General features: G+C 67.6%; 222 protein-coding genes, 1 tRNA gene and 1 riboswitch (1 of these 224 cut by a window edge). Of the genes, 108 read left to right on the top strand and 115 right to left on the bottom strand.

From position 1 onward, the window contains the following. The first annotated feature begins 306 nt into the window (after positions 1–306). Entirely contained in the window at positions 307–2,214 is a 1,908-nt protein-coding gene (locus HNP48_RS20930; RefSeq protein ID WP_184860618.1) for an ATP-binding cassette domain-containing protein, read from the top strand. Between the two features lie 151 nt (positions 2,215–2,365). On the opposite strand, the gene HNP48_RS20925 is transcribed toward HNP48_RS20930, so the two are convergent. From HNP48_RS20925 to HNP48_RS35410, 8 genes are all read right to left on the bottom strand, one after another. Beyond that, the gene (locus tag HNP48_RS20925; protein ID WP_184860616.1) at positions 2,366–3,472 is read right to left on the bottom strand and encodes a chemotaxis response regulator protein-glutamate methylesterase; all 1,107 of its coding nucleotides are present in this window, start codon (positions 3,470–3,472) and stop codon (positions 2,366–2,368) included. Between the two features lie 35 nt (positions 3,473–3,507). Further along, positions 3,508–4,263 carry a chemoreceptor glutamine deamidase CheD gene (gene cheD / locus HNP48_RS20920; protein ID WP_311773846.1) on the bottom strand — a complete coding sequence of 252 codons (756 nt, stop codon included), beginning with the start codon at positions 4,261–4,263 and terminating at the stop codon, positions 3,508–3,510. Positions 4,264–4,308: 45 nt separating this feature from the next. Further along, positions 4,309–5,208, bottom strand: coding sequence for a CheR family methyltransferase (locus HNP48_RS20915; RefSeq protein WP_409362574.1), 900 nt, complete (start codon positions 5,206–5,208; stop codon positions 4,309–4,311). Positions 5,209–5,315: 107 nt separating this feature from the next. After that, positions 5,316–5,804 (bottom strand): chemotaxis protein CheW, encoded by a 489-nt coding sequence (locus tag HNP48_RS20910; RefSeq protein ID WP_184860612.1) that lies wholly within the window; start codon positions 5,802–5,804, stop codon positions 5,316–5,318. A gap of 56 nt (positions 5,805–5,860) precedes the next feature. Further along, a complete protein-coding gene (locus HNP48_RS20905) occupies positions 5,861–7,999 on the bottom strand; it encodes a chemotaxis protein CheW (protein WP_184860610.1) in 2,139 nt (712 codons plus the stop codon). A 40-nt stretch (positions 8,000–8,039) separates the two neighbouring features. Beyond that, positions 8,040–8,402, bottom strand: a complete 363-nt coding sequence (locus HNP48_RS20900; RefSeq protein ID WP_007853722.1) for a response regulator — start codon at positions 8,400–8,402, stop codon at positions 8,040–8,042. Between the two features lie 49 nt (positions 8,403–8,451). Continuing rightward, the gene (locus HNP48_RS20895) at positions 8,452–8,898 is read right to left on the bottom strand and encodes a hypothetical protein (RefSeq protein WP_184860608.1); all 447 of its coding nucleotides are present in this window, start codon (positions 8,896–8,898) and stop codon (positions 8,452–8,454) included. Positions 8,899–9,110: 212 nt separating this feature from the next. Continuing rightward, a complete protein-coding gene (locus tag HNP48_RS35410; protein WP_260420317.1) occupies positions 9,111–9,281 on the bottom strand; it encodes a hypothetical protein in 171 nt (56 codons plus the stop codon). Here HNP48_RS35410 and HNP48_RS20890 point away from each other — a divergent pair. Together HNP48_RS20890 and HNP48_RS20885 are read left to right on the top strand one after the other, a co-directional pair. Further along, entirely contained in the window at positions 9,213–10,199 is a 987-nt protein-coding gene (locus HNP48_RS20890) for an ATP-binding protein (protein WP_260420316.1), read from the top strand. The genes HNP48_RS35410 and HNP48_RS20890 overlap by 69 nt on opposite strands. Further along, complete coding sequence (locus tag HNP48_RS20885; protein WP_184860606.1) at positions 10,196–10,825, top strand: response regulator; 630 nt, start codon at positions 10,196–10,198, stop codon at positions 10,823–10,825. Before HNP48_RS20890 ends, HNP48_RS20885 begins: the two co-directional genes overlap by 4 nt. A gap of 15 nt (positions 10,826–10,840) precedes the next feature. Here the strand turns inward: HNP48_RS20885 and fliR are convergent, their stop codons facing one another. The 13 genes from fliR to fliF form a co-directional block, all read right to left on the bottom strand. Then, the gene (gene fliR / locus HNP48_RS20880) at positions 10,841–11,611 is read right to left on the bottom strand and encodes a flagellar biosynthetic protein FliR (protein ID WP_184860604.1); all 771 of its coding nucleotides are present in this window, start codon (positions 11,609–11,611) and stop codon (positions 10,841–10,843) included. Positions 11,612–11,634: 23 nt separating this feature from the next. Next, positions 11,635–11,904, bottom strand: coding sequence for a flagellar biosynthesis protein FliQ (gene fliQ / locus HNP48_RS20875; RefSeq protein WP_007853732.1), 270 nt, complete (start codon positions 11,902–11,904; stop codon positions 11,635–11,637). Between the two features lie 178 nt (positions 11,905–12,082). Beyond that, the gene (gene fliP / locus HNP48_RS20870; protein WP_184860602.1) at positions 12,083–12,880 is read right to left on the bottom strand and encodes a flagellar type III secretion system pore protein FliP; all 798 of its coding nucleotides are present in this window, start codon (positions 12,878–12,880) and stop codon (positions 12,083–12,085) included. Further along, entirely contained in the window at positions 12,873–13,235 is a 363-nt protein-coding gene (locus HNP48_RS20865) for a flagellar biosynthetic protein FliO (RefSeq protein WP_184860659.1), read from the bottom strand. Before HNP48_RS20865 ends, fliP begins: the two co-directional genes overlap by 8 nt. A gap of 19 nt (positions 13,236–13,254) precedes the next feature. Then, entirely contained in the window at positions 13,255–13,701 is a 447-nt protein-coding gene (gene fliN / locus HNP48_RS20860; protein ID WP_184860600.1) for a flagellar motor switch protein FliN, read from the bottom strand. Then, a complete protein-coding gene (fliM, locus tag HNP48_RS20855) occupies positions 13,691–14,695 on the bottom strand; it encodes a flagellar motor switch protein FliM (protein WP_184860598.1) in 1,005 nt (334 codons plus the stop codon). Before fliM ends, fliN begins: the two co-directional genes overlap by 11 nt. A gap of 18 nt (positions 14,696–14,713) precedes the next feature. Further along, positions 14,714–15,292, bottom strand: a complete 579-nt coding sequence (fliL, locus tag HNP48_RS20850) for a flagellar basal body-associated FliL family protein (protein WP_184860596.1) — start codon at positions 15,290–15,292, stop codon at positions 14,714–14,716. A 187-nt stretch (positions 15,293–15,479) separates the two neighbouring features. Next, positions 15,480–16,877: a flagellar hook-length control protein FliK gene (locus tag HNP48_RS35405; RefSeq protein ID WP_260420308.1), complete on the bottom strand. Its 1,398-nt coding sequence runs from the start codon at positions 16,875–16,877 to the stop codon at positions 15,480–15,482. Between the two features lie 24 nt (positions 16,878–16,901). Next, a complete protein-coding gene (gene fliJ / locus HNP48_RS20840) occupies positions 16,902–17,351 on the bottom strand; it encodes a flagellar export protein FliJ (RefSeq protein WP_184860594.1) in 450 nt (149 codons plus the stop codon). 18 nt (positions 17,352–17,369) lie between these two features. Continuing rightward, entirely contained in the window at positions 17,370–18,770 is a 1,401-nt protein-coding gene (gene fliI, locus HNP48_RS20835; RefSeq protein WP_184860592.1) for a flagellar protein export ATPase FliI, read from the bottom strand. After that, entirely contained in the window at positions 18,760–19,488 is a 729-nt protein-coding gene (locus HNP48_RS20830; RefSeq protein WP_184860590.1) for a flagellar assembly protein FliH, read from the bottom strand. Before HNP48_RS20830 ends, fliI begins: the two co-directional genes overlap by 11 nt. After that, positions 19,475–20,470 (bottom strand): flagellar motor switch protein FliG, encoded by a 996-nt coding sequence (fliG, locus tag HNP48_RS20825; RefSeq protein ID WP_184860588.1) that lies wholly within the window; start codon positions 20,468–20,470, stop codon positions 19,475–19,477. Before fliG ends, HNP48_RS20830 begins: the two co-directional genes overlap by 14 nt. Positions 20,471–20,502: 32 nt before the next feature. Continuing rightward, the gene (fliF, locus tag HNP48_RS20820; protein ID WP_184860586.1) at positions 20,503–22,212 is read right to left on the bottom strand and encodes a flagellar basal-body MS-ring/collar protein FliF; all 1,710 of its coding nucleotides are present in this window, start codon (positions 22,210–22,212) and stop codon (positions 20,503–20,505) included. A 175-nt stretch (positions 22,213–22,387) separates the two neighbouring features. Between fliF and fliE the strand changes: the two genes are divergently transcribed. After that, positions 22,388–22,699, top strand: coding sequence for a flagellar hook-basal body complex protein FliE (fliE, locus tag HNP48_RS20815; protein ID WP_184860584.1), 312 nt, complete (start codon positions 22,388–22,390; stop codon positions 22,697–22,699). 456 nt (positions 22,700–23,155) lie between these two features. On the opposite strand, the gene HNP48_RS20810 is transcribed toward fliE, so the two are convergent. From HNP48_RS20810 to HNP48_RS20795, 4 genes are all read right to left on the bottom strand, one after another. Then, entirely contained in the window at positions 23,156–23,455 is a 300-nt protein-coding gene (locus HNP48_RS20810; protein WP_007860919.1) for a flagellar protein FliT, read from the bottom strand. A 3-nt stretch (positions 23,456–23,458) separates the two neighbouring features. Further along, positions 23,459–23,914 (bottom strand): flagellar export chaperone FliS, encoded by a 456-nt coding sequence (gene fliS, locus HNP48_RS20805; RefSeq protein ID WP_184860582.1) that lies wholly within the window; start codon positions 23,912–23,914, stop codon positions 23,459–23,461. Positions 23,915–23,980: 66 nt separating this feature from the next. Continuing rightward, positions 23,981–25,411 (bottom strand): flagellar filament capping protein FliD, encoded by a 1,431-nt coding sequence (gene fliD / locus HNP48_RS20800; RefSeq protein ID WP_184860580.1) that lies wholly within the window; start codon positions 25,409–25,411, stop codon positions 23,981–23,983. Positions 25,412–25,609: 198 nt separating this feature from the next. Then, complete coding sequence (locus tag HNP48_RS20795; protein WP_184860578.1) at positions 25,610–27,091, bottom strand: flagellin; 1,482 nt, start codon at positions 27,089–27,091, stop codon at positions 25,610–25,612. Positions 27,092–27,423: 332 nt separating this feature from the next. Here HNP48_RS20795 and HNP48_RS20790 point away from each other — a divergent pair, with 332 nt between their 5' ends. Then, positions 27,424–28,905 carry a flagellin gene (locus HNP48_RS20790; RefSeq protein WP_184860576.1) on the top strand — a complete coding sequence of 494 codons (1,482 nt, stop codon included), beginning with the start codon at positions 27,424–27,426 and terminating at the stop codon, positions 28,903–28,905. A 116-nt stretch (positions 28,906–29,021) separates the two neighbouring features. Here HNP48_RS20790 and HNP48_RS20785 read toward each other — a convergent pair whose 3' ends face one another. The 8 genes from HNP48_RS20785 to HNP48_RS20750 form a co-directional block, all read right to left on the bottom strand. Continuing rightward, positions 29,022–29,678, bottom strand: coding sequence for a hypothetical protein (locus HNP48_RS20785; protein WP_260420307.1), 657 nt, complete (start codon positions 29,676–29,678; stop codon positions 29,022–29,024). Continuing rightward, the gene (locus HNP48_RS20780) at positions 29,675–30,535 is read right to left on the bottom strand and encodes an NAD(P)-dependent oxidoreductase (protein ID WP_184860575.1); all 861 of its coding nucleotides are present in this window, start codon (positions 30,533–30,535) and stop codon (positions 29,675–29,677) included. The genes HNP48_RS20785 and HNP48_RS20780 overlap by 4 nt, the downstream gene beginning before the upstream one ends. Positions 30,536–30,538: 3 nt before the next feature. Beyond that, complete coding sequence (locus HNP48_RS20775) at positions 30,539–31,606, bottom strand: FkbM family methyltransferase (RefSeq protein WP_260420306.1); 1,068 nt, start codon at positions 31,604–31,606, stop codon at positions 30,539–30,541. A gap of 57 nt (positions 31,607–31,663) precedes the next feature. Beyond that, positions 31,664–32,887 (bottom strand): class I SAM-dependent methyltransferase, encoded by a 1,224-nt coding sequence (locus HNP48_RS20770; RefSeq protein WP_184860573.1) that lies wholly within the window; start codon positions 32,885–32,887, stop codon positions 31,664–31,666. A gap of 15 nt (positions 32,888–32,902) precedes the next feature. Beyond that, positions 32,903–33,466 (bottom strand): dTDP-4-dehydrorhamnose 3,5-epimerase family protein, encoded by a 564-nt coding sequence (locus HNP48_RS20765; protein ID WP_184860571.1) that lies wholly within the window; start codon positions 33,464–33,466, stop codon positions 32,903–32,905. Further along, the gene (gene rfbG / locus HNP48_RS20760) at positions 33,463–34,542 is read right to left on the bottom strand and encodes a CDP-glucose 4,6-dehydratase (protein WP_184860651.1); all 1,080 of its coding nucleotides are present in this window, start codon (positions 34,540–34,542) and stop codon (positions 33,463–33,465) included. Before rfbG ends, HNP48_RS20765 begins: the two co-directional genes overlap by 4 nt. Before the next feature lie 2 nt (positions 34,543–34,544). Next, on the bottom strand, positions 34,545–35,324 hold the full coding sequence (gene rfbF, locus HNP48_RS20755; protein WP_184860569.1) for a glucose-1-phosphate cytidylyltransferase: 780 nt from the start codon (positions 35,322–35,324) through the stop codon (positions 34,545–34,547). Between the two features lie 138 nt (positions 35,325–35,462). After that, entirely contained in the window at positions 35,463–37,802 is a 2,340-nt protein-coding gene (locus tag HNP48_RS20750) for a tetratricopeptide repeat protein (RefSeq protein WP_184860567.1), read from the bottom strand. A gap of 264 nt (positions 37,803–38,066) precedes the next feature. Between HNP48_RS20750 and motA the strand changes: the two genes are divergently transcribed. The 9 genes from motA to HNP48_RS20705 all read left to right on the top strand — a co-directional run bounded on the left by motA (position 38,067) and on the right by HNP48_RS20705 (position 47,429). Continuing rightward, positions 38,067–38,927, top strand: coding sequence for a flagellar motor stator protein MotA (gene motA / locus HNP48_RS20745; protein ID WP_184860565.1), 861 nt, complete (start codon positions 38,067–38,069; stop codon positions 38,925–38,927). 15 nt (positions 38,928–38,942) lie between these two features. Continuing rightward, complete coding sequence (motB, locus tag HNP48_RS20740) at positions 38,943–39,875, top strand: flagellar motor protein MotB (protein WP_184860563.1); 933 nt, start codon at positions 38,943–38,945, stop codon at positions 39,873–39,875. 72 nt (positions 39,876–39,947) lie between these two features. After that, positions 39,948–40,334 carry a chemotaxis response regulator CheY gene (gene cheY / locus HNP48_RS20735; RefSeq protein ID WP_184860561.1) on the top strand — a complete coding sequence of 129 codons (387 nt, stop codon included), beginning with the start codon at positions 39,948–39,950 and terminating at the stop codon, positions 40,332–40,334. A gap of 4 nt (positions 40,335–40,338) precedes the next feature. Continuing rightward, positions 40,339–40,971 (top strand): protein phosphatase CheZ, encoded by a 633-nt coding sequence (locus HNP48_RS20730; protein ID WP_184860559.1) that lies wholly within the window; start codon positions 40,339–40,341, stop codon positions 40,969–40,971. Between the two features lie 185 nt (positions 40,972–41,156). After that, positions 41,157–42,320 (top strand): flagellar biosynthesis protein FlhB, encoded by a 1,164-nt coding sequence (locus tag HNP48_RS20725; RefSeq protein WP_184860557.1) that lies wholly within the window; start codon positions 41,157–41,159, stop codon positions 42,318–42,320. Next, entirely contained in the window at positions 42,317–44,392 is a 2,076-nt protein-coding gene (gene flhA, locus HNP48_RS20720) for a flagellar biosynthesis protein FlhA (protein WP_184860555.1), read from the top strand. The genes HNP48_RS20725 and flhA overlap by 4 nt, the downstream gene beginning before the upstream one ends. Then, the gene (gene flhF / locus HNP48_RS20715) at positions 44,389–45,921 is read left to right on the top strand and encodes a flagellar biosynthesis protein FlhF (RefSeq protein ID WP_184860553.1); all 1,533 of its coding nucleotides are present in this window, start codon (positions 44,389–44,391) and stop codon (positions 45,919–45,921) included. Before flhA ends, flhF begins: the two co-directional genes overlap by 4 nt. Continuing rightward, complete coding sequence (locus tag HNP48_RS20710; RefSeq protein WP_184860551.1) at positions 45,914–46,708, top strand: hypothetical protein; 795 nt, start codon at positions 45,914–45,916, stop codon at positions 46,706–46,708. The genes flhF and HNP48_RS20710 overlap by 8 nt, the downstream gene beginning before the upstream one ends. Before the next feature lie 4 nt (positions 46,709–46,712). Beyond that, positions 46,713–47,429 carry an RNA polymerase sigma factor FliA gene (locus HNP48_RS20705; protein WP_184860549.1) on the top strand — a complete coding sequence of 239 codons (717 nt, stop codon included), beginning with the start codon at positions 46,713–46,715 and terminating at the stop codon, positions 47,427–47,429. 307 nt (positions 47,430–47,736) lie between these two features. Here HNP48_RS20705 and HNP48_RS20700 read toward each other — a convergent pair whose 3' ends face one another. The 3 genes from HNP48_RS20700 to flgA form a co-directional block, all read right to left on the bottom strand. Further along, positions 47,737–48,117 carry a hypothetical protein gene (locus tag HNP48_RS20700; protein WP_184860649.1) on the bottom strand — a complete coding sequence of 127 codons (381 nt, stop codon included), beginning with the start codon at positions 48,115–48,117 and terminating at the stop codon, positions 47,737–47,739. A 57-nt stretch (positions 48,118–48,174) separates the two neighbouring features. Beyond that, positions 48,175–48,504 (bottom strand): flagellar biosynthesis anti-sigma factor FlgM, encoded by a 330-nt coding sequence (gene flgM, locus HNP48_RS20695; protein ID WP_184860547.1) that lies wholly within the window; start codon positions 48,502–48,504, stop codon positions 48,175–48,177. Positions 48,505–48,596: 92 nt separating this feature from the next. Beyond that, the gene (flgA, locus tag HNP48_RS20690; RefSeq protein ID WP_184860545.1) at positions 48,597–49,337 is read right to left on the bottom strand and encodes a flagellar basal body P-ring formation chaperone FlgA; all 741 of its coding nucleotides are present in this window, start codon (positions 49,335–49,337) and stop codon (positions 48,597–48,599) included. 214 nt (positions 49,338–49,551) lie between these two features. On the opposite strand from flgA, the gene HNP48_RS20685 reads away from it, so the two are divergent. The 13 genes from HNP48_RS20685 (at position 49,552) to HNP48_RS20625 (ending at position 62,305) form a co-directional block, all read left to right on the top strand. Next, complete coding sequence (locus tag HNP48_RS20685) at positions 49,552–50,043, top strand: flagellar basal body protein (protein WP_184860544.1); 492 nt, start codon at positions 49,552–49,554, stop codon at positions 50,041–50,043. 33 nt (positions 50,044–50,076) lie between these two features. After that, positions 50,077–50,481 carry a flagellar basal body rod protein FlgC gene (gene flgC / locus HNP48_RS20680; RefSeq protein WP_184860542.1) on the top strand — a complete coding sequence of 135 codons (405 nt, stop codon included), beginning with the start codon at positions 50,077–50,079 and terminating at the stop codon, positions 50,479–50,481. A gap of 17 nt (positions 50,482–50,498) precedes the next feature. Beyond that, entirely contained in the window at positions 50,499–51,152 is a 654-nt protein-coding gene (locus HNP48_RS20675) for a flagellar hook assembly protein FlgD (protein ID WP_184860540.1), read from the top strand. A gap of 59 nt (positions 51,153–51,211) precedes the next feature. Next, positions 51,212–52,492: a flagellar hook protein FlgE gene (gene flgE / locus HNP48_RS20670; RefSeq protein WP_184860538.1), complete on the top strand. Its 1,281-nt coding sequence runs from the start codon at positions 51,212–51,214 to the stop codon at positions 52,490–52,492. 31 nt (positions 52,493–52,523) lie between these two features. Further along, positions 52,524–53,264, top strand: coding sequence for a flagellar basal-body rod protein FlgF (gene flgF / locus HNP48_RS20665; RefSeq protein ID WP_184860536.1), 741 nt, complete (start codon positions 52,524–52,526; stop codon positions 53,262–53,264). A gap of 27 nt (positions 53,265–53,291) precedes the next feature. Then, positions 53,292–54,074, top strand: a complete 783-nt coding sequence (gene flgG / locus HNP48_RS20660) for a flagellar basal-body rod protein FlgG (protein WP_184860534.1) — start codon at positions 53,292–53,294, stop codon at positions 54,072–54,074. A gap of 41 nt (positions 54,075–54,115) precedes the next feature. Then, positions 54,116–54,832 carry a flagellar basal body L-ring protein FlgH gene (locus HNP48_RS20655; RefSeq protein WP_184860532.1) on the top strand — a complete coding sequence of 239 codons (717 nt, stop codon included), beginning with the start codon at positions 54,116–54,118 and terminating at the stop codon, positions 54,830–54,832. 73 nt (positions 54,833–54,905) lie between these two features. Next, positions 54,906–55,538: a hypothetical protein gene (locus tag HNP48_RS20650; protein ID WP_184860530.1), complete on the top strand. Its 633-nt coding sequence runs from the start codon at positions 54,906–54,908 to the stop codon at positions 55,536–55,538. Between the two features lie 207 nt (positions 55,539–55,745). Continuing rightward, positions 55,746–56,837 carry a flagellar basal body P-ring protein FlgI gene (locus tag HNP48_RS20645; protein ID WP_184860647.1) on the top strand — a complete coding sequence of 364 codons (1,092 nt, stop codon included), beginning with the start codon at positions 55,746–55,748 and terminating at the stop codon, positions 56,835–56,837. A gap of 2 nt (positions 56,838–56,839) precedes the next feature. Then, a complete protein-coding gene (flgJ, locus tag HNP48_RS20640; protein WP_184860528.1) occupies positions 56,840–57,766 on the top strand; it encodes a flagellar assembly peptidoglycan hydrolase FlgJ in 927 nt (308 codons plus the stop codon). A gap of 16 nt (positions 57,767–57,782) precedes the next feature. Beyond that, complete coding sequence (gene flgK / locus HNP48_RS20635) at positions 57,783–59,711, top strand: flagellar hook-associated protein FlgK (RefSeq protein ID WP_184860526.1); 1,929 nt, start codon at positions 57,783–57,785, stop codon at positions 59,709–59,711. Positions 59,712–59,745: 34 nt separating this feature from the next. Next, complete coding sequence (flgL, locus tag HNP48_RS20630) at positions 59,746–61,005, top strand: flagellar hook-associated protein FlgL (protein WP_184860523.1); 1,260 nt, start codon at positions 59,746–59,748, stop codon at positions 61,003–61,005. A 67-nt stretch (positions 61,006–61,072) separates the two neighbouring features. Continuing rightward, positions 61,073–62,305 carry an HDOD domain-containing protein gene (locus HNP48_RS20625; protein ID WP_184860521.1) on the top strand — a complete coding sequence of 411 codons (1,233 nt, stop codon included), beginning with the start codon at positions 61,073–61,075 and terminating at the stop codon, positions 62,303–62,305. Positions 62,306–62,502: 197 nt separating this feature from the next. On the opposite strand, the gene cls is transcribed toward HNP48_RS20625, so the two are convergent. Both cls and HNP48_RS20615 read right to left on the bottom strand, forming a co-directional pair. After that, positions 62,503–63,975: a cardiolipin synthase gene (cls, locus tag HNP48_RS20620; protein WP_409362575.1), complete on the bottom strand. Its 1,473-nt coding sequence runs from the start codon at positions 63,973–63,975 to the stop codon at positions 62,503–62,505. An 87-nt stretch (positions 63,976–64,062) separates the two neighbouring features. Continuing rightward, the gene (locus HNP48_RS20615; protein WP_184860519.1) at positions 64,063–65,529 is read right to left on the bottom strand and encodes a PLP-dependent aminotransferase family protein; all 1,467 of its coding nucleotides are present in this window, start codon (positions 65,527–65,529) and stop codon (positions 64,063–64,065) included. Between the two features lie 138 nt (positions 65,530–65,667). On the opposite strand from HNP48_RS20615, the gene HNP48_RS20610 reads away from it, so the two are divergent. The 14 genes from HNP48_RS20610 to HNP48_RS20545 all read left to right on the top strand — a co-directional run bounded on the left by HNP48_RS20610 (position 65,668) and on the right by HNP48_RS20545 (position 76,469). Next, positions 65,668–66,282, top strand: a complete 615-nt coding sequence (locus HNP48_RS20610; RefSeq protein WP_184860517.1) for a LysE family translocator — start codon at positions 65,668–65,670, stop codon at positions 66,280–66,282. Then, positions 66,279–67,193 carry a DMT family transporter gene (locus tag HNP48_RS20605; RefSeq protein ID WP_184860515.1) on the top strand — a complete coding sequence of 305 codons (915 nt, stop codon included), beginning with the start codon at positions 66,279–66,281 and terminating at the stop codon, positions 67,191–67,193. Before HNP48_RS20610 ends, HNP48_RS20605 begins: the two co-directional genes overlap by 4 nt. After that, positions 67,190–67,651, top strand: a complete 462-nt coding sequence (locus HNP48_RS20600; protein ID WP_184860513.1) for a RidA family protein — start codon at positions 67,190–67,192, stop codon at positions 67,649–67,651. Before HNP48_RS20605 ends, HNP48_RS20600 begins: the two co-directional genes overlap by 4 nt. 6 nt (positions 67,652–67,657) lie before the next feature. Continuing rightward, positions 67,658–67,987, top strand: a complete 330-nt coding sequence (locus HNP48_RS20595) for a DHCW motif cupin fold protein (protein WP_184860511.1) — start codon at positions 67,658–67,660, stop codon at positions 67,985–67,987. 20 nt (positions 67,988–68,007) lie between these two features. Then, positions 68,008–68,331, top strand: a complete 324-nt coding sequence (locus HNP48_RS20590) for a cupin domain-containing protein (protein ID WP_184860509.1) — start codon at positions 68,008–68,010, stop codon at positions 68,329–68,331. Between the two features lie 2 nt (positions 68,332–68,333). Next, a complete protein-coding gene (locus HNP48_RS20585) occupies positions 68,334–69,533 on the top strand; it encodes a PLP-dependent aminotransferase family protein (RefSeq protein ID WP_184860643.1) in 1,200 nt (399 codons plus the stop codon). Positions 69,534–69,538: 5 nt separating this feature from the next. Then, a complete protein-coding gene (locus tag HNP48_RS20580) occupies positions 69,539–70,165 on the top strand; it encodes a glutathione S-transferase family protein (RefSeq protein WP_184860507.1) in 627 nt (208 codons plus the stop codon). A gap of 29 nt (positions 70,166–70,194) precedes the next feature. Then, positions 70,195–71,055 carry a PhzF family phenazine biosynthesis protein gene (locus HNP48_RS20575; protein ID WP_184860505.1) on the top strand — a complete coding sequence of 287 codons (861 nt, stop codon included), beginning with the start codon at positions 70,195–70,197 and terminating at the stop codon, positions 71,053–71,055. A gap of 155 nt (positions 71,056–71,210) precedes the next feature. Further along, on the top strand, positions 71,211–72,089 hold the full coding sequence (locus HNP48_RS20570; protein WP_184860504.1) for a PhzF family phenazine biosynthesis protein: 879 nt from the start codon (positions 71,211–71,213) through the stop codon (positions 72,087–72,089). Next, the gene (locus HNP48_RS20565) at positions 72,086–72,811 is read left to right on the top strand and encodes a VOC family protein (RefSeq protein ID WP_184860502.1); all 726 of its coding nucleotides are present in this window, start codon (positions 72,086–72,088) and stop codon (positions 72,809–72,811) included. The genes HNP48_RS20570 and HNP48_RS20565 overlap by 4 nt, the downstream gene beginning before the upstream one ends. 6 nt (positions 72,812–72,817) lie before the next feature. Next, complete coding sequence (locus HNP48_RS20560; RefSeq protein ID WP_184860500.1) at positions 72,818–73,456, top strand: LysE family translocator; 639 nt, start codon at positions 72,818–72,820, stop codon at positions 73,454–73,456. Then, the gene (locus HNP48_RS20555) at positions 73,453–74,439 is read left to right on the top strand and encodes a threonine dehydratase (RefSeq protein ID WP_184860498.1); all 987 of its coding nucleotides are present in this window, start codon (positions 73,453–73,455) and stop codon (positions 74,437–74,439) included. Before HNP48_RS20560 ends, HNP48_RS20555 begins: the two co-directional genes overlap by 4 nt. 84 nt (positions 74,440–74,523) lie before the next feature. Beyond that, positions 74,524–75,195, top strand: coding sequence for a histidine phosphatase family protein (locus HNP48_RS20550; protein ID WP_184860496.1), 672 nt, complete (start codon positions 74,524–74,526; stop codon positions 75,193–75,195). 71 nt (positions 75,196–75,266) lie between these two features. Continuing rightward, positions 75,267–76,469 carry an aspartyl protease family protein gene (locus HNP48_RS20545; RefSeq protein WP_184860494.1) on the top strand — a complete coding sequence of 401 codons (1,203 nt, stop codon included), beginning with the start codon at positions 75,267–75,269 and terminating at the stop codon, positions 76,467–76,469. 1 nt (position 76,470) lies between these two features. Here HNP48_RS20545 and HNP48_RS20540 read toward each other — a convergent pair whose 3' ends face one another. Further along, entirely contained in the window at positions 76,471–77,346 is an 876-nt protein-coding gene (locus tag HNP48_RS20540) for a creatininase family protein (protein WP_184860492.1), read from the bottom strand. Positions 77,347–77,364: 18 nt separating this feature from the next. Then, positions 77,365–77,877: a DUF1569 domain-containing protein gene (locus tag HNP48_RS20535; RefSeq protein WP_184860490.1), complete on the bottom strand. Its 513-nt coding sequence runs from the start codon at positions 77,875–77,877 to the stop codon at positions 77,365–77,367. Between the two features lie 55 nt (positions 77,878–77,932). On the opposite strand from HNP48_RS20535, the gene HNP48_RS20530 reads away from it, so the two are divergent. The 6 genes from HNP48_RS20530 (at position 77,933) to HNP48_RS20505 (ending at position 87,511) form a co-directional block, all read left to right on the top strand. Beyond that, positions 77,933–78,688, top strand: a complete 756-nt coding sequence (locus HNP48_RS20530; RefSeq protein ID WP_184860488.1) for an alanyl-tRNA editing protein — start codon at positions 77,933–77,935, stop codon at positions 78,686–78,688. 150 nt (positions 78,689–78,838) lie between these two features. Beyond that, positions 78,839–82,543 carry a DUF748 domain-containing protein gene (locus HNP48_RS20525; protein WP_184860486.1) on the top strand — a complete coding sequence of 1,235 codons (3,705 nt, stop codon included), beginning with the start codon at positions 78,839–78,841 and terminating at the stop codon, positions 82,541–82,543. 57 nt (positions 82,544–82,600) lie between these two features. Then, positions 82,601–84,790, top strand: a complete 2,190-nt coding sequence (locus HNP48_RS20520; protein ID WP_221480280.1) for a protein-disulfide reductase DsbD — start codon at positions 82,601–82,603, stop codon at positions 84,788–84,790. A gap of 100 nt (positions 84,791–84,890) precedes the next feature. Next, positions 84,891–85,508 carry a thioredoxin family protein gene (locus HNP48_RS20515; protein WP_184860484.1) on the top strand — a complete coding sequence of 206 codons (618 nt, stop codon included), beginning with the start codon at positions 84,891–84,893 and terminating at the stop codon, positions 85,506–85,508. Between the two features lie 197 nt (positions 85,509–85,705). Continuing rightward, positions 85,706–86,182, top strand: a complete 477-nt coding sequence (locus HNP48_RS20510) for a CoA-binding protein (protein WP_184860482.1) — start codon at positions 85,706–85,708, stop codon at positions 86,180–86,182. Between the two features lie 30 nt (positions 86,183–86,212). Continuing rightward, positions 86,213–87,511, top strand: a complete 1,299-nt coding sequence (locus HNP48_RS20505) for an O-acetylhomoserine aminocarboxypropyltransferase/cysteine synthase family protein (protein WP_184860479.1) — start codon at positions 86,213–86,215, stop codon at positions 87,509–87,511. On the opposite strand, the gene HNP48_RS20500 is transcribed toward HNP48_RS20505, so the two are convergent. Then, positions 87,508–88,320 carry an IclR family transcriptional regulator gene (locus tag HNP48_RS20500; protein ID WP_184860477.1) on the bottom strand — a complete coding sequence of 271 codons (813 nt, stop codon included), beginning with the start codon at positions 88,318–88,320 and terminating at the stop codon, positions 87,508–87,510. The two genes, HNP48_RS20505 and HNP48_RS20500, sit on opposite strands and share 4 nt — an antisense overlap. A gap of 154 nt (positions 88,321–88,474) precedes the next feature. On the opposite strand from HNP48_RS20500, the gene HNP48_RS20495 reads away from it, so the two are divergent. From HNP48_RS20495 to HNP48_RS20475, 5 genes are all read left to right on the top strand, one after another. Beyond that, positions 88,475–89,431, top strand: a complete 957-nt coding sequence (locus HNP48_RS20495; RefSeq protein ID WP_184860475.1) for an MBL fold metallo-hydrolase — start codon at positions 88,475–88,477, stop codon at positions 89,429–89,431. Positions 89,432–89,456: 25 nt separating this feature from the next. After that, a complete protein-coding gene (locus HNP48_RS20490) occupies positions 89,457–91,142 on the top strand; it encodes an FAD-dependent oxidoreductase (RefSeq protein WP_184860473.1) in 1,686 nt (561 codons plus the stop codon). A 17-nt stretch (positions 91,143–91,159) separates the two neighbouring features. After that, positions 91,160–91,411 (top strand): DUF2783 domain-containing protein, encoded by a 252-nt coding sequence (locus HNP48_RS20485; RefSeq protein ID WP_184860639.1) that lies wholly within the window; start codon positions 91,160–91,162, stop codon positions 91,409–91,411. Between the two features lie 130 nt (positions 91,412–91,541). Next, positions 91,542–92,513 (top strand): tripartite tricarboxylate transporter substrate binding protein, encoded by a 972-nt coding sequence (locus HNP48_RS20480; RefSeq protein ID WP_184860471.1) that lies wholly within the window; start codon positions 91,542–91,544, stop codon positions 92,511–92,513. A 353-nt stretch (positions 92,514–92,866) separates the two neighbouring features. After that, on the top strand, positions 92,867–93,526 hold the full coding sequence (locus HNP48_RS20475; RefSeq protein ID WP_184860469.1) for a hypothetical protein: 660 nt from the start codon (positions 92,867–92,869) through the stop codon (positions 93,524–93,526). 118 nt (positions 93,527–93,644) lie between these two features. Here HNP48_RS20475 and HNP48_RS20470 read toward each other — a convergent pair whose 3' ends face one another. The 3 genes from HNP48_RS20470 to HNP48_RS20460 all read right to left on the bottom strand — a co-directional run bounded on the left by HNP48_RS20470 (position 93,645) and on the right by HNP48_RS20460 (position 95,621). Continuing rightward, positions 93,645–94,205, bottom strand: coding sequence for a DUF2062 domain-containing protein (locus HNP48_RS20470; protein WP_184860467.1), 561 nt, complete (start codon positions 94,203–94,205; stop codon positions 93,645–93,647). A 10-nt stretch (positions 94,206–94,215) separates the two neighbouring features. Next, positions 94,216–94,380 (bottom strand): hypothetical protein, encoded by a 165-nt coding sequence (locus HNP48_RS20465; RefSeq protein ID WP_184860665.1) that lies wholly within the window; start codon positions 94,378–94,380, stop codon positions 94,216–94,218. 254 nt (positions 94,381–94,634) lie between these two features. Continuing rightward, the gene (locus HNP48_RS20460; protein WP_184860465.1) at positions 94,635–95,621 is read right to left on the bottom strand and encodes a TerC family protein; all 987 of its coding nucleotides are present in this window, start codon (positions 95,619–95,621) and stop codon (positions 94,635–94,637) included. Positions 95,622–95,877: 256 nt separating this feature from the next. Here HNP48_RS20460 and HNP48_RS20455 point away from each other — a divergent pair, with 256 nt between their 5' ends. After that, on the top strand, positions 95,878–96,783 hold the full coding sequence (locus tag HNP48_RS20455; protein WP_184860463.1) for a LysR family transcriptional regulator: 906 nt from the start codon (positions 95,878–95,880) through the stop codon (positions 96,781–96,783). Between the two features lie 159 nt (positions 96,784–96,942). Here the strand turns inward: HNP48_RS20455 and HNP48_RS20450 are convergent, their stop codons facing one another. The 14 genes from HNP48_RS20450 to HNP48_RS20385 all read right to left on the bottom strand — a co-directional run bounded on the left by HNP48_RS20450 (position 96,943) and on the right by HNP48_RS20385 (position 110,529). Continuing rightward, positions 96,943–98,106 (bottom strand): ABC transporter substrate-binding protein, encoded by a 1,164-nt coding sequence (locus HNP48_RS20450; protein WP_184860461.1) that lies wholly within the window; start codon positions 98,104–98,106, stop codon positions 96,943–96,945. A gap of 122 nt (positions 98,107–98,228) precedes the next feature. Next, positions 98,229–98,984: an ABC transporter ATP-binding protein gene (locus HNP48_RS20445; protein WP_184860459.1), complete on the bottom strand. Its 756-nt coding sequence runs from the start codon at positions 98,982–98,984 to the stop codon at positions 98,229–98,231. Next, entirely contained in the window at positions 98,981–100,891 is a 1,911-nt protein-coding gene (locus tag HNP48_RS20440) for an ABC transporter permease subunit (RefSeq protein ID WP_184860457.1), read from the bottom strand. Before HNP48_RS20440 ends, HNP48_RS20445 begins: the two co-directional genes overlap by 4 nt. After that, a complete protein-coding gene (locus HNP48_RS20435; protein ID WP_184860455.1) occupies positions 100,888–101,916 on the bottom strand; it encodes a branched-chain amino acid ABC transporter permease in 1,029 nt (342 codons plus the stop codon). Before HNP48_RS20435 ends, HNP48_RS20440 begins: the two co-directional genes overlap by 4 nt. 110 nt (positions 101,917–102,026) lie before the next feature. Continuing rightward, a complete protein-coding gene (locus HNP48_RS20430; protein WP_184860453.1) occupies positions 102,027–103,184 on the bottom strand; it encodes an ABC transporter substrate-binding protein in 1,158 nt (385 codons plus the stop codon). Positions 103,185–103,300: 116 nt separating this feature from the next. Further along, positions 103,301–103,930 (bottom strand): TetR/AcrR family transcriptional regulator, encoded by a 630-nt coding sequence (locus tag HNP48_RS20425; RefSeq protein ID WP_184860451.1) that lies wholly within the window; start codon positions 103,928–103,930, stop codon positions 103,301–103,303. A gap of 137 nt (positions 103,931–104,067) precedes the next feature. Beyond that, the gene (gene paaE / locus HNP48_RS20420) at positions 104,068–105,153 is read right to left on the bottom strand and encodes a 1,2-phenylacetyl-CoA epoxidase subunit PaaE (RefSeq protein ID WP_184860449.1); all 1,086 of its coding nucleotides are present in this window, start codon (positions 105,151–105,153) and stop codon (positions 104,068–104,070) included. A gap of 34 nt (positions 105,154–105,187) precedes the next feature. Continuing rightward, positions 105,188–105,727 (bottom strand): 1,2-phenylacetyl-CoA epoxidase subunit PaaD, encoded by a 540-nt coding sequence (gene paaD / locus HNP48_RS20415; protein WP_184860446.1) that lies wholly within the window; start codon positions 105,725–105,727, stop codon positions 105,188–105,190. Continuing rightward, positions 105,727–106,503 carry a 1,2-phenylacetyl-CoA epoxidase subunit PaaC gene (paaC, locus tag HNP48_RS20410; protein WP_184860444.1) on the bottom strand — a complete coding sequence of 259 codons (777 nt, stop codon included), beginning with the start codon at positions 106,501–106,503 and terminating at the stop codon, positions 105,727–105,729. The genes paaD and paaC overlap by 1 nt, the downstream gene beginning before the upstream one ends. A gap of 11 nt (positions 106,504–106,514) precedes the next feature. Further along, positions 106,515–106,844: a 1,2-phenylacetyl-CoA epoxidase subunit PaaB gene (paaB, locus tag HNP48_RS20405; protein WP_186457925.1), complete on the bottom strand. Its 330-nt coding sequence runs from the start codon at positions 106,842–106,844 to the stop codon at positions 106,515–106,517. A gap of 24 nt (positions 106,845–106,868) precedes the next feature. Further along, the gene (gene paaA, locus HNP48_RS20400; RefSeq protein ID WP_184860442.1) at positions 106,869–107,879 is read right to left on the bottom strand and encodes a 1,2-phenylacetyl-CoA epoxidase subunit PaaA; all 1,011 of its coding nucleotides are present in this window, start codon (positions 107,877–107,879) and stop codon (positions 106,869–106,871) included. Positions 107,880–107,907: 28 nt separating this feature from the next. Further along, positions 107,908–109,215, bottom strand: a complete 1,308-nt coding sequence (gene paaK / locus HNP48_RS20395) for a phenylacetate--CoA ligase PaaK (protein WP_184860439.1) — start codon at positions 109,213–109,215, stop codon at positions 107,908–107,910. A gap of 31 nt (positions 109,216–109,246) precedes the next feature. Beyond that, entirely contained in the window at positions 109,247–109,711 is a 465-nt protein-coding gene (paaI, locus tag HNP48_RS20390) for a hydroxyphenylacetyl-CoA thioesterase PaaI (protein ID WP_184860436.1), read from the bottom strand. Positions 109,712–109,725: 14 nt separating this feature from the next. Next, positions 109,726–110,529: an enoyl-CoA hydratase-related protein gene (locus tag HNP48_RS20385; protein WP_184860434.1), complete on the bottom strand. Its 804-nt coding sequence runs from the start codon at positions 110,527–110,529 to the stop codon at positions 109,726–109,728. Positions 110,530–110,673: 144 nt separating this feature from the next. Here HNP48_RS20385 and paaN point away from each other — a divergent pair, with 144 nt between their 5' ends. Beyond that, the gene (gene paaN / locus HNP48_RS20380; protein WP_184860432.1) at positions 110,674–112,350 is read left to right on the top strand and encodes a phenylacetic acid degradation protein PaaN; all 1,677 of its coding nucleotides are present in this window, start codon (positions 110,674–110,676) and stop codon (positions 112,348–112,350) included. Between the two features lie 153 nt (positions 112,351–112,503). Here the strand turns inward: paaN and HNP48_RS20375 are convergent, their stop codons facing one another. Together HNP48_RS20375 and HNP48_RS20370 are read right to left on the bottom strand one after the other, a co-directional pair. After that, the gene (locus HNP48_RS20375) at positions 112,504–113,835 is read right to left on the bottom strand and encodes a sulfatase (RefSeq protein ID WP_184860430.1); all 1,332 of its coding nucleotides are present in this window, start codon (positions 113,833–113,835) and stop codon (positions 112,504–112,506) included. A 10-nt stretch (positions 113,836–113,845) separates the two neighbouring features. Next, the gene (locus HNP48_RS20370) at positions 113,846–114,799 is read right to left on the bottom strand and encodes a tripartite tricarboxylate transporter substrate-binding protein (protein WP_184860428.1); all 954 of its coding nucleotides are present in this window, start codon (positions 114,797–114,799) and stop codon (positions 113,846–113,848) included. Between the two features lie 96 nt (positions 114,800–114,895). Here HNP48_RS20370 and HNP48_RS20365 point away from each other — a divergent pair, with 96 nt between their 5' ends. The 15 genes from HNP48_RS20365 to gspD all read left to right on the top strand — a co-directional run bounded on the left by HNP48_RS20365 (position 114,896) and on the right by gspD (position 133,434). Further along, positions 114,896–115,429, top strand: a complete 534-nt coding sequence (locus HNP48_RS20365) for a MarR family winged helix-turn-helix transcriptional regulator (RefSeq protein WP_260420304.1) — start codon at positions 114,896–114,898, stop codon at positions 115,427–115,429. A gap of 138 nt (positions 115,430–115,567) precedes the next feature. Continuing rightward, a complete protein-coding gene (locus tag HNP48_RS20360) occupies positions 115,568–117,148 on the top strand; it encodes an MFS transporter (RefSeq protein WP_184860424.1) in 1,581 nt (526 codons plus the stop codon). A gap of 205 nt (positions 117,149–117,353) precedes the next feature. Further along, on the top strand, positions 117,354–118,469 hold the full coding sequence (hemE, locus tag HNP48_RS20355) for a uroporphyrinogen decarboxylase (RefSeq protein WP_184860422.1): 1,116 nt from the start codon (positions 117,354–117,356) through the stop codon (positions 118,467–118,469). 1,282 nt (positions 118,470–119,751) lie between these two features. Then, the gene (locus tag HNP48_RS20350; RefSeq protein ID WP_184860420.1) at positions 119,752–120,036 is read left to right on the top strand and encodes a hypothetical protein; all 285 of its coding nucleotides are present in this window, start codon (positions 119,752–119,754) and stop codon (positions 120,034–120,036) included. 473 nt (positions 120,037–120,509) lie between these two features. After that, positions 120,510–122,627, top strand: coding sequence for a primosomal protein N' (gene priA / locus HNP48_RS20345; RefSeq protein WP_184860418.1), 2,118 nt, complete (start codon positions 120,510–120,512; stop codon positions 122,625–122,627). Between the two features lie 228 nt (positions 122,628–122,855). Beyond that, on the top strand, positions 122,856–124,454 hold the full coding sequence (locus tag HNP48_RS20340; RefSeq protein WP_184860416.1) for a GspE/PulE family protein: 1,599 nt from the start codon (positions 122,856–122,858) through the stop codon (positions 124,452–124,454). Continuing rightward, positions 124,451–125,653: a type II secretion system F family protein gene (locus HNP48_RS20335; RefSeq protein WP_184860408.1), complete on the top strand. Its 1,203-nt coding sequence runs from the start codon at positions 124,451–124,453 to the stop codon at positions 125,651–125,653. Before HNP48_RS20340 ends, HNP48_RS20335 begins: the two co-directional genes overlap by 4 nt. Before the next feature lie 31 nt (positions 125,654–125,684). After that, positions 125,685–126,143, top strand: coding sequence for a type II secretion system major pseudopilin GspG (gspG, locus tag HNP48_RS20330; RefSeq protein WP_184860406.1), 459 nt, complete (start codon positions 125,685–125,687; stop codon positions 126,141–126,143). 32 nt (positions 126,144–126,175) lie between these two features. Further along, the gene (locus HNP48_RS20325) at positions 126,176–126,652 is read left to right on the top strand and encodes a prepilin-type N-terminal cleavage/methylation domain-containing protein (protein ID WP_184860404.1); all 477 of its coding nucleotides are present in this window, start codon (positions 126,176–126,178) and stop codon (positions 126,650–126,652) included. Then, positions 126,630–127,166 carry a prepilin-type N-terminal cleavage/methylation domain-containing protein gene (locus HNP48_RS20320; protein ID WP_184860402.1) on the top strand — a complete coding sequence of 179 codons (537 nt, stop codon included), beginning with the start codon at positions 126,630–126,632 and terminating at the stop codon, positions 127,164–127,166. Before HNP48_RS20325 ends, HNP48_RS20320 begins: the two co-directional genes overlap by 23 nt. After that, complete coding sequence (locus HNP48_RS20315; RefSeq protein ID WP_184860400.1) at positions 127,163–127,810, top strand: type II secretion system protein J; 648 nt, start codon at positions 127,163–127,165, stop codon at positions 127,808–127,810. Before HNP48_RS20320 ends, HNP48_RS20315 begins: the two co-directional genes overlap by 4 nt. Beyond that, positions 127,807–128,838, top strand: coding sequence for a hypothetical protein (locus tag HNP48_RS20310; RefSeq protein ID WP_184860398.1), 1,032 nt, complete (start codon positions 127,807–127,809; stop codon positions 128,836–128,838). The genes HNP48_RS20315 and HNP48_RS20310 overlap by 4 nt, the downstream gene beginning before the upstream one ends. 75 nt (positions 128,839–128,913) lie before the next feature. After that, complete coding sequence (locus HNP48_RS20305) at positions 128,914–130,266, top strand: hypothetical protein (RefSeq protein ID WP_184860396.1); 1,353 nt, start codon at positions 128,914–128,916, stop codon at positions 130,264–130,266. Then, complete coding sequence (locus tag HNP48_RS20300; protein WP_184860394.1) at positions 130,263–130,877, top strand: hypothetical protein; 615 nt, start codon at positions 130,263–130,265, stop codon at positions 130,875–130,877. Before HNP48_RS20305 ends, HNP48_RS20300 begins: the two co-directional genes overlap by 4 nt. Positions 130,878–130,908: 31 nt before the next feature. After that, the gene (gene gspD, locus HNP48_RS20295; protein WP_184860392.1) at positions 130,909–133,434 is read left to right on the top strand and encodes a type II secretion system secretin GspD; all 2,526 of its coding nucleotides are present in this window, start codon (positions 130,909–130,911) and stop codon (positions 133,432–133,434) included. A gap of 61 nt (positions 133,435–133,495) precedes the next feature. On the opposite strand, the gene HNP48_RS20290 is transcribed toward gspD, so the two are convergent. From HNP48_RS20290 to HNP48_RS20265, 6 genes are all read right to left on the bottom strand, one after another. Then, positions 133,496–134,449: an AEC family transporter gene (locus tag HNP48_RS20290; protein ID WP_184860390.1), complete on the bottom strand. Its 954-nt coding sequence runs from the start codon at positions 134,447–134,449 to the stop codon at positions 133,496–133,498. A gap of 92 nt (positions 134,450–134,541) precedes the next feature. Next, a complete protein-coding gene (locus HNP48_RS20285; RefSeq protein WP_184860388.1) occupies positions 134,542–135,810 on the bottom strand; it encodes an ABC transporter substrate-binding protein in 1,269 nt (422 codons plus the stop codon). Between the two features lie 105 nt (positions 135,811–135,915). After that, positions 135,916–136,275: a hypothetical protein gene (locus HNP48_RS20280; RefSeq protein ID WP_184860386.1), complete on the bottom strand. Its 360-nt coding sequence runs from the start codon at positions 136,273–136,275 to the stop codon at positions 135,916–135,918. Between the two features lie 262 nt (positions 136,276–136,537). Continuing rightward, positions 136,538–136,936, bottom strand: coding sequence for a roadblock/LC7 domain-containing protein (locus HNP48_RS20275; RefSeq protein WP_184860384.1), 399 nt, complete (start codon positions 136,934–136,936; stop codon positions 136,538–136,540). After that, complete coding sequence (locus tag HNP48_RS20270) at positions 136,933–137,490, bottom strand: GTPase (RefSeq protein ID WP_184860382.1); 558 nt, start codon at positions 137,488–137,490, stop codon at positions 136,933–136,935. Before HNP48_RS20270 ends, HNP48_RS20275 begins: the two co-directional genes overlap by 4 nt. Before the next feature lie 11 nt (positions 137,491–137,501). Continuing rightward, positions 137,502–138,311 carry a hypothetical protein gene (locus tag HNP48_RS20265; RefSeq protein ID WP_184860380.1) on the bottom strand — a complete coding sequence of 270 codons (810 nt, stop codon included), beginning with the start codon at positions 138,309–138,311 and terminating at the stop codon, positions 137,502–137,504. Positions 138,312–138,557: 246 nt separating this feature from the next. On the opposite strand from HNP48_RS20265, the gene HNP48_RS20260 reads away from it, so the two are divergent. From HNP48_RS20260 to HNP48_RS20250, 3 genes are all read left to right on the top strand, one after another. Next, complete coding sequence (locus tag HNP48_RS20260) at positions 138,558–140,633, top strand: ATP-dependent helicase (protein ID WP_184860378.1); 2,076 nt, start codon at positions 138,558–138,560, stop codon at positions 140,631–140,633. Between the two features lie 231 nt (positions 140,634–140,864). Continuing rightward, positions 140,865–142,019, top strand: coding sequence for a phospholipase A (locus HNP48_RS20255; RefSeq protein ID WP_184860638.1), 1,155 nt, complete (start codon positions 140,865–140,867; stop codon positions 142,017–142,019). A 335-nt stretch (positions 142,020–142,354) separates the two neighbouring features. Next, on the top strand, positions 142,355–142,750 hold the full coding sequence (locus tag HNP48_RS20250) for a hypothetical protein (RefSeq protein WP_184860376.1): 396 nt from the start codon (positions 142,355–142,357) through the stop codon (positions 142,748–142,750). 77 nt (positions 142,751–142,827) lie between these two features. Here the strand turns inward: HNP48_RS20250 and HNP48_RS20245 are convergent, their stop codons facing one another. Further along, the gene (locus HNP48_RS20245) at positions 142,828–143,319 is read right to left on the bottom strand and encodes a universal stress protein (RefSeq protein ID WP_184860374.1); all 492 of its coding nucleotides are present in this window, start codon (positions 143,317–143,319) and stop codon (positions 142,828–142,830) included. Positions 143,320–143,469: 150 nt separating this feature from the next. Between HNP48_RS20245 and tgt the strand changes: the two genes are divergently transcribed. From tgt to HNP48_RS20230, 3 genes are all read left to right on the top strand, one after another. Further along, complete coding sequence (gene tgt / locus HNP48_RS20240) at positions 143,470–144,642, top strand: tRNA guanosine(34) transglycosylase Tgt (protein ID WP_184860372.1); 1,173 nt, start codon at positions 143,470–143,472, stop codon at positions 144,640–144,642. 28 nt (positions 144,643–144,670) lie between these two features. Continuing rightward, positions 144,671–145,195, top strand: coding sequence for a hypothetical protein (locus HNP48_RS20235; RefSeq protein WP_311773845.1), 525 nt, complete (start codon positions 144,671–144,673; stop codon positions 145,193–145,195). Positions 145,196–145,318: 123 nt separating this feature from the next. After that, the gene (locus HNP48_RS20230; RefSeq protein WP_184860370.1) at positions 145,319–146,782 is read left to right on the top strand and encodes a GGDEF domain-containing protein; all 1,464 of its coding nucleotides are present in this window, start codon (positions 145,319–145,321) and stop codon (positions 146,780–146,782) included. Positions 146,783–146,784: 2 nt separating this feature from the next. Here HNP48_RS20230 and HNP48_RS20225 read toward each other — a convergent pair whose 3' ends face one another. The 4 genes from HNP48_RS20225 to HNP48_RS20210 all read right to left on the bottom strand — a co-directional run bounded on the left by HNP48_RS20225 (position 146,785) and on the right by HNP48_RS20210 (position 149,825). Next, positions 146,785–147,906: a zinc ribbon domain-containing protein gene (locus tag HNP48_RS20225; protein WP_184860368.1), complete on the bottom strand. Its 1,122-nt coding sequence runs from the start codon at positions 147,904–147,906 to the stop codon at positions 146,785–146,787. A 54-nt stretch (positions 147,907–147,960) separates the two neighbouring features. Next, a complete protein-coding gene (locus HNP48_RS20220; protein WP_184860366.1) occupies positions 147,961–148,791 on the bottom strand; it encodes a DUF2145 domain-containing protein in 831 nt (276 codons plus the stop codon). 14 nt (positions 148,792–148,805) lie between these two features. Next, the gene (locus HNP48_RS20215) at positions 148,806–149,264 is read right to left on the bottom strand and encodes a hypothetical protein (RefSeq protein WP_409362573.1); all 459 of its coding nucleotides are present in this window, start codon (positions 149,262–149,264) and stop codon (positions 148,806–148,808) included. 75 nt (positions 149,265–149,339) lie between these two features. Further along, a complete protein-coding gene (locus tag HNP48_RS20210; RefSeq protein WP_184860362.1) occupies positions 149,340–149,825 on the bottom strand; it encodes a YiaA/YiaB family inner membrane protein in 486 nt (161 codons plus the stop codon). Positions 149,826–150,101: 276 nt separating this feature from the next. Between HNP48_RS20210 and HNP48_RS20205 the strand changes: the two genes are divergently transcribed. After that, positions 150,102–151,277: a trans-acting enoyl reductase family protein gene (locus tag HNP48_RS20205; RefSeq protein ID WP_184860360.1), complete on the top strand. Its 1,176-nt coding sequence runs from the start codon at positions 150,102–150,104 to the stop codon at positions 151,275–151,277. Positions 151,278–151,289: 12 nt separating this feature from the next. Here the strand turns inward: HNP48_RS20205 and HNP48_RS20200 are convergent, their stop codons facing one another. Next, positions 151,290–151,808 carry an Lrp/AsnC family transcriptional regulator gene (locus tag HNP48_RS20200; protein WP_184860358.1) on the bottom strand — a complete coding sequence of 173 codons (519 nt, stop codon included), beginning with the start codon at positions 151,806–151,808 and terminating at the stop codon, positions 151,290–151,292. Positions 151,809–151,991: 183 nt separating this feature from the next. On the opposite strand from HNP48_RS20200, the gene HNP48_RS20195 reads away from it, so the two are divergent. Then, a complete protein-coding gene (locus HNP48_RS20195; protein ID WP_184860356.1) occupies positions 151,992–153,008 on the top strand; it encodes a 1-aminocyclopropane-1-carboxylate deaminase in 1,017 nt (338 codons plus the stop codon). A 307-nt stretch (positions 153,009–153,315) separates the two neighbouring features. Here the strand turns inward: HNP48_RS20195 and HNP48_RS20190 are convergent, their stop codons facing one another. The 3 genes from HNP48_RS20190 to HNP48_RS20180 are packed head-to-tail and all read right to left on the bottom strand — an operon-like array spanning position 153,316 to position 156,712. After that, positions 153,316–153,846 (bottom strand): hypothetical protein, encoded by a 531-nt coding sequence (locus HNP48_RS20190; protein WP_184860348.1) that lies wholly within the window; start codon positions 153,844–153,846, stop codon positions 153,316–153,318. Next, on the bottom strand, positions 153,846–155,816 hold the full coding sequence (locus HNP48_RS20185; RefSeq protein WP_260420303.1) for an MFS transporter: 1,971 nt from the start codon (positions 155,814–155,816) through the stop codon (positions 153,846–153,848). The genes HNP48_RS20190 and HNP48_RS20185 overlap by 1 nt, the downstream gene beginning before the upstream one ends. Next, positions 155,813–156,712: a hypothetical protein gene (locus HNP48_RS20180; protein WP_184860346.1), complete on the bottom strand. Its 900-nt coding sequence runs from the start codon at positions 156,710–156,712 to the stop codon at positions 155,813–155,815. Before HNP48_RS20180 ends, HNP48_RS20185 begins: the two co-directional genes overlap by 4 nt. Positions 156,713–156,830: 118 nt before the next feature. Here HNP48_RS20180 and HNP48_RS20175 point away from each other — a divergent pair, with 118 nt between their 5' ends. From HNP48_RS20175 to HNP48_RS20125, 11 genes are all read left to right on the top strand, one after another. Continuing rightward, positions 156,831–157,562, top strand: coding sequence for a helix-turn-helix transcriptional regulator (locus HNP48_RS20175; protein WP_184860344.1), 732 nt, complete (start codon positions 156,831–156,833; stop codon positions 157,560–157,562). 108 nt (positions 157,563–157,670) lie between these two features. Continuing rightward, the gene (locus tag HNP48_RS20170; protein ID WP_184860342.1) at positions 157,671–158,045 is read left to right on the top strand and encodes a hypothetical protein; all 375 of its coding nucleotides are present in this window, start codon (positions 157,671–157,673) and stop codon (positions 158,043–158,045) included. A 2-nt stretch (positions 158,046–158,047) separates the two neighbouring features. Continuing rightward, complete coding sequence (locus tag HNP48_RS20165) at positions 158,048–159,091, top strand: NAD-dependent epimerase/dehydratase family protein (protein ID WP_184860340.1); 1,044 nt, start codon at positions 158,048–158,050, stop codon at positions 159,089–159,091. A gap of 19 nt (positions 159,092–159,110) precedes the next feature. Then, positions 159,111–159,305, top strand: coding sequence for a helix-turn-helix transcriptional regulator (locus HNP48_RS20160; RefSeq protein ID WP_184860338.1), 195 nt, complete (start codon positions 159,111–159,113; stop codon positions 159,303–159,305). A 104-nt stretch (positions 159,306–159,409) separates the two neighbouring features. Continuing rightward, on the top strand, positions 159,410–160,237 hold the full coding sequence (locus tag HNP48_RS20155) for a TetR/AcrR family transcriptional regulator (RefSeq protein ID WP_184860335.1): 828 nt from the start codon (positions 159,410–159,412) through the stop codon (positions 160,235–160,237). After that, a complete protein-coding gene (locus HNP48_RS20150; protein WP_184860333.1) occupies positions 160,234–160,746 on the top strand; it encodes a DUF2867 domain-containing protein in 513 nt (170 codons plus the stop codon). The genes HNP48_RS20155 and HNP48_RS20150 overlap by 4 nt, the downstream gene beginning before the upstream one ends. Next, entirely contained in the window at positions 160,743–162,077 is a 1,335-nt protein-coding gene (locus HNP48_RS20145; RefSeq protein ID WP_184860331.1) for an AarF/ABC1/UbiB kinase family protein, read from the top strand. The genes HNP48_RS20150 and HNP48_RS20145 overlap by 4 nt, the downstream gene beginning before the upstream one ends. 32 nt (positions 162,078–162,109) lie before the next feature. Further along, positions 162,110–162,490, top strand: a complete 381-nt coding sequence (locus HNP48_RS20140) for a DUF6463 family protein (protein ID WP_184860329.1) — start codon at positions 162,110–162,112, stop codon at positions 162,488–162,490. A gap of 147 nt (positions 162,491–162,637) precedes the next feature. After that, positions 162,638–163,081 (top strand): YXWGXW repeat-containing protein, encoded by a 444-nt coding sequence (locus HNP48_RS20135; RefSeq protein ID WP_184860327.1) that lies wholly within the window; start codon positions 162,638–162,640, stop codon positions 163,079–163,081. Positions 163,082–163,216: 135 nt separating this feature from the next. Further along, the gene (locus HNP48_RS20130) at positions 163,217–163,636 is read left to right on the top strand and encodes a YXWGXW repeat-containing protein (protein WP_184860324.1); all 420 of its coding nucleotides are present in this window, start codon (positions 163,217–163,219) and stop codon (positions 163,634–163,636) included. 176 nt (positions 163,637–163,812) lie between these two features. Further along, positions 163,813–163,922, top strand: a riboswitch (glycine riboswitch). A 91-nt stretch (positions 163,923–164,013) separates the two neighbouring features. Next, positions 164,014–165,327 (top strand): D-amino acid dehydrogenase, encoded by a 1,314-nt coding sequence (locus HNP48_RS20125; RefSeq protein ID WP_184860322.1) that lies wholly within the window; start codon positions 164,014–164,016, stop codon positions 165,325–165,327. A gap of 12 nt (positions 165,328–165,339) precedes the next feature. Here HNP48_RS20125 and HNP48_RS20120 read toward each other — a convergent pair whose 3' ends face one another. Both HNP48_RS20120 and HNP48_RS20115 read right to left on the bottom strand, forming a co-directional pair. Further along, complete coding sequence (locus tag HNP48_RS20120; RefSeq protein ID WP_311773847.1) at positions 165,340–165,636, bottom strand: cytochrome c; 297 nt, start codon at positions 165,634–165,636, stop codon at positions 165,340–165,342. A 166-nt stretch (positions 165,637–165,802) separates the two neighbouring features. After that, complete coding sequence (locus tag HNP48_RS20115; protein WP_184860318.1) at positions 165,803–167,017, bottom strand: sulfite oxidase; 1,215 nt, start codon at positions 167,015–167,017, stop codon at positions 165,803–165,805. 233 nt (positions 167,018–167,250) lie between these two features. On the opposite strand from HNP48_RS20115, the gene HNP48_RS20110 reads away from it, so the two are divergent. Beyond that, complete coding sequence (locus HNP48_RS20110) at positions 167,251–168,417, top strand: rhodanese-like domain-containing protein (protein WP_184860317.1); 1,167 nt, start codon at positions 167,251–167,253, stop codon at positions 168,415–168,417. A 21-nt stretch (positions 168,418–168,438) separates the two neighbouring features. Here the strand turns inward: HNP48_RS20110 and HNP48_RS20105 are convergent, their stop codons facing one another. From HNP48_RS20105 to HNP48_RS20095, 3 genes are all read right to left on the bottom strand, one after another. Beyond that, positions 168,439–169,749: an FIST N-terminal domain-containing protein gene (locus tag HNP48_RS20105; RefSeq protein ID WP_184860315.1), complete on the bottom strand. Its 1,311-nt coding sequence runs from the start codon at positions 169,747–169,749 to the stop codon at positions 168,439–168,441. 62 nt (positions 169,750–169,811) lie between these two features. Continuing rightward, on the bottom strand, positions 169,812–170,651 hold the full coding sequence (locus HNP48_RS20100) for a PhaM family polyhydroxyalkanoate granule multifunctional regulatory protein (protein ID WP_184860313.1): 840 nt from the start codon (positions 170,649–170,651) through the stop codon (positions 169,812–169,814). 358 nt (positions 170,652–171,009) lie between these two features. Continuing rightward, entirely contained in the window at positions 171,010–171,507 is a 498-nt protein-coding gene (locus HNP48_RS20095; RefSeq protein WP_409362572.1) for a copper chaperone PCu(A)C, read from the bottom strand. 150 nt (positions 171,508–171,657) lie between these two features. On the opposite strand from HNP48_RS20095, the gene HNP48_RS20090 reads away from it, so the two are divergent. Both HNP48_RS20090 and HNP48_RS20085 read left to right on the top strand, forming a co-directional pair. Then, positions 171,658–172,302 (top strand): glutathione S-transferase, encoded by a 645-nt coding sequence (locus HNP48_RS20090; protein ID WP_184860311.1) that lies wholly within the window; start codon positions 171,658–171,660, stop codon positions 172,300–172,302. Positions 172,303–172,342: 40 nt separating this feature from the next. Then, positions 172,343–172,756: a VOC family protein gene (locus HNP48_RS20085; protein WP_184860309.1), complete on the top strand. Its 414-nt coding sequence runs from the start codon at positions 172,343–172,345 to the stop codon at positions 172,754–172,756. 53 nt (positions 172,757–172,809) lie between these two features. On the opposite strand, the gene HNP48_RS20080 is transcribed toward HNP48_RS20085, so the two are convergent. Next, entirely contained in the window at positions 172,810–173,361 is a 552-nt protein-coding gene (locus HNP48_RS20080) for an Rrf2 family transcriptional regulator (RefSeq protein ID WP_184860307.1), read from the bottom strand. A gap of 155 nt (positions 173,362–173,516) precedes the next feature. On the opposite strand from HNP48_RS20080, the gene nhaR reads away from it, so the two are divergent. Then, the gene (gene nhaR / locus HNP48_RS20075; RefSeq protein WP_184860305.1) at positions 173,517–174,413 is read left to right on the top strand and encodes a transcriptional activator NhaR; all 897 of its coding nucleotides are present in this window, start codon (positions 173,517–173,519) and stop codon (positions 174,411–174,413) included. Positions 174,414–174,573: 160 nt separating this feature from the next. On the opposite strand, the gene HNP48_RS20070 is transcribed toward nhaR, so the two are convergent. Then, positions 174,574–175,524 carry a sugar kinase gene (locus tag HNP48_RS20070; RefSeq protein ID WP_184860303.1) on the bottom strand — a complete coding sequence of 317 codons (951 nt, stop codon included), beginning with the start codon at positions 175,522–175,524 and terminating at the stop codon, positions 174,574–174,576. After that, positions 175,517–175,909 carry a RidA family protein gene (locus tag HNP48_RS20065; RefSeq protein WP_184860301.1) on the bottom strand — a complete coding sequence of 131 codons (393 nt, stop codon included), beginning with the start codon at positions 175,907–175,909 and terminating at the stop codon, positions 175,517–175,519. The genes HNP48_RS20070 and HNP48_RS20065 overlap by 8 nt, the downstream gene beginning before the upstream one ends. Before the next feature lie 111 nt (positions 175,910–176,020). On the opposite strand from HNP48_RS20065, the gene HNP48_RS20060 reads away from it, so the two are divergent. The 9 genes from HNP48_RS20060 to HNP48_RS20020 all read left to right on the top strand — a co-directional run bounded on the left by HNP48_RS20060 (position 176,021) and on the right by HNP48_RS20020 (position 186,059). Beyond that, positions 176,021–177,619, top strand: coding sequence for an ABC transporter substrate-binding protein (locus HNP48_RS20060; RefSeq protein WP_184860299.1), 1,599 nt, complete (start codon positions 176,021–176,023; stop codon positions 177,617–177,619). Positions 177,620–177,649: 30 nt separating this feature from the next. After that, complete coding sequence (locus HNP48_RS20055) at positions 177,650–178,597, top strand: ABC transporter permease (protein ID WP_184860297.1); 948 nt, start codon at positions 177,650–177,652, stop codon at positions 178,595–178,597. 1 nt (position 178,598) lies between these two features. After that, positions 178,599–179,468, top strand: a complete 870-nt coding sequence (locus HNP48_RS20050; RefSeq protein WP_184860295.1) for an ABC transporter permease — start codon at positions 178,599–178,601, stop codon at positions 179,466–179,468. A 64-nt stretch (positions 179,469–179,532) separates the two neighbouring features. Beyond that, entirely contained in the window at positions 179,533–180,585 is a 1,053-nt protein-coding gene (locus tag HNP48_RS20045; protein WP_184860293.1) for an ABC transporter ATP-binding protein, read from the top strand. Next, the gene (locus tag HNP48_RS20040) at positions 180,582–181,574 is read left to right on the top strand and encodes an ABC transporter ATP-binding protein (protein WP_184860291.1); all 993 of its coding nucleotides are present in this window, start codon (positions 180,582–180,584) and stop codon (positions 181,572–181,574) included. The genes HNP48_RS20045 and HNP48_RS20040 overlap by 4 nt, the downstream gene beginning before the upstream one ends. 41 nt (positions 181,575–181,615) lie before the next feature. Further along, complete coding sequence (locus tag HNP48_RS20035; RefSeq protein ID WP_184860289.1) at positions 181,616–182,902, top strand: amino acid deaminase; 1,287 nt, start codon at positions 181,616–181,618, stop codon at positions 182,900–182,902. A gap of 13 nt (positions 182,903–182,915) precedes the next feature. Continuing rightward, on the top strand, positions 182,916–183,869 hold the full coding sequence (locus tag HNP48_RS20030; protein ID WP_184860287.1) for a MurR/RpiR family transcriptional regulator: 954 nt from the start codon (positions 182,916–182,918) through the stop codon (positions 183,867–183,869). Next, positions 183,869–185,341, top strand: coding sequence for an amidohydrolase family protein (locus tag HNP48_RS20025; protein ID WP_184860285.1), 1,473 nt, complete (start codon positions 183,869–183,871; stop codon positions 185,339–185,341). Before HNP48_RS20030 ends, HNP48_RS20025 begins: the two co-directional genes overlap by 1 nt. Before the next feature lie 322 nt (positions 185,342–185,663). After that, complete coding sequence (locus HNP48_RS20020) at positions 185,664–186,059, top strand: 4-oxalocrotonate tautomerase family protein (RefSeq protein WP_184860283.1); 396 nt, start codon at positions 185,664–185,666, stop codon at positions 186,057–186,059. Positions 186,060–186,114: 55 nt separating this feature from the next. On the opposite strand, the gene HNP48_RS20015 is transcribed toward HNP48_RS20020, so the two are convergent. The 25 genes from HNP48_RS20015 to HNP48_RS19895 form a co-directional block, all read right to left on the bottom strand. Then, a tRNA-Met gene (locus HNP48_RS20015) sits at positions 186,115–186,191 on the bottom strand. Between the two features lie 20 nt (positions 186,192–186,211). Further along, on the bottom strand, positions 186,212–186,610 hold the full coding sequence (rplQ, locus tag HNP48_RS20010; RefSeq protein WP_184860281.1) for a 50S ribosomal protein L17: 399 nt from the start codon (positions 186,608–186,610) through the stop codon (positions 186,212–186,214). Positions 186,611–186,784: 174 nt separating this feature from the next. Beyond that, on the bottom strand, positions 186,785–187,777 hold the full coding sequence (locus HNP48_RS20005) for a DNA-directed RNA polymerase subunit alpha (protein ID WP_184860279.1): 993 nt from the start codon (positions 187,775–187,777) through the stop codon (positions 186,785–186,787). A 116-nt stretch (positions 187,778–187,893) separates the two neighbouring features. Continuing rightward, positions 187,894–188,517, bottom strand: coding sequence for a 30S ribosomal protein S4 (rpsD, locus tag HNP48_RS20000; protein WP_184860277.1), 624 nt, complete (start codon positions 188,515–188,517; stop codon positions 187,894–187,896). A gap of 90 nt (positions 188,518–188,607) precedes the next feature. Then, the gene (gene rpsK / locus HNP48_RS19995; protein ID WP_005793662.1) at positions 188,608–189,012 is read right to left on the bottom strand and encodes a 30S ribosomal protein S11; all 405 of its coding nucleotides are present in this window, start codon (positions 189,010–189,012) and stop codon (positions 188,608–188,610) included. An 18-nt stretch (positions 189,013–189,030) separates the two neighbouring features. After that, positions 189,031–189,396 (bottom strand): 30S ribosomal protein S13, encoded by a 366-nt coding sequence (rpsM, locus tag HNP48_RS19990; protein ID WP_184860269.1) that lies wholly within the window; start codon positions 189,394–189,396, stop codon positions 189,031–189,033. A gap of 23 nt (positions 189,397–189,419) precedes the next feature. Next, a complete protein-coding gene (gene rpmJ, locus HNP48_RS19985; RefSeq protein WP_005793651.1) occupies positions 189,420–189,533 on the bottom strand; it encodes a 50S ribosomal protein L36 in 114 nt (37 codons plus the stop codon). Between the two features lie 150 nt (positions 189,534–189,683). Next, positions 189,684–191,003, bottom strand: coding sequence for a preprotein translocase subunit SecY (secY, locus tag HNP48_RS19980; RefSeq protein ID WP_184860267.1), 1,320 nt, complete (start codon positions 191,001–191,003; stop codon positions 189,684–189,686). A gap of 24 nt (positions 191,004–191,027) precedes the next feature. Further along, entirely contained in the window at positions 191,028–191,459 is a 432-nt protein-coding gene (rplO, locus tag HNP48_RS19975) for a 50S ribosomal protein L15 (RefSeq protein ID WP_184860265.1), read from the bottom strand. Positions 191,460–191,469: 10 nt separating this feature from the next. Beyond that, entirely contained in the window at positions 191,470–191,652 is a 183-nt protein-coding gene (gene rpmD / locus HNP48_RS19970) for a 50S ribosomal protein L30 (protein WP_005793644.1), read from the bottom strand. A gap of 11 nt (positions 191,653–191,663) precedes the next feature. Continuing rightward, on the bottom strand, positions 191,664–192,182 hold the full coding sequence (rpsE, locus tag HNP48_RS19965; protein WP_184860263.1) for a 30S ribosomal protein S5: 519 nt from the start codon (positions 192,180–192,182) through the stop codon (positions 191,664–191,666). 17 nt (positions 192,183–192,199) lie between these two features. Continuing rightward, the gene (rplR, locus tag HNP48_RS19960; RefSeq protein WP_184860261.1) at positions 192,200–192,565 is read right to left on the bottom strand and encodes a 50S ribosomal protein L18; all 366 of its coding nucleotides are present in this window, start codon (positions 192,563–192,565) and stop codon (positions 192,200–192,202) included. A gap of 11 nt (positions 192,566–192,576) precedes the next feature. After that, positions 192,577–193,110 carry a 50S ribosomal protein L6 gene (rplF, locus tag HNP48_RS19955; RefSeq protein WP_184860259.1) on the bottom strand — a complete coding sequence of 178 codons (534 nt, stop codon included), beginning with the start codon at positions 193,108–193,110 and terminating at the stop codon, positions 192,577–192,579. 26 nt (positions 193,111–193,136) lie between these two features. Continuing rightward, positions 193,137–193,532, bottom strand: a complete 396-nt coding sequence (gene rpsH, locus HNP48_RS19950; protein WP_184860257.1) for a 30S ribosomal protein S8 — start codon at positions 193,530–193,532, stop codon at positions 193,137–193,139. 20 nt (positions 193,533–193,552) lie between these two features. Then, positions 193,553–193,858 (bottom strand): 30S ribosomal protein S14, encoded by a 306-nt coding sequence (rpsN, locus tag HNP48_RS19945; protein ID WP_007861712.1) that lies wholly within the window; start codon positions 193,856–193,858, stop codon positions 193,553–193,555. Positions 193,859–193,866: 8 nt separating this feature from the next. Beyond that, positions 193,867–194,406: a 50S ribosomal protein L5 gene (gene rplE, locus HNP48_RS19940; protein ID WP_005793632.1), complete on the bottom strand. Its 540-nt coding sequence runs from the start codon at positions 194,404–194,406 to the stop codon at positions 193,867–193,869. A gap of 9 nt (positions 194,407–194,415) precedes the next feature. Further along, complete coding sequence (gene rplX, locus HNP48_RS19935) at positions 194,416–194,736, bottom strand: 50S ribosomal protein L24 (protein ID WP_184860255.1); 321 nt, start codon at positions 194,734–194,736, stop codon at positions 194,416–194,418. 9 nt (positions 194,737–194,745) lie between these two features. Beyond that, positions 194,746–195,114, bottom strand: a complete 369-nt coding sequence (rplN, locus tag HNP48_RS19930; protein WP_007861702.1) for a 50S ribosomal protein L14 — start codon at positions 195,112–195,114, stop codon at positions 194,746–194,748. 194 nt (positions 195,115–195,308) lie between these two features. After that, positions 195,309–196,901 (bottom strand): glycerol-3-phosphate dehydrogenase/oxidase, encoded by a 1,593-nt coding sequence (locus tag HNP48_RS19925; RefSeq protein WP_184860253.1) that lies wholly within the window; start codon positions 196,899–196,901, stop codon positions 195,309–195,311. Positions 196,902–197,095: 194 nt separating this feature from the next. Further along, positions 197,096–198,826, bottom strand: coding sequence for an ABC transporter substrate-binding protein (locus HNP48_RS19920; protein WP_184860251.1), 1,731 nt, complete (start codon positions 198,824–198,826; stop codon positions 197,096–197,098). A 102-nt stretch (positions 198,827–198,928) separates the two neighbouring features. Beyond that, entirely contained in the window at positions 198,929–199,237 is a 309-nt protein-coding gene (locus tag HNP48_RS19915; protein WP_184860249.1) for a DUF2160 domain-containing protein, read from the bottom strand. A 12-nt stretch (positions 199,238–199,249) separates the two neighbouring features. Further along, positions 199,250–200,062, bottom strand: coding sequence for a carbohydrate ABC transporter permease (locus tag HNP48_RS19910; protein WP_007861697.1), 813 nt, complete (start codon positions 200,060–200,062; stop codon positions 199,250–199,252). Next, entirely contained in the window at positions 200,055–200,951 is an 897-nt protein-coding gene (locus HNP48_RS19905; RefSeq protein ID WP_184860247.1) for a carbohydrate ABC transporter permease, read from the bottom strand. The genes HNP48_RS19910 and HNP48_RS19905 overlap by 8 nt, the downstream gene beginning before the upstream one ends. Further along, complete coding sequence (locus HNP48_RS19900) at positions 200,948–202,024, bottom strand: ABC transporter ATP-binding protein (protein WP_184860245.1); 1,077 nt, start codon at positions 202,022–202,024, stop codon at positions 200,948–200,950. Before HNP48_RS19900 ends, HNP48_RS19905 begins: the two co-directional genes overlap by 4 nt. A gap of 1 nt (position 202,025) precedes the next feature. Beyond that, a complete protein-coding gene (locus HNP48_RS19895) occupies positions 202,026–203,102 on the bottom strand; it encodes an ABC transporter ATP-binding protein (protein WP_184860243.1) in 1,077 nt (358 codons plus the stop codon). A 203-nt stretch (positions 203,103–203,305) separates the two neighbouring features. Between HNP48_RS19895 and HNP48_RS19890 the strand changes: the two genes are divergently transcribed. The 3 genes from HNP48_RS19890 to proC all read left to right on the top strand — a co-directional run bounded on the left by HNP48_RS19890 (position 203,306) and on the right by proC (position 206,511). Then, positions 203,306–204,070, top strand: a complete 765-nt coding sequence (locus HNP48_RS19890; RefSeq protein ID WP_184860241.1) for a DeoR/GlpR family DNA-binding transcription regulator — start codon at positions 203,306–203,308, stop codon at positions 204,068–204,070. Positions 204,071–204,110: 40 nt separating this feature from the next. Further along, on the top strand, positions 204,111–205,604 hold the full coding sequence (glpK, locus tag HNP48_RS19885) for a glycerol kinase GlpK (protein ID WP_184860239.1): 1,494 nt from the start codon (positions 204,111–204,113) through the stop codon (positions 205,602–205,604). A 70-nt stretch (positions 205,605–205,674) separates the two neighbouring features. Continuing rightward, positions 205,675–206,511: a pyrroline-5-carboxylate reductase gene (gene proC, locus HNP48_RS19880; RefSeq protein ID WP_184860237.1), complete on the top strand. Its 837-nt coding sequence runs from the start codon at positions 205,675–205,677 to the stop codon at positions 206,509–206,511. Between the two features lie 15 nt (positions 206,512–206,526). Here the strand turns inward: proC and ubiA are convergent, their stop codons facing one another. Beyond that, complete coding sequence (gene ubiA, locus HNP48_RS19875) at positions 206,527–207,411, bottom strand: 4-hydroxybenzoate octaprenyltransferase (protein WP_184860235.1); 885 nt, start codon at positions 207,409–207,411, stop codon at positions 206,527–206,529. 158 nt (positions 207,412–207,569) lie between these two features. On the opposite strand from ubiA, the gene HNP48_RS19870 reads away from it, so the two are divergent. From HNP48_RS19870 to HNP48_RS19855, 4 genes are read left to right on the top strand one after another with little or no spacing between them, the layout of a single operon-like run. Next, complete coding sequence (locus HNP48_RS19870) at positions 207,570–211,010, top strand: response regulator (protein ID WP_184860233.1); 3,441 nt, start codon at positions 207,570–207,572, stop codon at positions 211,008–211,010. Further along, positions 211,007–211,870: a CheR family methyltransferase gene (locus HNP48_RS19865; protein WP_409362571.1), complete on the top strand. Its 864-nt coding sequence runs from the start codon at positions 211,007–211,009 to the stop codon at positions 211,868–211,870. The genes HNP48_RS19870 and HNP48_RS19865 overlap by 4 nt, the downstream gene beginning before the upstream one ends. Next, positions 211,867–212,478, top strand: coding sequence for a chemotaxis protein CheB (locus tag HNP48_RS19860; protein ID WP_184860231.1), 612 nt, complete (start codon positions 211,867–211,869; stop codon positions 212,476–212,478). Before HNP48_RS19865 ends, HNP48_RS19860 begins: the two co-directional genes overlap by 4 nt. Then, positions 212,475–213,620 carry a hybrid sensor histidine kinase/response regulator gene (locus HNP48_RS19855; RefSeq protein ID WP_184860229.1) on the top strand — a complete coding sequence of 382 codons (1,146 nt, stop codon included), beginning with the start codon at positions 212,475–212,477 and terminating at the stop codon, positions 213,618–213,620. The genes HNP48_RS19860 and HNP48_RS19855 overlap by 4 nt, the downstream gene beginning before the upstream one ends. 36 nt (positions 213,621–213,656) lie before the next feature. Here the strand turns inward: HNP48_RS19855 and HNP48_RS19850 are convergent, their stop codons facing one another. From HNP48_RS19850 to recG, 6 genes are all read right to left on the bottom strand, one after another. Continuing rightward, positions 213,657–214,034 carry a response regulator gene (locus tag HNP48_RS19850; protein WP_184860227.1) on the bottom strand — a complete coding sequence of 126 codons (378 nt, stop codon included), beginning with the start codon at positions 214,032–214,034 and terminating at the stop codon, positions 213,657–213,659. 180 nt (positions 214,035–214,214) lie between these two features. Then, the gene (locus HNP48_RS19845; RefSeq protein WP_184860225.1) at positions 214,215–214,715 is read right to left on the bottom strand and encodes a Dps family protein; all 501 of its coding nucleotides are present in this window, start codon (positions 214,713–214,715) and stop codon (positions 214,215–214,217) included. Between the two features lie 107 nt (positions 214,716–214,822). Then, complete coding sequence (locus HNP48_RS19840; protein WP_184860223.1) at positions 214,823–216,562, bottom strand: dipeptidase; 1,740 nt, start codon at positions 216,560–216,562, stop codon at positions 214,823–214,825. A 188-nt stretch (positions 216,563–216,750) separates the two neighbouring features. Then, the gene (locus HNP48_RS19835; protein WP_184860221.1) at positions 216,751–217,716 is read right to left on the bottom strand and encodes a LysR substrate-binding domain-containing protein; all 966 of its coding nucleotides are present in this window, start codon (positions 217,714–217,716) and stop codon (positions 216,751–216,753) included. Beyond that, positions 217,713–218,762 carry a hypothetical protein gene (locus HNP48_RS19830; RefSeq protein WP_184860219.1) on the bottom strand — a complete coding sequence of 350 codons (1,050 nt, stop codon included), beginning with the start codon at positions 218,760–218,762 and terminating at the stop codon, positions 217,713–217,715. The genes HNP48_RS19835 and HNP48_RS19830 overlap by 4 nt, the downstream gene beginning before the upstream one ends. 55 nt (positions 218,763–218,817) lie before the next feature. Next, a protein-coding gene (gene recG, locus HNP48_RS19825) for an ATP-dependent DNA helicase RecG (RefSeq protein ID WP_184860217.1) crosses the window boundary here: on the bottom strand, positions 218,818–220,617 show its 3' portion. Its footprint extends 324 nt past the window's final position; the window shows 1,800 of its 2,124 coding nt (coding positions 325–2,124); its start codon lies beyond the right edge, outside the window; the stop codon is at positions 218,818–218,820.

Below are 220,617 nucleotides of genomic sequence, written 5' to 3'. Positions count from 1 at the left end.
ACCCAGATCATCCCAACAAGGACCTCCGTGCAGCGAAGCCCTCGACTATAGCACTGTTTTGAGGGGCCGCGCAAGAAGTGGGAAGAAAAGTGAGAGCGGCGACAGCACGCACTGCATCCGGACCATCCCCAAAGGGGCCCTCTCTATATACAGAGAACAACGCAGAGCAGTGCATCGCAGCAGGCACGGCCAAGCCTCCCCGGGGAGCCAGGCCACCTGGCGTAGGGCCCCAGGGGGGGGCCACCACAGGGTGCCTCAGCCCCTCGACACCTGCAAAGTGCGCGGGCCCTCGATAATCCTCCCCCTATGGCACTTATCACTCTACTGGACGCCCAACTCGCATTCGGGCATGTTGCACTGCTGGACCATGCCGGCTTTTCCCTGGAAACCGGCGAGCGCGTGGGCCTGATCGGGCGCAACGGCGCCGGCAAGTCCTCGCTGCTCAAGATCCTGGGCGGCATGGCCAAGCCCGATGACGGGTCACTGCAGGCGCAGCAGGGCATCCGCATCGCCTTTGTGGCGCAGGAGCCTGCGCTGGACCCCGATGCAACGATCTTCAAGGCCGCCTCGGAAGGCCTGCAGGCCGTGATCGCCTTGCGCGACCAGTACCTGTCGGGCGCCGAGGGCCTGGACCTCGATGCCCTGCAGTCGCAGATCGAGGCCTATGACGCCTGGAACTGGGAGCAGCGCGTGGAAGAAACCCTGCAGCGCCTGCACCTGGATCCTGAGGCCATCGTGGGCAAGCTCTCGGGCGGAACGAAGAAGCGCGTCGCACTGGCCCAGGCCCTGGTGGCGCGCCCTGATGTGCTGCTGCTCGACGAGCCGACCAACCACCTGGACCTCGATTCCATCGAGTGGCTGGAGGACCTGCTGATCGACTTCCCGGGCAGCGTGGTCACCATCACCCACGACCGGGCCTTCCTGGACCGCATCGCCACGCGCATCGTGGAGCTGGACCGCGGCCAGCTGCGCTCCTACCCCGGCAACTTCGCGCAGTACCAGATCCAGAAGGAGGAGCAGCTGGCGCAGGAAGCCGTGATTGCGGCCAAGGCCGACAAGCTGCTGGCGCAGGAGGAGATCTGGATCCGCAAGGGCGTGGAAGCCCGGCGCACGCGCAGCCAGAGCCGCATCACGCGCCTGGAGCACCTGCGCGCCCGGCGCGAGGCGCGCCGTGACGTGGTGGGCAGCGTGCGCATGGACGTGGCCACGGGCAGCGGCAATGGCTACCAGGGCAAGATCGTGGCCGAGCTCACCCAGGTGGGCAAGTCGTTCGGCGACAAGACCATCGTGCACAACTTCACGGGCACCATTCTGCGCGGCGACAAGGTGGGCCTGATCGGGCCCAACGGCGCGGGCAAGACCACGTTGCTCAAGATGATCCTGGGCGAGCTGGCACCGGACACGGGCACCATCCGCCAGGGCGCCAATCTGCAGGTGGCCTACTTCGACCAGATGCGCCATGCGGTGAACCTGGACGCCACGCTGGAGGACTTCATCAGCCCCGGCAGCGAGTGGATCGAGATCGGCAACCAGCGCAAGCACGTCAAGAGCTACCTGAGCGACTTCCTGTTCTCTCCGGCACGTGCGCACTCGCCCGTGCGTTCGCTCTCGGGCGGCGAGCGCAACCGCTTGCTGCTGGCGCGCCTGTTCGCGCGGCCGGCCAATGTGCTGGTGCTCGACGAGCCCACCAACGACCTGGACATCGACACCCTGGACCTGCTCGAGGAACTGCTGGAGAACTACGAAGGCACGGTGTTCCTCGTGAGCCATGACCGCACCTTCCTGGACAACGTGGTGACCAGCACCATCGCCTTCGAGGGCAATGGCCTGTGGCGCGAATACGAGGGCGGCGTGCAGGACTGGCTGCTGCAATCGCGCCGCAGCCGCGCCGCAGCCGCTGCGGCGGCCGCGAATGCCAAGCCCGTGGCCTCGGCCAAGGAGGCCGCAGCGCCTGCGCCAGCACCGGCAGCGCCGTCCAAGACCGAGCAGACCACACGCAAGAAGCTGTCGTACAAGGAACAGCGCGAACTTGAGGCCCTGCCCGAGCGCATCGACGCCCTGGAAAAGGAACAGGCGGAACTGCAGGCCCTGCTGGCCGATGGCAGCCTCTACGCCACCGATGGCGCCCGTGCGGCCCAGCTCGCGGCCCGCTCTGCCGAGATCGACGAGGAGCTGATGGCTGCCCTGGAGCGCTGGACGGCGCTGTCGGCCTGACCCCACGGCGAAGCGGGAGGCCGCGTTGGTGTGCCTGGGGTGCGACCAGCCCAAAGGCATGCCCTGAAACCAGCGCCACCGTGGAACTGGCTTTGCCAGGCCACGGGTGGCGTCCCCCTGGGGGGATGGCGCCGAAGGCGACTCAGGGGGGTTAGATTCTGTGGTGCAGGCGATCGGTCGCGCCGCGCAGGCGCGCGACCAGGGCCGGGGCGATCTGGCCCAGCGGCAGCACCTCATCCGATGCGCCATGGGCAATGGCTTCGCGCGGCATGCCGAAGACGATGCAGGTCGCCTCGTCCTGCACGTAGTTGTAGCTGCCGGCGTCCTTCATCTCGCGCATGGCAGCGGCGCCGTCGTTGCCCATGCCCGTGAGCATGATGCCGAAGGCATTGCGCCCAACCACGGCGGCACAGGATTTGAACAGCACCTCCACCGAAGGCTTGTGGCGATTGACCGGCGGGCCATCGTCCACCACGGCCACGTAATTGGCACCGCTGCGCGCCACATGGAACTGCGTGCCGCCCGGTGCGATGTAGGCGTGGCCGGGCAGGATGCGTTCGCCGTTCACGGCTTCCTTCACCGTGATCTGGCACAGGCCGTTGAGCCGTGCCGCGAAGCTGGTGGTGAAGCCTGGTGGCATGTGCTGGGTGATCACGATGCCCGGCGAGTCGGCGGGCATGTGCACCAGCACCTCCTTGATGGCCTCGGTACCGCCCGTGGAGGCACCGATGCAGATCAGCTTTTCGGTGGACAGGCGGCCCAGCAGCGTGGTGGGGGCCGCCGGTGCCGCCGCACCCGCACCGGACGCATGTGGCGCAGATGCCGCGGCCTCGCGCGGCGCGGCGCGGCGCACCTGGGCCACGGCCGCCACGCGGATCTTGTCCACGATCTGGCTGGCCAGGTCATTGAGGCCGCTGGCCAGGCCCACCCGGGGCTTGGCCACGAAGTCGATGGCACCGAGCTCCAGGGCCTTCATGGTCACCTCGGCCCCGCGCTCGGTCAGCGTGGAGATCATCACCACCGGCATGGGCCGCAGGCGCATCAGGCGGCCGAGGAAGTCGATGCCGTCCATGCGCGGCATTTCGACGTCGAGCGTGATCACGTCCGGGTTCATTTCCCGGATCATTTCGCGCGCCACCAAGGGGTCGTTGGCTGTGCCGATGCACTCCATGTCCCGCTGCCGGTTGATGATCTCCGACAGCAGACTGCGGACCAGCGCCGAATCGTCCACCACGATCACCCGGATTTTCCTGCTCATTGTTCGCTCAGGCTTTCTTCGTCTTCATCAGTCAATCAAAACAGATCCACAGAGCCACCCGAAGTGCTCTTGGCCACCGTCGCGGCATTCCCACGCACTTCCTCCAGGGTCTCGGGATGGGCATGGGCCAGACGCTTGACCATGGCCTTGCCCGTGACCGGGAAAAACACCACCTTGCGGGGATAGATGTCCAGCACGTCCTCCGAGACGATGGGGATGCGCTCCGTGTGCAGGTAGTTGAGCACGAAGGTGGTGTTGCGTTCACCCACATTCATGGTGGTGAAATTGTGCATCACCTGCGCCCCGCCAAAGATCTTGGCCTGCATGGTTTCGCGCCGCGCGCCCAGCTTGAGCATCTCGTTGATGAGCAATTCCATGGCGTACGAGCCATAACGGCCCGAGGCATCGGCCAGGTCGCCATCGGGCAGCATGAAGTGGTTCATGCCACCGACATGGGCCCGGCTGTCCCACAGGCAGGCGGCAATGCACGAGCCCAGCACCGTCATGATGACCATGCTTTCATCGGCCACGAAATACTCGCCGGGCAGCACCTTCACGGCGTTGTGCTGGAAGTGGTGGTCCAGGTAGAAGAAGGAGGCCTCGCCGGGCTTTCTGGAACGGGCCTTGAGCTCGCTGAGCGAGGACTCGCGCGGTGCCGTGCTGGAGGCATAGATGTCCGCGCTCAGCGGTGCGATGCGTGGCGCCCGTCGGCGCTCCGGCGCTCCCGATGCGGCAGCTGCGGCACCGGGCGTGAAGGTGTTGGGCGTGGGGCCGGATTGGTAATTGGTCATGGGAGCTGTCTGGAACAAGTTCCTATGGGTGAACTGGGGAGCGGATCACCGGCGTTCATAGACCGTCTTGCCACGCAGGGTGAACAGATCGCGCGACTCGCTGAAATTCTCCGCATGCCCCACGAACAGCATGCCACCGGGCTTGAGCACGCGGTGGATGCGCTCCAGCACCTTGCGCTGGGTGGGTGCATCGAAGTAGATCATCACGTTGCGGCAGAACACCACGTCAAACGGGTCCTTGAACGGCCAGTCGTCGCGGATCAGGTTCACGCTCATGAATTCGATGGCCCGGCGCAGCTCGGGCTTGGCCCGCACCATGCCATCGTTGCCACCCTTGCCCTTCAGGAAGAACTTCTGCAGGCGCTCGGGCCCCAGCCCCTTGAGGTTGTCGAGCCGGTAGACCCCCTGGGCCGCCGTGGCCAGCACCTTGGAGTCGATGTCGCTGGCCGTGAGCTTGAAGGAGGCATTGGCCCCCAGCGCCTCGAAGGCCGTCATGACGATGGAATAAGGCTCTTCACCCGTGGAGGCCGCGTTGCACCACACCTTCCAGGGCGTGTTGGCCGGCTTGCTGCGCAGCAGCGTGGCGAAGATCTCGAAGTGGTGCTGCTCGCGGAAGAAGGCCGTGAGGTTGGTCGTGAGGGCGTTGATGAACTCCTGCCACTCGGGACCGTCGTGCTTTTCCAGCCAGCTCAGGTAGTCATGGAAGCTGTTGTACCCCGTATCGCGCAGCCTGCGCGAGAGCCGGCTGTAGACCATGGCGTGCTTGCCATCGTGCAGGCTGATGCCGGCACGCTGGTAGATCAGCGACTGCACGCGCGCGAAATCCGCGTTGGTCCATACGAATTCACGCCCCTGCGCCAGCGGGCCCGACGGTGCGGGAGCGCTGGCAGCAGCTGCGGCGGCAGCACGCGCGCCGGCCGAGGAAACACTGGTGGTCTGGGGCATCATTTTGATCATCCGCTCGGAAGTCCATTTCGCTCCAAAAGGCCTGCAGACCCCTGTCTGCAGTTTGGCTTGCGGCCATCCACCTGGCTGGGAAAGCGTTGGCGCTCTTACTCCGCCGCCGTCACCAATCCCATGTCCACGCTGGACATCAGCTTCTCGATGTCCAGCAGAATCAGCATGCGCTCACCCACCGACCCCAGCCCCAGGATGCAGCTGTTGTCGATGGCACTTTCGATGTCGGGTGCCGAGCGGATGCTCTCGGGCGTGAGTTCCATCACGTCGCTGACCGAGTCCACCACGATGCCGACCACGCGGTTGCGCAGGTTCAGGATGATGACCACCGTGAAGCTGTTGTAGTCGGCCTGCGCGCAGTTGAACTTCAGGCGCATGTCCACGATGGGCACGATGGTGCCGCGCAGGTTGGTCACGCCCTTGATGAATTCGGGCGCATTGGCGATGCGCGTCGGCGGCTCGTAGCCGCGGATCTCCTGAACCTTCAGGATGTCGATGCCGTACTCTTCCTGGTCCAGCCGGAAGGTCAGGTATTCGCGCGCACCGGTCGGCGCGCTGTCTGCAGTCTTACCGATCACACTCATGGTGCGTTCTCCTTGTTAGCTGGGCGCATGCATTCCATGGACGCATCGCACCCGAATCAGTGGCGGGCCCGGCGCACCAGGCCGCCCGTGTCCAGAATCAGCGCCACCGTGCCATCGCCCAGGATGGTGGCGCCCGAGACGTTGGGTACCTTGCGGTAGTTGGTCTCCAGATTCTTCACCACCACCTGGTGCTGGCCCAGGAGCTCGTCGACCAGCAGCGCCACGCGGCTGCCGTCCGCCTCCACCACCACCATGATGTTGCTCGACTTGTTGAGGTCGAAACGCGGCACCTGGAAGATCTTCTCCAGCGCAATGACAGGCATGTACTCGTCGCGCACCTTGACCAGCTGCGAGCCCTGGGCCACGGTGCTGACATCGTCGGCATTGACCTGGAAGGACTCCACCACCGAGGACAGCGGCAGGATGTAGACCTCGTCGCCCACACCGACCGACATGCCATCCATGATGGCCAGCGTGAGCGGCAGGCGCACCGAGACCTTCATGCCATAGCCTTCGGCGGAATCCACCTCGACCGAGCCGTTCAGGGCTGCGATGTTGCGCTTGACCACGTCCATGCCCACGCCGCGGCCCGAGACGTCGGTGACCTCTTCGGCAGTGGAGAAGCCGGGCGCGAAGATCAGCTGCCAGACGTCGGCATCGCTCATCTGGTCGGACACATCCAGGCCCCGTTCCTGCGCCTTGCGCAGGATCTTCTCGCGCGACAGGCCGCGGCCGTCGTCGCGCACCTCGATGACGATGGAGCCGCCCTGGTGCGAGGCTGACAGGGTGATGGTGCCCAGCTCGGGCTTGCCCTTGGCCAGGCGCTCGGCGGGCATCTCGATGCCATGGTCGCAGCTGTTGCGCACCAGGTGGGTCAGCGGGTCGGTGATCTTCTCGACCAGGCCCTTGTCCAGTTCGGTGGCTTCGCCCAGCGTGACCAGCTCGACCTTCTTGCCCAGCTTGTTGGCCAGGTCGCGCAGCATGCGCGGGAAGCGGCTGAACACGATGGACATCGGGATCATGCGGATCGACATCACCGATTCCTGCAGGTCCCGTGTGTTGCGGTCCAGGTCGGCCAGGCCGGCCAGCAGCTGCTGGTAGGCGCCGGCGTCCAGCCCGCGGCTGTTCTGCGCCAGCATGGCCTGGGTGATCACGAGCTCGCCCACCAGGTTGATGAGCTGGTCGACCTTGTTGACCGCGACGCGGATGGTCGTGGACTCCATCTGGGCCTGGGCCGCAGCCTTGGGCTCTGCCGCAGCCGCCGCCTTCGCCGAAGGCTTGGCGGCCGCACCGGCAGCAGGCGCCGAGGCGCTCGGGGCGCCGGGCGCGTCCGAGAAGAAACCGTAGGCCACATCGGCCCCACCGGCCGGCGGCTCGCTTTCATGGATGGCCTGGTCGGGGTCGACCTCGGCCGCAGCAGCGGCTGCGGGCGCCTCGTCGCCCTCGATGAAGCGCACATGCTCCTTGGAGACATGGAAGGCAAACAGGTCGAGCAGGTCGTCGGTGGACGAGGTGGTCTCCACCGCGAACATGCGCACGCCGGTCTGCGTGCTGGGCAGGTCGCTGATCGAGCCCAGGCCGGGGATGTCGCGGAACAGCTCCTTGATGGTGTCGGCCTGCTCGGTCTTGTCCAGCGGGCCGATGTGGATCTGCAGCTTGCGCGGCTGGCCAGGCACATGGGCCTTGGGGGCCGGGGCGGGCGCAGCCACCACCGGGGCAGGCGCTGGAGCAGGGGCGGCAACGGGTGCGGGTGCGTCCTCAGGGACCACGCCCGCGGCCAGTTCGCTGATGCGCTTGACCAGGGAGGTGGTGGACACGGCCTCGCCCTGCCCGCCGGCTTGGTGGCGCGCCAGCAGGCTGCGCGAGGCATCGGCCGATTCGAGCAGCACATCGACCATCTGCGGGATGGGCTGCAGTTCGTGGCGGCGCAGCCGGTCGAGCAGCGACTCCATCTGGTGGGTCAGCTCGGCCACATCGGAGAAGCCGAAGGTGGCGGCCCCGCCCTTGATCGAGTGCGCGCAGCGGAAGATGCCGTTGAGCTCTTCGTCGTTCGCAGCGCTCAGGTCCAGGTCGAGCAGCATCTGCTCCATCTGGTCCAGGTTCTCGCCCGCTTCTTCAAAAAAGATCTGGTAGAACTGGCTCAGATCGAAGTCAGCACCGCCTGCCCCTGATCCCTCTTGATAGCTTTCAGCCATGGTCGGCTCCTTTATACGTGGTGGTGCCCGTGCGCGCGTTTCAACGGATCACCTTCTGGATGACTTCGATCAAGCGGTTGGGATCGAACGGCTTGACCAGCCAACCGGTGGCACCGGCCGAGCGTCCCGCCTGTTTCATCTGGTCACTCGATTCGGTGGTCAGGATCAGGATGGGGATGGTCTTGAACTTGGGGTGCTCGCGCAGTTTGCGCGTGAGGCCTATGCCGTCGAGCCGGGGCATGTTCTGGTCGGCCAGCACCAGGTGGATGTCGTGGCTCTCGGCCTTTTCCAGGGCATCTTGCCCATCCACCGCCTCCACCACGTGGTAGCCGGCACCGGTGAGGGTGAAGGACACCATTTTCCGCATGGACGGTGAATCATCTACGGCAAGTATCGATTGCATTTAGGACTCCAACTGACTTGAATATATAGGTGAACCAGCGATGCCCGCTTCAAAATAGATCAATGGAACCGGCATCCATCTCGCTTTGCGTGACCGGATTGGGCCGATCCGGTGCCATTTCGGCAAACGGGGCAGCCTCCTCGCCCTCTTCATGTCCCATGGCCTCGGAGGCCAGTCGGAACGCGCAGCCCTGCAGCACCTTGGTGGTGTGCCAGATGAGCTGTGAAGCCATGTCCTGGAACTGCAGCTCGGTGACGGCACTGCGCAGCGCATCGCGCGCGGCCGCCAGCTCGGGCGAATCCGCCACGAAGGCATCGTTCAGGACCGCATTGGCTTCGCCAAAGCGCTCCAGCAGGTTGTCCGTGGCATGGTTCAACAAGCCTTCCAGGCGGTGCAGGTCGTGCATGACGACCAGCAGGGAATCCTGCAGTTCTGCTGCCACCATGACCGGAACCTGAACTGCCGGCCCAGTTGATGTTGATAGCGTAGATTGCATTGTTTCTCCATAGCAACAAGCAGACCAGGGTCCGGGCCTTGTAACAGGCAGCCCGCGCTGGCAGACCCCGCCAACCCTTGCAAAAACCCCGACATTGCGTTCTATTGGACGATAGCCTTCTCACCCACCCTACAGGGACAAACACCGCTTGTTTGTTCCAATTTGTATCCTATGATAGCGCTCATATGGTCATGACAGTAGCAGGCCATCCCTTACGCCTTCTGCACCTGGAGGATTCGCTGGCAGACCATGTTCTTGCCAGGCTCACTTTGCAGCGTGCCAAGCTCGATTGCAGCCTCCAGCAGGTCGATACCCTGCAGGAATTTTGCGACCTTACCCGCAGCGAGTCCTTTGATTTGATCCTTGCCGACTACAGACTGCAAGGATTCACTGCGCTCGACGCATGGGCGCATGTGGCTAAATTAGCAACACCGGTGCCCTTTGTACTGCTGTCCGGGGCGATTGGCGAGGCCGCGGCCGTGGATGCCATGCGCCTGGGCTTCTCCGACTACCTGCTAAAGGATGACATTGCCCGCCTGCCGCATGTGGTCACCCGGGCCATCGAGGTGCACCAGGCGCGCCAGGACCGCGAACGCGCCGTGGCCGAGCTGGCGGCCTCCCAGCAGCGCCTGGCGGAACTCACCGAGCACCTGCAGACCTCCATCGAACAGGAACGCGCCTCCATTGCGCGGGAGATCCATGACGACATCGGCGGCGCGCTCACCGCCGTGCGCGTGGACCTGGCCTGGATCGGCCGGCACGCCGAGGACCCGGCCACACAGGACCACCTGGCCAGTGCTTCGGACATGTTGCAACACGCCATCGGTGCCAGCCAGCGCATCATGATGAACCTGCGCCCGCCCATCCTGGAGCAGGGGCTGGTCGCGGCGGTACAGTGGCTGGCGGCAGGCTTCGAGCGCCGCAGCGCCGTGCGCACCCAGGTCACGGCCAGCGGCGAGGCGATCGACGTGCCCGGCGATGTCCGGCTGGTGGCCTACCGCACGGCGCAGGAGGCGCTGACCAACATCGCCAAATACGCCCAGGCTGGCAAGGTGCATATCGATCTGTCCGATCATGAAGGGGTGCTGACCGTGGAGATAGCCGATGATGGCTGCGGCTTCGACGTCGCGCAACTGGCCGACAAGCCCAAGGCCTTCGGGATCAAGGGCCTGCACGAGCGCGCGCGCACGGTGGGCGGCTGGCTCGATGTCAGCACCCAGCCGGGCAAGGGAACCTGCCTCACACTGTCGATACCGCTGGCCGCCTCGGAGCAGCCCGCCCACCCTGGAGATGTCTGGTGATCAACGTCGTTCTGTGCGATGACCATGCCGTGCTCAGACGCGGCATCCGCGATACGCTCATCGAGGCCACCGACATCAAGGTGACCGGCGAGGCCGGCGGCTATGCCGAGCTGCGCGAGGTGCTGCGCACCGCCCCTTGCGACGTGTTGCTGCTCGATCTGAACATGCCCGGCCGCGGCGGACTGGAAGTGCTGGCCACGCTGCGCGAGACGCATTCCACCATCAAGGTGCTGGTGGTGTCGATGTACCCCGAGGACCAGTATGCGCTGCGCTGCCTCAAGGCCGGCGCCCAGGGCTATGCGAACAAGGCCTCCGACCCGGCGGAGCTGATCAACGCGGTGCGGGTGGTGATGCAGGGCCGCAAGTACCTGACGGCCGAAGTGGCGCAGATGCTGGCCGAAAGCCTGGCCCAGCCGGTGCTGGAGAGCCCCCACGCCACGCTGTCCGAGCGCGAGCTGCAGACGCTGATCAAGATCGCCTCGGGCCGGCGCCTGGCGGACATTGCCGAAGAATTGATGCTCAGCCCCAAGACCGTGAGCGTCTACCGCTCGCGCGTGCTCGAAAAGCTCAAGCTCTCCAACAACGCTGAACTCACGGTCTACGCCATCCGCAATCAGCTGGTGTAGCCCCCACCCCGCCGGCTACCGCTGGCTGGAGAAGAGGTCGATGGATTGCTGCATCAATGTGAGGATGGGCTGCTCCAGCATGGGCAGGGTGGCGGCGATGCCCAGCAGGCCCACGGTGAGCGTGACCGGGAAGCCCACCGCATAGATGTTCATCTGCGGCGCCACGCGCGAGATGATGCCCATGGCCAGGTTGACGAACAGCAGCAGCGCGATCATGGGCAGGGCGATCCACAGGGCGCTGGAAAACAGCGATGTGCCCAGCTCGTACAGCCGCATCTGGCCGATGGCCTGCAGGAAGTTGCCGTTCACGGGAAAGCGGTCGAAGCTCTTGACCACGGCCATGATGACCATCAGGTGGCCATTGATGACAATGAACAGCAGCGTGGACATGTGCCCGAAGAAGCGCGCCACAGCACTCACCTGGCCGTTGCTGGCGGGGTCGAAGAAGGAAGCGAAGTTCAGGCCCATCTGCAGGCCGATCATTTCACCGGCCAGCTCCACCGAGGCGAACACCAGGCGCACCGAGAACCCGATGGCCAGGCCCACGGCCACCTGCTGGGCCACGGCCCCCAGGGCTTCGCGCCCATTGATGTCGATCACGGGCGGGGCGGGCAGCACGGCCTGGGCCGACACCGCCACGAAGAAGGCCAGCCCGATCTTCACGCGCATGGGGATCGCGCGCATGGAAAACACCGGCGCCACGGAAAACATCGCCAGCACCCGGAGAAACGGCCACAGGATGGGCGATATCCAGGCCACCAGCTGGGCCTCGGTGAAGGTGATCACGGGCGGGACAGGGGCTGGCTGCGCTAGCCGACCACCGAAGGAATCGATTCGATGGTGCGGCGGATGTAGTCGACCAGGGTGCTGATCATCCACGGCCCGGCGATTGCGAACACCACCATCGCGGCGATCAGCTTGGGCACGAAGGCCAGCGTGGCCTCATGGATCTGCGTCACGGCCTGGAAGATGCTCACCACCAGGCCCACGGCCATCACCACCCCGAGCACCGGCATGGCGATCATCAGCAACAGCGTCAGGGCATCACGCCCCATGGTCAGGACCATCTGTGAAGTCATGGCAAATCCTTCAGGCGTTCATTGCGCAGCGCACCGCCCACCACGCATGCAACTGGCGCGGCCCAGGCCAGCGCTCCCGTGCATGGGCCGCCCCGCCGCACTGGGAGCGTCCCCCTCCCGCTTCGCGCAGCGATGCGAGAGAGGGGTGAAGGCGCGCAGCGCCTCAGGGGGTGCCTCATCATGTTGCAAAACTCGCAGCCAGCGAGCCGATCAGCAGGTTCCAGCCATCGGCCAGCACAAACAGCATGAGCTTGAACGGCAGCGCCACCAGCACCGGCGACAGCATCATCATGCCCAGCGACATGAGGATGCTGGAGACCACCATGTCGATCACCAGGAACGGGATGAAGATCATGAAGCCGATCTGGAACGCGGACTTGAGCTCGCTGGTCACGAAGGCCGGCACCAGCACCCGGAACGGTGCCGTCTCGGCCGTCACCTCGGGGGCCAGCCGGGCCAGGCGCGCGAACAGCGCAAAGTCCGACTGCCGGGTCTGTTTGAGCATGAACTCGCGCATCGGCGCCTCGGCCCGGTCCACCGCCTGCTCGAAGGTGATGGCATTGGTGGTGTAGGGCACATAGGCTTCCTTGTGCACCCGGTCGAAGGTCGGCCCCATGACGAAGAAGGTCAGGAACAGCGACAGGCCGATGATCACCTGGTTGGGCGGTGCCGACTGCGTGCCCAGCGCCTGGCGCAGCAGCGACAGCACGATGACGATGCGCGTGAACCCCGTCATCAGCAGCAGGATGGCCGGCAGAAAGGACAGGGCCGTGAAGAACAGCAGTGTCTGGATCGGCACCGAGTAGCTTGAGCCGCCGCTGCCGGAGCCGATCAGCACGGGCAGGGTTCCCGGAGCCGAGGGCGCGGCGCCAGTCTGCGCCAGGGCCGGCACCTGCCAGGCCAGGAGCCCGATGGCAGCCAGCGCGGCCAGGCGCGCGGCGCGCGGCAGCATCGCAGGGCGCGCCAGGTCAGACATGCGGCTCCTTGCGCGCCTCGGCGGCCGCCATTTCGCGGGCAAAGGCGGACGCATCGGGCGCCACCACCGGCAGGGCAGCCGGTACGGCATTGGCGGACGGAGCGGCCAGTACATGCAGGCAGGTGACCTGCTGCGCCGTGACACCGAGCACCAGCCAGGTGCGCGCGCCCTCGGGCCCGACCTCGACGGTGACCACCTTTTGCTGGGGCCCCACGGCCACGGCCGAGAGCACGCGCGACGCGGCGCCTGCCGGCAGGCCGCCGCTCGCCTGGTGCTGCTGCAGCCGCTTGATGAGCCAGGGCAGGCAGGCCATGGCCCCCACGAACAGGACGACGACGACCAGCGTCTGGGTCATCCCCATGGCGTTGCCCCCGTCAGCCACGGCTCACGCGCCGCAGCCGCTCCGAAGGCGTCACCACGTCCGTCAGGCGGATACCGAATTTGTCGTTCACCACCACCACCTCGCCCTGGGCGATCAGGTAGCCGTTGACGAGCACGTCCATGGGTTCGCCGGCCAGCGCATCGAGCTCGACCACCGAGCCCTGCGCCAGTTGCAGGATGTACTTGATCGGCACCTTGGTGCGACCCAGTTCCACGGACAGCTGGACGGGGATGTCCAGCACCATGTTGATGTCGTTGACGGTGCCGTCGCTGTTGGTCGACGAGGACGACGGGCGCACCGCATCGCCGGACAGCGGGCCGCCCTGCTCGGCATCGCCCGGTTTGGCGTCCGAGCTCTTTTGCTCTTCGAGCGCTTCGGCCCAGCCGGCAAACGGGTCCTCGGCCGCAGCGTCCTTGTTGTTCTCGTCTTCAGTTGACATCTTTTTCTCCCAGCCAGCTCATGTCCGAATTGCGCAGACACTCTTCGATACGGATGGCATATTTCGAATTGTGGGTCCCATACTGGCACTCAAAGATGGGAACACCGCCAATGGAGGCGCGGATGCGCGGCTCCCGGTCGAGCTCGATGAAATCACCGGGCTTCATCGCCAGCAGTTGCTCCACCGTGGCGTCGGCCTTGGCCAGCTCGGCCACCAGCACCACCTCGGCCGCCTGGATCTCGCGCGTAAGCACCCGCACCCAGCGCCGGTCCACCTCGATGGAGTCGCCCTGAGTCGACGAGTAGAGCACGTCGCGGATGGGCTCCAGCGTGGCATAGGGCATGCAGACGTGGATGGCGCCCGACAGGTCGCCGATTTCCAGCTGGAACGCGGTCGACACCACGATCTCGCTGGGCGTGGCAATGTTGGCGAACTGGGGCTGCATCTCCGAGCGCTGGTAGTCGAGCTCCAGCGGGTAGATGCCCTGCCAGGCCTTCTTGTACTCGGCGCAGATCACATCGACCAGCCGGTTGATCACGCGCTGCTCGGTGGGCGAGAAATCACGCCCCTCGATGCGCGTCTGGAACTTGCCCACCCCGCCGTACAGCGTGTCGATGATGCCGAACACCAGCGAGGGCTCGCAGACGATCAGGCCGCTGCCGCGCAGCGGGCGGATGGCCACGATGTTGAAGTTGGTCGGCACGGCCAGCTCGCGCAGGAAGGCGCTGTAGCGCTGCACCGACACGGTGCCCACCGAAATCTCGGGGCTGCGGCGGATGAAGTTGAACAGGCCGATACGGAAGTTGCGCGCAAACCGCTCGTTGACGATTTCCATCGTCGGCATGCGGCCGCGAACGATGCGTTCCTGGCTCGAAATGTCGTAGTTGCGTACCGACCCCGATTCGGCCACTTCCTCGACGGACTTCTGGCTCTCGCCCGTGACGCCTTCGAGAAGGGCATCAACCTCTTCCTGCGATAGGAATGAATCACTCATGGCAGGATTGTCCTTGCGTCACTGGATGATGAAGCTGGAGAAAAGAATGCCTTGCACCGGATTCTTCGGCGGCTTGCGCACGGGGCGGTCGTCCTCATCCTCGTCCTCGGCCGAGGCGGCGCGCTTGGGCCGGTCGCGCGGCACGGTGTAGCCGAGCGGGCGCGAGACCTCGCGCAGAATGTCCTTGGCGAGTTTTTCCTTGCCCTCGCGCGCCAGCAGCTCCCCGGAAGTGCGCTGGGAGACCAGCAGCAGCACGCTGCTGCGGATGGAAGGCAGGTAGAGCTTGATCTGCTCGGCCGTCTTGGCATCAGCCACCTCGACCGTGATGCCGATCTGCGCGAACCGGTCGCCCCCCGGGTCGGCCAGGTTGACCACCATGTTCTCGAAGGGCAGGAAGGTCGGCGGCGTCTTGGCCGTCTGGTGGGCCGGCTCCGCCGCAGCGGCCTCTTCCTCATCGCCGGCAGGTTTCTTCTTGCCCAGCAGGAAGAAGGCCGCAGCGCCCCCGATGCCCAGCACGAGCACCAGAGCGACCACGATGATCAGCATCTTCTTGCTTTTGGGCTTCTCCTTGGCCGGAGCGGCAGCGTTGGCAGACACGTGGCTGGTTCCTTAGATGGGATTCGGTGGTGGCACCCCGCGGTCGACGGCGCCACCTGCGGATGCCCCGATTGTGGCGCAGCTGCCGACCCGATAATAGCCAGAATACATACCGAAAACCATGGCATTCAGCGTGCCACGGGGGTGCCATGGCGCCTGCGGCCATGCGCCCCTGTGCCCGGGCGTGTCAGACGAAGACGTCGACCCCGCTGCTGCGCGTGCTGCTACCCGCCAGCCGCTGGCTCACATCCGCGGGGCCTGCGACCTTGACCGTGGCCTGCTGGCCCTCCCCGGCACGGCCATCGCGCTGCTGCCCGCCATCGCCCGCTGCCGCACCCTGCCCGCCCGAGGTGCCCACCGTCATGCCCGACAGGACCAGGCCTTCGCCGCGCAGCAGGTCGCTCAGTTGCGCCATGCTCTGGTCCAGCAGCGTGCGGGTCTGCTCCTGGTCGCTGCGGAAGCTCACATGGGCTTCGTTGCCCGACAGGGACACGGTCACCGCCAGGGGCTGGCCGTCCCGGTTCAGGGTCATTTCGGCGTTCTGGCTCTTCTGGTTGGCCCAGTAGGTCACCTGCTCCGCCAACTGCTCTTCCATGCTGGCCTGGGCCAGTTCGTCAAAGCCCGGCGCACCCGAGGTGCCGTCCACGGAATAGGTGGAAGAGGTATCCGCGCCGGCCTCGGCCAGCCCGCCCGCCCCGCCCTGCGCGGAGGAATCCCCGCCGCCCGCATCCGCACCGCTGCGCGCACTGGTCGCCGCCACGGCGGCTGCCGGGTCCTGGCCCGCCAGGGCGGCCGCATCCAGGCCTGCCGCGCCCAGGTTGTCGCCCAGGGCGCGGTGCGTGCCTGCGCCCACCTCGCGCACCAGCGCCGCCAGGGCAGGGGATGCCGCCGACAGGTCGGTGGTGGTCGATGCCGCCTGCTTCGCATCGACCCGGCCACCCGTGCGTGCCGCCAGCGCATCGCCCGCACCACCCGCAAGGCCGGTGCCGGCCTCCCCACCGCCACGCTGCAGCGCCGCCGCATGCATGCGCGAGAACTGGCGGCCGAATCCCATGGTGGCGGTGGAGGGCGTCTGGGCACCCTGTGCCCCACCATCCAGCGCGGCAGTCTGTGCCACCAGGCCATCGGTGGCCAGCAGGCGGCCGTTGAGGGCCGCGGCCGCATCGGCGTCCTGCCCGAGGCCTGCCAGGGCACCGCGTGCCGCTCCACCCCAACCCACCGTGGACAGGCCCGAGGCCGCGCCATCACTCCCCGCGGCGACAGCGCCCTGCCCCACCAGCCCTTGCCATTGCTGGGCCGCCATGCTGTCCGCCGCGGCCAGGGCCTGGAATCCCGCCAGCGCCGACGGGTCGCCCAGGTTCTGCGCGAGCAGGGAAGCGTCCCCGGCACCAGGGTCCGCCGCCAGCGGGTCCCCCTCGATCAGTTCCGGGTCCTGTGCGGCCAGCAGGGCCAGGAAGCTGCCAGCCTGCGCGGCACCCGCCCCTGCGGCATCGTCCGTCGTGCCCTTCTGGGCGGTGTGTTGGCGTGTACGGGCCGCTTGTGGAGACTGGGTTCCCTGCGGGGTGGATATGCGTGCTTGTTCCATGGTCAAAACTCCTGCCCTGTCGTCCTATCGATCGTTCACCCGGCGGCTGTACTGCATCGCCGCCCGCTCATCGGTCTGCTTCTGGTCCATGCGGGCCTGGGCCCGCTCCAGCTCCAGGCGCCGCGCCTCCAGCACCTTGCGCAGGCTGGCCAGGCGCAATTCGGTCTCCATCAGCGTGCGCTGCGCCCGCTCCACGCGCACCGCCTGGTCGCCGACCACACTGGTCTGCAGGCCGGCCGCATGGTCCAGGCGGCCCATGAACTGGTAGTGGTGGAACATCACCTCGGGCTTGACGGTGGTGTCCGCCTGCATGCCCCAGCGCTGCTCGGTCTCGCGCGCATAGTCCTGCAGCTGGCTCAGCTGTGCCTGTGCTGCCTGCTGCACGGCCTGGGCCTCGCGCAGCGCCTGGCGGGCCTCGTCGCGCTTGCGCGAAGCGATCTCGACGGCGACGATGAGTGCATTGAGCGCGGACATGGGGCAGCCTCGGTGTGCTTACTGGTCGAGCACCATGGCCATGGCATTCACGCTCTGGTCCATGGTGGATGCCTCGAACATGTCCTGCTGCAGAAAGGCCGCCATCTGCGGCTGCAGGCGGATGGCCTCGTCCAGCGCGGGGTCGGAGCCGCTCATGTACGCCCCCACCTGCACCAGGTCGCGGCTCTTCTGGTAGCGCGAGTACACGGCGCGAAAGCGCCGCGCCACGTCGAAGTGGCCACGCGAGACGACGTTGTGCATCACGCGCGACGCCGATTGCTCGATATCGATGGCAGGGAAATGCCCGGACTCGGCCAGCGCGCGTGACAGCACGAAGTGCCCGTCCAGGATGGCGCGCGCGGCATCGGCGATAGGATCCTGCTGGTCGTCGCCCTCCGACAGCACGGTGTAGAAAGCGGTGATCGAGCCCACGCCATGCAGGCCGTTGCCGCTGCGTTCGACCAGCGCCGGCAGCTTGGCAAAGCACGAGGGCGGGTAGCCCTTGGTGGCCGGCGGTTCGCCGATGGCCAGTGCGATCTCGCGCTGCGCCATGGCATAGCGGGTCAGCGAATCCATGAGCAGCAGCACATGCTTGCCCTTGTCGCGAAAGTGTTCGGCCACGGCGGTGGCGTAGGCAGCGCCCTGCATGCGCAGCAGCGGCGGCGCATCGGCCGGGGCGGCCACGACAACGGAGCGCGCACGGCCCTCCGCACCCAGGATGTCTTCGACGAATTCCTTGACCTCACGGCCCCGCTCGCCGATGAGGCCCACCACGATCACGTCGGCCGCGGTGTAGCGGGCCATCATGCCCAGCAGCACGCTCTTGCCCACGCCCGAGCCGGCAAACAGGCCCAGGCGCTGGCCCCGGCCCACGGTGAGCAGGGCATTGATGGCGCGCACGCCCGTGTCCAGCGGCAGGCGCACCGGGTCGCGGTCCATGGCATTGATCTGGCGGCGGTCCATGGGTTCGGACACCACGTCCTGGATGGGGCCGCCATGGTCCAGCGGAATGCCCTGGGAATCCACCACCCGCCCCAGCAGGCCATCGCCCATGGGCAGGCGCAGCACGCCGGCCTTCTGGCTTGCGCGCGAGGCCTCCCCCAGGCGGGGAGATGCCACATAGGGCGCCGCCGGCACCACACTGGCGCCGCTGGACAGGCCGTGGATATCGCCCGCGGGCATCAGAAAAGCCCGGTCGGCGGAAAAGCCCACCACCTCGGCCAGCACCGGCGTGTGGCCCGGCATCTGCACCATGCACTGCGAGCCCACGGGCACGCGGATGCCCGCGGCTTCGAGCACCAGGCCGGTCAGCTTGGTCAGGGTACCGCGCGTCTCCAGCGGTGCACGGGTGCGCACGCGCTCGCGTGCGTCGTCCATGAACTGCGTCCAGGCGTTGTCGGCGGGGGCATCAACGCTCATCGCCGCTCTCCTGCCAAGGGGACTCCAGGCCCAGCGAGGCGATGGCGCGCTCCCAGCGTTTGCTGACGCTGCCATCGACCACCGTGCCGCCGGATTCGACCAGGCAGCCGCCTGCGGGGATGGCCGCATCGGCCATCCACTGGATGCCGGCGCCCAATTCCTCGCGCAGTGGCTGCTCCACGGCCCTCATGTCCGCCGGGTTCAGGCGCACCAGGGCGGGCCTGCCCTCGGCCACCAGCATGCCCACGGCCTCGCGGACCACGGGCTCGAGCACGTCGGGGCTGACCGAGAGTTCGCGCCGCACCACCTCGCGGGCGATGTCGCAGGCCAGCGCCAGCACGTCCTGCGCCATGCGCTGCTGCATGGCGCTCAACGATTCTTCGAGGGACCTCACGACACTGGCGATGCTCTGGGACATCTCCTGCGCCTGGCCGGCCACATAGTCGTCCATGCGCTGCTGCCATTCGAGCGCGGTGTCGGACTGGCCCTGCGCCAGGCCCTGGGAAAACGCGGCATCGCAGGCCTGCTGCACCAGGGCCAGCTGCGCGGCTTCCACCTCGGCGGGATCGGGGGGCGGCGGCTCGGGCTCCGGCAGCACCTCCGGTTCGGGCTCCTCCGGTTCGGAGCCGTCCACGGCGCCGAACTTCCATTGCGTGACCACCCCCACCTCTTCGCTGGGGATGAAGCGCGAGTAGGAGCGTTGGCTAGACGAAGGCATCGTCGCCACCACCACCGATCACGATCTGGCCTTCGTCGGACAGGCGGCGGATCGTCTTGAGGATTTCCTTTTGCTGCGCTTCCACTTCGGACAGGCGCATCGGGCCGCGCGATTCCAGGTCTTCGCGCAGGGCTTCGGCCGCGCGCGAGGACATGTTGGACAGGAACTTGTCGCGCAACTCGGGCACGGCCCCCTTGAGCGCGACGATGAGCGTCTCCGACGCCACTTCCTTGAGCACGGCCTGGATGGCGGTGTTGTCAAGCTTGAGCACGTCTTCGAACACGAACATCTTGTCCATGATCTTCTGCGCCAGGTCGGGGTCGTAGCCGCGGATGGACTCGATCACCACGGCATCCATGTTGGAGCCCAGCAGGTTGATGATCTCGGCCGCGGCCTTGACGCCGCCCAGCGAGCTCTTGCGGATCTTGTCGCCGCCGGCGAGCACCTTGAACAGCACCTCGTTGAGGTCCTTGAGCGCCGTGGGCTGGATGCCTTCGAGCGTGGCCACGCGCAGCAGGATCTCGCTGCGCTGGCGGTCGGTCAGGTGCATCAGGATGCCCGAGGCCTGCTCGCTGTCCAGGTGCACCAGGATGGCCGCAACGATCTGGGGGTGCTCGTTGCGCAGCAGCTCGGCCACCGACAGCGGGTCCATCCACTTGAGGCTTTCGATGCCGGAGACGTCGCCCCCCTGCAGGATGCGGTCGATCAGCAGCGAGGCCTTGTCGTCGCCCAGGGCGCGCTTGAGCACGGCGCGCACGTAGTTGCCGGTGTCGGACACCAGCAGGCTCTGCGCGGCAGCGGCGTCGGCAAAGCGGTTGATGACGCTGTCCACCTTTTCGCGCGACACCGATTTCATGCGCGCGATGGTCTCGCCCAGCTTCTGGACCTCCTTGGGCGAGAGGTGCTTGAAGACTTCGGCAGCCTCCTCCTCGCCGAGGGACATCAGCATGATGGCTGCGTCGTTGAGACCTTGTTCATCCATGGGCTATCCAAGCATGTGAAGCTGCGACGGGCTCAGGCATTTTCGCCGTTCACCCAGGATTTGAGAATATTGGCGACGGCCACGGGGTTTTCCTTGGCCAGCACGCGTGCCTCTTCCAGGCGCAGCTGCTCTGGCGTGGCGACCACATTCTCTTCCTTCTTGCCAGGGGACGGCAAAGCCGGGCGATCGGGCTGCTCGGCCTCGATGGCATCGAGCTGTCCGCCGGACCTGGGCAGTTCACCGGCCTTGGCCGTCTTGGGTTCCGCTGCTCCCTTGAGCGCCGGGCGCACCAGGCCCAGCAGCACCATGGCAGCAAACAGCAGGGCCCCCACCGGCCAGGCAAAGCTCTTGGCCACATCGATAACCTCGGGCTGCTTCCACAGCGGCACCTCGGTCGAGGAAGCGGCTTCCACCTGGAACGGCGTGTTCATGATGTTCACCGAATCGCCGCGCTCGCTGTTGAAACCAATGGTTTCACGCACCAGGGCCTTCATCTGCTCCAGCTGCTCGGGGGTGAGCGCCTTGGTGACGGTCTTGCCCTTGTCTTCGGTCGACTGGTAGTTGACCACCACGGCGGCGTTCAGGCGCTTGATGGCCCAGTTGTTGCCACGGACGACCCGCACGGTCTTGTCCACTTCGTAGTTGGTGGTGGACTCGCGCTTGCTGGAGGACTCTTCCGAGCCTTGCTGGCCAGCAGCCTGGGGCGCAGGATTGGCACCGTTGATGGGTGCAGCCGAGGGTGCAGGCGGTTGGTTGGCAACGGCACCGGGCACGCCGGTGGCGGTCTTCTGGGCCGTGCCGGAGGTTTCCAGCATCTGCTGGCTGCGCACGGCCTTGGCATCGGGGGTCTGGTTGGGACGGAACTGCTCGGAGGTGGACTCGGTGCGGCTGAAATCCAGCTCGGCAGACACCTGGGCCCGCACATTGTTGCGGCCGACCACGGGCTCCAGAATCTCCTGGATGCGGCGCGTGAGCTGCTGTTCGATCTGCTGGCCATAGAGCATCTGCTGCGCATCGATGGCATTGGCGCCAGCGCCATCGGGCGACTGCGACAGCAGCTTGCCCGTGTCGTCGAGCACGCTCACGGCCGAGGGGGCCAGTTCAGGCACGCTGGAGGCCACGAGGTGGACGATGCCGGCCAATTGGGCACGGTCCAGGAAGCGGCCGGGGTGCAGGCTGACCAGCACCGAGGCCGAGGGCTTTTGCTGCTCGCGGAAGAAGCCGTTCTGGTTGGGCAGCGCCAGGTGCACGCGGGCGCTCTGCACCGAGGACAGGGCCTGGATGGAGCGGGTCAGTTCGCCCTCCAGGCCGCGCTGGAAGTTCAGGCGCTCCTGGAACTGGGTCATGCCGAAGCGGTTGGTCTCCATCAGCTCGAAGCCCGTGACCGAGCCGCGGGGCAGGCCCTGGGTGGCCAGGCGCAGGCGCACGTCGTGCACCTTCTCGGCGGGAATCAGGATCGCGCCGCCGCCTTCGGCGTACTTGTAGGGAACGTTCATCGTGGACAGCTGGGCCACGATGGCGCCGCCATCCTTGTCGTTGAGGTTGGAAAACAGGACGCGGTAGTCGGGCTGGCGGCCCAGCACGATGGCAGCGACCGCAACGGCCACGAGCAGCGCCACCCCCACACCCAGGCGCATGCGCTGGGCCCGGTCGAGGCTGGTCAACCGCTGCAGCCAGTTGGGACTGGGGGTGGCAGCGGGAGGTGCGAGCGGAGCGAGTGGGACTTCGGCAACTGCAGACATCGTGCTTTTCCAATAGGTGGGGCCCGGCAACGGACCTTGGCGTGGGCTCGATTATTCGGCTCAAGGTGCCGCCATGTTCTGCCGATAAGCCGCCCCTTTGACCATCTATTCCCCATGATGGCCGGCCGGGGCCTGGCTACGATCACAACATCCCCCATCCCCAACGGACACCGCCATGGACCTCCGCATCCCCAGCTCCACCACCCCCATGATGGGTGCCGGCATGGCGCGCCGCGCCGCGATGCCCCAGGCCGAAGGCAACGATGTGGGCTTCTCGGGCGCGCTCAAGGGGGCCCTGCAGTCGGTGAGCGCCGCACAGAACAAGTCGGGCGACCTGCAAAAGGAAGTTCAGCTGGAAAATCCCTCGGTCAGCCTGGAAGAGACCATGGTGGCCATCCAGAAGGCGCAGATCGGCTTCCAGGCCACGCTGCATGTGCGCAACCGCATGGTGCAGGCCTATACCGACATCATGAATATGCAGGTCTGACGTACCCCCTGAGGCGCTGCGCGCCTCGGTGTGTCCGCCAGAGGCGGCCACTCTTCGGGCACGTCCAAGCCTGCGCAGGCAGGCTTGGAGCCGCGGCCCTCAGCCCCTCTCCCGACTCGCTGCGCGAGTCGGGAGGGGGACGCCCCCGGTGCGGCGGGGCGGCCCTTGCACGGGGGCACTGGATTGGGGCGCGCCGGTTTCATGCGCCATGGGTAATGGGCACGCCCAGTTTGCTTCAGATTTCGATTCAATTCCGCTCGCCCAGCAGCATTCGCCACATCGATAACGCCATTGATCCTGCAGCGGCATGGCCCACCAGGCACCTTCTGCCGTAGCCAACAGGCAGCAAAAAGCCACCGGCCGTCTTGCGACGTGCGGTGGCTTTTTTCTTCCCGGCAGGAAGCAGGACCGGCAAAAGGAGGCCACCAAGCGGCGCCCTCCTTGCCCATACCCTGTTCAGTGCATCATCTGCGGCTGGCCTTCGAACAGGTGTTCGAACTGTGCCAGCCAGGGTTCGGCCAGGCAGCGGATCTGGGCATCGTTGCGCAGGATGCGCTGCATGATGCGCGTCTTCTCGCGGCGGTGCTCGGGCAGCAGCTCGTGCTCCTGGGACTTGAAGCGCAGCTGCTCGATCAGCACGGCGCAGGCCCCCTCGTAGCGCACCACGCCATCCCAGTCCTTGAGCTTGGCGGCCTCCAGCATCTTGGCGCTGCTGTCTTCAATGGCTTTGTAGTAATCAATCAGCATGTGGGACATGGTTCATGCCTCCACCAGCACAGGCTGGCCCGAAGCGGTGGCAGCAGCCGGGGCTGCGCCGTTGTTGTTCTTCTTGATCTCGTTCCAGCCGAGGGCGATGGGCTCGATCAGGCGCATGACTTCCTCCATCATGGCGTCGTCGTTGCGGGCATTGGCCAGGATCAGGCGGCGCACGCAGTAGTCGTACAGAGCCCCCAGGTTCTGCGCCAGTTCGCCGCCGTCGACCGGGTCCAGCGCAGTGCTCAGGCCTTCCTCGATGATGCGGACTGCCTTGGAGACGGCGTTGCACTTGGTTGCCACGTCGCCGCGGGCCATGGCGCCGCGCGCCGTGGCGATGGCGCCCAGCGCACCTTCATACAGCAGGGCGACCAGCTGGTGCTGGTCGATCGTGTGCATGCTGGTTTCCACATTGATGCGTTGGTAAGCGTTGGCTGCACGGGGGTTGTGGGCGCTGAACATGGTGACGGGTCCTTGCGGTTGATACTTTATTTATCGGCGGATGGCGATAAAACTAAAGGCATTCCGTCAGGTCGATTTATTCCAGGTGGTCACCTGCTGGGCGATGTAGGCGTTCAAGGCGTTGAGCGAGCTCATCTGCGAATCCAGTGCGTTGTAGCGCGCTGTAATGCGCTTCTCGAACGCGTCGATCTTCGCCTGGGTCGCCACACGGTCTTTTTCATTGCGCTTGAGCGACAGATTGAGCGTGTCGTCCTTGGACTTGAAGAATCCGTCATTGCCCAGCAAATTGGTCGCCAGCGCCTTGACACGGACCGCCACGCCCGACGCCGCGCCGGGGTCTGGGTTGCGAAAGAGGCTCTTCAGATCGTCCATGTTCTCGTTCATCGCCTTGGAGAACTTGGTCGAATCCACCGCCAGGTCGCCGCCGCGCTGTAGTGTGATGCCCACATCTGCCAGGCGCTGGAAACCTTCCTTGCCATTCGTCACCGACTGGATGGCGGAGCGCAGCGAGTTCTGCAGGGCCACAGCCGTCGAATCCCCCTGGAGCATGCCGGCCGACTTGGTCGCCGGGTCGTACTTGGTCGCCTCGTTGAGGATCTGGTTGATCGCGTTGTAGGCGGCCACGAACTCATCGACGTTCTTCTGGACGACGCTGTTGTCCTTGGCCACGCTGATTTCGATGGGCGCAGTGGTGATCTGTTCGGCCTTGAAGGTCACGCCCGACACCGTGTCGGCAAAGGTGTTGGTGGCCGATGTCACCGCGATGCCATTGACCGTGGCCTTGGCATTGGCCGCGACCTGCGTCACCGTGCTGCCCGCCACGAGGCGGGACAGGCCGGTGGCATCGGTGTTGCCGGCGCTGTTGATGTCGGTGTCGCCACCCTCCATCACGCTCAGGCGAAAGCCCGATTCCAGCCCCGTGCTCTTGCTGCGCAGCAGCAGGCGCTCGCCCGAAGCATCCTTGAGCACCGAGGCGGTGACCCCGGCATTGGAGCCATTGATCTTGCTGGCGACATCGCTCACGGTGTCGCTGGCGGAAATGCTGATGTCCACGGGCGTACCCGAGCCCGGCGTGAAGGACGCCGGTGCCACGCTCCACTGGCCAAGTTCCAGCCGCAGGGTCCCGGCACCCAGGGCACCGCCCACGGGCAGCAAGGCCGCCGACGCGGTGGCCTGCGCTTTGGCCAGGCCCTGCACCTCCACACTGAAGGTGGTAGGCAAGGTGCCACCGACTGCGGTGGCGCTCACGAACTTGCTGTCGGACGAGGTGGTGGATACGGCATTCCAGCCGGTCACGCTGGTCAGCTTGCCTGCCGCGTCGGACAGTGCAGACACCAGGGATTTGATCTGGCCAAAGGCGGAAATCTTGCTCGTCGTGGCAGCCGCCTGGAGCTTCAAGGTGTCCAGCGGCTTTTCTTCCAGCTTCACCAACTGGGAGATGATGCTCTTGACATCCAGGCCGCTGACCGCAACGCCTGGTGAAGAAATGGTAGCCATGAGAACCTCCTGAACTGGTCAACGGAAATTATGGCGCCGTTCGGCCGCCAAGAACGTCCTTATTCACACCAGGAAACCCGCCAATTCCCGCGCTCCCGGCACGCGCGGCCTGAAGGTGAAAAGGCGGCGACAGGAAAACTGTCGCCGCCGGGGCACCTCACAGGGCCATTTCAGGCCCTGCCAGCCATTGTGCGCTGCTTAACGCAGCAGGGCCAGCACGCCTTGTGGCAACTGGTTGGCCTGGGCCACCATCGCCGTACCGGCCTGTTGCAGGATCTGGGCACGCGACAGGTTGGCGGTTTCCGAAGCGAAGTCGGCATCCAGGATGCGCGAGCGCGATGCGGACAGGTTTTCCGAGGTCACCTGCAGGTTCGAGATGGAGGTCTCGAAGCGCGATTGCAGAGCACCGAGCTTGGCGCGTTCCCCGTTGATGAAGGACAGGGCGGAGTCCACCGTCTTCAGGGCATTGGTCGCCTTGGAGAAGGTCGTCACGTCCAGATCCGACACCTTTTGCAGGGCCGAGCCACCCGTGGTCAGGGCGTTGCTGGCGGACGTGACCGAGAAGGACTTGTCCGAATCCAGCGTGATGTAGCCGCTCACCGTGGTTTGCTGGGCCGTCGTGTCGGCAGCCAGGGTCACAGCGCCACCCACAGCAGTGCCATCGGCCTGGCGCTTGGTCACGGTGGTGGTGCCGGCGTTCTGCACGGCCGTGTCGCCCACCACGATGTCGTTGCCCGAGGTGTTCGTGAGGATCACGCGGTCGCCAGCGCTGTTCAGGGAGGCCGTCACACCGGTCTTGGCAGACTGGTCGTTGATGGCAGCCACAGCGGCGGACAGGCGGTCGGCACCCGAGGTGGCCGTCAGCGTGAACGACACGTTCTGCGCCGTGGTGTTGTCACCCAGGATCGACAGGGTGTACGAACCTGCCGTGGCAGCAACGTCCAGTTCCACTTCCGTGCGGGCCGTGGCGGTCACACCGGAGTTGGCCTTCACGGCGTTGATCTGGTCGGCGATCGTCTTGGCCGACGAGCTGCTGGCCACCGACAGCGTGGCCGTGCCCAGCGAACCGCTGATCGACACGGCACCCGAGGTCACGCCGTTGGCGGGCGTGGACGTGGCAGCCGCGGCGGCGGACACACCGGCACCTGCGGAAGACAGGTTCTGGTTGTTGCCATACACGCTGGTGCGCAGGTTGGCGGTCGAGGCCGTGATGGTCTGGTTGGCGTTGGCGCCCACTTGGAACTGTTGCGTACCAAAGGTGCCATCCAGCAGCTTGGAGCCGTTGAATTCCGTGGTTTGCGAGATACGGTCCAGTTCGGAGACGAGCTGCGAGACTTCCTGTTGCAGGGCCTGGCGGTCGCCAGCGCTGTTGGAAGCGTTGGCCGACTGCACCGCCAGTTCACGCACACGCTGCAGGATGTCGCCGGAGGCCTTGAGGGCGCCTTCAGCCGTTTGCGCCAGCGAAATGCCGTCGTTGGCATTGCGCACCGCCTGGTTCAGGCCGCGGATCTGGCTGGTGAAGCGCTCGGAAATGGCCAGACCGGCGGCGTCGTCCTTGGCGCTGTTGATGCGCAGGCCCGACGACAGGCGCTGGATGGACGTGCTCAGCGACGTCTGGCTGGTACCCAGGTTGCGCTGTGCCGTCAGGGAACTGACGTTGGTATTGATGGTAGCTGCCATGGCAAATCTCCTGAAAAGAACTGACTGAATATGGCGTTGCCGCCAACTGGGCGCCAGGTCTACCTGGCCGCTGTGCCCACCAGCAGCGCGTCTGCTCTCGGTGAACGGCGGGCCTCACTCTTGATTCATGCGTCCCGTTGAGAAGGTTTTCGGGCCGCGGCGGGAAAACTTTAGGCCCAAACGCGCAGATTGAGCGGTTTTTCTCGGGCTTATCGCGCCAACGCAAAAACGCCCCTTGCCCACAATTCACCCAACGTTCCCACAAAGTCCGCCGGAGGGGCAACGCTTAAACCGGCAGAAATGTTTGTTTTCAGCTCTGCAGGAGTCATGCAATGGCAGCTACCATCAACACCAACGTCAGTTCCCTGACGGCGCAACGCAACCTGGGGATGAGCCAGAGTTCGCTCAACACCTCCATCCAGCGCCTGTCGTCGGGCCTGCGCATCAACAGCGCCAAGGACGACGCCGCCGGTCTGGCCATCTCCGAGCGCTTCACCAGCCAGATCCGCGGCCTGAACCAGGCGGCCCGCAACGCCAACGACGGCATTTCGCTGGCGCAGGTGACGGAAGGCGCCATGAAGGCCGCCGGCGACATCCTGCAGCGTGTGCGTGAACTGGCGGTGCAGTCGGCCAACGCTTCCAACAGCGCCGGCGACCGCCAGGCCCTGCAGCAGGAAGTCGGCCAACTGGTAGCAGAACTGGACCGGATCTCCCAGACCACCGAGTTCAACGGCCAGAAACTGCTGGATGGCACCTTTGGTACGCAGCAGTTCCAGGTCGGCGCCAACGCCAACCAGACAATTGTCGCTGCAACGGCCAACCTGCGCACCAGTGTTTACGGCAACAACCAGAACCTGCCATCGGCCGGTGCCGGTGCCTCCGCGGCTGCCGCGGCCACCTCGGCGCCCGCCAACGGCGTGACCTCGGGTGCCGTGTCGATCAGCGGTTCGCTGGGCACGGCCACCCTGTCGGTGGCCAGCAACTCGACCGCCAAGGCCATCGCCGACCAGATCAACGCCGTGAAGGCCAACTCCGGCGTGACCGCCACGGCCCGCACGGAAGTGGAACTGGACATCGCCGCCGTCGCAGGCTCGTTCACCCTGTCGCTGCAAGGGGACAATGCAACCCCGGTGACAGCGTCGTTCACCCTGACCGCCACCTCGGGGGCCGACCGCCTCTCGGCCGCAGTGGCAGCCATCAACGACCAGTCCGCCAAGACCGGCATCACCGCATCGCTCAATGAAACGGGTGACCGCGTGATCCTGGCCAACGCCACCGGCAGCGACATCATCGTGGGCGACACGGCCGTGCAGAACGCCGGCACGACCACGGTGACCAAGCTGCAGGCCGACGGAACCGCCACGGGCGGCACGATCACCCTGGCAGCCGACACCACGGCCAACTTCACGACCGTGAGCGGCTACATCACCCTCGACTCCGACAAGTCCTTCGCGGTGACTTCGGCCAGCAATGCACTGACCACCGGGGGCTCCACCCTCAAGCGCGTGGCCGACCTGGACGTGACCACCTTTGCCAAGGCCACCGAATCGCTCAAGACCGTCGACTCGGCGCTCGCCTTCATCAGTGGCGAACGCGCCAAGCTGGGCGCATTGCAGGCCCGCTTCGAGTCGAGCATCTCCAGTCTGAACATCACCTCGGAGAACCTGTCCGCATCGCGCTCGCGCATCCTGGACGCCGACTTTGCCGCCGAAACCGCCAACCTGTCGCGGGCCCAGATCCTGCAGCAGGCCGGCACGGCGATGGTGGCACAGGCCAACCAGATTCCCCAGGGCGTGCTGTCGCTGCTCAAGTAAGCCAGGCACCGCCGGCCCGGGTGCTGCCGGGCGCGCTTTGAAAAACCCAGCCACCGACCGGTGGGCTGGGTTTTTTTACATGCTTGCCCCCGCAGGCGTGCCGCCGCGCAGGCACCTCAGAGCCGGAAGATGTCGGCCAGCACGTCGCGCCTGGACGGCTTGCAGACCACGGCCCCGCCCTGGCCCGCATAGACCGTGCAGTGGCCGGGCGTATCGGTGTTGATGAGGCTGACTCCCTGGGACAGCACGGTGCCGTCGCCCACCTGGCAACCCCCGATGATCGCGGTGCCGGGGTACATCACCACCCCATCGCCCAGCACCGGCCCCACCCCGTGGTTCTTGCCCACGGTGGAATTCTGGTAGATCACCAGGTGGTTGCCATAGGTGGCCTTGGCAAACACGATGCCCACCGAGTGCCCGATGAAGAACACCGGCGGCATCTCGATCTCGTAGAACAGGTCGATGCCGTTCAGCGCCTTGTTGAGGCCGAACAGCTTGGCACAAAGCCGCCGGTTGCCCGTGGCCTTCCACACGGTGTTGGCCAGGTAGTACAGGAAGATGGTGTACTGCGAGGAGTGCAGGTGGTCGAATTCCCCAGGCTTCCACATGCGCACGGCGTCGATGCAGTGGCCCAGGCGCGCCAGTGCGGGGTCCATATGGGGACGCAGCACCTCGCGCGCGTCGGGATCGAGGCCATCGGGGAAGAAATGCTCCAGCTGCCGTACCAGGTAATGCAGCAGCTCGGCGTGCGTCAGGTGCACCAGCTTGGTCATGGGCAGGTTTCTTTCATGGCATCCAGCACGCTGTGCAGGCCCTTGGGTCGCCAGCCGAACTCCTCGCGCATGCGATCGATGCGGATGCGCGGGGCTTCGCTGGGACCTGCCGGCAGGGTGGCACGCAGCTCGCAAGCCCAGCGCCGGCCCAGGCCGTCGAACAGGCTGGCATTGGAGGTGTTCTCGCCGCTGGCCAGGTTGTAGATCGTGTGCTGCCCCCGCAGGGCCAGGTGGACAAGGCCTTCCACCACATCGGACACGTGGACATAGTCCCGCTCAAACGAGGGCGAAGACGGCACCTCGATGGCCGGCCTTGGAGCCCCCGGCTGCGCGCCGGCGGCCATTACCTGGCGCAGCAGGGAGGGCAGGAAGCCATCGGCATCCTGGGCCCCTTCATAGACGCAGGCCAGCCGCGCCACCCGGGCGCGGCCCTGGCCCTGCGTGTGGCACAGGGATTCGCCCAGGGCCTTGGACAGGTCGTACAGATGGCGGGGTTGCCCGGGATCCAGGCGCAGCGGCAGCGCCTCGTGCGCATCCACCGCCCCCAGGCTGTCGTACAGGCGGGTGGATGACAGATAGACCAGCGACTCCCACTGCGCCTCCTTCAGCACCCGGGCCAGCAGCCCCACGTGGGCTTCCACCGTATCGAAAGGCCGCACCAGGTAGTCGGCAGTGAGCCCGGCGGCATACACCACATGGCCTAACGGCCGGGTCCACAGCGCAGGATCGCCGCGCGCCGGCGCGAACACCTCGGCGCCCGCGGCCCGCAGCCGGGAAACCACCCGTTGCCCGACAAAACCCGCCGCGCCGAGCACGGTGAAGACACGGCCCTCCAGGCCTTCGACAACCCCGGACATGCTTTAGAAGCCGCCCACGGGATGGTGCAGGCGGACATCCTTGTGCGGCAGCAACTTGGGACTCACCCCGTCGACCACGCTGAAGGCGGGCGTGTCGACCAGGCCTTTGGCCGGCACGGCCAGCATGTTGAAGCCATGCGGCGGGCCTTCAAGGTAGACCGTGTCCAATGGCACCAGCTCGACCGGCTTGCCCGGCATCTCGCGGTGCGAGTTGATGTCGCGCACGGCGAACACCTCGTAGCCGCGCGAGAGGAACAGCTGGCACAGCGGCGTGGCCCGCAGGCCCTGGCTCCAGTCGACATAGGTGCGGTGCAGCTCGAAGACCACCCAGGGGCGGTCCTTGTCCAGGATACCCACGGCCCCCTGCAACGCCGACAGTTCGGCCCCTTCGATGTCCAGCTGGATCAGGCCGACACGCAGCCCCAGGCGTTGCGCATAGTCGTCCATGGCCACCGTCTCGAAGCCTTCGCCAGCCGAGGCGGCCACCGCGTTGGCGAAGGAATCGAAGCCATCGAGCCGCATGTGCTCGCCACTGCGGCTCCACAGCCCCTCGTGGTTCACCACCACATTGCCCAGCTGGTTGAGCGCCAGATTGGTCTGCAGCATGCCGGCCTGGTCGGGATTGGGCTCAAAGCAGTGCACCTTGAGCCCCGCGGGCGCGATGGCCTTGGCCACCAGCACCGCCTGGTCGCCGAAGTAGGCCCCCCCGACGATGACATCGCCCTGCAGGCGTGGCGCCAGCTCCAGCAGCAGCTTGGTGGTCTGCGGCTCCCAGACATGGGTCGGCCGCTCGCTGGCGGACAGCAGCAGGTCGCGGGCGATCTTGGTGCGGTAGAGGTACTGCACGCGCGTGCCATCGGCCAGTTGCTGGTGGTAGACGTCCTTGTCATCGTGCAGGGCATCGACGATGGGGCCCACCACGTCGTCGCGCACGGCGCCGTCATAGGCGATGGAGCTCTCTGCCTGGCGCAGCAGATCCACCAGCCGGGCCCGCAAGGCCGGGTCACGGCCCAGCAGGTGCATGGCGCGCTGCAGGCGCTTGCCGTCGAGGTCTCTGGGATCGTTGCTCATGGGATTCCTTGGTTGATCGGTCACTCAATGGGATGGTTGCGAGAACGGCGCGTCCTCTCAAAGGGTCTTCAGGGCCGGAACCGCCACCGTGAACAGCGCCCCCCACTCGCGGACATAGTCCAGCTGCGCGACCACCTCGTCCTTGAGGTTCCACGGCAGGATCAGCACACGGTCGGGCCGGTGGGCGCGCAGGTGCGCCTCATCCACAATGGGAATCCTGCTGCCCGGCAGGTACTGCCCCTGCTTGGCGGGATTGCGGTCCACCACATAGGGCAGCAGGTCGGCCCGCACGCCGGCGAAGTTGAGCAGCGTGTTGCCCTTGGCGGCCGCGCCATAGGCGCCGACCTTGAGGCCGCGCGCATGGCAGTCGAGCAGGAAGCCAAGCAGCTCGCGCTTGATGCGCAGCGCCTCCCCCTGCAGGCGGCCATAGAACGCGGCGGAAGACACCCCCGCCGCCGCTTCGCGGTCCAGCAGCCACGCCACCCGTTCCTGCGGCTGTGCACCGGCATCGCTGCGCTGCGCGAACACGCGCAGGCTGCCGCCATGGGTGGGCAGCTCTTGCACATCGGTCACGACCAGCCCGTTGGCGGCAAAGATGCGCTGCACCGCCGTGAGCGACAGGTAGGAAAAATGCTCGTGGTACAGGGTGTCGAACTGGCACTGCTGCACCAGTTGCAGCAGGTGCGGAAACTCGAAGGTGGCCACGCCCTGCGGCTTGAGCAGCACGGCAAAGCCCGCGACGAAGTCGTTGATGTCGGGCACGTGGGCCAGCACGTTGTTCGCCACCGTGAGATCGGCACAGCGCCCCTGTGCCGCCAGTTCGCGGGCCAGTTCCACGCCGAAGAACCGCTCCACCACCTCGATGCCCCGCGCCCGTGCCGCGGCGGCCGTGCTGGCCGTGGGCTCCACGCCCAGGCAGGGAATGCCGCGTGCGGCCACGTACTGCAGCAAGTAGCCGTCGTTGGCCGCCACCTCGACCACATGGCTGTGCGGCCCCAGCGCCAGGCGCTCGGCCATGCCGTCCACATAGGCCTGCGCATGCGCCAGCCAGCTGCTGGAGAACGAGCTGAAGTAGGCGTATTCGGCATCGAACAGCGCATCGGCCGCGGCGAAGTCCTCGGTCTGCACCAGCCAGCAGCGCTCGCACACCAGCACCCGAAGCGGGTACCAGCGTTCAGGGGCATGCAGCGCCGGCTCGCGCAGGTAGGCATTCGACGGGGGCGCGGTGCCCAGGTCTGCCATGGGCAAGGTCACGGGGGCGGCGCAGTGGCGGCATTTCATGGTCGGGAGCTCGGATCAGGTCAGTGGCAGCCCGGTGAATGCGGGCGTCAGCAGGGGGTGTTCGGCATCGCGCGCAGAGCGCGCCGCCACGGGCAGCGGCCAGGCAATGCCAAGGCGCGGGTCCAGTGCGTCGAGCCCGCCTTCGGCGTCGGGCGCATGGGGTGCGGAGTGCAGGTACAGCATCTCGCAGTCGTCGGCCAGCGCCTGGAAGCCATGGGCGAAACCGGGGGGAATGAGCATGGCCCAATGGTTGCTGGCCGAGAGTTCGCGGCCGAACCACTGCAGCAATGTGGGCGAGCCGGCGCGCAGATCAACGGCCACATCCCACACCGCACCCCGCAGGCAGCTGACCAGCTTGGCTTCGGCCGCAGGGGGGTGCTGAAAATGCAGGCCCCGCAGCGTGCCACGCTGCGCGGTGTGCGTGTGGTTGATCTGGGCGATGGGCCAGGTCCAGCCCACCGGCGCCAGGTCCTGCGCGCAGAACATGCGCGCGAGAAAGCCCCGGCTGTCCCCCAGTGGCTGGCGCTGCACGGTCACGAGGCCGGCCAGCGGGGTGGACTCCACGGCAAAGCGGCTCATGGCGCGGCGCCCCCGCTGCCCGCCTTTTCGTAGGCCTCGAGGTCAGACAGGCACAGCGCACGCGCCGAGGCTCCTGCATGGAACTCCCGGTACCAGGCCATGGTACGGCCCACGGCCTGCGCCAGCGCCCAGCAGGGAACGACGCCCAGCCGGCTGCGCGCCAGCGCGGTGTCGAGCGCCAACAGGCCCGCCTCGTGCGGCTGCTTCACGTCGCTCTGGTAGCGCACGGGCGCCGCGGGGTAGGCGGCCGCGGCGATCTCGATCACGCGCCCCACCGTGGCCGCCTCGTGCGGCGCGGGCCCGAAGTTGTAGGCGCCGGCCTGCGAGGCATCGTTCCAGAGCAGTTCGGCGAGCCGCAGGTAGGCCGCCAGCGGTTCCAGCACATGCTGCCAGGGGCGTGTGGCGTGGGGGTTGCGCAGCACCAGGGTCTCGCCGGCCGACCAGGCGGCTGCGGCATCGGGCAGCAGGCGCTCGGGCGACCAGTCCCCGCCGCCGATCACGTTGCCGGCACGCGCCGTGGCCAAGGCCATGCCCTGCGCGGACAGAAAGGCATCGCGGTAGCTGGCCGCCACGATCTCGGCGGCGGCCTTGCTCGCGCTGTAGGGGTCGTGCCCGCCCAGCGCATCGTCCTCGCGGTAGGGGTAGACCCACTCCCGGTTGCGGTAGACCTTGTCGGTGGTCACGACCACGGCCACGCGCACATCGGCCAGGCCCCGGAGAGCATCCAGCACATGGGCCGTCCCCATGACGTTGGTGGCATAGGTCTCGAGCGGCGCCGCATAGCTGGGGCGCACCAGCGCCTGGGCGGCCAGGTGCAGCACGATGTCGGGGCGTGCCGCCTGGATGCGGGCCGCGGTGGCCCCGGCATCGCGTATGTCGCAGACATGGCTTTCCATGCCCTGGGCCACACCCGCCTGTGCGAACAGGCTGGGTTCGCTGGCCGGCGGCAGGGCGATGCCCGTGACCTGGGCCCCCAGGCGCTGCAGCCACAGGGCCAGCCAGCTGCCCTTGAAGCCCGTGTGCCCCGTGAGCACCACGCGCTTGCCACGCCAGAAATCCGGATCGGGCAGCACCATGTTCACCAGCACTTCCACGGGGCCTGGCCGCTTTGCCAGAGTTCTTCGAGCAGGTTCTTCTCGCGCAGCGTGTCCATGGGCTGCCAGAAGCCCCGGTGCTCGAAAGCCCGCAGTTCGCCGTCGCGCGCCAGGCTTTCCATCGGACCTGCCTCCCAGGGGGTGGTGTCGCCCTCGATGCGATCGATCACCTGGGGCGAGAGCACGAAGAACCCGCCGTTGATCCAGCCGCCATCGCCGCGGGGCTTTTCCACGAAGCCCCGCACCACCTCGCCGTCGTCGCCATCGCGCACCAGCGCGCCGTAGCGCCCCGGCGGCAGCACCGCAGTGACGGTGGCCTGGCGGCCATGGGCCGCATGGAAAGCGAACTGGGCCGCCATGTCGATGTCGGCAACCCCATCGCCATAGGTGAAGCAGAACGGTTCATCGGCCGGCAGGTACTCGCGCACGCGCTTGAGGCGCCCTCCCGTCAGGGTCGATTCGCCCGTGTCCACCAGCGTCACCCGCCAGGGCTCGGCATGGCGGTGGTGCACTTCCATGCGGTTCTCGGCCATGTCGAAGGTCACATCCGACATGTGCAGGAAGTAGTTGGCGAAGTATTCCTTGATGACGTAGCCCTTGTAGCCCAGGCAGATGATGAAGTCATTGACGCCATGGGCGGCATAGGTCTTCATGATGTGCCACAGGATGGGCCGCCCGCCGATCTCGATCATGGGCTTGGGCCGCAGGTGCGACTCTTCGGAGATGCGGGTGCCAAGGCCCCCGGCCAGCAGAACAGCTTTCATGGATTGCAACTCGGTGGGTCTCCGTACCACGACAGCACCCCTGGGCTCGATACCCGGACGGGGCGTTGCCTCAATGCAGGCACTATAGCGGCAAGGCACGCCTCTCCAAGGGGTACGGAGGATCCCCCCGGGTGCCAGTCAACGGCCTGGCGGCTGCGCATCGCACCATGCCCGGAACATCTGGCCATAAGCAGCCTCCACATCGCGGGCAAAACCCGCCTCGTCCATCAGCGCAGACGACTGCATCTTCGGCCGCAGGCCCGCGCGGATCTGCGCGAGCTGCGGCAGGTCGGACGCCAGCGCGACCAGCTTGTCGACATATTCTTCTTCGCTGTATGCGATCCACTCGGGATACCCCACCGAGGTGAGGACCGATGCGCCGAGCGTGCCCATGCTGGGAGCGCTGGCCAGGGTGACCAGGGGCAGGCCCATGAACAGCGACTCGATCAGCGTCGTGCCCGAGTTCTGCGGAAAGCAGTCCAGCGCGATGTCCATCCTGCGCAGCACATTCCAGGGGGGGCTCTCGAAGCCCATGAGGATGCGCTCCCGCTGGACGCCATGCGCCTCGAAGCGCTGGAACCACTGCTCGCGCACCTCCGCCTGGCTGAAATTGCCGCTGTTGATCTCCAGGCGCGAACCGGGCACCCGCTGCAGCAGTGCAGACCAGGCACGGATGACGCGTTCGTTCAGGCGCACGGCCCGGGTCAGGGTACCGAAGGTCACGTAGCCGTTCGACATGGCCGGCAGCTCGCTGACCTCGCCCATGCCGGGGTTGGCCCGGTAGACCAGCGACGCGTGCGGCAGGCGCCAGGGCTTTTCCGAGAACAGCCCCTCCTGCCCGACCGGCACGGTCGGCTCGTCCGTCAGGTAGTAGTCGATGGCCTTGAGCCCCGTGGTGTATCCGGAATCGAGCCAGTGCAGCGAGACGGGCGCGGGCTTGCGGGCAAAGGCCCCCAGCCGGTGGCCCTTGGTGTGGCCTGCAATGTCCACAAGGACGTCGATGCCGTCGTCGCGGATGCGCTGGGCCAGTTGATCGTCGTCCAGGTCACGGGTATCGATCCAATGCTCGAAGTAGGTGCGGTACCGGTCCGTCACTTCGTCCTCCAGCTCATACGGCCCGCTGTACGCGAACAGCTCCACGCGCTCGTGGGAATGGTTGGCCAGCAGAGGCTCCAGGAACTGGCGGCATGCATGGTTGCGGAACACGGGGGCCACATAGCCGACGCGCAGGCGGCGTTCGGCATTGCGCTCATTGGAATGCGGCCGCCACAGATGGCGGTATGGCTCGCCGAAATGCTGGTTGAAGCGCTGGTAGGCCGCAAACCGGTCCACCGGGTCCAGGTCGGGAATACAGTTCGCGACGAACAGGTAGGAGCTGAGCGCCGAGGCGTCGGCCGGTGCCAGATCCATCGCAGCGCGCAGGGCCTGCAGCGCCTCCGGCAAACGCCCCTGGTCCTTGAGCAACATGCCCATGCTGATGCGGGCCTGCAAATGGCCCGGCTGCACCTCGATGGCCTTGCGCGCGTACTGCTCGGCCTCCGGCAGGCGGTTCATCTCGCCCAGCAACACACTGAGGTTGATGAGCACGCCGACATCGCCGGGGTCGATCTCCAGCGCCGTGCGGTAGGCCGCCTCGGCCGCCTGCAGCCGCGCCTGCCCCCGCATCACGATGCCCAGGTTGAACCAGCCCTGCTTGAACCGGGGCCCGTGGCCCACCGCCTGGCGCAGCAGGATCTCGGCCTGCACCAGGTCGCCGCGCAGGGACAGGGCCAGGCCGTAGTTGCTCAGCATGTCCACGTCACCGGGATCGAGCGCCAGCGCCTGCTGCATGGGCTCGATCGCCTTGTCGCGCTGGCCCACGCGCATCAGGGCCGCGCTGAGCGACTTCCAGCCCATGGTGCACTGGGGAAACTGGCGCGTCATCTTGCGACCCATGCGCAGCACCGCGTCGAATTTTTCTTCCTCGAACAGGCGGTTGATCTCCGCCAGTTGCTCCCGGGGCGGCATGCGCCCGACCACTGGCCGCGCCAAGCGGGCCCGCTCCATGGCCGCCCCGACCAGCCGCTCCACGAGCTCGCCAGCCGCATCGCCGGCCAGGCCCGCGCGCAAGGCATCTTCCAGCACCCCGCCGGCCAGCGCATCTTCACCTGCCTGTATCAAGGCATCGACCAGGCTCACCCAGTACTGGCGCTCCTTGGGGTTGGCCTCCAGCGCGGCCTGGAAGAAGGGTACGCTGGCCAGGAACTGGCCGCATTCGACCGCGATGGCGCCCAGGTTGTGGTTGGCGTCGGCATGGGCCGGATCCAGGCTGAGCACGGCCCGGTACAGTTCTTCCGCCTGCGGGTAGTTGCCCGCGCGGTGGCATTCGATGGCCAGCGCCATGCTGCGCTCCACCAGCATCTGTACCGGCGAGACAGGCAAGGCGGCGCCGGCCTGTCCTGGATGGTGCGAACGGTCTGTCGTCGTGGTGTCGGTCATTGGCGTCGGTGTAGGGGCCGGACAAGCAGGCAATCTGCCCATGCCGTCCAGCATAAACACCTTGGCGGCTTCCTAAATCGGGAAAACCAACGTAAAAACCACGCTACCCGCCCCAACCAGGAAAGTGGTGGGTGCTTTACCGCTTGCTCATGGGATCGGTTCGAGCACAATCCGATACAGTCGCCCAAAGCATGGCACAGGGCCATGCCCACCCGCACTGGCCCAGCCGACCGCCTGGCGCCCGACAAAACAAACTGAATCAGCATGTTCGTCATCATTGGCTACGTCGTCAGCATGGTCTGCATCTTCGGTGTGTACATCGTGCACGGCGGGAACATCCAGGTGATCCTGAAGGCCCTGCCGTTCGAGCTGATCACCATTGGCGGCAGCGCGCTGGGCGCCTTTGTGGTGAACAACCAGCCCAAGGTGCTCAAGGCGACCATGAAGGCGGTTCCCGCCGCGTTCAAGGGTTCCAAGTACACCAAGGCGCGCTACATGGAGCTGCTCGCCATGCTCTACGACATCCTGCAAAAGGCCCGCAAGGAGGGGCTGATGGCGATCGAGAAGGATGTGGAAACGCCCCATGAATCCGAGATCTTCAAGAAGTACCCCACGGTGGGCAGCGACCACCATGTGATCGAGTTCACGACCGACTACCTGCGCATGATGGTCTCGGGCAACCTCAACTCGCACGAGATCGAGGCCCTGATGGACAACGAGATCGACACCCACCACCAGGAGGCCCACGCCCCGGTGGCAGCCATTGCCCGCCTGGCCGGCGCCCTGCCCGCCTTCGGGATCGTGGCCGCCGTGCTCGGGGTGGTGAACACCATGGGCTCGGTGGGCCAGCCGCCCTCGGTGCTGGGCGGCATGATCGCCTCCGCCCTGGTGGGCACCTTCCTGGGGATTTTGCTGGCCTACGGCTTCGTGGAACCCCTGGGCGGCCTGATGGAACAAAAGAGCGAAGATGCCGCCAAGGAATTCCTGTGCATCAAGTCCACGCTGCTGGCCAGCATGCAGGGCTACAACCCGGCTACCGCCATCGAATTCGGCCGCAAGGTCCTGTTCTCGACCGACCGGCCGACCTTCTCCGAACTCGAAGGGCATGTGAAGGGCAAGAAGTAAGCCCCTACTAGCGCCATGGCAGAAAAGAAGCTTCAGCCCATCATCATCAAGCGCGTCAAGAAGGGCGGCCATGCCGCCCATGGCGGCGCCTGGAAGATCGCCTATGCCGACTTCGTGACGGCCATGATGGCGTTCTTCCTGCTGATGTGGCTGCTGGGCTCCACGGCCAAGGGAGAGTTGCAGGGCATCTCGGCGTACTTCAGTTCGCCGCTCAAGGTGGCCATGACGGGGGGCGATGGCGCCGGCAACAGCTCCAGCGTGATCCCCGGGGGCGGCAACGACCTGTCCAAGGTGCACGGCCAGGTGCGCCGCTCCGACTCCGATCCCGACAAGGACCGCCGCGCCAGCATCGAGAATGCGCGCGCCGAGCGGGCCAAGCAGGACCAGGAGCGCATCAAGGCCCTGCAGGCCAAGATCGACGCGCTGATCACCGAAAACCCGCGCCTGAACGAGTACAAGTCGCAGATCCGCATCGACGTCACACCCGACGGATTGCAGATCCAGATCGTGGACGACCAGAACCGCCCCATGTTCGACAGTGGCAGTGCGCTGGTGAAACCCTATATGCGCGACATCCTGCGCGAGATCGGCGCTGCCCTGGGCGGGGTGGAAAACCGCATCAGCCTGGCCGGCCATACCGATGCCGTCCCCTACGGCAACAGCGAGCGCGGTTACAGCAACTGGGAGCTTTCGGCCGACCGGGCCAACGCCTCGCGCCGCGAGCTGGTCTCGGCCGGCATGCCCGACGCCAAGCTCGGCCGCGTGGTCGGCCTGGCCGCCAGCGATCTGCTCGAGCCCACGAATCCACGCGCACCCGCCAATCGCCGTATTACCATCACGGTGCTGACCCGCGAGGCCGAAGAGCGCCTCCTGGGCAAGGGAACTCCTGCGGCAAGTGCTCCGGAAGTGCCAACGGAAAAGCGCGAAAATCCAACGACTGGCAGGTGATCGTTACGACTTGTCACCAAACCTGCCACACTTGACAATACAACCAGCCTATTTCGACCGAAAGGGTCCCAAGTGACCACAGCCCTTCGCTTCTTGATCGTTGACGACTTCTCCACCATGCGGCGCATCGTGCGCAATCTGCTCAAGGAGAGCGGATTTTCCGACGCCGACGAGGCCGAGGACGGCGTCGCCGCACTGAACAAACTGCGCAACGGCAAGTTTGACTTCGTGGTGACGGACATCAACATGCCCAACATGAACGGTTTCCAGCTTCTGGCGGAAATCAAGAAAGACGACAAGCTCAAGCACCTGCCGGTGCTGATGGTGACTGCCGAGGCCCGCAAGGAAGACATCGTTGCAGCCGCCCAGGGCGGTGCCGCCGGTTACATCGTCAAGCCTTTCACCAAGGCAACGCTTGAAGAAAAGGTCTTGCTGATTCTCAAGAAGATGGGGCTGTGACGCCATGGATACACCCGACCATACCCCTGGGGAACCTGCGACCGATGTCCACCACAAGATCGGCCTGCTGACCCGCCAGCTCCACGATTCGCTCAATGAACTGGGCTACGCCGACAAGCTGCGCGGCTCCATGGGCGAGTTGCCGGATGCCCAGAGCCGCCTGTCCTACATCGCCCGCCTCACGGGTGAGGCGGCCGAAAAGGTGCTCAATCGGGTCGAACAGGCCAAGGCCCAGCACGACTTCATCGCGGCCGAGACGCGCCGCGTGGTGGCTTCGCTGGTGAAAGACCCTGTGGCGGCCGTGGCCAAGGGCGAGATCATGAACTTCCTGACCGACGTGGAACGCGTCACCATGGAAGCCGATACGCACCTGACCGAAATCATGATGGCGCAGGATTTCCACGATCTCACGGGCCAGGTGATCGCCCGGGTGGTCAATCTGGCCGCCACCATCGAAGAGCAGCTCGTGCAGCTGCTGATCCAGACCGCGCCCCCCAATGCCCATGTGCCTGCGGCACTGACCGCCGAGGCCCCGCGCGAACACCTCGCCGGCCCCGTGGTGGATCCGGAGAACACCCCCGACATCGTCACCGACCAGTCCCAGGTGGACGACCTGCTGGCCAGCCTGGGTTTCTGACCCGCTGGGTGACGGGCCTGGCGCCACACACCGCCCGCCACCGCCACCGCTAGCCATGCCCGCGCGCCCGGCGCCGCGCAGCGGCAGCAAGGTACAAGGGAAAAGAGGCCTGCAGCCGCCTTTTATCCGTCTTTAGATTTCCGGGTCGCTCACGACAATGGCAGGACACGAGTTGTCATGCCATCATGGAATCCAGCCAAGAAAAAAGCCTTCCGGCGTCCGAACGCAAGCTGCAGAAAGCGCGCGAAGACGGGCAGGGTGCGCGCTCGCGCGACCTGTCGCACCTGGCGATTCTGGGTGCAGGTGGCGGCGCCATGCTGGTCCTGGCCCCGACCCTCATGGAACAGCTGCAGCAGGCGCTGAGCCACCAATTGGTGTTCAACGTCAACACGGTGATGGCCCCCGCCACCATGCTGGACCGGCTGCGCACCATGGTCATCGTGGGCCTGGTGGCCAGCACCGTGTTCGCCCTGCTCACCAGCGGCGCAGCACTGCTCAGCGCCATCGGCGCCGGTGGCTGGATCTTCAGCAGCAAGCCCATCAGCCCCCAGTTCAACCGCCTGAATCCCCTTTCGGGCGTCGCCAACCTGTTTTCCAAGCAGCAGATGGCCAACGTGGCCAAGATGGTGCTCATGACGGCCATCATCTCCGCCGTGGCCTGGCACTACATGGCGGGCAGCATCGAGCGCGTGGCCATGCTGGTGCTGCAGCCTTCGCCCATGGCCATCCGCCAGATGTGCGAATGGCTGGTCTCGGGTGTCAGCCTGATGCTGCTGGTGGTGTTCATGGCGGCCCTGATCGACGTGCCCCTGCAGGCCTACTTCTTCCGCTCGCGCCTGAAAATGTCGCACGAGGAAGTCAAGCAGGAGCACAAGGAGTCCGAAGGCGACCCGCACACCAAGGGCCGTATCCGCCAGAAACAGCGCGAGCTGGCCGACGGTGCCAGCGTGGCCGCGGTCCCCAAGGCCGACTTCGTGGTGATGAACCCCACCCACTACGCAGTAGCCCTGAAGTACGACGACAAGACCATGGCCGCCCCGCAGGTGATCTCGCGCGGCACCGACCTGATTGCCATGCGCATCCGCGATCTGGCCAAGGCCCACGACGTGCCCGTGCTGCAGTCGCCCATGCTGGCCCGTGCCCTGTACGCCCATGCCGAACTCGACCAGGCCATCCCAGCCACGCTGTACGCCGCCGTGGCCCAGGTGCTGGCCTATGTGTACCGCCTCAAGGCCGCCCTGCGCGGCGAGGGGCAGATGCCGGGCGAACTGGTCGAGCCTTTCGTGCCACCTGAGCTCGATCCGCTGAACAAGACCACTCCCTCCACCGTGCAAGGCAGCGCGCCATGAACCAATTGAACACCCTTCGGCAATGGGCGGGCAGCAACAGCTCCGCCTTGCAGGGCATGTCGGCGCCCCTGCTGGTGGTGGCCATCCTGGCGCTGATGGTGCTGCCCATCCCGCCCTGGATGCTGGACACCTTCTTCACCCTGAACATCGCCGTGGCACTGATGGTGATGATGGTGTCGGCCTACATGGTGCGGCCGCTGGACTTCGCCGCCTTTCCCTCGGTACTGCTGCTGACCACGCTGATGCGCCTGTCGCTGAACGTGGCCTCCACCCGCGTGGTGTTGCTGGAAGGCCACACCGGCCCCGGTGCCGCCGGCGCCGTGATCGAGGCCTTCGGCCATTTCCTGATCGGCGGCAACTTCGCCGTGGGCCTGATCGTGTTCGCCATCCTGGTGGTGATCAACTTCGTGGTGGTGACCAAGGGTGCCGAGCGCATCGCCGAAGTGTCGGCCCGCTTCACCCTGGATGCCATGCCCGGCAAGCAGATGGCGGTGGACGCCGACCTCAACGCCGGCCTGATCGACGAGAAGGAGGCCAAGCGCCGCCGCGCCGAAGTGGCCGAGGAAGCCAACTTCTTCGGCTCCATGGACGGTGCCTCCAAGTTTGTGCGCGGCGACGCCATCGCCGGCATCCTGATCCTGCTCATCAACATCATTGGCGGCTTCGCCATCGGCGTGCTGCAGCACGACCTCTCGGCCAAGCAGGCGGCCGACAGCTACATCCTGCTGGCCATCGGCGACGCCCTGGTGGCCCAGATCCCCGGCCTTTTGATCTCGGTGGCCGCCGCCATGGTGATCTCGCGCGTGGGCAAGGAACAGGACATGGGCCGCCAGATCGTGCAGCAGCTGTTCATGTCGCCCCGCGTGCTGGCCGTGACGGCCGGCGTGCTGATCCTGCTGGGCCTGATCCCCGGCATGCCCCACCTGGTGTTCCTGGTCGTGGGCGGCGGCATCGGCTACTGGGCCTGGACCCTGCACCAGCGCCAGCAAGTGCCAGTGGAAGCCCCCGCACCGCCCCCCGTGGCCACCGATGGCGAGGCCACCTGGGACGACCTGCAGCCCGTGGACCTGCTGGGCCTGGAGCTGGGCTACCGCCTGATCACGCTGGTGGACAAGAGCCGCCAGGGCGACCTCTTGACCCGCATCAAGGGCGTGCGCCGCAAGTTCGCCCAGGAAGTGGGCTTCCTGCCGCCGGCCGTGCACGTGCGCGACAACCTGGAACTCAAGCCCAGCGGCTACCGCATCACGCTGCGCGGCGTGGTGGTGGGCGAAGGCGAGGCCTTCCCCGGCATGTTCCTGGCCATCAACCCCGGCGGCATCACCACGCCGCTGATCGGCACGCCCACGACCGACCCGGCCTTCGGCCTGCCCGCCCACTGGATCGATGACCGGCAGAAGGAAGCGGCGCAAATGGCCGGCTTTACGGTCGTTGATTCGGAAACCGTGATGGCGACGCATTTGTCACACTTGATGCAAGTGCAGGCAGCCAAGTTGCTGAGCCGCACGGAAACCCAACAACTGGTGGAACACGTCGCCAAGCTGGCCCCCAAGCTCATCGAAGAAGTCGTCCCGAAAATGGTCTCCATCGCCACGTTCCAGAAAGTCCTCCAGCTGCTGCTGGAAGAGTCTGTGCACATCCGCGATATCCGCACCATCATCGAGACCCTGGCCGAGCACGCCGGCGGCATCTCCGACCCCGTGGAACTGGCCCGCCGCGTGCGCATCGCCCTGTCGCCGGCCATCGTGCAGCAGATCTACGGCCCGACGCGCGAGCTCAACGTCATCGCCATCGAGCCCGGTCTGGAGCGCCTGCTGGTGCAGGCCCTGGGCAATACCGCCGCCCCGGCGCTCGACCCCGGTGTGGCCGACATCCTGACGCAGAAGGCCGCCGAAGTGGCACTGCGCCAGGAGGAGATGGGCCTGCCCGCCTGCCTGCTCGTTCCCGACCAGATCCGCAATGCGATCTCCCGCCTGGTGCGCCGCGTGGCGCCCCGCCTGCAGGTCCTTGCCCACAGTGAAATTCCCGAGACCCACACGATCCGCATCGGGCCCATCCTCAAAGGTGCATCATGAACATCAAACGCTTCCACGCTGCCACGTCCCGTGAAGCACTGGCCAAAGCACGCATGGCCTTTGGCGAGGGCACGCTGATCCTGTCCAACCGCCCCACGGCCAATGGCGTGGAAGTGATGGCCACGGCCGAGGACACCCTGTCCGCCCTGGACAGCGCCGCGGTCGCCAAGCAACCGGCCGCCAGTGCCGCCTCGCCCCTGGTGCAGGCCAGCCAGCGCCAGCAGCAACAACAGCAGCAGCCGCAGCCCCGCGCTGCCCAGCCGATCGCCACGAACCGCAATCCGGTTGAGGAAGACACCGAGCAGTTGGCCATGAGCACCCTGTCCTTCCAGGACTACGTGCGCGAGCGCATGCTGCGCCGCCGCCATGAGGCGATTGCCGGCCCGTCGGACCCCGTGCCCATGATGCAGCGCAGCCGCGACCGCGCGGAGGAACTCGCCCGCGAGCGCCCTGCCGCCCAGGTGGCCCGCCACAACCCGCTGCGCTCCATTCCCATGGACCTGCCCGAGCCGGCACCGCGCAAGCCACAGCGCCACCACCACCAGGAAGCGCCGGCCCTGTCCAACGCGCAGCTCAACGGCCAGCAGAACCTGATGAACGAGCTGCAATCGATGAAGGATCTCATAGAGGACCGCTTCAACACGCTGGCCTGGCTGGGCCAGGCGCGCCAGAACCCGATCCAGTCCAATCTGATGCTCAAGATGATCCGGGCCGGCTACTCGCCCGCCCTGGCCCGCGCCGTGCTGGAGCGCCTGCCCGAGGACCTGTCGGCCGCCGAAGCCGTGCGCTGGCTCATGGACGTGCTGGAACGCAACCTCAAGACCGATGCCGGCGCCCTCCCTCTGTACGAACAGGGCGGCATCTTTGCCATGGTGGGCTCCACCGGCGTCGGCAAGACCACCACCACGGCCAAGCTCGCAGCCCTGTGCGCGCGCATCCATGGCCCCGGCAGCGTGGGCCTGATCACGCTGGACACCTACCGCGTGGGTGCCCACGAGCAACTGCGCACCTATGGCCGCATGCTGGGCATCGTGGCCCACCTGGCGCACGACCGCGCCGCACTGCAGGACCTGCTGGGCCTGCTCAGCGGCAAGAAGATGGTGCTGATCGACACCACGGGTGTCGCGCCGCGCGATCCACGCAAGCGCGACATGCTCGACGTGCTCGACCTGCCCCACGTCAACCGCCTGCTGGTGCTCAACGCCGGCTGCCACGGCGACACGCTGGACGATGTGCTGACCTCGTTCAAGACCAACGGCTCGCAGCAGGCCATCCTGTCCAAGGTCGACGAGGCCGTGAAGCTTGGCCCCTCGATCGACGCGCTGATCCGCCACCAGATGGTGCTGCGCGGCGTGACCAACGGCCAGCGCGTGCCCGAGGACTGGGAGGCCGCCGACGCCCACCAGCTCATCGGCACCTCGATGCGTGCACCCGTCAAGTCGCCGTTCGACCCCAAGGCCAGCGATCTGAATTTCTTTTTCTCACACTCGCCAGAACTGGTGACAGACAGGGGGTTGGTCGATGCTTGATACCGGCTTTCACCAGGCTGCGAGCCTGCACAGCTTCACCCCGCAGACCGAGTTGCGCGTGCTGGCCGTGGCCAGCCAGGAGCAGCCCGGCAGCGGCCTGGAAACCCTGTGGCAGGTCTGCGCCAGCCTGCAGCGCCTGGGCTATCCGGTCGTGGTGCTCGACGCCACGGGCTACGAGTCCGAGGAATCGCCCGGCCTGTACCACCTGCTGCGCCAGGCCCCCTGGCACGACGGCCTGGAAGGCGGTGCCAATGCCTCTTCGCTGGCGGTGCTTCCCGCCGCCCGGGGCCTGTGGCAGCTCACCCGGACCGATCGCCCGCCCCATGTCTCGCCGCTGCAGGACATCCAGCCCTATTTCCGCGCCTACAGCATCCTGGTGCTGCATGCGCCCGCGCCCCTGCTGGGGCAGTTGCTCACCCACACCCGCACCACCCCGCTGATGGTGATGGAGGGCGGCTCCGCCGGAGTGCTCACCACGTACAAAAGTCTGAAACAGATGGCGCAGTACACCGGGCTGTCCTGTACAGTGGCGGCCCTGGTGCGCGGCTCGGGAGTCCGGGAGCGCCGCAAGACCCTTGTTGCCTTGCAGACATTGCAGGACTGCGCCGAGCGCCATCTGGGCGGGCAGGTGCACACTACGGCCGTCTCCACGCAGAACCCGCAGGACCTGCAGCGCCTGGCCTTGCAACTGCTGGAAAACGCGGGCACCATCAATGGGTCGATGGTGGCAGCTGCGACGTCCAGCAGCTTCCCATCCACGCCCGCACATCTTGTCCGGAGCCACTGAACTGATGTACACCGCCAAAGGCCAGCTCGATCGTGATGCGATGATTCGCCAGCACGTACCCCTGGTACGGCGGATCGCCCACCACATGATCGCCAAGCTGCCTCCCAATGTGGAGCTGGATGATCTGATCCAGGTCGGCATGATGGGCCTGGCGGAAGCCCTTTCGCGCTACGAAGCCGCCCAGGGCGTGCAGTTCGAGACCTTTGCCACCCAGCGCATCCGCGGCGCCATGCTCGATGAACTGCGCGAGGGCGACTGGATGTCGCGCAGCTCGCGCAAAAGCCAAAAGGACATCGAGCAGGCCGTCAACCGGCTGGAGCAGCGCCTGGGCCGCAGCCCGCTCGAGTCGGAGATCGCCACCGAGATGGGCATGCCCCTGCCCGAATACCAGAACCTGCTGGGCAAGGTGCGCGGCACGCAGCTCGTGTACCTGGAGGACATGACCCATGGCAACGAGGAGGACGATGGTTTCCTCGACCGCCATGTGGGCGACGAGGCGGCCAACCCGCTCGAAATGCTGCGCGACCACCGCCTGCGCTCGGCGCTGGTCAGCGCCATCGAATCGCTGCCCGAACGCGAGCAGCACATCATGGGCATGTACTACGAGCACGACATGAATCTCAAGGAGATCGCAGCCGTGCTGGGCGTCACCGAATCCCGGGTGTGCCAGCTGCACAGCCAGTCGATTGCCCGCTTGCGGGCAAAAATGCGAAGTCATTAAGCGTACAACCCCCTGAGGCGCTGCGCGCCTCGGCACCGCCGCCAGAAGCGGCGGCTCTTCGGGCACGTCCAAGCCTGCGCAGGCAGGCTTGGAGCCGCGGCCCTCAGCCCCTTCTCTCGATCCGCTGCGCGGTTCGGGAAGGGGGACGCAGCCGGTGCGGCGGGGCGGCCCTTGCACGGCTGCACTGGCTTGGGCAGCGCGCTATCCACGGCCTGTTCTCAGCGCTTGGGCGCCGGTGGCTATGTACTAATACAAACAGAGAATTGTGCCCATACAGCGCAGCGTTGCTGCGCCCGTGACCCGCCTATCAGCCGGCCGAGCGGTAGATCTTGGCGATGCCGGCGGCTTTTTGCTTGCCGCCCAGGCCGTTGCCGTAGGTGGCGTTGGCGGAGCTGTCCTGGGAGGGGACGAGCACGGCGGTCTGGCGGTCGGTGATGGCGGCCAGGCGGGCCAGGCTTTCACGGTGCACCACCAGGGTGGCGGCGATGGCATCCATGCGGGCCCGGAGGGCGGGGGTGATGGAGCTCACCTGCTGGCGGGAGAGGTCCAGCGCATACGAAAAACGGGCTGCGGCGTCGCGCAACCCGGTGCTGGCTTGTTCCAAGGTGGGGGCGTCGGCCTTGAGCAGGGCGGCAGACACTGCCTCGATGTGCTGCTCAACGGCTTGCAGGGCTTCTTCCAGCGGCATGCTCACGGGTGTTTCCTGGTGGATGCGGCTGGTGCGCCTGCGAGAGGCGATGGCGCGCTAGCCGCGCGAACGGGAGAAAATCTCTTGGGCGTTGGCCAGCAGCTTGTCGGCGATCGCGCCGGCGCTGACCGAGAACGTGCCCTTTTCGATGGCTGCGCGCACGGCGGCCACCTTCTTCGTGTCGAAATCGCTCGCTGCACGGGTGGTCTGGTCCAGGGCCCGCGCCGCTGTGGAAACCGTCACAGGCACGCCGGGGGCCGGAGCCGCCGTGGTGCTCTGGGCCACTCCTTGGGGTGCCGCAGGGGCAGGTGCGGGGGTTTTGGCCTGCTTGGCCTGCCCCGTCTGCGCCAGTGCGCCCGGAAGTTCCGGTTGTTGACCTATCTTCATCGCCTTCTCCAGCGCTCCGATGACACGGAGCTCGTAGCAATGTTTTCGACCCTTCGGCGCTGGACTTTAGCTATTTATGCAGGTGTGATGCATCAAAGGGTAACGTCAACCGTCCCATTTTCACCCACAATACCAGAGATTGTGCGCCCATTGTCCATGCGAACCCGCACAGTCTGGCCCACGGCACCCGCAGTGAGCGCCTGGCCTGCCGAGGTTACCGCATATCCGGGGCCTTGTGCCACCACCCGCACCTGGGCCCCGGCCTTGAAGATGCTGGGCGGGCGCACCATCGACTGGCGCAAGGCCTGGCCCGCGACCAGGGGGCGCGAGGCGATCTGGCCGACCCACTGGTCGGGATTGGCCACCACCGCGGCGGCGTCGGCCGCCCAGTCCACTTCCGCCTCCGCGGCATCGGTGGCCGCCAGCACGGCCCCGGAGGCCACATTGCCCGTCAGCACCCATGCCGGCCCGAAGGCCTTGACCGTGACGGGCAGGAACACGTTCCAGGCGGTCTGCCCCTCCACACAGCGCAGGCCCAGGCGGGTGCGCCCCCACAGGCGCGAGCCGGCCGGCAGGTAGGGCTCGACCCGGGCGCACGGCGCCAGGCGCAGCCGCGTGTCGAGCGCACCGATGCTCACCTCCATGCGCAGCGGCAGGCCCGCAGGCTGGTTGCGCGTGATGGCATCGTCCAGCCAGCGCTGGGTCAGGGCGGGCAGGTCCGCCGCCGGGTCGGCCACGGACTGGGCCTGAGCCGCGTTGGCCAGCCATGCGCATGCGAGTGTGGCGAGCACGGTGCGGCCGGCCGTGGACAAGATGGGGAATGCGGGTGCCATGGGGCGCCTCCTGGTAGGTCAATGCGGCCCTGCAGCTCGGTGCAAGGGCCATTTCACGACCACCACTGTAGGCCCTGGCGCCGGCGCCGAAGTCCCGAACTGCGGCCCCAAACGCGGGCTCTTCGCGCTTTAGAAAATCCGGGCGGTTTTCATAATCGAGCCACGCCAGAAAACCGTGTTTGCTGGCATTTCGCAACCTGGACGTGAGGCAGACATGCTTGACAAGATGACCAACCGGCTGGACTTCCACGGCAACGCACTGATCCTGCGTGCCGAGCGCCAGCGCGCCATCGCCAGCAACATCGCCAACGCCGACACCCCCGGCTACGTCGCACGCGACTTCAAATTTTCCGACGCGCTGAGCAACGCCATGGGCGAGCGCTCCTCGTACACCGAATCGCCCCACCGCCTGTCCACCACCACACTGGGCAACTCCGGCTACACCACCCAGCGGCCCACGGTCACGATAGGCACGGACCCACGGCACATCACCGCATCCACCGCCGACGAAGGCTCGTCGGCAGAACTGGGCAGCAAGGGCAAGCTGGCCTACTCGCTGCAGACCCAACCCGCGCTGGACAACAACTCGGTGGACCTGGACCGCGAGCGCGCCGCCTTCGTGGACAACGCCGTGCGCTACGAAGCCACGCTGCGCTTCATCAACGGCAACGCCAAGACCATGCTCAGCGCCATCCAGGGCCAGTAACCCGCCCCACCGCGATAGAAGAGGCTCTCCACCATGTCCATGTTCTCCATCTTCAATGTCTCGGGCAGCGCCATCAGCGCGCAGTCCCAGCGCCTGAACGTCGTGGCCAGCAACCTGGCCAACGTCGACGCGGTGGCCGGCCCCGATGGCAATGCCTACAAGGCCCGCCAGGTGGTCTTTCGCACCGCCAACATGGGGCAGGAGGGCTCGGACGGCGTGCGCGTGAGTGCCATCACCGAGAGCAACGTGCCCGGCCGCAAGATCCACGACCCCAGCCACCCCTCGGCCGACGAGCAGGGCTATGTGACCCACTCCAACGTCAATGCCGTGGAAGAGATGGTGAACATGATTTCCGCGTCGCGCTCCTACCAGAACAACGTCGAGGTGATGAACACGGCCAAGTCACTTCTGCTCAAGACCCTGCAGATGGGCCAGTAACCCGGGAGACCCTCGCCATGATCCTCAACGCCACCAACGCCACCACGACCGCCGACACCGCCAATGCCAAGGCAACGGCAGCCAACGACCCTGCCGCCTCCCAGGACCGGTTCCTCAAGCTGCTGGTCGCCCAGCTCAACAACCAGGACCCGATGAACCCGCTGGACAACGCCCAGATGACCTCGCAGATCGCACAGATCAACACGGTCACCGGCATCCAGCAGCTCAACACCACGATGCAGAGCATGGCGGCGCAGTTCAATTCGCTGCAGGTCATGCAGGGCACGACCCTGGTGGGGCGCAATGTGCTGACCGAGGGCTCGGGCATGACGGTGGCCAGCGGCGTGGGCAAGGCCGGCTTCGAGATTCCCTATGCGGCCACCAAGGTGACCGTGGAGGTCGTGACCCCCGGCGGCCAGGTCGTGGACACGCTGGACCTGGGCCCCAAGGACGCCGGCCGGCACAACTTCGAATGGGACGCCAGTGCCTACAAGGGCAGCACCGAAGGCCTGCAGTTCCGCGTCAAGGCGGTCAACGGCGCGACCACGCTCGAATCCACCGCGCTCACCTTGTCCAAGGTCACCGCCGCCGGTGCCACCGACGGCCAGCTCGTGCTCACGCTGGCCAACGGCAAGAACATCAGCTACAGCCAGATCAAGTCACTGGTCTGAGCCTGCCCCCAGCTTTCGCCCCCGACACCTGAACACCACGCCCCCTCAAGGAGAACACCATGGGTTTCCAGCAAGGCCTCTCCGGCCTGAATGCCGCCAGCAAGAACCTGGACGTCATCGGCCACAACATCGCCAACTCCAACACCGTGGGCTTCAAGGCATCGCGCGCCGAATTCGCGGAGATGGTGGCCAATGCCATCGGCTCGGCCGGTGGCACCAACGCCGGCATCGGCGTGGAGACGGCCGCCGTGGCCCAGCAGTTCACTCAGGGCAACCTGACCATCACCGGCAACAGCCTGGACGTGGCGATCAATGGCAACGGCTTCTTCACGCTGCAATTGCCCGATGGCTCTGCTGCCTACACCCGCGCCGGCAACTTCAAGCTGGACAAGGAAGGCAACATGGTGACCAATGACAACGCCAAGGTCATGGGCTACCCGATCGACCCGACCACCGGCCTGCGCACGGGCACCGACCCCATCCCCATGGTGTTCCCCACTTCGGAGCCCATCCCCGCCAAGCAGACCACCCGGATCAACGCCGCCTTCAACCTGGATGCGCGCGCCACGGACGCCGCCGGCGATCCGGCCGCCACCCCGCCCGTGCCCGCCACGCCGCGTGCCACCTACGGCACCTCGATCAACGTGTTCGACAGCCAGGGCGTGGCCAAACCGGTCAACCTGTACTTCCAGAAGACCGCCACGGACAACACCTGGGACGTGTACGACGCCCTCGACGACCCCACGGCCGTGCCGCCCGTGGTGGCCACGGCCATCGGCCAGATCACCTTCGACAACAACGGCGTGATCACCGGCCCGGCGGCCACGCCGCCGGCCACCGGCTTTGCGCTGACGCTGAACGTCAACCCCACGCCGCCCAACCCCAACAACCTGCCCGCCTACGACGTCGAGGTGAACCTGGACAACGTGACGCAGTTCGGTCGCAAGTTCTCGGTGTCCGATCTCTCGCAGGACGGCTACACCGCGGGCGACCTCACGGGCATCAACGTCGAGAACAACGGCATGATCATGACGCGCTACTCCAACGGCGTCACGCGCGCCGAAGGCCAGATCGCGCTGTCGAGCTTCCGCAACACCCAGGGCCTGGCCTCGGTGGGTGGCAACAACTGGGTGGCCACCTTCGAATCGGGCCAGCCGGTGATGGGCACGGCCACCGATGGCAACTTCGGCGCGCTGCGTTCGGGTGCGCTGGAAGACTCCAACGTCGACCTCACGGCCGAGCTCGTGAACATGATGACCGCACAGCGCACCTACCAGGCCAATGCGCAGACCATCAAGACACAAGACCAGGTGATGTCCACCCTGGTGAACCTGCGCTGACGCGCCCCTGATCCCCTGACCGGAAGCCGCCATGGACCGCATCATCTACACCTCCATGACTGGTGCCAGCGCCGCTGCCCACCGGCAGTCGGTGCTGGCCAACAACCTGGCCAATGCGTCCACCAACGGCTTTCGCGCGGAGATGTCCACCTTCCGCTCCGTGCCGCTGCAAGGCGATGGCTCCACCACGCGCGTGTTCGCGCTGGAAGCCACCTCGGGCTACGTCGACAAGCCGGGCCCCGTGCAACGCACGGGCCGCGCTCTTGACGCCATGGCTGTCGGCAATGCCTGGTTCGCGGTGCAGGGCCTCGATGGCGTGGAGGCCTACACCCGCAACGGTGGCTTCGAGGTCTCGCCCACCGGGGCGCTGCTGACCAACACCGGGCTGCCCGTGCTCTCGGATGGGGGGGGCCCCATCGACGTGCCTCCGAACGCCGAGGTGTCCATCGGATCGGACGGCACCCTCACCGCCAAGACGGCTGGCCAGCCCCCGGCGGCCATCGGGCGCCTGAAACTGGCCACGCCCACCGCCGAAGACCCGCTCAAGCGCGGCGACGACGGGCTGTTCCGCGCCGCCTCGGGCGAACAGATCCCCAATGACCCCAATGCGCGCCTGCTGTCGGGTGCGATCGAAGGCTCCAACGTGAACGCCGTGGAAACCATGGTCGGCATGATCGCCGCCTCGCGCCAGTTCGAGCAGCAGATCAAGATGCTGCAGACCGCCGAGACCAATGACAAGGCTGCCAGCCAGTTGCTGAGCATCAACGGCTGAACCGCCACCAGCCCCTAGGAAAACGCCATGATCAATTCCCTCTGGATCGCCAAGACCGGCATGGAAGCCCAGCAGACCCAGCTGGACGTCATCTCCCACAACCTGGCCAACGTCTCGACCACCGGCTACAAGCGCGCCAACGCGGTGTTCGAAGACCTGATCTACCAGAACCTGCGCCAGGTGGGTGCCCAGACCACCGAGCAAAGCCAGCTGCCCACCGGCCTGCACCTGGGCCTGGGCGTGCGCACCGTCGCCACGGCCCGCAACTTCATGCAGGGCAGCATGCAGCAGTCCAACAACAACCTGGACGTGGCCATCAAGGGCAATGGCTTCTTCGAGGTCACGCAGCCCGATGGCACCATCGGCTACACGCGCGACGGCTCGTTCCAGCTCGACTCGCAGGGCCGCCTGGTGACTTCCAGCGGCCTGCCCATCGCCAACGGCATCACCGTTCCCGCCAACGCGACCAGTGTCTCCATCAGCGCGGAGGGTGCCGTCACGGCCACCGTGCCCGGCAACACCGCGCCGCAGCCGCTGGGCAACATCGCCATGGCCACCTTCGTGAACCCGGGCGGCCTGGAGCCGCGCGGCCAGAACCTGTTCATCGAGACGGCGGCCTCGGGCCAGCCCCAGCAGGGCACGCCCGGTACCAACGGCCTGGGCACCATCATGCAAGGCTACCTCGAGACCTCCAACGTGAACGTGGTGCAGGAGCTGGTGACCATGATCCAGACCCAGCGCGCCTACGAAATGAATTCCAAGGCCATCCAGACCTCGGACCAGATGCTGGCCAAGCTCAGCCAGATGTAACACGCCCAGCGGCCACAAGCCATTCAGCCAGGACTCTCGCCATGACACTCCTCCACGCACTCTTCCAGGCTGCCCGCAGCCGCCCTCTGGCGTGGCCGACCCTGGCCGCCGCCGTGCTCGGCACCGGCTGCGCCAGCATGTCCCCGCCGCCGCCCGTGGACATCCTGCCCACCACCCCGCCGCCCCTGGCCGCCACCACGCCGCGCACACCGCCCCCGGTCACCGGCGGCCTGTTCCACTCGGCCAGCTACCGCCCGGCCTTCGAGGACCGGCGCGCGCGCATGGTCGGTGACAACGTCACGATCCAGATCGTGGAGAACGTGACCGCCAGCCAGAAGTCCTCCTCCACCGTGGACCGCACCTCCAAGATGACCAGCGGGGTGACGGCGCTGCCCTTCACAAGCCAGAAGTTCACCAACAAGCTGGGCGTGGGCGCCAATTCGGAAAATGCCTTCGAGGGCAAGGGTGGCACCGAAAGCGCCAACACCTTCCAGGGTTCGATCACCGCCACCGTCGTCGATGTGCTGCCCAACGGCCACCTGGTCGTGACCGGCGAGAAGCAGATCGGGGTGAACCAGAACGTGGACGTGCTGCGCTTCTCCGGCACCGTGGACCCGCGCGCGCTGCAGCCCGGCTCCATCGTGGCATCCACCCAGGTGGCCAATGTGCGCGTGGAATCGCGTGGCCGCGGCGCCCAGAATGAGGCCCAGGTCACGGGCTGGCTGGGCCGCTTCTTCAACACCGTGACGCCGTTCTGATACAAAATGTGACATCAAGGGGCGCTGCGGCGCCCCGATTTGTCCTTTTGTACTGTCAGATCCGAGGATTCCGATGCCCTTTCTTCGCCGCTCCCTGGCCTGCGGCCTGATCACCCTTGCCGCCGCTGCATTCTCGCCAGCAGCCTCGGCACAAGGAACCACCTACGCCTACTCCGTGGCCCTCACGGTGACCGCCCCCAAGGGTTCGGCCTCCGAGGCGGTGTCCAAGAACAAGACACTGCCCGCAGGCATCAAGTTCTCGCCCTGCGATGCCAGCGCGCTCGACCAGCTGGCCTTCACCATCAAGTACGACGCCGGCAAGCCCGGGGTGGGGACCACCCCGAGCACGCTGCAGAACGTGTACGTGATCTTCAACCGCGATGGCGGCTTGTTCTTCCCCCTGGTGCGCAACCCGCTGATGACCACCGGCGCGATCTTCAAGGTCTACCCCGCCTCCGGCAACATCCAGGCTGCCGACACCTACACGGCCGTCGGCGACAACCTGGGCGGCGCCCAGACCGAGGTGATCCTGGGGGGCAATCTGACGGTCCATGGACTGGATTCAGGCGTCTGGCTGCTCACCGCCATCATTGCGCCGGCCGCCACGGTGAATTTCGACGATCCCCGCACCTGGTCCGCCTGGGACACGGTGCCCTTCATGCTGCGCAAGCCCTGGAAGGGCATCATCACCAACAGCTGCGACTGAGATCGCTACGCGCCTGGCGGGCGGCGGGACGCCGGCGCCCGCCGCAGCCGTGCGGCAGGCCCTTGTTTGTAACAGGCCCCACCGCCAAAAGACGGGTGAATGCGCCTCTTTTTGGACATTCCTTGCGGGCAGCATCCGCCCACAATAAGGGCCATGAAAGCCCTGCCCTCGCCCTTTTCGGCCGCCCCCTTGCGCACCCTGTGGCTCATGGCCATTGCCGTGGCCATGGTCTGCGCCACCTGGCCGGCGCATGCGCTGCGCATCAAGGAAATCGCGGCGGTGCAGGGCGTGCGCAGCAACCAGCTGACCGGCTATGGCCTGGTGGTGGGCCTGGACGGCACGGGCGACCAGACCACCCAGATGCCCTACACCACGCAGGCCATGTCCAACTACCTGCAGCAGATGGGCATCAGCCTGCCGCCAGGCGTGGCCTCGCAGCTGCAGCTCAAGAACGTCGCCGCCGTGATCGTCACCGCCCAGTTGCCCGCCTTTGCACAACCCGGCCAGCAGATCGACGTCAACGTCTCGTCCATGGGCAACTCCAAGTCGCTCAAGGGCGGCATGCTCATGGTCACGCCCCTGCGCGGTGCCGATGGCGAAATCTACGCCCTGGCCCAGGGCAACCTGGTGGTCGGCGGTGCCGGCGCCTCGTCCGGCGGCAGCAAGGTGCAGATCAACCACCTGGCTGCGGGCCGCATCCCGCTGGGTGCCCAGGTCGAGCGCTCCGTTCCCACGCCCCTCAACGAGGGCGACAGCATCAGCCTGGGGCTCAACGCCTCCGACTTCCAGACCGCACGCCGCGTGGCCCAGGCCATCAACAGCCGCCTGGGCAATGGCCTGGCCACGGCGCTCGATGGCCGCACCGTGCAGGTGCGCGCACCCAGCGATCCCGGCGCCCGCGTGGGCTTCATTGCCGACCTGGAAGAGTTGCCGCTGGAAATGGCCGCCCCGGCCGCCAAGGTGGTGATCAATGCCCGCACCGGCTCCATCGTGCTCAACCAGGCCGTGACACTGGGCCCCTGTGCCATCGCGCACGGCAACCTGTCCATCACCATCAGTTCGCGCCCCGTCATCAGCCAGCCCAACCCGCTGTCGCAGGGGCAGACCGTGGTCACGCAGCAAAGCGACATCAAGATCAACCAGGAGCCGGGCAACATCATCCAGATGCCGCCTTCGCCGCAACTGGCCGACGTGGTGCGCGCGCTGAACACGCTGGGCGCCACACCGGGTGACCTCTTGGCCATCCTGCAGGCCATCAAGGCCGCAGGCGCCCTGAACGCCGAGCTCGAAGTGATCTGACCATGGCCCTCACGCTGCCTTCGTCCTCCACCACCAGCGCGTCCAATGCGCTGGCGGCCGACGTTCGCTCGCTCAATGCGCTCAAGTACGAAGCCGGCGCCAACAACCCCCAGGCCACGAAAGAGGCGGCCAAGCAGTTCGAGTCCCTGTTCATGCGCGAGCTCATCAAGAGCATGCGCGAGGCCACCATGAAGTCGGGCCTGCTGGACAGCGCCGGGGGCAACCTGAGCACCGATCTGCTCGATCAGCAACTGTCGGTGCAGATGGCCGGCCAGCCCGGCGGCCTGTCCGAAGCCATCGCACGCCAGCTCTCGCGCCAGATGGGCGGACCCGATCCGACCTTCTCCGTGCCTTCCACCGTGAGCCTGTCGCAGGTCCAGCGCACTGCGGCGGCCCGGGTCGCACCCGGCTCCACCGGCAGCGAGCCCGTGGGCCAGGCCCCGAAGGGCCGCGATGGTTTTGTCCAGCACCTGAGCGGCACGGCCGAGAAGGTGTCGCAGGAAAGCGGCATCCCCGCCAGCTTCATGCTCGGCCAGGCCGGCCACGAGACCGGCTGGGGCAAGAGCGAGATCAAGAACGCCGACGGCAGCAATTCCTTCAACCTGTTTGGCATCAAGGCCGGCAAGGGCTGGACCGGCAAGGTCGCCGAAATCACGACCACCGAGTACATCAACGGCACGCCGCGCAAGGTGGTGGCCAAGTTCCGCGCCTACGACTCGTACGAGGATTCGTTCCGCGACTACGCACGCCTCATCAAGGAAAGCCCGCGCTACGAGAAAGCGGAGTCCGTGGCGCAGTCCGGCTCGGCCATGGACTATGCCTCCGCACTGCAGAAGGCGGGCTATGCCACCGACCCCGAGTACGCCCGCAAGCTCAGCGGCGCCATCAACAGTGTGCAACGCGCGCAGCAGCAGCGTGCACAGGCGTGAGAACACGAGGTAGACCATGAGCCTGCTCAACGTCGGCGCCCGCGCCCTGCTCGCCAACCAGGTGGCCCTGCAGACCGCGGGCAACAACATCGCCAACGTCAACACGCCCGGCTATTCGCGCCAGACCGTGGTGCTGCAGACCGTGCAGGGCCAGTTCACGGGCGGCGGCTACATCGGCCAGGGTGTGGATGTGCAGACCATCCTGCGCAACCAGAGCGAGCTGCTCACGCGCCAGTCGGCCGCCGCCGGCTCGGTACAGAGCGGTGACATCGTGCGCGCCGAACGCCTGCGGCAGTTGCAGGACGTGTTCAGCGGTGGCGCCACAGGTCTGGGGGCGGCCATCAACGACATGATGAACGCCTTCTCGGACGTGGTGAGCGCTCCCACCGACATCACGGCCCGCACCCTGGTGCTCACGCGGATCGACGAAACCGCTTCGCGCATGCGCGCGGCCGCAGAACGTGTCGACGAGATCGAGTACACGGTGAACGAACAGCTGCAAAGCAGCATCACCGCCATCAACAGCCTGGCCGGCCAGATCGCTGCGGTGAACGAGCAGATCGCACGCGCCAAGGGCAATGGACAGACCCCCAACGACCTGCTCGACCACCGCGACCAACTGATCCGGGAGGTCAACCAGTACGTGCAGACCACCCAGATTCCGGCCGACGACGGTACCGTGGGTCTTTTCGTGGGCGGCAGCCAGCCCTTGGTGCTGGGCACGACGGCCTCGCAGGTGTCGGTGGACGATGCCAGCCAGTTCCCCGGCAGCGGCCAGCTCAAGCTGTTCTTCAACCGGCCCGGCGCGCCGGCCATCGAGGTGGACGAGAACATGCTCGGCGGTGGCTCGGTCTCGGGCCTGCTGCGCTTCAACAACACCGATCTGTCGGAAAGCCGCAACCTGCTCGGGCGCATGGCCATGGCCATCGGCATGACCATGAACGAGCAGCACAATCTCGGCCTCACGCTCGACGGTCAGATGGGCAAGGACCTGTTCAGCCTTCCCACCAGCATGCCGGGCCTGACCAACGGCGCGGGTGTGGGCACGGTGACCTTCAGCGACCCCACCAAGTTTGCGGCCTCCGACTACGAGATCCGCTTCACCACGGGCACAGCCGGCCAGGTGGTGCGCCTGTCGGACGGCAAGGCCACGGCCTTCACCGATGCGGCCAACCTGGCCACCCTGGACATCGACGGGCTGACCTTCAACCTCACCACGCCGGGCGCGCCCGGCGAGCGCATGCTGTTCCAGCCGTTCAGCAGCGCGGGGGCCAACATCAACGCGCTGGTGTACTCGCCGCGCGACCTGGCGGCCGCCAACCCCATCAACGCGGCCATGGGCACAACCAATGGCGGCACACTGCAGCTGGCCGGGCTCAAGGCCACCGACACGCTGGTTGCCCCGCCAATCCCGGGCGGCGTGACCCTGACCTTCACGGCAGGCCCGCCCACGACCTATGCCGTGAACGGCTCGACCACCCCCCCTTCGGGCACTGCGGGCATCCCCTACACCTCGGGGTCCACCATCACCATCGACGGCTGGGAGATCAAGCTGCAGGGCACGCCCAAGACCGGCGACACCGTGCGGGTGGGCAATGCGCTGGACCCGCAGTACGGCGACAACTACACGCGCAATGCGGGCAACGCCACCTCGCTGATGAACCTGCGCGACGTGAAGATGTTCGACGAATCCACCCTGGCCGATGGCTACGCGGGCCTGATGGCCCAGGTGGGCACGCGCACCCAGAGCGCCACCTTCGCGGCCGAGTTGTCCACCACCATCGCGGCCAACCTGGAGCGCGACCGCACGGCGGTTTCGGGCGTCAACCTCGATGAAGAAGCCGCCAAGCTGATCCAGTACCAGCAGGCTTACCAGGCATCCGCCAAAATGCTGCAGATTGCGCAAAGCGTCTTCGATACCCTGATCCAAGGGTTGACACGGTGATGATGGCGCTTGAAAGCAGGTCCAGGAGTTCGACATGAGCAACACCATCTACCGCCTTGGCACGGCCAACATGTACGACAACGCGCTGCGCAACCTCGGCGCGCGCCAGACCAACCTGTCCAACCTGCAGGAAAACCTGACCTCGGGCAAGCGTGTCGTGCGCGCCAGCGACGACCCGGTCTCGGCCGCGCAGGCCGAGCGCGCGCTCACGCGCCTGACCCGCATCCAGACCGAGCAGCGTGCACTGGAAACCCAGCGCAATGCCATTGCCCAGGCCGAGTCCTCGCTCGGCGATGCCATCGGGCTGGTGCAGAGCGCCCGCGAACTGATGGTCAGCGCCGGCAGCCCGGCCCTCACACCCAACGACCGCGCCACCATCGCCAACCAACTGCAAGGCCTGCGCGAACAGTTGCTGGAAGTGGCCAACCGCAAAGACACCAACGGCATCCCGCTGCTGGGCGCGCTGGGCAGCGCACTCGCGCCCTTCCTGGGCCCGCAATCCGTGTCGCCGGACTACCTGTTCAACGGGCAGCCCGGGCAGACGGGCAGCACCGGGACATCGATCCCCAATACCCTGGACGGCGAGTTCGCCTTCATGTTCCAGCCCCAGCGCGACGGGGCCTACAACGTGCAGGTGAACCCGGCCACGGTCAACAACAACCAGCAGCTGACCACCACGGGCGTCAAGCCGGTGGACCTGAGCCTGGTGACCGGCAACAACTACTCCATCACCTTCAGTGCCGTAGGCCCGGGAGCCACCCCGGGCACCACCACTGCGACCTACACCATCACCAACACCACGACCGGTGCGGTATCGGCCCCCGTGGTGGTGCCCGACTACCCGACCGACAAACCCGTGACCATCTCGGTGACCGGCGTTCCGGGGCTGACCTTCGACATCAAGGGCAACCCCGCCAACGGCGATGCCATCACCCTGCAGCCCACGGCCAGCGTGTTCAGCACCCTGGACAGCGCGATCCGCGACATCCGCGGCGCCGCCAACAGCAATGCCGCCACCCAGGCCGTAGGCCAGGCCCTCACCAACGTGGACATCGGCCTCGAACGCCTGAGCAATATGCGCAGCTATGCAGGCGAGCTGCTCAACCGCGCCGACCGCATCACGGGCGACCAGGACAAGCGCTCGATCCAGCTCGAGGGCGACCGCTCGCGCGCCGAGGATCTGGATATGATCAAGGGCATTTCAGACTTCCAGAACCAGCAGGTGGGCTACGAGGCAGCACTCAAGTCCTATGCCCAGGTGCAGAAGCTGTCGCTGTTCAATTTCATCAGTTAAGCGGGCCTGCCCCGAGCCGCACTCCCGGGCGGGGGCCGGCCCCCAACGAGACAACGCCTGAGAGCCCATGGTCCAATCCGTCCTCGGCAGCCTGATCCTGGGGTACCGCCCCCTGTGGAACCGTGCCCGCAAGCTGGCTGCCATCCAGCTCTACGTCCAGAACGAATCCCCCGCCGCCGTGGTCGAGACCGGCCACCTGCTGCGCACGCTGCAGGAGCTGTGGTCCGCAAGTTCGCCACCCCTGCTGCTCTCGCCCCAGACCCACCAGGTGCTGGCCGACATGCTCGAGCATGCGCCCCGGGGCGCCCCGTGGATCGAGGTGCGCGGCGACTGGCTGCAGGACTCGGGCATCTACACCCTGGTGAAGGCGGCACACCAGCGCGGCTTGAAGCTGGTCTGGCGTGGCGACATCGGCCAGCTGCCCGAGCCCGCCGTGGCCCAGTGCTTTGACAACAGCCTGCTGAGCCTGACGCCAGCGGACGCCGTCGCGGCACTGCAGGCCAATCCCCGGCCGGGCAGCCCGGCCTCCAAGGCCCCGCCCCGCGCCGTGAGCCCCATCCTGGCCGGGCAGATGTACGAGAACATCCCCAGCCGTGCCCTGATGGAGCACTGCCTGGACAAGCACAACGCCCTGGCCCTGGCCGGCTGGCCCACGGAAGACGTGCTCTACAGCATGCGCCACACGCCGCAGCAGCCCTCGCACGCCGTGATCGCCAAGCTGCAGAAGGCCATCGACGCGGAGCAGTCGCTCGAGACCTTCGAGGACATCATGGGCGAGGACCCGCTCCTGGCCTACCGCTTCATGGTCTACACCAACTCCGCTTCGCTGGGCCTGCGCACCGGCATCGACTCTCTGCGCCGCGGGCTGGTGATGATGGGCTATGGCTCCATCAACCGCTGGCTGTCGGACCAGTTGCCCCACTCCAACACCGATCCCAACATGCAGCCCGTGCGCGAATCCATGGTGCTGCGCGCCACGCTCATGACCCAATTGCTCGATGCCGGCATCGAGAACGAGCTGCGCCGCGAGATCTACCTGTGCGGCCTGCTCTCGCAGATCGACGAGCTGATGCAGGAGCCCCTGGCCAACATCCTCAGGCGCATCCCGCTGTCCGAGCGCATCTACGACGCCACCGTGCTGCAGACCGGACCCTACGCCCCCAGCCTGCAGATGGCCTGCGCTCTGGAGACCGGGGACGCAAGCGCCATCCGCCACCTGTGCGAAACCCACGAGATGGACCTGGAAGAGGTCAACCGCGGCCTGCTGCGCGTGCTCTCCGACCTCGAGGTGGAACGATAACCATCCCCCTGAGGCGCTTTGCGCCTTCCCCCTTCTCTCGAATGGCTGCGCCATTCGGGAAGGGGGACACCGCCAGCGCGGCGGGGCGGCCCTTGCGCGGCGGTCACTGGCCTTGTGCGTGCCAGTTTCGCAGGTCAGCGGGTGAAAGCGAAGCGCTCCAGCGCATGCCGTCGCCACTGCCACATGGCCACAAGGCCTCACAACAACGGAGAGAACAGGCGCGCCGTGGCATCGCCCAGGCGCGGCAGGAAGGCCTGGCGGCGGCGCGTGGGCACGGCCCGGGCACGCCGCATGTCCGCCTCGAACTGGCGCGCCAGCGGCAGGGCCAACGCCGGGCCGTAGACCACGGCGCAGACCTCGAAGTTGAGCCGGAAGCTGCGGTTGTCGAAATTGGCCGTGCCGATGAAGGCACAGTCGCCGTCCACCAGCATGGTCTTGGAATGCAGCATGCCGGCCGTGTACTCCCAGACCTTGACGCCGGCCGCGATCAGCTCGTCGAAGTAGGAGCGCGCGGCTGCGCTGACCACGAAGGAGTCGCTGCGCCGGGGCACGATCAGGCGCACGTCCACCCCGCGCAGTGCGGCGCTGGTCAGCGCCATGAGCGCAGGCTCCCCCGGCACGAAGTAGGGCGTGGTGAGCCACACCCGCTCGGTGGCCATGTGGATGGCGGCCACGTACATGCGGTGGATGGCCTCGTTGGCATTGTCCGGCCCCGAGGTGAGGATCTGCACCGGGTGGTCGCCCGGTTCGGTGGCGGGCAGCAGGTGGCGGCTTTCGCGCGCCACGGCCGCCGGGCCTTCGCCCGTGGTGTAGACCCAGTCCTCCATGAAGGTCATCTGCAGCAGGCGCACGGCCCCGCCCTCGATGCGCAGGTGCACATCGTGGTAGGCATCGCGCCGCGCGCGCGGGTCCTCTTCGTCGGTGATGTTGATGCCGCCGGTGAACCCGATAACACCGTCGCAGACCACGATCTTGCGGTGGGTGCGGAAGTTGATCACGGGGCGCACGCGCCGGCCGATGCGCGAGGCATGGAAGAACGCCACCTGCCCGCCCGCATCGAGCAGCGGCGCGAGAAACCGCCGGCCCAGCCGCTTGGAGCCCAGGGCATCGACCAGCAGCCGCACGATCACGCCCTCGCGCGCCTTGGCCACCAGCAGGTCGCGCAGGGCCGTGCCGATGCCATCGGGCTCGTAGATGTAGTACTCCAGGTGCACATGGTGGCGCGCCGCACGGATGGCGTCGAAGATCGCATCGAAGGTCTCAGCCCCGTCGACCAGCAGGTCCACCCGCGCCGCGGTGGAGACGCGCAGGTCGCAACTGGCCTCTCCCAGCAGCACCAGCTGGCGCAAGGCCTCGGGCGCTGCGGCCGCCGTCTCCCGCAGGCTGGCGAAATCGGCATGGGCATACAGCGCCGACTGGCTGCGCATGCGCTTCAAGCGCTGTTTGCGCAGGCGCTGGGGGCCGAAGAAATAGTAGATGACATAGCCCACGAAGGGCAGCAGCGCCATCGACAGGATCCAGCTGAGCGTGGACACCGGGGGGCGCTTTTGCAGCACGATCCACACCGCCAGCACAGCGATGTACAGGCTCCAGGTGACGGAGACCGCCGCCAGCAGGCCCTCGTGCCCACCGGGAAAGAACTGCACCAGGGACTGCAGGCCCTCGGTCATTGCGGCCCAGCGCCCTTGTACGTCCATGGTTCCTTGCGGTTGTGGGATCAGGGGGCGATTGTAGGCAGGCGCGATGCCATCGGAAGCTCAGCGGCTTTGTTTGACGATGCGCTCGAAGGTGCGCCAGAAGGTGGCATCCTGCGTGGTCGCGAAATTGATGCGCATCAGCGTGCTGGGCTTGCGTTCGGCATGGAACAGCGCACCCGGTGCCAGCAGGTAGCCTTCGTCGAGCATGCGCTGCGACAGCGCATCGGTGTCCACGCCCGTGTCCACCCAGCCGAACAGGCCCACCGGGTCGGCCGCGAAGGTACAACCCGCGCTGAGCGCGAGCTTGACGCTGCGCGCCCGCGCCGCATCGAGCCGGGTGCGGATGCGCTCGGCATGCCGGCGCAGCTGGCCCTGCTCGATGCACAGCGCCAGCGCTTTTTCGAGCAGGGCGGGCGTGGTCAGTGTGGCCAGCAGCTTGGTGTCGAGCAGTTGCTCGACCAGGCCCTGCGGTGCGGCCAGGAAGCCGATGCGCCAGTTGGGCGCGAGGATCTTGGCAAAGCCGCTCACGTAGATGGTGCGCTGCAGGCCGTCGAGTGCCGTGAGCCGCGTGGCGTGTTCCGGCGCGATGTGGCTGTAGGTATCGTCCTCGACGATGTGGAAGTTGTGCTGGTTGGCCAGTTGCAGGATGCGGTGCGCACTGCCCGGCGACAGGCAGTAGCCCGTGGGGTTGTGGAACACGCTCACGCTCACGTAGAGCTTGGGCTTGTGCACCTCGCAGTAGCGCGCCATCACCTCCAGGTCGGGACCGTCGGCGCGCCGCGGCACGGGCAGGATGTGCATGCCCAGGGCCGACAGGCGCGCGAACTCCACGGCCCAGCCAGGCTCCTCCACCATCACCGGATCGCCCGGGCGCAGCAGGGTGCGGCTCACGATGTCCAGGGCATGCGTGGCCCCGACGGTGGTCAGGATGTTCTCGGGCCCCGTGTGCACGTTCAGGCTGGCCAGCTTCTTGACCAGCAGGCGGCGCAGTGCGCCATCGCCCAGCGGCTCGCCGTACTGCAGCGAGTATTCCTGCAGCGCGCGGGTGCTCGTGACCTTGCGCACAGCGGCGGGCATGAAGGTCGACTCCAGCCACTGCGGCGGCAGCACGCCCATGCCGGGCTGGGGCTTGTCGCTGATCTTGTGGAACATGCCCCGGATCAGCGCCGTGGCATTCACCGGCGGCGAGCCGCGCGCCGCCCCGCGCGCGGCGAACCAGTGGGCCGTGGTCCAGTTGCCGGCCGCCACCTCCATCGCCGCGGCCTCTCCGGCCTTCACGGCCTCGGCCCCCACGGGGGCCACTTCGCGCACGAAAAAGCCGCGGTTCTTGCGCGCCTCGACCAGCCCCTGCGCCAGCAGCTGGTCATACGCCGCCACGACGGTGGAGGGGCTGACACCATGCTGCAGCGCGCACTGGCGCACCGAGGGCAGGCGCGCCCCGGGCGCCAGCAGGCGGTTGCGGATGCGTTCGCCAAAACGGACCGAGAGCTGCTCGGTGAGCGACTGGGTGGGGGTCTTCATCAACATGGGCGAAATCCGGTGTACTGCCAAGGCGGCCAATACAGATGACCAACTGACCTGCTGTACTGTACTGGTCGTGTACTGGCGCTCAAGATTACAGTGAAGGCCAGACGCTGACAAGCCCACGAATCCCGAGCCCGCCCCATGACCGCCGCCGAACTCACTGCCCTGCTGGTCTTCTGCACCGCGATGAGCTTTTCGCCGGGCCCCAACACGACCCTGTCCACCGCCCTGGCGGCCAACCTCGGGCTGCGCCGGGCGCTGAATTTCTGCGTGGCCGTGCCCACGGGCTGGACGTTGCTGATGCTGGTCAGCGGCCTGGGCCTGGGCGCGCTGATCACGGGCGTGCCGGCCCTGCGCATGGCCGTGACCCTGCTGGGCGTGGCCTACATGCTGTGGCTGGCCTGGAAGCTCAGCCGCGCGGGCCAGATGGCCCAGGTGGACAGCACGCGCCTGTCGGTGACCTTCTGGCAGGGCGTGGGCCTGCAGTTCGTGAACATCAAGGCCTGGATGCTGGCACTCACGCTCAGCGCGGGCTGGGTGGTGAACGCCGCGGGCCAGCCTTCGAGCAATCCCGGCGAGCGCCTGGCCATCATTTGCGTGGTGATGATGGTGTTCGCGTTCACCAGCAATTTCGTCTATGCCCTGGTGGGTTCGCTGCTGCGCCAGTGGCTGGCCCAGGGCACGCGCCTGCTGTGGTTCAACCGTGCGCTGGCCTTGGTGCTGGTGGCCACGGCCGCCTGGATGCTCACGCTATGAACCGCGGCCAGGAACGCGAAGCCCTGGTCTGGGGCCTGGTGGGCGTCACGCTGTTTGCCGCCACCTTGCCGATGACGCGCCTGGCGGTCGGCTCCACCGATGCGCCGCAGCTGTCTCCCTGGTTCGTCACCTTCGGCCGGGCGGCCGTGGCCGGGCTGCTGTCACTGGCCTACCTGGGCTGGCAGCACGCCCAAGGGCGCCTGCGGATTCCCGTGCGCTCGCAGTGGCCGGTGCTCGGTGTCACGGCCTTCGGCGTGATTGTCGGCTTCCCCCTGTTCCTGGCGCTGGCCCTGCGCTATGTGCCGAGCACCCATGGTGCCGTGGTCACCGCCCTGCTGCCCCTGTCCACCGCCGTGCTCGGCGCCCTGTGGTACCGGCAACGCCCCTCGGCCGGCTTCTGGGCCTGCGCCGTGCTGGGCAGCGGCCTGGTGCTGGCCTTCATGGCCTGGCGCGCGGGCGGCTTCTACCTGGGTGCGGCCAACCTCTACCTCATCGTGGCCATGACCACCGGCGCCCTGGGCTACATCGGCGGTGCGCGGCTCACGCCCAGCCTGGGTGCCGAGCAGGTGATCTGCTGGGTGCTGGCCTGCAGCCTGCCCCTCACGCTGCCCGTGACCTGGTGGTTCGCGCCGGCCACGCCCGCGGCCATCGGCCCCATGGCCTGGCTCGGCTTCGCCTATGTGGCCCTGTTCTCGATGTGGATCGGCTTTTTCGCCTGGTACCGCGCCCTGGCGCTGGGTGCCGTGCGGGTCAGCCAGATCCAGCTGATCCAGCCCTTTTTGAGCCTGCTGTTCGCCGTGCCGCTGGTGGGCGAGCGCCTGGACCTGGCCACCGCGGCCTTTGCGCTCGCCGTGATCGCCACGGTGTTCGTGGGCAAGAAGATGCCGATCCACCAAGGAAGCCCTGCATGAGCCCCGAACAACGCCTGGCCGCCTTGGGCCTGGCCCTGCCCACCGTCACGACACCCCGCGGCAACTTCGACGCCTGGGTGCTCGATGGCCACACCCTGTACCTGTCGGGCAAGGGATCGCCCCTGCGCGAGGACATGGACAGCGTGCCCAAGGTGGGGCGCGAGATCAGCGCCGCCCAGGCGCGCGGGCATGCCCGCGAGGTGGGCCTGCACCTGATCGCCACCATGCAGCAGGCCCTCGGAGACCTGTCCCGCGTGCAGCGGGTGGTCAAGGTGCTGGGCATGGTGAACGCCACGCCCGATTTCATGCAGCACACCGAGGTGGTCAACGGCTGCTCGGACCTGCTGGTCGAGGTGTTCGGCGAGGCCGGCCGCCATGCGCGCTCCGCCGTGGGCGTGGGCTCGCTGCCGCGCGGCTTTGCGGTGGAGATCGAGGCCATCGTGCGCGTGAAAGACTGATACGCCATGCAGATGAACAACATCCCCTTCGCCGCCACCGACTGGAGCACGGTCGAGCGCGTGGAAAAGAGCGCCCAGGCCGGCCAGGCCTTCTGGCAGACGCTGCAGTACGGCGACCTGCGTGTGCGCAAGGTCGAGTACACCCCGGGCTATGTGTCCGACCACTGGTGCCGCAAGGGCCATGTGCTGCTGTGCCTGGCGGGCGAGCTGCACACCGAACTGGAGGATGGCCGGCAGTTCACCCTCACGCCCGGCATGAGCTACCAGGTGGCGGACAATGCCGAGGCGCACCGCTCGACCGCGCCCAGGGGCGCCACGCTGTTCATCGTGGACTGAAGGGCAAGGGCTCTGGCACTATGAAATACTCGGTGGAACAAGGACTTGCGCGGCTCCCGGGGCCGAACGGGGAGCGTTTTGCCGAACTGATCGCGCATGGCAGCATGCGCACGGAACTGTATGCACCGCGCGGGCACGACCCGCAGCAACCGCACGCCCAGGATGAGCTGTACTTCATCCACAGCGGGCGGGGACAATTCGTGCAGGGGCAGGAGCGGCACCGCTTTGCGCCTGGCGATGCGTTTTTCGTACCGGCGGGCCAACCCCACCGCTTTGAAGATTTTTCTGACGACTTTGCAACGTGGGTGGTCTTTTGGGGCCCACCCGGAGGAGAACGAGAGTGAACATGAACGACCTGCCAACAACCTGGACCCTGGCCCGCCGCGCCGAGCGCATGAACCCCTCGGTGATCCGCGAAATCCTCAAGGTCACCGAGAAGCCCGGCATCATCAGCCTGGCCGGCGGCCTGCCCTCGCCCAAGACTTTCCCTGTCGCGGCGTTTGCTGCGGCCTCGGCCGCCGTGCTGGCCAATGACGGCCCTTCGGCCCTGCAGTACGCCGCGAGCGAAGGCTTCGGCCCGCTGCGCGAGGCCATCGCCGACTTCCTGCCCTGGGACGTGAGCCCCGACCAGGTGCTGATCACCACCGGCTCGCAGCAGGGCCTGGACCTGATCGCCAAGGTGCTGATCGATACCGACAGCCGTGTGCTGGTGGAGACGCCCACCTACCTGGGCGCCATCCAGGCCTTCACGCCCATGGAACCCAAGGTGGTGGCCGTAGCCAGCGATGACGAGGGTGTGCTGGTCGACGACCTGGTGGCCAAGGTCGGCACGGGTGCCGACAAGGCGCGCTTCCTGTACGTGCTGCCCAACTTCCAGAACCCCACGGGCCGCACCATGAGCGATGCGCGCCGTGCCGCGCTGGTGGCCAAGGCGGCCGAGCTGAACCTGCCGCTGGTCGAAGACAACCCCTACGGCGACCTGTGGTTCGACAACCCGCCGCCCGCGCCGCTGACCGCGCGCAACCCCGAAGGCTGCATCTACATGGGCTCGTTCTCCAAGGTGCTGGCCCCGGGCCTGCGCCTGGGCTTCCTGGTGGCGCCCAAGTCGGTCTACCCCAAGCTGCTGCAGGCCAAGCAGGCGGCCGACCTGCACACGCCCGGCTACAACCAGCGCATGGTGGCCGAGGTGATGAAGGGCGGCTTCCTGGACAAGCACGTGCCCACCATCCGCGCGCTGTACAAAGAGCAGCGCGACGCCATGCTGGCCGCGCTCACCAAGGAGATGCAGGGCCTGTCCGTCGAGTGGAACAAGCCGGACGGCGGCATGTTCCTGTGGCTGCGCCTGCCCGAGGGCGTGAGCGCCATCGAACTCTTGCCCAAGGCCGTGGAGCGCAATGTGGCCTTCGTGCCCGGCGCCGCCTTCTACGCCGACGATGCCGACCACCGCACGCTGCGCCTGTCGTTCGTGACCTCCACGGCCGAGCAGATCGCCACCGGCATCGCCGCGCTGGCCGCCGCCATCCGCGACCACCAGGCCAAGGGCTGAGCGCCATGCTGCGCCTGTGGGGACGGCTGTCGTCGATCAACGTGCGCAAGGTCGTGTGGGCCGCGCAGGAGCTCGGCATCAGCCTGCAGCGCACCGATGCCGGCGGGCAGTTCGGCATCGTGCGCGAAGCGCGCTACCTCGCGATGAATCCCAACGGCCTGGTGCCGCTGATCGAGGACGAGGACACCGGTGTGGTGCTGTGGGAATCCAACCCCATCGTGCGCTACCTGTGCGCCCGGCATGCGCCGGGCAGCCTCTACCCCGAGGACATCGCCGCCCGCTTTGCCGCCGAGCAGTGGATGGACTGGCAGCAGACCACGCTGAACCCGGCCGGGCGCGATGCCTTCATCCAGTGGATACGCACGCCGGCCGCGCAGCGCAGCGAGGCGCTGATCGCCGCCTCGGTGGCCGCCACCGAGCCGCTGATGGACCTGCTGGACGCCCACCTGGCGCGCCAGCCCTATCTGGCCGGTGAACACTTCACCATGGCCGACATCCCCGTGGGCTGCGAGATCCACCGCTGGTGGGGTCTGCCCCAGGAACGGACCGCACGGCCGCACCTGGAGCGCTGGTACCAGGCGGTGAGCGCGCGCCCCGGCGCGCGCGGCGTGCTCGATCAGCCGTTATCCTGAGCGGACGACCACCCGCCAGAGATCGCACCATGCAGCCACGCCCGTTCAAGCAGATCGACGTCTTCAGCGACCGCCCCGGCGACGGCAACCCCGTGGCCGTGGTGCTGCAGGCCGAAGACCTGAGCGATGCGGACATGCGCCGCTTTGCGGCGTGGATGAACCTGTCGGAAACCACCTTTCTGCTGCCGCCCACCGAGGCCGGCCGAGCGAACGGGGCCGACTACCGGCTGCGCATCTTCAGCCCGCAAGGCGAGTTGCCTTTTGCCGGACACCCCACGCTGGGCACCTGCCACGCCTGGCTGCAGGCCGGCAACACGCCCCGCCAGCAGGGGCTGGTGGTGCAGGAATGTGCCCTGGGCCTGGTGCGCATCCGGCGCGAGGACCACACCCTGGCCTTTGCCGCCCCGCCGCTCACGCGCAGCGCGCCCAGCCCGGCGCTGGTGCCGCTGATCGCCAGTGCCCTGGGCGTGCGCCCGGCGCAGATCCTGGGCACCCAGCTGCTGGACAACGGCCCCGTGTGGCTGGGCATGCTGCTGGACAGCGCCGACACCGTGCTCGGCCTGCAGCCCGACCATGCGCGGCTCATGGACCTGGGCCAGTCGGTCGGCGTGGTGCACGTGGGCAAGGAGGCCAGCGACGCCAGCCGCCCCGGCGTGGTGGTGCGCGCCTTTGCCGCGCCCATGGGCAACCGCGAGGACCCGGTGACCGGCAGCCTCAATGCCAGCCTGGCCGAATGGCTGATCGCCGAAGGCCTGGCACCGCACCACTACCAGGTGGCCCAGGGCGAATGCCTGGGCCGCGCGGGCCGCGTGCACATCCGCCAGGACGACCACCAGGTCTGGGTGGGCGGGCGCTCCGTCACCTGCATCGAAGGGACGGTGCTGCTCTGAAACCGTCCTCCCTTCCGATCCGCGCCGGCGGCTGACCCCACCTGCCCGCAGGTGCCCATGGCCCCAGGCCAGCCCCCTGGCGTGGCCGCAGCACCGACCTCTTTTCTTGTTCTCTTGTTCATTCAACCCACCACCACCGAGACAGGCACTCCACCATGAAACTGCGCCCCTTCCAGCAAGTCGACGTCTTCACCGACCAGGCCTACCGCGGCAACCCGCTGGCCGTGGTGCTCGATGGCGAGGGCATCAGCACCGAGGCCATGCAGGAGTTCACGAACTGGACCAACCTGTCGGAAGCCACCTTTTTGCTGCCGCCCACCCCCGAGGGCCGCGCGGCCGGCGCCGACTACCGCGTGCGCATCTTCTGCCCCGGGCGCGAACTGCCGTTTGCCGGCCACCCCACACTGGGCAGTTGCCATGCCTGGCTGGGCGCCGGCGGCCAGCCGCAGACACCGGGCCGGGTGGTGCAGGAATGCGGCGTGGGCCTGGTGCCGCTGCGCCAGGACGGTGCGCGCCTGGCCTTTGCCGCCCCCGAGCGCCTGCGCAGCGGCCCGCTGGACGAGGCCGATGTGGCGCTGATCGCGCGCGGCCTGGGCGTTCCCCGCAGCGACATCCTGCACCACGCCTGGTGCGACAACGGCCCCAAGTGGCGCGGCGTGATGTTGAAATCGGCCGAACAGGTGCTGGCGCTGCGGCCCGACAGCGCCATCCTCGCGGGCCTGGACATCGGCGTGGTGGGGCCGCGCGGCAAGGTCGGCGTGATCGGCGCCGATACCTCGCGCGAGGACATCGCCTTCGAGGTGCGGGCCTTCTTCCCCGGCAATGCGGGCCTGGCGGAAGATCCCGTGACGGGCAGCCTGAATGCCGCCCTGGCGCAGTGGCTGATCGGCGCAGGCCTGGCGCCCACGAGTTACATCGCCAGCCAGGGCACGGCCCTGGGCCGCGCCGGGCGCGTGCATGTGCACCAGGAGGGCGCCGACATCTGGATCGGCGGCCACTCGGTGACCTGCGTGCAGGGCGAGGTGCTGCTGTGACGGCACCCGCTGCCCCCTGCGTCGACCACCTGGTGGTGCTGGCCAGCGACCTGGCCACGGGCGTTGCATGGTGCGAACGCACACTGGGCGTCACGCCCGCAGGCGGCGGCGAGCACCCGTTGATGGGCACGCACAACCGCCTGCTCAACATCTCCAGCCCCACGCACCCGCGTGCCTACCTGGAGATCATCGCGATCAACCCCGTGGGCACCAAGACCATCCCCGATGGCGACCGGCGCTGGTTCGACATGGACGACGCCGCGCTGCAACAGCAGATGGCCGCACACGGCCCGCAGCCCATCCACTGGGTGGCCTCGGTGCCCGATGTGGCGGCCAGCCTGGGCGCATTGGCCGCCCTGGGCGTGGACCGGGGCCGCGCCATCGCCGCCAGCCGCCCCACGCCGCAGGGCCTGCTGCAGTGGCAGATCACGGTGCGGCCCGACGGCCGGCGCCTGTGGGACGGTTGTCTGCCCACGCTGATCCAGTGGGGTGCCGCACACCCCTGCGACCACCTGCCGGACAGCGGCGTGCAGCTGCAGTCGCTCACGCTGCAGCACCCCGACGGCACGGCCCTCGCTGCGGCTTGCGATGCCGCCGGCCTGCGCATCCTTGCCCCGGCCAGCGCCGGCCCGGTGCCGCTGCTGCAGGCGACGCTGACCACACCGCGCGGCCCTGTGGTCCTGCGCTCGGCCCCGCCCCCCTCCACCCCCTCAACGGAGTAAGCCCCCATGCTCACACCCCAGGAACTGATGCTCTTTGCGCTCGCTGCGCTGCTGCTCGTGCTCACGCCCGGGCCCAACATGGTCTACTGCGTCTCGCGCAGCCTCACGCAGGGGCCGCGTGCCGGCCTGCTCTCGCTGGCCGGTGTGCTGGCGGGCTTTGGCGTGCACCTGCTGGCGGCCTCGCTCGGCCTCACGGCCCTGCTGGCCGCCGTGCCCATGGCCTTTGACGCGATCCGCATCGCGGGTGCGGCCTACCTGCTGTGGCTGGCCTGGCAGGCCGTGAAGCCCGGCGGTGCCGCGCCCTTCGAGGCGCGCGACCTGCCGCACGACACGCCGCGCAAGCTTTTCCTCATGGGCTTCATGACCAACCTGCTCAACCCCAAGGTGGCCATGTTCTACCTGTCGTTCTTTCCGCAGTTTCTGCACCCCGAGCGTGGCCAGTGGCTGCTGCAAAGCCTCTCCCTGGGCGCGGTGCAGATCAGCATCAGCGGGCTGGTGAATGCGCTGCTGGTGCTGTTCGCAGCCCGCGTGGCGCTGTTCATGAACCGCAGCCAGGGCTGGATGCGCGCCCAGCGCTATGTCATGGGCACCGTGCTGGGCCTGCTGGCCGTGCGCCTGCTCGCCGAAAAGAGGCCTGCGGCATGAGTGCCCTGCCCACCCCCACCCTCCCCTGGCTGCCCAGCCTGGCCGACATCGAGGCGGCGGCCGAGGTCGTGTACCGCGACTTTGCGCCCACGCCGCAGTACCGCTGGGGCCTGCTCAGCGAGCGCCTGGGTACCGACTGCTGGCTCAAGCACGAGAACCACACGCCCGTGGGCGCCTTCAAGATCCGCGGCGGACTGACCTATTTCGACCAGTTGACCCGGCGCGGAGCCCTGCCGCGCGAGGTGGTCAGCGCCACGCGCGGCAACCATGGCCAGAGCATGGGCTGGGCCGCGCGCCGGCACGGCGTGGCCTGCACCATCGTCGTGCCCCGGGGCAACTCGGTCGAGAAGAATGCCGCCATGCGCGCGCTGGGCGTCACGCTGATCGAGCACGGCAGCGACTTCCAGGAAGCGCGCGAGCACGCCATGCAGCTGGCTACCGAGCGCGGGGCGCACATGGTGCCGAGCTTCCATGCCGACCTGCTGCGCGGCGTGAGCACCTACTGGTGGGAGTTTTTGCGTGCCGTACCGCAGCTCAATGTGGTCTACGTGCCCATCGGCCAGGGCTCGGGCGCTTGCTCGGCCATCGCAGCCAAATTGGCGCTTGGCCATGGCGTGCGCATCGTCGGTGTGGTGAGCAGCCATGCCACGACCTATGCCGATTCGCTGGCAGCGGGCCGCGTGGTCGAGGCGCCCGTGACCACCGAGCTGGCCGACGGCATGGCCTGCCGCGTGGCTGATGCGCAGGCGCTGGCCCTCCTCGCGCCGCACATCGACCACATCGTGCAGGTGACGGATGCCGAGGTGGCCGCGGCCATGCATGCGATCTACACCGACACGCACAATGTGGCCGAGGGCGCGGGTGCGGCCGCCCTGGCTGCGGCGCTGCAGGAGCGCGACGCCCTGCGTGGCCAGGCCGTGGGGCTGGCGCTCACGGGCGGCAATGTCGACGCCCCCGTGTTCAGCCGCGTGCTGGCGGGATGAACCTGTCTCCAAGGCTACTGGCGCGGCTGCGCCGGTCGCTTGGGAGACAAACGGCCAGGCCGGTGCCTGCCCACAATCCGGCGCATGGGAACCCTTTACCTCGTGCGCCACGGCCAGGCCTCGTTTGGCGCAGACGACTACGACCAGCTCAGTGCGCGTGGGCGCGAACAGGCGGTGCGCCTGGGCGAGCACTGGCGTGAACGCGGCCAGGCCTTCGATGCCGTGATCACCGGCACGCTGCGCCGCCACACGCAAACGCTCGAAGGCATTGCCGAGGGCCTGCGCACCACCCCCGAGGTGCTGCAGATGCCCGGCCTCAACGAGTACGACAGCCACGCGCTGATCGCCGCCATCCACCCGCAGCCCCTGCCCCGGCCCGACACGCCCGAGCTGTACCGCCACCACTTTCGCCTGCTGTGCGACGCGCTCGCGCAGTGGATGGCCGGCGTCATCAGCCCGCAGGGCATGCCCAGCTGGAACGAATTCAGCGCCGGTGTGCGCGGCGCGCTCGACCATGTGCGCCAGCACCATGTGGGCCACAAGGTGCTGCTGGTGAGCAGCGGCGGCCCGATCTCGACCGCCGTGGGCCAGGTGCTGGGCACGGCGCCCGAGGTGACCATTGCGCTCAACATGCGCATCCGCAACAGCGCGGTCACGGAGTTCACCATCAGCCCCAAGCGCCTGATGCTGCAGACTTTCAACACCTTGCCGCACCTGCAGGCGCTGGAGCATGCGGATTGGTTGACGCACGCGTGAAACCTAAATTTATTGCAAAACAATAAATTTTTACTGTTTAATAGCAACTCCATCGCTTTGCGGGAGTTGCCATGCGCCGTCGACATTTCCTGGGCCACAGCCTGCTGAGCGCTGTGCCCCTGCTGGCCGCCTGCGGCGGCTCGATGGGGCGCAGCCCCGAGGGCGAGGCCCTGGCCGGCGGCCCCACCACCCTGCCGCTGCAGCGCGATCTCAGCCATGTGTCGGTGGTGGCGCAGGCCAATGGCCGGCCGCTGCGCCTGCTGCTCGACACCGGTGCCGACCAGCATGTGCTCACCCCGCGCACGGCCGAGGCGCTGGGGCTGGTGTTGTCCGAGGAGCGGGTGCCCAGCTCGGGCGCGCAGGCCTCGGACCAGCCCGTGCCCTGGACCCGGGTGGACGAAATCGTGCTGGGCGGCAGCGCGCGCCTGCGCCAGGCCCTGGCCTTCGTCATACCGCTGCCGGCTGAGTTCGCCTACGACGGCATTCTGGGCGCGCCGCTCTGGCGCGCCTTCACCACGCACCTGGACTTTGCGCGTGGCGAATTCACGCTGGACCTGCCCGGCCGCATGCCACCGCCGCCCGGGGCCGTGCGCCTGCCCCTGCAGGTGCTGCCCGGTGGCAAGCTGCTGGTGCAGGCCAGCGCCGCCGGGCATGCGGGCTGGTTCTCGCTGGACACGGGCGACAGCGGCGCCGTCACGCTGTTCAGGCCCACGGTGGAACGGCTGGGCCTGCGCGCCGCGCTGCAACCCGCCGTGCGCATGCCCACGGGCGTGAGCGTGGGCGGCATCACCTGGGCCGATGTGGCGCGGCTGCCGCAGTTCGGCATCGGCCCCTGGCAGTTGCCACAGGTGCCGGTGCACCTGGCGCTGGCCACCGATGGCCTGTTCGGCAGCGATGCCTGGATGGGCAACCTGGGCAATGAACTGTGGCGGCGCTTTGCCCTCACCATCGACGTGGCCGGCGGTGCGCTGTACCTGGACGCACAGGCCGCCCTTGGCGAGCCCTTTGCCGGGCCACGCAGTGGCCTGCTGGCGCGCTGGAATGGCACGCACTTCGAGGTGCTCCATGTGCTGGCCGGCGGCCCCGCCGACCAGGCCGGCCTGCGGTCGGGCGACGCACTGCTGGCGGTGCAGGGGCACGGGCTGGGCGCGGGCGATGCCGGCTGGCTGCGCGAGCGGCTGGCCGCACCGCCCGGCACGGCGCTCGCCCTGCGCTTGCGTGGCCCGGAGGGTGCCGAGCGCCAGGCCACGCTGGTACTGCAGGAACTGGTTTGACTCAGGGCGGGCTGGCGCCGTCCGGCCCGTCACGCAGGGTGCTCAGCGGCAGCGCCACCATCTCCTGCAGCAGGGCCACGAGCTGCGTGGCCGCGGCTTCGACCACCTGGCGGCCCTTGTCGGCCGTGGCGGCCGCGGCATTGCCCACGGCACCGGCGGGGTGGTAGTCCTGCATCTGCCAGCCGAGCTTGGCGCTCTTGCCATTGCCCAGGATGGCGTAGCGCTCCGAGCGGTCCTGCGAGGTGGAGCGGAAGTCCTGCGCGTGTTCCATGTGCACAGTGGCGGGCGCCAGGTGCAGCATCATCGAGGTCTCGATCTCGCCCGCATGGATGCCGAAGCGGTGCTCCTGCGCGCTGAACTGCCCGGCCACGGCCTCGGGCAGGGGCAGGCCGAACCAACTGGCGCTATAGACCAGGAGGTCGCAGCGCGTGCGCAGCTCGCGCGCCACGATGTCCATCACGCTGACCTGGCCCCCATGGCCGTTGAACAGCAAGAGCTTCTTCACGCCCGCGCGCGCCACGCACTCGCCCAGCTCGGTCCACAGCGCGATGATGGTGGCCGGCGACAGCGTGAGCGTGCCGGGGTAGCGGATGTGCTCGGGGCTCAGGCCCACGTTCTGCGGCGGCAGAAAGAGCACCGGCAGGTCCGCCGGCAGCAACGGCAGCGCGGCGTCGACCACGCCCTGCAGCAGCGTGGCATCGACCGACAGCGGCAGGTGCGGCCCATGCTGCTCGATGGCGGCCACCGGCAGCACCGCCACGGTCTGCGCCGCCAGGCCCGAAGCCTTGCGTTTTGCGAAATCGCGCGTGCCAAGGTCGGCCCACCAGCGCGGGGGCTTGGTGGCTGCGGAAGAGGGAGGTACCGGTGGCTGCGTCATGCCGCCATGGTAGCGGCCTCAGGCGAGAACGATCTCGTCCTGGTGGTTGGCGATGTGGAAGGTGTGGGCCCGCGCGAAGTCGGCCTTGTCCAGCGCGCCGTAGGCAAAGTGCGGGCGCAGCGCCCCCGTGTGGGCATTGAAACGGGCGATGGCGGCCCGCAAACGCTGGGCGGCGGGCTTCCAGTCGCCCGACATCGTGAGCGCCGGCGCCGCGGGAATGGGCTCGGCCAGGCCATGCGACATGCGCCCGCGCCAGCCGAAAAAGCCGAATGCCGCCGCACCCAGCGTGCGCTGGAACAGGGCGCTGTTCTCCTTGGGAAACCCGTCCATGCTCATCTCGATGCTCTGCGACAGGTGCTCCAGCACGGCCACCAGGGGCCAGGCGCCCGTGGTGCGGGCCTGAGGCGTGGCCTCCAGCTTGTCGAGCCAGCGCAGCGCGCCGGACAGGTCGGCCACCTTGGGCTCGTCGGCCCAGCCGAGGGCAGGGACCAGGACCAGGGGGGCGGCGATCAGGGCGGTGCGGCGTTTCATGGTGCACCGATGGTAGCGCCCTGCAGCCCCATTGCGCTGCCGCTACCATGCAGGGATGACCCACGATCTGTTCCGAGAAGACAGCTACCTGCGCGAATGCAGCGCCCACATCACCGCCGTCACCGAAGCCGGCATCGTGCTCGACCGCACGGTGTTCTACCCCCTGGGTGGCGGCCAGGCCGGCGACAGCGGCACGCTCACGCTGGCCGATGGCAGCACCCTCGCCATCGCCGACACGCGCAAGGGCAAGGATGCCGAAGGCCAGCCCACGGCCGATATCGTGCATGTGCTGGCCCCGGGCCAGGAAGAGCGCTTGGCTACGCTGGCCGCCGGCCTGCCCGTCACGGCGCGCATCGACTGGGAGCGCCGCCACCGCCTGATGCGGCTGCACACCACCACCCACCTGCTGTGCCACCTGGTGCCGCAGCTGGTCAATGGCTGCTCCATCACGCCCGAGTACGCGCGGCTGGACTTTTCGATGACCGACCCGCTCGACAAGGATGTGCTCACGGCCGGCATCGCCGCCCTGGTGGCCGCGGCCCACCCGCTCACCGTGGCATCGATCAGCGACGAGGAACTCGACGCCAACCCGGCCCTGGTCAAGAGCATGAGCGTGCAGCCGCCGCGCGGCACAGGGCGCATCCGCACCATCCGCATCGGCGGCGGCGAGGGCGGTGCCCCACTGATCGACCTGCAGCCCTGCGGCGGCACACACGTGGCCAATACCGCGGAGATCGGCGCCATCGTGGTGACCAAGATCGAGAAGAAGAGCGCCACCACGCGCCGCGTGGTGCTGGGCTTTGCTGCCTGAGGCCCGGCGCTGCCCACCGCCGGCCAATCGTCAAAAAACATCAACCAAACCCCTGGATACACTGCGCGCCCCCGCGCGGTGGTACCTTGGGCGGCCTGCCGCCCGTTTGCGGCCGAGCCCCCTGACCGCCCGCCGTTTTCCGCTGCCTCCATGCCCGTCCCCAAGTTCTCCCTGACCCGCCCCTCCCTGGCCACGCTGCGCCAGCAGCCCTGGGCCCGCCGTGCCGCCATCGCCCTGGCCACGCTGCTGGCGCTGTGGCTGCTGACCTGGCTGGCCGTGCCACCGCTGCTCAAGGGGCCGCTGCAGCGCATGGCCAGTGAACAGCTGGGCCGGGCCGTGACGGTGGGTGCCATCGACTTTGCGCCCTGGTCGCTGGAACTCACGCTGCGCGACATCGCCGTGGCCGGCGCCGGGGACAGCGCCCCACCGCAGCTCACCATCGCCCGCGTGCATGTGGACGGTGAACTGCAGTCCCTGCTGCGCCTGGCGCCCGTGGTGGACGAATTCACCGTGGAGTCGCCCGTGCTGCACATCGCCCACCTGGGCGAGGGCCGCTACGACGTGGACGACATCATCGCCAAAGTCACGGCCCCGCCGGCCGAGCCCCAGCCCGACACCGGCCCCGCGCGCCTGGCCCTGTACAACCTGGCGCTCACCGGCGGCAGCATCGACTACGACGACCTCAGCGTGGGCAAGCAGCACCAGCTGCGCGACCTGGCGCTCAAGGTGCCCTTCATCAGCACCCTGCCCTCGCAGCGCGAGGTGAAGGTGGAGCCCCACCTGGCCTTCACGCTCAACGGCAGCCGCTTCGACTCGTCCGCCCAGGGCACGCCGTTTGCCCAGACCGGCAAGACCGATGCCGCCGTGCGCTGGGAAGCCGTGGACCTGGCCCCCTACCTGGCCTACCTGCCCGCCAGCCTGCCCGTGAAGGTGCAGGGTGCCATGCTGGACGTGGACCTGAAGATCGCCTTCGAGCAGGCGCCCAAGATGGCCGTCAAGCTCACGGGCAGTGTGCAGGCCAGCCAGGTGCGCGTGGCCGACCGCCAGGGCCAGGACCTGCTGGCCTACGAGCGCCTGAAGATCGACATGGCCGATGTGCGCCCGCTCGACCAGGTGGTGCGCCTGTCGCAGGTGGAACTCACGGCCCCCGTGCTCCACGCCTCGCGCGATGCGGCCGGGCAGATCAACCTGGCGCAGCTCGCGGCCCCGGCCGCACCCGCCGCCGCACCCACCGCGGCTGCCAGTGCAGCCTCCCGCCCGGCGTCGGCCAGCACCGGCAAGGCTGCCACGGCCAAACCCTGGACCGTGGAGGTCGCCCACACCCTGGTGCGCGGCGGCACGCTGCGCTGGGCCGACCAGTCCACCCGCCCCACCGCTGCACTGGAGGCCCGCGAGTTCACGCTGGACGCCAAGGACCTGGCCCTGCCCTGGGCCCACCCCGTCACCTTTGAGGGCGGCCTCAAGCTGCAGGATGGCAGCCTCGCGTTCAAGGGCGAGGCCACGGACCAGCAGGCCCAGGTGCAGGCCAACCTGACCGCGCTGGCGCTGCCCTTGGCCGCACCCTACCTCGCCCAGGTGCTGGAGCCCAGCGTGGCCGGTCAGCTCACGGGCGACATCGGCGTGCAATGGGCTGCGGCCGATGCCCCGGCAGCCACCGGTGTCACGCTGACCGCCGGGCCGCTGGCGCTGGAACAACTCGCCCTGCGCCAGGGCAAGGCGCAACTGGCCAGCCTGGGCAGGCTGGAGATCAAGGGCCTGCAACTGCCCCTGGACCAACGCACCGCCACGCTGGAGAGCCTGGCGATCACGCAGCCCAGGATCACGGTGGACCGCGATGCGGACGGCCGCTGGATGGTCGAGCGCTGGATGAAGCCAGCCCCCGCCGGAGACACGGCGGCCGCTGCGGCGGCAGACGCGCCCTGGGTGCTGCGCGTGGCCGATTTCAGCCTGCAGGGCGGCGCGGTGTCCCTGGCCGACAAGGCCCAGGCCCGGCCTGTGGCGCTGGAGCTGTCGTCCCTGGGCATCACGGCGAAAAACCTGGCCACCGACGGCAGCAAGCCCGAGGCCCTGCAGCTGTCGGCCCAGGTGGCGGCAGGCGGCAAGGGCAATGCCGCGGGCAAGCTCGACTACCAGGGCACGCTGGCGCTGCAGCCGCTGGCCACACAGGGCAAGCTCAACGCCACACGCCTGCCGCTGCACGCGCTCGACGGCTACCTGGCCAGCCAGCTGTCCGTCGAGCTGCTGCGCGCGGACGTGGGTTTCCGCGGCGACCTGGCTTTTGCACAGGGAGACAAAGGCCCCAGCCTGCGCCTGGCGGGCGATGCCGTGGTCGAGGACCTCCAGGCCAACAGCACCTCGGCCTCCACCCCCAAGACCGAGGCCCAGGTGGGTGAGGAACTGCTGGCCTGGAAGAGCCTGAACCTGCGCGGCCTGGCCCTGGCCACCGCCCCCGGCACGGCACCGCGCATCGAAGTCAAGGAGACCAGCCTGGCCGACTTCTTCGCACGCATCACCATCAACGAGGCCGGCCGCATCAACCTGGGCGACATTGCCAAAACCCCGGCCGAGGCCCAGGCGGCCAATGCCGCCAGCGCCGCGAAGTCCGTGCCTCCGGCACCGGTGCCCGCGGCTTCGGCGGCATCCGCTGCCGTGGCCACAGCGCCGGCCGACCCGCTGGCCCCGGTGGTGCAGTTCGGCCCGGTGAGCCTGGTCAATGGCAAGGTGCTGTTCTCGGACTTCTTCATCAAGCCCAACTACTCGGCCGACCTGTCGGAGCTCACGGGCAGGCTCAGCGCCTTCTCCACCACCGCGCCCGGGAGCGAACCGGTGCTGGCCGATCTGGAACTGCGCGGCAAGGCCGAGGGCACGGCCTCGCTGGAGATCACGGGCAAGCTCAACCCGCTGGCCAAGCCGCTGGCGCTCGACATCGCGGGCAAGGTGCGCGACCTGGAGCTGCCGCCCCTGTCGCCCTATGCCGTCAAGTACGCCGGCCATGGCATCGAGCGCGGCAAGCTCAGCGTGGACGTGGCCTACAAGGTGCTGCCCAGCGGCCAGCTCACGGCCAGCAACCGGCTGGTGCTCAACCAGCTGAGCTTCGGCGAGCCCGTGGCCGGCGCCCCCAACAGCCTGCCGGTGAAGCTGGCCGTGGCCCTGCTGGCCGACCGCCAGGGCGTGATCGACCTGGACCTGCCGCTGAGCGGCTCGCTCAACGACCCCGAGTTCCGCGTCGGCCCGGTGATCTGGAAGATCGTCGTCAACCTGATCGGCAAGGCCCTGACCGCGCCCTTCAGCCTGCTGGCCAACGCCCTGGGCGGCGGCGACGAGCTGAGCACCGTGGCCTTCACCCCCGGCAGCGCCACCCTCACGCCCGAGGCGCAGCAGAACCTGGCCAAGGTGGTCAAGGCGCTCACCGACCGGCCCAACCTGCGCCTGACGGTGACTGGCCAGGCCAGCCTGCAGGCCGAGCGCGAAGGCCTGCAGCGCGAACACCTCCAGCAGCTGGTGCTGGCCGAAAAGCGCCGCGCCAGCCCGGCCGACAGCGCCCCCGTGCAGGCCGCCGAGTACCCTGCCCTGCTCAAGGAGGTCTACCGCCGCGCCGACATCCCCAAGCCGCGCAACCTGGTGGGCCTGGCGCGCGAACTCACGGTGCCTGAGATGGAGGCCCTGCTGCTGGCCAACCAGCCCGCCACCGAGGCCATGGCGCAGGAGCTGGCCGCCCAGCGGGGCCAGGCGGTGCGCAGCTACCTGATCGCGCAGAAGCTGCCCGTGGAGCGCCTGTTCCTGGCCGCGCCGCGGGCGGGAAACCAGCCCGAGAAATGGACGCCCCAGGCACAGATGAGCCTGGCGACACAATAAGGGGCCACGCCATCGCGCCGGAACCAATCCCCGGTTTCGGCGCTCACACCCTGCAACATGCTCCACCGCTCGCCGTCCCTGCTCACAAAAGCTATCTTTTTCATAGCAATCCTGCTGGCCGGTGCGGGCAGTTGGGCCCAGTTGCCGACCAAGGGCAGCGGCGGTGCCGCGAGCGCCGTGGTCACCACCCCCCATGTGCGCGCCGAACTGGTCGCCCATGCGCCGCAGGGGATTGAGCCCGGCCAGCCGCTGTGGCTGGGCCTGCAGATCACCCACCAGCCCGAGTGGCACACCTACTGGAAGAACCCCGGCGATTCGGGCCTGCCGATCGAGATGGCCTGGACCCTGCCCGCGGGCCTGGACGCGGGCGAGATCGCCTGGCCGCTGCCGAAAAAGATCCCCATCGGCACCCTGGCCAATTACGGCTACGAGGGCACGGTGCTGCTGCCCGTGCCCGTCACCGTGGCCAGCAGCTTTGCGCCCAAGGTGTTGTCGGGCGATGCCACGGTGCGCCTGCATGCCACCTGGCTGGTCTGCCGCAAGGAGTGCATCCCCGAAGAAGGCGACTTCACCCTCACCATTCCCGCGCGCAGCACCACGGCCATGCACGGCGCGGCCTTCGACGCGGCCCTGGCCGCCCAGCCGAAATCCGTGGAGGCCCAGGGCAGCCAAGCCCGCATCGAAGGCAACACCCTGCAGTTGAGCGTGCAGGGCCTGCCCGAGGCGCTGCGCGGCAAGACGCTGGAGTTGTTCCCCGAAACGCCCGAGGTCATCGAGAACGCCGCCGCCTGGACCCAGGCCTGGAAGGGCGCCGTGTGGACCGCCGAGGTGCCCCTGTCGGCCCAGCGCAGCAACAGCCCCGACCCCATGCCCGTGGTGCTGGCCGCCGAGGGCCAGGGCTACCGGACCGCGCTCAAGGTGCTGGGCGCCTGGCCCACGGTGGCCGCCGCGGCCACGGTGTCGCCCGCGCTGGAGGCGGCGCTCAAGGCCAATGCGGCCGCCGCGCCTCCGCCTGCCACGACCACCTCGGCACCCGCCGCCACGCTGGTGGCCGCTTTGCTCGGCGCCCTCCTGGGTGGCCTCATCCTGAACCTCATGCCCTGCGTGTTCCCGGTGCTGGCCATCAAGGTCGTGGGCTTTGCCCAGCATGCGCAGGACCGGCGCGCCCACCGGCTGAGCGGTCTGGCCTATACGGCGGGTGTGGTGCTGTCCTTCATCGCGCTGGGCGGGCTGATGCTGGGCCTGCGCGCTGCGGGCGAGGCCATCGGCTGGGGCTTTCAACTGCAGTCGCCAGCCGTGGTGGCGGGTCTGGCGGCGCTGTTCACGCTGATCGCGCTGAACCTGGCGGGGGTGTTCGAGTTCGGGCATGTCCTGCCCTCGTCGGTGGCCAGCCTGCAGGCGCGCCACCCGGTGGCCGATTCCTTCCTCACGGGCGTGCTCGCCGTGGCCGTGGCAGCGCCCTGCACCGCCCCGTTCATGGGTGCCTCGCTGGGCCTCACGGCCACGCTGCCCGGGCCGCAGGCGCTGGCCGTGTTCGCGGCGCTGGGCCTGGGCCTGGCCCTGCCCTACCTGGCCGCCGCCTTCGTACCCGCGGTGGCGCGCGCCCTGCCGCGCCCTGGCGCGTGGATGGACACACTGCGCAGGTTCATGGCCTTCCCCATGCTGGCCACCGTGGTCTGGCTGGTCTGGGTGCTGGGCCAGCAAAGCGGCATCGACGGCGCGGGTGCGCTGCTGATCCTGCTGGTGGCGCTGGGCATGGTGGCCTGGGCACTGTCGCTCGCGGGCACGGCGCGCCGCTTCATGGCGCCGGTGTCCGTGCTGGCGTTGGCGCTGCTGGCCTGGACCTTTGCGCCCCACATCACCAACGTGGCTGCAGCCCCCGCAGCCCCACCAGCGGCTGGCAGCACCGCCCAGTGGCAGGCCTGGACCCCAGGCGCGGCCGAGCAGCTGGTGGCCAGCGGCCGCCCGGTGTTCGTGGATTTCACCGCGGCCTGGTGCGTGACCTGCCAGTACAACAAGAAGACCACGCTGGCCGACGCCGATGTGCAGGCCGGCTTCGCGGCCAAGAACGTGGCCCTGCTGCGCGCCGACTGGACGCGCCGCGACCCGGCCATCACCGCCGCACTGGCCCAGCTGGGCCGCAGCGGTGTGCCGGTGTATGTGCTGCATGCACCCGGCAAGGCGCCCGTGGTGTTCTCCGAGATCCTCAGCGAAGGCGAACTGCGCGCCGCGGTGGCGGCCCTGTGATGCTGCGCTAAAACCAGCCGGCCTACAGGGCTTCCTTGTGGAGTCCGCCGCCCGCTTGCCGGATACTGGCCGCTTCGTCCCTCATCTGGAGATGCCGTCCATGTTGCTGCTTCGACGTACCCTCTTCGCCCTGCCCCTGCTGCTGGCCGCCGCGGGCGCCCAGGCCGCCGCCACCGTGGGCCAGCCGGCCCCCGAGATCACCCTGAAGGACACCACGGGCAAGACCGTGCGCCTGTCGGACTTCAAGGGCAAGCACGTGGTGCTCGAATGGACCAACCCCGGCTGCCCCTTCGTGCGCAAGCACTACGACAGCGGCAACATGCCCGCCACCCAGAAGGATGCGGCCGGCAAGGACGTGGTCTGGCTCGCGGTCAACTCCACCGAGAAAGCCAGCGGCGACTACCTGGAGCCCGCCAAGCTGAGCAGTTGGCTCAAGGAACGCCAGTCCGTACCCACCGCCATCCTCATGGACGAGGAAGGCACGGCCGGCCGCGCCTACGGCGCCCGCACCACGCCGCACATGTACATCGTGAACCCACAGGGCCAGTTGATCTATGCGGGCGGCATCGACAGCATCGCCTCGGCCAAGATCGATGACATCCCGCGCGCCACCAACTATGTGAAGACTGGCTTGGCCGAAGCGCTGGCGGGCAAGCCGCTGACGGCCGCCACCACCCGCCCTTACGGCTGCTCCATCAAGTACAAAGACCCGGCATAGAGAGCATCCCCCTGAGTCGCTTCGCGCCTTCCCCCTTCTCTCGAACTACTGCGTAGTTCGGGAAGGGGGACACCGCCAGCGCGGCGGGGCGGCCCTTGCGCGGCGGTCCTGGCATTGGCCCGCAGCGTTTCACCCATGGTGGAAGATGGTGAAGCACTGGCATGGACCACCGGCTGGCCGTCTCCTACACTGGTGGCATGAGCACCATCAGCGAACTGCGCCACATCCTCGGAACCTGCCGCACCATTGCGGTCGTGGGCCTGTCGCCGCAATGGCACAGGCCCAGTTTTTTTGCGGCCAAGTACATGCAGGCCCATGGCTACCGCATCGTGCCGGTGAACCCCATGGCCAGCGAGATCCTGGGCGAGCGCAGCTACCCCAGTGTCACGGCCGCTGCGGCCGACCACCGCATCGACATGGTGGACTGCTTTCGCAAGAGCGAGGACATTCCGCCCCTGGCCGAGGAGGCCATTGCCATTGGCGCGAAGTGCCTGTGGCTGCAGCTCGGCGTCGTCAACGAAGAGGCCGCAGCACGTGCGCGCGCGGCGGGCCTGGCGGTGGTGATGGACCGCTGCGTGAAGATCGAGCATGCGCGCCTGTTCGGCGGGCTCAATTGGGCGGGCGTGAACACGCGCGTGATCTCGGCCAAGCGCCCGCAGCAGCTCCCGTACTGAACCACAAGAACACCAGCGAGACATCCGCCCATGGAAAAGGACAGAGACTACGGCTTCGGCACGCGCGCCATCCACGCGGGCGCGGTTCCCGACCCCGTGACCGGCGCACGCGCCACGCCCATCCACCAGACGACGAGTTTTGTCTTCGACAGCGCCGAGCACGCCAGCAGCCTGTTCAACCTGCAGACCTTTGGCAACGTCTACAGCCGCATCAGCAACCCCACGGTGGCCGTGTTCGAAGAGCGCATCGCCAGCCTGGAGGGTGGCCGCGCGGCCCTGGCCTGCGCCAGCGGCATGGCCGCGCAGATGGCGGCGCTGCTCGCCATCCTCAAGGCGGGCGACCACATCGTGGCGGCCAGCACGCTGTACGGCGGCACGGTGGGCCAGCTCGGCGTGGGCTTTGCGCGCCTGGGCATCGAGACCACGTTCGTGGACCCGGCCGACCCGGAGAACTTTGCGCGCGCCGTGCGCCCCACCACCCGGGCCTTCTACGGCGAAACCATCGGCAACCCGCTGGTCAATGTGCTCGACATCGCGGCCGTGGCCGACGTGGCGCACGCCCATGGCGTGCCCCTGGTGATCGACAACACGGTGGCCAGCCCCTACCTGTGCAACCCGCTGGCCTTCGGGGCCGACATCGTGGTGCACAGCGCCACCAAGTACATCGGCGGTCACGGAACGACCATGGGCGGCGTGGTGGTCGAGGGCGGCAGGTTCCCCTGGGACAACGGCAAGTTCCCCGAGATGGTGGAGCCCAGCCGCGCCTACCACGGCGTGAAGTTCTACGAGACCTTTGGCGACTTCGGCTACACCATGAAGGCGCGCATGGAGATCAACCGCACCTTCGGCGGAGTGCTCTCACCCATGAACGCCTGGCAGCTGCTGCAGGGCGCCGAAACCCTGCACCTGCGCATGCGCGAGCACTGCCGCAACACGCTGGCGGTGGCGAAGTTTCTGCAGCAGCACTCCAAGGTGCGCTGGGTCAACTACCCGGGCCTGGCCGATTCACCGTACTACGCGCTGGCGCAAAAGCAGTTCCGCACAGTGGACGGCACGCCCGGCGCCTCGGGCATCCTGACCTTTGGCATCGAGGGCGGGGCCGCAGCGGGCGAGAAGTTCATCGACGCCTGCGAGTTCCTGAGCCACCTGGCCAACATCGGCGACGCCAAGACGCTGGTGATCCACCCGGCATCGACCACCCACCGGCAGCTCAACGACGAGGAACTGGCCCGCGCCGGCGTGAGCGCCGACATGGTGCGCCTGTCGGTGGGCATCGAGGACCTGGACGACATCCTCTGGGACATTGACCAGGCGCTGTCCAAGACCTAGGAGCCCGTCTGCGCAGCAGCGCCCAGCCGCTGCGACAGGCTGCGCGCGGTCTCGCGCAGGTGGCCCGCCGCGGCGCTGTCTGGCCCGGTGCGCAGTGTGGCGCTGGGGCCGATTACGGCCAGGCACAGCACCAGTTGGCCGAAACCATCGAAAACCGGCGTGGCCAGGGCGCTGATGCCGGGCAGCAACTGGTCCGTGACCTCGGCCACCTGGTGGGTGCGCACGGCGTCCAGCTCCGCGGCAAAGGCCGGGTCGTCGAGTGCCCCGGCATGGCCATCGGCCACCAGGGCGGCCGCCGTGCGCTCGCGCGGGCCGAAGGCCGCGAACACCTTGCCCGTGGCCGTGTGCCGCACCGATGCGGTCGTGCCGTGGCGCATGGCCACGTAGACGGCCGTCGGACCTTCTTCCACCCGGATGATGGTGGGCCCGTTGTCGCCCCAGACCGAGGCCGACACGGTGTAGCCGATGCGCTGGGCGAGGCCTGGCAGCTCGGCAATCGCCAGCCGCACGGGGTCGACCTGCTGCAGGCTGATGAGCCCCAGTTGCATGGCCAGGGGGCCCAGTCCATAGTGGCCGCTCACGGCGTCCTGTTCGATCAGGCCAAGCTTGCCGAAGCTCACCAAGTAGGGGTGCGCCTTGGCGGGCGTCATGTCGGCGGCACGCGCCAGGTCCTTGAGCGCCATGCGACGGCCGGTGCGCGCCAGCACCTTGAGCAGTTGGCCGCCCACCTCCACGCTCTGGATGCCGCGCGGCGCGCGCGGGCTGTCTTCGTCGTCGGCGGGAGAAAGGTCACGGGAGAGGTCGTCCATGCTGCCATTGTCCACCGGGCACACGGCCCTCTGGATCACCCTGGGGTTTCCACTTAAACAAATGAATTAGACATTGACGAATTTATTGCCTATGATCAAAGCATTCTGTTTAGATGAATGCATTTCACTAAACCAAATCAACCGGACCCACACCATGACCACCAAGACCTTTGCCTCTGCCGCCGACCTGGAAGTCAAGAAGGTGAGCTTCGACAAGCTCTCCGACCATGCCTACGCCTACACGGCCGAGGGCGACCCCAACACCGGCATCATCATTGGCGACGACGCCGTGATGGTCATCGACACCCAGGCCACGCCCGTGATGGCGCAGGATGTGATCCGCCGCATCCGCGAAGTGACGGACAAGCCCATCAAGTACGTGCTGCTCTCGCACTACCACGCAGTGCGCGTGCTGGGCGCCAGCGCCTACGGGGCCGAGCACATCATCGCCAGCGAGGACACGCGCGACCTGATCGTCGAGCGCGGCCAGTTCGACAAGGACAGCGAGATCGGCCGCTTTCCGCGCCTGTTCCAGAACGTGGAGAGCGTGCCCGATGGCCTGACCTGGCCGACCATGACCTTCAACAAGAAGATGACCCTGTGGCTGGGCACGCTGGAAGTGCAGATCCTGCAGCTGGGCCGCGGCCACACCAAGGGCGATACCGTGGCCTGGTTGCCGGCAGAGAAGATCCTGTTCTCGGGCGACCTGGTGGAGTTCGATGCCACGCCGTACGCGGGCGATGCCTACTTCCAGGACTGGCCGCAGACCTTGGACAACATCGCGGCCCTGAAGCCCGAGAAGCTGGTGCCCGGCCGCGGTGCGGCGCTGCAGACGCCCGAGCAGGTGCAGGCCGGCCTGGCGGGCACGCGCGCCTTCATCAGCGACCTGTATGCCAGCGTCAAGGACAGCGCCGCCAAGGGCGAGGACCTGCGCAAGGTCTACGAGGCCACCTTCGCCAAGCTGCAGCCCAAGTACGGCCACTGGGTGATCTTCAACCACTGCATGCCCTTCGACGTGACGCGGGCCTATGACGAGGCCACGCAGTACCCCGATCCACGCATCTGGACCGCCGAGCGCGACGTGCAGATGTGGAAAGCCCTGGAAGGCTGAGAACCTGCGCGGAGTAGACAAGAGCATGACAGCCACAACAACCGCCCCACCTGCTTTCGATGGCACTGGTGCCCAGGTCCAGGCCATCGAATTCGCGTACCAGCGCTCCCCCGACCAGGATGCACCCCAGCCCGCGCAGCACCCCGTGGTGGTGGTGGGCGCAGGCCCCGTGGGCCTGTCGCTGGCCATCGATCTGGCCCAGCGCGGCCAGCGCGTGGTGGTGCTGGACAACGACTGCAAGCTCTCCACCGGCTCGCGCGCCATCTGCTTTGCCAAGCGCACGCTGGAGATCTGGGACCGCCTGGGCGTGGGCCAGCGCATGGTGGACAAGGGCGTGTCGTGGAACGTGGGCAAGGTGTTCTTCCACGACGCGCCGCTGTACGAATTCAACCTGCTGCCCGAAGAAGGCCACGAGCGCCCGGCCTTCATCAACCTGCAGCAGTACTACGCCGAGGCCTACCTTGTGGAGCGGGCGCTGCAGTTGCCGAACATCGAGCTGCGCTGGCACAACAAGGTGACCGGCGTTGCACCGCACGATGCTGGCGCACTGCTCAGCATCACGACCCCCGAGGGCGACTACCGCATCGATGCGCAGTGGGTGGCTGCCTGCGATGGCTCGCGCTCACCCATGCGCCAGATGATGGGCCTGGAAAGCAAGGGCCGCATCTTCCAGGACCGCTTTCTGATCGCCGACGTGAAGATGGCCGGCAGCGCGGACTTCCCGACCGAGCGCTGGTTCTGGTTCGACCCACCCTTCCACCCCAACCAGAGCGTGCTGCTGCACCGCCAGCCCGACAATGTCTGGCGCATCGACTTCCAGCTGGGCTGGAACGCCGACCCCGAGGAAGAGAAGAAGCCCGAGAACATCCTGCCGCGCGTGCGTGCGCTGCTGGGGCCCGATGCGCAGTTCGAGCTGGAATGGGCCAGCGTCTACACCTTTGCCTGCCTGCGCATGGACCGCTTCGTGCACGGCCGCGTGGTCTTCGCGGGCGACAGCGCGCATGGCGTCTCGCCCTTTGGCGCGCGCGGCGCCAACAGCGGCGTGCAGGACGCCGAAAACCTGGCCTGGAAGCTTGACTGGGTGCTGCGCGACCGCGCCGGGCAGGAACTGCTGGCCACGTACGGGCCCGAACGCGAATACGCGGCGGACGAGAACATCGCCAATTCCACGCGCGCTACCGACTTCATCACGCCCAAGAGCGAGATCAGCCGCCTGTTCCGCGACGCGGCGCTGGAACTGGCGCGCGAGCACCCGTTTGCGCGCCGCATCGTCAACAGCGGGCGCCTGTCGGTGCCGGCCACGCTGCACGGCTCGTCGCTCAACACCCCGGATACGGACAGCTTTGCCGGCATCCAGGTGCCGGGTGCCGTGCTGCTCGACGCGCCAGTGCAGCACGGTGGCCGCAGCGGCTGGCTGCTGCGCACGCTGGGGCCCGACTTCACGCTGCTCGTCTTCGGCAAGGCACCGGCCTGGGCCAGCGCCCTGCCCCAGGTGACACTGCTGCAGGTGGGTACCGATGTGCTGGACACCCAGGGCCTGCTGGCAAAGCGCCTGGACGCCCAGCCGGGTACAGCCTACCTCGTGCGGCCCGACCAGCATGTGTGTGCGCGCTGGCGCACGCTGGACGAAGCCGCCGTGCACGCCGCGCTGGCGACCGCAACGGCCAGCCGCCAGCCCGCAGCCGCCTCTGCCGACCTCGCAACCGCCTGACGAAGGAGTCCATGAGCATGCTCGATACCCAGCCCCACCTGCAGGCCTGCGACGATTTCTACGAAGCCCTGATCGCCAGCCACCACGGTCTGACCCCGCCCGAGAGCCACGCGATGAACGCCCGCCTCATCCTGCTGCTGGCCAACCACATCGGCGACCAGGCCACGCTGCTGCAGGCACTGCAGTGTGCACGCGGCACCCAGGTGCCTGCCGGCACTGCGGGCATCGCGCCCGTGACGCCGGTCGCCCCGGTACACGCCGCGGCCTGACACGCCCCCCCCAATCTCACCCCCCAATCTCACCCCCCAAGCGCCACCGCGCAAGCCCCGCACAGACGGGGCCTGCGGCAGCGCCGTGCCCGAAACATCCATCCATCCCTTGACCACCGGAGACAACACCATGCTGCGCAAACACTTCCTCGCCACCCTCGCGGGCCTGGCACTCACGCCCTTCGCCCTGAGCGCCCATGCGCAGGACAACAGCAAGCCCCTGGAGTGGGTGGTCGGCTACGCAGCCGGCGGCGGCTCGGACATCGTGGCGCGCACCATCGCCGAATCCATGGGCACCAGCCTGGGCCGCCCCATCGTCATCAACAACAAGCCCGGCGCGGGCACCAACATCGCGGCCGACTATGCAGCGCGCAACAAGGACTTCGGCAACCTGGTCTTCTCGGCCGACTTCGCTACGCTGGCGGCCAACCCCTTCTTGTTCAGCAAGCTCAGCTACAGCGCCGAGAAGGACTTCCAGCCCGTGGGGCTGCTGGTGCGCTTTCCGATGTTCCTCGTGGTCTCGAACAATGTGCCGGCCAAGAACCTCAAGGAATTCACGGCCTGGGCCAAGGGCCAGGCCAATGGGGTGAACTGGGCGTCGGCAGGCCCTGGCAGCCCGCACCACCTGGTGGGCGAGCTGTTCCGTGAGCAGAGTGGGCTGTCGCTCACCCATGTACCCTACCGCGGCGCGGCGCCGGCCATCCAGGACGTGATCGGCGGCCAGGTACCTGCGATGTGGATCGACAGCGCCACGGTCTACCCCTTCCTCGCAACGAACAAGGTGCGCGCCATCGGCGTGGCCAGCCCGCAGCGCGTGGCCACCATGCCCGACGTAGCCACCCTGCAGGAGCAGGGCCTGCAGGGATTCGAGGGCTATGCCTGGCAGGGGCTGGTGGCCCCCACGGGCACCTCGCCCGAGGCCGTGGCCCAGTTCAGCAAGGCGCTGCAGACGGCCCTGGCCGATACCCGCACGCGCGCACGGCTGCAGGCGCTGGGCGTGGAACCCCTGCCCGGCACGCCAGCGCAGATGGGCAGCTATGCGCGCGCCGAACGCGAGAAGTGGGGCCGCGTGATCACCAAGGTGGGCGTCAAGCTGGATTGAGCCACAAGGCTCGCAGCTTGCCGTGCGTGATGCGGGTGCTGTTATCCCTAGAATGCCTTCCAATCCCCGGAGGTTTTATGGCATACACAGGCTTTATCCCAGTTGTCGTTACCAATGACAGTGTTGCTGCTGACATTCCTACGATGCAGCAAATGCCCGATGCTGGCTATGCGAGCTACCTTGACGGCGGTCTCTTTTTCGTCGATCACCACGACGTTCTTAGATCATGTTTCGGTGACTACCCTATAGCCGCAACTCCACGCCAAGTCGACTTGCTTATTGAGTATCTCCAAGAAATTAAAGGTCGCATGGAACCTGGGCAGCCCTGAGTTCGTTAAGCGATGGAGGCAATCATGAATGAAGCTACCACTCCGACCCAATCCAAAGGAGACTACGCTCATGCGCTTGCGAAGGCTAGTCTCTCCGCCATTCCGCTGATAGGCGGCCCAGCGGTTGAGCTTTTCCAAGCGACTATCCAACCACCTCTTGAGAAGCGAAGAATTGAATGGATGCGTGCCGTCGGTGAGCGCCTTGCAGAACTACAAGCGTCTCAGCAGATTGATCTTGACCGGCTTTCTAAAAGCGATGAATTTGTAACTGCCGTGATGCACGCCTCGCAGCTAGCCCTGAAGACTCACCAGAAAGCCAAACTTGAGGCATTGAAGAACGCTGTCATCAACATCGCAAAGGGCCAGACCCCTGAAGATGCCGTGTTGCACATATATCTTCATCTAATCGACGATCTGGCTGAGTTGCAGATTCAGATACTGGCAGTCTTTCAAGCGCCCACATCACCTCCTGGAATGTCGATGGGCGGTCTGAATCATGTTCTGGAACATTGCATTCCCTCCTGTAGAGGCAAGAACGATCTGTATCGCCAACTATGGCGGGACTTGTACAACCGCGGCCTAATTAACGTCGCAGACTTGGGCGGGACAATTTCCCAAAGTGGACTTTCATCCAAGCGGACAACCGATTTGGCCGATCAGTTCCTCCGCTTCATAGAAGGGTAATACGCGCCTGCATACCCTAGGGAATGCAGCCCCTGCCCAACATCCGCCCCATATGGTCTGCTACGCGCGCGCCGAGCACGAGAGGTGGGGCGGAGTGATTTCGATTGAACCGCCAGCCTCACGGCGTGCCGCGCAGGGCCCGGGCACGCTGCAAGCGGCGCCCGCGTTGCAGCACGGGGGCCAGCCACAGGGCCTGCACGATGGCATAGCCCAGTGCCGCCAGCACCAGGCCCAGCACCGGCAGGCCGACCAGCAGCGGCGTGCCCAGGGCCTGCATCCACTCGGCCAGGGCCTGCACGCTGAAGGCACCGGCCGGGCCATCGGCATTGAAGGGCGGCAGCGATTGCTCGCCCGGCAGCACCGCTGAACCCATCTGGAAGGCCAGCACGTAGAGCGGCACCGTGGTCAGGGGGTTGGTATAGAAGGTGGTGACCGCGCCGGCGACCACATTGCCGCGCAGCCAGGCGCAGGCGCCGACGGTGCCCACCAGCTGCAGCGGGCCGGGAATCAGCCCGCAGAACAGGCCCGCCGCCACGCCGCGTGCCAGTGGCTCGCGCTGGAAGCGGAACAGCGCATGCCGCTCCATCCAGGGCAAGGCACCGGCCAGGGCAGTGCGGCCCAGCAGCGCACGCACGCTGGGCTCCAGGTGGCGCAGCTTGCGGCGCAAGGCGTTCAGCATCGGCACCCGCTCACCAGGTGAAGGCAGCGGCGGTGGCCGCACCCCACAGCGTGGCCAGGGCCGTGAGCAGGCCCACATCGCGCCGGTCATTGCCCAGGCGCCAGGCCAGCAGGGCGGTGCCCGCCAGGGCCACCAGCATGGTGAGCATCACCGATTCGATCAATCCCAATTCCATAGAGATGGTTCTTTCTTCAGTTGTCCATTGCGCTGGCCCGCATTGCATGAAACTGGCGCTGCCCAAGCCAGTGCCCCCGCGCAAGGGCCGCCCCGCCGCACCGGGAGCGTCCCCCTCCCGACTCGCACAGCGAGTCGAGAGAGGGGCTGAGGGCCGCGGCTCCAAGCCTGCCTGCGCAGGCTTGGACGTGCCCGAAGAGCCACCGCCTCTGGCGATGGCACCGAGGCGCGAAGCGACTCAGGGGGTGCTTCATTTCAATGCTTGGGGGGCAGGGCTGCGGCTTCTTCCCCATGCGCCTTGCCCGAGGAGGTACGCAGCGACAGGATGATGGAGCCGGCGATCAAGCCCGCAGTGACCAGAAGGGCATAGCCGATCGGGATCTTGACCAGGTCGATGAGCAGCATCTTGCTGCCGATGAACACCAGCACCAGGGCCAGGCCATAGGCCAGCAGGTGGAAGCGGTCGGCCAGGTCGGCCAGCAGGAAGTACAGCGCACGCAGGCCCAGGATGGCGAAGATGTTGGCGGTGAGCACGATGAACGGGTCGCTGGTGATCGCGAAGATGGCCGGGATGCTGTCCACCGCGAAGATGATGTCCGTGGTGCCGATCAGGATGAGCACGACGAACAGCGGCGTGTAGTGCTTGACGCCGCCGATGGAGGTCGTCAGCTTCTCGCCGTCGAACACGTCGGCGATGCGGATGCGCTTGCGCAAAAAGCGCAGCACCGGGTTGGTCGCGATGTCGGGCTCTTGCCCGGCAGCGAACCACATCTTGGCACCCGTGAACACCAGGAAGGCACCGAACACGTAGAGCAGCCAGTGGAACGAAGCCAGCAGCCAGGCACCCGCCAGGATCAGCAGCGTGCGCAACACGATGGCACCGATGATGCCGATGATGAGCGCGCGCTTCTGGAACTGGGGCGGCACAGCGAAGTAGCTGAACAGCATCAGGAACACGAAGATGTTGTCGATGGACAGGCTTTTCTCCACCAGGTAGCCGGTGATGAACTGCATCGACACGGTGTTGGCCACCTCGCGGCCCTGGCTGCCGTCCAGGTACCACCACAGGCCGGCCACGAAGACGAAGGCCAGCGAGAACCACAGGGCGCTCCATTTCAGGGCTTCCTTGGTGGTCACCTTGTGCGCGCCCTGGCGCTCCATGACCAAGAGGTCGATGCCGATGGCAACGACCACGAAGACGGCGAATCCCGCCCACATCCACCAGGTTCCAATGGTTTCCATGATGTCGTTCTCCTTCGCAGCAGCGGCGTCAGCGCCGCGAACGCGGCAGGGGTGGCAGGCCCGGGGTCGGGGTGGCGGGGGTGGGGTGGATGGCGGTGTCGTGCATGAGGGGGCTCCTGAGAAATTCAAGGCAAGCCCGCACTGTAGGGATGCCATTGCATCTTTAAAACCTGTCTTTTCGGTACCATTCATCTGGTTTTTACGAACCAAATAGTTCTTGTCCGATACCCCTTCACCCTGTTGGGACACCCACGCCATGAGCCAGAGCTTCAACTACCGCCACCTGTACTACTTCTGGGTGGTTGCCAAGGAAGGCGGCATCGCGCGTGCCGCCGAGCGGCTGGACATGGCCGTGCAGACCATCAGCGCGCAGGTGCGCCTGCTGGAGCAGGCCCTGGGCACCAGCCTGCTGCGCACCGAGGGGCGCAGCCTGGTGCTGACCGAGGCCGGTGTGGCGGCCTTGCACGAGGCCGACCACATCTTTGCCCTGGGCGAGCAGCTGACGCACCGCGTGCGCGAGGCCGCGAGCGGCCAGACGCTGCGGCTGAACCTGGGCATCTCGGACGGCATCGCCAAGCTGGCCATGCACCGGCTGCTCACGCCCGTGCTCGATGAGCCGCACCTGCGCCTGCTGTGCCACGAGGGCGAGTTCCAACCCCTGCTGGGCGAGCTGGCGCTGCACAAGCTCGATGCGGTGCTGGCCGACCGCGCCGCGCCCCCCAACCCCTCGCTCAAGACCACCAGCCAGTTGCTGGGCACCAGCGACGTGGCCTGGTATGCGCCCCCCACCTGGGCCGAGGCGGCGACGCGCAAGTTCCCGCACAGCCTGGCCGTGGTGCCGGTGCTGCTGCCCACCGGGCATGCGGCCACGCGCGCGCGCATCGACCAGTGGCTGGAGCGCGAACGCATCCGCCCGCGCATCGTGGGCGAGTTCGAGGACAGCGCCCTGCTCAGCACCTTTGCAGCCACGGGCATGGGCGTGATGCCGGCGCCCGTGTCAGTAGGCGAGCACCTGGCGCGCACGCATGGCCTGGTGCACGTGGGCACCACGCCCGACGTGCAGGAGCAGTTCCACCTGATCTACAACGCGCGCAAGGTCATGCACCCGCTGCTCACGCGGCTGCTGGAGGCCTCGGCAGACGGCGCGCTCCTCACGTCATAAATGGAGCCCCCCTGAGTCGCTGCGCGCCTTCCCCCTGAGGGGGACGCCCCCGGTGCGGCGGGGCGGCCCTTGCACGGGGGCACTGGCTTGTGTCGCGCCAGTTGCATGCGTCGCGGGTGGCGCGCAAGGCAATGGGCCACTGGATATGACGAATCTGCTTTATTTGGTGAACTTTCCGTCGCGGCCCATCATGAGCAGATCGACGAACTTGCCCGAGCTGTGCTGCCCGGGCGCCAGCTCCACGGGGTAGCCGCCCAGGCTGACGTTCTTCATCGACTCCATGGCCTGCACCAGGCCGGCGCGCGTGGGCTTGGCACCGGCGCGCTGCAGCGCCTCGACCAGGAAACGGGCGGAGATGAAGCCCTCCATCTGGCTGAACGTGTATTCGGTGATGCCCTTGGCCTTGGCCAGGGTCTGGAACTCGCGCGAGATCGGCATGCTCTGGTTCCACGGCGAGGGCACGACCTGCGAGACCACCACGCCACGCGCCCGCTCGCCCAGGGCCTGCACGAGCTGTGCATTGCTGATCACCGAGAGCATGTAGAACGTGGAGCGGTGGCCAGCCGTGAGGTAGGCCGCGACGAAATCCACGCTGGGCTTGCCCGCGCTGATGACGATGATGGCCTGGGGCGAGTCCTTGGCCACCGTGGCCACCGCATCGGCCATCTTCGATCCATCGACCTCCAGCGGCGCCTTGGCCACCAGGCTGACCTTGTGGGCCTGCACGGACTTCTCGACCGAGGCCAGGCCACCCGTGCCGAAGGGGTTGTTGAGGTAGACCGCCGCGATGCGCGAGATGCCCACCGAGGCCAGCTGCTTGACCGTGGCGTCGAGTTCGGCTGCATAACCGGCCTTGATGTTGAACACGTAGCGGCTGCCGGGCTGGCGCAGGCCGTCCGAGCCGGTGAACGGCGCGATGAAAGGCACGCCGCGCTCTTCGGCGATGGGCAGCGCGGCCAGCGCGGGCGGGGTGCCTGCGTACTGGAACAGCGCGAGCACCTTGTCCTCATCGATCAGCTTCTTGGTGTTCTCGGCCGCCTTCTTGGGGTCGTAGGCATCGTCGATGGCGACCACGCGGATCTTGCGCCCGCGCACGCCGCCCGAGGCGTTGACGTGGTCGAAGTAGAGGCTGGCGCCCTGGCGCACTTCGGTGGTGAGCGCGGCCAGCGGGCCGCTCAGCTGGCACGACTGGCCGATCACGATCTCGTTGTCGGTCACGCCCGCGCTGTCCTGGGCAAAGGCCGGGCCGCCGGCCAGGCCCAGGGCCGTTCCCCAGCGCAGAAAGTCCCTGCGCGCCCAGCGTGGTTGAACGCCTGCATTCATGTCTTGTCTCCTGTCGTCTTTATGCTTTTTCACAACGCAAAAACCCTTCCGATGCCAACACGGCCGCGGAAGGGTGGAGAGGAGACCGCCGCTGCGTTACACGGCGGTCCTCGGGTGTCTTGTCAATGGCTTTCTTCTGCCTGGGCGTGCGCAGCCCCTCCCATGCCCAGGTAGGTGTCGATGATGCGGCGGTCGTTGAGCAGGTCCGCTGCGGCCCCGTTCAGCGCCACGGCGCCCATTTCGAGCACATAGGCGCGGTCGGCCACGCGCAGCGCGGCGCGGGCGTTCTGCTCCACGAGCAGCACCGAGACGCCGTGCTGGCGCAGCGAGGAGACGACCTGCAGCACCTCGCGCACGATCAGCGGCGCCAGGCCCAGTGAAGGCTCGTCGAGCATCAACAGGCGTGGGCGCGCCATCAGCGCGCGGCCGATGGCCAGCATCTGGCGCTCGCCGCCCGAGAGCGTGGACGCCAGTTGCGCCCGGCGCTCGCGCAGGCGCGGGAAGATGCCGAACACTTCTTCCATGCGCTGGGCCTGGTCGCGCTGGCCCTTGCGCCAGCGCGAGAAGCCGCCCAGCAGCAGGTTGTCTTCCACCGACATCTCGCCGAACAGCTCGCGCTTTTCGGGCACCAGGGCCACGCCGCGTGCCACCATGGCCTCCACGCTGGGGCGGGCGATGCGCTCGCCCGCCAGGGTGATGGAACCGGTGGCTGGCAACAGGCCCATGGCCGCGCACAGCAGCGTGGTCTTGCCGGCGCCGTTGGGGCCGATCACGGTGACGATCTCACCCTCGTTCACGTCGAGGCGGACCTGGTGCACGGCCTCCACAGGGCCGTAGGACACAGACAGGTCCTGCAGTTGCAAGAGGGGGGCGGTCATGCGCGGGCTCCTTCGGTGGCGGCAGCGGGCAGGTCGTCGTCGGCGCCGCCCAGGTAGGCGTCGAGCACGCGCTGGTTGCGCTGCACCTCCAGAGGCGTGCCCTCGGCGATCACGGTGCCGAACTCCAGCACGGTGATGCGGTCGGCCAGGTTCATCACGAATTCCATGTCGTGCTCCACGACCAGGATGCCCAGGCCCTCGGCGCGCAGCTGGCGCAGCAGGTCGGCCAAGGCCTTCTTCTCCAGGTGGCGCAGGCCGGCGGCCGGCTCGTCGAGCAGCAGGATGGCCGGCTGGCCGGCCAGGGCGCGCGCGATCTCCACGATGCGCTGCTGGCCCAACGCCAGCGAGGCGGCGGGTGTATCGGCATGGGCGCCCAGGCCGCAGCGCTCGATCTGGCGGCGCGCCTCGGCCAGCAGGGCTACCTCTTCGGCGCGGTCCAGGCGCAGCATGGAGGCGAGCCAGCCGCGCTGCGCGCGCTGGTGCGCACCCAGCGCGACGTTCTCGACCACGCTGCGCTGGCCCAGCAGGCGCACATGCTGGAAGGTGCGCGCCATGCCCAGCCGGGCGAAGGCGCGCGAGGGGCGGCGCAGCATGGCCTGGTCCATCAGGCGCACCTCGCCTTCGGTGGCGTCGTCCACACCCGAGACCATGTTGAAGAAAGTGCTCTTGCCGGCGCCGTTGGGGCCGATGAGCGCGTGCACCTCACCGGCCTTCACGTCCATGGAGACGTTGTTGTTGGCCACCAGGCCGCCGAAGCGCTTGGTCACGTTGCGCGCCTGCAGCAGCACGGTGCCGGCCGCCGGCAGCGTGCGCTGGCCGAGCGGCGCGGCCTCGCGCACGGCGCGCGGCGCCTCGCGGCGCAGCCAGCGTTCGCTGAAGCGATTCAGCGTGGGCCACAGGCCGTCGGCAAAACGCTGCAGCACGAAGACCATGAGCAGGCCGAAGACGATGACCTCGAAATTGCCGCTGGTGCCCAGCAGCGAGGGCAGAACGTCCTGCAGCTTTTCCTTGAGCAGGGCGATCAGCGTGGCGCCCAGCACCGCGCCCCAGAGGTGGCCCGCACCACCGACCACGGCCATGAACAGGTACTCGATGCCGATGTTGAGGTTGAAGGGCGTGGGACTGACGAAACGCTGCAGGTGCGCATACAGCCAGCCCGAGATGGCCGCCAGCAGCGCCGCCAGCACGAACAGCTTGATGCGGTAGTGCGCGGTGTCCACGCCCATGGACTCGGCCATCACCCGCCCGCCCTTGAGCGCGCGGATGGCGCGGCCCTCGCGCGAATCGAGCAGGTTGTGCAGCAGCCACAGGGCCACCAGCAGCACGGCCCAGATCAGCACGCCGATGGCGCGCGGCGAGGCCAGCGAGAAGCCCGCTACGACCAGCGGCGGAATACCCGTGATGCCGGTCTGCCCGCCCAGAAACTCCATGTTGCCGAACAGGTAGTACAGCGACAGGCCCCAGGCGATGGTGCACAGCGGCAGGTAGTGGCCCGACAGCTTGAGCGTGACCGAGCCCAGGCCCCAGGCCACGGCGAAGGTGATCACGAGGCCGAGCACCAGGCCCACCCAGGGCATGCCGGCCATGCCAACGATGCCCGAGAGCGCCTGCACCGAGGCCGGTGCGGTGCAGATCCAGGCCGTGGCGTAGGCGCCCACGCCCACGAAGGCGGCCTGGCCGAAGGAGGTCATGCCGCCCACGCCGGTGAGCATGACCAGGCCGGCCGCGACAATGGCGTACAGGCCGATGTAGCTGAGCGTGACCACGGTGAAGTCGGGCAGGAAGCCCCAGCACAGTGCCAGCAGCGCCACGGCAGCGAGCGTGAGCTGGGTGCGCGTGGCGATGCCGCGCGAGGCGGCGGTGGCGGGCACGCCGGCAGCGGATTCGGTCTTGGTGGGCGCGCTCATTCCTCATCCTCCACGTGGCGGCTGTTGAGCGAACGCCACCACAGCACGGGGACGATCAGGGTGAACACGAGAACCTCCTTGTAGGCACTGGCCCAGAACGATGCAAAGGCCTCCAGCTGGCCCACGATCAGCGCGCCGAGCAGCGCCATGGGGTAGCTGCCCAGGCCGCCGACGATGGCCGCGACGAAGCCCTTGAGGCCGATCAGGAACCCCGTGTCGTAGTACACGGTGGTGAGCGGGGCAATCAAGAGGCCCGAGACCGCGCCGATCAGCGCGGCCAGGGCGAAGCTCACGTCGCCCGAGAGTTCGGTGGGAATGCCCATGAGGCGCGCCCCCACCCGGTTGAGGGCCGTGGCGCGCAGCGCCTTGCCCACCATGGAGCGGCCGAAGAACAGGAACAGCAGCATCACCAGCGCCAGCGTGACGCCCAGCACCACCAGCGACTGGCCCGAGAGAGGAATGCCGCCCAGGTCGAAGCGCGCCTCGGAGAACGGCGGCGTGCGCTGCCCCTCGGCACCGAAGAACAAGAGGCCCAGGCCCACCAGCACGCCGTGCAGCGCCACCGAAACGATGAGCAGCATCAGCACCGTGGCATCGGCCAGCGGGCGGTAGGCCAGGCGGTACAGCAGCGGCCCCATGGGCGTGATCAGGATCAGGGTGGTGAGCGCCTGCATGCCCAGCGAGGTCGGGCGCAGGCCCAGGATCAGCGCCGCGGCAATGGCCGGCAGCACCAGGCACCAGACCACGGTGGCGGGCCAGTTGACGGGATTGCCGCGCTGGTAGCGCACGGCCTCGACCACCAGCACCACGGCTGCCAGGCCGACCAGCAGCCACAGCGTGCCGGGAATGCGCCCACCCTGCATCATGGCCATGGTCAGCGCCCCGAAGGCCACGAACTCGCCCTGGGGGATGAAGATCACCCGGGTCACGAAAAAAACCAGCACCAGCGCCAGCGCCATCAGTCCATAGATGGCGCCATTGACAATGCCGTCCTGCCCCAAGAGCAGGGCGATCTGCAAATCCATATTCAGCTTTCTGTCTATTGAAGGCAGGAATGCCGCAGGGCTGCGCAGGCAGCGGACGCTTCATGCGCCCGCCGCCCCGCACCTGCTGCATCAGACCTCGCTGCGCTCGGTCAGGGCTGGTACTTCCAGGTGCCGTTCTCGATCTTGACCATCACGCGGGCGCGCTGGTCCAGGCCCAGGTGGTCGTTCTCGGACATGTTGAAGATGCCGTGCGCACCGGGCACTTCCTTGATCTGCTCCAGCGCATCGCGCAGGGCCGCGCGGAATTCCACGGTCCCCGGCTTGGCCTTCTTGAGCGCCACGGGCACGGCGGCGGCCATGAGCACGCCCGAATCCCAGCCATGGGCGCCGAAGGTGGAGACGCTGTCCTTGCCATGGGCGGCTTCGTAGGCGGCCACGTAGGCGCTGGCCGACTTCTTCACGGGGTGCGAGGCGGGCAGCTGCGAGGCCACGAGCACGGGGCCCGAGGGCAGGAAGGTGCCCTCCACGTCCTTGCCGCCCACGCGCAGGAAGTCGGCATTGGCCACGCCATGGGTCTGATAGACCTTGCCCGTGAAGCCGCGCTCCTTGAGCGCCTTCTGCGGCAGCGCGGCCGGCGTGCCGGAGCCAGCGATCAGCACCGCATCGGGCTTGGCCGAGATCATCTTCAGCGTCTGGCCGGTCACCGAGGTGTCGGTACGCGCATAGCGCTCGTTGGCCACGATCTGGATCTTCTTGATGGCCGCTGCCTTGGTGAATTCCTGGTACCAGCCTTCGCCATACGCGTCCGAGAATCCGATGAAGGCCACGCTCTTCACGCCCGCGTTGGACATGTGGTCCACGATGGCCAGGGACATCATGATGTCGTTCTGCGGGGTCTTGAAGACCCACTTCTTCTTGGCGTCCATGGGCTCGACGATGCGCGCCGAGGCGGCCATGGAGATCATGGGCGTCTGCGCCTCGGCCACCACGTCGATCATGGCCAGCGAGTTGGGCGTGGTGCTCGACCCCAGGATGATGTCGACCTTGCTTTCGCTGATCAGCTTGCGCGTGTTGCTCACGGCGGTGGTCGTGTCCGAGGCGTCGTCGAGCACGATGTAGTTGACCTTCTGGCCGCCGATGGTGCGCGGCATCAGGGCCACAGTGTTCTTCTCGGGGATGCCCAGCGAGGCGGCGGGCCCGGTGGCCGACACGGTGACACCGACGGTGATGTCGGCCAGGGCGGCGCCGCAGGCCACGGCGGCGGCAGCGGCCACCAGGGCGAGTTGGGCAAAGCGGGATTTTTTCATGCGTTTGTCTCCTGTGGAAAAGAAAGGATGGTGGTGTCAGCGCGGAAGCGGACTTGCGGCGCTGCGCCGGCTCTTGTCGGCCGGTTGGGGGGACGCGGTGTGCGTGCGGTCCATTGTCATGGAGGCACAGGCCTTTGCACCAGTTCCATGGGCATTTGAACGGCAGGGAATCCGCCGAAGAACAGGTCTGCCACGATGGGGGCCATGGTCTGGTAGTCGAGCTCGCCGTCGGGCTTGAGCCAGGTGAACATCCAGTTGATCATGCCGAACAGCAGCATGGTCAGCGCCTTGCTCAGGCCTGCGGCTTCGGTGTCGGGCCGCATCTGCGCCAGCGCCTGGGCAAACACGGCCACCACGGCGCGCTCCTTGCCCAGGATGCGTTCGCTGTCCTCGGGCTGCAGAAAGCGCACGTCCTCGGTCAGCACGCGGTGGGCATGCTGGGCCTCGGCATATTCCTCGACAAAGCGGTGGATCAGCTCGCGCAACCGCGCCTCGGGTTCGAGCTGCCGGGCCTCGACGTCCTCCACCAGGGCCTGCAGGCGCGAGACATGGCCATCGGCAATGTGCACGAGCAGGTTGTACTTGTCGCGAAAGTAGTGGTAGAGCGTGGGCTTGGACAGGCCGCAGGCCTCGGCCACCTCGTTCATCGACGTGGCCGGGTAGCCGCGGCGTGCGAAGAGTTCGGCGGCATGGCGGAGGATCAATTCGCGCTGGTCGTCGTATCCGGGAGAGCGTCCTCGGGCCATGGACAGTGTTCCTTTGCATGCGGTAGTGAAGGGCCGCCATCTTGCCGCATGCCGGCGCCCCCAGGGCCTGCACGCGCAGATGTCCCCACGGCAGCGGGTGGTGCCGTGCAGCGCGATGGAGGCCCTGCTTGCGTCCATCAGCGCTCGTCGAAGGACAGCACCACGTGGTCGGACAGCGGCCGGCACTGGCAGGTGAGCACGAAGCCGGCGGCCACCTCGTTCTTGTCGAGCGCGAAGTTGCGCTCCATGCGCACCTCGCCCTCCACGCACTTGGCGCGGCAGGTGCCGCACACGCCCGAGGTGCACGAGAACGGCACCTCCAGTCCGGCGGCCGAGGCGGCATCGAGGATGCTGGCCTGTTCGCCCGAGAACGGGAATTCGCGCCTGAGGCCATCGCGCACGATGGCGATGCGCGCGGCCTTGGCATCGCCCGGCAGCGCCTCGTGCACCACCGCCCCCACCTGGCCACCAGCTGGCAGGGCCACGCCGAAGCGCTCCACGTGGATGCGCTCGGCCGGCACGCCGCCGGCCAGCAGCGCGGCCTCGGCCTCGTCGTTCATCTGGAAGGGGCCGCAGATGAAGGCCTCGTCGATCTTCTGCGCGGGGATCAGGGCTTGCAGGAACTCGGCGAGCTTCTCGCGGTTGACGAAGCCCATGTTCAGCGGCGCATCGGTCTGCTCTGCCGAGAACACATGGTGCAGCACCAGGCGCGTGAGGTAGCGGTTCTTGAGGTCCTCGATCTCCTCCTTGAACATGGTGGACTGCAGAGTGCGGTTGCCATAGATCAGCGTGAAGCGGCTACCGGGCTCGCGCGCCAGCACCGTCTTCATGATGGACAGGATGGGCGTGATGCCGCTGCCGCCCGCAATGCCCAGGTAGTGGCGCTGCGCCTCCGCCTGGATGGGCACGAAGAAACGGCCCTGGGGTGCCATGACCTGCAGGGTGTCGCCCACCTGCAGCTGCGCGTTGATCCAGTTGGAGAACACGCCGCCGTTGACCTTGCGCACGCCCACGCGCAGTTCGGCATCGTCCACGCCGGCGCAGATGGAGTACGAGCGGCGCAGGTCCTGGCCGCCGATGTCGGTGCGCAAGGTGAGGTACTGGCCCTGGGTGAAGCCGAAGACCTCGCGCAGTTCGGGCGGCACGTCGAAGGAGACGATGACGGCCTCGGCCGTGTCGGGCTCGATGGAGCGCACGCGCAGGGGATGGAAGATGACGCTCATGTCGGTGTCTGGTGTGGGGGCGAAGGCGGGTGCTTCACAAGGGCTTGAAATGTTCGAAGGGCTCGCGGCAGGCCATGCAGCGGTACAGCGCCTTGCAGGCCGTGGAGCCGAAGGCCGAGAGCCGCTCGGTCTGCAGGCTGCCGCAGCGCGGGCAGGCCAGGGCCGGTGCGGCCGCAGCGCGCGGCATGAAGCGCAGCGGCACCTCGGTGCCGGGCGGCAGCGGGCCGGGCGGCGCGATGCCGTAGGCCAGCAGGCGCGCGCGGCCGCGCTCGGTGATCCACTCGGTGGTCCAGGCCGGGGCGCGCTGCAGCGTGGCATGGGCCGGGCCCAGTCCTGCCGCCTCGATGGCGGCGAGCACGTCGCGCTCGATGGCCTCGGTGGCCGGGCAGCCCGAATAGGTGGGGGTGAGCACGATCTCCAGGCCATCGCCCGCCAGGCGCACGCCGCGCACGATGCCCAGGTCGCACACGGAGACCGCAGGCACCTCGGGATCGGGCACGCCGTCGAGCACCTCCCATGCGCGCGCGATGCGCGCATCGGTGGTTGCCGGCCGGTCAATGGCGTTGGCCACCATCACCACACGCCTCCGGGGAAGCTGCGCTGCAGGTACTGCATCTCGGTCAGGATGTAGCCCATGTGCTCGCTGTGCACACCCTGCTTGCCGGTGCTGAGGAAGGCCGACTCCTTGGGCGTGGCCAGGCTGGCGGCGGCCAGGATCTGCGCCATCTCGCCGGTCCAGGCGTCCTTGAGGTCGGCCCAGCGCGGGCCCAGGCCCGTGGCGTGGGCGGACTCGTCCACCGCATCGGCGGCGAACAGCTCGGGGGTGTAGCGCCACAGGGCCTTCAGGGCCGCTTCGGTGCGGCGGCGTGATTCGGCCGTGCCATCGCCCAGGCGCACGACCCAATCGGCCGCATGCTGCTGGTGGTAGCGCGCCTCCTTGAGGGCCTTGCCGGCGATGGCGGCCAGCTCCGTGTCGCTGGACGTGAGCAGGCGCTCCCACAGCTGCTTGAGCAGGGTGGCCACCATGGCGTTGCGCACCATGGTGAAGGCGAAGTCGCCGCGCGGCAGCTCCACCAGGGTCGGGTTCACGTAGTCACGCTCGTCGCGCAGGAAGGCCAGTTGGTCTTCGTCGTGGCCGCGGCCTTCGATCTGGCCGGCCCGCGTGAGCACGGCGCGCGCCTGGCCCACGAGGTCGAGCGCCATGTTGGACAGGGCGATGTCTTCTTCGAGCACCGGGCCGTGGCCGCACCATTCAGAGAGGCGCTGGGCCAGGATGAGGCAGGTGTCGCCGATGCGCAGCAGGTACTGCACGCCTGCGTCCTGGCTGATGGAGATGCTGGTGGCTTGCATGGCGGGCGCGCTCACATGTGGTCCACGGACTCGGGCAGCACGTAGAAGGTGGGGTGGCGGTAGACCTTGTCCTGCGCGGGGTCGAAGTACATGGACTTCTCGCCGGGGTCGCTGGCCACGATCTGGTCGGAGCGCACGACCCAGACGCTGGTGCCTTCCTGGCGGCGGGTGTAGACGTCGCGCGCCAGCTGGATGGCCATGCGCGGATCGGCCGCGTGCAGGCTGCCGCAGTGCTTGTGGTCAAGGCCCGCCTTGCTGCGCACGAACACCTCCCACAACGGCCATTCGGTGGCCATCGCGGGATCGGCGGCGGGGGTGGAGGGAGAGGATGGGGTCGTCATGGGGAAATCTCGGATTTGGAAAATTCAGGCGGCGGCGCGCTCCGGGGCGTGCTTAGCGGCATGGGCCAGGGCGGCTTCGCGCACCCAGGCACCGTCGTCCCAGGCCTTGACCCGTGCACCCAGGCGTTCTTCGTTGCAGGGGCCGTCGCCGCCGATCACGCGCCAGAACTCGGCCCAGTCGATGGCACCGTAGTCGTGCGCCTGGCGCTCTTCGTTCCACTTGAGGTCGGGGTCGGGCAGGGTCACGCCGAGCACGCGGGCCTGCTCCACCGTGGCGTCGATGAACTTCTGGCGCAGGGTGTCGTTGGAGACACGCTTGATGCCCCAGCGCATGGACTGCGCGGAGTTGGGCGACTGGTCGTCGGGCGGGCCGAACATCATGATGGAAGGCCACCACCAGCGGTTGACCGCGTCCTGCACCATGGCGCGCTGGGCGTCGGTGCCCTGCTGCATCATCGTCAACAGTGCGTCGTAGCCCTGGCGCTGGTGGAAGCTTTCTTCGCGGCAGATGCGCACCATGGCCCGCGCATAGGGCGCGTACGAGCAGCGGCAGATCGGCACCTGGTTCATGATGGCCGCGCCGTCGACCAGCCAGCCGATGGTGCCCATGTCGGCCCAGGTCAGCGTGGGGTAGTTGAAGATGGAGCTGTACTTGGCGCGCCCGGTGTGCAGGGCGTCGAGCATCTGGTCGCGCGAGGTGCCCAGCGTCTCGGCCGCGGCGTACAGGTACAGGCCATGGCCGCCCTCGTCCTGCACCTTGGCCAGCAGAATGGCCTTGCGCTTGAGCGTGGGCGCGCGCGTGATCCAGTTGCCCTCGGGCAGCATGCCGACGATCTCCGAATGCGCGTGCTGGCTGATCTGGCGCAGCAGGGTCTTGCGGTAGTGGTCGGGCATCCAGTCCTTGGCCTCGATGAATTCGCCCGCGTCGATGCGCGCATCGAAGGCCTCCTGGCGCTGCATCTCCTCGGCGCTGCGCAGGGCCTTGCCTGCGTCGCCGGCTTCCTTGCCCATGGTGTCCATGGCCTGGGTGTACATGGTGGTGTCCTTTCGTTCGGGGGCCGCTTCAGCGCGCGCGCTGGTCGATCACGCGGCGGGCCTTGCCCACCAGCGTGCGTTCGATGGAATCGGTGGCCAGCACCTCGACCTGGCAGGTGATGCCCACCAGGGTCTTGATGCGGTGCTGCACCCAGCCGGTGAGTTCGCTGCGCTCGCCATCAGCCACGCCGGGCTGCAGCTCGCAGCGCACGGTGACCTGGTCGAGGTTGCCGTCGCGCGCCACCAGGATCTGGTACTGGCCCGAGAGCTTCTGGTTCTGCAGCACGATCTCTTCGATCTGCGTGGGGAACACGTTCACGCCGCGGATGATGAGCATGTCGTCCGAGCGGCCCACGATCTTGCCCATGCGCCGGAAGGCGCGCGAGGTGGGCGGCAGCAGGCGCGTGAGGTCGCGCGTGCGGTAGCGGATCATGGGCAGCGCCTCCTTGCTCAGCGAGGTGAAGACGAGTTCGCCCTCTTCGCCGTCGGGCAGCACCTCGCCCGTCTCGGGGTCGATGATTTCGGGGTAGAAATGGTCTTCCCAGACCACCGGGCCGTCCTTGCTCTCGATGCACTCGCTGGCCACGCCCGGGCCCATCACTTCGGACAGGCCGTAGATGTCCACCGCGTCAATGCCGGCCTTGGTCTCGATCTCACGGCGCATGGCCTCGGTCCAGGGCTCGGCGCCGAAGATGCCGACCTTGAGCGAGCTTTCGCGTGGGTCCAGCCCCTGGCGCACGAACTCCTCGTTGATGACCTGCATGTACGAGGGTGTGACCATGATGATGCTGGGCGCGAAGTCGCGGATCAGCTGCACCTGCTTTTCGGTCTGGCCGCCGGACATGGGGATGACCGTGCAGCCCGCGCGCTCGGCCCCGTAGTGCGCGCCCAGGCCGCCCGTGAACAGGCCGTAGCCATAGGCCACATGGATCAGGTCGCCCGCACGCCCGCCGGCCGCGCGGATGGAGCGCGCCACCAGGTCGGCCCAGGTGTCGATGTCCTGGAGCGTGTAGCCCACCACCGTGGGCTTGCCCGTGGTGCCCGAGGAGGCATGGATGCGCGCCACCTTCTCGCGCGGCACGGCGAACATGCCGAAGGGGTAGTTGTCGCGCAGGTCCTTCTTGACCGTGAAGGGGAACTTGGACAGGTCGGACAGCTGCTTCAGGTCCGACGGGTGCACGCCCTTGGCGTCGAAGGAACGCTGGTAGTGCGGCACGTTGTCGTAGGCATGCTGCAGCGTCCAGCGCAGGCGCTGCAGCTGCAGGGCCTGGACTTCGTCGCGGCTGGCGGTTTCGATGGGCTCCAGGTCGCCCGGGGCGGGGTGGCGCACGGCCATGGATGTCTCCTGTGGTGTTCTCGATGGGATGTCAGCGGGCGGCGTCGGCCAAGGGCACGGTGTGCTTGCCCTTCATGCAGTACGAGCGGCCGCGGAACACGGCAATCGCCTCGCCGCGCTGGTTGTGCACGTTCACGTCGTAGACGCCGGTGCGGCCGGCCAGCGAGACCTCGGTGGCCACGGCGGTGAGGCGGTCGCCCTCGCGCGCCGGCGCCAGGAAGTCGATGGACAGGCCCGAGGCCACGGTCATGTCGTTGCGCGCGTTGCACGAGAAGGCGAACGCCGAATCGGCCAGCGTGGTGATGAAGCCGCCGTGGCAGATGTCGAAGCCGTTGAGCATGTCGGCGCGCACGGTCATCTGAAGCGTGGCCCGGCCCGGCGCGATGGCCGTGATGGCGATGCCCAGGCCCTGCGTGGCACGGTCGTTGGCGAGCATGCCGGTGCGCACGTGCTCGGCGATGGCCTGGGGGTCCATGGAAGCGGTGGTGGAGTCCATTGGGTGGGTGTGGTTCAGCGGTCTTTGAAGACGGGGGCGCGCTTGCCGATGAAGGCTTCGACGCCCTCGCGGTAGTCGGCCGAGGCGCCCAGCGTGCGCTGCAAGGTCGCCTCCTGCGCCAGGGCCTGGCCGTAGTCCATCTGCGCCGCGGCGTCCATGGCATTGCGCGTGGCGACCAGCGCCTTGACGGGCATGGCGGCCAGGCGCTGGGCCAGGGCCTGGGCTTCGTCCTGCAGGGCCGCGTCGTCTACGCAGCGCCAGATCAGGCCCAGGCGCTCGGCGTCGGCCGCGGGCAGCTTGTCGCCCAGCAACGCCAGGCCCAGCGCCTGGGCGCGGCCCACCAGGCGCGGCAGCAGCCAGGTGCCGCCGGTGTCGGGCACCAGGCCGATCTTGGTGAAGGCCTGGATGAAGCTGGCCGAGCGCGCGGCCAGCACCAGGTCGCACGAGAGCGCGAGGTTGGCGCCCGCGCCCGCGGCCACACCGTTGACGGCGGCCACCACGGGGATGGGCATGCTGCGGATGCGCAGGCACAAGGGGCCGTAGAGTTTTTCGATCACCCCGCCCAGGTCCTTGGAGGCGGCGCCGGGCGTGAGATCGGGCGCCACGGCCGGATCGGCCAGGTCTTGCCCGGCGCAGAAGGCGCGGCCCGTGCCCGTGAGCACCACGCAGCGCACCTCGGGGTTCGCGACAGCCGCCTCCAGCGCGGCCAGCAACTGGGCATGCAGCTCGGCCGTGAAGCTGTTGAGCGCGGCCGGCCGGTTGAGCGCCAGCGTTTGCACGGCGCCCGACTGCGTCACGAGGACCAGGGGTTCAGACATGGATGCTCCTGCCTATCAAGGTGGGGGAAAACCTGTTTTGATCGATCGCAAACATTATTGACCGACCGTTCGGTAGAGAATAAACTTTCCCGAACCCTGATGCAAGTCAAACCCATCAGGGCAAACCCTAGCGGAGACAATTTGATGCCCCTGTTCGATACCCACCGTGCCCTCCTGGAGGGAGCCCTCGACGCCCTGGCCACCCGTGGCCACTGGACGCCCTTCCCCGAATCGCCCTCGCCCAAGGTCTATGGCGAAACCGGCCAGGCCGACGGCCAGGCGGCCGTGAATGCCCTGTTGGGCAAGGACTTTGCGCTGCAGCAGCCCGGCGAGCAGGGCCGCCTGGCGACCGAGCGCTCGCCCTACGGCGTGGCGCTGGACGTGCGCTACCCCGACTGCGACGTGCAGGCCCTGGTAGAGGCCGCCCAGGCGGCCGAACCCGCCTGGCAGGCGCTGGGCGCCCAAGGCCGCGTGGGCGTGCTGCTGGAAGCACTCGTGCGCATCCACCGCCGCAGCCACGAGATCGCGCACGCCGTGATGCTGACCACCGGCCAGGGCCCGATGATGGCCTTCCAGGCCGGCGGCCCGCATGCGCAGGACCGCGCGCTCGAAGCGATTGCCTACGCTTGGAAGGCCATGGCCGACGTGCCCGGCCAGGCGCTGTGGGACAAACCCCAGGGCAAGAGCCCCTCGCTGGTGATGCAAAAGCACTACGAGATCGTGGGCCGCGGCATCGCGCTGGTGGTCGGCTGCGCCACCTTCCCCACCTGGAACACCTACCCCGGCCTGTTCGCCGCACTGGCCACGGGCAACCCGGTCATCGTCAAGCCGCACCCCAACGCCGTGCTGCCGGCCGCGATCTCGGTCAATATCCTGCGCGAGGTGCTGGCCGAACAGGGGCTGGACCCGAACACCGTGACCCTGGCCCTGAGCCCCCGCCCCGAAAGCACGCAGGCCCTGGCCACGCACAGCGCAGTGGCCAGCATCGACTTCACGGGCAGCAACCAGTTCGGCCGCTGGCTCATCGACAACGCCCGCCAGGCGCGTGTGTACGCCGAGATGGCCGGCGTGAACACGGTGATCATCGAATCCACCGACCAGTACGCGGCCCTGCTGCGCAACCTGGCGTTCACGCTGTCGCTGTACAGCGGCCAGATGTGCACCACCACGCAGAACATCCTGGTGCCGCGCGGCGGCATCACCACCGACGAAGGGCACAAGAGCTTCGAGCAGGTGGGTGCGGACCTGGCCGCTGCGGTGACCGAGCTGGCTTCGAACCCGCGCGTGGCCACCTCGGTGCTGGGCGCCGTGGGCTCGCCCGAGACCGTGGCCCGCATGCAGCAGGCCGCCGGCAAGGGCCGCCTGGTGCTGGCCTCGCGCGCCCTGCCCCACCCCGAGTTCGCCAATGCGCAGATCCACACGCCTGTGATCGTGGCGCTGGAGCAGGCCGACAGCGCCATCTACAGCGAGGAGTGCTTCGGCCCCGTGTCCTACCTGGTGGCCACCGATTCAGGCGCCGCCAGCCTGCAGGTGGCCGAGGCCACGCTGCGCGCGCACGGCGCGCTGACGCTGGGCGTGTACTCCACCGACCGCGCCTACATCGACGCCGCCATCGCCCTGGGCCGGCGCACGCGCGTGGCCCTGTCCATCAACCTCACGCAGGGCGTGTTCGTGAACCAGTCGGCCTCGTTCTCGGACTACCACGCCACAGGCGGCAACCCGGCCGCCAACGCCAGCTACACCAACCTGGCCTTCGTGGCCGACCGCTTCGTGATCGTGCAGCGGCGCGAGCACGTGGCGGCCGCGCCAGCAGCAGCGTGAAGAAGACGCCAACCTGTCGATAGCGCACAGCCAAGGCCAGGGCAGCCGTGCAAGGGCCGCCCCGCCGCACTGGCTGCGTCCCCCTTCCCGAATCGCGCAGCGATTCGAGAGAAGGGGTGAAGGCGCGTCAGCGCCTCAGGGGGTTGTACCGAATCACCGCTGCGGCATGTCCTTGACTGAATAGCCAAGGCTGACCGTGGCGTCTTCCGGGATGGCCGGCATGGTGGCGTTCCACGCCTCCCATGCCGCGCGCATCGCCGCCAGGCGCTCCGGGTCCACCTTCGCCCGGTTGGCGCGCTCGCGCTCGTCGTCGGCCAGGTTGAAAAGGTAGTCGTTGCCGTCCACGCGCAGGTACTTCCATTCGCCCAGGCGCATGGCGCGCTGGCCGCGGTGGTTCATGCGCCAGAACAGGGGGCGCTCGCAGTCCCACGCGGCGTCGCGCAGCAGCGGCATCAGCGAGACGCCGTCGAGCGGGTAGTCCACATCGGCCTGCACACCCGCCGCGTCGAGCATGGTGGCGGACCAGTCCATGGTCATGCAGCTGTGCACGCTTTCGCCGCCCGGCGCGATCACGGCAGGCCAGTGGGCGATCCAGGGCACGCGGATGCCACCCTCGGTCAGATCCATCTTGCCGCCCACCAGGGGCCAGTTGTCCGAGAAGCGCTCGCCGCCGTTGTCGCTGGTGAAGACCACCAGGGTGTCGCGGTCCACCCCATGGCGGGCAAGCGCCTTCATGATGCGGCCGATGCCCTCGTCCATGTGGTGGATCATGCGGCGGTAGGTCTCGATGTTGCCGCCGTGCAGGTGGAACAGGTTCTGGCGCACCTCCTCGGCCAGTGCCGCGTCATCGCGCGTTTCCCAGGGCCAGTGCGGTGCGGTGTAGTGCAGGCTCAGGAAGAAGGGCGTGCCGGCCTGGGCACCGGGCGCCATGCGCTCCACGAAGTCGAGCGCATGCTCGGTGATCAGGTCGGTGAGGTAGCCGTCCTCCTGCTGCTCGGCCTCACCCAGGTACAGGTCGTGGTGGCCTGCGGAGCTGCAGTGCGTGAAGTAGTCCACCCCGCCCGACATGGGGCCGAAGAACTCCTCGTAGCCCGACTGCAGCGGCCCGAAGGCCGGCGGGTACCCGAGGTGCCACTTGCCCATGAGCGCTGTGCGGTAGCCGCCAGCACGCAGCAGCGAGGGCAGCGTGGGGTGCGAGGGCGGCAGGCCCAGCGTGCTGCTGCCCCGGCTCTTGCTGTTGATGGGCTCTTCGGCCGCGCCGCGCAGGCGGTACTGGTAGCGCGCCGTCATCAGCCCGAAGCGGGTGGGTGAGCACACGGGCGAGTTCGAATAGCCCTGGGTGAGTTTCAGGCCCTGCGCGGCCAGGCCGTCGAGCACGGGCGAGACGGGGCCGAAGGCGGCCTCGCGCCCGCCGTAGCAGCCCAGGTCGGCATAGCCCAGGTCGTCGGCGACGATGAAGATGATGTTGGGACGGGGATGGCTCATGGGCAGCACCTCAGGGCTTGAAGCCGGAGCGTTGCACCACGGGTGCCCACTGCGCGCGGTAGGCCTTGAGCATGGCCTCGGTCTGGGCCATGCTGCTGGCCACGGGCTCCATCTTGGCGGCCTCGAACTTGCGGCGCGTGTCGGGGTCCTTCATCACCTCGTGGATCAGGCCGGCCAGGCGCTCGGCCTGGGCCTTGGGCATGCTCATGGGCGCGAAGAAGGTGTTCCAGCCCGTGGCGGCCAGGTCCAGACCGCCTTCCTTGAAGGTCGGGATCTTGGCATCGAGCGGGCTGCGCTTGGCGCTGGACACGGCCAGGATGCGGATCTTGCCGGCCTCGTGCTGGGGCAGCAGGGTGTCGAAGGTGTCAAAGGCCACGGGCACCTGGCCGCCGATCAGGTCGTTGAGCAGCGGCGCCGAGCCGCGGTAGCCCACCACCTCGGCGCTGACCTTGGCGGCGTCGCCCACCATGAGGCCGAAAAAGTGCGGCAGGCTGCCCGTGGCGGGCACGCCGAAGTTGGCCTTGTCGGGGTTGGCGCGCAGCCAGGCGACCAGGTGGGGCAGTTCGCGCACGGGCACGGCGCTGGAGACGGCCACGCCGAACTCGTAGCTGTTGACATGGCTCACGGGGCGGAAGTCGCGCTCGGCGTCGTAGCCGGCATCGGGGAACACCAGGGGTGCGACCAGCATCACGGCCGGGTTGGCCAGCAGCAGTGCGGGCTGGTTGGCCGGCGCGCTCTTGACGGCCTGGGCCGACAGGCGGCCGCCCGCGCCGGTGCGGTTCTCCACGATCACGGGCGAGCCCAGTTTGGCCTGCAGCTTGTCGGCCACGATGCGGGCCACGCGGTCGCTGGAGCCGCCGGGCGCGTAGCCGACGATGATGCGCAGCGGTGCCTCCTGCGCCTGGGCCAGCGTGGCCGAGAGCGCCAGCACGGCGGTGAACACGGAGGCGAGGGGTTTCCACATGGCGATGCTCCCGAACGAATAAGGATAGAAGAAATGCCGCACTGTAGAAGGGCCACAATCGATTGATCTAAACAACCATTGCCCGGAATTACCCTGATGCCCGACGAGGAGCCCACCGACGCCCTGCGGCTGGCCGACCCCGAAGCCGCCCGGCATTTGCTGATGTACCGGCTCAACCGCCTGCTGGCCGTGGCCGGCAGCCTGGTGGTGCGCCTGTGCGAGGGCGGCTACGGCATCACCCGGCGCGAATGGGGCCTCCTCATGTGGCTGGCCGAACGCCCGGGCATGCCGCCGGCCGAGCTGGCCGGGCGCCTGGGGCTGGACCGGGCGCGCACCTCGCGCGCCATCACCTCGCTCCTGGGCAAGAAGCTCATCACGCGCGAGGCCATGCCCGGGGACCGCCGCCAGGCGCAGCTGATGCTCACCCCGGCGGGGCAGGCCGTGCACGACGCACTGTTCCCGCAGATCAAGGCGCTCAACCAGGCCCTGCTCACCGGGCTCGATGCCCAGGCACTCGACACCCTGGACACCAGCCTCGCGCACATGCAGCAGCAGGCCGAGGCCCTGGTCGCCACGCGCACCGATGTGCCGCGCACCTACCGGCTGCGTGGGGGACGCCAGCCGGAGTAGCGGCGCACCCACACCATTGGCCGCCGTACAGGAAAAACGGACTTTGGTGCACCGGAACACGGCGGGTACCGCTATCCTGTGGCGGCGGGGCGGTGCGCGCCTCCTTTTTCTCCCCTAGACACGCCCCCCACGCCATCCATGTCTTCATCCACCTCGCTCTGGAGTCCGCTGCGCCAACCTGCATTCCGGGGCCTGTGGATCTGCGGAGGGGTGTTCTTCGTGGGCAGCGGCATGCAGACCATGGCGGCGGCCTGGCTGATGGTGGAGCTGTCGGGCTCCTCCTTCCTGGCCGCGCTGGTGCAGACGGCCGTGTTCATGCCCATGTTCCTGCTGGCGCTGCCGGCCGGGGTGCTGGCCGACACCACGGACCGGCGCCGGCTCATCTCCGGGGCGCTGCTGGCGCAGATTGCGGCCTGCAGCCTGCTGGCGCTGCTGGTGCTCTTTGGCAAGGGCGGGCCGGCATCGGTGCTGTTCCTGGTGTTCGTCTGCGGCTGCTGCACGGCGGTGCTCACACCGGCCTGGAACTCCTCGGTCATCGACCCGGTGCCGCGCGACGAGTGGCCCCAGGCCATCACGGCGGTGAGCATCGCCTACAACGCGGCGCGCGCCGTGGGCCCTACGCTGGCCGGCCTGGTGTTCGCGCAACTCGGGGCAGGCTGGGTGTTCGCCATCGCGGCCGCCACCACACTGGTGATGTGGGAGTCCATCCGCCGCTGGCCGCCGCGCCCGCATGCCCCTACCCGGCTGCCGGCCGAGCGCCTGTGGGGCGGCACCCTGAGCGGCCTGCGCTTTGCCTGGCATTCGCACATGATCCTGGCGCAGCTGGTGCGCGTGACGGCCTTCAGCGCCGCCGGCTCGGCCCTGTGGGCCCTGCTGCCCGTGATCGCCCAGCGCCAGCTGGGCGCCGGGGCCCAGGGCTTCGGCCTGCTCATGGGCTGCCTGGGCACGGGCGCCGTGGCCGTGGGCCTGGTCATCGGCAAGCTGCGTGCGCGCTTTGGGCTGGAAGCCATCGTCAATGTGGCCTGCGTGGTGTTCGCGGGCGCCATGCTGGTGGCCGCGTTCTCGCACACCGCCATCGTGGTCTACCTGGCCATGATGCTCGGCGGCGCGGCCTGGATGTCGGCCATGTCCACCTTCAACACCGCCACCCAGGCCAGCGCACCGCCTTGGGTGCGCTCGCGCGCCGTGGCCATGCACATGGTGACCGCCCTGGGCGCCTTCGCCATGGGCTCGGCCATCTGGGGCGCGGCGTCGGACATCGTGGGCCTGGCCCCCACCCTGGTCGCCGCAGCCGCCTGCATGGGGATAGGCCTGCTGCTGGCGCGCCCCATGCCGCTGCGCATGGGCGCCCTGCACGAGGTGACCCAGGCCACGCCCTGGGACGAACTGTTCATCGAGGCCGAGCCCCTGCCCGAGGCCGGCCCCGTGGCCGTGGAGGTGAGCTACCGCATTGCCGAGGGTTCGGACACCGCCTTCCTGGACACCATCAGCCGCATGAAGGCGCCGCGACGGCGCGACGGCGCCACCTTCTGGCGCGTGTACAAGGACCTGGGCGACCCCTCGCGCTATGTGGAGCGCTTCATCGTCGAGTCCTGGGCCGACTACCTGCACCAGCGCGCGCGGGCCACCATGGCCGACCAGGCGCTGGAGACCGAGGTGCGCGCCTTCCTCGCCCCTGGAGAGGTAGTTCGCATGTCCCACTACATCGCAGAAAGATAGCTCCCCCTGAGCCGCTTCGCGTCTTCCCCCTGAGGGGGACGCCTCCGGTGGACCGGCAAAGCCGGATCCACGGTGGCGCTTGCAGGGCCGCGCCCACTCCATGACGGACCTTGTTGCAGACCTCCGCGACACCTGCGCAGGCAGCACCCCAAACCATCGGCTTTGGCGATTCAGTCCAGTTGCCGGGCCCTGCGACAATCGGGGCATGAGCTTCGCCCCCCTTTCCAACGACACCTTCCTGCGCGCCTGCCGCCGCCAGGCCACCGACTACACGCCCCTGTGGCTGATGCGCCAGGCGGGCCGCTACCTGCCCGAGTACAAGGCCACGCGCGCCCAGGCCGGCAGCTTCATGGGCCTGGCGACCAATGTGGACTACGCCACGGAAGTGACGCTGCAGCCCCTGGAACGCTTTCCGCTGGACGCGGCCATTTTGTTCAGCGACATCCTCACGGTGCCCGACGCCATGGGCCTGGGCCTGTCGTTCGCCGAAGGCGAGGGCCCGCGCTTTGCCAAGGTGGTGCGCGATGAGGCCGCCGTGGCCGAGCTGGCCGTGCCCGACATGGACAAGCTGCGCTACGTGTTCGACGCCGTGACCAGCATCCGCCGCGCACTGAACGGTCGCGTGCCGTTGATCGGCTTCTCGGGCAGCCCCTGGACCCTGGCCTGCTACATGGTGGAAGGCAAGGGGAGTGACGACTACCGCCTGGTCAAGAGCCTGATGTATGCGCGCCCGGACCTGATGCACCGCATCCTGGCCACCAATGCCGATGCCGTGGCCGCCTACCTCAACGCCCAGATCGATGCCGGCGCGCAGGCGGTGATGGTGTTCGACAGCTGGGGCGGCGTGCTGGCCGATGGCGCCTTCCAGGAGTTCAGCCTGGCCTACACGGCGCGCGTGCTGGCCCAGCTCAAGCGCACCGGCGTGGACGGCAGCGACGTGCCGCGCATCGTCTTCACCAAGGGCGGGGCCCTGTGGCTGGAAGACATGAAACCCCTGGACTGCGAGGTTCTGGGCCTGGACTGGACGGCCAACCTGGGACGCGCCCGCGCCCTGGTGGGCGGCGCCGTGGGCGGTCCGGGCAAGGCGCTGCAGGGCAACATCGATCCCAATGTGCTGTTCGCACCGCCCGCGCAGATCGCCGGGCAGGTGCGCCAGGTGCTGGACAGCTTTGGCACGCCCCACACCGACCGCGCCACCACCGGCCCGACCCACATCTTCAACCTGGGCCATGGCATCAGCCAGTTCACGCCGCCCGAGCACGTGGCCGCACTGGTGGAAGCCGTGCACAGCCACTCACGCAACCAGCGCCGCGGGGCCTGACCAGCCCGCCCAGGCTCTGGAAATAGCCTGGGTTGTGCACACAAGCGGTGCATCGACAAAAAAATCAATCGGGCCGTCCATGGGACGGCCTTTTGTTTGTACGCACACGCAAGTGCTTGATCTGTATGGGGGTTCTGCCCCTGCCTGTTTGCCGGGCAATCCAGCGAAAGCACTGTCTTTCAAGGGCTGGCAGGCCGAACGCAGGGAATATCAACAAAGTTATCCACAGAATTTCTGAACTTTGTGAAAAACCCATGACAAATCAACCACTTGCGCCAACAACTGCAGAAATCAGTGGATATCGTCCTACGCCGCCGGTGCCAAATTGGCGGTCAATGTCCTCTTGACGGAGCCTGCCAACTGCACTTGTGCACACGGACTGCGGTGCGACACCGCAAAAGCCAGCGGCATGGGCCTAGCACAGGAAATCCCAGGAAAATTCATCAGATCATTGATTCATATGGATTTTTTCGCACTGCCACTTTGGCAGGCATTCCGTTGAAGCCCAGTATCCATGCGGCCTGCAGCGCACTGGAGACAGGATGTCAACAAAGTTATCCACAAAATTGTGGGATGACTTGGCAAACGACGCTGCGGTGAGCCTCCCTCCGCCCCAACAGCGCTGCATCGCGCAGGCCGCAAGCAGAGCCCACACCATCCCTGAGCCAGAGCATCCAGTCCATCGAGAAATGACTCGGTCGGTCTCCCCCCATGGTGTTCTTTGCCAAGTCCCGCCGCCTGCTCTTTTGCAGTGCAACCCGGCCAAAGCCAGCACCAGCAAGGGTTTGCGGGCAGCATGCAGGGGATACCAACAAACTTATCCACAGAATTGCGGGATTTCTTGGGCGTTCACCACCAATCGGGCATCTGCGGAGCGCGTCGCACACATCGGTGGCCCCCCCTGCCGTGCTGGCAGGACCCTCAATGCCCTCCTGGCGACCCCAGGCCACCCCACTTGTGCACATACCGAGCGATGCACCGGCGCCAGTGCAGCCTGCCCAGCCCTAGCACGAAAAAATGCCATAAAAATATTCAAATCATTGATTCATATGGATTTTTTTGGCACTGCTGCTTTTGCAGGCATTCCGTTGGCCCCCAGTCTCCATGCGGGTCTCCGCTGACTCGTTACAGGATGTCAACAAAGTTATCCACACAAACTGTGGGATAGAGAGGGAAACAGCCCGATCTGGCGCGCCGGACGGGATCACCAAGCCCGCCGACGCCAGGGTCGCCAGGAAGTGCCTTCACGCCTTCGCCCAGCGGCATACCCAAGGAGAAGGCCGTGCCTCCCCGGGTGCGACATAGTCTGGGTTGTGCACACCGGCAGCGCACCGATGAAAAAATTCAATGGCCCGAAGACCGCCAGGAAACCTCGTTCAACGAGCGCTCTAAGTATTTGATTTGTATAGAGATCCATGGACTGCCCTTTTGGCAGGCAACCTACCGAAAGCACGCATTGGCAAGGCCCGCCGGACTGCACACAGGGGATATCAACAAAGTTATCCACAGAATTTTTGAACTTCCTGAAAAAACCTCAACAAATCAAACACTTGCAAGAGAAACCTGAAAAATCAGTGAACATCTCCCACCTGCACCCAGGCCCAAGGGGGCAGGCAACGCCCTCTTGACGGGCCACGCCCATTGCACTTATGCACACCAAACGTGATGCGGCGCAGCAAAAACCGGGTGTCCTGGCCTAGCACAGAAAGTCCGCTGAAAAATCTTCAGATCATTGATTCATATGGATTTTTTGACCCTGCCGTTTTGACAGGCATTCTGTTGAGGCCCAGCATCCATGCGGCCTCGCGCGGGGTGAAGACAGGATGTCAACAAAGTTATCCACAGATTCGTGGGATGACTTGGAAAGCCGAATCCACTCAAGCACTTAGCTCCGAAACCGCCAGAGCACATGAAGAGCCAGGAACACCAGACGCATGCCCCCGTGCGGGCCGCAGGCCTGGTGGATTCGCGTAGGATTCCCGGTCGCCCGCCCCTCCCCTGCGGCGGCCCTGCGCCCCGGATCGCCCACCTCCCCCCACTTTGCAGACTGCTGCCGCCTCCATCGTCCAAGTCGCCCTGCACGCGCCCTCGCACAGTGGCGTGGGCGATCTGCTGAGCTACGCCAGTCCCGGGCCCTTGCCTCCAGGGACGTTGGTGCGGGTACCCTTTGGCGCCCGCGAGGTGCTGGGTGTGGTCTGGGATGCGGACGAAGCCACCGGGGAGCTGCCCGAGGGCGCGACCATGCGCCCCATCGCCGGGGTGCTGGCCGGCGTGGCACCGCTCGACGCGCCGTGGCGCCGGCTCGTGGGATTTGCCGCGCGCTACTACCAGCGTGCACTCGGCGAGGTGGCACTGGCCGCCCTGCCCCCCCAGCTGCGCGACCTGGACCCGGAACAGCTGGCCCGGCGCCTGCGCCGACCAGCCGCACCCGCCGGAGGCACCGGCCAGGACATGCCCGCCGTGGCGCTGACACCCGAGCAGGAAAGCGCGCGCGCGCAGATCGCCGCCGAAAAAGGCCCGTTCGTGCTGTTCGGCAGCACCGGCAGCGGCAAGACCGAGGTCTACCTGCGCTGCGTGCAGGAGGCGCTGGACGCCGACCCCGCGGCCCAGGCCCTGGTCATGGTGCCCGAGATCAACCTCACCCCCCAGCTCGAGGAACGCTTCGTGCGCCGCTTCGGCCCGCAGGCAGTGGTCTCGCTGCACAGCGGCATGACCAACCCCCAGCGCCTCAAGAGCTGGCTGGCCGCGCACAGCGGCACCGCGCGCATCGTGCTGGGCACGCGCATGGCGGTGTTCGCCAGCCTGCCGGGGCTGCGCCTGGTCGTCGTGGACGAGGAGCATGACCCCAGCTACAAGCAGCAGGAGGGCGCGCGCTACTCCGCGCGCGACCTGGCCATCTGGCGCGGGCGCGAGCAGGGCGCCAAGGTGCTGCTGGGCTCGGCCACGCCTTCGCTGGAAAGCTGGCACGCGAGCCGCCCACCCACCGCCGAGGACCCCGAAGGCGGCCGCTACCTGCGGCTGCACATGCCCAGCCGCATCGGTGCCGGGCAACTGCCGCGCGTGCGGCGTGTGGACATGAACCAGCAGCCCAGGCGCGCAGTGTTCACCGCGCCGCTGCTGGCGGCCATCACCGAACGGGTGCAGCGCGGCGAGCAGTGCATGGTGCTGCTCAACCGGCGTGGCTACGCCCCGGTGCTGCACTGCGCCGACTGCGGCTGGAAGAGCAACTGCCCGCACTGCAGCGCCCACCAGGTGTTCCACAAGACCGACCGCACCCTGCGCTGCCACCACTGCGGCTACACCGTGCGCGTGCCGCGCCACTGCCCCACCTGCGGCAGCCCCGACATCCAGTCCATGGGCCGGGGCACGGAGCAGCTGGAGGAGCAGCTCGCCGGCCTGCTGTCCGAAGTGCTGCGGCCCGATGGCGCACCCGCGCGCATCGCCCGCATCGACGCCGACACCACCAAGGCCAAGGGCGCGCTGGAGACCCAGTTGGCCCAGGTGCATGCGGGCGAGGTGGACGTGCTGGTAGGCACGCAGATGATCGCCAAGGGCCACGACTTTCGCCGCATTACCCTGGTGGCGGCCGTGCAGCCCGACGGGGCGCTGTTCTCCAGCGACTTCCGCTCGGCCGAGCGGCTGTTCGCCCTGCTGATGCAGGCCGGCGGGCGGGCCGGGCGCGATGCCGCCTACATGGCGGCCCAGGGCGGGGCCCCTTGCGAGATGTGGGTGCAGACTTACCACCCGCAGCATGCGGTGTTCGAGGCGCTGCGCCGGCACGACTACCCGGCGTTCGCCGCGCAGCAACTGGCCGAGCGCCAGGAGGCGGGCATGCCCCCCTTTGCCTACCAGGCCCTGGTGCGGGCCGACGCCCGCACCCAGGAGGTGGCCCAGGCCTTCCTGACCGCGGCCAGTGCCGCCGCGCGCGAGCAGGATCTGCCGGGCCTCGCCCATGTCACCCTGTACCCGCCCGTGCCACTGACCATTCAGCGGGTGGCCAATGTGGAACGCGCCCAGATGCTGCTGGAAAGCGGGAGCCGCGCGGCGCTGCAGCGCTTCCTGGCCGCCTGGCAACCCGTGCTGCACGCCGCACGGGGAGATCCCGCCCACAGGGGGCTGGTCCGCTGGCTGGTGGATGTCGATCCACTGGCCATTTGATCCCTGTTAACAGGAACTCGTGCTTGTTACGCACTCCGGCACAAGCCCACCCATGCAGGGGGTGCCCCGGGAAATGCGAACAAACTACAATGCCGGGTGGTGCCAGAACACCCCCGGCCTGTGGCTGCACGGGCCGTTCTGCGCCCATCCTGCAGGCCATGGGCCGCTGGCTACCCCCTTTTTTCCACCCCGTGCCCCAGCGCCGAACCGGCCACCCCCACCGTAACTATGAGCAGTCTCCCCATCGGCACCGATGACGCCGGCAACCAGGAAGCCGAGCTTCTGGCCCAGTTCGCGCGCAACCTCAAGGTGCCGCTGCTCAACACCATGGCACACGGCCTGCAGGACGTATCGCCCATCGAGGGGCTGTCGCCGGCCTTTTTGCGTACCAACTCGCTGCTGCCCTTTTCGGTGACGGACGAGGCGGTGCACATCGCCTCCAGCGTGCCGGTGCAATTGGCCGCGCTCGATGCCCTGAAGCAGTTCTTCACCGTGCCCACGCGCCTGCACCTGGCGCCGCGCATGTGGATCCATTCGGGGCTGGACCAGATCTACCGGCCCGAGAACGCCAGCCTGGCCGCCTTCGACGACGAGAACGCCTCGGGCTCGGAAAACCCCGACGACGACCTCGAAACCCTGAAGGCCCTGGCCGAAGACGCGCCCGTGGTGCGCCTGGTGCAATCGCTGCTGCTGCGCGCGGTGGAAAGCCGCGCCTCCGACCTGCACCTGGAGGTCAGCCAGCAGAAGTTCCGCGTACGCTACCGCATCGACGGGGTGCTCTTCGACGCCGAATCGCCACCGCGGCGCATGTACATGGCGTCCATCTCGCACCTGAAGCTGCGCGCCAAGATGAACATCGCCGAGCGCCGCCTGCCCCAGGACGGCCGCATGAAGATGGAAGTGGGCGGCCGCCAGATCGACATGCGCGTCTCCACCGTGCCCACGGTGTATGGCGAAAGCATGGTCATCCGCCTGCTCGACCAGGGCCCGGGCATGATGGGCATGGACTCGCTGGGCCTGAACGCCGAGGCGCTGGCCATGCTGGAGGCCGCCATCGTGCAGCCGCACGGCATGATCCTCGTGACCGGCCCCACCGGCAGCGGCAAGACCAGCACGCTGTACGCCTCGCTGGGCCAGGTCAACCTGCCGGGCAACAAGATCATCACCGTGGAAGACCCGGTCGAGTACCAGATCGACGGCATCAACCAGATCCAGGTCAAGTCGCAGATCGATCTGACCTTTGCGAGCGCTCTGCGCTCCATCGTGCGGCAGGACCCGGACATCATCATGGTCGGCGAAATCCGCGACCGCGAGACGGCCGAGATCTCCATCCAGTCGGCCCTCACGGGCCACCTGGTGTTCTCGACCCTGCACACCAACGACTCGTTCGGCGCCCCCCACCGGCTCATGGAAATGGGGGTGGAGAGCTACCTGATCGCCTCATCGGTGGTGCTCATCGTGGCGCAGCGCCTGGTGCGCGTGATCTGCCCGCACTGCAAGGAGAGCACCACACCCACCTCGGCCGACCTGCTGTTCCTGGCCGAAGAGGGCGTTGAGGCCCACCAGGTGACCGAGCTGTTCCACGGCAAGGGCTGCCACCATTGCGGCCAGTCGGGCTACATCGGCCGCACGGGCATCTACGAAATGCTGCCCATGACCACGGCGATCAAGGAAGCCATCATCCAGAAGATGCCGGCCGAAGGCGTGCGCCGCAAGGCCATCGAGCAGGGTGTGCGCACCATGCGCGCCGACGGCATCAGCAAGGTGCTGGCCGGCATCACCACGCTCGAAGAGCTGGCGCGGGTCACGCGCCAGGAGATGACGTGAGGCCGCGCCCAGGATCGGCAGGGACCACCAGCCAGGCAAATCCGGTCGAAACCGGCGGCCACCTGCCCCCCGCCGACTACGCACCGCCCCCGCCCCTGGCGGCCGAGCAGAAGCCGGCCTCCTCCGGCATCCAGTGGACCGCCTCGCTTGGCGGCGGCAGCAAGCGCGTGGGCATCAAGCATGTGCTGGCCATGACGGAGCAACTGCTCACTTTGCTCGACGCTGGCCTGCCGCTGGACCGGGCGCTGCACATCTGCCAGAGCAGCATCGAGCAGCCGTTCTTTCGCGGCGTGATGCAGGCCGTGGTGGTGGATGTGGAAAAGGGCAATTCGCTGGGCGATGCCTTCATGCGCCACCCCTCGGTGTTCCCGCGCCTGTACGTGAACATGGTGCGCGCCGGCGAGGAAGGCGGCGTGCTACCCGTGGTAATGCAGCGGCTGGTGGAGTTCTACACGCGCAGCATCGAGTTCCGCTCGTTCCTCATCACCTCGTCCATCTACCCGGTGCTGCTGTTCTTCTTCGGCGTGAGCGCGCTGCTCGGGCTCACGGTGTTCGTGCTGCCCAAGTTCGGCCAGATCTTCACCGACATGCACCAGGAGCTGCCCATGGCGGCGGCCATCCTGATCGGTGCCGGCGACTTCCTCAAGGCCTATGGCCTGTACATCCTGGGGGTGATCGCCGTGGCGATCACGGCCTTCGTGATGGCCCTGCGGGACGACAAATGGCGCGAGCGCTGGCAACTGCTGCTGCTGCGCATGCCCATCCTGGGTCCGCTGCTGCTCAAGATCCAGCTGGCCCATGTCTGCCGCACCTGGGGAACTCTATTGGCCAGCGGGGTTCCGATACTCACCGGCATGCGCATCGTGCGCGAGCTGACCGAGCATATCCCCTTGCGCAAGGCGCTGGACCGGCTGGTGCGCGCCGTGCAAGAGGGCAAGGGCGTGTCGGGCCCGGTGCGTGCCGACCCGTTCTTTCCCCGCCTGCTGGGCCAGCTGGCCGCAGTGGGGGAGGAGTCGGGCGCGCTCGATGCCATGCTCGTGAAGGTGGCCGACCAGTACGAGAAGGACATCCAGAAGGCCACGCGCAACCTGGTGGCCCTGTTCGAGCCCGTGATGATCCTGGTGATGGGCGGGCTGATCGGCACCATCGTGGTGTCCATGCTGACCGCGATCTTCTCGATCAACGACATGCCCCTGTAAATGAACAAGTGACGTAGTAAGTAGGTTTTTCATGCACATTCCCTTCAAGCACCCCTCCCGCAAGCCCGCGCTGCGCCGCGCTGGCGGCTTCACGCTGATCGAACTGCTGATCGTCATGGTCATCCTGGGCCTGCTGGCCTCGCTGGTCGGTCCGCGCCTGTTCGGCCAGCTCGACGCCTCCAAGGTCAAGGCCGCGCGCACCCAGATCGAGATGCTGGGCGCCGCCATGGACACCTACCGCCTGGACATGTCGCGCTACCCGAGCACCGAGCAGGGCATCGCCGCCCTGTCGGAGAAGCCGGCCGACGCCGCCGAGGCCGCCCGCTGGCGTGGCCCCTACCTCAAGAAGAAGGTGGACAAGGACCCCTGGGGCAACAGCTACGTCTACCGCGCACCGGGCGAGAAGAGCGACTACGAGCTCTCGTCCCTGGGTGCCGACGGCAAGGAAGGCGGCTCGGGCGACGACGCCGACATCCGCAGCTGGGAATAAGCCCGCCTCCTGGGGACACCGTGCGGTTGCACATGAAGAGAGCCGCCGGGTTCACGCTGCTCGAACTGCTGCTGGTGCTGGTGCTGGTGGGCATCGGCACGGGCCTGGCCATGGTGTCGGTGGACCAGTTGGCCGGCCGCGCCGAGGAGCGCCGCTGGCTCGACCGCACGCAGCAGGAGCTCAAGCGCCTGCGCAACCGCGCGGTGCTCGGCGGCCGGGTGGTCGAGGCCACGCTGTTCTTCGACTCGGGGCGCATCGCTTTGGCCGGCAGCAATGTGCTGGAGCTGCCGGACCGCTACCGCTTCGTCGCCGCGGCAACGCCCCGCGTGCGCACCGTGGCTGCCCGCAGCGCGGACGAGGAATCCCTGCCCCTGGTCTTCTACCCCGACGGCACCATGCAGGAAGCCAGCTTCCTGCTGCGCACGCCCACGGGTGTGCAGCAGCAATTCCGCCTGGCCCGCATCAGCGGGCGCATTGAAAGAACCGATGCCGCGCCGACCGAGCAGTAGGCCGTCGCCAGCCCAGCCCCGCGCCCTGCAGCACGGCTTCACGCTGCTGGAGGTGCTGGTGGCCATGGTGCTGATCGGCTTTGGCCTGGCGATCGCGTTCACCGCGATCTCGGGCACGGCACGCCTGGACGACAAGATCAACGGCCACACCGCCGCCATGGCACTGGCCCAGGCCAAGCTCGACGAAGCCCTGGCCAACCCTACCTTCGCCGTGGCCGACGATGCCGTGGACCAGGGGTATGCAGGCACCGACTTCGGCTACCGCATCCACCTGCGCCCCTTCGAGGCGCTGACGCGCGCGCAGCAGGAGCGCCTCCCCGCGTTCCGGCAAAAGATCGAAGAGGTCGAGGTCGAGGTCTTCTGGGGCCCCAAGGGCAACCAGCAGGTCTACCGCCTGAACAGCTACCGCCTGGCGCCGCCACCGCCCGGCGAGCGCACGGCAGGCGGCGCCGCAGCGCCGACCTCGTCGACCCCGCAGAACAATCCCCAGAACCCGGTGCGGCCCACGCCATGATGCGCCGGCACGCCCCCCTCCTCCCAGGCACCCAGGGCGGCTTCACGCTGCTGGAGCTGATGGTGGCGCTCGCCATCTCGGCCGTGGTGGCCGTGATCGGCGCCTCGGCCATGTCCACGGCGCTCGACTCCTACAGCCGCAACGGCGAGCGCGCCCGCTCGCGCGAAGAGGTGCGCGGGGCCGAACGCATCCTGCGCCATGAATGGACCACGCGCGGCATCACCGTCAAGGGCAGCGCCACCACGCTGGAGTTCGACACCCTGCACCCGGTGATGGGCACGCCCGGGACGGGCCCGGCCATCGCGCGTGTGGAATATGCCTGCGAAACCGCCGAGGGCAGCAGCACCATGGCACTGGTGCACCGCGTGAAGACGCTGCCGCCCGCCACCGCCGCCAACACCACCGCGCGGCCGCAGACCCCGACCCTGCTGGACACCCAGGTGCTAGCCTCGGGCCTGCGCATGTGCGCGTTCTCGTACCTGACGCGCCTGCCCAACCGCGAGGGCAAGCCCATCCCCACCTGGCTCGCCAAGTGGGAGCAGCCGCGCCAGCCGCCCGACCTGCTGCGCATGGGCCTGTCGGGCGTGCGCGATGACATGCCGGCCCTGGTGTACAAGGCCCGCAGCGAGGCGGGTGCCCCATGAGCCGCCGCACGCCATTGCCGCGCCGCCGCGTCCCGGGCGGGGCCGGCCCGGAGCGCGGCTACATCCTGCTGTTCGCGCTGGGCCTGATGGCCGTGGTGACCACGGTGGTGCTGGGCGTCTCGGTGTCGCTGCGCCTGGACGCGCAGCTACTGGCCCGCGAGAAGGACGCGCTGCAGGAAGGCTATGCGCTGCAGTCTGCCGCAGCCTACACCGCCTTGCAGCTGGGCATCGCCCAGGCGGTGGCGGGGGCCAACCCGCCCCTGCCCGAAGACGTGCGCCGCAACTGGCCGCTGTGGCGCCTGCCGGATCCCGGTGCCCCGCCCGCGGCGGCGCCCGGCACGGCCCCCTCGGCCCGGGGCGCGGCGGCAGCGGCGGCCGCGGGCACCACACCCACGGCCCGCTACGAGGCCACGCTGGGCCGCCAGGCCTTCACGGCCGAGCTGCAGGACGCCAGCGGCCTGCCCGATGCCAACGACCTGACCGCCCAGGAATGGGAGCGCCTGTATGCCTTGCTGGGCACGGCCCCGGAGCGCGCACGCGAACTGGCGCTGCTGACCATGGAGTTCAAGAACCGGGTGATGGACGCGCGCGGAACGGCCGGATTTTCAAGCATGCGAGAATTGCTGGATTGGAACGAGATACCCCGCACCCTGGTGCGCGGTGGCACGACCCAGGTACCCGTGGGTTTGCAGGACCTGCTGGTGGTGGGTACCAAGAACCGCAAGGTGCGGCTGGACACCACGCCCCCCGTGCTGCTGCGGACCCTGGGCAATCTCACGGACGAGCACCTGCAGCGGCTGACCGCCATGCGCCGCTCGGGCACGCCCATCACGACAGCACTGGCCCAGCAATGGACCGCTGGCACGGGCCTGATTGCCGCCGACATGGCGGGCCCGCCCACGGCCGTCACCGCGCGCTTGCGCCTGGGAGGGGCCCGGCCCACCGGTGCAGCATTGGTGGCCACCCTGGCCCAGCAGGGCGGAAAGTTCAGCGTGGTGGACTCCGTTGTCGATGTGAGCGCCCGCTGACCGCGTACAGCCCTGTGACCGAACACCCGAAAGCTGCCTGAAAAGAACATCCCGACCCGATTGAAACCTCAACCGATGCGCAATTTCTCCCCTTCTGCCAGCTGGCGGCACCAGCTGGTGCTCTCTCTCTCACCGCACAGCCTGTGCATCCTGCATTTCTACCGCGGGCTGCTGGGCTGGAAGCGGGCGCACGAGCTCGTGGTGCCCCTGCCCGAGGGGGAGGCTTTCGCATCGCAATTGCAGCAGCAACTGGCCGACAGCGTGACGCGCTGGAAGATTCCGGCAGGCACGCGCGCGCACTGGGTGCTGGCCGGCGACATCCTGGGCATTGTTCCGCCCAGCACGCAGGGCGCCGGCGCCCCGCCCTCGCTGCCCTTCCCGGCCAGCGACACGCGCACGCAGGTGGACAGCTTCGGCGGAGCCGAGGGTGCCTCGCTGATGTGGCTGCACAAGGACTGGGTGACCGAGATCGAGCGCATCAGCAGCGCCTGCCGCCTCGCCCTGGTGGAGCTGTATGCGCGCGCGCAGCTGTTCCAGCGCCTGGCTGCCAGGCAGCCCGCTTCGCTGCGCGCCGTGGTCGAGACCGACGCCTCCGACCAGTACCTGCACGTGTATGCGGCCAACGGCACCATGCTGCGCACGCGCGTGCTCGACGCCGGCGATACCCACGAACACCTGGCCCAGACCCTGCAGGTGGAACTGGCCGCGCTGGGTGCGCCCGCCGATACCGCCCCCGGCCGCCCGGTGCAGCTGACCACGCCCAAGGGCTACGCGGCCGAGCCGCAGACCTGGGCCGACTACCAGCACCATGTGCTGCCGGCAGCATCGCATGCCGACCTGCTGGAGAAGCTCTGGCGCTCGGACCAGGGCGGCATCATCGTGCGCCACACGCACAACGACATGGTGCAGACGCTCAAGGTGCTCAGCCTGGGGCTGGGCGTTGCCGGCATGGCAGGCCTGGCGCTCATGATCTGGCACGACGGCCGGCTGGTGCGCCAGATCGAGGAAGGCCGCGAGCGCGTGCGCAAGGACCTGCCCAAGGTGGAGGCCGCCAAGCTGCTCAAGGCCCGCACCCTGCGCATGGCCGACGCGGTGCAGGCCGTGAACACCGCGCGCGAAGCGCCGTCCGCGCTGGGCCCGTTCGCGCAATTGGTTGCGTATTTCCCGCCGCCACCGGCCACCTTGCAGTATTTCAGCTCCGACAATGGCGTCGTCGCGCTGGCAGGCCAGGGCAACGAGGGCAGCGTGAAGTGGCTGCAGGAGCGGCCGCTGGCCGGCTTCGGCGCCTGGAGCGACTTCCCCGTGCCCGAGTATCTGGCCGCCAGCACCCCGCAGATCCACCTGCAGGCGCGCAAGGACGCAGCGCCCAAACCCATTGCCGCACCCGCCCCAGCCAAGCCACCCGCATCGGGGGCCTCCCAACCATGATGAAGCGTGATCTCAAGCGGGTGCATGCCGCCCATGGCATCAAGTACTTTGCCTTCCCCGTCATCGTGCTGCTGCTGATTGCCGCGCTCGTGGACCAGCGCCTCACCGGTTACCTGGAGCACCGCGAGCAGGCCAGCGATCTGCAGACGCTGCTCGAAAGCAACCAGAACACCCTGGACCTGGACAAGAAGGTGCAGGCCAACAGCGAGCAGTTGGGCGGCAGCTACACGCCCATAGAGACGCAGCTGTTCGTGGCCAACGACATCACCGAGTCGGTCAACGCCATGCAGCAGCAGGTGACCAAGCTGCTGCAGGGGCTGTACTTCGACAACATCGACCTGTCGGAATTCTCGGACGCCCCCAAGGGCAGCGTCTCGCGCATGTCGCTCACGGCGCGTTTCAACGGCGTGCCCCAGCAGCTGCCGCGCCTGCAGATCGCCCTGGCGCAGTCGCCCAAGATGCTGGTCATGGACAAGGTCGAGATCAAGGTGGTGGACGACACCCAGCGCGGCGGCCAGCAACTGCACATCGTGGCCCGCTTTTCGGGCCTGCACATGAAGCCGCTGCCCGAGGCCGCTGCCCCTGCCGCGCCTGCGGCCGCCCGCAAGTAAACCGAACACGGCTGAATTTCAGAAGACTGCAATGAACAAATCCATTCCTCCCATGCTGCGCAAACTGACCGCTGTGAGCGTTGCGCTCCTGCCCACGCTGACGGCAACGCACCTGGTGATGGCGCAGCAGCCACCGATCAACCCCTTCACCGGCCAGCCCATGCCCGCGGTGCCCAGCGGCGGTGGCACCCCCGTGCCCGGCGGCTTCAGCATGCCCGGCGTCACCATCCAGGCACCTCCAACACCTCAGCCGGGCGGCGCCGCAGCGGCACCCGCCACGGTGGCCCCGTCACCCGCCGCACCGACGCTGGCGGCCCCTGCAACGCCACCTGCCGCCCCGATAGCCATGCCCGCCCCTGGCGCTGCGGCACCTGCGGCAACGCCTGCAGGCAGCAGCAGCAACCCCGGGGTAGTGCTGTCCAACACGCCCAACCCGGGCGTGACGCTCAAGTTCGACAATGCCGACATCTACGAGGTGATCCAGGTCGTGCTCGGCGAAGTGCTCAAGCTCGACTACGTGATCGACCCCACCGTGCAGGGCCGCGTCACGCTCAAGAGCACCGGCGCCATCAGCATGGCCGACATCTACAGCACGCTGGAAACGGCGCTGGCCGCGAGCAACATCTCCATCGTGCGCCAGGGCAAGCTGTACAAGGTGCTGCGCGACACCAACGCGGTGCGCGATGTCGGTCTGGGCCCGGGCGTGGGCGCAGCCTCGTCGGTGATGCAGATCATTCCGGTGCAGTTCGTGCAGGCCAACCAGCTGGCCAACACGCTGCGCGGCTTTGTCGGCCCGCAAGCAGCCATCACCAACGACCCCTCCAACCGCTACCTGATCGTGGTGGACAAGGCCGCCAACGTCGAGAAGATCGTCGACATGGTCAAGACCCTGGACTCGGACTACGTGAGCCAGGTGCAGATCCGCCTGTTCCCGCTGGCGCACAGCGAAGCCGCCGACGTGGCCAAGGAGCTCGACGCGTTGTTCAAGACCTCGGGCATCTTCAACAAGCCCGGCACCGACGCCACCAAGACCTTCTTCCTGCCTGTGGCGCGCATGAACGCCGTGATGGTGGCGGCCGCCAACCCGGCCCTGATCCAGACGGCCGAACAGTGGATCAAGACCCTGGACGCCGAGCCGCGCAACGGCCTGGGCTCGTTTGTGCACGTGTACCCGGTGGCCAATGGCAATGCGGCGAACCTGGCGAGCCTGGTGACGCAGATCTTTGGGGGATCGGCGCCAACGCAGAACAATGCGAACACGGGGGCTGCGGGGCTGCCGTCGGCTTCGGGAACCGCCTTTGGTTCATCCACGGGCGCCACCGGCAGCAACACCGGACTCGCAGGCGCCGCAGCAGGGGGCACCAACAACCAGAACAACAGTTCCGCGGCGCGCACCATCGAACGGGGCAACACACCTTCGCAGGGCACCACCGGAACAGCACCTGGGCTGGGCGGCTCGGTTCAGGTGATTGCCGACACGGAAACCAATACGCTGATCGTGCGCGCTTCGCCGCAGGATTACCAGCAGGTGCGCAAGGTGCTGGAGCGCCTGGACGCATCTCCACGCCAGGTGATGGTGCAGGTCATGGTGGCGGAAGTGACCTTGACCGATGCCTTGCAGTACGGTGTGGAATGGTGGATCAAGTCGGCTTTGACCTCGGGCGGGAAAAGCTGGCCAGGCTTTCTCGGACTGGATGGTGGCATCAGCACTTCGGGTGTCAACATTTCTGCCGTCGGATCAACCACTGGAACCCCGGTCATTGGCTCCACCCCCCGGGTGACAGGCACCTCCACGGGCCTGAACTACGCGGTGTTTGGCAGTGCCGGCCAGGTCATCGGCCTCTTGAACGTTCTGGGCCGGGACACCAATGTGAACATCCTGTCGGCGCCCCATGTCCTTGCCAGCGATGGCAAGGTCGCCAAGATCGAAGTGGGCAGCGAGGTCCCTGTGATCACGCAGACCGTTTCCACCCCCAGCAACAGCCTGATCAGCAGCAATCAATTCTCCACGTCCAATTCGGTCCAATATCGTCCCACGGGTATCTTGCTGGAAGTCAAACCCAGCATCACCTCGGCTGGACGGCTGACCCTCAGCATTTCGCAGGAAGTCAGCAGTGTGGGCGATGCCGTGGACGCGGGTGGCACCAAGTACCCGAGCTTTCTCAAGCGCAAGGTCACCACGGATGCCACCATTGAAGACGGCAAGACCATCATGCTGGCCGGTCTGATTGAAAACAGGACCGAGAACGGCATCGTCGGCGTCCCCGTGCTCAAGGACATCCCCATCGTGGGAGGTTTGTTTGGCACCACCAACAAGACCAAGAACAAGACGGAGCTGCTGATCAGCATCACGCCCTATATCGTGAACAGCCGCGATGAGGCGGATCGCTTGGCAGGCACCTTCCAGGAAAGCCTGCACAAGCTGCGCGCGATGCTGCAGGACAAGGACACGACGGTTCCTCCCAACCTGGGCCGCGATGCCCCCGTGCGCAGCCAGCAAAAGCCCGCTGCCGCGAAAGCCCCGCAGATCCAGAACAGCGAAGCCTTCGTCAACTGATCCCGCAGGCACCAGAAACACAACAGCCCACTTCGGTGGGCTGTTTTGCTTTGCGCTGCACTCAGGTCAGCAAGGCCACGGCCCCTGAAAAGCTCAGGAACGCCAGCGCCGTGGACACCAGGATGATGCGCGCCACGCGCCCGTTGTTGGCACCAAAGCGTTCGGCCAGCAGCGAGACATTGCTGGCGCTGGGCAGGGCCGCGACCAGCACCAGCACGGTGAGCGCAAACGGCGTGAGCGGCACACCCGCAGCGATGGCGGCCGTGCCCACGGCCCAGACCAGCACCGGGTGCACCAGCAGCTTGGCCAGGGCCACGGGCACATACTCGCGCGTGGGCACCTGCTCGTGCTGGTTCATCTGCGAGCGCGCCAACACGGCACCGATGGTGAACAGCGCCACGGGCGAAGCGGCGTCGGCCAGCATGGCCACGGTGCGGTCCACGGGGACGGGGAGCTTGAAGCTCAGGGCCGAGGCCAGTGCGCCCAGGGCGATGGACCAGGGCATGGGGTTGGCGACCATGCCCTTGAGCGCATTGCGCAGCGCCACGCCCACGCCATGTGTGCCCGCGCCATCCAGGCGTGACAACGCGATGCACAGCGAGCTGGTGATGAGCATGTCGACCGCGATGGTGACGATGGTGGGGCCGGCCGCCTCCCTGCCCAGCAGCGCAATGAGCAGGGGAACGCCCATGAAGCCGGTGTTGGGGAAGGCAGCGACCAGCGCGCCGAAGGAGGCATCGTTCCAGCCGATGCGGCCACGCCTGGTGAGCGCCACGGTGCCCGCCACCATGGCCAGCGCGCACAGCAGGTAGACACCGGCCACGGCCGGATCGAGCAACTGCCCGATCGGCGTGCTGGCGCCAAAGCGGTACAGCATGCAGGGCAGCGCGAAGAACAGCACGAAGGCGTTGAGCCCCGGGATGGCCGGCTGCGGCAGCACGCCGCGCCGGGCCGCCAGGTAGCCGCAGAGCACGAGCGCGAAGAAGGGGAAGGTGACGAGCAGGACGGAGAGCACAGCGGATATTGTCGGGCGGCAGGGCGCTGGCCGGGCCGCACCGTCAGCGCAGAGTCAGGCGGGGGCCATCGCCTGTGGCGATGCCGCTTCTTCTATTGCTTGCGCTGGATGATCAGGTTGCGCTTGGCGTCTTCGGGGTACGCGAAGGTGATGGCGCCATTCTTCACCACACCGATCACCAGCATGTTGCGCGTGATGGCGTCCTTGTCGACAGGGCTGAAGGGCTTGTCGTAGGTGGCGACCACGCCGTAGTAGGTCTTCATCTTGCCCTCCAGCGACTCCTTGAGCGCCGGGCCGTTGAGGTTGCCATCGCGGATGCCGAGGAAGGAGTACATCAGCAAATAGGTGGCATCGTAGGCATTCGCCGCGGCCATGGGCACGGCCAGCTTGCGCTGGAACTTGCGCGTGTAGCTCGACAGGAAGGAGGCGCGGCGCTCGTTGCTGGGCTCGGCGATGAAGGTCTGCACCATGAGCGCGCCCTCGGCCGCATCGCGCGCACCGTCGAGAAAGTACGGGAACGACAGGGTCCACGGCCCGACCTGCGGGGCCTTCCAGCCCAGGGTCTTCTTGCCATTGGCGATGACGGCGTTCTCCTGCCCCACGGTGTAGCTGAAGACCACATTGGCGCCCGCCGCGCGCGCCGCCGTGAGCTCGCCAGTGAGGTCCTTCACGCCCAGGTCGAAGCGCGCCACGTGCACGGGCTTGAGGTTCTTGGCGGCCAGCGCTGCCACCACGTCGTTGTAGCCGCCTTCGCCGTAGCCGGTCTTGTCGGCGAAGATGGCCACTTTGTCCCAGCCGCGCTTGACGATGTCTTCCACCATGAAGGGCGCCTGCAGCGCATCGCGCCCCTGCACGCGGAAGATGTAGCTCTCGGCCGGCGGGTACTTGGCGGTGACGGCCGTGCCCGATGAACAGGGCACGATGAGCGGCGACTTGGCCTCCTGGAACAGGTCGATGGCCTTCATGGCCACGCCGGTGTTGCAAAAGCCGATGGTGGCGACGACCTTCTCGGCCAGCAGGTCCTGCGAGACCTTGCGCCCCTGGTCGGGGTTGGCGGCATCGTCCTTGACCACAAGCTCCAGCGGCCGGCCCAGGTAACCGCCACCGGCATTGATCTCGTCCACCGCCATGCGGATGCCGTTGAGCATGGGCACACCGAAATCGGCCGAGGCCCCGGTGAACGGCCCCACCACGCCGATGCGCACGGGCGCGGTGCTGCCGATCTGGGCACGCGCGGGCAGCGCGGCCAGGGCGGTCACCACCAGGGCGCCCAGAAGAAGAAACGCCCCATGCCATCCGGCACGCTGCAGCAGCGCGGCGGGGGCGATGGAGCGCGGTGGCGCGAGGCTCTTGGTCGGCATGGCACGGCCTTTCAGGCTTGTCTCGTTGGTCCGTGCAGTATCAAAGTGCAACCCGACCGGGGACAGCGGGGTTTCCCGCAGGAAGGCGCGCGCCGGCGCGACCCGTCAGAATTCGATCAGCTTTTCGATGTCCTGCACCTTGCGGCGCGCCAGGGCCAGGTTGGCGCGGGCCTTGTCGAGCACCACGTAGAGGAAGATGCCTTCCTTGGACGCCATGGGGCGGATGATGTGGTACTGCTTGCCCAGGGTGATCAGGATGTCGTCGATGCTGTCCTGCAGGCCCAGCGCCTGCATGGTCTTGTTCTTGGCGCGCACGACTTCGGTATTGCCGGCCGCTGCCAGCTCCATGTCTACCCCCGTGCCCGCGCTGCCCAGCAGCATGCCGCTGCCGCTGTCCACGACGGCCGCGCACTGCGCGCCTTCGACCGCCAGCAGTTGGTTCAGGGATTCATTGATGCTCGCCATTCTTGGGTTCCTCGTTGGTTGCTAAATGGGTGAAAAAAGGGGGAGCGCTGGCGGGCGCCGCACACGTGCATTCGGTTGAAGGCACATGCGCATCAGTTGTCCATTGCGCCGTGCGCCACCCGCGACGCATGCAACTGGCGCGGCCAAGGCCAGTGCCCCCGTGCAAGGGCCGCCCCGCCGCACTGGGGGCGTCCCCCTCCCGACTCGCGCAGCGGGTCGAGAGAGGGGTGAAGGCGCGAAGCGACTCAGGGGGTGCTTCACTTCACGCCTTGGCCATGTCCTGCATCACCTCGCCCGCAGCCCACAGAGCGCGGCCGAGCAAGGCATCAGGGCCGAGCACCAGGCACAGGATGCAGGGCACGGGTGCGTCGATGGACTGGAAGACCACGGTGCTGCCCTCGGCCTCGAAGGTCAGGCGCTTGCATTGGGGGGTCGCTATCTCACGGCCCACGGCGCGGGCCATGGCCATGAGCGAGCTGGCCATAGCCGAGAGGCGGCTGGCCTGCAGTTCGCCGCGGTTGCGCAGGCAGGCGATCTCGAAGCCATCGGGCGTGGCCAGCAGGGCCAGGTGCAGGCCGGTGATGGGCGCTGCATGGGTTTCCAGGGCACGCAGGGCGGTTTCGGCCAAGGCTTCGGAAATCAGGGGGGCACTGCTTTTCATGGGGATTCGCTGCGAAGGGACAACATCGACACCAGCACGCTGAGGGCCTGCAGCACATCGGCACGCCGTCTCACATCGACCTGGAGCACCGGCACCACGCCGTGGCCTGCGGCCTGCAGGCCGTCCGCAAAGGCCTGGGTCGCGGCGGCCGAGGCCGGGCGGGCGCTCAGCACCAGGGCCAGCGGCGGGTTCTCGGCCGCTGCGGCTTCGGCCAGCAGCAGCCCGGCCGCCTGCACGGCATTGGCCGCATTCACGTCGACCATCACGAACACGCCCACCGAAGCAGACACCACCCACTGGCGCAGAAAGTCGAAACGGTCCTGCCCCGGGCAGCCGCAGACCTGCACGAACTCGCCATCGCCCAGGTCGATCTGGCCGAACTCGGCGCCCACGGTGGTGAACTCCTTGGCATGGGATTGGCGATCGAGGTTGGGCACGTCGGACTCGACCATGTCGTCCCCGCACAGGGCGCGGATGGCCGTGGTCTTGCCCACGCCCATGGGTCCCATGAAGGCGATGCGCGGCATCGGAGAGGTGCTGGAATAGGTGGTCATTGCAGAGGCACTCAAGGACGGCTTGCGCCACTGATCCAGTGGGACAGGCGGCGAACCAGGCCCTTGCTCACGGGGGCTGGGCCGCGTGAGGCGGATGCAGCGGTGGCCGGGGGCGCCACGGCCTGCGCCGGCGCGATCACCTGCAGCACCTTGCGGCGCGCCAGCTCCTTGAGCAGCTCGGCCAGTTCGGCCGGTGCCAGGCCGCTGTGCGCATGCAGCTGCTGCGCCGTGACGGGCTGGCGCGCCAGCAGGGCTAGGGCGCTGATGCAGCCCGAGCTGTCGAAGGGCGGGCCGAGGAACACCCAGGCGCCCAGGCGGTAGCGGCTGCCCTGGGCCACGGCCATGGCCGCCGTGCCGGCAGCCGCGGGCGCCGTGGGCTGGATGGTGCTGTGGGCAAAGGAGCGTGCAGGGGCCGCAACCGGGGTCACCGGCGGAACCACGGGCGGCTGCGCCGCCACGGCCACCGCGACCGAAGCAGCGGGTTGGCGCGCCTTCCAGTCCATCAGGAAGACGGCTGCACGGTCCAGGATGTCGATCAGGTCGGCGACGGTGTAGTCCTGCGCCAGGCGCCCCACCCAGGCCTCGGGCAGCCGCGCGGCCGGTTGCTCGCGCCCGATCCAGATGACACAGGGGGGCAGGGGCTGCAGGCGCAGGAGGTTGGACGAGACATCCAGCACCACCACCTGTGCCTGGGCCACGGGGGACTCGCGCCAGGCAAAGAAGGACTTGCGGGCCGCCACGCCAAACAGCTCGGAAAACCGGGTGCGCAACGCAGGCGCCAGCAAACTGGTCGCCAGATCCCCCTTCAGATTGGTCTTCACTCTCGATACCCCTCGGTGCAAGAAGCAACTGGTCAGTTTAAGTGAGCCCTACATCCGGGGCCAGTACAAACCCGTATCAGTCGGGTTTTATGACAGTAGTTGACCTTTCTGTGGCCATTTGTGCACAAAGGGCGCCCAGAAGGGCCCAAGGTATGATCCCCTGCATCCCTCCCTTGCTGAAACACGCCGTGCGCCCTGCGGCGCCCCTGCGCGTCCCCTGCCCCGCCTGCCCGCTGTTCCCCCCCCATGTCTTTCGGTCTCAACCTCGCCCAGCTCCAGGCTGTCCACTACACCGACGGGCCCTGCCTCGTGCTGGCGGGCGCCGGCTCGGGCAAGACGCGGGTGATCACGCAGAAGATCGCGCACATGATCGAGCGCGGGCTGGAGCCCAAGCGCATTGCGGCCATCACCTTCACGAACAAGGCCGCGGCCGAGATGCGCGAGCGTGCCAAGGGCCTGATCGGCAAGCGCGCCAAGGACGTGCTGGTCTGCACCTTCCACGCCCTGGGGGTGCGCATGGTGCGCGAGGACGGTGCGGTGCTGGGCCTCAAGCCCCAGTTCAGCATCCTTGATGCGGACGACGTGACCGGCATCCTCAAGGACGCGGCCGGCGGCACGGTGGACATGGCCACGGCACGCCAGTGGCAATGGACCATCAGCGCCTGGAAGAACAAGGGCCTGACCTCCGAACAGGCGCTGGCCGAAGCAGCGGACGACAACGAACGCGCCATCGCCGTGCTGATGACGCGCTACGAGGAGCGCCTGGCGGCCTACCAGAGCGTGGACTTCGACGACCTGATCGGCATGCCGCTGCGCCTGTTGCGCGACTTTCCCGAGGTGCGCGCCAAGTGGCAGGCCCTGCTGGGCCATGTGCTGGTGGACGAGTACCAGGACACCAATGCCACGCAGTACGAGCTCCTGAAACTGCTGGTGGGCGAGCGCGCGCACTTCACGGCCGTGGGCGACGACGACCAGTCCATCTACGGCTGGCGCGGAGCCACGCTCGATAACCTGCGCAAGCTGCCGCTCGACTTCCCCGCGCTCAAGGTCATCAAGCTGGAGCAGAACTACCGCTCGACCAGCGCCATCCTGCGTGCGGCCAACAATGTGATCGGGCCCAACCCCAAACTCTTTCCCAAGACGCTGTTCAGCGAGCTGGGCGAGGGCGAGCCGGTGCGCGTGATCGACGCCGACAGCGAGGAGCACGAGGCCGAGCGCGCCGTGGCGCGCATCCTGAGCCTGCGCGCAGCGGCCAACCCGCCGCCGGACTGGAAGCAGTTCGCCATCCTGTACCGCGCCAACCACCAGGCCAAGCCCTTCGAGAAGGCGCTGCGCAAGGTGAGCATTCCCTACAAGGTGTCGGGCGGCACAAGCTTCTTCGACCGCGCCGAGATCAAGGACCTGTGCGCCTGGTTCCGCCTGTGGATCAACAACGACGACGATCCGGCCTTTCTGCGCTGCATCACCAGCCCCAAGCGCGGCATCGGCCACACCACGCTGGGCGCCCTGGGCGCTTTTGCCACCCAGCACAAGCAGAGCATGTTCGCCGCGCTGTTCAACGCCATGCTGCCGGCCGCCGTGCCCAAGCGGGCGATGGACGGGCTGCACGAGTTCGGCCGCTACATCAACGACCTGGAGTACCGTGCCCGGCACACGCACGGGGCCGAGGCCTCGCGCGCCTTCCTGGGCGACTGGCTCAAGGAGATCGGCTACGAGCAGCACCTCTACGATGGCGAGGACAGCGAGACCGTGGCCGCTGCGCGCTGGTCCAATGTGCTGGAGTTCTGCGACTGGATGGCCCAGCGCGCGGGAGGGCAGATCGACGACAGCTCGGGCACGCCCATGGCGGCCGAGACCAAGAGCCTGCTGGAGGTGTCGCAGACCATCGCCTTGCTGTCCACCATCTCCGAACGCGAGCAGGAGCAGGACATGGTGGTGCTCTCGACCCTGCACGCGTCCAAGGGCCTGGAGTGGCCGCACGTGATCCTGGTCGGCGTGACCGAGGGCATGCTGCCCTTCAAGCTCGACGACGACGAGGGCCGCCAGAAGGTGGTGGCAGAGGACACGCAGCAGCGCCTGCAGGAAGAGCGGCGCCTGATGTACGTGGGCATCACACGCGCCCAGCGCACCCTGGCCGTGAGCTGGACCAAGCGGCGCAAGAAGGGCCGCGAGATGGTGCAGGCTCGGCCCAGCCGCTTCATCGCCGAGATGGGACTGGACCGCACCACGGCGCGCGAGGACCCGCGCGAGAAGCTCAAGGCCCTGCGCGCCGAATTCGCGGCCAAGGCCAAGGCGGCGAGCAGCACCACGCCGCCCGTGTGATGCACGCGCCGCCGCCACCCTGCGGGTGGAGGCGGGCGTGCAAGTCGGGATGGCGGCCGACACCCCCTGCCCGCCCGGCTCTGGAAGAATGGCGCCACAATGAAACTTTGCGACCCGGCCAGGCCCGGTCGTCCATGGCCCCTGCGGCAAGAAACCACCCGGCACATGCACCCAATCCACAGCACCTTATCCTTCCCGTCGCTTCGCGCAGCCCCTGCGGGCACACCGGGCATGGTCGCCCTGGCCCTGGCCATGCTGGTCCCGGCGGGCGCAGCCCTGGCCCAGGGAGCACCCGCACCGGCCATGGCCCCCGGCAGCACCAGCGCGGCGGACCAGAGCGCCTGGCGCCGCTGCGCTGCGCTGGCCGACGACAACCAGGCGCGCCTGGCCTGCTTCGACCAGTGGGCCGGCCAGCAGGCCTGGCAATCGCCCGCAGCCACGGCTGAAGCCGCCAATGCCGTGCCATCGCCCGTGGACACCACGCTGCCGGCCACGCGCATCATCGAGGTGGCGCGCACCGAGGGCTGCCGCGACCCGCAGTACAGCGACCTGTCACGCTTCTGGGAGCTGGAGTCGGGCAGCGACTGCGGCACCTTCAGCTTCCGGGGCTACCGGCCGATCACGGTGTCGGTGGTGGCGGGCAGCAATGTGAACCGCCAGCCCACATCGGACGCGGATGGCAATTCGGCCACCGAATCCACGCCCTACCGGCGCACCGAGAACCGCATCCAGCTGTCGGTGCGCACCAAGATCGCCCAGGGCCTGCTCACGCAGGGCCACCCCACGCTCAAGGACTCGGTCTGGTTCGGCTACACGCAGCAGTCGTACTGGCAGCTGTTCACGCCCGAGATCTCGCGCCCCTTCCGCACCACGGACCACGAGCCCGAGGTGATGTATGTCTACCCCACCGATGCCAAGCTGCCGCTTGGCTGGCGCTGGCGCTACAGCGGCATCGGACTGGTGCACCAGTCCAACGGCCAGAGCAAGCCGCTGTCGCGCAGCTGGAACCGCGCCTACCTGATGACCGGCATGGAGCTGGGCAACAGCTTCAATGTGCGCGCGCGCCTGTGGAAGCGCATTCCCGAAAGCACGGGCAGCGACGACAACCCCGGCATCAGCGACTACGTGGGCCGCGCCGAGCTGGCCGCCTTCTGGAACTACGACAAGGACAACACCGTGGGCGCCACGATGCGCCATTCGCTGGCCAACAGCGACCGCGGTTCGCTGCGCCTGGAATGGCTGCAGACCCTGGGCACGGGCTTCCTGGGCAGCAAGAGCAACCTGCGCCTGCACACCCAGCTGTTCAGCGGCTATGGCGACAGCATGATCGACTACAACCGCAAGCGCACGGTGTTCAGCCTGGGGTTGAGCCTGGTGGATTTTTAGGCTCCCCCTGAGGCGCTTCGCGCCATCCCCCTGAGGGGGACGCCCCCAGTGCGGCGGGGCGGCCCTTGCACGGGGGCACTGGCCTTGGCCGTGCGCTTTCGAACCTCAGCCGGCGATCGCAGGCGCCGCTGAACGTGGTCCGTCCCGCCCTTCACAAACCGTTACCTAATTGCGGTCAAGTTTCATTTGCACATGCCGAGGGGCCGCGCACAATGGCACGCGCACCGACTGGCATGCCAGCGCGGATCACGCGCCGATAAGAGGCGTTTTCCGGCCCCATTCCCTGCGATTGCCCTGTGGTGCGCCCTCGACAATGCCCCCAGAGAGGAACCACCATGGACATGCAATACCAGCTCAAGGCCGGCAGCTACTACCTGTACGACATGCGCGAGGAGCCCAGCGCCGTGACCGGTGAGCGCAGGTTCAAGCTCAAGACCGATACCGTGGCGATTGCCTTCGATGCGCACACGGGCCAGGTGCACCAGCATGGCAGCCCCACGCGCATCCAGTCCTGGGCCAACAACACGCGCCGGCGCCTGCGTGCCGCCGGGGCGCAGGACATGGCCAACGACATCGTGGTGGTGTCCGGTCCGCTGCCCGTGGACGAACTCAACAAGTGCCTGTGGGTGAATGGCTATGTGCGGCGCATGTTCTCGCGCCTGGCCAGCCTGCCGCACGGCAAGCTGCAGCGCAGCAGCAGCACCGAACAGCCTTTCCGCAAGGCGGCCTGAGCCGCCAGTGAACCGGGGACACCCAGGGGCCGCTCACGCGGCCCTTGTCACATGGTGGCCCGCCAACGTGCCGGCCCTCACAGCGAGGCTTCGGCCGTACCGTCTTCTTCCGATTCAGGTTCCAGCTGCCGCGCCACGTCGACATGCTTGACGATGGTCACGGGCACCGGGCTCGCATGGGCCACCTCCTGCGACACGGAGCCCAGCAGGGCGCTGCTGATGGCCCCCTGACCGCGCGCACCGATGACGACCAGGTCGCAGCCGCTGCGCTCGATCATGTCCACCAGGGTGTGCGCCACATCGCCCACGCCGATGTCGGTTTCGTAGGCGACGCCGGCCGCATCGAGCAGGGCCCGCGCCGGGGCCATGAGGTGCTCACCGGCCTCCAGGCTGGCCGCGGCGATGAGGTCGGCATCGCGCGCAGTGACCATTTCGTAGAGCGTGGCGGGCTCCTGCACATTGGCCAGCACCACACTGGCCTTGAGGCCCTGGCGCACCAGGCCCAGGGCGTGGTGCACACCGTCCAGGGAGAGGTCCGAGCCGTCCACGGCGATCAGGATCTTGAACATGGGGTTCTCCTTCCGTTGGTACGAACCAGTGTACAGACTGCGGGTGGCGCCGCACCCCATGGCCTCATGCAGCGCCTGTCAATACCCTTTTGGCACCGCCCGGGCAGGGTGCCGGCGGGCCCGGACCTGCGGTCTGGGACAATGCAGCCCATGCTGCAGTTTGACCTTCTCACCACCGACCCCACCAGCCACGCGCGCCGGGGCACGCTCACGCTCAACCATGGCGTGGTGCAAACCCCGATCTTCATGCCCGTGGGCACCTATGGCACCGTCAAGGGCGTGATGCCGCAGAGCCTGCACGACATGGGCGCGCAGATCATCCTCGGGAACACCTTCCACCTGTGGATGCGCCCGGGCCTGGACGTGATGGAAAGCTTTGGCGGGCTGCACGGCTTCGAGCAGTGGAACAAGCCCATCCTGACCGACTCGGGCGGCTTCCAGGTCTGGAGCCTGGGTGCCATGCGCAAGATCACCGAGGAGGGCGTGACCTTCGCGAGCCCCGTGAACGGCGACAAGCTGTTCATGTCGCCCGAGGTGAGCATGCAGATCCAGACCACGCTCAACAGCGACATCGTGATGCAGCTCGACGAGTGCACGCCCTACGAGACCAAGGGCCACCTGACGACCGAGCGCGAGGCGCGCCAGTCCATGGAGATGAGCCTGCGCTGGGCCAAGCGCAGCCAGGACGAGTTCCACCGCCTGAACAACCCCAATGCGCTCTTCGGCATCGTGCAGGGCGGCATGTACGAAAACCTGCGCGCCGAATCGCTGGAGCGCCTGGTGGAGATGGACTTCCCAGGCTATGCCGTGGGCGGCGTCTCGGTGGGCGAGCCCAAGGACGAGATGCTGCGCATCATGGCGCACACCCCGCACCTGCTGCCTGCGAACAAGCCGCGCTACCTGATGGGTGTGGGCACGCCCGAGGACCTGGTCGAGGGCGTGGCCCAGGGCGTGGACATGTTCGACTGCGTGATGCCCACGCGCAATGCGCGCAACGGCACCATGTTCACGCGCTACGGTGACCTGAAGATCCGCAACGCGCGCCACAAGAGCGACCACCAGCCCCTGGACACCAGCTGCACCTGCCACGCCTGCGCGGGCAAGAGCGGCGTCTCCTGGGAGGCCGGCGGGCGCGAGGGTTTCAGCCGCGCCTACCAGCACCACCTGGACCGCTGCGGCGAAATGCTGGGGCCCATGCTCACCAGCATCCACAACCTGCACTACTACCTGAACCTGATGCGCGAAGTGCGCGAGGCACTGGACGCGGGCACCTTCGCCCAGTTCCGCGCACAGTTCAAGGCGGACCGGGCGCGCGGCGTCTGATCCCTCACCCGCCGGCCCTCCGACCACCGTGCCGCCCGCCCTGCGCAAGCTGTTGCTGTGGCCGCTGCGGCCGATCGGCCACCTGGCCGGCTGGCTGCTGGCGCTGCTCATCGTCTTCGAGGAGTGGGGCTGGGAGCCGCTGCAGAAGATCCTGGCGCGCATCGGCCGCTGGCCCGGGCTGCGCTGGATCGAAGGCACCGTGCGCGGGCTGCCGCCCTGGGCGGCCCTGCTGCTGTTCACCCTGCCCTCGCTGATGCTGCTGCCCGTCAAGCTGCTGGCCCTGTGGACCATCGGCCAGGGGCATCTGGTGCTGGGCATGCTCATCATCGTGGGTGCCAAGCTGGTGGGCACGGCGGTGCTGGCGCGGCTGTTCACGCTGACCCAGCCGGCCCTGCTGCAATTGCGCTGGTTTGCCTGGGTGTACGCCCGCTGGATGCACACCAAGGCACTGTTGCTCGAACGCGTGCGGGCCTCCTGGCCCTGGCGCGCGGGACGGGTGCTCAAGCGGCAGTGGCGCATGCGCTGGCAGGCCTGGCGCCGCCGTATGCCGTGAGGCCAGCACGCAAAACTCCCGCCAATTGTGAACAAACCCTGACCCATTCCACACCCGAGGGGGCCGGACCGGTACCAGCCGGCATTCGCGGCTACAGTGGTCCCCTGCCCCGGATTACCACGCATGAAGTCCCTGTTGCGCCCCCCCTCTCCCGGCACCGCGGCCGGCCCCGTGAAGGGCTGGGGCCTGTGCCTGGGCATCGGTGCACTGGTGTTCGCCGCGTCCCTGCTGGGCATCGTGACCCGGCCCGTGGGCTTCATGGCCGCATTCTGGCCGGCCAACGCCCTGCTGCTGGGCCTGCTGGTGCGCTACCCGCGGCTGGCGGCATCGGGCACCTGGGCCGCCGCCGCCGTGGGCTACGTGGCTGCCGACCTGGCTGCCGGCACGCCCCCGCTGGCCACGCTGTGGCTGGCCGCGGCCAACCTGTGCGGCGTGGCCATGGGATGGTGGCTGTTCGGCCAGGTGCCGGTGGCCACGCGCTTCCTCAAGCGGCAGATGTCGGTGGTGCTGATGTTCGGCATCTGCGTGGCCAGCAGTGCAGCGGCTGCCCTGGTCGGTTCGGGCACGGGCCCGCTGCTGTTCAACACGGCCTGGCCCACGGCCCTGGGCATGTGGTTCTGCACGGAGCTGATCAACAGCGTGCTGATTCTCCCGGTCCTGCTGAGCCTGCCGACCCCGCAGGAGGCGCGGCGCACGCTCAAGAAGCGCCGCTGGTCCCGGCGCCGCTGGAAATACGGAGCCCCGCTGCTCGCCCTCGCGGCGAGCGAGGCAGCAGCCATCGCCATTGGCGGCCCCGGAGCGCTGGCCTTCCCCGTCCCCGCCCTGCTGTGGTGTGCGCTCACTTATGGCGTGTTTGCCACCAGCGTGCTGTCCATGCTGACCTGCTTCGGCCTGGCGATGGCGGCTGGCGCGGGCGTGCTGGACCTCGCTTTCGCGCCCACCCATGCCTGGTCGGTGTTCTCGCTGCGCGTGGGGATCTCCCTCCTGGGCCTGGGCCCGCTGTCGGTGGCCACGGCCAAGGCCGCCAGCGTCGAGGCCATGCGCCGCCTGCACCGCGCGGCCAGCCACGACTTCCTGACCGATGCGCTGGCGCGCCGCGCCTTCATGGCCCAGGGCAGCAAGCTGCTGGCCCGGCTGGCGCGCGAGCGCAGCAGCGTGGCCGTGCTGATGCTGGACCTGGACCATTTCAAGCGCGTGAACGACACCTATGGCCACGCCCAGGGCGACAAGGTGCTGCATGGATTTGCCGCCACCGTGAGCGATGCGCTGCGGCCGGGCGACCTGTTCGGCCGGCTGGGCGGCGAGGAGTTTGCCGTGGTGCTGCCACGCATACGCCAGGCCGATGCCATGGCCGTGGCGCGCCGCCTGTGCAAACAGGTGCGCAACCACCCGTTCGCCTTGCCAGGCCATGCAACGCCGCTGCACGCCACCGTGAGCATCGGCCTGGTGGTGCGCACGGGCGTGTCCGCACAGGACTCGCTGGGGGCGCTGATGTCCGATGCCGACGCCGCACTCTACGAAGCCAAGGCGGCCGGGCGCGACCGCACCCATCTGTACGAAGAGCCCCGGGCCACGCCGGGCCCCTGAGATCAGGGAACGCTGCCGGGCGCCACCTCGGCACCAGGGGGCACCGGCGGCGTGGGCGGGATGGCCGGCAGCACCTGGGGTGCCGGTGCGCCGGCTGCGGCGGCTCCGCAGGCATGGCAGAAGCGCGCGAACGCGCTCTTGCGCGTGGTGCACACGCCGCAGTGGTCGAACAGGCCGATGCCGCAGTGCGGGCAGAAGTCGATGTGCTCGTTCTTCAGGTCCACCGGGCGCTCGCAGCCAGGGCACACGCTCTTGGCCAGGCGCGCCAGGGCCACGTCGTAGCTCAGTTCCTTGCGGCGCTCCTGGTCGGGCAGGGCTTCGGCCAGCTTCTGGCGCTCCAGGTAGCGGTTGAGCGCCAGGATGGCATAGCGGCCGATCAGCACCGTGATGCCGATGCCCACCACATAGCGCACATAGCCCCCGTAGCTGGGCAGGTAGGGCACGAGCTCCACGAAGAAAGCGAACAGCGCGAAGAAGATGAAGCCCCAGACAAAGGGCCAGTAGGTGCCCTTGCGCTTCTTGACGAACAGCCAGCCGGCAATGGCCAGGAGCGGCAGGGTCAGCGCCAGGCGGTACAGGAAGACGCGCAGCTCCAGCTTGCGCTGCTCGACCGACATGCGGTCATAGCCCTCGCGCTCCATCTCGCTCTGGCGCTGCTGGGCGGCGCTGGCGGCCTGGCGTGCGTCGAGCGCGGCCTGCTGCTGCGCCTCGACCGCCTGCTGGGTCTTGCGCTCGGCCTGCTTGAGCACATCAAGCTTCTGGGTGCGGGCGATGACCTCGGGGTCCTGGTCGGCACGCTGCGTGGCGCTGCGCGTGGCCAGCCAGTTGTTGAAGGTCTCGCGCTCGGCCGCGCTCTCGCTGCGTGCCTTGCTGCGCTGCAGCTGGGCCTGCTGCAGCGCGGTCTCGGCATCCTCTTCGGCCTTGCGTGAGCTGCGCACCTCCTCGCGCACGCGGTCATAGGCTGCCTTGTCGACGAAGTCCTCGACCACCAGCTGCTTTTCCACCTGGGGCAGGTCGCCAACAATGGTGCCGCCCAGGCCGATCAGAAAGCCCGCGAACACGAAGGCCACCAGCCACAGGCCGCGGCGGAACCATTTTTCGGACAGGCGCAGCGATTTGCTCATGGGCACATCTCCGTCGTGTGGGCAGCCGTCAAGGCATCGTGGGCAGGCGCATTGTCACTTGAGCACGAGCGTGGCTGGCGCAGCGCCCAACTGGGCGCGCTGCAGCCACACGAGCATCGAATCGACGGTGACGGTCTCGATGCGGTCCGAGAAGCGCTTGTCGTTGGGGTGGTCGTCGAAGGCGATGTTGGCCGAGCCCACGCGCCCGCCCATGCGGGTCAGCGGCCCGATCTTGAGCGTGGTGGGCTCGTAGCCCTTGAACTTGAGCCAGGCCTGGGCCTGCTCGCGCGAGTTCACGGTGGCCGGCTCCATGGCGGCGGCCAGGGTTTCCAGCGCCCATTGGTTGGACTGCTGGTACTTGGTGCCCCAGACGTAGCTCACCATGCTGTAGGCGGGCTGGTTCAGGGCCTTGGTGCGGCCCTTGTCCTGCAGCAGCACCAGCAGGCGCTGCTGCACCTCGGGCGTGGGCACGGCCCACACGGCCTCGTAGCGCCACAGGTCGTCGAGGAAGAACTCGCCCAGGCCCTGGCGGTAGACATGGCCCACGGCGGTGCCGCATTCATTGAGCTTGTGCGCCACGCGCCAGGGGCCTTCGGGCGTCTTGTAGGCCCAGCCCAGGTGCGAGTAGCGCAGCCCGTACTTGCTGAGGTCCTGGCCCGCGCGGCCCAGCATCACGACCTGGGCACCGGTCGCGTCCAGGGCCTGGGAGGTGCGCTCGGCCAGCTGCATGCCGCGCTCAATGCTCTTGGCAGGGGGCGGCTTGGCCGCCTCGCAGGAGCGGCCGGCATGGGCCTCTGTGGCCGTGAACAGGGCAGCGCCGGTCAGCAGCGCCGCGCCCAGGGCCCAGCGCAGACCGGCCGGGTGCAAAGCAGTGGTGGTGTGCATGGCTGCGACCGTCCTCACAGGCGCTCGTTGTACAGCAGGGCCCGGCCGATGGCATTGGGCACGAAGGCCAGGGCCTCGCCGGCCACCGACAGCACCACGCCCGAACCGATCACGGTGCAGACCACCACGGTGCCCACGGCGTGGGCCGAGGCACCGATGCCACGGCCCAGCACTTCGACACTGACGCGGGCGCCGTCCGAGGCGCGTTCCAGCACATACACGGTACCGACAGCCGACACCTCCACGGCGCGCACCGAGAGCACCGCGCCACCGACCGACAGGGCCGCGGGCAGGGCCACCACGGCGCCGGCGGCGGTCGAGGCGACCGAGGCCGTACCGACCACGGAGGCCACGGGCAGCAGGGACAGCGCGGCCGAGGCCTCGCTCTGGGCGCGGGCCGGCACACTGGCCAGGGCCGCGAGGAAAGTGGCGGCCAGCAGCGTGCGGGCCAGGGTGCGTTGCAGGGTTCTCATGGTCATTCACTCCTCAGAGGTGGGCGCCCCCGGCACCCGGTGTGCCGGGGAATGGCATTCCAGACACGGGCAGGATCAGCTATTGCTGTTCTGGGAAGCCGACTGGGCGGCTTCGCGGCGGCCCTGCAGGCGGGCTTCGAGCAGGTCGGCCTCGTGGCGGTCACGCAGCATCTTGGCCAGCGTGAAGGCGGTGGTGATCAGGTACAGCCAGCTCACCCCCAGAAAGGCCTTGTAGGTCACGTTGATCTCCATGCCGAACAGGCCCCAGCCCGTCAGGCCCATGGCGACGGCGAAGCCGCCCCACACCACCAGCTTCCACATGGGCGTGTCGCCAGCACCGCGGCGTGCCGCACTTTCGTTGTCCCGCACAAACTTGGCCAGCACGAAGGCGGCCGAGAGGCAGAACACATAGCCCATCACCATGAACGCGCGCTCCAGCTGTTCCCCGGGCAGCCAGGCCAGGCCGACTGCGCACAGGAACACGGCGATGCCGAACGAAATCCAGACCTGGAGCTGCCAGGCCTTGGTATCGCGCTGAACGAGAACGGGAGATGCTGACATAAGGGTGGTGTGGCCCTGGGGCCGTTGTTGAACACGGAACGGATGGTCGCAAAGCACCAGCCGGCTGTCCGCATTGAACCACCACAGTGGCGCTGCACCATCTCCTCGGTATCGTTTTACGGTACTTGGTCACACTTTGACACCCTTATCCGAGCCAAAAGTTGCTTGTAAGCCACCAACGGCAAGCGCCTGTGCGACAGGCGCAGGCATCCTGGTCTTCGACAATCCCGGCCACCACGGGCCTGCCTGCCCTACCGAATCTCCTGGAGAACCGCCATGACCAAACCCTATGACATCGTCGTCCACGGCGCCACCGGCTTCACCGGCCGCCTGGTGGTGGAATACCTGCTGCAGCGCTACCCCGCCGGCAGCGGCCTGCGCTGGGCCATGGGCGGGCGCAGCGCCGAGAAGCTCGCCTCCGTGCGCGACGAGTTGGGCGCCCCGGCCGACACGCCCCTGGTGGTGACCGACAGCGCCAGCGCAGAAAGCCTGCAGGCGCTGATGGCGCAGACACGCCTGGTGCTGACCACCGTGGGGCCCTACCAGCTCTACGGCAACGAGCTGGTCGCCGCCTGTGCCGCCGCGGGCGTGGACTATGTGGACCTGTGCGGCGAACCAGCCTGGATGCGCCACATGATCGATGCCCACGAGGCCACGGCCAAGGCCAGCGGCGCGCGCATCGTGTTCTCGTGCGGCTTCGACTCCATTCCCTTCGACCTGGGCGTGTTCATGCTGCAGCGCGAGATGAAGGTGCGCTACGGCCACCCCGCGAGCCGCGTGCGCGGCCGGGTGCGCAAGCTCAAGGGCACGTTCTCGGGCGGCACGGCCGCAAGCCTGCAGGCCACCATGGCCGCCTCGGCCGCCGACCCCAAGGTGCTGGAGCTGCTCAAGAACCCGTTCTCGCTCACGCCCGGCTTCGAGGGCCCGCGCCAGCCCACGGGCCACAAGCCCATGGAGGACGAGGCCTTGGGCGTGTGGGTCGCGCCCTTCGTGATGGCGGCCATCAACACGCGCAACGTGCACCGCTCCAATTTCTTGCTGCAGCACGCCTATGGCACGGACTTCGTCTACGACGAGATGCTGATCACCGGCCCGGGCGAGAAAGGCGAGGCCATCGCCAATGCGGTGGCGGGCGACAAGTCCATGGGCTCCAAGGAAGGCCCCAAGCCCGGCGAAGGCCCGTCGCGCGAGGAGCGCGAGGCGGGCTCCTACGACGTGCTGTTCCTCGGCGAAGATGGCCAGGGCAACACCCTGCGCGTGGGCGTCAAGGGCGACCGCGACCCAGGCTACGGATCGACCAGCAAGATGATCGCCGAGTCCGCCGTCTGCCTGCTGCAGGAGGCTGCGGCCACGCCGGGCGGCATCTGGACCACGGCGCCCGCCATGGGCGAGCCGCTGATCGCGCGCCTGCAGGCAAATGCCGGGCTGAGCTTCGCGGTCGAGGCGAACTAAGGGCCTTGGAGGTCAGAGGGCCAGCGGCAGCTCCGTGGTCGACAGCACGTTGCGCAGCACCATGAAGGAGCGCACCTGGCGCACGCCCGGCAGGTAGATCAATTGCTCTGCGTGCAGGCGGTTGAAGCTGTCGCTGTCGCGCGTGCGCACCAGCATGAAGTAGTCGAACTCGCCCGTCACCACGTGGCACTCCATGCAGCCCGAGATCTTCACGGCGGCCTTCTCGAAGGCCGCGAAGGACTCGGGCGTGGAACGGTCGAGCACCACGCCGATCATCACCAGCATGCCGGCCCCCACGGCCTTGGGGTTGAGCAGCGCCACCACCCCGTCGATGAGCCCCAGGCGCTTGAGCCGCTCCACACGGCGCAGGCAGGCGGGCGGGCTCAGGTGCACCTTCTCGGCCAGGGCCACATTGGACAGCGAGGCATCGCGCTGCAGCAGGCGCAGGATGGCCTTGTCGGTGCGGTCCAGGTCATCGGTGACCGCGGCGCTCTCAGGCGCACTCTTGCTGCGAACTTTTGTTGCGCGCATGGTTTGATTTTTGGAATCAATGGTTTGTTATTGGAATTTTCACATACCAAATCTCCGAAATTCAATCCATATTCACAACCACGTTAGCCACGGCTTTTCCTACGATGGAGGCATTGCAGGCAAGGCGCCACCGAAGCGCTCCTGCAACGGATTCCCCCTCTTCCATCGCCTACGAGAGCCGCCATGAACCTGCAGAAATTCGCCCGCCACCCGCTGACCTTCGGCCCCTCGCCGATCACGCCGCTCAACCGCCTGTCGGCCCACCTGGGCGGCAAGGTGCACCTGTACGCCAAGCGCGAGGACTGCAACAGCGGCCTGGCCTTTGGCGGCAACAAGACGCGCAAGCTCGAGTACCTGATCCCCGAGGCCATCGCGGGTGGCTACGACACACTGGTGTCCATCGGCGGCATCCAGTCCAACCAGACACGCCAGGTGGCCGCCGTGGCCGCGCACCTGGGCATGAAGTGCGTGCTGGTGCAGGAGAACTGGGTCAACTACTCCGACGCGGTGTACGACCGCGTGGGCAACATCGAGATGTCGCGCATCATGGGTGCCGACGTGCGCCTGGATGCTGCGGGCTTCGACATCGGCATCCGCCCCAGCTGGGAGCAGGCCATGGACGACGTGAAGAAGGCCGGCGGCAAGCCCTTCCCCATCCCCGCGGGCTGCTCCGAGCACCCCTATGGCGGCCTGGGCTTCGTGGGCTTTGCCGAAGAGGTGCGCCAGCAGGAGAAGGAGCTCGGCTTCCAGTTCGACTACATCGTCGTGTGCTCGGTCACGGGCAGCACGCAGGCCGGCATGGTGGTGGGCTTCGCGGCCGACGGCCGCGCGCGCAAGGTGATCGGCATCGACGCATCGGCCAAGCCCGAGAAGACCCATGCCCAGATCCTGCGCATCGCGCAGAACACCGCCCAACTGGTGGAACTGGGCCAGGACATCACGGCCGAGGACGTGGTGCTGGACACGCGCTACGGCGGCCCCGAGTACGGCCTGCCCAATGAGGGCACGCTCGAAGCCATCCGCCTGTGCGCGCGCCAGGAAGGCATGCTCACCGACCCGGTGTACGAAGGCAAGTCCATGCACGGCATGATCGACATGGTGCGCAAGGGCGAATTCCCCGAAGGTTCCCGTGTCCTGTACGCGCACCTGGGAGGGGTGCCGGCGTTGAACGCCTACAGCTTTCTTTTTCGCAACGGCTGAACGCAGCGAGACCGAGGCACAGCGCCTGGCGCGACTGGCAGGCCTCTCCGTGATCTGATCGTCTCAGTTATTCATGGCGCTGCGCGCCACCCGCATCGCATGAAACTGGCGCAGCCCAAGCCAGTGCCCCCGTGCAAGGGCCGCCCCGCCGCACTGGGGGCGTCCCCCTCCCGAGTCGCGCAGCGAGTCGAGAGAGGGGCTGAGGGCCGCGGCTCCAAGCCTGCCCGCGCAGGCTTGGACGTGCCCGAAGAGCCAGCGCCTCTGGCGGTGGCACCGAGGCGCGAAGCGACTCAGGGGGTGCTTCACTTCAAGCGCGCAGCCAGGCCAGCATGTGCGGGTAAGGCGCCACGCCCAGGGCAGCTGCCTGCCCGGGCGATGCGGTGAGCCCCGCCGCGACGAGCCCTGGCAAGCCCGGGTACACGCCCAACTCGAAGGTGGTGCGCAGGCCCGCAGATTGACCATGGTAGCCGCCGTCATGGAACAGCACGGCGGACGGCAACTGCAGGTGCAGCAAGGCGGCCCAGGCCCACACGGTGGCCTCGATCTCGCCCCCGTGCGGCACAGGGGGCAGTTCGGCCAGCGCATCGTCCATGCCGCCGCGCAGCGCCGCAGGCACCACGGCCAGGTGCCCCGCTTCATGCAGCAGGTCACCCGGCCAACGCAAGCGGTCCAGGTCCACCCGCAACCCACCCTGCGCGATGCGCAGGCCGGGCAGGAAGCTGTCGGCAGGCACCTCGGCCTCGGTCACCGCCAGCCCGATGTCATGCAGGAAGGCCATGATGCGGCGCGCCAGCACAATCCGCTCCGGCACCTCCAGGTGGTTGTCTGTGCCCTGCATCAGGCGGCCAGCAGATCGGCCACGCGCGAGCGCAGGGACGCGGGCTGCACCTCGGCCGCAGGAACCGCATGGCCCACATTGAGCCCCACGCGGCTGTAGAAGCCGCGGCGGAAGGGGCGCACCATGGCACCGCCCTGCTCGATGCGGCTGAAGTACGAGCCCCAGAGGTTGGTCAGCGCCATGGGGATCACGGGGGCGTGGATGCCCTCTTCGCGCGCCCGGTCGATGATCTTCATGATGCCGCCCTTGAACTCCTGCAGCTGCCCGTCCTTGGTGATGCCGCCTTCGGGGAAGATGGCCAGCAGATCGCCTTCGCGCAGCACCTGGGCCGCGCGCTCGAAGGCGGCTTCGTAGGTGGCGGGGTCTTCCTTGTAGGGCGCGATCGGGATGGCCTTGGCCAGGCGGAACAGCCAGCCCAGCAGCGGCACGCGGAAGATGCGGTGGTCCATCACGAAGTAGATCGGCCGCGGGCTGGCGGCCATGAGCAGCACGGCGTCGACAAAGCTCACATGGTTGCAGGCCAGGATGGCGGCACCGGCGGACGGCAGGTTCTCGTCGCCCTGCACCTTGAAGCGGTAGACGAAGCGCGAGGACACCCAGGCCACGAAGCGCAGCAGGTACTCGGGCACCAGCATGAAGATGTAGAACGCCACCACCGCATTCGCCAGGCCGGTGAACAGGAAAATCTGCGGCACGGTGAAGCCCGCGCCCAGCAGCGCGCCCGCGATCAGCGAGCTGGCGATCATGAACAGCGCGTTCAGGATGTTGTTGGCGGCGATGATGCGCGCGCGGTGCGTGGGCTGGCTGCGCATCTGGATCAGCGCATACATGGGCACGCTGTACAGGCCGGCGAACAGGCTCAGCAGCGCCAGGTCGAGCATCACGCGCCAGTGCGGCGCCTGGGCCAGGAAGGTGCCCAGGCCCATGATCTCCGCAGGCGGCAGGCTGCGCGCGGCGAAGTACAGGTCGATGGAGAACACGCTCATGCCGATGGCGCCCAGGGGCACCAGGCCGATCTCGACATGGCGGCGCGACAGCACCTCGCACAGCAGCGAGCCGATGCCGATGCCCACCGAGAACACCACCAGGAGCAGCGAGGCCACCTGCTCATTGCCGTGCAGCACCTCCTTGGCGAGGCTGGGGAACTGCGACAGGAACACCGCGCCGAAGAACCACATCCAGCTGATGCCCAGCAGCGAGCGGAACACCACGATGTTGCCGTGCGCGAGTTTCAGGTTGCGCCAGGTTTCGGTGATGGGGTTCCAGTTGATGACCAGGCCCGGGTCGGTGGCCGGTGCCGAGGGAATGGCCTGCGCCACCAGGCGGCCAAGCAGGGCCAGTGCCACGCAGGCAATCGCCACCGTGGTGTGGCCGATGCCGGGCAGGGCCACCAGCAGGCCGCCGGCCACATTGCCCAGCAGGATGGCGACGAAGGTGCCCATCTCCACCATGCCGTTGCCGCCGGTGAGCTCGCGCTCGGTCAGCACCTGGGGCAGGTAGGCGAACTTCACCGGCCCGAACAGCGTGGAGTGCATGCCCATGAGGAAGGTGCACAGCAGCAGTATGGGAACGTTGCCCGCCACGAAGCCCACGGCCGCCACCAGCATGATGGCGATCTCCAGGTTCTTCACGAAGCGGATCATCTTCGTCTTGTCGTACTTGTCCGTGAGCTGGCCCGAGGTGGCCGAGAACAGCAGGAAGGGCAGGATGAACAGTGCACCGATCACCAGCCCGGCCATGGCCGGCGGCAGCCAGCCCACGCTGAGCTGGTAGGTCACCATCACCGTGAAGGCGAACTTGAACAGGTTGTCGTTGGCGGCACCCGAGAACTGCGTCCAGAAGAAGGGGGCGAAGCGGCGCTGGCGCAGCAGGGCGAACTGGTTGGGATCCTCGTGGCCGCCATGGCCTGCGTGGACGCCGGGGCTGCCGTCCAGGGGGCGTGCGCCCGCAGAAGGGGTCTCGGTGCTCATGCGTCTCTCCTCGTTGGCATCTTGGTATGTAGGAACGGCATTTCAGGCGCTGCCACCGGCCCGCTTGCGGACCGGTGCTGGGCGCCATTCTGCCCGGTTGTGGCGACAGGGCCATGGCCTGCGTTGCGTGGCAGCGGGCCCGCCAGTGCGGACAGCACCGGCAGGGCCGCGGCGGCAGCCGCCAGGTGCTTGAGGCTGTGGCCCGATACCCATTGGCCCGTGGCCTCCAGGATGGGGTGATCGGCCGCCTCGAAGAGCTTGGCCACCGCATAGAAACCGATCACTGCGCCCAGGTGCACGGCCAGGGTGCCGGCCCGGCGCGGCAGGGCTGCCAACGCCAGCACCACCAGCATGCCGCCCAGTTGCACCACGGCCCAGGGCAGCACATTGCCCGACAGGGCCCACCACAGCACGGCCGACGTACCACCCAGCAAGACGGCGCCCGCCGTGGCGATGCCGGCACGCTGGCTGACGCGTCCCGCCGCTGCCAGCCCGAGCAGGCCCGCGAACGGCAGCACCATGCCCAGCCGGTCCCACATCAGCCCGAAGTCGCTGGGGCGCCAATGGTAGAAGGCCGACCCTGCCGCGGTGCAGACCAGGCCGGCAAAGAACAGGCCCGCCAGGGCCCGTGAGACGCCCTCCACTGCGCCCGATGGCAGCCGGGCCAGCCACGCCAGGCCCAGCGCCCCGGCGATGGCAAACGGCAGATTGCTCAGCACGTCGAGCGCGCAGGGAATGCCCAGCAGCATGCGCTGGTCGGCAAAGCCGTGCTGGTGGGCACTGTCGTGCAGCACCGGACCGAACACGGCCAGCGCCAACAGCGCGCAGGCAGCGAGCAGCAGCGCGGCCTCCGGGCGGGACAGGCCCGTGGCGCGGGGAGGAAGTGGCAAGGGCATGGTGCGGGTTCCGGGAGTGGTTGGTGGTGCGCAGTGTGGGAATGCCGAGGGCGCAAGCGGTACCGAAATCTGTGCAAAGGGCTGCCAAATGCACCGCAGGTACCGATAATCGATACCCATGAGCACCACCGCCGACCTCGTCACCGCCCTCAAGAAGGAACTCAAGACCGCGCAGATGACCTACGCCGACCTGGCGGTTCAGCTGGGCATGGCGGAGTCCAGCGTCAAACGCATGCTGGCCAAGGGAGACATGCCGCTGTCGCGCATCGACGCCATCTGCCGTGCGCTGGCGCTGGACTTCGCCGATCTGGCGCGCCGCGTGGCCGAGAGCCAGCCCCTGCTCAAGGAGCTGAGCCAGGAGCAGGAAAAGGCCGTCGTGGCCGATAAACGGCTGCTGCTGATGGCCATCTGCGTGCTCAGCCAGTGGACGCTGGAGCAGGTGACCACCACCTACCGCCTGTCGGAGGCCGAGGGCATCAAGTACCTGGCGCAGCTCGACCGCATCGGCATCATCGAGCTGCGCCCGCTCAACCGCTACCGGCTCAAGCTGGCCAAGACCTTCCGCTGGCGCCCGCACGGACCGGTGATGAACTACTTCCGCGAGCACGCGCTGCTCGACTACTTTGCGGGCGGCTTCGACGGCGCGGGCGAAGGCGTGCTGCTGGTGCACGGCACCATCAGCCGCAGCCTGGCGCCGGCCTTCATGGAGCGCATGCAGCGCGTGGCCCAGGACTTTGCCCAGCAGCACCTGGCCGACCAGAAGCTGCCGCCGCGCGAACTGGAGGGCTACACCCTGCTGCTGGCGCTGCGCAGCTGGGAGTTCGAGGCCTTCACGGGGATGCGCCGCTAGACGGCCCTTCGGAAAAGTAAAAGAAACTTGACATTGCGCCAGAGCTCGCCACAATGAGTAAAGCAAACTTTACATCGAAGGATTTCCGCCATGCATGAGCAGCCTCCCTTGCTGGAACAACTCGGCTACCTGACCAAGGTGCTGGCCGGGGTTCTCGTCCTGATTCTTCTCGGGCTTGCGAGCCTGGAGCTTCCCTCGCTGTCGCGGCCTGCAGGCCAGTGGGCGGTGCTGCTGCTGGCCGCAGCGTCAGGGCTGCTCGGCTGGGTGGCCCTGGGCCGCTTGCGCCGGCTGGATGAATTGCAGCGCCAGATGCATGGCCGCGCATGCCAGTGGGCGCTGGGCTTCGGCCTGCTCGCACTGCTGGCCGCATCGGCGTTGCAGACACTGGGGTTCAGCCCACCAATGCATCCCCTGGTGCTGGCGGGGACCCTGGTCGCCGCCTGGGGCGTCGGCCTGTGCATCACCCACCACCGCTTGAGCTGAACATGGCGCGCATCCTCGTGACCGGCGCCGCCGGCTACCTCGCCTCGTGGGTCGTGCAGCTGTTCCTCGCGCAGGGCCACACCGTGCACGCCACCGTGCGCAGCCTGCAGGACGCCCGCAAGACCCGGCATCTGCAGCGCATGGCCCAGGAGCACCCGGGCCGCCTGGCCCTCTTCGAGGCCGACCTGCTCAGCCCCGCCGGCTTCGACACGGCCATGGCCGGCTGCGACACCGTCGTGCATACCGCTTCGCCCTACCGCCTGGGGCCGGTGGCGGACGCCGAGAAGGAGTTGATCGGCCCTGCCACCGCCGGCACGCGCCACGTGCTGGACGCGGTCAACCGCACGCCCTCGGTGCGGCGTGTCGTGGTCACGAGTTCCATCGTGTCCATGTTCGGCGACAGCGCCGAGCTGCGCGACCGTCCTGGCCATGCCTTGCGGGCCGACGACGTCAACCGCAGCTCGACCGCGCAGAGCAACCCCTATGCGCTGTCCAAGACCCGGGCCGAGGCCCTGGCCTGGGAGATGCAGGCCCGGCAAGCGCGCTGGACCCTGGTCAGTGTGCACCCGGGCGCGATCTTCGGCCCCTCCCTGTCGGACCGGGACGATGCCACCAGCGTGCAGATGCTGCGCCAGTTCCTGGACGGTTCGTTCCGCCAGGGCGTGCCCCGGCTCTGGCTGGGCATCGTGGACGTGCGCGACGTGGCGCAGGCCCATGTGGGCGCTGCGCTGGGCGACCATGCCGCGGGCCGCTACATCGTCGTGGGCGAAAGCCTGCGCCTGCTGGAGATTGCCGAGCTGCTGCGCGCCACCGGAGTGGCCCCGGGCGCGAACCTGCCCCGCAAGGAAGTGCCCAAATGGCTGATGTGGGCCATTGCGCCCATGGCCGGCATGACGCGCGAGTACGTCCAGCACAACGTCGGCCACCCGCTGAACTTCGAGACCGCGCGCAGCGTGTCCGACCTGGGCGTGCAGTACCGGCCCGCACGCGCCACCCTGGGCGAGCATGCCCGGCAACTGACCGCAGAGGCCGCTCCCGGCCGCTGAACCCCCTTCCCCTGCCGCCATGCGCAACCACCTCAAGACCCTGCGCCAAGACCAGGGCATGACCCAGCAGGCCCTCGCCGAGGCCCTGGGCGTCAGCCGCCAGACCGTGCACTCCATCGAGTCCGGCAAGTACGACCCCAGCCTGCCGCTGGCCTTCAAGATCGCCCGGCTGCTGCAGCGGCCGATCGAGCAGATCTTCCTGCCCGACGACTAAGACCACTCGACACCCGGACGTGCCCGGAAGGGGGTGGTGTTGACGGGTTAAACAAAATTTACTATTCTTTAAATCATTGAATTCCTTGATTTAAGGATAGCAAATTGAAAACCACCCGACAGCAGCAGGACGAGACCCGCCGCCAGATCGTGGCCAGCGCGGTCGATATGATGACGCGCCAGGGCTTCGATGGCACGACGATGAAGGACATCGCGCGCGCAGCCGGCATTGGCGACGCGACGATCTACAAGTACTTCCCCACCAAGGACCGCGTGGTGCTGGGTTTTGTAGATGAAGCCGTGCGCGGCGCGCTGGCCGACACCCTGGCCACGCCGGGCCTGGCGGACTATGGCTTGCAGGAAAAACTGCAACGCCTGACCGACGCCCTGCTCGAACGCCTGCTGCCCGACCGCGAGTTCGTGGCCGAGGTGATGGCCCTGGCCCGGCGCTCGCCGCTGTCCATGCTGGCCGAGCCCCTGGCCTCGCGCCAGGCGCTGCGCGAGGCGGTGACGGACTTCATCAGCGCGGCCGAGGACAGCGGCGAGATCGAGCCCTGCGACTTCAAGGGCGTGGCCAGCGGCCTGTTCGGCGACTACCTGGCCGGCGTGGCGGCCTACTGGCTGGCCGACACCTCGGACGAATTCGCGGAGACGACGCAGCTCGTGGACCTGTCGCTGGGCGTGCTGGTCACAGCGCTGCGTGCGGGCCTGGTCAACCGCGTGCTGCAGCTCGGCGGCTTTGTGCTGCGCAGCCAGATGGCGCGCTTCATGCAGCACGGCAGCGGGCTCATCGGCGTGCTGCGCATGGCCAAGGCGTCGCTGGGAGACAGCGCCGCTGCGGGCCGGCCGCGCAGGCCCGCACCTGCTCCGGCCCCTGCCGAACCGGCCGCCAAGCCCGCCCGCAAAACCCGCACCCGCAAGGCCGCACCATGACCGCTTTCCGCACCATCCACGCTACGCCGCTGCCCGCCGGCAGCGTGATCGAAGCCCGCCTGCCCGGCGCCCAGTTCGCCGACTGCTACGAGACCACCGACACCGCGCCAGGCCACAGTGCGCTGCAATCCTGGCTGGACGTGGTGGCCCGCACCCCGGGCTGGACGCGGACGCTGATGGCGCTGCGCAACCGCCTGGTGCGCCTGGTCGGGCTCAAGGGCCTGGGCCAGCTGAACGATGGCACGCGGCGCGACGCCAGCGGCTACCGCGTGGGCGACCGGGTGGGCATCTTCGAGATCCGCCACCTCTCCGACCGCGAGGTGGTAATGGGGCAGGACGACAAGCACCTCAATGTGCAGGTCTCGCTGCACAAGCGCATGCAGGGCGGGCAGGCCGTACTGGCCCTGGGCACGGTGGTGCACATCCACAACCCGCTCGGCCATGCCTACATGGCCGTGGTGGCGCCTTTTCACCGCCGCATCGTGCGCGCCATGCTGGCACGGGCATGACGCGCAGCGCCAAGGCCCCGCGCACCGGCGCCCTGGCGCGCGGCACCATCACCAGCGTGGCGGCCGCACGCCTGGGCCTGGCCCGGCTGGGCGAACGCATGCGCCCCGCCGGCGCCGACGCGGCCGCAGAGGCCGATGCCCAGGCACGCCATGAGGCGGCCATGGGCCGCATCCTGTTCCAGGCCATGGGGCAGCTGCGCGGCACCGCCCTCAAGGTCTCGCAGATCCTGAGCATGGACAGCAGCTTTCTGCCCGAAGGCGTGCGGCGCGAGCTGGCACGCGCCTGCCACCAGGCCACGCCGCTCAACCGGGCGCTGGTCGGGCGGGTGTTCCGCCAGTCCTTCGGGCAGGAACCCGAGGCCCTGTTCACCCGCTTCGAGCCCCAGGCCTTTGCCGCCGCCAGCCTGGGCCAGGTGCACCGTGCCGAGCTCGCGGGGCATGGCCCCGTGGCGGTCAAGGTGCAGTACCCCGGCATCGCCACCACCATCGCCTCGGACATGCGCCTCTTGCGCACCACCCTGCGCGCCCTGGCGCACAGCGACCTGCCCCTGCCTGGCGATGTGGTGGTGGAGCGCGTGCTGGAGGAGATCGAGCGCACGCTGCTGCACGAGGTGGACTACCTGCACGAGGCCCGCCAGCTGCAGTGGTTTGCCGAGCATGCGGCGCTGCCGGGCATCGTGCTGCCGCAGCCCATCGCCTCGCACACCCGTGCGCAGGTGCTGACCCAACAGTACCTGCACGGCCTGCACCTGGCCGACTGGCTGCGCACCGACCCCACACAGGCGCAGCGCAACCAGGCCGGCCAGTGGCTCTGGGACTGGTTCATGCATTGCACCTTCGGCCTGGGCCACATGCACGCCGACCTGCACCCGGGCAACTTCCTGTTCCTGCCGGACGGGCAGCTCGGCGTGCTCGACTTCGGCTGCACGCGCCAGCTCTCGCCGGCCTTCCGCAGCGGTGTGCTGCAGGCCTGGCGCGCGCTGCTGCAACCCGCATCGCCCGCACGTGACCAGGGCGTGCTGCAGGCCTATGGGGCACTGGGGCTGGTCGATGCATCGCTGGACCTCGCCACCTTCACCGGCGAGCTGATGCCCGCCCTCTCGATCATGCAGGCCTGGCAGACCGAACCCTTCACCGCACCGGTCTTCGACTTCGCCGGCAAGAGCCGGCCGCCCGCGCCCGTGGCGGCGCAACAGAAGGTGCTGGCCCGGCACCTGGCCGCCGTGCCACCGGAGCTGCCGTCGTTCGAGCGCGCCTGGCTCGGGCTCATGCACCTGCTGACCGAAATGCAGGCACAGGTGCACACGCGGGCCGAGTGCTGGATCGGCTGACCATCCCCCTCTCACGCCCCAAGGAGAACCCCATGCACAGCCTCACCCCGACCCTTGCCCTGCTTGCAGCCCGCCCCTGGAAAGGCCGCTGGCTGCTGGCCGTAGCCCTGCTGCACACCGTGGTGGCCGCCTTTCTGTTCGCGCCGCAGTGGCAAATCCTGTGGCAACGCGGTGTATTCAACGCGGTGGCGGGCGATGTGCACATGGGCGCGGCCATCTGGTTCCTGCTGTTCGGCGCGGTACTGGCTTTGCTGGCCTGGGAAGTGACGGCGCTCGAACGCAGCCAGCCCCGGGCCGCGCTGCGGCCCATGGGCTGGTGCCTGCTGGCCCTGGTGGCTGCTGGCCTGGTGCTGATGCCGGTGTCGGGGTTCTGGCTGGTGCTGCCGCCCGCACTTGCGATGCTGGTCCGGTGATGTGACATAAATCACGCTTCGGGAGCGCAAGCCGCCCACCAGCAACACCCGCTTACAACTCTTCGCACAGCCACTACACCGGCTTGACGCAAAAAGTCCACGATCAAGGCTCCGGTTCCGCAAGGAATCATTTCCAAGGAGACCTCCATGGCCCGCATTGCCCTCGCCGCCGCTTCCCTGGCCTTGCTGTCGCTGAGCGCCGTTGCCCCGGCGCTGGCATCCCCCAGCGCCACCGTCGTCATCCAGACCGGCACGCCCTCGTACTACACCCCGGTGCAACGCCCGGCACTTGCCCCTCTGCAGGTTGTGCCGGTGCAGTACCACCACGCACCACCGCCGCCCCGCTACGAGGCGGTTCCACCCCACCGCCGCGGCATGGCCTGGGTGCCCGGCCACTGGGAGTGGCGTGGCGGCCGCCATGTCTGGATCGGCGGCCACTGGGTGCAGGCCCGCCCCGGCTACCACTACCGCGAGCCGCGCTGGGAAGAGCGCGGCGGCCGCCACTACATGCGCCCCGGCGGCTGGGACCGCGATGGCGACGGTGTGCCCAACCGCTATGACCGCCGCCCCGACAACCCTTACCGCAACTGATGGAGGTGCTGCCGCACGCCCTTGGCGCGCGGCCCCTCTCGCCTACAGCGGGCGAGGCCCGGCACCTACAGACCCGGTGCTGCCGCCAAGCCACCATGTGAAGGCGATACGACAACATTGAAGAAGGAGTCACCCATGACCTACAAAACCATCTCCGCCGCCGCCCTGATTGCCAGCACGCTGGCGCTGGGCAGTTTCGCTCCTGTGGCCGTCGCACAGACGGTGGTCATCCAGTCCGGCCAGGTGATCCCCGCCCCGCCCCCACCCCGCCACGAGGTGATGCCCGCGCCACGCCGCGGCATGGTCTGGGAGGAAGGCCACTGGGAATGGCGTGGCCACCGCCACGTCTGGGTGGCCGGACACTGGGTCAAGGCCCGCCCGGGCTACGCCTACCGCCAGCCCACCTGGCAGGAGCGCGATGGCCGCTGGGAAATGCGCCGCGGCGGCTGGGACCGTGATGGCGATGGCGTGGCCAACCGCCATGACCGCGACCGCGATGGCGACGGTGTGCCCAACCGCTACGACAGCAACCCCAACAACCCGCGCCGCAACTGACGCATGACCGGGCCACGGCCCGGCCTGGCTTGCATCAGCAACAAACGCCGCACATTAGCTGCGGCGTTTGTCTTTGCTGCACCTAGAATGGACACCGCAGGAGAGCAAGCGGCACTGCCCGCTTCACCGAAGGCGCAAACTCCCATGCACGCTCAGGTCCCGTACTGCACCATTGATCAAAGCCGTCTGGAGAGCCGCTGCACCATGCAGCGCACCGAAGGAGCAAGCCGCCGCCCATGAGGGGTGCGCGGTGAATCTCTCAGGTACAAAGGACAGGGGGAGCGGCAGCCGGCAGACCTGTGCCCGCTGCGCGCATGCACCCGCATCGCCTGGCCGACACACGTGCGTCCGGCACAGCCCTTTCAAAGGCTTTCAACATGCGTGTGATCGTTCTTGGCGCCGGCCTGCTCGGCGTGACTTCGGCCTATTTCCTGCAACAGCTCGGCCACGAGGTGACCGTCATCGACCGCCAGGGAGCCCCCGGTGCGGAAACCAGTTTTGCCAACGGCGGCCAGATCTCGGTGAGCCACGCCGAGCCCTGGGCCAACCCCAGCGCCCCGCTCAAGGTGCTGCAGTGGCTGGGCAAGGAAGACGCGCCCCTGCTGTTCCGCCTGCGCGCCGACATGCGCCAGTGGCTCTGGGGCCTGTCCTTCCTGCGCAACTGCACGCCGGCGCGCACGCGCCACAACATCGAGCAGATCGTGCGCCTGGGCACCTACAGCCGCGACACGCTGCAGCAGCTGCGCGCGGCCACGGGCATCGCCTACGACCAGCGCACGCAGGGCATCCTGCATTTCTACACCAGCCAGAAAGAGTTCGATGGCGCCCTGGCGCCCGCCGAGCAGATGCGCGCCTTGGGCTGCGAGCGCCAGGTGGTCAGCGCCGACGAGGCCGTGCGCATCGAACCGGCGCTGGCCCATATCCGCCCGCAATTGGCCGGTGCCACCTTCACGGCCGAAGACGAGTCGGGCGACGCCAACACCTTCACACGCGAACTCGCGCGCCTGTGCGAGGCCGCGGGGGTGCAGTTCCGCATGGGCCACCACATCACCGCCCTGCGCGAAGCGGGCGGGCGCATCGACCATGTGGAGGTGACCAACGCCGACGGCCGCTTCGAGCGCGTGCACGGTGATGCCTTCGTGCTCGCCATGGGCTCGTTCAGCCCGCTGCTGGCACAGCCGCTGGGCATCCACCTGCCGATCTATCCGGCCAAGGGCTACTCGGTGACCATGCCGGTCAAGGATGCGGCCATGGCCCACCAGGTGAGCCTCACGGACGACGAGTACAAGCTGGTGTTCTCGCGCTACACCAGCGAGCGCGGCGACCGCCTGCGCATCGCCGGCACGGCCGAACTCAACGGCTACCAGCGCGACCTCAACCAGGTGCGCTGCGATGCCATCGTGCGCCGCGTGGAGCAGCTCTTCCCGGGCGCGGGCGACGCGAGCCAGGCACAGTTTTGGACCGGGTTGCGTCCCGCCACGCCCAGCAACGTGCCGCTGATCGGCAAGACCAAGCTGCCAAACCTGTTCCTCAACACCGGCCACGGCACCCTGGGCTGGACCCATGCCTGCGGCTCGGGCAAGTCGGTGGCCCGCATCGTGAGCGGCCTGGCACCCGAGCTGGACTTTGCGTTCACCGGCATGCCGCAGCGCAGCGCGCCCGGCCTGCTGCCTGCCGCATCGAAGGCCTGAGCGCGCTCCAGCTCAGGGCGCAGCGCCCGAGGCCTTGGCGACGAAGCTCGCCAAGGCCCGCATGTCCTTGTCGCTGAGCTTGTCGGCATAGGACGGCATCACGCCGATGCCCGCCTTCAGCGCGCGCAGCACGCGGTCGGCGTTGGGCTTGAGCTCATCGAGCACGGGGCCGACCTGGCCTTCGGCCCCCGCCGCCTGCAGCGTGTGGCACACGGCGCAGGACGGCTGGATCTTGCCGAACAGCTCCTTGCCCCGTGCGATCTCCGTGGCGTCGGCGGCCCAGCCCACACCAGCAACAAGCGCCAATATGCCCCCCCCGATCCCACGCACGACCCACAGTCCATGAAACTGGCGCGCCCAAGGCCAGCGCCCCCGAGCAAGGGCCGCCCCGCCGCGCTGGGGGCGTCCCCCTCCCGACTCGCGCAGCGAGTCGAGAGAGGGGGAAGGCGCGAAGCGACTCAGGGGGTGCTTCACTTCACGCCACCACCACGGTCACGCCGTGGTCGCGCCAGCTGGTGTTGTTGTAGCCCCCCAGGTTTTCCTCGCGCTGCTCGGGCTGCACGTTGCCAGCCGTATCGGTGGCACGGCTGAGCAGCGCGTGCGAGCCTGCGGCCAGGCGCACGGGCAGCACGAACTGGCGCCAGGCAAAGCGGCCCAGGTCGGGGCCGATGAGCTGGGCCGCCTGCCAGGTCTTGCCGCCATCGACCGACACATCCACGCCCTTGATGCCGCGCGTGCCGCCAAACGCCACGCCGTGCACCTGCACCAGACCGGCCTTGAGCGTGCCCTGCTCGGGCAGGGGGCCGTTGATCCAGGACTTGGTCGTCATCTCCCACACCGAGGGCTGGTCGGGACCGGCCTTGGTGCCCGGCGGCGACATGCGGTAGCCGTGCGACATGATGCGCGCCTGCGACTGCTCGGCCCCGAAGACCACGCGCTTGACGTACTTGATGTTGTTCACGCCCTGGTAGCCCGGCACGATCAGGCGCAGCGGCCCGCCGTGGGCCAGCGGCATGGGCTCGCCATTCATCTCCCAGGCCAGGATGGCATCGTCCAGCGCCTTGATGGGCACCGAGCGCTCGACCACCACGGTGAGCGGGTCCACCCCCTCGGGCAGCTTCTCGCCGCCCGTGCCCGTGAGGTAGGCCGCGCCACCGGCCAGGCCGCCCAGCGCGGCGACCACATTGCGCAGCGGCACGCCGCTCCAGACCACGCAGCCGGCGGCGCCCACGGTCCACGGCGTACCGCTGGGCTTGCTGGGGAAAAAGCCGCGGCCGTTGCCCGAGCACTGCAGCACCGTGGTCACGGTCTCGATGCCGAGCGTGCGCAGTTCGGCCAGGGTCAGCGCACGAGGCGCCTTCACGCCTTCGATGGAGACGCTCCAGGCATCGCGGTCGGCCACGATGGCGGCATCGGGTGCCGGCAGGTTGTTGCGGATGTACAGCTGGCTCGATGGCGTGACCACCCCCGTACCGAAGGCCCCGCGGCGCGTCTCCAGGGTGCTGCTGCTGTGCACGATCAGGCTGCCGGGGTTCTTCCATCCCGCATAGGCGGGCAGCGGCTTGGCCGCTGCTGCCGGCTCGGTCTGGGCATGCGCCCCCCGGGTCCATGCGGCCAGGCCCAGGGCGCTGAGTGCGGCAGCGCTGCCAGTGAGCAGGTGCCGGCGTGGCAGGGTCGCGGGATTCTTCATGGAACGGTCCTCCGGGGGTTGGTCAGGTTCATGTGTTTTTCCGCAGCACGCACCGGTCACGGCGACCGCCAGCAGGCGCGGGGCATATCCCATTCTGGTATGGCAGCCGCGTTTTGCCCTGGGGGTTTTGGAGAGCAGGTGTAAGAAATGGCAACAACCCGCGCAAGGACGTGTGCTTCGTAGCGCCCTGGTGCATATTTGACATTTGGCTGACAGACCTTCGAGGAGAAGCCATGTACCGCACAACACGCCCTGCCCTGCTGTCCCTGTTGCTGCTATCGCTCAGTCCCCTGGCCCAGGCCCAGCTCACGGCCATCGTGGCCGTGGAGCCCACGGCCAAGAAGGCGGCCCACAGCATCCTGCGCAGCGCATTCGAGTCCGGCCTGTCCAAGGCGGCCGGGCAATCGGCCACCGTGGCCACCAGCGAAGACCTGGCCGACGTCATGCGCGCCACGCGCAGCGCGGGCTACGATGTGTTCGTCGGCCCGGCCCAGGTGGCGGCCTCGGCCCTGCAGCGCGGCTACGAGCTCGTGGGCGCCACGCAGAAGTCGGACCTGTACCTGCTCGTGGGCTCGGCCCAGGTGGCCAATGTGGCGGCCATGAAAGGCCAGCGCCTGTACCTGCCCCAGCAGGATTCGATCTACACCTACATGGCACGCGGCATGCTCAATGAAGCCGGCCTGTCGTTCCAGGACCTCAAGTCGGTGCTGCACGAGAAGCACCCGCAGGCCGGGCTCAGTGCGCTGGTGCTGGGCAGCACCGATGCCACCGTGGTGCGCGCCGACGACTGGGCCGAATGGTCGGCCACCCACAAGGGCCAGGCGCGGGTGCTGGCCACGTCGCAGCCGGTGCCGGGCGGCTTCTCGATCGCCGTGAAGAAGGACCTGCCCGCCGACGTCAAGGCGCGCCTGGGCCAATGGTTCGCCTCGGGCTCCAGCGCCGCCGGCCTGAACCCCATCGCCTTGCGGCCCGAAGCGGGCGAGTACCGCCGTGTGGCCGAGCTCGGCCTGTTCACCCCCAACAGCCTGCCTGGTGTGAACCGCATCACGGCGCGCGAAGCCCAGAAGCTGCAGGCCGAAGGCGCCGTGGTGGTCGACACACGCACCGAGAAGGAATTCAAGACCAAGCGCATCCGCGGCGCGGTGTTCGCGGCCTATGTGGAAAAGAGCCTCAAGGACGTGGCCTTCAACGCCGCGCAGGACGACTTCCAGGCCCTGGAGAAGGTGGACCGCAACAAGCCGGTGATCTTTGCCTGCAACGGCGCCGAATGCTGGAAGTCTTACAAGGCGGCCAAGGTGGCCGCCAGCAAGGGCTACAAGACGGTGTACTGGCTGCGCGGCGGCCTGCCCGAGTGGGATGCCGATGGCCTGCCCACGGAAAGCAACGGACCCGCCGGCTAGGGCGCCTGCGCCTGAGCGCCGTCAGGTGAAGACCGTGAGCACCCCGGTGTAGCCGTACAGGTGGTGGCGCGCGATCTCGCCACCGGCAAAGAAGCCGGCCAGCGGCACGTCGCCCAGCGCATGCCGCACGATCTGCAGCTCGGCACTGGGCCCGCCGAAGTGGGGGCCGCCGCGGCCTGAGCAGCTGACATAGATGGCGCCGCGGATGCGCCGCCCACTCTGCGCAGCGGCGGCCGCCGGGCCATGGGCGGCCGTACCGGGCGCTGGCGCCATGGTGCGGCCGGCTTGGTCCTGCGACGCCAGCGGGACGGGTTCCAGTTCCTCGGGCTCCAGCTCCTCGCGGATCTCGGCGCAGATGCGCATCAGGTCGGCACGGGCCGCCGCCACGTTGCGCTGGCAGAAGGCCAGGCGCATGCCGGGCTCCACGCGGTCGCCCAGGGCCACCCCGCGCCGTGCGCCGTCCAGGCCCACGATGTGGCGCACACGGGTATCGGTACCGAAATGGCCCGTGCGCTGCTGGCCCTGGGGCTGCACTCCGGCATCCACCAGCCCGGCCAGCGTGGCGCGCACCTTGCGCAGCGCGGGCTGCGGATCGCCATCGAGCGAGACCTCCAGCGTGTCGAGCAGCACATCGAGTGCGGGCTCGCCATCGAGCTGCAGCACCACGTTCTCGTGCGCCGCAGTCACGCTGCGCAGCGGCCCCACGGGCTGGCAGCCCTGGGTGACGCGCGAGACCAGGGCCACCTCGGCACCAAAGGCCACGCCCGACAGGCCGCCATCGAAGACCCCGCTGGCGCCCCCCTGCCCGGCCATGTTGCCATCGCCACCGACCGCGAACTGCACGCTCGCACCCCGGCTGGCGCAGAGGCCGCCGAACAGGTAGCCGGCCTCGGTGCGCGCAGCCATCTCGGCCAGCAACTCGGTCAGCTCGGGTGTGTGGCCATCGGCATGCACCAGCGCCGTGTGGGCCACGAAGCCGCCCACCGGGTGAAGAGGCAGCGGGGCCACGCCCGAGAACACGCGGTACTGGTCGGGCGGCACGTCGAGCAGCATCACGGACAGCGCAGGCTCGTCGAAATACTCGGCGTTGTTCGCGGCCACGCCCACGCCCACGGTGCCGCTCCAGTCGGTGACCTCGGGCAGTTCGCCGGCCAGGTAGTCAAGCAGGGCCTGGGCCTCGCCCGCATAGTGGTCGGTGATGTAGAGCAGGCCCAGCGTGGGAGCGCCTGCGTACTCGGGCAGGGCCATCTGGGCGCGCAGTTGCGCCAGGGCCAGGGCCGCGGCCATGCGCCACTGGGGATGGGTGGCGTGGCCGGAGGGAAAGAGTTTCATGGTGTGTGTCTTCTCGCAGGCAGGTGCGCGGTGCCCAGCCGCGTGGGACGCACAGGCCGGTGTCAGCCGGCGCTCTTGCGCGGCGCGCGCTTGGCCGCCGCAGTCGTCGTCTTTTTCTTCGCCGCCGGACGGGACTTGGCTGCAGGCTTGGCGGCAGCCTTTGCGGCGGCGGGCTTGCGCTCGCCCGACATGGTCTTCATGCCCTTGGCGGCAAACTGGCTGGCCATGCCGGTGGCCGTCTTCAGGGCCTCCTTGGCCAGGCCGGTGGCCATGTTCTTGGTGGTGTCGAGCGCGGTCTGCTTGGCCGCATCCTTCATGGCGTTGGCCGCGATCTGCTGGAACTGGCCGGTGAGCGCGCCCCACCACTGCAGCGGGTCGACCACGGAGGCCTGGGGTGCAGCCGCCGCCTTGGCCTTTTTCGCCTTGGGGGCCGCCGCCTTGGCCGGTGCGGGCTCCTCGGGCGCGTCGTCCTCTTCTTCCTCGTCCTTCGCGCGGCCCGTGACGCGTGCGGCAGCACCGGCCACGGCCTCGGCCGCGCCACTCACGGTGTCGGCCGCTTTCTGCACGCCGCTCATCACGGTGTCGGCCGTCTTGAGCTTGAAGGCATTGGCCACATCACCCATGCTGAAGTTCATGCCCTTCAGGGTGGCCAGGGTCATCTTCTGCACCTCCAGCGCCTGGATGGTGGCGGCCAGCGCCCGCGAGTTCTGCTCCAGCCAGAACTGCACGGCCTTGAGTTCCTCGATGCGCTTTTCAAGCTCTTCGACGCTGATGGTCGGTGCCACCCAGTTGGACAGGTTGGGCAATTGCGGGATGCTGTTGGTCGCACCCTTGGCCAGGCTCTGCAGGAAATCAAAGCCGGGGACGAATTTGCCGAAACCGAAGTTGGATGTGTCGCTCATGGCCGCTCCGCAAGAGGTGGGGGTCTGTGGTGGTGCCACAGCTTACCCCAATGACTGAGAACCTGTTCAAAGTCTTTTAGTAGCCGCGCAAGTCCCTTTTCGGGATGGGATGCAAGGCGCGGGGTGCAGTTGATAGCTCAGCTATCAACAAGCGCCGCAACGCCGCAGACCGCCCGAAAAGGCACTTGCCCGAAGGGTTGGAGTGAAATCGGGCGATTGGACGCCCCGGCTGCTTGCATGGGCATGAGCCCATGCGGCGCATCCGAAGCATCCACTCATCCCGATTGCACTCCAACGCGGCTGCTAAAAGACTTTGAACAGGTTCTACGGCTTGCGATGGCAGCCAGGCCCCCAGGGATTAGTGTTTGTGCCCATGCGCGTGCGCTGGCGCACCCGCAGGAGCGCCGGGCGCACTGGTGGCCACGGGCACGGTCAGTTCGAGCTTGCTGTCCACGCCCTTGGCGTCCTTGAAGCTCAGCGTGAGCGGCACGGAGCCGTCCTTGGCCAGGGGGGCCTTGAGGTCCAGCAGCATGATGTGAAAGCCCCCGGGCTTGAGTTCCACGGCCTTGCCGGCAGGCAGCTCCAGCACGGGCACGGCACGCATGCGCATCACGTCGCCGTCGAGCTTCATCTCATGCACCTCGGTCACGCCGGCGGCGGGCGAGGACGCCCCCACCAGGCGCGCGCCCTGCGGGGCGGTGAGCGTCATGAAGGCGCCGGTGCCCTTCTGGCCGGGCACGCTGGCACGGGCCCAGGCGCCATCGACCTTCACAGCGGCGGGGGCCTGGGCCCACGCAGCACCGGCGAGCAGGGTCGACAGTGCCAGGCCGGCAAGGGTATGCATGCGGAACATCATGGGGAAAACTCCTGAAAACGGGAAAGAGGGCCGCGCCCCCGGGGATCGCAAAACCAGCCCAGGAGGGCGCCTTGCGTCATCTGCGCGACGCGGCGCAGTCTGCCACGCCCCTAATATCCACACAAAAGGACACTGGAAGGAGACTACCCCATGCTCACCCTCTGCGGCTTTTCGGCCAGCAACTACTACAACAAGGTCAAGCTCGCCTTGCTCGAAAAGGGCGTGCCCTTCACCGAGGAACTGGCCTGGATCGGCGAGACCGACCGCAGCGCCAGCCCGCTGGGCAAGGTGCCCTACCTGCGCACGCCGAACGGCACGCTGTGCGAGTCGGCCGTGATAGCCGACTACATCGAATCGGCCTACCCCGAACACCCGCTGATCCCGGCCGACCCGCTGGCCGCCGGAAAGGTGCGCGAGCTGATCACCTTCATGGAGCTGCACCTGGAGCTGGTGGCACGCAACCTCTACCCCCAGGCCTTCTTTGGCGGCACGGTGAGCGAAGCGGCCCGCGAGAAAGTGGGCCTCCAGCTGGCCAAGAACATCGCGGCCTTCGCCCAGCTCACCAAGTTCGCGCCCTACATCGGCGGCGACCACTTCACCGCGGCGGACTGCGCGGCCATCGTGCACCTGCCGCTGGTGTCGTCGGCCACCAAGATCATCTACGGGCGCGACTTCCTGGCCGAGCTGCCGGTGCGCGAGTACCTCACGCGCATGAACGAACGCCCCCACGTGGCGCGCGTGAATGCCGACCGCAAGACCAACACGGCTGAAATGCTGGCCAGGCCGAAAGGCTGACGTCGCCAAGGGCGCGCGCATCGGCTGCTATCCTGGGCCGATGCACAGTCTTTTCCATCTCGCCTTCAACGTCACCGACCTCGACGAGGCCCGCCGCTTCTATGGCGGCGTGCTGGGCTGCCGCGAAGGCCGCAGCACCGACACCTGGGTCGATTTCGATTTCTTCGGCCACCAGATCTCGCTGCACCTGGGCACGCCGTTCACCAGCGCCGCCACCGGCCATGTGGGCGAGCACCTGGTGCCCATGCCGCACTTCGGCGCCATCCTCGAGCTGCCGGCCTGGAAGGCCGTGGCCGAGCGCCTGAAGGCCGCCGGCACGCAGTTCGTGCTCGCGCCGCAGGTGCGCTTCGAGGGCGAGCCCGGCGAGCAATGGACGATGTTCTTTTACGACCCGAGCGGCAACCCGATCGAAATGAAGGGCTTCCGGTCCATGGAGCAGGTGTACGCGGCCTGATCGGCCCTGCTCCTGGCCAGACGCAGGGGCGGCAGCCACCGCCCCTGGCCCTTTCAACGCCGCTGCATCAGCGGCATGCTTCCCAGTGCGAACACCGAGTTGGGCACGCCCAGGCCCGCCAGGCGCGGCTTGGGCTTGGCCGTGGGCACGGCGCGGGCGCGCTGCGGCGCCGGCTCGCCGGACTCCACCACCACGCCACGCGCCAGCTCCTGCGTCACCAGTTCCGCCAGCGTCACGGACTGCAGGTACTCCATCACGCGGCTGTTGAAGGTGATCCACAGCTCGCCCGTCATGGCCTTCATCTGCGCCGCCTGGCCCTGGGCCAAGCTCTGGGTGTCGTCACCCTTGAGGTTTTCCACCGCCAGGATGATGTCGGCCACGGACACCTGGTCCGCACGGCGTGCCAGCGTGTAGCCGCCGCCGGGGCCGCGCGTGCTGTCCACCAGCCCGGCGCGCCGCAGCGCGCTGAACAGCTGCTCCAGGTAGGACAACGAAGTGCCCTGGCGTGCACTGATGGTCGACAGTGCCACAGGACGCATTTGCTGGCGCAGCGCGAGATCGGTCATGGCCGAAACGGCGAGCTGCCCTCGTGTAGTGATGCGCATCATTGACTCCTTGTGAACGTTGCATGGCCAGGTTTCGGTGCCCGGAATGGGCGTGGCGCGATCTGTCCATGTACGTACTCTAGGGATATTGACACTTCGCGTATATTCGATTTATTGAGATTTTTTCTTCGTTTTTTACGAAGTATTGGATTGCCATGAATTTCAAGCACCTGCGCTACTTCTGGACCACGGCCAAGGCGGGCGGCATCATGCGCGCGGGCGAGCAGCTCAACACCACGCCGCAGACGCTGTCGGGCCAGATCAAGCAGCTCGAGGAATGGCTGGGGCACGACCTGTTCAAGAAGCGCGGCCGGGGCCTGGAGCTGACCAGCGAGGGCCGCGTGGCGCTGGGCTATGCCGAGCAGATCTTTGCACTGGGCGACGAGCTCGAAAAATCCATCCGCCTGGCCCGCGGGCAATCGCGGCCGCTGGAGTTCCGCGTGGGCGTGGCGGACTCGGTGGCCAAGTCGGTCGCCTACCGCCTGCTGGAGCCGGCCCTGGGCCTGGCCGAGCAGGTGCACATGACCTGCCACGAGGGCAAGTTCCCCGAGCTGGTGGCACAGTTGAGCCTGCACCGGCTGGACCTGGTGCTGGCCGACGAGCCGGTCTCCAAGAAGATCGGCGTCAAGGCCTTCAACCATGCGCTGGGCAGCAGCGGCATGAGCTTTTTCAGCGCCCCGGCGCTGCGCCGCCAGCTCGACGGGGCGTTTCCGCAATGCCTGCACGGCGCGCCCATGCTGATCCAGGGGCCGCAGTCTTCGGTGCGCCAGCAGCTGGACCACTGGTTCAACAAGCACCACCTGCAACCGCGCCTGGTGGGCGAGTTCGACGACAGTGCGCTCATGAACGCCTTCGGCCGCGAGGGGCGCGGCGTGTTCACCTCGCCGACCGTGCTGGAGGAAGAGACCCGGGCCCAGTTCGGCGTGGAGGTGATCGGCCGCTCGGGGGAGTTGGTGGAGGAGTTCTTCGCGATCTCGGTGGAGCGGCGCATCAGCCACCCCTGCGTGGCGGCCATCACCAAGGCGGCGCGCTCCGACCTCTTTGCAGGGTAGAAAGCCCCCCTGAGCCGCTTCGCGTCTTCCCCCCAGGGGGACGCTCCCAGCGCAGACGCTGGATACGCCGCCTTCGCGGCGGGGCGGCCCTTGCGCGGGAGCGCTGGCCCAGATCGCGCCAGTTTCCTGAGCCTGGAGCCAGTGCCACGCTGCCTCTACATCAAGCCGCTACCTGCACCTGGCGCGCGTAGGGCAGCGGCGCCACCGCGCCATAGCCTTGCACGGCCAGCGCAGCCGCCGCGTTGGCATAGCGCGCCGCGGTGAACACGTCGTCGCCCTGGGCCAGGCGGGCCAGCAGGTTGCCGCAGAAGCAGTCGCCCGCGCCCGTGGCGTCCACGGGGGTGACGCGCAGGCCTGGGATGCGTTCCCTGCGCTGGCCGTCGCTCGCCAGAGCCCCTTCGGCACCGAGCTTGAGCACCACCGTGGCAGCACCGCGCGCATGGCCCCAGTCGACGATGGCATCGGGGTCGGCGAGGCCGGTCAGGGCCTGCATGTCCTCCAGGCTGGGCAGGAAGATGTCACACAGCGAGACCGCCTGTGCGATGCAGGCCTGGGCACGCGCCAGCGGCCAGAGCTTCAGGCGCAGGTTGGAATCGAAGGCCACCCGGGTGCCGGCCTCGCGCGCCAGGCGCATGGCCTCGAAGGCGGTGTCGCAGGCCTGCGGCGAAATGGCCAGCGAAATGCCCGAGAGGTGCAGGATGCGCGCGGCGCGCAGCACGGCCGCCGGCTCGCCGGCCAGCCACTGCGGCGTCATGCGGCTGGCCGCCGAGCCGGCGCGCAGGTAGCTGAACTCGTGCCCATGTGCCCCGTGCGTGACGAAGTAGATGCCCGTGGGGTGCTCGCCATCGCTCTGCACGCCGCGCACGTCCACGCCCTCGGTGCGCCACAGCGCGGCCAGGGCCTGGCCGAAGCTGTCCTGCCCGATGCGCGTGAGGTAGGCCACGCGGGCACCGGCGCGCGCCGCGGCGATGGCGGCGTTGCTGGTGTCGCCACCGAAGCCGCGCAGGTACTGCGGCTGGCCGGGGTGGACCTGGTTGAACTCGACCATGGCCTCGCCCAGCGCGGCCACGTCGAAGGCTTTGCCCACAGAGGGTGCGCGGTGCTCAGGCACGGGGCTTGTAGGCGGTGACGTCGATCTCGACCTTGGCGTCGATCATGAGGCGCGACTCCACCGTGGAGCGTGCCGGGCGGTGGTCGCCGAAGCACTCCATGTAGACGCGGTTGAAGCTGCCGAAGTCGCGCGCATCGGCCAGCCAGACGCCGACCTTGGCGACATCGGCCAGGGTGCAATCGGCCAGGGCCAGGGCGTCCTTGACGCGCTGGAACACCTGGCGCGTCTGCGCCTCGATGCCGCCGACGATGACCTGGCCCTGGTCGTCGGTGGGCACCTGGCCCGAGACAAAGACGAAGTCGCCGGCGCGCGTGGCGGGCGACAGGGGCCGCGCCTGGCGGTCGGAGGCGATGGGGGACTGGCCCAGCAGTTCTACGTGGCTCATGCAAGCTCCTTGTGTAAATTATTTACATCAAACATCCGAAAAAACCCGTTTGACTTTCACAAAAGGGTAATCTACGATGAAAAATGTAATGTTATTACTTATGGAGCCACGATGCAATCCTCATCCATCCGCGATTGGTTGACGCCCGGAATGCCTGTCCAGGCCGCCCGGCGCAGTGTTCTGGGCCTGGCCGCCAGTGCGGCCGTGCTCGTGGCCCTGGGGTCGGGCGCGCCCGCCCAGGCGGCCCCCGCCAAGGGCGGCGCGGCCAACCTGGCCATGGTCGGCGAGCCCCAGGGGCTGGACCCCATGGTGAGCACGGCCGACCTGGTCGGCACCATCATGCAGCACGTCTACGAGCCGCTGTACACCTTCGACGCGAACTGGGCCGTGGCGCCCATGCTGGCCGAAGGCCTGCCCACCGTCTCCAAGGACGGGCTGACCTACACCATCGCGCTGCGCAAGGAGGTCAAGCTGCACAACGGCCGCGACCTGAACGCCGAGGACGTGGTGGCCTCGCTGCAGCGCTGGATGGAGCTGTCGCCCCGCGGCAAATCGGTGGCCAAGGAAGTGGCCTCGCTCACGGCCAAGGGCCCGCTGTCGGTGGAACTCAAGCTCAAGGCCCCCTATGCCCCGCTGCTGGCCCAGCTGGCCCTGCCCAGCGGCATGGCGGCCATCATGGCCAAGGAGAGCATTGCGCCGCAGCTCAAGGACTTCGTCGGCACCGGCCCCTACAAGTTCAAGGAACGCCGCCCCGACCAGTTCACGGTGCTGGTGCGCCACGACACCTACAGCGCACGCAAGGAGGCACCGAGCGGCTACGCCGGCCGCCGCGAGGCCCTGCTCGACGAGCTGCGCTTCGTGCCCGTGCCCAATGCCAACACGCGCGTGGAAGGCGCGCTCTCGGGCCAGTTCCAGTACGCCGACCTGCTGCCCGTGGAGGCCGCAGGCCGCATCGAGAAGGGCGCGCCGGCCGTGGTGCCCATCGTGACCAAGAACTTCGGTTTCCCCTACATCGTCTTCAACACCAAGGAAGGCGTGCTGGCCGCGCAGCCGCTGCGGCGCGCGGTGCAGACCGCCGTGGGCGCGGGCGAGCTGATGGCTGCGGGCTTTGGCGACAACCGCTTCTTCGTGGTGGAGCCCAACTTCTTTCCCAAGGGCACGCCTTACTACGCCGATGCCGGCAGCAAGCTCTACAACGAGCGCAACCCGCAGGCCGCCAAGGACCAGGCAGCCAAGGCCGGCTACAACGGCCAGCCGGTGCGCATCATGGCCAGCCGGCAGTACGAGTTCCACTACAACATGGCGCTGGTGATGTCCGAGCAACTCAAGAAGGCCGGTTTCAAGACCGAGCTGCAGGTGGTGGACTGGGCCACGCTGGTACAGCGGCGCAACGACGCCAAGCTGTGGGATGTGTACTTCACGCACTCGGGCCTGTTCCCCGAACCCATGCTCTCGCCACCGCAACTCGGTGACGGTGCGCCGGGCTGGTGGGACTCCCCGGCCAAGAAGTCTGCGCTCGCGGCCTTCAACCAGGAGACCAATGTCGCCAAGCGCGGGCCGCTGTGGGGCGCGGTGCAGCAGGTGGTGTACGACGAGGTGCCCTTCATCGAAGTCGGCAAGTTCAACGGCCTGTCGGCGCGCTCGGCCAAGCTCGAGGGCTACACGCCAGCGATCTGGCCCTTCTTCTGGAACACGGGCCTGGCCAAGTAAGCCGGCCCCTCTGCACGAAGGTTCGTTGCCATGCGTTTTCTGATGACCCGCCTGGGCGGTGCCCTGGTGGTGCTGGCCCTCGTCGCGGTGCTGGTGTTCGCGCTCACGCGCCTGGCCTCGGGCGACCCGGTGGCGCTGCTGCTGGGCGACCAGGCCACGGCTGCCGACATCGCCGCGGCGCGCGTGCAGTATGGGCTGGACAAGCCCCTGCCCACGCAGTTCGCGCTCTGGGTGGGCGAGCTGCTGCAGGGCAACCTGGGCCAGTCCATCTTTCTGCAGCGCCCGGTGGCGCAGGCGCTGCTGGAGCGCGCCGAGCCCACGCTGTTCCTCGCGCTGTTCGCGGTGGGCATCGCGGCGCTGATCGGCATCCCCTGCGGCATGGCGGCGGCCATCTGGCGCGGCAGCCCGGGCGACCAGGCCCTGAGCGGCGTGGCCATGCTGGGCGCCAGCGTGCCCAGCTTCTGGCTGGGGCTGATCCTGATCCAGTTGTTCGCGGTCAAGCTCGGCTGGTTTCCGGCCTCGGGCTATGGCGATCCTTCGTCGCCGCTGGCCGAGCGCCTGTCGCACCTCTTGCTGCCGGCGCTGGTGCTGGGGCTGCTGAACTCGGCGCTGATCATCCGCTTCACGCGCGCCTCGATGCTCGACATCCTGGGCGAGGACTATGTGCGCACGGCGCGTGCCAAGGGCCTGGCCGAGCGCACCGTGATGGTCAAGCATGTGCTGCGCAATGCGCTGGTGCCCATCGTCACGGTGCTGGGCCTGACGCTGGCGCTGATGATCGGCGGCACCGTGGTGACGGAGACGGTGTTCAACCTGCCCGGCGTGGGCAACCTGGTGGTGCGCGCCGTGCTGCGCCGCGACTACCCGGTGATCCAGGGCACGCTGCTGGTCATCGCGGCGATCTACGTGTTCATCAACCTGGCCATCGATTTTCTGTACACGCTGGTCGATCCGCGCATCCGGCTGGAGGGCAAGTGACATGTGGCAACGCCTGATTCGCAATCTCCGGGACTACTGGCTGCCGCTGGCGCGCCGCCTGTTCGCACGCAAGGTGGTGCTGGCCTCGGCCATCGTGCTGGCGCTGGTGGTCGTGGTGGCCACGGTGTTCCCCTGGGTGTCGGATGCCGACCCCAACGCCATCTCGATCAGCGAGCGCCTGAACGCGCCTTCGGCCGCGCACTGGGCCGGCACCGACGAGCTCGGGCGCGACGTGATGCTGCGCATCGTGCACGGTGCGCGCTATTCGCTGCTGATCGGCGGGCTCACCGCCGCGGGGGCCGTGCTGTTGGGCACGCTGCTGGGCATGTTTGCGGGCTTCTTTCGGCGCCTGGACGCGCCGCTGATGCGCGTGGTGGACGCGATGATGTCCTTCCCCGACATCCTGCTGGGCATCGCGCTGGTGTCCATCCTGGGCGCCTCGCTGTGGAACGTGATGCTGGCGCTGGTGATCGTCTACACGCCGCGCGTGGCACGCGTGGTGCGCGCCAGCACCCTGGTGCTGCGCGAGCTGCTGTTCGTGGACGCGGCGCGCGCCCTGGGCGTGCGCACGCCGCGCATCTTGCTCAAGCACATCCTGCCCAACCTGGTCTCGCCCATCCTGGTGCAGGTGACCTTCATCTTCGCCTACGCCATCCTGGCCGAGGCGGGCCTGTCCTTCCTGGGCGTGGGCGTGCCGCCCGACATTCCCACCTGGGGCACCATGATCGCGGGCAGCCTGGAGTCGGCCGACCGCGCGTTCTGGACCATCCTCTACCCGGGTCTGGCCATCGTGTTCACCGCCTTGTCGCTGCAGATGCTGGGCGATGGCGTGCGCGACCTGCTCGACCCCAAGCTCAAGAAGGCCGCATGAGCCTCTTTCACCGACCCACGCAAGCGCCCGCCCCTGGCGAGCGCGTTACGAAGGCACCCACCCCATGACCACCCCCACGGCTGCCCGGCTCGAAGTGCTAGGCCTGTCCACCTCGTTCGCCACCGACGCCGGCCGCATCCAGAGCGTGGCCGACGTGTCCTTTGCCATCCACCCGGGCCAGACGCTGGCGCTGGTCGGTGAATCGGGCTCGGGCAAATCCGTCACCAGCCTGTCGCTGATGGGCCTGCATGCCAAGACCTCGCAGGCGCGGGTCGACGGCCAGGCCTGGTTCACCCGGCGCGACGGCCGGCGCGTGGACCTGCTGGCCCTGCCCGAGGCCGAGCGCCGCGCGCTGCGCGGCAACGAGATCGCGATGATCTTCCAGGAGCCCATGACCAGCCTGAACCCGGTGCTCACCGTGGGCGAGCAGATCGCCGAATCGGTGCGCCTGCACCTGAAGCTCGACCGCAAGGCCGCCCTGGCCCATGCCCAGCGCATGCTGGAGCTGGTGGAGATACCGGCCGCGAAGCAGCGCGTGCACGAGTACCCGCACCAGCTCTCGGGCGGCATGCGCCAGCGCGTGATGATCGCGCTGGCCATGGCCTGCAACCCCACGTTGCTGATTGCCGACGAGCCCACCACCGCCCTGGACGTGACCATCCAGGCGCAGATCCTGGCGCTCATGGGCCGGCTGCAGAAGGAGACGGGCATGAGCATGCTGTTCGTGACCCACAACCTGGGCGTGGTGGCGCAGTACGCCGACGCCGTGGCCGTGATGTACGCGGGCCGCATCGTCGAGTCGGCCCCGGTGCACGATCTGTTCGCCCAGCCCGAGCACCCTTACACGCGCGGCCTGCTGGCCTGCCTGCCCGGCGTGGCCAGGCGCCATGCCACCGCCGTGGCCGGGCAGCGCCCCCATCTGGTGGCCATACCGGGCCAGGTGTCGAGCCCGCTCGCGCCGCCGCCGGGCTGCGCCTTCGCTCCGCGCTGCGAGCGCCGCATCGCGGCCTGCGATGCGCGCATGCCCGCCCTGTCCGACGGCAGCGGCACCGAGGCCGGGCGCCGCGTACGCTGCATCCGCGTGGGCGAGACCAGCGTGCAGGAGGTGGCCGCATGAACGCCGTTGCCATGGCGCCAGCTCCTGGCGACAACCTCATCGAGGTGCGCGGACTGCGCAAATACTTCGGCAGCGGCACGCACCCGGTGCGCGCGGTGGACGATGTGAGCTTTGCCATCCGGCGCGGCGAGACGCTGGGCCTGGTGGGCGAATCGGGCTCGGGCAAGAGCACCATCGGCCGCCTGCTGACCCGCCTGGTGGACCCGACGGCGGGCCAGATGCTCTACCACGGCGGGGAGGCCGGTGGGCAGGACCTGGCCGGCATGAGCCAGGGCCAGTTCCGCCCGCTGCGCTCCAAGATCCAGATCATCTTCCAGGACCCGTACGCGAGCCTGAACCCGCGCATGCGCATCCGCGAAGTGCTGGGCGAGGCGCTCGATACGCACGGGCAGGCGCGCGGCGCGGCACGCCTGCCGCGCATCCACGAGCTGCTGACCCAGGTGGGCCTCAGGCCCGAGCACGCGGACCGCTTTCCGCACGAGTTCTCGGGCGGGCAGCGCCAGCGCATCGGCATTGCGCGCGCGCTGGCCGTGCAGCCGAACTTCATCGTGGCGGACGAGCCGCTGTCGGCGCTGGACGTGTCGATCCAGGCCCAGGTGGTGAACCTGCTGGGCGATCTCAAGGAACAGCTGGGCCTGACCCTGCTGTTCATCTCGCACGACCTGGACGTGGTGGAGTACCTGTGCGACCGTGTGGTGGTGCTGTACCTGGGCCGGGTGATGGAGATCGCGCCCACCAGCGCGCTGTACGCCAACCCCGCCCATCCCTACACACGCGCGCTGCTCGCGGCCGCGCCCATCCCCGACCCGGCGCAGCGGCGTACCATTCCGCTGCTGCAGGGCGACCTGCCCAGCCCCGCCAACCCGCCTTCGGGCTGCGTGTTCCGCACACGCTGCCCGCACGCGGTGGCCGAATGCGCCAGCGCCGACATGGCCCTGCGCCCCGTGGGTGCCGAGCACTGGAAGGCCTGCTGGCGCGATGACATCTGACTGTGCAGCCTGGCTGCGCGCTCGCAACATGAAAAGACACCATGAGCACCACCCCTGACTTCACCCTGGACGCCACCTGCAAGAGCTATCCCCTCGCCGCAGCGCCCTGCCGCGCCAGCGAGATCGCTGCACGCGGCTGGAACCTGCTGGCCGATGACCTGGCCTTCCCGCTCGCGGTGCTGAGCCGCACGGCCCTGGCGCACAACCTGGCCTGGATGCAGGACTTTGCCGCGCGCAAGGGCATCGCCCTGGCGCCGCACGGCAAGACCACCATGTCACCCGAGCTGTTCGCGCAGCAGCTGGCCGCTGGCGCCTGGGGCCTGACCTTCGCCACGGCCTTCCAGGTCGCCACGGGCGTGGAGGCGGGCGCGCGCCGCATCATCATCGCCAACCAGGTGGTCTGCGATGCCGACCTCGATGCGCTCGACGCGCTGCTGGTGCGCCACCCGGACCTCACGGTCTGGTTCCTCGTGGACTCGCTGGCGCAGCTCGCGCTGGTGGAGGACTGGAAGCAGCGCCGTGGCAGCGCCCGCGTCTTCCACGTGCTGCTGGAGATGGGCATCCCCGGCCAGCGCACCGGCTGCCGCACGCTGGACGAGGCCCTGGCCCTGGCGCGCGCGCTGGCGGCGTCGCAGGCCGTGCAGTTCGACGGCATCGAATTCTATGAGGGCGGCGTGGCACGCTGCGACAGCGAGCACGATGCACGCGAGGTGACGGCCCTGGTGCGCCGCGTGCAGGAGGTGGCGCGCGCCTGCGATGGCGAGCACCTGTTTGCCCGCGAGCGCATCCTGCTCACGGCCGGCGGCTCGGCCGTGTTCGACCTGGTGGTGCCGCTGCTGCAGGCCCAGGGCCTGTCGCGGCCGGTGGAGGGGGTGCTGCGCTCGGGCTGCTACGTGACGCACGACCATGGCAACTACCGGCGCTTCCTCCAGAACGTGGAGCAGCGCGAAGGGCTCGACGCCTCGCTGCGCCCGGCCCTCACGGTCTGGGCCATGGTGCAGTCGGTGCCCGAGCCCGGCCTGGCCCTGCTGACCTGCGGGCGCCGCGACATCTCCTACGACCTGGAGATGCCCATCCCCGTGCAACTGGCGCGGCGCGGTGAGCGCACGGCCGTGGATGCGCCTGCGGGCTGGAGCGTGAGCGCACTCAACGACCAGCATGCCTACCTGCGTTTCGACGCTGCCGCGGGCGACGCCGGCACGCCGCGTGTGGGCGACCGCGTTGCACTGGGCATTTCGCACCCCTGCACCACCTTCGACAAGTGGCGCTGGATGCCGCTGGTGGAAGACGATGGCGCCGTGACCGGTGCCATCCACACGCGCTTCTGATGCGGAGCCGCGCATGAACACCAGCAGCCTGCCCACCTCCCTGCCCCCCAGCCCGGCGCCCGGGCTGCTGCAGCAGCTGCGCGAGCGCCAGGACAGCCTGCCCGAGGCCCAGCGCAGCGTGGTGCGCGCCGTGCTCGAAGACCCACGCGCCGCCGTGGCGGCCACGGTGGAGCAGCTGGCGCAGCAGGCAGGGGTGTCCATGCCCACCATCGTTCGCACCTGCCGCAGCTTCGGCTACGACTCGGTGCGCGAGTTCATGCTGGCGCTGGCGCAGGACCTGGCGGTCTCGGGCTCCTACCTGCACCGCAGCGTGCTGGCCGAGGACACCGCGCAGGACGTCTCGAGCAAGATCATCCATGCCGCCGTCTCCTCGCTGACCGAGCTGGGCCGGCGCATCGATGTGGACGTGATCGACCAGGTGGCGGCCAAGCTGGCGAAGGCGCGACGCATCGACTGCTATTCGGTCGGCGCGGCCTCGACCTTCACGGCCAGCGAGCTGCAGAGCCGATTGTTCCGCCTGGGCCTCACGGCCAACGCGATCTTTGACGCGCACCAGCAACTGGTGTCGGCCAGCACGCTGGGCCCCGAGGGCGTGGCCTTCGTGGTCTCGCATGTGGGGCGCATGCCCTACACGGTGGAGGCGGCCAAGTTCGCGCGCTCGCAGGGCGCCACCGTGGTGGCCCTGACCCAGCCGGGCACGCCGCTGGCCGAAACCGCCGATCTGGTGCTGGCCGTCTCGGTGCCCCAGGACGCAGTGATGCGCGTGGGCACCGAGGCCTACCTGGCCCACCTGGTGGTGATCGAGATCCTCATGGTGCGCCTGGCGCAGCAGCTGGGGCCGGTCGCCACGCGCGGGCTGCAGCAGTTCAAGCAGCTTTTGCACAAACACGGGTTCGACAGCGCCGAATACTCCGGCGCCATGGACCACGGCCCGGGCATGCACAAGCCGGGCCAGAAAGACCATTGATGGCAGCGACGCAAGCGACTCTTCTGAAGAACGGAACCCTCATCGACGGCACCGACCGCCCCGGGTGGGTGGGCGACCTGCTGCTGGCAGGCGAGCGCATCGTGGCGCTGGCCGCCCCAGGCGGCATCGACCGCAGCCTGTTCGACGGCATGGTGCTGGAGACCGTGGACTGCACGGACCGCGTGATCGCCCCCGGCTTCATCGATGTGCACACCCACGACGATGCCGCAGCCATCGACGCGCCCGACATGTTGCCCAAGCTCTCGCAGGGCGTGACCACGGTGATCGTGGGCAACTGCGGCATCTCGCTGGCACCCATGGTGACCGACACGCCTGCGGCGCCGCTGTCGCTGCTGGGCACGCGCCAGTTCCGCCATGCCGGCATGGCCGATTACGCACGCGCCGTGGACGCGGCCCAGCCCGGCGTGAACGTGGCGGCGCTGCTGGGCCACACCGCCCTGCGCATGCGCCACCTGGGCGACCTGGGGCAGGCCGCCTCGGCCAGCGAGCGCGCCGCCATGGCCGCCGACATGCAGGAGGCCATGGACGCAGGCGCGCTGGGCCTGTCGTCGGGCGTGTTCTACAAGGAGGCCTATGCGGCCGACCTCACGGAGCTGACGGAGCTGGCCAGCGTGGCCGCGCGCAATGGCGGCGTCTATGCCACCCACATCCGCGACGAGCTGGCCGGCATCCTGCCCGCGCTGCAGGAAGCGGCCCAGACAGCGCGCCAGGCCGGGCTGCCGCTGGTGCTCTCGCACCACAAGTGCGCCGGGGCCTCGAACTGGGGCCGCACGCGCGAAACCCTGCCGCTGATCGAGTCGCTGGCCCAGGGCCAGCCCATCAGCCTGGACGTGTACCCCTACACCGCAGGTTCCACGGTGCTGCGCACCGACCTGGTGGATGGTGTGATCGACATCCTCATCACCGGCAGCCAGCCCCACCCGGAGATGGTGGGCCGCTACCTCAAGGACATCGCGCGCGAATGGGGCATGACCGAGCAGGCGGCCTGTGACCGGCTGCAGCCCGGCGGGGCCTGCTACTTCCAGATGCGCGAGGACGATGTGGAGCGCGTGATTGCACACCCGCTGGCCATGATCGGATCGGACGGGCTGCCGCACGACGAGCGCCCGCACCCCCGGCTGTGGGGCGCCTTCCCGCGCGTGCTGGCCTGCTACTGGCGCGAGAAGGGCCTGCTGCGGCTGGAGGAAGCCATCCACAAGATGACGGGCCTGTCGGCACAGCGCTTTCGCATCGGCGAGCGGGGCCGCCTGGCCCCGGGCCTCATGGCCGATGTGGTGGTATTCGACCCGGCGCGCGTGCGCGATACCGCAAGCTACGAACAGCCCGTGCAGTTCAGCGAAGGGATCGAGCGCGTGTGGGTGAACGGGGTGCTGAGCTACACCGCCGATGGCCGCGCCACCGGGGCGCGGGCCGGGCGCTTCATCCGCCGGCAGGCCACCCTGCCCGCCTGAAGTAGAACACCCCCTGAGGCGCTTCGCGCCTTCCCCCTCTCTCTCCTCGCTGCGCGAGTCGGGAGGGGGACGCCCCCAGTGCACGCAAGCGAAGCGCCGCATCTGCGGCTTGGCGGCCCTTGCGCGGGGGCGTTGGCGTGGGCCGCGCCAGTTTCACGCGTCGCGGGTGGTGCGCAGTGCAATGCACCGCTGATACGGACTAGCCCAAAGCGGGCTTTGCAGCCATTGCAAAGCCACTTCCTGCCGGGCGCCGTGTCCGGAAACCGGGCCGAAAACTACAGTGGAGGCACCTACCAAGGCAATCACTGACAAGGAGTTTTCCATGCCCATCATCAACGTCAAAGTCTCGGCCGAACGCTCGGCCGCCCTGTCGCAGCGCATCTCGGACACACTGCTCGATCTGACCACCCGCATCCTGGGCAAGAACCCCAAGATCACGGCCGTGACCGTGTCCTATGTGCACCCCGAGGACTGGATCGTGGGCGGCAGCAGCCTGGCCGCTCAAGGCAAGCGCAGCGTCTACCTCGATATCAAGGTCGTGGACGAGACCAACACCAAGGCCGAGAAGGCGCGCTACATCGCCGAGGTGTTCGCGGCGTTCCAGGGCCTGTTGGGCGAGCTGCACGAGGAAAGCTACATCTATGTGCAGGACGTGCGCGCCACGGCCTATGGCTATGGCGGCAAGACCCAGGAATTCCGGCACCAGCATCCCCAGTGAGACTGCCGGCGCCCAAGACAAAAAAGCCCACTCAAAAGTGGGCTTTTTGCAATATTGGTTGCGCGAGGAGGATTTGAACCTCCGACCTTTGGGTTATGAGCCCAACGAGCTACCAGACTGCTCCATCGCGCGGCAAGATTGAATTATATACCTTATTCAGCGGCTGCAGCCGAAGAATTTTCAGTTTTTTCTTCAGCACGGTCGACCAATTCAACCAGTGCCATGGGCGCGTTGTCGCCAACACGGAAGCCCATCTTCAGGATACGGGTGTAGCCACCGGGACGCGCATTGAAGCGGGGGCCCAGGTCGTTGAACAGCTTGGTCACGCTGTCGCGGTCGCGCAGGCGGTTGAAGGCCAGGCGGCGGTTGGCGACGGTGTCGACCTTGGCCAGGGTGATCATGGGCTCGACCACGCGGCGCAGTTCCTTGGCCTTGGGGACGGTGGTCTTGATGGCCTCGTGCTCGATGAGCGAGTTCATCATGTTCTGCAGCATCGCGAGGCGGTGCGAGCTGGTGCGGTTGAGTTTGCGGAGGCCGTGTCCGTGGCGCATGGTGCTTTCCTTCTACTGTCTGTGTAATTAAATCGGCCAGCCGTGTCAGGTACTGTCCGAGGCACTGTTCCTTGCGCAGAAATGAATCCTGCTTCAGGAACGAAAAGTCCCCCTCGCGGGGGACCCAAAACCGGGCTCCCCGTTTTCCGGGGAACTCGGGATTATAACGTTTGTTTAACGCTTGTCCAGGCCTGCTGGTGGCCAGTTCTCGAGCTTCATGCCCAGCGTGAGGCCACGCGAGGCGAGCACTTCCTTGATTTCGTTGAGCGACTTGCGGCCCAGGTTAGGCGTCTTGAGCAGCTCGTTCTCGGTGCGCTGGATCAGGTCACCGATGTAGTAGATGTTCTCGGCCTTCAGGCAGTTGGCGGAGCGCACGGTCAGTTCCAGCTCGTCCACTGGGCGCAGCAGGATAGGATCGAACGTGGCATTGCCGCGTGGGCCTGCGGGTGCGTCGAACGCAGCCAGCTCGCCACCTTCCAGCTGTGCGAACACGGCCAGCTGCTCCACCAGGATCTTGGCCGATGCGCGCACGGCGTCTTCGGCCGTGATGGCGCCATTGGTCTCGATCTCGACGACCAGCTTGTCCAGGTCGGTGCGCTGTTCCACACGGGCGCTTTCCACGGTGTAGCTCACGCGCTTCACGGGGGAGAACGATGCGTCCAGCACGATGCGGCCGATCGACTTGGTCGATTCGTCGGCATAGCGGCGCAGGTTGCCCGGCACGTAGCCACGGCCCTTTTCCACCTTGATCTGCATGTCCAGCTTGCCGCCTTGCGACAGCGTGGCGATCACGTGGTCGGGGTTGACGATCTCGACGTCGTGGGGCGTCTGGATGTCGCGCGCGGTCACCACGCCTTCACCATCCTTGCGCAGGCTCAGCGTGACTTCGTCACGGTTGTGCAGCTTGAACACCACGCCCTTGAGGTTCAGAAGAATGTTGACCACATCTTCCTGGACACCGTCGATGGACGAGTACTCGTGCAGAACGCCTGCAATGGTGACTTCCGTCGCTGCGTAACCCACCATGGACGAGAGCAGGACGCGCCGAATGGCGTTGCCCAGCGTGTGGCCGTAACCACGCTCGAACGGCTCCAGCGCGACCTTGGCACGGTTGTGGCCAAGCTGCTCGACATTGATCGCCTTGGGTTTCAGCAAATTGGTTTGCATTCAGACTTCCTCTCAATACCCCCAGCTCGTTACACCGGTAAGGCTGGTGAAGCGCCTAAACCGCGATGCCTCGCGGTTCAGGTACGGTTTTTTCGAAATGTGATTCGAACTAGCGATTAGCGCGAGTACAACTCAACGATCAGCGATTCGTTGATGTCGGCACCGAACTCGTCGCGGTCAGGCACCTTCTTGAACACGCCTTCTGCCTTGTCGGCATTGACGTCCACCCAGGCAGGCATGCCGACTTGGGCTGCCAGTTGCAGGGCTTCGACGATGCGGTTCTGCTTCTTGGACTTTTCGCGCACGGCCACGACATCGCCGACCTTGACCAGGTACGAGGGGATGTTGACCGATTGGCCGTTCACGGTGATGGCGCGGTGCGACACCAGCTGGCGGGCTTCTGCACGCGTGGAGCCGAAGCCCATGCGGTACACGACGTTGTCCAGGCGCGATTCCAGCAGGAACAGCAGGTTGGCGCCAGTGTTGCCCTTGCGGCCGTCAGCGGCTTCGAAGTAGCGGCGGAACTGCTTTTCCAGGATGCCGTACATGCGCTTGACCTTCTGCTTTTCGCGCAACTGCAGGCCGTAGTCGGAGGTACGGGCACCGGAGGTGCGGCCGTGCTGACCGGGCTTGGAGTCGAACTTGCACTTGTCCGCAATGGAGCGACGGGCGCTCTTGAGGAACAGGTCGGTGCCTTCACGGCGGGAGAGTTTGGCCTTGGGGCCGAGGTAACGTGCCACTTGAACTTCCTTTATGTCATCTACCGCAAACCAGTGCGGGAGCCGCCTGTGTCGCTCTCGCGTACGCAGGCGGCGGTGGGCTTGTGAAAATTAGATACGACGGCGCTTTTGAGGGCGGCAGCCGTTGTGCGGGACGGGCGTCACGTCGGAGATCGACGTGATGCGGATGCCCAGGGCACCCAGTGCACGCACCGAGGATTCGCGACCAGGACCTGGGCCCTTGATCTCGACGTCCAGGTTCTTGATGCCTTGGTCGATGGCGGCGCGGCCAGCCACTTCCGAAGCCACCTGGGCTGCGAAAGGCGTGGACTTGCGCGAGCCCTTGAAGCCTTGGCCACCCGACGAGGCCCACGACAGGGCATTGCCCTGGCGGTCCGTGATCGTGATGATCGTGTTGTTGAACGAAGCATGCACGTGGGCAATGCCGTCCGACACGTTCTTGCGAACCTTCTTGCGAACGCGCTGTGCTGCGTTATTGGCTGGAGACTTGGCCATATTGATCTTTCAATCTCTTTATTTCTTCAGTGCAGCAGCACCCTTGCGCGGGCCCTTGCGGGTGCGTGCATTGGTACGGGTACGCTGACCACGCATCGGCAGACCACGACGATGGCGGAAACCACGGTAGCAGCCAATGTCCATCAAGCGCTTGATGTTCATGGTGGTTTCGCGGCGCAGGTCACCTTCGATGGTGAATTGCTCGATCTGCTCGCGAATCTTTTCCAGGTCGCTGTCCGTCAGATCCTTGATCTTCTTGGAGTAAGCGATGCCGGTGGCTTCGCAAATCTTGCGAGCGCGTGTGCGACCGATCCCATAAATGGAGGTCAAACCGATTTCCGCATGCTTGTGGGGCGGAATGTTGATGCCAGCGATACGTGCCATATGCGTCCTCTAATACTTTCCAATCAACCCTGGCGCTGCTTGTGACGCAGATCCGTGCAGATCACGCGCACCACACCCTTGCGGCGGATGATCTTGCAGTTGCGGCAGATTTTTTTGACCGAAGCCGAAACTCTCATTGCAATTCTCCTAAAACTTTTCCATCCGTCCCGGCCTGTCTTGCACGGAACACAATCTTTGTGCCCGCTACAAAATCGTGGGGCGCCAACCAACTCAAACCTTGCTTCCAGAGCCCAGGCGCATTGTGCACCCGGACCCTGTCGAACCCATCAACCGCCCTGATTGCCCTTGAAGTTGGCTTTCTTGAGCAGCGATTCGTACTGTTGCGACATCATGTAGTTCTGCACCTGGGCCATGAAGTCCATGGTGACCACCACAATGATCAACAGCGAAGTTCCACCAAAGTAAAACGGTACGTTGTACTTCAGGATCAAGAACTCGGGCAGCAGGCAGACGAAGGTGATGTAGATCGCCCCCGCCAGTGTCAGTCGCACAAGAATCTTGTCGATATAGCGGGCCGTCTGTTCACCAGGACGGATCCCGGGAATGAACGCACCGCTCTTCTTCAGGTTGTCTGCCGTCTCACGGCTGTTGAAGACCAGCGCCGTGTAGAAGAAGCAGAAGAAGATGATCGCAGCAGCATAGAACATCACATACACCGGCTGACCAGGCGTCAGGGCCGCAGAGATGTCGCGCAACCAGCGCATCGACTCCCCGGCACTGAACCAGTTCACCACGGTGGCTGGCAGCAGGATGATGGACGAAGCGAAGATGGGAGGAATCACACCTGCCATGTTCAGCTTCAAGGGCAGGTGGGACGATTGACCACCATAGACCTTGTTACCCACCTGCCGGCGCGCATAGTTCACGAGGATCTTGCGCTGGCCACGTTCCACATACACCACGAAGTAGGTCACCGCAGCAACCACCAGCACGATGAAGATGGCGGCGAGGATGCTCATCGCACCCGTGCGCACCAGCTCCAGCAGGCCACCGATGGAGCTTGGCAGGCCGGCCGCGATACCTGCAAAAATCAGGATCGAGATGCCGTTGCCAAGACCACGTTCAGTGATCTGCTCGCCGAGCCACATCAGGAACATGGTGCCGGCCGTGAGGCTGACCATGGCCGTGATGCGGAAACCCATGCCGGGGCTGAGCACCAGGCCGGCCGAGCTTTCCAGTGCCACGGCGATGCCGAGCGACTGGAAGATGGCCAGGCCCAGCGTGCCGTAGCGCGTGTACTGGGTGATCTTCCGGCGGCCGGCTTCGCCTTCCTTCTTGAGCTGCTCAAATGTCGGGACCACGTAGGTCATCAGCTGCATGATGATCGATGCCGAGATGTACGGCATGATCCCCAGTGCAAAGACGGTGAAGCGCGAGAGCGCACCACCCGAGAACATGTTGAACAGGTTCAGGATGCCGCCTTGCTGGCCGCTGAACAGCTGCTGCAACTGGGCTGGGTCGATGCCGGGCACGGGGATATGCGCCCCGATGCGGTAAACGACCAGCGCGAGCAACAGAAAAACCAGGCGGCGACGCAGGTCGCCGAACTTGCCGGTCTTTGCAATTTGAGCTGCGCTAGTAGCCACAGGTACCTTCTTTCAGAACCAAAATCAGGCCAGGCTGCCGCCGGCAGCTTCGATAGCTGCCTTGGCACCCGCAGTAGCGCCCACGCCCGTCAGCTTGACAGCCTTGGACAGAGCACCGCTCTTGATGACCTTCACCACCTTGGCCAGCTCGCCGATCAGGCCGGCTTGCTTCAGAGCAAGCATGTCCACTTCAGCCAGGCCCAGCTTGTCCAGGTCGGACAGCGTGACTTCGGCGTTGAACTTGAGCGACTGCGACTTGAAGCCACGCTTGGGCAGACGGCGTTGCAGAGGCATTTGACCGCCTTCGAAACCCACCTTGTGGTAGCCACCCGAGCGGGACTTCTGGCCCTTGTGACCACGGCCAGCGGTCTTGCCCAGGCCGGAGCCGATACCACGGCCTACGCGGCGCTTGGCATGCTTGGCGCCGTCTGCGGGCTTGATGCTATTGAGTTCCATGATCTATCTCTCAGACGATTTTGACCAGGTAGCTGATCTTGTTAATCATGCCGCGCACTTCGGGCGAGTCCTTCAACTCGCTGACGCTGTTCAGCTTGCGCAGACCCAGGCCACGGACGGTGGCGCGGTGCGATTCCTTGGTGCCGATAGGGCTGCGCACCAGTTGAATCTTGACGGTTTGTTGCGTAGTCATTACAGCTCCAATCAGGCGAAGATGTCTTCGACCGTTTTGCCGCGCTTGGCTGCCACTTGTGCGGGCGTGGTGGAGTTCACCAGCGCGTCGAACGTGGCGCGGACCATGTTGTAGGGGTTGGACGAACCATGGCTCTTGGCCACGATGTCGGTCACACCCAGCACTTCGAAGACGGCGCGCATCGGGCCGCCGGCGATGATACCGGTACCCTTGGGGGCGGGAGCCATCATCACGACGGCAGCGCCGTGGTGACCCGTCACGTTGTGGTGGATCGTGCCGTTCTTGAGCGACACCTTCACCATGTTGCGGCGGGCTTCTTCCATTGCCTTTTGCACGGCAGCAGGCACTTCCTTGGACTTGCCCTTGCCCATGCCCACGCGGCCATCACCGTCGCCGACCACAGTCAGTGCAGCGAAGCCGAGGATACGGCCGCCCTTCACGACTTTGGTCACGCGGTTGACCGCGATCATTTTTTCGCGCAGACCGTCGTCACGACCTTCGTCTTGCACCTTGGGTTGAAATTTAGCCATTTTGTATTCCGTTCCGCTTAGAACTGCAGACCCGCTTCGCGGGCTGCATCGGCCAGGGCCTTGACGCGACCGTGGTAGGCAAAGCCCGAGCGGTCGAACGCAACCTTCTCGACACCGGCTGCCTTCGCCTTTTCAGCGATGCGCTTGCCGATGGCCGTGGCAGCGGCGGCATTGCCACCCTTGCCAGAGCCGCCGAGTTCCTTGCGGACGTCGGCTTCTGCGGTGGAGGCACTTGCCAGCACCTTGCTGCCGTCGCCGGAGATGACGCTGGCGTAGATGTGGAGGTTCGTACGGTTCACGGTCAGACGGGCAACGCCTTGCTGGGCAATGCGGATGCGGGTCTGGCGTGCACGACGAAGACGCTGCTCTTTCTTGGTCAACATGCTGCAGCTCCTTACTTCTTCTTGGTCTCTTTGATCGTGATCTTCTCGTCCGCATAGCGGATGCCCTTGCCCTTGTAGGGCTCGGGTGGACGAACAGCACGGATCTCAGCGGCAATTTGGCCAACACGTTGGCGGTCGGCACCCTTGATCACCACTTCCGTGGGCGTGGGGGTGGCCACCGTGATGCCAGCAGGCATCTCGATGTTGACGGGGTGCGAATAACCGACAGCCAGGTTGAGCTTGGCGCCGGATGCGGCGGCCTTGTAGCCCACGCCGATCAGCGTCAGCTTCTTCTCGAAGCCCTTGCTCACGCCCACAACCATGTTGTTGACGAGTTGGCGGATCGTGCCGCTCATGGCATTGGCTTCGCGGGAGTCGTTGACGGGCTCGAAGCTGAGCTTGCCGTCCTTGTTCGACACCTTCACCAGCACGTTCTGCGCCAGCGACAGGGAACCACCAGAACCCTTGACGGAGATCTGGTCATCTTTGATCGACACATCCACGCCAGCGGGGATGGTCACGGGCATTTTTCCTACTCGGGACATTTCAGTTTTCTCCTCAATGCCGCGGGTTAGGCCACGTAGCACAGCACTTCGCCACCGACACCGGTTGCGCGCGCCTTGCGGTCGGTCATCACGCCCTTGGGCGTCGTGACGATTGCCACACCCAGACCGTTCATGACTTGTGGAATGGAATCATGGCCCTTGTACACACGCAGGCCGGGGCGGCTGACGCGCTCGATGCGCTCGATCACCGGACGACCAGCGTAATACTTCAGGGCGATTTCGAGTTCGGACTTACCGGATTCGGTCTTGACCTGGAATCCGTCGATATAACCCTCGTCCTTCAGCACCTGGGCGATGGCAACCTTCACCTTGGAAGAAGGCACCAGCACCGTGGCCTTGGAGACCATCTGTGCATTGCGGATGCGGGTCAGCAAGTCAGCGATAGGATCACTCATGCTCATGTTGTAATTCTCCTGCCTGCTTACCAGCTGGCCTTGGTGACACCGGGGATGTCGCCTGCAAAAGCCAGTTCACGGATCTTGGCGCGGGCCAGACCGAATTGACGGAAGGTACCGCGTGGGCGACCGGTGATTTCGCAACGGTTGCGCTGGCGCGTGGGGTTCGCGTTGCGGGGGAGCTTCTGCAGACCCAGGCGGGCTGCATCACGCTCTTCGTCGCTGCGCTTGGCGTCACCGGCGATCGCCTTCAGTTCCGCATACTTCGTTGCGTACTTGGCGGCCAGTTTTTCGCGCTTCAGTTCGCGCTGGATCAAAGCTACTTTAGCCATACCCTGCCTCAGTTCTTGAACGGGAAACGGAAACCGGCGAGAAGCGCCTTGGCTTCTTCATCGGACTTGGCCGTCGTGGTGATGCTGATGTTGAGACCGCGCAGTGCGTCGACCTTGTCGTACTCGATCTCAGGGAAAATGATCTGTTCCTTGACACCGATGTTGTAGTTGCCACGGCCGTCGAAGGCGCGGCCAGAGATACCACGGAAGTCACGCACGCGGGGCAGAGCCACGGTCACGAAACGGTCCAGGAACTCATACATCTGCACGCCGCGCAGCGTGACCATGCAACCGATGGCCTGGCCTTCGCGGATCTTGAAACCGGCGATAGCCTTCTTGGCCTTGGTCACCACGGGCTTCTGACCAGCGATCTTGGTCAGGTCAGCCACGGCGTTGTCCATCACCTTCTTGTCCGACACGGCTTCGCTCACACCCATGTTGAGCGTGATCTTGGTCAGACGGGGAACCTGCATGGGCGAGGTGTAGCCGAACTGCTTGGTCAGTTCGGGAGCGATCTTGTCGCGGTAGATTTCTTGGAGTCGTGCCATGTTTACCCCTTAGGCCGCCTTGATTTCGGCGCCGCTGGACTTGAACACGCGAACGCGCGTGCCGTCAGCCTGCACCTTGATGCCCACGCGGTCAGCCTTGCCGGTGGCCGCATTGAAGATGGCAACATTGGACTGGTGGATAGGCATGGCCTTTTCCACGATGCCGCCCGTCGTACCCTTCATGGGGTTCGGCTTGGCGTGCTTCTTGACCAGGTTGATGCCGTCGATGACGAGGTGGGAGTCATCCTTGCGCAGCGAAACGGTGCCGCGCTTGCCCTTGTCGCGCCCGGTCAGCACGATGACTTCGTCGCCCTTGCGAATCTTGTTCATGGCGAGTCCTTAGAGAACTTCAGGAGCCAGGGACACGATCTTCATGAACTTCTCGGTACGCAGTTCACGCGTCACGGGTCCAAAGATGCGGGTGCCGATAGGCTCCAACTTTGCATTCAGCAACACTGCAGCGTTGCCATCGAATTTGACGAGCGAGCCGTCGCCGCGGCGAATGCCCTTCGCCGTACGCACCACCACTGCGCTGTAGACCTCGCCCTTTTTGACGCGGCCGCGCGGAGCAGCTTCTTTGATGCTCACTTTGATGATGTCGCCAACGCTTGCATAGCGACGCTTCGAGCCACCCAGCACCTTGATGCAAAGGACGGACTTGGCGCCGGTATTGTCGGCAACCTCTAACCGAGATTCTGTCTGGATCATTTCAATATTCCCAACTTGCACCAGAAGACCAGGGCCCCAGAGAACTTCTCAAGGGCTGCCAATCAGCCAGTCAGTCTTGGGCCCGTCGTCCGCACCGCAAACCATTTGCAGCACTTCCCGCTGGGCAGAAACTTCACGCAGGAAACGCGAAGCCCTCGATTATTGCAAAGGGGAAACCCGAAGTCAAGTGCCTATCACATCGGCGCGTGCAGATACTGCTCGGCGAGTGACAAAAATGCATCCAGTTGCGGATCGGTGCCCAGTTCCTCCTGCAGGAGGGCAGCGACCCGGGGAGCGCAGGCGATGGCCTGGCGGGCGTCCAGGAACAGCATGCGCGAGCGGCGTGCCAGCACATCTTCGACCGTGCAGGCGTATTCATGGCGTGCGGCAAAACGCACCATGGCCTCGCTCAGGCCGCCTCCCAGTTCCACACCGCCCCCTGGCAGCGCCTGCACGGCGCCCGCCTCGGCCCCGTAGGAGTGCAGGCCCTGGGCGTCGCTGATGCGGTGGCGCACGGGCTCGCCAGGTGTGCCCACCAGGGGCAGCTGGTTGGTGACTCCGGCGGCCTTTTCCGGCAGCAGGCCCACGGTGAAGCATTTTTGCAACACATCCTCGGCCATGGCCCGGTAGGTGGTCCATTTGCCACCAGTCACCGTCACCAGGCCGCTCTTGCTGGCCAGCACGGTGTGCTCGCGGCTGATCTTCTTGGTGTTGTCGCCATCGTCGTCCTGCGGCTTGACCAGGGGGCGCAGGCCCACCCAGATGCTGCGGATGTCCGCCGCCTTGGGCGCGCGGGTGAGGTAGCGGGCGGCCTCGTCAAGGATGAAGGCCACCTCTTCCTTGAAGGCCTGGGGCTCGCGCACCACGTCCTGGCGCGGGCTGTCCGTGGTCCCCAGGATCAGCTTGCCCAGCCAGGGCACGGCAAACAGCACCCGGCCATCGGCCGTCTTGGGCACCATGAGGGCATGGTCGGAGGGCAGGAATTCGCGGTCCACCACGATGTGCACCCCCTGGCTGGGCGCCACGATGGGTTTGACCGGGCGGCCGATGGCCTCGCCATCCATCTGGCGCAGGGCATCGACCCAAACGCCTGTGGCATTGACCACGGCCTTGGCGCGCACCGTGAACTGGCGGCCGCTGGCGCTGTCTTCACAGACGAAGCCGGCCACCTTGCCGTTTTCATGGACCAGCGAGGTCGCGGGGCAGTAGTTGACCAGCAGCGCGCCCCTGGCAGCGGCCGTGCGGGCCAGCGCCAAGGCCAGGCGGGCGTCGTCGAACTGGCCGTCCCAGTATTTCACGCCGCCCTTGAGCCCGTCCTGGCGGGCATTGGGCAGGCACTGCAGGGTCTTGGCACGGCCCAGGAACTGGGTGGCCCCCAGGCCCGCCTTGCCGGCCAGGGCGTCGTACATCTTCAGGCCCATGCCGTAGAACGGCGTCTCCCAGACCTTGTAGGAGGGCATCACAAAGGCCAGGGGCTGGGCCAGGTGGGGGGCGTTGTTGAGCAGCGTGGTGCGCTCGTGCAGGGCCTCGCGCACCAGCGCGATGTTGCCCTGGGCCAGGTAGCGCACCCCCCCGTGCACCAGTTTGGTGGCACGCGAGGAGGTTCCCTTGGCGAAATCGTGCGAATCGACCAGCACCACGCTGAAGCCCCGGGCCGCCGCATCGAGCGCCACGCCCAGGCCCGTCGCACCGCCTCCGATCACGGCCAGATCGTACTGGCGGGGTTCGGCAAGGCGGTCGAGGAGGTCGGAGCGCCGCGTGGGCAGGGGGGAAGAAACGTGGGTCATAGGTAGCGATTGTCCACAGGCACGGGGTTGAGCCCAGGGTTAACCCTTAAATTCTTGACACCTGCGGAGCGGGATTGGCCTTGTGGACCGCCCGCCGCCGCAGGTTCGGGGGAGAGAAACGGAGGCCGGCACCCTCCCCTCATCTATCTATATATAGAGAGAGAGGGGGCCGGCCTCCCCAGGCCGGCGGCCGCTCAGCGCGCCTTGCCGTCCTTCCAGGCCTGCAGCAGCTTGTCGTAGGCAATGGTTTCGCCCTTGGGCTTCTCATTGGCCAGCTTGGCCCAGGGGGCCTGCTTGTCGCTCAGCCACTTGGTGGGCGCGCTCTTGGGGTTGAGCTTGGGCGCGCACTTGGCCATGCCGGCGCGCTCCAGGCGGGCCATCACCTGGTCCATCTCGTCGGCGAGGGTGTCCATGGCGCCCTGGGGCGTCTTCTCACCCGTGACCGCCTGGGCCACGTTCTTCCACCACAGCTGGGCCAGCTTGGGGTAGTCGGGCACGTTGGTGCCGGTGGGCGACCAGGCCACGCGGGCGGGGCTGCGGTAGAACTCCACCAGGCCGCCGAGCTTGGGCGCAGCGTCCGTCATGGCCTTGGACTGGATGTCGCTTTCGCGGATCGGGGTCAGGCCCACCAGGGTCTTCTTGAGCGAGGTGGTCTTGGCCGTCACGAACTGGGCGTACAGCCAGGCCGCTGCCGTCTTGTTGGCATCGTGGTCCTTGAAGAAGGTCCAGGAGCCCACGTCCTGGTAGCCGTTCTGCATGCCCTGCTTCCAGTAGGGACCGTTCGGGCCGGGGGCCATGCGCCACTTGGGCGTGCCGTCGGCGTTCACCACGGGCAGGCCGGGCTTGGTCATGTCGGCCGTGAAGGCGGTGTACCAGAAGATCTGCTGCGCGATCTGGCCCTGGGCAGGCACGGGGCCGGCTTCGCCGAAGGTCATGCCCGTGGCTTCCTTGGGCGCGTACTTCTTCATCCAGTCCACGTACTTGGTCAGCGCATAGACGGCGGCAGGCGAGTTGGTCGCACCGCCACGGGCCACCGAGGCGCCCACGGGCGTGCACTTGTCATCGGCCACGCGGATGCCCCATTCGTCGATCGGCAGGCCGTTGGGCGCGCCGATGTCGGCGGTGCCGGCCATGGACAGCCAGGCATCGGTGAAGCGCCAGCCCAGCGAGGGGTCCTTCTTGCCGTAGTCCATGTGGCCATAGATCGGCTTGCCGTCGATGTTCTTCACATCGTTGGTGAAGAACTCGGCGATGTCCTCATAGGCGCTCCAGTTCAGCGGCACGCCCAGGTCGTAGCCGTACTTGGCCTTGAACTTGTCCTTGATGTCCTTGCGGTCGAACAGGTCGGCGCGGAACCAGTACAGGTTGGCGAACTGCTGATCGGGCAACTGGTAGAGCTTGCCATCGGGCGCCGTGGTGAACTTGGTGCCGATGAAGTCCTTGAGGTCCAGGCCCGGGTTGGTGTATTCCTTGCCCGCGCCGCCCATGTAGTCGGTCAGGCTCATGACCTTGCCATAGCGGTAGTGGGTACCGATCAGGTCCGAGTCCGAGATCCAGCCGTCATAGATCGACTTGCCCGACTGCATGGAGGTCTGCAGCTTTTCGACCACATCGCCTTCCTGGATCAGGTCGTGCTTGACCTTGATGCCCGTGATTTCCTCGAAGGCCTTGGCCAGGGTCTTGGATTCGTATTCGTGGGTGGTGATGGTCTCGGAGACCACGGAGATCTCCTTGACGCCCTTGCCCTGGAGCTTCTTGGCAGCGTCGATGAACCACTTCATCTCGGCCATCTGCTGGTCCTTGCTCAGCGTGGAGGGCTGGAACTCGCTGTCGATCCACTTCTTGGCCTCGGCCTCGCCGGCCATGGCCGACTGCCCGGCCAGAACCGCTACCGCCAATGCCAGCGCTGTATACCGCGTCTTCATAGTGCCTGTCTCCTCATAGTCACTCCCCTTTGGATGCACATGGGTCGCCCGGCTCCGGGGAAGGGTTGAGCCGTGCAACGGGAACTGTGGGATGCGCGCGCGTCAGCCTTTGCGCATGATCAGGGCGAGCAGCAGCATGGACAGCACAAAGCTGTACCAGACCGACGGGTCCGCACCCAGCTCGAACCACTGCGCGAGCTTGCCGCTCACCCCCACGAAGATCAGGTTCACGTAGGCCGCCGTCAGCAGCCCGATGAACAGGCGGTCGCCGCGCGTGGTCTCCAGGGGCAGGAAACCCTTGCGCAGGGTGGTGGGGGACTTCGCCTCCCACACCGCCATGCCCACCAGCATCAGCACGATGCACGTGAAGAACACTGCCACGGGCAGGGTCCAGGCCATCCACTCGAACATGTCGATCTCTCCTTACACCCGGCCCATCGCGAAACCCTTCGCGATGTAGTGCCGCACAAACCAGATCACGATGGCGCCCGGCACGATGGTGAGCACGCCGGCCGCAGCCAGCGTGGCCCAGTCCATGCCCGAGGCACTCACGGTGCGCGTCATGGTGGCCACGATGGGCTTGGCGTTCACGCTGGTCAGCGTGCGCGCCAGCAGCAGTTCCACCCAGCTGAACATGAAGCAGAAAAACGCTGCCACGCCCACGCCGGCCTTGATGAGCGGCAGGAAGATGGTCACGAAGAAGCGCGGGAAGCTGTAACCATCGATGTAGGCCGTCTCGTCGATCTCGCGCGGGATGCCGCTCATGAAACCTTCCAGGATCCACACCGCCAGCGGCACGTTGAACAACAGGTGCGCCAGCGCCACGGCGATGTGCGTGTCCATCAGGCCCACGGTGGTGTACAGCTGGAAGAAGGGCAGCAGGAACACCGCCGGCGGCGTCATGCGGTTGGTCAGCAGCCAGAAGAACACATGCTTGTCGCCCATGAACTGGTAGCGCGAGAAGGCATAGGCCGCGGGCAGCGCCACAGTGAGCGAGATCACCGTGTTGATGCCCACGTAGATCAGGCTGTTGATGTAGCCCGAGTACCAGGACTCATCGGTGAAGATCGTCTTGTAGTTGTCCCAGGTGAAATGCTGCGGGAAGAACGAGAACGTGGAGAGGATCTCCGCGTTCGTCTTGAAGCTCATGTTGACCATCCAGTAGATAGGCAGCACGGCGAACACCAGGTAGGCCGCCAGGAACAGCGACCGCTTGTGAAAGCGCTTTTCATTCATGGCCGGCCCCTTCGTTGCTGGCGGTGCCCACGCGCTGCATCCAGTTGTAGAGGATGAAGCACAAGAGCAGGATGATGAAGAAATAGATCAGCGAGAACGCTGCGGCGGGGCCCAGATCGAACTGGCCCACGGCCTTGGTCGTCAGGTACTGGCTCAGGAAGGTGGTGGCGTTGCCCGGCCCGCCGCCCGTGAGCACGAAGGGCTCGGTGTAGATCATGAAGCTGTCCATGAAGCGCAGCAGCACGGCGATCATGAGCACGCCGCGCATCTTGGGCAGCTGGATGTAGCGGAACACCGCAAACTTGCTGGCGCCGTCGATGCGGGCGGCCTGGTAGTAGGCATCGGGGATGGAGCGCAGGCCGGCAAAGGCCAGCAGCGCCACCAGCGGCGTCCAGTGCCAAACGTCCATCAGCAGCACCGTGAGCCAGGCCTGCGTGGCATTGCCGGTGTAGCTGTACTCGATGCCCATCACCTCCAGCATGCGGCCCATGAGCCCGATGTCGGCCCGGCCGTAGATCTGCCAGATGGTGCCCACCACGTTCCAGGGAATGAGCAGCGACAGTGCCACCACGACGAGCACGGCAGAAGACTTCCAGCCCTGCGCGGGCATGGACAGCGCCAGCATGATGCCCAGCGGGATCTCCACCGCCAGCACGGCCAGCGAGAAGCTGATCTGGCGCCACAGGGCGGCGTGCAGCTCCTCGTCGCGCATCACGGCGGCAAACCACTCGGTGCCGACGAATACGCGCCGCTCGGGCGAGATGATGTCCTGCACCGAGTAGTTGACCACGGTCATCAGGGGCAGGATGGCCGAGAAGGCCACGCACAGGATCACTGGCAGGATCAGGAACCAGGCCTTCTGGTTCACGGGCTTGGTCGTGGCGCTCATGCCAGCAACTCCTCATTTTGGTAAAAGCAGGTGTGGCTGCCCAGCACCTGGAGCCAGACCGTGTCGCCGGCCGAGGGCAGGCGCGTTTCGGGGGCAAAGCGCGCCTTGAGCGTGTGCTCGCCGACCTTGGCCGTGAGCATCAGGTAGGTGCCGATGTCCTGCACCTGCACCACCGTGCAGGGCAGCGCGCCAGCCTCTTCGGGCTGCGCCAGGGCCAGGTACTCGGGGCGCACGCCGACCTGCAGCGCGCCCTCGGGCAGGGCACGCGCGGCTGGCAGCGCCAGGCGGTGGCCGGCGACCGAGAGGGCCGCCGCGGCGCTCTGGGCGGGCAGGAAGTTCATGCCCGGCGAGCCGATGAAGTGCCCCACGAAGACATGCGCCGGGCGCTCGAACAGCGCATCGGCCGAGCCCACCTGCACGGCACGGCCGCGCGTCATGACCACCACCTGGTCGGCGAAGGTCAGCGCCTCGACCTGGTCGTGCGTCACGTAGATCAGGGTCAGCTTGAGCTCGTGGTGGATCTGCTTGAGCTTGCGCCGCAGCTGCCACTTGAGGTGCGGGTCGATCACCGTGAGCGGTTCGTCGAACAGCACGGCCGCCACGTCGGAGCGCACCAGGCCACGGCCCAGCGAGATCTTCTGCTTGGCATCGGCCGCCAGGCCCGCGGCGCGCTGGTTGAGCTGGCCGCTCATCTCCAGCATCTCGGCGATGGCGCCCACGCGCTGCTTGATCTGGTCTTCGGGCACCTTGCGGTTGCGCAGCGGGAAGGCCAGGTTCTCGGCCACCGTCATGGTGTCGTAGATCACGGGGAACTGGAACACCTGGGCGATGTTGCGCTCCTGCGGGCTGGCGCGCGTCACGTCGCGGCCATCGAACAGCACCTTGCCATGCGAGGGCACGAGCAGGCCCGACATGATGTTGAGCATGGTCGTCTTGCCGCAGCCCGAGGGGCCGAGCAGCGCATAGGCGCCACCGTCCTCGAACTCCATCTTGAGCGGCAACAGGGCGTAGTCGCTGTCCTGCTGCGGGTTGGGCTTGTACGAGTGCGCCAGGTCCAGGCTGATGCGTGCCATCTCAACGCCCTCCCAGGCGCGCGGGCGCCCATACCAGCCGGCCATCGGCACCGAAGACATAGGCCTGCGCCGGGTCCAGGTGCAGCGCCAGGGACGCGCCCAGTTCAAAGTAATGCACACCGGTGAGCTGCGCCACCAGTTCGCCCCAGGGGGTGTCCACGTGTACGAAGGTGTCGGAGCCCGAGATTTCGGCCAGTTCGACCTTGCCGCTCACACTGACGTCGCCGGGACGCGCCTGCACCCGCAGGGCGCTGGCACGGATGCCCACGGTGACACCACCGGCAGAGGTGCCCTGCGGCAGCGCGATGGCGAGCGTGGCCCCACCCTGCAGTTGCACGCCTTGTGCGACCACCGTGGCGGCGACCAGGTTCATCGGCGGATCGCTGAAGGCTCGCGCCACGCGCAGCGAATTGGGCGCATGGAAGACCTCGGCCGTGGGGCCGTACTGCAGCAGCCGGCCTTCGTCGAGCACAGCCGTGTAGCCGCCCAGCAGCAGGGCTTCGCCCGGCTCCGTGGTGGCGTAGACCACGGTGGACTGGCCGGCAGCAAAGAGCTGCGTGAGCTCTTCGCGCAGTTCTTCGCGCAGCTTGTAGTCCAGGTTCACCAGGGGTTCGTCGAGCAGCATCAGCGGCGCACCCTTGGCCAGGGCCCGCGCCAGCGCCACGCGCTGCTGCTGGCCGCCCGAGAGCTCGGCCGGGTAGCGGTCCAGGAACATCTCGATGTGCAGGCGGGCCGCGATTTCGCGCACCCGGGCGTCGATGTTCTTCTCGCCGCGCAGCTTGAGCGGCGAGGCGATGTTGTCGGCCACCTTCATCGAGGGGTAGTTGATGAACTGCTGGTAGACCATGGCCACGTTGCGCTCGCGCACCGGCATGCCGGTGACGTCCGCCCCGTCGACCCGCACCGTGCCGGCCGTGGGTGCATCGAGCCCCGCCATGATGCGCATCAGGCTGGTCTTGCCCGCCTGGGTGGCGCCCAGCAGCACCGTCACCGCGCCACTGTGCAGCGCCATGCTCATGTCATGGAGCCAGGTCTGCGCCCCCACCCTCTTGCTGATGCTGTCCAGTGCCAGCTGCATCCCGCACGCCTTTCCGTTGCGCCCCCTAGAGGCCTGTTGTGCCAAACCGCCGGCGCAGGCGCGCAGCGGTCGTTTGTTTTCGATTCCTTTCATTCTTGTTCTTTTGTGATCGTTTCAAATCAAGGTTTACCCTTAATGTGTTCCTTTTTGTTCCATTTAAAGTACGGCCACCCTATTGGCTTCTTTCTTGCTGCCTTGACCGCGTGAATACGAATCCCCGACAACTCCTGCTCCTCGAAGAAGTGCGTGCGCGCAAGTCGGCCAGCGTCGAACAACTGGCCGAGACCCTGGGCGTGACCCTGCAGACGGTGCGCCGCGATGTGCAGCGCCTGGCCGAATCGGGCCTGCTCACGCGCTTCCACGGCGGGGTGCGCGTGCCCAGCTCCACGGTGGAAAACCTGGCCCACACCCAGCGCGAAACCCTGCATGCCGAAGGCAAGGCGCGCATTGCGCGCGCCGTGGCCGAACAGGTGCCCAACGACTGCTCGCTGATCCTGAACATCGGCACCACCACCGAGGCCATTGCCAAGGCGCTGCTGCACCACCGCGGCCTGCGCGTGATCACCAACAACCTGAATGTGGCCGCCATCCTGAGCGGCAACCCCGAGTGCGAGGTCATCGTGGCCGGCGGCGTGGTGCGCGCGCGCGACCGCGGCATCGTGGGCGAGGCGGCGGTGGACTTCATCCGCCAGTTCCGCGTGGACATCGCGCTCATCGGCATCTCGGGCATCGAGCCCGACGGCTCGCTGCGCGACTTCGACTACCGCGAGGTGAAGGTGGCACAGACCATCATCAAGCAGTCGCGCGAAGTCTGGCTGGCCGCCGACCAGAGCAAGTTCAACCGCCCGGCCATGGTGCAGCTGGCCACGCTGGCGCAGATCGACCGCCTGTTCACCGACGCACCACCGCCCGAGCCTTTCCCCATGCTGTTGCAGGACGCGGAAGTCCTGTGCACCGTGGCGGCCTGACCCACCCGGCAGCGCCCTGCCTGACTTATCCTTGCCCGCCATGACCTACCTGCTCGCACTCGACCAAGGCACCTCCAGCTCCCGCAGCATCGTCTTCGACGAGCAGGGCCACATCGTGGCCCTGGCCCAGCGCGAGCTGCCGCAGATCTACCCGCAGCCCGGCTGGGTGGAGCACGACCCCATGGAGATCTGGCGCACCCAGCTGGCGACGGCGCGCGAGGCGCTGGAGAAGGCGAACATCCAAGCCAGCGCCGTGCGCGCCGTGGGCATCACCAACCAGCGCGAGACCACGGTGCTGTGGAACCGCCAAACCGGCCAGCCAGTGCACCACGCCATCGTCTGGCAGGACCGCCGGGCCGAGCCAGCCTGCGCGCAACTGCGCGAGCAGGGCCATGCCGGCACCATCCAGGCCAAGACGGGGCTGCTGATCGACGCCTACTTCTCGGGCACCAAGCTGCAGTGGCTGCTGGACCATGTGCCCGGGGCGCGCGAACAGGCCGAGCGCGGCGAACTGGCCTTCGGCACGGTGGACAGTTGGCTCATGTGGCAACTGACGCATGGCGCGGTGCATGTGACGGACGTGAGCAATGCCTCGCGCACCATGCTGTTCAATGTGCACACCAACCAGTGGGACGACGAGCTGCTGGCGCTGCTGCGCATCCCCAAGGCGCTGATGCCGCAGGTGCAGCCATCGAGCTCGCACTTCTGCGATGTGGCGCCGGACCTGCTGGGCCATGCCATCCGCGTGGGCGGCGTCGCCGGCGACCAGCAGAGCGCGCTGTTCGGCCAGGCCTGCTTCAGCGCCGGCATGGCCAAGAACACCTATGGCACGGGCTGCTTCATGCTGATGCACACGGGCGGCAGCTTCCAGACCTCGCGCAACGGCCTGCTCACCACCAGCGCAGCCCAGGCCGGCGCGCAGACCGAGTTTGCGATGGAGGGCAGTGTCTTCGTGGGCGGGGCCGTGGTGCAGTGGCTGCGCGATGGCCTGCGCGCCATCTCCACCAGCGGCGAGGTCGAGTCGCTCGCGCAGAGCGTGCCCGACTCGGGCGGCGTGATGATGGTGCCGGCCTTCACCGGCCTGGGCGCACCCTACTGGAAGCCCGACGCGCGCGGCACCATCACGGGCCTGACGCGCGGCTCCACCCTGGGCCATATCGCGCGCGCCGCACTGGAGAGCATTGCCTACCAGAGCGCGTCCCTGCTGCAGGCCATGAGCCGCGATGCCGTGGCCGCCGGCGGCGCCCCCGTGAGCGAGCTGCGTGTGGACGGCGGCGCCTGCGTCAACGACCTGCTGATGCAGTTCCAGGCCGACCTGCTGGGCATCCCGGTGGTGCGGCCCGCCGTGATCGAGACCACCGCCCTGGGCGCAGCCTACCTGGCGGGCCTGTCGAGCGGCGTGTACGGCAGCACGGCCGAGCTGTCGCAGCTGTGGCGTGCCGAGCGGCGCTTTCTGCCCACCCTGGGCAAGGCACGTGCGCACGAGCTCATGGAGCGCTGGGAACGCGCGGTGCGCCAAACCACCGCAGAATGACCCGACCGGCGGCGCAGGGCGGTGCGGCTACCATCAGGGCCCCGCAGTTTGTTTCCCCCTTGTGCACACCATGAGCCAGACCACCGCCTCCCCTTCCCTCCCCGTGATCGCCTTCATCGGCGGCGGCAACATGGCCAGCGCCATCATCGGTGGCCTGGTCCGCCAGGGCCACCCGGCCAGCCAGATCGAGGTGGTCGAGCCCTGGGACCAGGCACGCGAGGCACTGCGCACGAACTACGGCATCGCAGCCCAGACCGAGGCCAGCCCCGCCCTGCAGCGCGCGCGCATCGTGGTCTGGGCCGTCAAGCCCCAGACCTTCAAGCACGCCGCCGCCCAGGCGCGTGCCCACACGCAGGGCGCCTTGCACCTGAGCGTGGCCGCCGGCATCCGCTCGGACAGCATCGCCCAGTGGCTCGCCAGCGAGCGCATCGTGCGCACCATGCCTAACACGCCCGCCCTGGTGGGCAAGGGCATGAGCGCGCTCTACGCCCGCCCCGGTGTCTCCGACGCGGAGCGCCAGAGCGTGGAAGCCATCATGGCCACCACGGGCGAGTACCTGTGGGTGGACAGCGAAAAGCAACTCGATGCCGTGACGGCGCTCTCGGGCTCGGGCCCGGCCTATGCGTTCTATTTCATGGAAGCCATGACGCGTGCCGGCGTGGCCATGGGCCTGTCGGCAGAGCAGGCCCACCGGCTGGCTGTGGGCACCTTCGTGGGCGCTTCGGAGCTGGCGCGCCGCTCGGACGAGCCGCCCGCCACGCTGCGCGAGCGCGTCACGTCCAAGGGTGGCACGACCTACGCCGCCCTGCAGTCCATGGAAAAGGACGGCGTGGGCGCCGCCTTCGAGCGCGCCATGCGTGCGGCCGAGCAGCGTGCCCACGAGCTGGGTGATGAGTTCGGGAAGTAAATCCCGGATTGCTATCTAATTGATAGCAATCTGGCGCCACAGGTAGCTGCCGGCAATGCCGGCAAACACCGTCGCGCCCAGCCAGTGGTTGACGCGGAAGGCCTTGAAACAGCCCTCGCGCGTGCGGCCGCGGATCAGCGTCCAGTGCCACACACCCTGGGCCAGTGCGGCGGCCGTGGCCAGCCAGTACAGCGGGCCCAGACCGTAGGGCGCGAGCGCCACGCCCCAGATACCCAGGAACAGCAGGTAGAACAGCACGATGGCCGCCACGTCGAAGCGGCCCAGCGTGATGGCCGAGGTCTTGATGCCGATCTTGAGGTCGTCGTCGCGGTCGACCATGGCGTACTCGGTGTCGTAGGCCAGCACCCAGAACATATTGCCCAGCCACATCCACCAGGCCACGGCCGGCACCTGGCCCTGCACGGCCGCAAAGGCGATGACGATGCCGAAATTGAAAGCGATGCCCAGCACGGCCTGCGGCATCGAGATGATGCGCTTGGAGAACGGGTAGGCAATGGCCACCAGCACGGCCGGTACCGACCAGGCGATGGCCGCCGCATTGGTGGTGAGCACCAGGCCAAAGGACACCAGGGCCAGCACGGCGCCCAGGGCCAGAGCTTCCTTGACGGAGACGGCCCCGGAGGTCACGGGGCGCGCCGCGGTGCGCTTGACATGGCGGTCGAAGTCGCGGTCCGCCACGTCGTTGACGCAGCAGCCCGCGCTGCGCATGAAGAAGGTGCCCAGCACGAACACGGCCAGCAGGTGCCATCCCGGAAAGCCGTCCGCCGCAATCCACAGCGCGCTCAGCGTGGGCCACAGGCAGACCAGCCAGCCGGCGGGCCGGTCCCAGCGGATCAGGTCGAGATAGAGGGAAAAGCGGCTGCGCGGAAGTGCGGACATGGCGGAAGAAGGGACGAATGCGGTGGGCCTGTGCGCACGGAATGTAGCAGCCGCGCGGGCAGGCCCGCCCATCCCGCATGCAGGACATGTCCTACACCGGCAGTTTGTATAAAACCGTTACATTGACCGGTTGCCCCTTTGTCCGGAATCACCACCGCATGCCCCAATCACCGAGTTCCCAGGCCGCCCAGCGCTTTGCCATCCCCCGCAGCCTGATGCTCGGTTTCGTGGTGGCAGCGCTGGCCACCCTGGTCATTGCCTTTGTCAACTACCGGGCTTCGGAGGTGCGTGGCGACGCCGTGGTGGCCATGGACCGCACCTCCCAGGGCATGCGCCAGTTGTCGCTGGTGCATTCGGCCCTCAAGGACATGGAGACCGGGCAACGCGGCTACCTGCTGACCGGGGACCCCTCCTACCTGCAGCCCTACCTGCTGGCCCAAAGCGTGTTCGAGCGGCAGCTCACCGCCCTCAAGGACACCACCGAAAGCCAACCCAGCCTGCGGCGGCTGGTGGTCCAGATCGAGGACCTGGCGCGGCAGAAGATGCGCGAGCTCAGCGAGACGGTGGAACTGCGCAAGGCGGGCAGCACGGAAGCCGCCATGGCGCTGGTGCGCACCGATGCGGGCAAGAACATCATGGACCGGGTGCGCGATCTGGCGTCGGACCTCGCAGGCCTGCAGACGCAGCAACTCGAAGAGCGCCGCCGCCTGTGGGAAGAGGCCACCCTGGCGTCGACCTACTACTCCTGGGGCGGCTCCCTGGTGCTGCTGGCGCTGATCTGCATGTCGGCCACGCTGACGGCGCGCGAATACCGCCTGAAGGCACGCCAGAACTGGCTGGAGACCGGCCTGAGCGGCCTGGCGCAGAAGCTCCAGGGCGACCGCCGCGTGGAGGACATCGGCGAGGTGGCCCTCGAATACCTGGCCACCTACCTCAACGCCAAGGTGGGCGCGGCCTATGCCGCCGACGAGCATGGCGGCGGCTTCACGCTGTTCGGTGGCTACGCCCTGCCGCGCGAACGCCTGGCGCAGAAGCTGATCGACGGCGAGGGGCTGGTGGGCCAGTGCGCGCGGTCGCGCGAGCTGCTGCACGTGCGCGGGGCACCGACCGAGCACCTGATGGTGTCCTCGGGCACCGGTGCCTCCGCCCCGGCCGAGCTGCTGGTGGCGCCGGCCATCGAGAACGGACGCGTGCACGCCGTCATCGAACTGGGTTTCTACCGCGCGGTGGACCCGTTCGAGCACCGCCTGTTCCGGGAGGCCTCGGAGCTGCTGGCCGTGGCCATCCGGGCGGGCCAGGACCGCAGCCGGCTCGAAGCCCTGCTCGAGGAAACCCAACGCCAGTCCGAGGAACTGCAGGCCCAGCAGGAGGAGCTGCGCGTCAACAACGAGGAGCTGGAGCAGCAAAGCCGCATCCTGCAGGAATCGCAGGCGCAGATGGAACTGCAGCAGACCGAGCTGGAGCAGACCAATGCCCAGCTCGAAGAGCAGACCCAGCAGCTGGAGAACCAGCGCGAGGAGCTGCTGGCCGCCCAGACCGACCTGACCGAGAAGGCGCGCGAGATCGAGCAGACCAGCCAGTACAAGAGCGAGTTCCTGGCCAACATGAGCCACGAATTGCGCACCCCGCTGAACTCCACGCTGATCCTGGCCAAGCTGCTGGCCGACAACAAGGCCGGCAACCTCACGGCCGAGCAGGTGAAGTACGCGCAGACCATCTCCTCGGCCGGCAACGACCTGCTGGCGCTGATCAACGACATCCTGGACCTGTCCAAGATCGAGGCCGGCCAGGCCACCATCGACATCGAAACGGTGGACATCGCCCGTGCCATGCAGGCCCTGGTCGATCCGCTGCGCCCCATCGCCGAGGAAAAAGGGCTGACCCTGGCCCTCACCATGGACCCGGGCGTGCCGGCCACCATGGACACGGACGCCCTGCGCCTGGGCCAGGTGATCAAGAACCTGCTGTCCAACGCCGTGAAGTTCACCGAGCGGGGCAGCGTGGCGCTGCATGTCTCGCCCCTGCCCGGGGACCGGCTGGCCTTCGCGGTGCGTGACACCGGCATCGGCATCCCTGAGCACCAGCAGGAACTGATCTTCGAGGCCTTCCGCCAGGCCGACGGCAGCACCCACCGCAAGTACGGCGGCACGGGTCTGGGACTGTCGATCTCGCGCGACCTCGCGCACCTGCTGGGCGGCAGCATCGCCATCCGCAGCACGCCCGGCGAGGGCAGTGAATTCACGCTCACGGTGCCGCGCCACGCTCAACCGCTGGATGCCCCCTCCACCGGCATGGCACTGCAGGCCCCCCAGAACCACGCCAGCCCACCCGCCCCTGAACCTGCGGCCACCGCAGCGGCGCCAGCACCTGCTGCGCCGGCCATCCTGCCCGTGGCGATGGCACGCCCCAAGGGGGAACGCAACATCCTCGTGATCGAGGACGACGTGCGCTTTGCCCACATCCTGCGCGATCTGGCCCAGGAGATGGATTTCCACTGCCTCCTCGCCCACTCGGCCAGCGAGGGCCTGGCAGCGGCCACTCTGCACCAGCCCAGCGCCATCGTGCTGGACGTGAACCTGCCCGACTTCTCGGGCCTGGGGGTGCTGGACCAGCTCAAGCGCAACCCGGCCACGCGCCACATTCCCGTGCACGTGGTCTCGGTGGCCGACTACTCGCAGGAGGCCATGGGCCGTGGCGCCATCGGCTATGCGCTCAAGCCCGTCAAGCGTGAGGAGCTGGTGCAGGCGCTGCAGCGCCTGGAGGCCAAGTTCACCCAGGGCATGCGCCGCGTGCTCGTGGTCGAGGACGATGAGCGCCAGCGCGAGAGCGTGCGCGCCCTGCTGGCCACGGACGGCGTGGACATCGTGTGCGTGGAAAACGCCAAGGCGGCGCTGGACTACCTGCGCAGCAGCACCTTCGACTGCATGGTGATGGACGTGAACCTGCCCGACCTGAGCGGCTACGAGCTGCTGCAGTCCATGTCGGAGCAGGAGGAGGTGTCCTTCCCGCCCGTCATCGTCTACACCGGCCGCGCGCTCACGCGCGACGAGGAGCAGCAGCTGCGCCGCTTCTCCAAGTCCATCATCATCAAGGACGCGCGCTCGCCCGAGCGCCTGCTCGACGAGGTCACGCTGTTCCTGCACCAGGTGGAGTCCGAGCTGTCGGTGGAGCGCCGCCAGATGCTGCAGGTGGCACGCAGCCGCGACGCGGCCTTCGAGGGCCGCACGGTGCTGGTGGTGGAGGACGATGTGCGCAACGTGTTCGCGCTCTCCAGCATCCTGGAGCCCACGGGGATTGCCGTGCAGATCGCGCGCAACGGGCGCGAGGCGCTGGAGCACCTGGAGCGCTCGGGCAGCACGGGCCCGGCCGTCGACCTGGTGCTGATGGACATCATGATGCCGGAGATGGATGGCTACACGGCCATGCGCGAGATCCGCAAGCAGCCCGCCTGGCGCAGGCTGCCCATCATCGCGCTCACGGCCAAGGCCATGAAGGACGACCAGGAGAAGTGCCTGGCCGCCGGCGCCAACGACTACATCGCCAAGCCGCTGGACGTGGAGAAGCTGCTCTCGCTGGTGCGGGTGTGGATGCCCAAGTGAGCAGCACGCCGGAGCCCCGATTGCAGCACCCCAGGACGGCCCGCATCGGCGACATCGAGCAGCGCCTGCTGCTCGATGCGATCTACTACCGTTACCACTACGACTTTCGCGGCTATGCGCAGGCCTCGCTCAAGCGGCGGCTGCAGACGGCGCTGTCGCGCTTTGGCTGCCAGACGCTGTCGCAGCTGCAGGACAAGGTGCTGCACGATGCCAGCGTGTTCCCGCCATTGCTGGAGTATCTGACGGTGCAGGTCAGCGAGATGTTCCGCGACCCGCGCTACTTCAAGGCGCTGCGCGAGCAGGTGATCCCCATCCTGCGCACCTACCCCTCTCTCAAGGTCTGGGTGGCCGGCTGCAGCACGGGCGAAGAGGTGTATTCGCTGGCCATCCTGCTGCACGAGGAGGGCCTGCTCGAGCGCACCATCCTCTACGCCACCGACATCAACCAGCAGGCCCTGCAGGCGGCCGAAGCCGGCGTGTTCGACCTCGCGCGCGTGGCCTCCTTCACCGAGAACCATGTGCGCTCGGGCGGCAAGACCTCGCTGTCGGACTACTATTCCGCCGCCTACGGCCGCGTGGTGTTCGACCGTGCGCTGCGCAAGCAGGTGGTTTTCTCCGACCACAGCCTGGCCACCGACACGGTGTTCGCCGAGGTGCACCTGGTGTCCTGCCGCAATGTGCTGATCTATTTCGAGCGCGAACTGCAGAACCGGGCGCTCGGCCTGTTCAGGGAAGCGCTGTGCCACCGCGGCTTCCTGGGCCTGGGCTCCAAGGAATCGATGCGCTTCACCGAGCAGGCCCCGGCCTTCGACGACTTCGTGCTCGAAGACCGCATCTACCGCAAGAAGGTGGGCGCATGACGGGCCCGGCTCCATTGCACGCGCTCGGGCCGCGCGCCTTCGACGCCATCGTGATCGGCGGCTCGGCGGGCGCCATCGACGCCATCGCCACCATCCTGCCGGCCCTGCAGGCGCAGGCCCAGGTGGCGGTGCTGGTCACGCTGCACCTGCCACGCGAGGCCCCCAGCCTGCTGCCCGAGATCTTTCGCCCGCGCTGTGCCCTGCGCACAGCGGAGGCCCAGGACAAGGAGCCCATCGAGGCCGGCACGGTGTACTTCGCACCGCCGGACTACCACCTGCTGGTGGACGCCGGGCCCCGGCTGGCACTCTCGGTGGATGAGCCCGTGCATTTCTCGCGCCCGTCCATCGACGTGCTGTTCGAATCGGCCGCGGACCTCTATGGAGAACGTTTGATGGGTATGCTTCTGTCCGGTGCCAACCAGGATGGCGCCCGCGGCCTGGCCGCCATCGGTGCGGCGGGAGGCCTCACCATCGTGCAGGCCCCGGGGAGTGCATCCATGTCCGCCATGCCCCAGTCCGCGCTGGACCTGATGGCCCCCCACCACACCCTCGCCCCTTCGGAGATCGCCTCCCTGCTGGCCGAGTTGCAAATGCGGAGAATCCTGTGAGCCTCACCCCCCTCCAACCCCAGCCAGCCCCCGCCGAGCGCATCAAGTGCCTGGTGGTGGATGACGTGCCGGAAAACCTCGTGGCGGTGGAGGCCTTGCTGCACAGCGACAGCATCGAGGTGCTCAAGGCCCAGTCGGGCCCCGAGGCGCTGGAGCTGCTGCTCTCGCACGGCGACGTGGCCCTGGCCCTGCTGGACGTGCAGATGCCCGAGATGAACGGCTTCGAGCTGGCCGAGCTGATCCGCGGCAGCGAGCGCACGCGCCACATCCCGCTGATCTTCATGACGGCAGGCTCGCGCGACCAGAACTGGCAGTTCCGCGGCTACGAGACCGGGGCCGTGGATTTCCTGTACAAGCCCATCGATCCGCAGGTGCTGACGTCCAAGGCAGGGGTGTTCTTCGAGCTGTTCCGCCAGAAGCGCTCACTGGCGCGCGAGCTGCGCGAGCGCACCGAGGCGCTGCGCATCAACGAGATGTTCATGGCCGTGCTCAGCCACGACCTGCGCACGCCGCTGATGTCCATCGGTGCGGCGGCCACGGCCCTGCAGCGCCAGCCCCTGCCCGCCGACAAGGCCCAGGCCCTGGCCGGCCGCGTGCTCAGCAGCAGCCAGCGCATGGGCCGCATGATCGAGGACCTGCTGGACGTGACACGCATCCGCCAGGGTGGCGGGCTGGCGATGCGCATGGCCCCCGTGGACCTGGGGGCCGTGCTGCAGCGCTCACTGCAGGAGATACGCGCGGGTTTTCCCAACCACGTGATCAGCACCAGCGACCAGGGGGACCTCGCCGGCATGGGGGACGAAGAGCGGCTGTGCCAGCTGGCCATCAACCTCATCGGCAACGCGGTGCACCATGGCGATCCCGCGGTGGCGATCGAGGTCGCGCTCGATGGCACGGATCCGCACGCCCTGGCCCTGACCGTGACCAACGGCGGCACCATTCCGGCGGCGCTGCTGCCGCACTTGTTCAGCCCCTTCCGCGGGCGGGAGCAGGCCCCGGGGCGCCACCAGGGCCTGGGGCTGGGCCTGTTCATCGTGCAGCAGATCGTGCGCTCGCATGGGGGCCGGATCGACGTACAGTCCGAAGATGGCAGCACGCGGTTTCACGTGGTCCTGCCGCGCCGCCACCCGACCGCAGCCTGATCGCCCGGGGCGCACGCAAGGGGTGCGGTTGCGCGCTCAGCGCCCGGCGTGCGCAGCCGCGTCGAGCGTGGCCTGCGCCTGGACCAGCAAGGCCTCCAGGTCTTCGAGCTCGAAAGGCTTCATCAGCGTGCGCACGTTGGGGCCCCAGCCCGCGGGGTGGGTGCCCAGGTCATAACCGCTGCACAGCACCACCCAGCGCCCGGGGTCGGCGGCCAGCACCTGGCGGGCCAGGTCCGTGCCCGACAGGCCGGGCAGGCTCACATCGGTGACCAGCAGGTCGAAGCGGCCATCGCGCTCCAGTTCGAGCGCCTCCTCGGCGGTGGCGCAGGTCACGACCATGCGCCCCTCCCCCTCCATCAGCATGCCGATGGTCTCGCGCAGTTCGGGGTTGTCCTCCACATAAAGGATTCGCATAGGAGTGGTGTCGTCGTGTTCTGGAAAGCGGAACGTGGCGCAAGGAGAAAGGAATCGCCAGCCCGGATCATTCCGGAAAGCCCGGGCATCGCCTGTAGGACGGGAGGCCAATGCGGTCGGCCACGGGAAAAAATGGGGCGCCTACAAAAAAACGGGGCCTTGCGGCCCCGTTTGCTTTTTTCACTCCTCGAGCAGCGAGCGCAGCATCCAGGCCGTCTGCTCGTGCACCGTGAGGCGCTGGGTCAGCAGGTCGGCCGTGGGCTCGTCGCTGGCCTTGTCGGCCAGGGGGAACAGGCCACGTGCGGTGCGTGCCACGGCTTCATGGCCTTCGACCAGCACGCGCACCATGTCCAGCGCCTTGGGGGGCTTGCTGGGCGCATCGGCCACGGTGGCCAGCTTGCCGAAGTCGGCGTACGAGCCGGGCGCCACATGGCCCAGCGAGCGGATGCGCTCGGCGATCGGGTCCACGGCGTTCCACAGCTCGGTGTACTGCGCCATGAACATGGTGTGCAGGGTGTTGAACATCGGCCCCGTCACGTTCCAGTGGAAATTGTGCGTGGTCAGGTACAGGGTGTAGGTGTCTGCCAGCAGGCGCGACAGGCCCTGGGCGATGGCAGCGCGGTCCTTCTCGCTGATGCCGATGTTGATGCTGGGGGCGGTGGACTTGGCGGCTTTGGCCATGGAGGCTCCTTCGTTGGAAACAAGCGATGGACCGGCCCCCCGGAGCCGGCTCACACCGGACCAGGGGGCTGGGGCTCGCGCCCAATGTAGCGCAAGCCCGGATCCCGTTACTGCATCTTGTCCAAATTGCCGATGCGCACCAGCATCTCCGTGAACATCTGCATGTCGGCATCCAGGTCGACCACTTCCTTGTACTCCTTGGCGTTGTGCGCCGTGTACTTCTTGCCCGGCATGGCGGGGCCGAAGTTGATGGCGTTGGGCATGAGCTTGGCGGTGGTGCTGCCGGCGGTGGGCACGGGCTTGGCTTCGAGGCCCGTGGTGTCACCGAAGGTGTTGAGCAGCGTGGACAGCCAGGCGCCCTTGGGGTCGCGCGCCATCCAGTTGCCCTGCTGGTGGTCGATGATCACCGGGACGGACGCCTGGGCCGCCCAGTCGTTGATCTTGACCTTGCTGGCGTGCACCAGGGCCTCCGGGGTGGTGCCGCGCGGCATGCGCACGTTCACCAGCACGTCGACCATGTCGTCCTTCACACGCACCAGGTTGGGCGACATGGTCAGCGGGCCCATGAAGTCGTCGCTGTAGGCCATGCCGATGGTACGGCCCAGGTAATCGGTGCCATACAGTTCGGCGATGTAGCGCACGGCGCTGGCGTAGCCGGTGGGCGCATAGGACACGCCGGACTCACGCAGGAACAGCGCCAGGCGCGGCAGCGGGTTCACACCCTCCTCGGGGCGCGAGCCGTGGGCGGAGACACCGGTCACCTTGATCAGCACGCCGCTCGCATCCTGCGTCACGTCGATGCCGAAGGCGCCACCCTGGGGCGTGTACTTGGCGATGAAGGCTGCCTTGGCGGCGTTCAGGCGCGCGACGGCAGCGGCCAGGTCACCGCCTTGCAGGCGCAGCGTCGCGGTCTGCGGCACGGCGTTGGTGGACGCCGCGCCCGTCATGGCGGTGATGGCGGTGTAGCCGGCCGGCGCGTCCTGCAGCGGGAACGAGGCGCGCAGCGCACCCGAGCCCTTCTCGGCCACCACGGCGGGGTACTTGCTGTCGAGCACGATGTTGTACTCGGGCAGCTCGGTCTTGGTGCGGTAGTACTTCATGGCGTCGCCCCCGGTCTCTTCGGTGGTTTCGATCATGAGGCGGATGGTGCGCGACAGCGGCAGGCCGCTTTCCTTGACGGCCTTCATCGCGTACAGCACGGTGGCGATGGAGCCCTTGTCGTCGATGGAGCCGCGGCCGTACAGGTTGCCACCCACGCGCGTGAGCTTGAAGGGGTCCAGGCGCGTGCCGTCGTCCAGCACCCATTCGTCGGCCACAACGGGCACCACGTCGGCGTGCGTGAGGATGCCGAATTCTTCCTTGCCCGTGCCCGGTAGCTTCACTTCGAAGATGCGGTTGTCCACGTTGCGGTATTCCAGGCCGAATTCCTTGGCCATGCCTTCGACCAGGGTGCCGAAGGCGATGATGGCCTTGTCCTCGTGCGGCGGCACCTTGTCGTTGCGGAAAGTGGGGATGGCGACCATGCGCGCGGTGGCGTCGATCACCGCCGCCTGGTTGCGCAGGCGGTTGTACAGGCCCAGCAGGCGGCTGATGTTGACCAGGTCGTCGCCAGCCAGCGGGGCCTTGGCCTTGTAGGCCGCAACACTGGCCTGCAGCAGCGGGTTCTCCCGCGCGGCCTGCGCCAGGAACTCGTTGAAGCTGCCCTGGGCGGCGGCGGGCAAGGCGGCCACCAGACGGTCCATCTGGGCCTTCTTGATCGTAGCGGCCTGCGGCGCGTCGGTCGTCGTCACGCTGGAGCAGGCTGCCAGGCCCACGGCAAGGCCAGCGGCCATCAAAATCTTCTTCATCTCAGTAGCTTTCCTAGGGAATGGGGGAGCGCGGGACCGGTGCGGGCGGCATGTGGCGCCAACCCGCAGCGCCGGAGCCCCTGTAGGGGCGCGCCGGCGGGCAATCTGCCGAAAGCCGCAGGGCCCTGCGCGGCGAAAGTGTATCGCCGCCGGCCCCCTGCGCGCCAGGGCGCCTGCAGCAAAGCTTGTCAGGAAAGGCGGGTAACGCCCGGCAGCTCGCAGGCGTAGATCGCGTTGCGCAGCGCGGCAATCGCCTCGTAGCGCGTGAAACTGCGGCGCCAGGCCAGCACCACGCGGCGCATGGGCGGCGGGCTGCCATCGTCCTCGCGGATGGGGACGTAGCGGATGTAGTTCTCATCGCTCTTGCGCCGGCGCGACACCGTGAGCAGCGCATCGCGCGGCACCGACAGGCGCGGCACCAGGGTCACGCCCATGCCGGCGGCCACCATGTGCTTGATGGTTTCCAGCGACGAGCCCTCGAAGGACTTGCGGATGCCCTCGGCATTGCTGGCGAAGCGCGCGAATTCAGGGCAGACCTCGAGCACATGGTCGCGAAAGCAGTGGCCGGCCCCCAGCAGCAGCATGGTCTCGCTCTTGAGTTCGGCGGCGGAGATGGATTTTTGCGTTCCCAGCGGGTGGTTGGCCGGCAGGGCGGCCATGAAGGGCTCGTCGTACAGCGGTGCCATGGCCAGGCCCGTGTCGGGAAACGGCTCGGCCAGGATGGCGCAATCGATTTCACCGGTGCGCAGCATCTCCAGCAGCTTGACGGTGAAGTTCTCCTGCAGCATCAACGGCATCTGCGGGGTGCGCGCGATCGAATGGCGCACCAGGTCGGGCAGCAGGTAGGGGCCGATGGTGTAGATCACGCCCAGGGTCAGCGGCCCGGCCAGCGGGTCCTTGCCACGCTTGGCGATCTCCTTGATGGCGGCGGCCTGCTCCAGCACGCTTTGCGCCTGGCGCACGATCTCCTCGCCCAGCGGGGTGACGGTGACCTCGCCGGCGCTGCGCTCGAAAAGCTTCACATCGAGCTCTTCCTCGAGCTTCTTGATGGCCACCGACAGCGTGGGCTGGGACACATAGCAGGCGTCGGCCGCATGGCCAAAGTGCTTTTCGCGCGCCACGGCAACGATGTATTTGAGTTCGGTGAGGGTCATGGAGATTCCAGACGGATGGTACGCGCATTGTGCAGCGCCAGGCGCCGGACCACCCAATAGGCAATGCAACCCCGGTGCACGACCAGGGCGATGAGCAGCGCCAGGGCGATGCCGCACACCAGGGGCAAGGGGTCGAAGAAGCTGCTGGCAGCCTGCGGCTCCTCGAAGATCTCGGAGGCCAGCGACTGCAGCACCACGAGCAGCAACAGGGCCCAGACTCCGGCAAGCGCCAGGTGGGGCGTGAGCCGCGGCAGGCCGAGCCCCCACAGTCGCGGCTGCAGCAGCCAGGCCAGCAGCAGGTGCGCGGCCAACACCACGGGGGCCAGCAACAGACCCGCCCACCAGAAGGTGTCCACGCCGGACAGGTACAGCTGCGCCACGTTCCAGTGACGCAGGTAGGGCAGCGCCGCTGCCATGGCGCACACCGTCATCCACATGGTGAGCAAGATGGCCAGACCGGCCAGGGTCCCGAGCAGGCCTGCCCAGTCCGTGCGCGCCATCCAGCGAATGGGTACGCCCGCCGAACGCGCGCATTCCACGGCTGCCGCCTGGAGACGCGCCCGCCCATCGGGCGAGCCGGCCACCCAGGCGTCCATGGGAATGGCATGTGACTCGTTCGATCCTGCGCGGTGCAGGCGCAGCCCCATTGGATCGACGGAGATCGCGCGCAGCCAGCGCCAATGGGAGCGGACTTCATGCAACACACCGCTGCCATCGGGCATCGCGGAACCGTATTTCAGATCCTGGGCACTGAAATCCCACCACACCGAGGCACCAGCAAAGGCATAGCGGCGGGTATTGGACTGCACCAGGGACGGATAGGTCTGGGAAGAAAGATGCGCCAGCGTGTGCAGGAGCACCAGCAACACGACCGCGTTCAACAGGAAGCCGCCGATGCCACCCACCCACAGGGAAGGGATGCCCCACGGGGAAAACAGCCCGGCGACGAGCAGCGCCATGAACAGCGGCAGGACAAAGCGCCGCACCGCGTGTTCGTCCTGGTACGCCAAGCACACGGCGGTCTGCAGGTAGTTCTGGTCGCGCACCCAGCGCGCCACCACCGGGGCGGCTACCGGTTCCACAGGGACAGGGGACGTCATCTCATGCTTTCAGGTAGTCGGATTTCCCGCCCAGCCAGCGCATCACGTGGCGCTCGGCCAGGGCGGCGTGGCGGTCCAGCATCGCCGGTGCCAGCTCGCGCGCCCATTCGAGCAGGTGGGTGTCGGTGGCCAGGTCGGCAAAGCGCAGCAGGGCATCACCCGACTGCCGGGCCCCGAGGAATTCGCCCGGCCCGCGGATCTCCAGGTCGCGCCGGGCGATCTCGAAGCCGTCGTTGGTCTCGGCCATGGCGCGCAGACGCTCCTTGGCGGTCTCGCCCACCCGGCCGCTCTCGTTGGTGGAATACAGCAGCACGCAGGCCGACGCCGCCGCACCGCGCCCCACGCGCCCGCGCAGCTGGTGCAGCTGCGACAGGCCGAAGCGCTCGGCATGCTCGATGACCATGAGCGAGGCGTTGGGCACGTCCACCCCCACCTCGATCACCGTGGTGCTCACCAGCACCCCCATCTGCCCGCTGGAAAAAAGCGCCATCACGGCCTTCTTCTCGGCCGCCGGCATGCGCGAATGCAGCAGGCCGACCATGACACCGGGCAGGGCCTCGCTCAGGTCGGCATGGGTGGCGGTGGCATTGCTCAGGTCCAGCGCCTCGCTCTCCTCGATCAGCGGACAGACCCAATAGACCTGCCGACCGTCTGCCACCTGGGCGCCGATGCGAGCGATCACTTCGTCCTTGCGGCTGTCGGCGATGAGCTTGGTGACGATGGGCGTGCGCCCAGGGGGCAGCTCATCGATGACCGAGACATCGAGATCGGCGTAGTAGCTCATGGCCAGGGTGCGCGGGATCGGCGTGGCACTCATCATCAGCATGTGGGGCTCCATCCCCTGGGCGGCGAGCTTTTGCCGCAAGGACAAGCGTTGCGCCACGCCGAAGCGGTGCTGCTCGTCGATGATGGCCAGCGCCAGGTTCTTGAAGCGCACCTGCTCCTGGATCACGGCATGCGTGCCCACCACCAGGGCGGCCTCGCCGCTTTCGACCAGGGCCAGCATGGCGGTGCGGTCCTTTTTCTTCTGCCCGCCCACCAGCCAGGCCACCCGGCGGCCGTGCGCGGCCAGCAGCGGCTCCAGCCAGCCGATCATCTTGGCGAAGTGCTGCTCGGCCAGGATTTCGGTGGGTGCCATCAGCGCGCACTGCCAGCCGGCGTCCATGGCGATGGTGGCCGCCAGCGCAGCCACCACGGTCTTGCCCGAGCCCACATCGCCCTGCAGCAGGCGGTGCATGGGCACCCGGCGGGCCAGGTCCTGGGCGATTTCGAGCCCCACGCGCCGCTGGGCGGCGGTCAGATCGAAGGGCAGCACGGCCATGAGCTGCTCGTGCAGGGGCAGCACGCCGCCCTCCGGCTTGCGCGGGCGCAGCACTGGGGCGCGCAGGCGGTCGCGCTCGCGGCGCGACTGCTGCTGCGACAGTTGCTGGGCCAGCAGTTCCTCGGCCTTCAGGCGCTGCCAGGCGGGATGGCTGTGGTCCTCCAGCGTGGACAGCGAGACATCGGGCGTGGGATGGTGCAGGAACTGCAGCGCTTCGCGCAGGTTGAATGCACGGTAGCTGCCGCCGTCGCGCCGGAACACCGCGTAGGGCGGCTCGGTGCCCGGGGGCAGGGTTTCCGACAGATCTACCCGCTGGAGCGCGCCGACGACCGCCTTGCGCAGGTAGGGCTGCGGCAGGCCTGCGGTGGTGGGGTAAACGGGCGTGAGGGCGGCGGGCAGCTCGCCGCCGGCCTGGCGGAAGGCCGGGTGCAGCATCTGCCGCCCCCAGAAGCCCCCCTTGACCTCACCGCGGATGCGCAG

The organism is Acidovorax soli (assembly GCF_014207955.1).
Taxonomy (GTDB): Bacteria; Pseudomonadota; Gammaproteobacteria; order Burkholderiales; family Burkholderiaceae_C; genus Acidovorax; species Acidovorax soli_A.
Note: the sequence above shows the minus strand (reverse complement) of the source record. Positions and strands in the feature narration are given on the sequence as shown.

Excerpts from the sequence above, each read along its gene's own strand:
- HNP48_RS20930 (WP_184860618.1), top strand. The coding sequence starts at position 307 with ATGGCACTTATCACTCTACTGGACGCCCAACTCGCATTCGGGCATGTT.
- HNP48_RS20925 (WP_184860616.1), bottom strand. The coding sequence starts at position 3,472 with ATGAGCAGGAAAATCCGGGTGATCGTGGTGGACGATTCGGCGCTGGTC.
- cheD (WP_311773846.1), bottom strand. The coding sequence starts at position 4,263 with ATGACCAATTACCAATCCGGCCCCACGCCCAACACCTTCACGCCCGGT.
- HNP48_RS20915 (WP_409362574.1), bottom strand. The coding sequence starts at position 5,208 with ATGCCCCAGACCACCAGTGTTTCCTCGGCCGGCGCGCGTGCTGCCGCC.
- HNP48_RS20910 (WP_184860612.1), bottom strand. The coding sequence starts at position 5,804 with ATGAGTGTGATCGGTAAGACTGCAGACAGCGCGCCGACCGGTGCGCGC.
- HNP48_RS20905 (WP_184860610.1), bottom strand. The coding sequence starts at position 7,999 with ATGGCTGAAAGCTATCAAGAGGGATCAGGGGCAGGCGGTGCTGACTTC.
- HNP48_RS20900 (WP_007853722.1), bottom strand. The coding sequence starts at position 8,402 with ATGCAATCGATACTTGCCGTAGATGATTCACCGTCCATGCGGAAAATG.
- HNP48_RS20895 (WP_184860608.1), bottom strand. The coding sequence starts at position 8,898 with ATGCAATCTACGCTATCAACATCAACTGGGCCGGCAGTTCAGGTTCCG.
- fliQ (WP_007853732.1), bottom strand. The coding sequence starts at position 11,904 with ATGACTTCACAGATGGTCCTGACCATGGGGCGTGATGCCCTGACGCTG.
- fliP (WP_184860602.1), bottom strand. The coding sequence starts at position 12,880 with ATGTCTGACCTGGCGCGCCCTGCGATGCTGCCGCGCGCCGCGCGCCTG.
- HNP48_RS20865 (WP_184860659.1), bottom strand. The coding sequence starts at position 13,235 with ATGACCCAGACGCTGGTCGTCGTCGTCCTGTTCGTGGGGGCCATGGCC.
- fliN (WP_184860600.1), bottom strand. The coding sequence starts at position 13,701 with ATGTCAACTGAAGACGAGAACAACAAGGACGCTGCGGCCGAGGACCCG.
- fliM (WP_184860598.1), bottom strand. The coding sequence starts at position 14,695 with ATGAGTGATTCATTCCTATCGCAGGAAGAGGTTGATGCCCTTCTCGAA.
- HNP48_RS35405 (WP_260420308.1), bottom strand. The coding sequence starts at position 16,877 with ATGGAACAAGCACGCATATCCACCCCGCAGGGAACCCAGTCTCCACAA.
- fliJ (WP_184860594.1), bottom strand. The coding sequence starts at position 17,351 with ATGTCCGCGCTCAATGCACTCATCGTCGCCGTCGAGATCGCTTCGCGC.
- fliI (WP_184860592.1), bottom strand. The coding sequence starts at position 18,770 with ATGAGCGTTGATGCCCCCGCCGACAACGCCTGGACGCAGTTCATGGAC.
- HNP48_RS20830 (WP_184860590.1), bottom strand. The coding sequence starts at position 19,488 with ATGCCTTCGTCTAGCCAACGCTCCTACTCGCGCTTCATCCCCAGCGAA.
- fliG (WP_184860588.1), bottom strand. The coding sequence starts at position 20,470 with ATGGATGAACAAGGTCTCAACGACGCAGCCATCATGCTGATGTCCCTC.
- fliF (WP_184860586.1), bottom strand. The coding sequence starts at position 22,212 with ATGTCTGCAGTTGCCGAAGTCCCACTCGCTCCGCTCGCACCTCCCGCT.
- fliE (WP_184860584.1), top strand. The coding sequence starts at position 22,388 with ATGGACCTCCGCATCCCCAGCTCCACCACCCCCATGATGGGTGCCGGC.
- HNP48_RS20810 (WP_007860919.1), bottom strand. The coding sequence starts at position 23,455 with ATGTCCCACATGCTGATTGATTACTACAAAGCCATTGAAGACAGCAGC.
- fliS (WP_184860582.1), bottom strand. The coding sequence starts at position 23,914 with ATGTTCAGCGCCCACAACCCCCGTGCAGCCAACGCTTACCAACGCATC.
- fliD (WP_184860580.1), bottom strand. The coding sequence starts at position 25,411 with ATGGCTACCATTTCTTCACCAGGCGTTGCGGTCAGCGGCCTGGATGTC.
- HNP48_RS20795 (WP_184860578.1), bottom strand. The coding sequence starts at position 27,091 with ATGGCAGCTACCATCAATACCAACGTCAGTTCCCTGACGGCACAGCGC.
- HNP48_RS20790 (WP_184860576.1), top strand. The coding sequence starts at position 27,424 with ATGGCAGCTACCATCAACACCAACGTCAGTTCCCTGACGGCGCAACGC.
- HNP48_RS20785 (WP_260420307.1), bottom strand. The coding sequence starts at position 29,678 with ATGACCAAGCTGGTGCACCTGACGCACGCCGAGCTGCTGCATTACCTG.
- HNP48_RS20780 (WP_184860575.1), bottom strand. The coding sequence starts at position 30,535 with ATGTCCGGGGTTGTCGAAGGCCTGGAGGGCCGTGTCTTCACCGTGCTC.
- HNP48_RS20775 (WP_260420306.1), bottom strand. The coding sequence starts at position 31,606 with ATGAGCAACGATCCCAGAGACCTCGACGGCAAGCGCCTGCAGCGCGCC.
- HNP48_RS20770 (WP_184860573.1), bottom strand. The coding sequence starts at position 32,887 with ATGAAATGCCGCCACTGCGCCGCCCCCGTGACCTTGCCCATGGCAGAC.
- HNP48_RS20765 (WP_184860571.1), bottom strand. The coding sequence starts at position 33,466 with ATGAGCCGCTTTGCCGTGGAGTCCACCCCGCTGGCCGGCCTCGTGACC.
- rfbG (WP_184860651.1), bottom strand. The coding sequence starts at position 34,542 with ATGGTGCTGCCCGATCCGGATTTCTGGCGTGGCAAGCGCGTGGTGCTC.
- rfbF (WP_184860569.1), bottom strand. The coding sequence starts at position 35,324 with ATGAAAGCTGTTCTGCTGGCCGGGGGCCTTGGCACCCGCATCTCCGAA.
- HNP48_RS20750 (WP_184860567.1), bottom strand. The coding sequence starts at position 37,802 with ATGACCGACACCACGACGACAGACCGTTCGCACCATCCAGGACAGGCC.
- motA (WP_184860565.1), top strand. The coding sequence starts at position 38,067 with ATGTTCGTCATCATTGGCTACGTCGTCAGCATGGTCTGCATCTTCGGT.
- motB (WP_184860563.1), top strand. The coding sequence starts at position 38,943 with ATGGCAGAAAAGAAGCTTCAGCCCATCATCATCAAGCGCGTCAAGAAG.
- HNP48_RS20730 (WP_184860559.1), top strand. The coding sequence starts at position 40,339 with ATGGATACACCCGACCATACCCCTGGGGAACCTGCGACCGATGTCCAC.
- HNP48_RS20725 (WP_184860557.1), top strand. The coding sequence starts at position 41,157 with ATGGAATCCAGCCAAGAAAAAAGCCTTCCGGCGTCCGAACGCAAGCTG.
- flhA (WP_184860555.1), top strand. The coding sequence starts at position 42,317 with ATGAACCAATTGAACACCCTTCGGCAATGGGCGGGCAGCAACAGCTCC.
- flhF (WP_184860553.1), top strand. The coding sequence starts at position 44,389 with ATGAACATCAAACGCTTCCACGCTGCCACGTCCCGTGAAGCACTGGCC.
- HNP48_RS20710 (WP_184860551.1), top strand. The coding sequence starts at position 45,914 with ATGCTTGATACCGGCTTTCACCAGGCTGCGAGCCTGCACAGCTTCACC.
- HNP48_RS20705 (WP_184860549.1), top strand. The coding sequence starts at position 46,713 with ATGTACACCGCCAAAGGCCAGCTCGATCGTGATGCGATGATTCGCCAG.
- HNP48_RS20700 (WP_184860649.1), bottom strand. The coding sequence starts at position 48,117 with ATGCCGCTGGAAGAAGCCCTGCAAGCCGTTGAGCAGCACATCGAGGCA.
- flgM (WP_184860547.1), bottom strand. The coding sequence starts at position 48,504 with ATGAAGATAGGTCAACAACCGGAACTTCCGGGCGCACTGGCGCAGACG.
- flgA (WP_184860545.1), bottom strand. The coding sequence starts at position 49,337 with ATGGCACCCGCATTCCCCATCTTGTCCACGGCCGGCCGCACCGTGCTC.
- HNP48_RS20685 (WP_184860544.1), top strand. The coding sequence starts at position 49,552 with ATGCTTGACAAGATGACCAACCGGCTGGACTTCCACGGCAACGCACTG.
- flgC (WP_184860542.1), top strand. The coding sequence starts at position 50,077 with ATGTCCATGTTCTCCATCTTCAATGTCTCGGGCAGCGCCATCAGCGCG.
- HNP48_RS20675 (WP_184860540.1), top strand. The coding sequence starts at position 50,499 with ATGATCCTCAACGCCACCAACGCCACCACGACCGCCGACACCGCCAAT.
- flgE (WP_184860538.1), top strand. The coding sequence starts at position 51,212 with ATGGGTTTCCAGCAAGGCCTCTCCGGCCTGAATGCCGCCAGCAAGAAC.
- flgF (WP_184860536.1), top strand. The coding sequence starts at position 52,524 with ATGGACCGCATCATCTACACCTCCATGACTGGTGCCAGCGCCGCTGCC.
- flgG (WP_184860534.1), top strand. The coding sequence starts at position 53,292 with ATGATCAATTCCCTCTGGATCGCCAAGACCGGCATGGAAGCCCAGCAG.
- HNP48_RS20655 (WP_184860532.1), top strand. The coding sequence starts at position 54,116 with ATGACACTCCTCCACGCACTCTTCCAGGCTGCCCGCAGCCGCCCTCTG.
- HNP48_RS20650 (WP_184860530.1), top strand. The coding sequence starts at position 54,906 with ATGCCCTTTCTTCGCCGCTCCCTGGCCTGCGGCCTGATCACCCTTGCC.
- HNP48_RS20645 (WP_184860647.1), top strand. The coding sequence starts at position 55,746 with ATGGCCATTGCCGTGGCCATGGTCTGCGCCACCTGGCCGGCGCATGCG.
- flgJ (WP_184860528.1), top strand. The coding sequence starts at position 56,840 with ATGGCCCTCACGCTGCCTTCGTCCTCCACCACCAGCGCGTCCAATGCG.
- flgK (WP_184860526.1), top strand. The coding sequence starts at position 57,783 with ATGAGCCTGCTCAACGTCGGCGCCCGCGCCCTGCTCGCCAACCAGGTG.
- flgL (WP_184860523.1), top strand. The coding sequence starts at position 59,746 with ATGAGCAACACCATCTACCGCCTTGGCACGGCCAACATGTACGACAAC.
- HNP48_RS20625 (WP_184860521.1), top strand. The coding sequence starts at position 61,073 with ATGGTCCAATCCGTCCTCGGCAGCCTGATCCTGGGGTACCGCCCCCTG.
- cls (WP_409362575.1), bottom strand. The coding sequence starts at position 63,975 with ATGACCGAGGGCCTGCAGTCCCTGGTGCAGTTCTTTCCCGGTGGGCAC.
- HNP48_RS20615 (WP_184860519.1), bottom strand. The coding sequence starts at position 65,529 with ATGTTGATGAAGACCCCCACCCAGTCGCTCACCGAGCAGCTCTCGGTC.
- HNP48_RS20610 (WP_184860517.1), top strand. The coding sequence starts at position 65,668 with ATGACCGCCGCCGAACTCACTGCCCTGCTGGTCTTCTGCACCGCGATG.
- HNP48_RS20605 (WP_184860515.1), top strand. The coding sequence starts at position 66,279 with ATGAACCGCGGCCAGGAACGCGAAGCCCTGGTCTGGGGCCTGGTGGGC.
- HNP48_RS20600 (WP_184860513.1), top strand. The coding sequence starts at position 67,190 with ATGAGCCCCGAACAACGCCTGGCCGCCTTGGGCCTGGCCCTGCCCACC.
- HNP48_RS20595 (WP_184860511.1), top strand. The coding sequence starts at position 67,658 with ATGCAGATGAACAACATCCCCTTCGCCGCCACCGACTGGAGCACGGTC.
- HNP48_RS20590 (WP_184860509.1), top strand. The coding sequence starts at position 68,008 with ATGAAATACTCGGTGGAACAAGGACTTGCGCGGCTCCCGGGGCCGAAC.
- HNP48_RS20585 (WP_184860643.1), top strand. The coding sequence starts at position 68,334 with ATGAACGACCTGCCAACAACCTGGACCCTGGCCCGCCGCGCCGAGCGC.
- HNP48_RS20580 (WP_184860507.1), top strand. The coding sequence starts at position 69,539 with ATGCTGCGCCTGTGGGGACGGCTGTCGTCGATCAACGTGCGCAAGGTC.
- HNP48_RS20575 (WP_184860505.1), top strand. The coding sequence starts at position 70,195 with ATGCAGCCACGCCCGTTCAAGCAGATCGACGTCTTCAGCGACCGCCCC.
- HNP48_RS20570 (WP_184860504.1), top strand. The coding sequence starts at position 71,211 with ATGAAACTGCGCCCCTTCCAGCAAGTCGACGTCTTCACCGACCAGGCC.
- HNP48_RS20560 (WP_184860500.1), top strand. The coding sequence starts at position 72,818 with ATGCTCACACCCCAGGAACTGATGCTCTTTGCGCTCGCTGCGCTGCTG.
- HNP48_RS20555 (WP_184860498.1), top strand. The coding sequence starts at position 73,453 with ATGAGTGCCCTGCCCACCCCCACCCTCCCCTGGCTGCCCAGCCTGGCC.
- HNP48_RS20550 (WP_184860496.1), top strand. The coding sequence starts at position 74,524 with ATGGGAACCCTTTACCTCGTGCGCCACGGCCAGGCCTCGTTTGGCGCA.
- HNP48_RS20545 (WP_184860494.1), top strand. The coding sequence starts at position 75,267 with ATGCGCCGTCGACATTTCCTGGGCCACAGCCTGCTGAGCGCTGTGCCC.
- HNP48_RS20540 (WP_184860492.1), bottom strand. The coding sequence starts at position 77,346 with ATGACGCAGCCACCGGTACCTCCCTCTTCCGCAGCCACCAAGCCCCCG.
- HNP48_RS20535 (WP_184860490.1), bottom strand. The coding sequence starts at position 77,877 with ATGAAACGCCGCACCGCCCTGATCGCCGCCCCCCTGGTCCTGGTCCCT.
- HNP48_RS20530 (WP_184860488.1), top strand. The coding sequence starts at position 77,933 with ATGACCCACGATCTGTTCCGAGAAGACAGCTACCTGCGCGAATGCAGC.
- HNP48_RS20525 (WP_184860486.1), top strand. The coding sequence starts at position 78,839 with ATGCCCGTCCCCAAGTTCTCCCTGACCCGCCCCTCCCTGGCCACGCTG.
- HNP48_RS20520 (WP_221480280.1), top strand. The coding sequence starts at position 82,601 with ATGCTCCACCGCTCGCCGTCCCTGCTCACAAAAGCTATCTTTTTCATA.
- HNP48_RS20515 (WP_184860484.1), top strand. The coding sequence starts at position 84,891 with ATGTTGCTGCTTCGACGTACCCTCTTCGCCCTGCCCCTGCTGCTGGCC.
- HNP48_RS20510 (WP_184860482.1), top strand. The coding sequence starts at position 85,706 with ATGAGCACCATCAGCGAACTGCGCCACATCCTCGGAACCTGCCGCACC.
- HNP48_RS20505 (WP_184860479.1), top strand. The coding sequence starts at position 86,213 with ATGGAAAAGGACAGAGACTACGGCTTCGGCACGCGCGCCATCCACGCG.
- HNP48_RS20500 (WP_184860477.1), bottom strand. The coding sequence starts at position 88,320 with ATGGACGACCTCTCCCGTGACCTTTCTCCCGCCGACGACGAAGACAGC.
- HNP48_RS20495 (WP_184860475.1), top strand. The coding sequence starts at position 88,475 with ATGACCACCAAGACCTTTGCCTCTGCCGCCGACCTGGAAGTCAAGAAG.
- HNP48_RS20490 (WP_184860473.1), top strand. The coding sequence starts at position 89,457 with ATGACAGCCACAACAACCGCCCCACCTGCTTTCGATGGCACTGGTGCC.
- HNP48_RS20485 (WP_184860639.1), top strand. The coding sequence starts at position 91,160 with ATGCTCGATACCCAGCCCCACCTGCAGGCCTGCGACGATTTCTACGAA.
- HNP48_RS20480 (WP_184860471.1), top strand. The coding sequence starts at position 91,542 with ATGCTGCGCAAACACTTCCTCGCCACCCTCGCGGGCCTGGCACTCACG.
- HNP48_RS20475 (WP_184860469.1), top strand. The coding sequence starts at position 92,867 with ATGAATGAAGCTACCACTCCGACCCAATCCAAAGGAGACTACGCTCAT.
- HNP48_RS20470 (WP_184860467.1), bottom strand. The coding sequence starts at position 94,205 with ATGCTGAACGCCTTGCGCCGCAAGCTGCGCCACCTGGAGCCCAGCGTG.
- HNP48_RS20465 (WP_184860665.1), bottom strand. The coding sequence starts at position 94,380 with ATGGAATTGGGATTGATCGAATCGGTGATGCTCACCATGCTGGTGGCC.
- HNP48_RS20460 (WP_184860465.1), bottom strand. The coding sequence starts at position 95,621 with ATGGAAACCATTGGAACCTGGTGGATGTGGGCGGGATTCGCCGTCTTC.
- HNP48_RS20455 (WP_184860463.1), top strand. The coding sequence starts at position 95,878 with ATGAGCCAGAGCTTCAACTACCGCCACCTGTACTACTTCTGGGTGGTT.
- HNP48_RS20450 (WP_184860461.1), bottom strand. The coding sequence starts at position 98,106 with ATGAATGCAGGCGTTCAACCACGCTGGGCGCGCAGGGACTTTCTGCGC.
- HNP48_RS20445 (WP_184860459.1), bottom strand. The coding sequence starts at position 98,984 with ATGACCGCCCCCCTCTTGCAACTGCAGGACCTGTCTGTGTCCTACGGC.
- HNP48_RS20440 (WP_184860457.1), bottom strand. The coding sequence starts at position 100,891 with ATGAGCGCGCCCACCAAGACCGAATCCGCTGCCGGCGTGCCCGCCACC.
- HNP48_RS20435 (WP_184860455.1), bottom strand. The coding sequence starts at position 101,916 with ATGGATTTGCAGATCGCCCTGCTCTTGGGGCAGGACGGCATTGTCAAT.
- HNP48_RS20430 (WP_184860453.1), bottom strand. The coding sequence starts at position 103,184 with ATGAAAAAATCCCGCTTTGCCCAACTCGCCCTGGTGGCCGCTGCCGCC.
- HNP48_RS20425 (WP_184860451.1), bottom strand. The coding sequence starts at position 103,930 with ATGGCCCGAGGACGCTCTCCCGGATACGACGACCAGCGCGAATTGATC.
- paaE (WP_184860449.1), bottom strand. The coding sequence starts at position 105,153 with ATGAGCGTCATCTTCCATCCCCTGCGCGTGCGCTCCATCGAGCCCGAC.
- paaD (WP_184860446.1), bottom strand. The coding sequence starts at position 105,727 with ATGGTGGCCAACGCCATTGACCGGCCGGCAACCACCGATGCGCGCATC.
- paaC (WP_184860444.1), bottom strand. The coding sequence starts at position 106,503 with ATGCAAGCCACCAGCATCTCCATCAGCCAGGACGCAGGCGTGCAGTAC.
- paaB (WP_186457925.1), bottom strand. The coding sequence starts at position 106,844 with ATGACGACCCCATCCTCTCCCTCCACCCCCGCCGCCGATCCCGCGATG.
- paaA (WP_184860442.1), bottom strand. The coding sequence starts at position 107,879 with ATGTACACCCAGGCCATGGACACCATGGGCAAGGAAGCCGGCGACGCA.
- paaK (WP_184860439.1), bottom strand. The coding sequence starts at position 109,215 with ATGGCCGTGCGCCACCCCGCCCCGGGCGACCTGGAGCCCATCGAAACC.
- paaI (WP_184860436.1), bottom strand. The coding sequence starts at position 109,711 with ATGGACTCCACCACCGCTTCCATGGACCCCCAGGCCATCGCCGAGCAC.
- HNP48_RS20385 (WP_184860434.1), bottom strand. The coding sequence starts at position 110,529 with ATGTCTGAACCCCTGGTCCTCGTGACGCAGTCGGGCGCCGTGCAAACG.
- paaN (WP_184860432.1), top strand. The coding sequence starts at position 110,674 with ATGCCCCTGTTCGATACCCACCGTGCCCTCCTGGAGGGAGCCCTCGAC.
- HNP48_RS20375 (WP_184860430.1), bottom strand. The coding sequence starts at position 113,835 with ATGAGCCATCCCCGTCCCAACATCATCTTCATCGTCGCCGACGACCTG.
- HNP48_RS20370 (WP_184860428.1), bottom strand. The coding sequence starts at position 114,799 with ATGTGGAAACCCCTCGCCTCCGTGTTCACCGCCGTGCTGGCGCTCTCG.
- HNP48_RS20365 (WP_260420304.1), top strand. The coding sequence starts at position 114,896 with ATGCCCGACGAGGAGCCCACCGACGCCCTGCGGCTGGCCGACCCCGAA.
- HNP48_RS20360 (WP_184860424.1), top strand. The coding sequence starts at position 115,568 with ATGTCTTCATCCACCTCGCTCTGGAGTCCGCTGCGCCAACCTGCATTC.
- hemE (WP_184860422.1), top strand. The coding sequence starts at position 117,354 with ATGAGCTTCGCCCCCCTTTCCAACGACACCTTCCTGCGCGCCTGCCGC.
- HNP48_RS20340 (WP_184860416.1), top strand. The coding sequence starts at position 122,856 with ATGAGCAGTCTCCCCATCGGCACCGATGACGCCGGCAACCAGGAAGCC.
- gspG (WP_184860406.1), top strand. The coding sequence starts at position 125,685 with ATGCACATTCCCTTCAAGCACCCCTCCCGCAAGCCCGCGCTGCGCCGC.
- HNP48_RS20325 (WP_184860404.1), top strand. The coding sequence starts at position 126,176 with ATGAAGAGAGCCGCCGGGTTCACGCTGCTCGAACTGCTGCTGGTGCTG.
- HNP48_RS20320 (WP_184860402.1), top strand. The coding sequence starts at position 126,630 with ATGCCGCGCCGACCGAGCAGTAGGCCGTCGCCAGCCCAGCCCCGCGCC.
- HNP48_RS20315 (WP_184860400.1), top strand. The coding sequence starts at position 127,163 with ATGATGCGCCGGCACGCCCCCCTCCTCCCAGGCACCCAGGGCGGCTTC.
- HNP48_RS20310 (WP_184860398.1), top strand. The coding sequence starts at position 127,807 with ATGAGCCGCCGCACGCCATTGCCGCGCCGCCGCGTCCCGGGCGGGGCC.
- HNP48_RS20305 (WP_184860396.1), top strand. The coding sequence starts at position 128,914 with ATGCGCAATTTCTCCCCTTCTGCCAGCTGGCGGCACCAGCTGGTGCTC.
- HNP48_RS20300 (WP_184860394.1), top strand. The coding sequence starts at position 130,263 with ATGATGAAGCGTGATCTCAAGCGGGTGCATGCCGCCCATGGCATCAAG.
- gspD (WP_184860392.1), top strand. The coding sequence starts at position 130,909 with ATGAACAAATCCATTCCTCCCATGCTGCGCAAACTGACCGCTGTGAGC.
- HNP48_RS20285 (WP_184860388.1), bottom strand. The coding sequence starts at position 135,810 with ATGCCGACCAAGAGCCTCGCGCCACCGCGCTCCATCGCCCCCGCCGCG.
- HNP48_RS20280 (WP_184860386.1), bottom strand. The coding sequence starts at position 136,275 with ATGGCGAGCATCAATGAATCCCTGAACCAACTGCTGGCGGTCGAAGGC.
- HNP48_RS20275 (WP_184860384.1), bottom strand. The coding sequence starts at position 136,936 with ATGAAAAGCAGTGCCCCCCTGATTTCCGAAGCCTTGGCCGAAACCGCC.
- HNP48_RS20270 (WP_184860382.1), bottom strand. The coding sequence starts at position 137,490 with ATGACCACCTATTCCAGCACCTCTCCGATGCCGCGCATCGCCTTCATG.
- HNP48_RS20260 (WP_184860378.1), top strand. The coding sequence starts at position 138,558 with ATGTCTTTCGGTCTCAACCTCGCCCAGCTCCAGGCTGTCCACTACACC.
- HNP48_RS20255 (WP_184860638.1), top strand. The coding sequence starts at position 140,865 with ATGGTCGCCCTGGCCCTGGCCATGCTGGTCCCGGCGGGCGCAGCCCTG.
- HNP48_RS20250 (WP_184860376.1), top strand. The coding sequence starts at position 142,355 with ATGGACATGCAATACCAGCTCAAGGCCGGCAGCTACTACCTGTACGAC.
- HNP48_RS20245 (WP_184860374.1), bottom strand. The coding sequence starts at position 143,319 with ATGTTCAAGATCCTGATCGCCGTGGACGGCTCGGACCTCTCCCTGGAC.
- tgt (WP_184860372.1), top strand. The coding sequence starts at position 143,470 with ATGCTGCAGTTTGACCTTCTCACCACCGACCCCACCAGCCACGCGCGC.
- HNP48_RS20230 (WP_184860370.1), top strand. The coding sequence starts at position 145,319 with ATGAAGTCCCTGTTGCGCCCCCCCTCTCCCGGCACCGCGGCCGGCCCC.
- HNP48_RS20225 (WP_184860368.1), bottom strand. The coding sequence starts at position 147,906 with ATGAGCAAATCGCTGCGCCTGTCCGAAAAATGGTTCCGCCGCGGCCTG.
- HNP48_RS20220 (WP_184860366.1), bottom strand. The coding sequence starts at position 148,791 with ATGCACACCACCACTGCTTTGCACCCGGCCGGTCTGCGCTGGGCCCTG.
- HNP48_RS20215 (WP_409362573.1), bottom strand. The coding sequence starts at position 149,264 with ATGAGAACCCTGCAACGCACCCTGGCCCGCACGCTGCTGGCCGCCACT.
- HNP48_RS20210 (WP_184860362.1), bottom strand. The coding sequence starts at position 149,825 with ATGTCAGCATCTCCCGTTCTCGTTCAGCGCGATACCAAGGCCTGGCAG.
- HNP48_RS20205 (WP_184860360.1), top strand. The coding sequence starts at position 150,102 with ATGACCAAACCCTATGACATCGTCGTCCACGGCGCCACCGGCTTCACC.
- HNP48_RS20200 (WP_184860358.1), bottom strand. The coding sequence starts at position 151,808 with ATGCGCGCAACAAAAGTTCGCAGCAAGAGTGCGCCTGAGAGCGCCGCG.
- HNP48_RS20195 (WP_184860356.1), top strand. The coding sequence starts at position 151,992 with ATGAACCTGCAGAAATTCGCCCGCCACCCGCTGACCTTCGGCCCCTCG.
- HNP48_RS20190 (WP_184860348.1), bottom strand. The coding sequence starts at position 153,846 with ATGCAGGGCACAGACAACCACCTGGAGGTGCCGGAGCGGATTGTGCTG.
- HNP48_RS20185 (WP_260420303.1), bottom strand. The coding sequence starts at position 155,816 with ATGAGCACCGAGACCCCTTCTGCGGGCGCACGCCCCCTGGACGGCAGC.
- HNP48_RS20180 (WP_184860346.1), bottom strand. The coding sequence starts at position 156,712 with ATGCCCTTGCCACTTCCTCCCCGCGCCACGGGCCTGTCCCGCCCGGAG.
- HNP48_RS20175 (WP_184860344.1), top strand. The coding sequence starts at position 156,831 with ATGAGCACCACCGCCGACCTCGTCACCGCCCTCAAGAAGGAACTCAAG.
- HNP48_RS20165 (WP_184860340.1), top strand. The coding sequence starts at position 158,048 with ATGGCGCGCATCCTCGTGACCGGCGCCGCCGGCTACCTCGCCTCGTGG.
- HNP48_RS20160 (WP_184860338.1), top strand. The coding sequence starts at position 159,111 with ATGCGCAACCACCTCAAGACCCTGCGCCAAGACCAGGGCATGACCCAG.
- HNP48_RS20150 (WP_184860333.1), top strand. The coding sequence starts at position 160,234 with ATGACCGCTTTCCGCACCATCCACGCTACGCCGCTGCCCGCCGGCAGC.
- HNP48_RS20145 (WP_184860331.1), top strand. The coding sequence starts at position 160,743 with ATGACGCGCAGCGCCAAGGCCCCGCGCACCGGCGCCCTGGCGCGCGGC.
- HNP48_RS20140 (WP_184860329.1), top strand. The coding sequence starts at position 162,110 with ATGCACAGCCTCACCCCGACCCTTGCCCTGCTTGCAGCCCGCCCCTGG.
- HNP48_RS20135 (WP_184860327.1), top strand. The coding sequence starts at position 162,638 with ATGGCCCGCATTGCCCTCGCCGCCGCTTCCCTGGCCTTGCTGTCGCTG.
- HNP48_RS20130 (WP_184860324.1), top strand. The coding sequence starts at position 163,217 with ATGACCTACAAAACCATCTCCGCCGCCGCCCTGATTGCCAGCACGCTG.
- HNP48_RS20125 (WP_184860322.1), top strand. The coding sequence starts at position 164,014 with ATGCGTGTGATCGTTCTTGGCGCCGGCCTGCTCGGCGTGACTTCGGCC.
- HNP48_RS20115 (WP_184860318.1), bottom strand. The coding sequence starts at position 167,017 with ATGAAGAATCCCGCGACCCTGCCACGCCGGCACCTGCTCACTGGCAGC.
- HNP48_RS20110 (WP_184860317.1), top strand. The coding sequence starts at position 167,251 with ATGTACCGCACAACACGCCCTGCCCTGCTGTCCCTGTTGCTGCTATCG.
- HNP48_RS20105 (WP_184860315.1), bottom strand. The coding sequence starts at position 169,749 with ATGAAACTCTTTCCCTCCGGCCACGCCACCCATCCCCAGTGGCGCATG.
- HNP48_RS20100 (WP_184860313.1), bottom strand. The coding sequence starts at position 170,651 with ATGAGCGACACATCCAACTTCGGTTTCGGCAAATTCGTCCCCGGCTTT.
- HNP48_RS20095 (WP_409362572.1), bottom strand. The coding sequence starts at position 171,507 with ATGATGTTCCGCATGCATACCCTTGCCGGCCTGGCACTGTCGACCCTG.
- HNP48_RS20090 (WP_184860311.1), top strand. The coding sequence starts at position 171,658 with ATGCTCACCCTCTGCGGCTTTTCGGCCAGCAACTACTACAACAAGGTC.
- HNP48_RS20085 (WP_184860309.1), top strand. The coding sequence starts at position 172,343 with ATGCACAGTCTTTTCCATCTCGCCTTCAACGTCACCGACCTCGACGAG.
- HNP48_RS20080 (WP_184860307.1), bottom strand. The coding sequence starts at position 173,361 with ATGCGCATCACTACACGAGGGCAGCTCGCCGTTTCGGCCATGACCGAT.
- nhaR (WP_184860305.1), top strand. The coding sequence starts at position 173,517 with ATGAATTTCAAGCACCTGCGCTACTTCTGGACCACGGCCAAGGCGGGC.
- HNP48_RS20065 (WP_184860301.1), bottom strand. The coding sequence starts at position 175,909 with ATGAGCCACGTAGAACTGCTGGGCCAGTCCCCCATCGCCTCCGACCGC.
- HNP48_RS20060 (WP_184860299.1), top strand. The coding sequence starts at position 176,021 with ATGCAATCCTCATCCATCCGCGATTGGTTGACGCCCGGAATGCCTGTC.
- HNP48_RS20055 (WP_184860297.1), top strand. The coding sequence starts at position 177,650 with ATGCGTTTTCTGATGACCCGCCTGGGCGGTGCCCTGGTGGTGCTGGCC.
- HNP48_RS20050 (WP_184860295.1), top strand. The coding sequence starts at position 178,599 with ATGTGGCAACGCCTGATTCGCAATCTCCGGGACTACTGGCTGCCGCTG.
- HNP48_RS20045 (WP_184860293.1), top strand. The coding sequence starts at position 179,533 with ATGACCACCCCCACGGCTGCCCGGCTCGAAGTGCTAGGCCTGTCCACC.
- HNP48_RS20040 (WP_184860291.1), top strand. The coding sequence starts at position 180,582 with ATGAACGCCGTTGCCATGGCGCCAGCTCCTGGCGACAACCTCATCGAG.
- HNP48_RS20035 (WP_184860289.1), top strand. The coding sequence starts at position 181,616 with ATGAGCACCACCCCTGACTTCACCCTGGACGCCACCTGCAAGAGCTAT.
- HNP48_RS20030 (WP_184860287.1), top strand. The coding sequence starts at position 182,916 with ATGAACACCAGCAGCCTGCCCACCTCCCTGCCCCCCAGCCCGGCGCCC.
- HNP48_RS20025 (WP_184860285.1), top strand. The coding sequence starts at position 183,869 with ATGGCAGCGACGCAAGCGACTCTTCTGAAGAACGGAACCCTCATCGAC.
- HNP48_RS20020 (WP_184860283.1), top strand. The coding sequence starts at position 185,664 with ATGCCCATCATCAACGTCAAAGTCTCGGCCGAACGCTCGGCCGCCCTG.
- rplQ (WP_184860281.1), bottom strand. The coding sequence starts at position 186,610 with ATGCGCCACGGACACGGCCTCCGCAAACTCAACCGCACCAGCTCGCAC.
- HNP48_RS20005 (WP_184860279.1), bottom strand. The coding sequence starts at position 187,777 with ATGCAAACCAATTTGCTGAAACCCAAGGCGATCAATGTCGAGCAGCTT.
- rpsK (WP_005793662.1), bottom strand. The coding sequence starts at position 189,012 with ATGGCCAAGTCTCCAGCCAATAACGCAGCACAGCGCGTTCGCAAGAAG.
- rpsM (WP_184860269.1), bottom strand. The coding sequence starts at position 189,396 with ATGGCACGTATCGCTGGCATCAACATTCCGCCCCACAAGCATGCGGAA.
- rpmJ (WP_005793651.1), bottom strand. The coding sequence starts at position 189,533 with ATGAGAGTTTCGGCTTCGGTCAAAAAAATCTGCCGCAACTGCAAGATC.
- rplO (WP_184860265.1), bottom strand. The coding sequence starts at position 191,459 with ATGGAACTCAATAGCATCAAGCCCGCAGACGGCGCCAAGCATGCCAAG.
- rpmD (WP_005793644.1), bottom strand. The coding sequence starts at position 191,652 with ATGACTACGCAACAAACCGTCAAGATTCAACTGGTGCGCAGCCCTATC.
- rpsE (WP_184860263.1), bottom strand. The coding sequence starts at position 192,182 with ATGGCTAAATTTCAACCCAAGGTGCAAGACGAAGGTCGTGACGACGGT.
- rplR (WP_184860261.1), bottom strand. The coding sequence starts at position 192,565 with ATGTTGACCAAGAAAGAGCAGCGTCTTCGTCGTGCACGCCAGACCCGC.
- rplF (WP_184860259.1), bottom strand. The coding sequence starts at position 193,110 with ATGTCCCGAGTAGGAAAAATGCCCGTGACCATCCCCGCTGGCGTGGAT.
- rpsH (WP_184860257.1), bottom strand. The coding sequence starts at position 193,532 with ATGAGCATGAGTGATCCTATCGCTGACTTGCTGACCCGCATCCGCAAT.
- rpsN (WP_007861712.1), bottom strand. The coding sequence starts at position 193,858 with ATGGCTAAAGTAGCTTTGATCCAGCGCGAACTGAAGCGCGAAAAACTG.
- rplE (WP_005793632.1), bottom strand. The coding sequence starts at position 194,406 with ATGGCACGACTCCAAGAAATCTACCGCGACAAGATCGCTCCCGAACTG.
- rplX (WP_184860255.1), bottom strand. The coding sequence starts at position 194,736 with ATGAACAAGATTCGCAAGGGCGACGAAGTCATCGTGCTGACCGGGCGC.
- rplN (WP_007861702.1), bottom strand. The coding sequence starts at position 195,114 with ATGATCCAGACAGAATCTCGGTTAGAGGTTGCCGACAATACCGGCGCC.
- HNP48_RS19925 (WP_184860253.1), bottom strand. The coding sequence starts at position 196,901 with ATGACCCACGTTTCTTCCCCCCTGCCCACGCGGCGCTCCGACCTCCTC.
- HNP48_RS19920 (WP_184860251.1), bottom strand. The coding sequence starts at position 198,826 with ATGAAGACGCGGTATACAGCGCTGGCATTGGCGGTAGCGGTTCTGGCC.
- HNP48_RS19915 (WP_184860249.1), bottom strand. The coding sequence starts at position 199,237 with ATGTTCGAGTGGATGGCCTGGACCCTGCCCGTGGCAGTGTTCTTCACG.
- HNP48_RS19910 (WP_007861697.1), bottom strand. The coding sequence starts at position 200,062 with ATGAATGAAAAGCGCTTTCACAAGCGGTCGCTGTTCCTGGCGGCCTAC.
- HNP48_RS19905 (WP_184860247.1), bottom strand. The coding sequence starts at position 200,951 with ATGAGCGCCACGACCAAGCCCGTGAACCAGAAGGCCTGGTTCCTGATC.
- HNP48_RS19900 (WP_184860245.1), bottom strand. The coding sequence starts at position 202,024 with ATGGCACGCATCAGCCTGGACCTGGCGCACTCGTACAAGCCCAACCCG.
- HNP48_RS19895 (WP_184860243.1), bottom strand. The coding sequence starts at position 203,102 with ATGCAGCTGGCACTGGACAGCATCAGCAAGAGGGTGGGGGCGCAGACC.
- glpK (WP_184860239.1), top strand. The coding sequence starts at position 204,111 with ATGACCTACCTGCTCGCACTCGACCAAGGCACCTCCAGCTCCCGCAGC.
- proC (WP_184860237.1), top strand. The coding sequence starts at position 205,675 with ATGAGCCAGACCACCGCCTCCCCTTCCCTCCCCGTGATCGCCTTCATC.
- ubiA (WP_184860235.1), bottom strand. The coding sequence starts at position 207,411 with ATGTCCGCACTTCCGCGCAGCCGCTTTTCCCTCTATCTCGACCTGATC.
- HNP48_RS19870 (WP_184860233.1), top strand. The coding sequence starts at position 207,570 with ATGCCCCAATCACCGAGTTCCCAGGCCGCCCAGCGCTTTGCCATCCCC.
- HNP48_RS19860 (WP_184860231.1), top strand. The coding sequence starts at position 211,867 with ATGACGGGCCCGGCTCCATTGCACGCGCTCGGGCCGCGCGCCTTCGAC.
- HNP48_RS19850 (WP_184860227.1), bottom strand. The coding sequence starts at position 214,034 with ATGCGAATCCTTTATGTGGAGGACAACCCCGAACTGCGCGAGACCATC.
- HNP48_RS19845 (WP_184860225.1), bottom strand. The coding sequence starts at position 214,715 with ATGGCCAAAGCCGCCAAGTCCACCGCCCCCAGCATCAACATCGGCATC.
- HNP48_RS19840 (WP_184860223.1), bottom strand. The coding sequence starts at position 216,562 with ATGAAGAAGATTTTGATGGCCGCTGGCCTTGCCGTGGGCCTGGCAGCC.
- HNP48_RS19835 (WP_184860221.1), bottom strand. The coding sequence starts at position 217,716 with ATGACCCTCACCGAACTCAAATACATCGTTGCCGTGGCGCGCGAAAAG.